This window comes from Lutibacter flavus, from assembly GCF_900188355.1.
Taxonomy (GTDB): domain Bacteria; phylum Bacteroidota; class Bacteroidia; order Flavobacteriales; family Flavobacteriaceae; genus Lutibacter; species Lutibacter flavus.
Map to the genome: position 1 here is coordinate 461,370 of NZ_FZNX01000002.1, position 199,062 is coordinate 660,431.

Below are 199,062 nucleotides of genomic sequence, written 5' to 3' on the forward strand. Positions count from 1 at the left end.
AGAATTATTAAAAAATCAGAACTAAAGATAACAAGTAATTAGATGTTATCTAATAAAAAAGCCGGTTGTTTTAACAACCAGCTTTTTTAGTTTAAAGAATTAGTTTTTGAAATGAATTTCATTTAGATACTTTTTGCTCAAAAGTGCAAGTTATTCCAAAATTAATCCCAAAAGAAGAGTATGGAACTCGTTGAGCTAATTTTTTAGAAGGATCTGTATTGTTATGTGGTAATTCATCAACATAGTCTGATTTTATTACATAGCCTGTTGGTAAGTTTTCTAAAGAATATAATGAAGATACGGCAACAGTGCCATCAGGCAGCATAATATTAGTATTGAATTCACTAATTTCTGAATCTTTTCTTTTAACACTAATACCTAAATATTCAGCTTCAATAAACAAACCGAAATTTTTATTAAAATCAAGTTTATATCCAAATGCACCTACAAATCCTAACGGTAAAACACCATGATAGTCTTCTGTATATTCTGTTACGGAGTAAGATCCTGAAGGAAGCCCTTGTGCAGAGGCTTCAGAATCTGAGAATGAGGTTTTGTTGTATACAACTGCTTCAGTTTTTCCTCCAGCTTTTATTAAAGCTCCAAAACGACCATAAATTTTATTTGAAAATTTATAAACTAATGAAGGAGATAAACCAAAAGCTCTTGCTCTGGCAATTGCATTAATTTCTTGATTTGATAAGCTTACTTTTGTAATTGTTTGATCTGCTCCATGTAAGTATGCAATACCAAAATCCACCCCAAATGTTTCATTAAAAAAGTAACCTGCTCTAAGTTGAAAGTTAGTTCCTTCTCCATAACTCCCATAGGAGTTCTCAGATTGTGATGGAGTTACAATCTCTCCAAATTTCACTTCAGCACTTCCAATTGTTTGGCCAATACTAGATGAAAAGTATATTTGACTAAAAGATAAATTTATAGAGCATATTGCAACTATTAATAATAAATGTTTTCTCATAATTTTCTTATATTTTAAAGCGGACTAAATTACCTTTATTTATAAGATGTATTATGATTTAACTCATTTCTTTTTCACTAAAATAAATTTATAAGAACTTTGTAAAAAAATTGTAAAAAACGATATTATTTTATAAAAATATCAACTCTTTTTTGAGTATTTCCAACATAAACTTCACCATCGTTAATAATAACAGGGCGCTTTAAAAAAGTATATTCATCTAAAATAAGTTGTCGATAATCTTTTTCAGTTAAAGTTTGATTTTTTAAATCCATTTGTTTGTATTTTTTTGCTCTTCTGCTAAATAATACTTCATAAGATTTTGTAAGCGCCACTATTTCTTCAAGTTGATTTGCAGTAATTGGTTCTGTTTTAATTTCCTGCAAAATAAATCCGGTAGTATCTATTTCTTTTAGAATTCTTCTACATGTATCACAGGTTTTTAAGTAGTATATTTTTTTCATCTTTAAATTATAGGTTATTAAAGTAAATTTACGATGTTTTTATTTTAAATTTGAGCGAATCTAATAAATACTATGAAATGCAAAAACAATTTGAAGATTTACTTAAGACAAGGCAATTTTTATTAAAAGTGACAGAAAAAGCAACTATTGATCAATTAAATAAAATTCCAAAAGGGTTTAAAAATAACATAGCTTGGAATATTGCCCATCTCGTAGTAACTCAGCAACTATTGTGTTATAAATTATCAGGTATAGAATGTTTGATTTCTGAAGAAATGATTACCAATTTTCAAAAAGGAACCAATCCAAATTATTCGGTTTCAGAAAGCGAAATGGGAACAATTAAAACTCAATTAATTGAAATACCAGTTAAATTAGAGGAAGATTATTCAAAAGGGATATTTAAAAGTTACAATAAGTATACTACAAGCATTGGCGTGTCTTTAAACTCTATTGATGAAGCAATTGCTTTTAATGCCTACCATGAGGGTATTCATCTTGGAGTTATTTTACAATTATTAAAATTTATTTAAATGAGTTTGTACGCTATAGCATCAATCCTAATAGTGATTTCAGCACTTTTTGGATATCTAAATGTTCGTTTTTTAAAATTGCCAACAACAATTGGTTTAATGGTAATTACCATTGTTTTTACATTGTTAGTTTTAGCAACAAGTATGTTTAATGATACACTTTTAGAACAGGAGCGATTATTTATTTCTCAAATCGATTTTGAAACAGTTCTATTAGATGTAATGTTGAGTTTTTTGCTTTTTGCAGGAGCATTACACACTAATTTTCAACAATTAAAAGTTCAGAGGAAACCAATTATGGCATTTGCTACTTTTAGTACTTTAACGTCTACTTTTTTGGTTGGAATATTTTCATATTTTCTTTTAAAATTAGTAAACTTAGATGTTGATTTTATTTATTGTTTACTGTTTGGGGCATTAATATCACCTACCGATCCTATTGCGGTTTTAGGGATTTTAAAACAGGTTGGAGCTCCAAAAAAACTGGAGACTAAAATAGTTGGTGAATCTTTGTTTAATGATGGTGTAGGAGTTGTGGTGTTTTTAACTATTTATCAAATTGCAAAAGGTGGAGGGAATATTACTTTTAGCCATGTTGCTGAAATGTTTTTGGTTGAAGTTGTGGGAGGAATTGCGCTGGGATTATTATTAGGATGGATTACATACAGACTTTTAAAATCAATTGATGATTATGATGTTGAAGTAATTATAACAATAGCGGCAGTAATGGGAGGAACAGTTCTAGCGCAATACCTGCACTTATCTGCTCCATTAGCGATGGTTACTGCGGGATTAATAGTTGGTACAGACACTGTAAGAGAAACATCTATGAGTAAAATAACAGAACAATATGTAGATAAGTTTTGGGAGTTGATAGACATTCTTTTAAATACTGTTTTATTTGTAATGATAGGTATGGAAATATTAATTCTTACATTTAATAATCAATATATTTTAGCAGGATTATTGTTGGTTCCTACATTATTATTGGCACGATTTTTATCTTTAATGTTGCCAATAAAGTTATATGCTAAAAAATTAGATTTTGTACCAAAAACCAATTTAATTATGACTTGGGGTGGATTGCGTGGTGGAATTTCTATTGCATTAGCATTAAGTTTAACACAAGAAATGCATCGAGATTTATTTTTAGTAATTACCTATATTATAGTGGTATTTTCTATAATAGTACAGGGTTTAACTGTGGGTAAATTAATTAAAAAATTTACTAATAAATAGATTTAGTTTAAGTAATAAATATAGCCTACGTGAATCCATAACAGCCAATCGTTGTATTTGTTTTCAGGAGCCTGTCTTGCATTTAGTCCATCAACATAGTTTGAGAAAAAATATTGCCATCGAGATTCAATTAAAAGGTCTGAATAGTAACCTAATTTTCGACGAGTTCCAATACCTAATGTGGCTGACATAGTTATTCCTGGTGTTATACGTGCGGCATCTGGAAAATTATTAGGGTCCCATTTTGGGTATAAAACACCCGGATCTCTCCAGTCACCTAAGTCTGAATAAATTGAAGGATTATAAAAATCTACAAAAGCTCCAGCACTAACATAAGGAGACCATTTTAAATCTGGAATTCTTCTTGACCCAAAATCGACAATATCTACCCAGTGAAATTCTAATTGTGCGCCAAGATTTACTAAGTAAGTTTTTCCGTGGTGAGCTCTTAGTAAAACTCCTCCATCAGTAGATAAATCATCAGCCCATTGTCCAAAATGATCTAATTTTGAAGACATATATGATAATTCTGCACGAACTCTAAAGTGTTCTGCCCAATAATTTGTACGTTGATTCCAACGATATCTATAATCAGTAAAATTTAAATAGTAAATAACACCCATTCCCATACCTACATTCCCACCAACATTACTCTGAAAGTTATTTCTTTCGCCGTAATCTGTTGTAAATGATGCTGAGCCAGAGATGAATCCAATTTCATGACTGCTTTGGTCTTGTGCTTGTAAATTTACCATAAAGAGGCAAATATAAATTGGGGCTATTATTTTGAAAATTTTATGCACAAATAGGGTTTGTTTTATCAAATGTACTAAATTCTATATAATTAAGGTTATCTAAATGAAAAATTCAATTATTCAACAATAAAAGGTTCTGTTATATCCCAATTTGCTCTAAGTTCAATTAATTTGTCAAAAAACTTAACTATTTCCGGTTGACGTTTCTCTAAAAAACTGCCTGTATCCCAAATACCATTATTGTTTTCATCTATTGTAATTCTAACAAAATAACTACCTGGGTCTAAAGATTCAAAATTAACAATGCCAGGTTTATTTATTTTACCAATTCTAATAACTGCATCTTTACTGTCTAATAATTCAACTATAAATGATGATTTTTTAGCACTAACTACTTCTATATTTAAAATTCCATAATCTTCAGGTGTTTTAGTAGAAACTTGGAAAGACAAAGTGTCGTTTGGCATTTCGTAAATATCAGTAATTGCATTTGGAAGAATATCAATAGTATATTTTGATGCTGGTTTTTTATCAAAATTTAAATACAATTTAGATTTAGATTTTGCCAGAATTGTTTTAAAGGCAACATTTAAAGTATCTTGATCAATTATAGAAATTAGTGTTGTGTCTATATTAATAATTGGTGTATTACTTAATATGGTAAGAGTATCAATTAAATTTAGTGTGTTTCCTCCTTTACCTTTCGTAATTTTTAAGGTATCCAATTTAGAGCTTCTAAGTCTAGTAGTAAGCTCTTCAAAATAATCTCCTTTGGAAACTGAAAAATTTAATGAATCTGCCTCAAAAGGAGTATACCAATAATTAATAGTATCCTTATCAACTTCATAGATAATTTCAGATTTAAAATTAGCAGGTGTTTCTGATGAAATTTTAATATCTAGATCTTTTGGGTTTCCTTTATAGCCAAAAATTAAGTGTCCTTTGGTGACTTCTTTTGGTTTAATTATCTTAAATTCAGGAATTTCCTTAAAAATGGAGAAGTTGAATATTTTTTCTGTAGGCAGAGTTATCGTGTCTTTAACAAAGCCTATTTTGTCAATATCCGGATCATATACTTTATTATTATTAGCATCTTTTAGTGCAATAAGTAAATATTTTCCTTCACGAATATTTGTAATTTCAAATAAGGTACTATCAAGTGTATTTGCAATATATCGAGGTTTTTGTTTAAAAACTATGGAGTCTGTAAATGTACTATCATATTCATACAACATTACATCTAGGTTCGTTGCAGATTCTTTTACTGATGGATCCGTAACTTCTCCACTAATTAATAGAGAATCTATATATGTTCCTGTTGAAAAAATATATTTAAAGTTCCCTAGCTTATTTTCTTCGTTATTGTCAACAATACTATTTCCAAAATTATACACGTAAGTGGTATTTGCATCTAAAGTGTCTAATATTTTTATTGAAATAAATTTACTTGCGGTTCCAACTGGTGTTATTATAGGTTCGTTTTTTTGTGGAGGTGAAATAACAAGCTGAGTTTTAACATCTTTAAGTTTTATATACTCGTCAAAGTAAATTTTTATCTTTTTATCTTTAAAGTTAACGCTTTCATTTATTGGCAATGATTTCACTAAAATTGGAGGAATAGAGTCTTTTTCCCCTCCAGTTGGAGTGCCTCTTCTAGCACAACTTGCAAGGATACTTACTATAAAAAATAGGTGTAATAACTTAGATAAAGATAGCCTCATATAAATTTATTTTGAATACAAAATAACAATTATTTTATTTAAAAAACGCAGTAAATAATTTTGTATTATAATTTTGCACATTTTATTTTGTATATGCCATTGCAGCAATACTAATTGTGCTGTTTTTTGCATTTTTTATTGAAAGAACACATGCTTCTAATGTCGCTCCTGTTGTAATAATATCATCAATAATTAGTACATGTTTATTTTCAATTAATTCTATATTTTCAATTTTAAATAGATGTTCTGCATTTTTCCATCTATCTAACCGTAATTTTTTAGTTTGAGTTGTGGTTGAAGTAGTTTTAGTTAAAACATTTTCATAAAAAGGAATGTTTAGCTTTTGGGATAAACTTTGTCCAAAAGTAATAACCTGGTTGTAACCTCTTTGTTTTTGTTTTTTCTTGTGAAGAGGCACAGGAATTATACAATCAATAGTTTTAAACCTTTCGGATTCTAAAATTTCTTCACTTAACCATTCACCTATAAAAGTACCAACTTGTTGTTGTTTGTTATATTTTAATTCATGTATAAGTTGTTGAACCTTTCCTTTTTTTAAAAAATAAAAGAGACTTGTAGCTTCCTGAATAGGAACCCTGCCATAAAATATTTTTTCAACTAAGTTATCTTTTTCATCAGTAAAATTAGTAACGGGTAAATCATGTCTACAAGTAATACAAATTGTTTTTTCATTTGTTGTTAATTGATTCTTACAGCATACACATATTTCTGGATAAAAAATATTAAATATTTCTTTAATAATATTCATAGTAGTTTTTTTAAATTTAGAAAAAAGATTTAAATATGCTCTTTTTTTTTATATAAAATTATGTTTTTTAATAAAAAAGAATTAACTTTAGTATTCCTCAAGAAAATATTCCTCAAAATTTTCATCGCTCTTTTATAATTTAATTAAACGTTTAGCGTTCAATTAAAAAATAACCCCTTAAAAACCTTATCAATGGAAGAAAATAAAAAATCAAACAGTAAGCTTATTGTAATTGTGTTAGCACTTTTACTAGTTGGTGCTTTGGCATATACTTTTTATAATAACAGTCAGCATAAAGAGTTAACAGATGCCATACAAGAAGAGAAAGAAGAAATTGAACAAAATTTGGATGGAATGATTGTTAAATATGAAGATGCCATCGGTCAAAATACTTCAATGTCTAATGAATTAGCCTTTGAACGGGATAGAATAATTGCACTTAGAGATTCAATTAAAGAATTAAAAGGAACAAATTATAATTTAATAAGAAGATTCAGAAGGGAAATAGCAAAATTAGAAGAAAAGAACAAAGAATTATTTTCATTGAATGAAATGTTAACTAACAAAAATATCTTACTCACTAGTAATTTGGATAGTGCTAGAGTAAATATTTCACGACAAATTGCAGTAAATGATACTTTAGCAATGCAAAATACTAATTTGGCAGAAAAAGTTGCTATTGGGTCTGTTTTAAAAGTGAATTCTGCTAAAGTTTTAGCAATGAGAGAAAGATCAAGTGGGAAATTGGTTGAAACTGCCAGAGCTAGAAATACAGATGCTTTTAGAATTAATTTCACAATAGCCAAAAACGAAATTTCAGAACAAGGTGAGCGTCAAGTATTTATTCAAATTGTTGATGTTACTACTGGAAATACTGTTGCTAGTGTTGGAGAATTGACATTGTTAGATGGTAAAACAGTAAGTTATAGCGACACAACAACAATCAATTATTTAAATGAAGCAGTAGATATTGTTTCTTTGGTTGAAGTTGATAGAGATTTAATAGAAAGAGGAGTTTATGCAGTTAATATCTATGCAGAAAATAGATTAGTTGGTGTAAGTGATATTACACTAAAGTAAAATAAGTAACTCCAAATTAGTATTATTTAATGTTAATTGGGTGGAAATAGTTTCGGCTATTTCCACTTTTTTGTTTTTTAGTACTAAAAGCTTTACTATTTTTGCACAATGGCAAATCAAGATGATCAATTTAAAAAAGTAGTTTCACACGCAAAAGAATACGGATACGTATTTCAATCTAGTGAAATTTATGATGGTTTAAGCGCAGTATACGACTACGCTCAAAACGGTGTTGAGTTAAAGAAAAATATTAGAGATTACTGGTGGAAAGCAATGGTGCAAATGCATGAAAATATTGTAGGTTTAGATGCTGCAATTTTTATGCACCCTACAACTTGGAAAGCTTCAGGGCATATAGACGCATTTAACGATCCATTAATAGATAATAAAGATTCTAAAAAAAGATATAGAGCAGATGTTTTAATTGAAGACTATGTTGGTAAATTAGATGCTAAAATTGAAAAGGAAGTTGCAAAAGCAGCTAAACGTTTTGGTGATTCTTTTGATAAAGAACAATTTTTAGCAACCAACCCTCGTGTTGTAGGTTATAAAGAAAAAGGCGATGCAATTTTACATCGTATGGGTAAATCTTTAGAAAATGAAGATTTAGCAGATGTAAAATTATTGATTGAAGAATTAGAAATAGGTTGCCCTTTGTCAGGTTCAAAAAACTGGACGGATGTAAAGCAATTTAATTTAATGTTCGGTACTAAAATAGGTGCATCAGCTGATACAGCAATGGATTTATATTTACGTCCAGAAACTGCTCAAGGTATTTTTGTAAACTTTTTAAATGTTCAAAAAACTGGGAGAATGAAAATTCCTTTTGGAATTGCTCAAACAGGTAAAGCATTTAGAAATGAAATAGTTGCACGTCAATTTATTTTTAGAATGCGTGAATTTGAACAAATGGAAATGCAATTTTTTGTACGTCCTGGCACGCAAAAAGAATGGTACGAGCAATGGAAAGAAACGCGTTTAAAATGGCACTTATCATTAGGAATGGGTGAAGATAATTACCGTTTTCATGACCATGAAAAGTTAGCGCATTATGCAGATGCTGCAGCAGATATTGAATTTAGATTTCCATTTGGGTTTAAAGAATTAGAAGGGATACATTCTCGTACAGATTTTGACTTGTCAAGTCACGAAAAACATTCTGGTAAAAAAATGCAATATTTTGATCCGGAATTAAATGAACGTTATGTGCCTTATGTAGTTGAAACTTCTATTGGTTTAGATAGAATGTTTTTGGCGGTTTTTTCACACTCTTTAGTGGAAGAAGAATTGGAAAATGGAACTGTAAGAACAGTATTGAAATTGCCAGCAGTTTTGGCTCCAACTAAAGCTGCTATTTTACCATTGGTAAAAAAAGATGGTTTACCTGAAATTGCTCGTAAAATTGTTGAAGATTTAAAATGGGATTTTAATGTAGCGTATGATGAAAAAGATGCCGTTGGAAGGCGTTATAGAAGACAAGATGCTGCAGGAACTCCATTTTGTATTACAGTTGATCACAATACATTAAATGATGACACTGTTACTATTAGACATAGAGATACTATGGAGCAACAACGTGTTAAAATTGCTGATTTAAAAGCAATCATAAAAGAAGAAGTTGATGTAAAAAACTGGTTAATGAAAATGTAGAATTTCAGTTTTATATTATTTAAAAGGCGTTTCATTTATTTGAGCGCCTTTTTTTGTTAAAAAAATGATAAAATTGAATATCATAATGGCTATTTAAATAGTTTTAAGGAGATTTATAGTTAAATCAATTTTTAACCAAATATTAATTATGAAAAAAATAATAGTATTGTTATTTGTAATGGGTACGTGTGTAGTTTTTGCACAAAACTATGAAGCTACAAAAGTACCTACTCCAAATTACAGATTGGCCTCAAAATTTTCACCAACAAATCTGGCAAAATTAGTTCATTCAACAAATGTTCGTCCTAATTGGCTAAAAAAAGGAAACCGTTTTTGGTATCAATATAAGACTACCAATGGTTCTAATTATTATTTAGTTGATGCAGATAGAAGAACCAAAACCAAATTATTTGACAATGATAAAATGGCTGAATGGTTAACTGAAATAACTAAAGATCCTTATGATGGTCAACACTTGCCAAAATTTGATTTCAAGTTTGTAAAGGATGAAACTGCTATACAATTTCGTGTAACTTCAACAGAAGAAGTAGAGGCAAAAGATGAAAAAAAGGATGAGGATACTGAGGATGAAGAAAAGGAAGATGTAAAAAAAGATTCTACCGACACGAAAAAAGCAAAAAAGAAAAAGCCTAAAATGGAGAAAAAGGTATATCACCTTGAATATCGTTTAGGTGGGCGCGGTTTAACTGTTATAGGTAATTCAAAAAAAGAAGATAAATTAAAGCGATGGGCAAATATTGCACCCGATAGTTCAATCGTTCTTTTCTCTAAAAATTACAATCTATATTGGATGGATAAAGAGAACTTCTTAAAAGCTATTAAGGATGATAAAGACACAACAATTGTTGAAAATCAGTGGACCAAAGATGGTGTAGAACACTATGGTTATGGTGGTAGTGGAAGAGGTGAAAACAATGAAACAAAAGAAGAGAAAAAAGACGATAGAAAAGGAGTTAGGGGTATTTGGACGAGAGATTCGAAAAAATTCATTTATGAAAGATCCGACTCAAGACATATTAAAGATTTGTGGGTGATTAACTCTGTATCTAAGAAAAGACCCACTCTTGAAACCTATAAATACCATATGCCAGGGGAACAAGAATATTATAAGTTTGAATTACAAGTTTTTGATATTCCTTCAAAAAATGTTATGAACGTAAAGTTAGATACTTCGAAGCAACAGAGTATAAATGTTTACAGACATCGATATAAAAAATCAGAAGCTAGTGATGAGTTTAAACCGTCGTTATTACTTTCAAAAAAAGGTAAAATTTATTTTAGTACCATAAGCAGAGATCGAAAAAAATTAGACATCTGTGTTGCCGATATTTTAACCGGTGATGTTGAGGTTTTAATTGAAGAGCGTTTCAACACTTATATTGAAGAACAACAATTAGTATTGTTTAATAACGAAACTGAAATGTTATATTGGGCCGAGCGTGATGGTTGGGCACATTATTATTTATATGATTCCAAAGGGAATTTAAAAAACCAAATTACAAATGGTGCTTATCATGTAGATGGTTTTAATGGAATTGATGAAAAAGAACGTGTTTTATATTTTACAGCCAATGGTGTAAATAAAAGTATTGATCCATATTATGCTCATTTATATAGAATTAATTTAGATGGTTCTGGGCTTAGAAATATAAATTCAGGAGACTTTACAACAAATGTAAGTACATCAGATTCTAACAAGTATTTTGTAAGTAATTTTTCTAGAGTTGATAGCACCCCAAAATCTGAATTAAGAAGTAATACTGGTGCGCTTATTATGAGTTTAGAAGAGGCTGACTTAACTCAGCTATTTGCAACAGGTTATAAATTTCCAGAAACCTTTAAAATGAAAGCGAATGATGGTATTACAGATATTTATGGTGTTATGTACAAACCATTCGATTTTGATGCCACAAAAAGTTATCCTTTATTAGAGTATGTATATCCTGGTCCTCAAACAGAAGCTGTAAATAAAGCATTTTCAGTACGAATGGATCGTTTAGATCGAATGGCTCAAGTTGGATTTATTGTGGTTACTATGGGGAATAGAGGAGGTCATCCAGATCGTTCAAAATGGTATCATAATTATGGATATGGAAATTTGAGAGACTATGGTTTGGCAGATAAAAAATATGTTGCTGAACAATTAGCAGACAGCTTCGATTTTATTGATATTAACAAAGTTGGAATTTATGGTCATTCTGGAGGTGGATTTATGTCTACTGCGGCAATGTTAGTATATCCAGATTTCTTTAAGGCAGCTGTATCTTCAGCTGGAAATCATGATAATTCTATGTACAATAGTTGGTGGAGTGAAACACACCATGGTGTAAAAGAAGAGATTGAAGCTGATGGTAGTATCGAACACAAGTATGACATTGATAAAAATCAATCATTAGCAGCAAATTTAAAAGGGAATTTAATGTTGATTCATGGAGATATTGACAATAATGTTCATCCTGGAGGGACTATTAGGATGGCTGATGCTTTAATAAAAGCAAATAAACGTTTTAAATTTATGGTAATGCCAGGTCAACGTCATGGTTTTGGAAAAATGACGGAATATTCATTTTGGTTAAGAGCCGATCATTTTAGTAAATACTTTTTAGGTGAAGAAGCTACTAGTGTTGATATTTTAGAAATGAATAGAGACAAGCCAAAGAAATAAAAGCTTAATTAAAAAGAGGCTGTTTAGAAAGTATTGAAAACCGTCATTCTGAATTTATTTCAGTTTAACGAAAATTTCACTTTTAAACAGCTTCTTTTTATTCTATTAATTGAGTATTTTATTGAAATCTATATCCAATTGAAACACCACCTCGGCCAACAACTTCAATATCACTGTTGCCCAACATATCTCTTCCAATTCCTAGGTAAATCTTAGCTATAAAACCTCTTTTTGTAACAAATTTAGCTCCAGCAGAAATACCTACAGCAAAGTAGGTATATTTGTTCCTTTCGTAATTGCTATAATAAGTGTCAGTTGCTGATTCGTAATAATCATTATAAATTTCTTCATCCCCTGTGTGCAGCATTGTAAAAGCTTCAACAAAAAATCCTTGTGCATATTTACTTGAAAAAAAATATCTGTAATAAGGTGTTATAGAAAAAGTTCTGTATTCATCTATTCCTTCTATTTCTGAGTCTAAGCTAACCAATGTACCAAAACCAATTGAAGATTCTTCATTTAATTATTCTCTCATAACCTAAGTCTAACCATTTGAAACCAATTAAGTTCGACATATTAATTTTCAACTCATTTTTAGGTTAAAAAGTTTCTTGGGCATTTAAATTGAACCCAATAAAAATTATTAAGGTGAAAAGTAGTTTTTTTATAGGTCTAGATTATTGGGTTTATGATTAAACAATTAATTATTTAAAACACTTTATGATGAAAATAATTTCACAATATCATTTCCATTTGCTAATAAAAGTAAGGCGATTAAAATTAAGAACCCAGTAATTTGAGCATATTCTAAAAATTTATCATTTGGTTTTCTACCAGTTATCATTTCATATAAAGTGAATACAACATGACCACCATCTAAAGCAGGAATAGGTAATAAGTTCATAAACCCTAGCATAATAGATAAAAACGCTGTGATGCTCCAAAAAGATGACCAACTCCAAGTTGCAGGAAAAATATTACCAATGGCAATAAAACCACCAATACTTGTAGCGCCTTTTTTAGTAAATACGTATTTAAACTGTGAGATATAATCTTTTAAAGTCCAGATTGCTAAAGAATTTCCTTTAGAAATACTTTCTAAAAATGAATAATCTTTATGTTCAATTGTCATTCCACTTTGTCTATAGTTAGAAACGCCAATTGTTTTATCTTCTCTTGGAGTAATTGTTATGCTTTTTGTGATACCATCTCGTTGAATATCTAAAGTAATATCGTTTTCAGATTTGGCGGCAATTGCTGAAAATTCTTGCCAATAGTTAATAGGAGTATTATTTACAGCAATTATTTTATCATTTTTTAAAAGTCCAGCTTTTTCGGCAGGAGACGCAACAACAACTGTATCTATTACTGGAAGAGTTCTTACAGAAAATGGTTCCATAACACCTTTTTCCCACATAACATCTCCAACATTTTCAGGTAAATTTAATACTTCTGTATTTCCATCTTCATGAATAACTTCTAAAGAAGTAAGTCCTCTTAAAAATAAATGTTTATTTACATCTGTAACATCTAAAGGTGTTTCGCCATTAAATTTTATGATTTTATCACCGTCCCTAAATCCGAATTCTTTAAAAGATTCGTGAACAGCAAATCCTTCTTTTACTCCTTCAGGTTTTACAAAATCAATTCCCCAAACAAAGGTGATCATAATATAAATTAGAATACCTAAAATAAAATTAACAACTACACCACCCAACATAATAATTAAACGTTGCCAAGCTGGTTTAGATCTAAATTCCCACGGTTGAGCAGGTTGTTTTAGTTGTTCGGTATCCATACTCTCATCAATCATTCCAGATATTTTCACATATCCACCAAGTGGAATCCAACCAATTCCATATTCTGTATCTCCAATTTTCTTTTTAAGTAACGAGAATTTGTAATCAAAAAATAAGTAGAATTTTTCAACACGTGTTTTAAATATTTTTGCAGGAATAAAATGTCCTAACTCGTGCAATACAATTAAAAACGATAAACTTAAAATAAATTGGGAAGCCTTTATTAATATTTCCATATATGTTTTTTCAAAATAAAATCGCACAAATGTACGGTTTTATATACAGTTTATAAAAAGGATTAATTAAGAACTGGGCGTTTTAACAAAGTTTTAAAACACTTAGTGAGTAATGATTGCTTATTGTATTAAATTTGTGTTTTTAAAATATAAAAAATGGATTTAAAATTCTTCAAAAAATCAATTCCAACCTTGGCAGTAATGGGTGTGTTTTCAGTTATTATGATTTATGCCATATATTCTTTACTTACTCCAGAGAAAAAATTACCAGTTTATAATCCTGCAGATGTAAATCCAAAGTTAGTAGATGAAAGTTTGGTGCATATTAGAAGAAATCATAAAGTAGCAGATTTTGAATTGATAAATCAAAACGGTGAAACAATTACTCAAAGGGATTATGAAGGTAAAATTTATGTTGCTGACTTTTTCTTTACAAAATGTATGACTATTTGCCCTGTTATGACTAATAATATTGGGAAATTACAAGAGGTTTTTATTAATGATGATGATGTTAAATTTTTATCACATTCGGTAACACCAGATATTGATAGTGTTTCGGTATTAAGAGCATATGCTGATGAAAAAGGAGTGATTGATAGCAAATGGAATATAACCACAGGCCCTAAAAAACATATTTATGAATTGGCACGTAAGAGTTATTTTGCAGTTTTGGATGAAGGAGATGGGGGCTTACAAGATTTTATTCATACAGAAAATTTTATTCTAGTAGATAAAAAAAGCCAAATCCGTGGCTTTTATGATGGTACAGACACTGAAGACATACAAAGATTAATTGCAGATATTAATATTTTGCAAAATGAATCTAGGGATTAATGATATTTATCATTGTTTAGAATGATTCTAATTTAGTATATTTGCTCATATTATTTATAATAATTCTTAATAATGGGCGATACAATTGGAAGTTTAAAGATTGGAGAAGTAGGAGTGATTGAAGATTTTTCATTAGACATTATTCCTCTATGCCTATTAGAAATGGGTTGTTTGCCAGGAAAAGAGGTGCGTTTATTACAAGTTGCACCGTTAAAAGATCCTTTATATATTAAAGTTAATGGTAGCCATTTAGCCATAAGAAAAGAAATGGCCTCTCAAATTAATATTACTAAGCTATAAAAATGAAAAACAATTCGGTTGTTAACATTGCTTTAGTTGGGAACCCTAATACTGGTAAAACATCACTATTCAATCAACTTACAGGTTTAAAACAAAAAGTAGGAAATTATCCAGGAATTACAGTAGATAAAAAACACGGAAAATGTAAAATCTCTGATAAATTAACGGCCGAAATAGTTGATTTACCTGGAACATATAGTATAAATCCTCAAACTTTGGATGAAACTATTGTTCTTGATACGCTTTTAAATGAAGAAAACGATTCATATCCTGATTTAATTGTTGTTGTAGCAGAAGTTGAAAACTTAAAACGAAACTTATTATTATTCTCACAAATTAAAGATTTACAAATTCCAACTATTTTAGCTATTAATATGGCTGATCAAATGGAAAGAAAAGGAATTTCTATAGATCTTCAAAAACTTAAAGAGGAATTAAAAACTGAAATAGTTTTAATAAGTGCTAGAAAAAATATTGGGATTGGTCAGTTAAAAAACGAAATTGAGAATTTTAAAAATTGGAATACAGAGCCTATTGCTAATATATCTACTAAAATTGATGCTGAATTTTTTAAAGATTTAGAAACTAATTTCCCTAAAAATACATTATATAAATCTTGGTTATTAATAACCCAACAAGATTACTGTCATTTTTTAACGAATGAACAACATGCAAAAATAAATAGCTTTAAAGAAAATACTGAAAAAATTAAAAAATATCAGCATAAAGAAACCATTTATCGCTATCAAATAATTAATGATATTTTAAGGAAGACCTATAAAGTTGATAAATCTCAAGCTACTGATTTACGTTCGAAACTTGACAGGGTTTTAACTCATAAAATATTTGGGTATGTAATATTTGTGGGCATTTTATTGCTCATTTTTCAATCTATTTTTGAATGGGCTAGTTTCCCAATGGATTTAATTGATGGGCTATTTGCAAATTTGAGCGAAATAGCCAAAAATAATTTACCAGAAGGTGCATTTACCAATTTAATAGCTGAAGGAGTAATACCGGGTATTGGTGGAGTTGTTATTTTTATTCCTCAAATAGCCATTTTATTTTTGTTTATTTCGGTATTAGAAGAAACGGGCTATATGAGTAGAGTTGTTTTTTTGATGGATAAAATAATGCGTAAATTTGGAATGAGCGGAAAGAGTATTATTCCATTAATTTCGGGTACGGCTTGTGCTATTCCTGCAATTATGGCTTCCAGAAATATAAGTAGTTGGAAAGAGAGATTAATCACTATTTTAGTTGTTCCATTTACAACCTGTTCAGCACGGTTACCAGTTTATGCAATATTAATTGCATTAATAATACCTAGTAAACGCATTTTTGGAATTTTTAATTTACAAGGTTTAACATTAATGGGGTTGTATTTTCTTGGTTTTCTAGCTGCGATTTTATCCGCTATTTTATTGCATAAAGTTTTAAAAATTGAAAATAAAAGTTTGTTTATAATTGAAATGCCAAATTATAAATTACCATCTTTTAAGAATGTTTTTTATGAAGTTGTTGAAAAAACAAAAGCATTTATTTTTGGAGCTGGTAAAATAATTTTAGCCATTTCAATTGTATTATGGTTTTTAGCTTCAAATGGAACATCATCTTTTAAAAATGCTGAAGAATTTATAACTTCCAAAGAAGAAAATAAAAATTTACCTGAAGAAGCACTTCAAAAGAAAATAGCATCCTATAAGTTGGAGAATTCTTATATTGGTAAAATGGGAAAAACTATTGAACCTGTTATTAAGCCTTTAGGTTACGATTGGAAAATAGGAATTGCTTTAATAAGTTCATTTGCCGCCAGAGAGGTTTTTGTTGGTGCTTTAGCAACAATTTACAGTGTAGAAAGTGAAGGAGAAGATGTTGGAACCATAAAAGAGCGTATGGCATCTGAGGTTAATTCTGTAACTGGTAAAAAAAGGTTCAATTTACCAACAGGTATGTCCTTACTTATGTTTTATGCTTTTGCTATGCAATGTATTGGTACCTTAGCAATAGTTAAACGTGAAACAAAAAGTTGGAAATGGCCAATTTTACAATTAGTAGGTATGGGAATACTAGCCTATGTTTCTGCCTTTTTAACCTTTATAATTTTTAGTTAATGCAACAATTTTTAGTATACCTAACAGTTATTTTAGCCATAGGCTTTTTAGTTAAAAAGTACTTCTTTAAAACTAAAAAGAAAGGTAACTGTAGTTCAGATTGTGGTTGTTAATGTTTTCAAATTTTTGAAATGTTTACTATTATCCTAAACCAACATCTAAAGTCATCATAATAATAAAACCTCCAATAAATCCTAAGGTTGCAATATCTGTATATTTGTCTCGTTGAGTTTCAGGAATAACTTCTTCAACTACAACAAATATCATTGCTCCAGCTGCAAAAGATAAAGCATAAGGCAATATAGGTTGAAATGTCATTACGGCCCAAGCTCCAATTACAGCGGCAATTGGTTCAACTAAAGCTGAAGATTGTCCATACATAAAGCTTTTCCATTTGCTAGCACCTTGTCTTCTAATTGGCATTGAGACAGCGAATCCTTCTGGGAAGTTTTGTAAACCAATTCCAATAGCTAAAGCAACTGCTCCTCCAATTGTTGCTCCATCAAATCCAGCAGCTACACCACCAAATAGAACACCAACGGCTAAACCTTCTGGGATATTATGTAGGGTAATTGCTAAAACTAATAAAGTTGTTTTGTGCCAAGGTGTTTTAACACCTTCTTTTTCAGATTCTTTAAAGTTGACATGTAAATGAGGTAAGATTTTATCCAGACCAAAGAGAAACAAAGCTCCTAAACCAAAACCAACAACCGCAGGTATTACCTTAATAAAGCCTTCACCAGGGCTCATTTCAATTCCTGGCGCTAGCAAGCTCCAAAAGCTGGCAGCCACCATTACACCTCCAGTAAAACCTAGCATTCCATCAAAAAAAGCTCGATTCAATCCTTTAAATAAAAACACTAATGCAGCTCCTAAAGCGGTTAAAGCCCAAGTAAATAAAGTTGCGTAAAACGCAGCTAATATTGGATCAATACTTTCTAAATATGTTATAATTTGTTCCATTTTTATATTTTTTTAACAAATAAATTTTTTGAAATCTGATGTGATATTGAATAGTTATTTTTATTATTTTCAATAACCATTGAATTGTCAAATTCCTCTTTTGATATCACTTTTAAAGTACTCCCTAATTTAATGTTTTTTTTATCTAAAAACTTTAAAAATATTGAAGATGAATCCTTAACACCTATTACAGTGCATTCATCAAGGATATCAACAGAAGAAAGCATTAAGTTTTTATGATGTTCAATGTTGCCATCTTTATCAGGAATTGGATCTCCGTGCGGATCAAATGCTGGGTAATCTAAAAACTCTTCTAGTTTATCAATTAATGAATCAGACTTAATATGTTCTAATTGCTCGGCTAAATCATGTACTTCATCCCAGGAGAAGTCAAGTTTGTTAACTAAAAAAGCTTCCCATAATCTATGTTTTCTAACAATTTTAACTGCTATTTTTTTTCCTTTTGAAGTAAGGCTAGTACCTTGATATTTTTTATAATTAACTAAGTTTTTTTCAGCTAATTTTTTAATCATATCTGTAACAGAAGAAGCTTTTGTTTTTAGTTTTTCGGCAATATTATTTGTGCTAACACTTTTTCCATTGTGTAGCTCAATACTATAAATTGCTTTTAAATAATTTTCTTCTGATTGAGAGTGCATTATTCGCTTTATTTTAGACAAATATAATCAAATATTTAGACTTGTCTAAAAAATATTTATAGATTTGCATAAAAATTTAAAATGATACAAAACAAAACAATAATTTTTATTCTGATTTTTTTTACTTCAATAGTTACGTTTTCTCAAGAAATAATTACAGATAGACCGGACCAAACCGAATCAACAGTCACTGTTGGGAAACAAAATTTTCAAATAGAAAGTGGAATTATATTTCAAAATACAAACGATAATTCAGTTAACAGTTTTTTTGGACCTTCAACCCTTTTGAGGTATGGAATTTCAGACGGAGTTGAACTTCGTTTCGTTTCTCAATATGAATCAACAGAAATTGGGTTAAATGGAGCTAATATTGATTATTCCGGGTTTAATGATTTAGAATTAGGGGTTAAAATTCAGGTTTTAAAAAAAGAGAACTCAAATACCGAAATTGCATTTTTATCACATATAATTATACCAACAGGTAAAGAAAATTTAACAACAAACAATTTAGGGGTTGTAAATAAATTAGCTGTATCTCATGTATTAATTAAAAATGTTAGTGTTGGTTACAATATTGGTTATGATAATATTGAAAGGAAAAGTTCAATAACATACTCTGTGGCTTTGGGAATAAGACTTTCAAATACTGTTGGTTTTTATATTGAACCTTATGGAGCTTGGGGAGAATCAAATACTTTTGAAAGCAATCTAGATACAGGTTTCACATATTTAGTGAATAATAATTTTCAATTAGATGTTTCTTATGGGGTTGGTTTAAATAACGATATGAAGTATTTATCGGCAGGATTTAGCTGGATAATTCCAAAATTTTTAGCCCAAAATAAACTCTAAAACTGTATTTTTGATATTAAATAAATATCTAATGAATATTGTAATTTATGGAACGGGTGGTGTTGGTGGTTATTTTGGAACTCGTTTAGTTCAGGCAGGAAACAACGTTACTTTTATTGCCCGTGGAAGGCATTTGGAAGCAATTCAAAAAAATGGTGTACAACTTAAAAGCATTAAAGGAGATTATTTGGTAAAACCAGCAAATGCAACTGCTAGTATTTCTGAAGTTAAAGACATTGATTTAATATTAATTTGTGTAAAAACTTGGCAATTGGCTGAAGTTGCTAAACAAATAAAGCCTGTTTTGAATGACAATACAATGGTAATTTCATTATTGAACGGAGCTGATAATGCAGCTATTTTATGTAATATTATTGATGCAAAACATGTGTTAGGAGGTTTATGCAAAGTAATTAGCAAAGTTGAAGATTTCGGTATTATTAACCATATTTCTTATGAGCCAACAATTATTTTTGGAGAGTTAAATAATGAGAAAACAAAGAGAGCTCATTTATTAGAAAGAACATTTTTAAATGCTGGTATAAAAACTGAACTAGCTGAAGATATTCAAGTTGCTATTTGGACTAAGTTTTTATTTATTTCAACTATTAGTGCAATTGGCGCTTTAACTAGAGCTACTTTAGGAGAAATGATTATAATTCCTGAAATAAAAAAAATGATGCGCAAAACTGCTGAAGAAATTGCAATAATTGCCAAAGCTAAAGGAGTTAATTTACCTGAGGATACTATTGATAATCAGTTTAAAATAATTGAGAGTCAACCTTATGATGCAACTTCTTCTTTACAAAGAGATGTTTTGGATGGTAAACCTTCAGAGTTAGAAGCTCAAAATGGAGCTATTGTAAAAATGGGTATCGAATTGGAAATTCCAACTCCAGTAAATGACTTTATTTATTATTCTTTATTACCACAAGAAAAAAGAGCGCGAAAATAATTTAGGTTAATTTTATTTTTGGCTTTTTGCTAATCATGAAAACACCCAAAATTACCATAAAGCAACTTAGTATTTTTATCAAATTAATATCTTGTGAATATTCTTCGTGTCCAAAGGCAAAAGCATAAATACTAACTATAATAAAACTCAAAACCGGCTGCAAATAAATATAGCTTCCATTAACAGATGGCGGCACATGACTTAATGCATAAATGTTAAATAAGTAAGTTAAAAAAGTAGTTCCAATAATTACAAAAGTTAATGCTAAATAAGTATTGGTTGTGAAAGTACTAAAATCTATTGTTGCTAAATCACTAATTCCAAAAGGAATTATAAAGATAAGCCCAAACAAAAACACCCAACTTATAACCGTAATAGCTTTGTATTTTTTCATTAAAGGTTTTACTAAAACCAAATACAAACCATAAGAGCAAGCATTTAAAAACACAAATAAATTACCTAAAAAAGAACTGGTTCCTTCTGAAGTTTTTCCATATAAGATTAGAAAAACAGCTCCAATACCTCCTAAAATTATACCTAAATATTTGTTAGTTGTTATTCTTTCTTTTAAAAGAAAAGCGCTTAAAATTAAAACAATTACCGGGGTTGTTGTCATAATTATTGAAGCATCAATAGGTGATGTTAAACTAAGTCCGTGGAAAAAGAGCAGCATATTTGTAGAAATTCCAAATAATCCGCAAAAAGCAAGAAGCTTAAAATCTTTCTTTTCTATCTTTTCTTTTACAAATTGTTTTACTATCCAAAATAATAATCCAGCAGCAATTACTCTTAATAAAACCAATGCTGAAGGTTTAAAATAATTTGGCATTAATCCTTTAGCTATTAAAAAATTAGCACCGTATATAATGTTTGCTCCAAGTAATGCTAAATGAGCTTTTATGTTCTTGTTTTTCAAACTGAAATGTAAAATAATTTTAAGCGAAATTAAACAATATTATGAAAGGAGATTAATTTGGGTTTAAACTTTCGCAATTTATCCTTTAACAAAAAATGCATTTGTAGTTGCTGTTTTAGCAATGGGATTAATGTTTACAAATGAAATTACAGCTCAAAAATTTACAAAATTAGATGCAAGTCCAATGGACGCGGCTTCTTACCCTTCAAGTTATAAAGAGGCTAACAAAATGGTTAAAATAATTTATAGCAGACCTCAATTAAAAGGTAGAACTGTTGCAGAATTAGCGCCAAATGATAAAGTTTGGAGAACAGGAGCAAATGAAGCAGCTGAAATTACATTTTATAAAGATGTTACTTTTGGAGGTGAAGCTGTAAAGGCCGGAACGTATACTTTATTTACAATTCCAGGTGATGGTGAATGGACTGTAATATTAAGTACAGCAAAAAATGTTTGGGGATCTTATTTCTATAAAAAAAGTGAAGATGTTGTAAGAGTTAAAGGAACAGTTTCTAAAAGCGAGGATTCTATTGAAGCTTTTTCAATTGCTTTTGATGGAACTGATAGTGATGTAAATATGTATCTTGGATTTGGAAATACAGTGGTTACTGTTCCGATAAAAGGATAGCCCATCGAATAATAAAATAGTTAAAAGAGGCTGTTTAAAAAGTATTGAAAACCGTCATTCTGAATTTATTTCAGAATTTCATCATACTGATAATTAATCAATATTAGAACCTGAATCAAGTTTAGGTTGACGAAAATTTTACTTTTTAGACAGCCTCTTTTTTTATACAAATGTTACAAGAGTTTTATTATTATTTTAAGGTGTTTTATTATATAAGTTAAACGCTTTATTGTTTTCTATTTAAAATGTAACTTTGCGCTTTCAAAATTTGAATAGAAAGAATGGAATACAATTTTAGAGAGATAGAAGCCAAATGGCAAAAGTATTGGGCAGAAAACCAAACATTTAAAGCTGAAAATAAATCTAGCAAACCAAAGTTTTTTGTACTTGATATGTTTCCTTATCCATCAGGTGCAGGTTTGCATGTTGGGCATCCGCTTGGTTACATAGCATCAGATATTTATGCTCGTTATAAACGTCATAAAGGTTTTAATGTAATGCATCCTCAAGGTTATGATTCTTTTGGGTTGCCTGCCGAACAATATGCTATTCAAACAGGACAACATCCGGCAGTTACCACTGAAGCCAATATTAAAACATATAGAAAACAATTAGATCAAATTGGTTTTTCATTCGATTGGTCTCGTGAAGTAAGAACTTCTGATCCAAATTATTACAAATGGACCCAATGGATTTTTATTCAATTATTCAATTCTTGGTACAATAAAATAAGTGATAAAGCGGAAGATATTGAAACTTTAATTGCTATTTTTTCTTCGGAAGGAAATGCTGCGGTAAAAGCTGCTTGTGATGAAGATATTGAAATATTCACTGCTAAAGATTGGAAAGGTTTTTCAGAAGAACAACAACAAAATATATTATTAAAATACCGATTAACATTTTTATCTGAAACAGAAGTGAACTGGTGCCCTGCTTTGGGAACTGTGTTAGCAAATGATGAAATTGTAAATGGTGTTTCAGAGCGTGGTGGACATACTGTAGTTCGTAAAAAAATGATGCAATGGAGTATGAGAATTACTGCCTATGCTCAACGATTATTAGATGGTTTAGCTAAAATTGACTGGCCACAACCTTTAAAAGATTCCCAAACATATTGGATTGGTCGTTCGGAAGGAGCAATGGTAACATTTAAGGTGTTATCAACTTCAACAAATTCTGATATAAGAGATATGAAATTGTCTTTTAAAGAGTTTGAAAAATTAAAAGAAAACAGATCGAACCCTTCTAAAGTAGAGGGATTATTATGGGATAGATTAAAAAAGAAAAAAGGATCTTCAAAATTTAGAGCTAAATATATGGTTGGTTCTTTTCTTGTAGATTTTGTTTGTTTTACAAAAAATACAATTGTCGAATTTTCAGGAAAAGAAGACGAAAAAGAAAGAAGCAAATTTTTTGAAAGCGAAGGTTTTAGCGTTGTTAGAATTTCTCCAGAAGATATTTTAGAAAATATAGATGCGGTTGTTTCAAAAATTGATTCGGCATTGCAATTTCCTGTAATTTCTAAGGTAAATGAGAATAAAAGCGGAAATGAAATTCCAGTTGAAAAAGATTCAGGAATGGAAATTTCTGTTTTTACAACGCGTCCTGATACTATTTTTGGTGTTAGTTTTATGACCTTGGCTCCAGAGCACGAATTGGTTTCAAAGATTACAACTGCCGAGCAAAAAAAGGATGTTGAGGCTTATGTAAAAGCTACTGCAAAACGTAGTGAGTTAGAGCGTATGGCTGATGTAAAAACCATTTCAGGTGTATTTACTGGAGCGTATGCAAAGCATCCATTTTCAGGTGAAAAAGTACAGATTTGGATTGGAGATTATGTGTTGGCGGGATACGGAACTGGGGCTGTAATGGCGGTTCCTTGTGGCGATGAACGTGATTATGCATTTGCAAAACATTTCGGATTAGATATTCCTAATATTTTTGAAGGAGTAGATATTTCTGAAGAAGCTTGTTCAGATAAAGAAGGAGTGAAAATTGCTAATTCAGATTTTTTAAATGGGTTGACCTATAAAAGGGCAATGAAAACCATTATTTACGAAATTGAAAAACGTGGTATTGGTTTTGGAAAAATAAATTATCGTTTACGTGACGCTGTTTTTAGCCGTCAACGTTATTGGGGAGAACCTTTTCCAGTCTATTATAAAAATGGTTTGCCGCAAATGATTGACAAACAATATTTACCAATTGTATTGCCGGAAGTTGAAAAATATTTACCAACTGAAGATGGAAAACCACCTTTAGGAAACGCAGCAGTTTGGTCTTGGGATACTTCAAAAAATAAAGTAGTTTCAAATGATTTAATTGATAATGTAACTATTTTTCCTTTAGAATTAAATACAATGCCAGGTTGGGCAGGAAGTTCTTCATATTTCAATAGATATATGGATCCTGAAAATACTGAAGAATTTGTAAGCAAAGAAGCGGTTGAATATTGGCAAGATGTTGATTTATATATTGGAGGTAGCGAACACGCAACGGGACATTTATTATACTCTCGTTTTTGGCAAAAATTCTTGTTTGATAAAGGAATTGTACCAGTTGATGAATATGCTAAAAAGTTGATCAACCAAGGTATGATTACTGGAACTTCAGCTTTTGTTTATAGAGTTGAAGGAGAAAATAAATTTGTTTCAAAAGGATTAATTGAAGGATTAAAAGTACAACCAATTCATTCGGATGTATCATTTGTAAATGGTTCTGATGAGCTAGATGTCGAAGCCTTTAAAAATTGGCGTGAAGAATATAAAGATGCAGAATTTGTTTTAGAAGATGGTAAATACATATGCGGGCGTGAAGTTGAAAAAATGTCAAAATCTAAATACAATGTTGTAAACCCAGATACTATTTGTGAAAAATACGGAGCGGATAGTTTACGATTATTCGAAATGTTTTTAGGTCCGTTAGAGCAATCAAAACCTTGGAAAACTTCAGGAATTTCAGGAGTTTATAGTTTCTTGAAAAAATTATGGAAATTATATGTTGTAAATGGTGAGTTTTCAGTTTCTGATGAAGAACCAACAGCAGATGAGTTAAAAACTTTACATAAAACAATTAAAAAAGTAGAATACGATATTGCTAATTTTTCTTTTAATACATCGGTTTCTAATTTTATGATTGCTGTAAATGAGTTAACCGCTTTAGAATGTAATAAACGTGCAATTTTAGAACCATTGGCTATTATAATTGAGCCTTATGCGCCACACATTGCTGAAGAATTATGGAATAAATTAGGACATAAAACTTCAGTTTCAACAGAGGAATTTCCGATATTTGAGCCTAAATATTTGGTTGAAAGTAGTAAAGAATATCCAGTTTCTTTCAACGGAAAAATGCGTTTTAAAATAGAACTATCTTTAGATTTGGGAGTAAAGGAAATTGAAGAGATTGTTATGGCACATGAAAAAACACAAGCGCAATTACAAGGACGTACTCCTAAAAAAGTGATTATAGTTCCTGGTAAAATAATTAACATTGTTGGGTAAAATAATTTATTGAAGGCTAGACATACTTAACTTTAAAATATCATATTTGTCATTTTGAGCGGAGCGAAAAATCTCTTCAAATTAATGAGGATTATTCAAAAGATTCTTCATTTCATTCAGAATGACATTTTTTAATTAAATTAATAAAAATGATAGATTCTTACGAAATTGTAGGCCTAATAGCCGCCATTTTAACAACGTCTGCATTTGTGCCTCAAGTAGTTAAAGTTTGGAGATCGAAATCTACCGAAAGTTTATCATTAACAATGTATCTTGCTTTTTTTATTGGAATTGTATTATGGCTAGTTTATGGAATTCATTTAAATAGTTTGGCAATGATACTTTCGAACATCGTTACTGGTGTTTTGGCTTTAATTCTTATTATTCTTAAACTTCGATACAAATAAATTTCTTGGTACATTTGTTGTGAGGTAGGCTATAAATTAATCTGTATATTTACGTTTAGTATAACCATGAAAATTAAGCAACTTTCACTTCGAAATCGAATATTTTTAGCAATGATATTGTTAATATTGTTGGCATCTGTATTAATTGCAGCTGTTACAATATATCAATATAAGGAACAGACAGATGAATACAACCAAGGTAGATTAGAGCGTAAAGAAGAATCTGTAAAAGCAGCAATTAATTATTGGTTAAATAGTGGAACCGGAAATACATTCCCTATAATTGAAGAAAATTTACCTTACATTTTTAGAGAAAAGATTTATGAAATTTCTGATATTGAAAAATTAGAAATTAATATTTATGACTTGTCTGGTAATATTGCCAAAACTTCGCATTCCGGATTTGTTCAAAGCGATGCTTTAATTAAATTAAGTGATACAATTTTAAATAGTGTTGCCAATAATTTCGACCATCGATTTGTTAATACAAGAATAATTAATGATGTTAATTTACAATCTTCATATTCATATATTACAGATAACAAATTTAAGCCAATTGGAATATTGAATTTACAATATGTACAGGATAATACAGCTCAAGATAAAGATTTGGAAGAGTTTTTAGTTAGGATGGCTTATGTTTATATGTTAATGTTTTTGTTGGCAATTGGCTTGGCTTATTTTATTTCTAGTTATATCACAAGAAATTTAAAAGCGATTACAGAAAAAATGAGTCGCACTAGATTAAATACTTCAAATGAAAAAATTATTTTAGGAAACGCAAGTTCAGAAATTTTTACACTTGTAAAAGCTTACAATAATATGGTTGATGAACTTGAAAAAAGTGCGGTAAAATTAGCAAAAGGAGAACGTGAGCAGGCTTGGCGGGAAATGGCAAAGCAAGTGGCACATGAAATTAAGAATCCACTTACTCCAATGCGACTTACAATTCAAAGTTTTCAACGAAAATTTGATGTAAATGATCCGGATATTTATGATAAATTAAATGAATTTAGTAAAACCTTAATTCAGCAAATAGATACCATGAGTTCGATTGCTTCTGCATTTTCCAACTTCGCAAAAATGCCAAGTCAAAATCGTGAAGAATTAGAAGTAGTAGAGGTAATAAAACATGCGTTAGATATTTTTACGGAAGATTATATTTTTTATTTTCCGAAAAGTGAAAAAATAATAGCCGAATTGGATAAAACACAACTTATAAGAGTGCTAACTAATTTGGTGAAAAATGCGACACAAGCATTGGTTGATGTCGAAAATAAAAAAATTGAGGTGTCTGTATGTGAGGATAATGGCAATGTTGAAATTATTGTTGCAGATAATGGAAAAGGAATTTCTGAAGAGGATAAAGACAAAATATTTGAGCCTAAATTCACAACTAAATCTAGTGGGATGGGACTAGGTTTGCCAATGGTGAAGAATATTGTTGAAGCTTATAACGGAACAATAACTTTTACAACACAACATAATAAAGGAACAGTTTTTAAAGTAGTATTACCTAAAAAATAAAAATATGGATTTCGAAAATATACTAATTAAGGAAAAGGGAAATTTAGCAATATTAACAATTAATAGACCTTCAAAATTAAATGCGCTAAATAAGAATACAATTGAAGAATTACATCGAGCATTTAAAATGTTGAATGAAAATAAAACTATTAAAGTAATTATAATTACTGGTAGTGGAGAAAAAGCTTTTGTTGCTGGTGCCGATATTTCTGAATTTGCAAATTTTAATGTTGAAGAAGGTACAGAATTGGCTAGAAAAGGGCAAGAAATATTATTTGATTTTGTTCAAAATTTAGGCACACCCGTTATTGCTGCTGTAAATGGTTTTGCTTTAGGAGGAGGATTGGAATTGGCAATGGCAGCGCATTTTAGAGTTGCAAGTTCTAATGCCAAAATGGGATTGCCAGAAGTTAGTTTAGGCGTTATTCCTGGTTATGGCGGTACTCAACGCTTGCCGCAATTGGTAGGTAAAGGAAAAGCAATGGAAATGATAATGACTGCAGGAATGATTTCTGCTGAAGAAGCCAAAGACTGGGGATTGGTAAACTATGTTGTTGAACAAGAAGAGTTATTACCGTTATGCGAAAAATTAGCTATAAAAATTATGCGAAATTCATCTGTAGCAATTGGTGCAGCAATAAAAGCAGTAAATGCAAATTATACGAATTGTGTAAACGGTTTTAGTGTCGAAATTGAACAATTTGGAGTTAGCTTCGGAACCATTGATTTTGAAGAAGGTACAACTGCTTTTTTGGAAAAGCGTAAACCAAATTTTGAATAATATTTTGGGATAAAAAAGGTTATAATGTTACTCCAATTTTAAATTAAGAGTTTCCATCCCATTCATTATAAAATTGCTGAAGAAAGGTTTCCATATAATTATGTCTATCTGCAGCGATTCGCTGCCCTGTTTTAGTATTCATTTTATCTTTTAGTAAAAGTAGCTTTTCATAAAAATGGTTTATAGTTGGAGCTTTAGATTTTTTGTACTCCTCTTTACTCATTGTTAAATTTGGAGTGATTTTTGGATTGTATAAAGGTCTGTTTTTAAAACCACCATAATTAAAACAACGTGCAATTCCTACTGCTCCAATTGCATCTAGTCTATCTGCATCTTGTAAAACTTCTAGTTCTGGGGAGTTAAATTTTTGTTTAAAATTCCCTCCTTTATAAGAAATATTTGAAATGATATTTTCAATATGAATGATAACTTCATCAGGTACATTTTCATTTTCTAAAAATTCACGAGCAACTTTTGGCCCAATTGTTTCATCCCCTTTGTGAAATTTGGAATCTGCAATGTCATGTAATAAAGCACCTAATTCAACTATAAAAATATCAACGTTTTCATTTTTGGCAATTTGTTTTGCATTGTTCCAAACACGTAAAATATGAAACCAATCGTGGCCACCTTCAGCATCTTTTAAAGTTGATTTTACAAATTCTACTGTGTTGGATATTATTTCTTTTTTATTCATTTTTTAAAAATAAAAAATCCGCTTTAATTAAAGCGGATTTTAATTTAATTTTTTGTTTTAGGAAATACTAAAGTTCTATTATTTTTATATTTCTAAATGAAACAGTATTACCGTGATCTTGAAGACCAATTTTACCTGTTTTATAAGTGCCAAAACCCGGCCAATCTTTAAATTTTGATTTAGATATCATTGCATCCCATTCTTTACCGCTAACTTGAAAAGAAACAATTTCCTTATCATTCAACCAAATTTTACCAGCATTGGTTTTATGATTAATTTCAATAATGCAAGTATTCCATTCACCTACTTTTTTAACTGCTTTTTCTGACGGTGCAATCATATCATACAACGCTCCAGATCTATGTGTTTCTTTTTCTTTGTCTGGATGATTTAGATCATCAAGAATCTGAATTTCAGGTCCGGTTTGATAAGGCACACTAAATTGTTCATCTTCAAAAACTCCATAGAAAATACCACTATTTCCGCCTTCAGAAATTTTCCAATCTATAGAAAGTTTAAAATTTGTATAATCATTATCCGTAACTAAATTATTAATTCCTCCATCTTTGTTTGGGTCTGGAGTAAAAACCATAGCTCCATCAATTATTTGCCATTCATCAGAAATAGTTTTGGTTTTATAATTGTGCCAACCATTAAAAGTTTTACCATCAAATAACGAAACCCATTCTTCGGTTTCTGTTTGTTGGTTTTCTGAATTTTTTGAAGAATCGTCATCTTTTTTAAATAAGTATTTAGTTCCAAAAAAACCAATTGCAAAAACAATTATAAACAGTATTATTTTTTTAAGATTCATAATATCCTAATGTTTTTATTTTTAAAATTATTTGTTTATAGTTTTCTAATCCAAATATTTCTGTAACTAACTTCACTATCATGGTCTTGCAAAGCAATTGGAGCATCACCGTGCGCATTATTTTTTGGCCAACCAATATATTCTGTTGTACCTTTTATTGTAACGTGATCTTGTACTAAAATACCATTATGTATAACAGTTATAGTAGCCGATTTTGTTTTAGTTCCATCCGCATTAAATTCAGGTGTGTGGTAAATAATATCATAAGTATTCCATTCACCAGTCGGGGCAGACGCTTTAGCTAATGGGATAGATTGTTTGTATAAAGAACCTACTTGTCCGTTTACATAAGTATCATTATTGTTATTATCTAAAACTTGAATTTCGTATCTGTTTTGAAGAAAAACACCACTATTTGCTCTATTTTGACCATCTCCTCGAATTTCTGAAGGTGATTTCCATTCAATATGTAGTTGAACACTTCCAAATGCTGTTTTAGTTTGAATATCTCCAGAGCCTCTATTTACAGTCATACTTCCATCCTCATTTATATTCCATTTTGCTGCTGTTGAATCTTTTGCACTTATCCATTCGTCAAGATTATTTCCGTCAAAAAGCACAATTGCATCAGAAGGTGCTGCATTATTTTTTGAAGGAATTACAATTGGAGGTTTTGGCTCCCAAATTTCAGTTTGTTCGGGTTTTGTAGGTTCTTGTTCATTAATTTCATCAATTAATATGGTATCAGTAGTTTCTTTTTTGATATCATTATTACAAGAAATAATGAAGAGCATTAGAGCTAATAAAAAGATTATTTTTTTCATAATTATGTGGATTTAAATTCCCAATATTTTTTTAAGTTTTTCTTTATCAACTTCAGCGCCTGCAAAGTCGTCAAAAGCTTTAGTAGTAGCTTCAATAATATGTTTTTGTATAAATGGAGCACCTTCCAAAGCTCCTTGTTCAGGACTTTTTATACAACATTCCCATTCCATAACAGCCCAAACATCACAACCGTATTGAGTTAATTTTGAGAAAATTGTTTTAAAATCTATTTGTCCATCTCCTGGAGAGCGATATCTTCCAGCTCGATCTTTCCAGTCTTGATAACCACCAAATGTTCCACTTTTACCAGTTGAATTAAATTCAGCATCTTTTACATGAAACATTTTAATAAACTCGTGGTAATAATCTATGTACTGAATATAATCTAGTTGTTGTAAAACAAAATGACTAGGATCGTATAAAATATTTACTCTTTTATGATTGCCTGTTGCTTTTAAAAAGCGTTCAAAAGTTATACCATCGTGTAAATCCTCTCCAGGATGAATTTCATAACATACATCAACTCCATTTTCGTCAAATGTATTTAATATAGGAAGCCATCTTTTAGCTAATTCTTTAAACCCTAATTCAACCAAACCATCTGGTCGTTGTGGCCAAGGATGTGCAGTATGCCAAAGAAGCGCTCCAGAGAAAGTACCATGTACATTTAAACCAATATTTTTACTTGCTTTGGCGGCATTTTTAACCTGAGAAATAGCCCATTCTGTTCTTTTTTTAGGGTTGTTTTTATAATTGTCTGGAGCGAAATTATCGAACATAATATCATAAGCTGGATGCACAGCAACTAATTGCCCTTGTAAATGCGTGGATAGTTCAGTAATTTCAAGACCAAAAGATTCGACCGTTCCTTTTAATTCATCACAATACGTTTTACTTTCAGCGGCGGTTTCCAAGTTTATTAAACTTGTTTCCCAAGTAGGAATTTGTATTCCTTTATAGCCCAGATCAGCTGACCATTTGCATAAATTTTCTAAGTTATTAAATGGAGCTTCTGTACCCATAAATTGAGCTAAAAAAATTCCAGGTCCTTTTATCGTTTTCATGTGTCTATATTATTTTTTTTAATGGTCACATGCTGTTCGCAAATAATCATTTCCTTGTGTGATAAGTTTTTTAGCATGCTCGTTTCATATTTTAATTTTTAAAGTTGAACCCAGCTATTCCCATTTTTATGAGAATTTACACATTGTTCAATAAATTTCATACCTCGTACACCGTCATTCATTACTGGAAATTCACTAGAATCATATGGTTCATTTCTAATCGCTTTTGCAACTCCAAGATAAATATTTGCCATAGAATCAAAAATTCCTTCAGGATGACCTGGTGGCAGTTTTGTTCCGTTTAAAGATAATTCAGAATTATATGAATGTCCTGGTTTGTAAACCTGCATAGGTTTATCTTCAGAAAGCAGATATAAAAAATTAGGATTTTCTTGTTCCCATTTTAAACCTCCTTTTGTACCATAAATTTTAACTTGAAGTCCGTTTTCTTCACCAGTAGCAATTTGACTGGCTCGTATTACCCCTTTCACATTTTCTGAATATCTTATTAATACAGTTCCGTCAATATCTAGTGTATTGTCTTCATATAAATAATTTAGATCTGCTAACAGAGATTTGACTTCAAGTCCTGTTAGGTATTCAGCCATATTAAAAGCATGTGTTCCTATATCTCCAATGCAACAACTTATTCCACCTTTTTTTGGATCTAATCTCCAAATTGTATTTCGAAGGTTTTTGTCGTGGATAATTGTATTTATCCAACCTTGATAATATTGAATATCAACTTTTTGAATGGTTCCAATTTCACCGTTTTTAATCATTTCACGCATTTGACGAACCATTGGATATCCAGTATAGGTATAGGTAACAGCAAATATTGTGTTGGATTTTTTAAGTGATTTTTCTAATATTTCAGCTTCTTCATAAGTTGTAGTTAATGGTTTTTCACAAATTACATGAAAACCATTTTCTATCAATTTTTTAGCCATTGGAAAATGTAAAAAATTTGGAGTAAGAACTGATACTACTTCAATTCTTTTATCTTTTGGTAGAGCAGTTTCTTTGGCTATAAAAGTGTCAAAATCAGGATAAATTCTTGAAGTATCTAAATCAATTTTTTTTGCAAAATTGATATTGTCTTCCCAAACAGGATTAAAAACAGCACCAACAATTTCGTAATTGTCATTCATAAAAGAGGCAATTCTATGTAAAACTCCTATAAGAGAATCTCCACCGCCACCAATAATCCCTAATTTTATTTTTGAATTCATTTTATTGATCTTTATAAGTTACTTCTTCATTTTTGAAAAATATTGCAAATAGAATCATTACAGCTAAAGCAAAAATTGCTGGGAACATCCAAATATTTTCCCAGTTGTGTGAATTTTCTGCAATTAAATAGGTGTCAGAAATTTTACCAGCAACCCAGAAACCTATTAACATTCCAACACCATAAGTTGCGAGTGTTATTAATCCTTGAGCGGCGCTTTTAAATTTTTCACCTGCTTTAGAATCTGTATAAATTTGACCAGAAACAAAGAAGAAATCATAACAAATTCCGTGCAATGCAATACCAATTAAAAGCATAAACGATAACTCACCTGAATTCCCATAAGCAAATAATACGTACCTAATTGCCCAGGCAATCATTCCAAATAACAATGTTTTTTTAAACCCGTATTTTTTAAAGAAAACAGGTAATAAAAGCATAAAAAGAACTTCTGAAATTTGACCAATTGTCATTTTTCCAGTTGGATTATTTACGCCAATTTCAGATAAAAACGGATTTGCGTTTTGATAATAGAATGCTAAAGGGATACATATTAGTACAGATGATAGAAAAAACACTAAAAAGTTTTTGTTTTTTAATAATTTTAAAGCATCCAAACCTAAAATATCTGAAATAGTAATTTTCTCATCTTTAGAAGCTTTAGGTGGTGTTTTTGGTAAGGCAAAGCTAAAAACCCCAAGAATTGCAGATGCAATTGCCGTCATTAAAAAAGTGTTTTGTAATAAACCACTTTTTAAACCTTCCGCTGAATCCCAATGAAATAAATAACTTATAGCTAAACCAGCTACAATCCAACCAATTGTTCCCCAAACTCTTATGTAAGAAAATTCTTTTGCAGGATCCTTCATTTGATTAAATGACACTGAATTCACCAGAGCAAGTGTTGGCATATAGGCAATCATATATCCTAAAACGTAAGGGTAAAACACGTTAAAATCGGTGGTTTTCGACATTTGAAACATTAAAATTGCACCAATAATATGCAACACACCCAATATTTTTTCGGCATTAAAAAATCGATCAGCAATCAAACCAATTATAAATGGTGCAATTATAGCGCCCCAGGATTGTGTGGAATATGCCATTCCCGTTTCTGCTCCAGTTGCATTTAAATTGTTACCTAAAAAAGTTCCTAGTGTTACAAACCATCCACCCCAGATAAAAAACTCAAGGAACATCATTATGGATAATTTAATTTGTGTTGATTTATTCATGGTTGAAAAAAGTATTAGTTAGTTTAGATTTTTTGTTGCGTTTAATAATAAATTCTTAGTAGCAATAATACCATCAATTTCACCTAAACGACTGCCTTCATATTCTACTCCTATAAAACCATTATAACCTGCATCTTTTACTATTTTTAACATTTTACTGTAGTCTATAGTTGTTTCAATTCCATTTTCATCAAAATCATATGATTTGGCGCTTACTGCTTTTGCTACAGGCATCATTTCTTTAACACCTTGGTATTTATCATATTCTTCAATACATGTTGCTCCCCAAAGTTCATCACCTTCACGCTTTAAACAAAAATTACCAAAATCTGGAAGTACTCCACAGTTAGAAGCATTTACAGCATGAATAACCTCAACAAGCAAGGCTGCATTTGAAGATAAATAACCATGGTTTTCTACAATAACATTTATGTTTTTTTCTTTAGCATAAGTAGCTAATTTTGAAAGGCCATCAGCAGCAGTTTTTTTCCAAACTTCAGGATCATTTGTTCCGAATAGGTTTACTCTTATTGAATGACAACCTAAAAACTGAGCCGCATCAACCCATTTTTTATGATTTTCTACAGCCTCATTTCTTTTTTCTTCTTCCATAGCTGCTAAATCGCCCTCATTATCAACCATAATTAATAAATTTTGAACACCAAATGTTTCACTTTTTTCTTTTAAAGTGTTTAAAAGATCTGCCATAGCTGTTTTTGAATCAGGATTCTTTTTTAATTCTTCGGTGTATAATTGACTCACATATTCAATTCCTTCAAAACCTAGTTCGCTTGCTTTTTGAGCAAAATCTAATGGGCTCATTCTTCCTTCTAAAATTTCTTTATGGAGTGACCATTCAGCCAATGAGAGCTTAAAAAAAATTGAAGTATCTGCTTTTTTAATTTCTGAAACGTCTTCTACCGGTTTATTTTTTTTTGAGCTATTACATGAATATAATCCAAGTATTGCAAAAATTACTATTATTAAGGTCGTTTTAAAGGGGAATTGTTTGCGTATCATATTTTATAAATTGAAGTGAATCTGTTATGTGAAAGTAAAAAATCAAATCTTGAGTTTTGTTTATTTTTATTCAGTGAAAAAATTTGAACAAAGTATGTTATTTAATTTTGATAAATTTATTGCAAGTTAAATGATTTTTTGCCTGAATTCCAAAGGGGTGCACTTTTCATGTCGTTTAAAAATAGTTGAAAAGTATTGACTTGTAGCGAATCCGCAACTATAGGCAACTTCAGCAATGCTTAAATTTTTATTTTCCATTAATATATTTTTAGCCATTTCAACTCGTTTCATACTAAGATATCTCATTGGAGTTAGGTTAGTTAGTTGTTTGCAATGATGTGTAAACCTTGTGATTCCTACGCCTGCAGATTTAGCCATTAGTTCAATAGTCCAAGCTTCTGGAAGGTTGTTTTTTAATTCATTTAGAAATAATTTAACACTTCTGGAGCTATCTGTAAGTGATTCATTTAAAACGACTTCATTAGTATTTAATAAGTCTAGTAATAGTATTAGAAGATAATTAACTAGCAATCTGATTCTTGAAGAATTACTCCCTTCATTATCAGTATCAACGGCTTCTCCAATTCTTTTAAAGCAATCTCTAATTTTTTTATCAGCCTTCCAAAGCCATTTTTCATTTTGTCTTAAAATAGTAGTAAGTCTTAAAAGGTCATTTGGCGCAAGCATGATCCAATCTGGCCAATCCCAATTTTGATGCGGTCTTCTTACATCTAAATCTATAATTACCCAATAAAATTTCCCCATTCCAATGGATGGATTCCCAACTTTATGTGCTTCCCATGGGCGAGTGATTGTTAGGTGGTTAGGTGATAATTCTAATTCTTTATTTTCTTGTGAATATGGCATTGTGCCTGATTCTAAAAAGTGAATTTCAATTCCTTCATTTCTGTGCCAATCTAATCCCCAATCTTGTGGTTCATTTGCATCCCAATAGCCTACGCTATTTAGACCAAGCGTATCTTCATTTAATCGGTCACCAGGATATGTATATCGGGCAAGTGCTTTAAACTTTAATTTTTTTCTTTTAACTGCATCAACCAATGGTAAGCACGTGTCTGCATGGTACACAACTCCATCGGCTTCATAAGGTTGAATTTTCTGTATATTTATTTTCACTGAAAAAATTTGAACATTATTAATATGCAAAATACATAATTTGGACATTAATAATATATTCTTTCTTAAATTTATTTGATTATTTGGATTCGGATTTAAAAATTTAATTTAAAAAAATTGATGAAATTTCTTTTCGAAAACGTTTTCGCTTTTACCGAAAACGTTTTCGATAGAAAAGAGACCAACTAAAGAAAGTTTTGTATGTACTTTAGAATATGGGAATTAGATATTTTTTATAGCAGTATTTGCTATCGTTTTTAACACTTTAATTTTTGAATATTTAAAATGAATGAAAATTTAACAACAAATAGCATTGAAAGTTTTGATGCGATTGTAATTGGAACTGGAATTAGCGGCGGTTGGGCAGCAAAGGAACTCTGTGAAAACGGATTGAAGACATTGGTACTTGAACGAGGAAGAATGGTTAAACATATTGAGGATTATCCAACAATGAATATGGATCCTTGGGATTTTGAACATAGAGGCAAAAAAAACCCAAAAGAACTTGAGCGTCAGCAAGTACAAAATAGATCGGGTTATACCACAAGACCTGATACCAAGCATTGGTTTGTTGATGACATTAAGCATCCTTATAGTGAAGAAAAAAGATTCGACTGGATGAGAGGATATCATGTAGGAGGTAGATCTATAATGTGGGGTAGACATTCTTATAGATGGAGTGATTTAGATTTTGAAGCCAATAAAAAGGATGGTCATGGTGTAGATTGGCCTATTCGCTATAATGATATTTCAAAATGGTACGATAAAGTAGAAGAATTTATTGGTGTATCAGGCGAGAATTTAGGACTTCCGCAATTACCTGATGGTAAATTATCAGAGCCAATGGAGTTAAATTGTGTTGAGCAAGATTTAAGAAAAAGTATGGCAGAAAATTTTGATGGTCGTGTTTTAACTATGGGTAGAATTGCACATAAAACTGGAAATGCAATTCACGAAGGAAGGTCTAATTGTCAATATAGAAATAGATGTATGAGAGGTTGTCCGTTTGGAGGTTACTTTAGTAGTAATTCTTCAACTTTACCAGCTGCAGACAGAACTGGAAATATGACGCTTCGTCCAAATTCCATTGCTTATGAAATTGTTTATGATGATGAAACTGGTAAAGCTTCTGGAGTAAAAATAATAGATACACTTACAAAAGAGAAAATATTTTATAAAGCTTCGATTATTTTCTGTTGTGCTTCAGCAATGGCTTCATCGGGTATTTTATTGCAATCTAAGTCAAAAAGATTTCCAAATGGACTTGGAAATGATAGCGGTGAATTAGGACATAACATTATGGATCATCATTTTAAAGTGGGTGCATCAGCAACGGTTGAGGGTTTTGATGATAAATATTACAAGGGAAGAAGACCAGGAGGAATTTATATTCCACGTTTTAGAAACCTTGATGAAAAAAGTGAGCAAAAAGAATTTTTAAGAGGTTATGGTTATCAAGGTTCTGCAAGCCGGTCTAATTGGCAAAGAGCAGTTTCTGAAATGAGTTATGGAGAAGATTTAAAAGAGGAACTAACAAAGCCAGGACCTTGGACAATTGGACTAACTGCTTTTGGAGAATGTTTACCATACCATGAAAACAAAGTGACTTTAAATTATGATAAATTAGATGAATGGGGATTACCAACTTTACATTTTGATGTTGAGTATAAGGAAAATGAAATGAAAATGAGAAAGGATATGCAAGAGCAGGCTGTTGCCATGTTAAATGCCGCAGGATTTAAAGACGTTCAGGGGTATGATGCTCCTTGCCATCCAGGAATTGGTATTCATGAAATGGGAGGCGCAAGAATGGGACATGATCCAAAAACATCTATATTAAATAAGTACAATCAAATTCATACGGTACCTAATGTATATGTAACAGATGGAGCTTGTATGACTTCAGCCGCTTGCCAAAATCCGTCATTAACATATATGGCATTAACAGCAAGAGCGGCAAATTATGCAGCTAAAGAATTTAATAAAAACAAGAAATAGACTTATGAAACGTAGAACAGCACTTAAAAATTTGACATTAAGTATTGGATATGCAGTTGCAGCGCCAACTTTGTTTAATATGCTTTCATCTTGTACTGCTGAAGTAGAGACATGGAAACCCATATTTTTATCTTCAAATGAAAAACATTTGGTTACGCATTTGGTTGATATTATTTTACCATCATCAAATATTCCCGGGGCATTAGATGTAAATGTGCCTCAATTTATTGATAAAATGTATAAAGACATTGAGTTAGAGCCAAAGCAGAAAATATTTCAACAGGGGGCAGCAATTTTTAGTAAAAAGTTTGAGGATAAATTTGGAAAAAGGATTTCAGAGGTATCAAAAGAAGATATTCATACATTATTTGATTCTTATTTTAGATTAACCGAAGAAGAACAGAAACAAGTTATGAATGAACAACGGCAATCTGAAAATGAAATAAATGAAGGCAAAAAGGAATCTTTTTTAATGTATAAATTTTTGTTTTCAGTAAGATATTATACCTTGTTTGGATATTATTCATCTGAAAAAGTAGGAACGGAAGTATTAAATTATGATCCTGTTCCAGGAGTGTACCAAGGATGTATACCGTTAGAAGATGTTGGAAATGCTTGGTCGCTATAAGTATTTGATTACTAAAAAAATATGAAATTAAACTCAATTACAGTCTTAGAGAGCAGAGCTTTATTACAAAGAGATAAAATTATGTCTTATAACTAACATTCCTTCAAATATTTTACAATAAAGTATGGAAAGAAGATCATTCATTAAAAAAACTACTGCTTTAGCATCAGTTGCAGGTTTGGGATCTGTTGGACTAAATGCAATGAGTCTTATTTCTGAAAAAAAAATAGATTCAAAACCAGCATTTAATTTAAATTATGCTCCGCATATTGGAATGTTTAAAAATCATTCTGGAGAAAATCCTATAGATGAAATTAATTTTATGGCTAATCAGGGATTTACAGCGTTTGAAGATAATGAAATGCGAAACAGACCTGTTGAGTTACAGAAAAAAATGGGTGAGTGTTTGTTAAAGAACAATATAAAAATGGGTGTTTTTGTTGCTCATAAAATTTATTGGAACAAACCGAGTTTTGCTAGTGGAGATTCATCACATCGCAAAGAATTTTTAACGGATATTATAAACTCAGTTGAAGTAGCAAAAAGAGTAAATGCTACTTGGATGACAGTTGTTCCAGGGCATTTAGATTTAAGGTTAGATCTAAATTACCAAACAGCAAATGTTGTTGAATCTTTAAAGTATGCTTCTGAAATATTAGAAAAAAATAATTTAGTAATGGTTCTGGAACCATTGAATTTTTACAATCATCCAGGTCTTTTTTTAACTGAAAGTCCGCAGGCATTTCAAATTTGTAAGTCTGTAAATAGCCCTTCTTGTAAAATCTTATTTGATATTTATCATCAACAAATTCAAGAAGGAAATTTATTACCTAATATTGAAAAAACTTGGGATGAAATTGCTTATTTTCAAATTGGAGACAATCCAGGGAGAAATGAGCCAACAACGGGAGAAATCAATTATAAAAATATTTTTAAGTTTATTCATTCAAAAGGGTATAAAGGTATTTTAGGAATGGAACATGGCAATTCACTACAAGGAAAAGAAGGCGAATTAGCTGTAATTGATGCTTATATAAAGACAGATGATTTTTTAAATTAAAAAATTATGAAATCTAATACAAATAAGGGTAGAAGAAAATTTATTAAAAAAACAGCAATTGTGGCTGCCGGAATCTCAATAGTACCTAGAGCTGTTTTAGGACGTGGATTTATAGCACCAAGTGATAAATTAAATGTTGCTGTAATTGGTGGTGGAGGTAAAGGTTATAGTGACGCTGTTAATGTTTGGAATAAAGGAGCTTCAAATATTGCGGCAATTTGTGATGTTGATTGGAAAAGAGCTGCAAATGCATTTGAAAAATTTCCGAAGGCAAAACGATATAAAGATTTTAGAAGGTTATTTGATGAAATGACTGATATTGATGCGGTAACAGTGTCAACACCAGATCATACACATGCAGTAATTACACATACAGCCATGCAAATGAATAAGCATGTGTATGTTCAAAAACCTTTAACGCATAGTATTCACGAAGCAAGATTTCTAACAGAGGCTGCAAATAGATATAATATAGTAAGCCAAATGGGAAACCAGGGAGCTTCAGGTCAAGGCGTAAAAACCATGGAAAATTGGTTTAATGCCGGAACTATTGGAAAAGTTAGTGAAGTTCATGTGTGGACAAACAGACCCGTTTGGCCACAAGGAATTCCAACCCCAACGGATAAACCAACAATGTTAAACGGTTTGGATTGGGATAATTGGGTTGGACCGGCAAAATGGGTAGATTATCATCCGTTGTATCATCCATTTAAATGGCGAGGTTGGTGGAATTTTGGAACAGGAGCATTAGGAGATATGGGATGTCATTTAATAGACCCTCCATTTAGAGTTTTAGGATTAGGATATCCTACAGAAGTTGAAAGCAGTATTGGTGCAATTTATTCAAAGGATTGGGTACCAGATTATTTTCCAGAATCTTGTCCGCCTTCTTCGCGAACACAGCTCAAATTTCCGGCAAGTGAAAAAAATGCTTGTGAAGTCAAAATGAATTGGACAGATGGAGGCTTGAGACCATTTCATCCGGAGTTAATTCCTGCGGATCACTCAATTGGTGATGATGATAGTTCAAATGGAGTTATTATGATAGGTAAAGAAGGAATTATTACCTGCGGAACTTACGGTAGAAATCCGAAATTATATTTAAATTCAGGTGAAATTATTGAAGGTGATTCAGAAAATGAGCTTGTGAATTTGCCAGAAAATGGACATCCAACTTTTTGGGTTGAAGCATGTAAAGATGGATTTGGAAGCTCTAAACATAGAGAATTAACATCTTCTTTTGATTTTGCAGGGCCATTAACGGAGTCTATTTTAATGGGGAATTTGGCAATTAGAAGTTATAATTTACGTGAGAAAAGAGGAAACGGTTATAGTTATCCAGGGCGTAAAAAATTATTATGGGACGGTGTTAATATGAGAATAACTAATTTTGAGGATGCCAATCAATTTGTAAGAAGAGAATATAGAAAAGGTTGGACTTTATAAACTAAAAAATTGCGATACATTTTCCATTAATACACTCAACATTCGAAGGAGGTGAAACAGCCATACAATCAGAAATAATATTCCATTTTATGTTGTATTCATTTTCAAGTTTATTATAAAAATTCACTTTTTCTTTTAATAGAGCAACATTAATATTGCTGCTATAGACTAAATAACTCCAAGCACCGCCACAAGGTTTACTGCCAAATGCAATAAATTCGCAAGTAGTCGTTTCTGAACAATCTTCTGAATTTATAATTTGCTCAATTTCATTTTTTAAATTTAATAATTCAAGCTTTTCTTCTTCTTGACTAGGTTCAGAGTTTTTTGAACAACTAAAAACGATTGCCATAAAGACAATCGTTTTTATAATATGTTTAAATACTTTCATAACCTTAATTTAAATAGTTTTGATATTTAACTATAAAATTAACAAAATATTTTAGCAATATTCGTCGTAAGCTGCAGCTAAATTAGATGCAATAACTTCAGCAGGTCTTCCTTCAATGTGATGACGTTCAAGCATATGAACTAATACTCCATCTTTAAATAAAGCAATTGCAGGGGATGAAGGAGGAAAAGGAACCATATGGTCACGGGCAGCAGTAGTAGCTTCAGTGTCAACTCCTGCAAAAACAGTTACTAAATTGGTTGGAACTTTATCAAATTGTAATGAAACTACTGCTCCTGGACGAGCAGTACCTGCGGCACAACCACAAACAGAATTAACTACAACTAATGTAGTTCCTTCTTTTTTTAGGGCTTCTTCAACATCTTGTGCTGTATGTAATGATGTAAAACCTGCACTTTCTAATTCTTGCTGCATTGGTTTTACTAATTCTGGTGGATACATATATTTTATTTTTTTAGTTATACTTTATTATAATGGTGCAAATATAACGGATTAAATATGAAAAGACTAAACAGGAAATTTAATTATTGGAAACATAAAAAAGTTTATAAATATTTTAACAACTGTAACATTGCTAATTTTAGGGCGTACTAATAATTCAATTATCTTTGCAGCACTAAAATAAATTATGGGAAATTTTGTAAAATGGCTTGGCGCTGGATTAGGATTTACTTTTGGAGGGCCAATTGGAAGTGTATTAGGATATGTAGTTGGTAGTTTTATTGATGGTTTTACCACAGAGGATGTTGAACGAGCAAGAACTTATAGAACATCAGGAAGTAATTCGCAATCTGGTGATTTTGAAATTAGCTTGCTGTTATTATCTGCTGTTATTATAAAAGCAGATGGTAAAATTGATCAACGGGAGTTGTCTTATGTACGAAATCATTTTAAAAATATGTATGGTGAAGAAAGGGCGAGCCATGCTTTTAAATTATTTAATGGTTTTATAAAAAACAACAACGTTTCTACAAGACAAATTTGCATGCAAATTCGTCAAAATATGACGCATGCTTCACGGTTACAATTGGTACATTTTCTTTTTGGAATTGCAAAAGCTGATGGTATTGTTAGCGTAACAGAAGTTCATTCTATTAAAACAATAGCAGGTTATTTATATATAAGTCAGCAAGATTTTGAATCTATAAAAGCTATGTTTTATGATAGTTCAGATAGTTCCTATCGAATTTTAGAGATTGAAAAAACGGTATCTAATGATGAGGTTAAAAAAGCCTATAGAAAAATGGTTAAAAAATACCACCCTGATAAATTGCAACATTTAGGTGAAGAGCATGTTAAAGGTGCCGAAGATAAATTTAAACAAGTGCAAAAAGCATACGAACATATTCAAAAAGAAAGAGGAATGTAATTTTTTTATTTTTTTGTGACCAATTAAAAAATGTGGTGTCTTATTAATTGGTTAGTGATTAGTTAAAGGGATTATTTAAACCTCAAAGTTTAAATGTAGACCCCAAGATTAGTGAAGCGTCTCTCTTGAGGCGCTTTTTTTTGACATATTTTTAAAATATATTTAATAATGTGACTTCATAAATAATTAAGTGTCATATTAATAGTTAGTTAATAATACTAGTATTAAATAGGTAAACCCCAAATTATATTCAACCCCACAAGATTGTAAAAAACACCTTTTTTTAGGTGTTTTTTTATTTTAAATAGGATGCAATATCTTGAGGATCTTCTAAAACAGTTTTAATTATTTGAAGTGTTCCATCTTCATTAGAAATAGTATGCCATTTAATTAATGAAATTTGCATATCAGCTATTTCAATTCCTGTAATTGATTGAGGATGTACACAACTTCCATCATTAAAATATGGTAATTCATTTGGTTCTGGAAATCTTGGTCTATGAGTATGTCCCGCAATAATCATTTGGTTGTTATTTGCTAAGATCCATTTTTTTAAACGCCTTTCAACTTTTATTAACTCTTTATAATTTTTTGCTGGACTTGTTGGATCCTTTATCCCAATAATTTGAAGAGGTTTCCATAAAAACTGGACTAAAAACCGACTCCATTTCCATAAAACATAATTAAAAAAATCTGCTTGATGACCGTGTATGAGAAATATATTTTTATCAAAACCCTCAACATCCAAAATAATTCCTTCATTATAAGTCAATCCTTTTAGTAAATCCTTTTTAGTCGAATTTATTTCATCAAAATAGGAGCCTAAAAGTTTAGCTACTTTTTTATCTTTTCTTAAAACCATATCATGGTTTCCCCATAACATGTGCAGTCTGTTTTTTAAATGAAATTCGCGCAACAATAAAAAATTATTTTTATGAGCTTTAAAAATTTCATTAAAATCGCTATTCTCCCATAATTCTATACCATCGCCTAGCTCAATATAGGTAAAATCATCGTTAAAATAATCTCGTAATGCGTGGTAATAAATAGTTCCGTTATGTGTAAAATCATCGGTATAACTGTTATCCCCTCTGTGGCAATCACTAAAAATAATAAATTTAGAATCACAATTTAAAGGAATTATTTTTGCTTTTTTGAAGGAGTTAGATATAATTTGTTGAACCATATTTCAATAAAAATAATTATAAATGTAAACTTAAAATAATTCTTCTGAATTCATTGGTTTTAAACTGTCATTTTTTTGCCTTTTATAACAATGATATTTTCAAGAAAATACGTAATTTCGCAAACTAATTGATTTAAGGGTAAAAATGAGCAAAAAATTTAGAGAATATAAAGGATTGAATCTCACTAAAGTAGCAGAAGAGACTTTGACTTTTTGGGAGACTTCATCTATTTTCGAAAAAAGTATAACAACAAGAGATGAAAATAAACCATTTATATTTTTTGAAGGTCCGCCTTCTGCAAATGGTTTGCCAGGTATTCATCATGTGATGGGACGTACAATTAAAGACATTTTTTGTAGATATAAAACGTTGCAAGGGTTCCAAGTTAAGCGTAAGGCAGGTTGGGATACACACGGATTACCAATTGAATTAGGTGTTGAAAAAGAACTGGGAATTACCAAGGAAGATATTGGAAAAAAAATTACTATTGAAGAATATAATGACGCTTGTAGAAAAGCGGTAATGCGTTATACAGATGTTTGGAATGACTTAACAAAACGTGTTGGTTACTGGGTTGATATGGAAGATCCTTATGTAACTTACAAGTCAAAATATATGGAGACAGTATGGTGGTTGTTAGCTCAAATGTATAAAAAAGGGCTAATTTATAAAGGGTATACAATTCAGCCTTACTCACCAAAAGCTGGAACAGGTCTTAGTTCTCACGAATTAAATCAACCTGGAACATACCAAGATGTTACAGATACAACGGCTGTTGCACAATTTAAAGCTATAAAAAATACATTACCAGATTTTTTACAAAATATAGATGGAGATATTCACTTTTTAGCTTGGACAACAACTCCTTGGACTTTACCTTCAAATACGGCTTTAACTGTAGGGAAAAAGATAGCGTACGTTTTAGTTAAATCTTTTAATCAATACACTTTTGAACCAATAAATGTAATTTTAGCTAAGAATTTAGTAGAAAAACAGTTCTCTAAAAAATTCTTTGCTGTTGAAGAAGAATCATTACTTTCTGAATATAAAGAAAGCAATAAAAAAATTCCATTTATTGTAATTCAAGAATTTAAAGGAGTAGATATATTAGAGGCGAAATACGAACAATTATTGCCATATGCACTTCCGTATCAAAATCCTGAAAATGCATTTAGAGTAATTGCAGGAGATTTTGTAACAACGGAAGATGGTACAGGAATTGTACATACTGCTCCAACTTTTGGTGCAGATGATGCAATGGTTGCTAAACAAGCAAAACCTGAAGTTCCGCCAATGTTAGTTTTAGACGACAATGGAAATCCAGTTCCTTTGGTTGATTTACAAGGAAGATTCACCAAACATATGGGTGAATATGCTGGTAAATATGTGAAGAATGAATATTACAATGAAGGAGAAGAGCCGGAGCGCTCAATGGATGTTGATATTGCAATTAAATTAAAAGAAGAAAACAAAGCTTTTCACGTAGAAAAATACCGACACAGTTATCCGCATTGTTGGAGAACAGATAAACCAATTTTATACTATCCGTTAGATTCTTGGTTTATTAAAGTGACTGATAAGCGTGATAGAATGTTCGATTTAAATAATACAATTAACTGGAAACCAAAATCAACCGGAGAAGGGCGTTTTGGAAATTGGTTAAAAAATGCAAACGATTGGAATTTATCGCGTTCTCGTTATTGGGGAATTCCTTTACCAATATGGAGAACAGAAGACGGTGCTGAAGAAATTATTTTAGGTTCTGTTGAAGAATTAAAAGCTGAGATGAAAAAATCAGTTGAAGCAGGATTCTTGGAAGCTGATATTTTTGCTGATTTTGAAGTTGGAAATATGAGTGAAGAAAACTATGATAAAATAGATCTTCATAAAAATATTGTAGATGCCATAACGTTAGTTTCACCAAAAGGTCAGCCGATGAAACGCGAAAGCGATTTAATTGATGTTTGGTTTGATTCTGGTTCTATGCCATATGCACAATGGCATTATCCGTTTGAAAATAAAGAACTAATAGACGATAATAAATTTTTTCCAGCCGATTTTATAGCTGAAGGAGTTGACCAAACTCGTGGATGGTTTTATACGTTACACGCAATTGCAACAATGGTTTTTGATTCTGTTGCCTATAAAAATGTGGTTTCTAATGGATTGGTGTTAGACAAGGAAGGTAAAAAAATGTCGAAACGTTTAGGGAACGCTGTTGATCCGTTTGAAACAATGGATAAATACGGAGCAGATGCCACGCGTTGGTATATGATTTCAAATGCAAATCCGTGGGACAATTTAAAATTTGATATTGAAGGTATTGATGAGGTTCGTCGTAAATTCTTCGGAACATTATATAATACATATTCTTTCTTCGCATTATATGCCAATTTAGATAATTTCACATATGCTGAAGATGACATTGCAATTGAAGACAGACCAGAAATTGATCGCTGGGTGTTATCTGAATTAAATACATTGGTTAAAAATGTGGAAAAATTCTATGAAGAATATGAGCCTACAAAGGCGGCGCGTGCAATTCAGGACTATGTAGGTGAAAATTTAAGTAACTGGTTTGTGCGTTTAAGTAGAAGACGTTTTTGGAAAGGTGATTATCAGCATGATAAAATTTCAGCGTATCAAACTTTGTATACTTGTATGTTAACGGTTGCTAAATTAGGCTCTCCAATTGCGCCATTTTTTATGGACAATCTTTACAAAGATTTAACTTCAGTTTCCGGAAAAGAAAATTTTGAATCAATACATTTGGCCGAATTTCCAAAGTACGATGAAAGTATGGTTGATAGTAAGCTGGAGCATAAAATGCAACAAGCCCAAAAAATATCTTCAATGGTTTTATCATTACGTAAAAAAGAAATGATAAAAGTGCGCCAACCATTGCAGAGAATTATGATTCCAGTTCTTAATCAGGAAGATAGAGATGAGATTTTAGCTGTTGAAAACTTAATAAAATCGGAGGTAAATGTTAAAGAAATTGAGTTAATTGATGATGCTTCCGGGATATTGGTTAAAACAATAAAGCCTAATTTTAAAGTGCTTGGGCCTAAGTTTGGTAAGGATATGAGGTTTGTTTCTCAAGCAATTCAAAATCTAACTCAAGAAGATATAGCAAATGTTGAAAAACAAGGTGAAATTTCTTTAAAAGTGAATGAAAAAACTGTAAATTTAACACTCAATGAAGTTGAAATCACTTCCCAAGATATTGAAGGTTGGTTAGTTGCTAATCAGGGTAGTTTAACAGTAGCATTAGATGTAACAATTACCGACGAATTAAGGAAAGAAGGGAATGCAAGAGAACTTATAAACAGGGTTCAAAATTTAAGAAAAGAGTCTGGTTTTGATGTTACTGACAAAATTAAGTTAATTATTCAAAAAAATGATATATTAGAGCGCTCAATTAAGGCAAATGAACAATATATAAAAACAGAAACGTTAACAAAAGAGTTGGTGTTTGAAGAAGTTTTAGAAAAAGGCACGGAAATTGCTTTTGACGATGTAAACACCAAAATTCTAATAGTAAAAATGTAAGGTTATGAACGATAATGAAAACAATAGATATTCTGACAAAGATTTAGCTGAATTTAAAGAACTTATTCTTAAAAAAATAGCATATGCAGAAGAAGATTTGGCATTAATAAAAAGCGCGTTTAAAAACGATAGTAATAATGGTACGGATGATACATCTCCAACTTTTAAAGCTTTTGAAGAAGGTTCTGAAACAATGTCTAAAGAAGCTAATGTAGCTTTGGCAATTCGTCAGGAGAAGTTTATTAGAGATTTAAAAAATGCTTTAGTTCGTATAGAAAATAAAACCTATGGTATTTGTCGTGTAACAGGAAAATTAATTGTTAAAGAACGATTAAAATTAGTTCCTCACGCAACATTAAGTATTGAGGCTAAGAATATGCAGCAGTAATAATTATACCTTTAAGTAAATTGAAGTTTAGTTATTTGGCTTCATTTTGTAATACACCTTAGAAAAAAATTAAATTTGAAGAAAGCTATATTTATTATTATTACTGTATTATTAATAGATCAAATTAGTAAAATATATATAAAAACTAATTTTTTATATGGTGAAGAAGTAGTTGTTTTTGACTGGTTTAGAATCCATTTTATTGAAAATAATGGAATGGCCTGGGGCGCTGAGTTAGGAGGGAAAACAGGTAAATTATTCCTAACGATTTTTAGGTTGTTTGCAATAGTTGGTATAGGTTATTGGCTTTATTCTTCAGTTAAGAAAAATGCCCATACTATTTTAATTGTTGCCATTTCACTTATTTTTGCAGGTGCAATGGGTAATATTATAGACTCTGTTTTTTATGGAGTTATTTTTGATACGCCAAGAAATGCAACTGCAACCTTATTTGCAAGTGAGCCTTATGGAGAATTACTATATGGTAAGGTAGTTGACATGCTTTATTTCCCAATTTGGAGTGGAGATTTACCAAGTTGGTTGCCAATTTGGGGAGGTAAACCTTTTACTTTTTTTAATGCAATTTTTAATGTTGCCGACACTGCAATTTCTACTGCAGTTGGTTTGTTGATTGTCTTTAATAAAAAGGCATTTCCAAAACACGATTAATTTATAATTAAGAAATTAAAATTGATAGTTTTAAATAATTATATTAATCGTACATTTGCGATGAACTTATGAAAAGAACAAAAGAAAATATAGTATATCAAGTGGAAACAGAGGAAATCGCAAAATTTGCGAAAGCTTTGGGGCATCCAACTCGTATTAAAATATTAAATCATTTAGACGATGCTAGTTGTTGTTATACAGGTGATTTACTAGAGGTTTTACCTTTGGCTCAATCTACAATTTCACAGCATTTAAAAGAGTTGAAAGACGCTGGATTGATCCAAGGAACTGTAGATCCTCCAAAAATTAAATACTGTATAAATCAAGAAAATTGGATAAAAGCAAAGGCGTTATTCAATGAGTTTTTCAGTAAAAATATGAATGAAATTTCGTGTAAATAAGAATATTAAATTATAGAATATGAAAATAATTAAAGTATTAGGTACAGGTTGTCCAAGCTGTGTAAGTGCAGAAAAAGTGGTAGCCGATGTTGTAAACGAATTAAATATTGACGCTCAAATAATTAAAGTAACAGAAATTATGGATATCATGATGTACGATGTTATGAATACACCTGCGATTGTTATTGATGAAAAAGTTGTGATAAAAGGGAGAGTGCCAAATAAAGATGAAATGAAAGCATTTTTAGTAGATAATTTTGCTAATAATGCTTGTTGTTCAGATGAAGATATAGAATCCGGTTGCTGTTCTACAGAGGAAAAAGAATCTGGTTGTTGTTAAGAAAAGTTAATTTATGGTATTTCAAAAAATAGAAGATAAAATTGATTCATTGATAAAAATTGATTCAATCTCAAACGGAAGAAAGGGAGAATTAAAACCGTTAATAGATTTTATTCAATCTAAGGTTTCAAGTAATAAGAATGTAAATCTTAATTTTATTTGTACGCATAATTCCAGAAGAAGTCATTTGTCGCAAGTTTGGGCTCAAACAGCTGCGCATTATTTTAAGGTAAAAAATGTGCATTGTTATTCTGGAGGAACAGAAGCTACGGCTTTGTTTCCAATGGCTGCTCAAACATTATCTTCAGCTGGTTTTCAAATTGTGAAATTGTCAAAAGAAATCAATCCAGTTTATAGTATTAAATATGCCGAAAATGAACCTTCTATTATTGGGTTTTCTAAAACTTACGATGATCAATTCAATCCAAAAAGTGAGTTTGCAGCTATTATGACTTGCAATAATGCTGATGTTGGATGCCCTTTTATACCTGGAGCGGATAAGCGAATTCCTGTAAAATACGATGATCCCAAAGCCTTTGATAATACGCCTCAACAGGAAGAAAAATACGAAGAAAGAAGTAATCAAATAGCTTCAGAAATGTTATATGTTTTTTCTCAAATTAGATAAATTAAATGAAAACAAGACTTAAATTTTTAGACCGGTTTTTAACATTATGGATATTTTTAGCAATGGCCATTGGTGTTGGACTTGGTTATTTATTCCCTCAGATAGGAACTATAACTGATTCACTTTCGGTAGGGACTACAAATATTCCGTTGGCAATCGGCTTAATTTTAATGATGTATCCACCATTGGCTAAAGTTGATTATAGTTTGATTCCAACAGTTTTTAAAGACACTAAACTAATGTCAATGTCTTTATTTTTAAACTGGATTGTTGGACCAATTTTAATGTTTGCACTTGCAATTATCTTTTTAAGAGACGAACCAGGATATATGTCGGGTTTAATTTTAATTGGATTAGCGAGATGCATTGCAATGGTTATTGTTTGGAACGATTTAGCCGGTGCAAGTAGAGAATATGGAGCAACTCTAATTGCATTAAATAGTGTTTTTCAAATTTTGACCTATAGTTTTTATGCTTGGTTATTTATAACCGTTTTACCTGCCTATTTTGGATTAGAAGGTTTTGACGTGGATATTTCAATTTATGAAGTAGCAAAAAGCGTTGCAATTTATTTAGGAATTCCATTTTTAGCAGGGTTTTTAAGTAGAAAATATTTGGTAAAATATAAAGGAGAAGATTGGTATAACCGTAAATTTATTCCAAAAATTTCACCAATTACATTAATTGCCTTATTGGGAACCATTGTTTTAATGTTTAGTTTAAAAGGCGACTTAATTGTTGAAATTCCTTTTGATGTATTAAAGATTGCAGTGCCTTTAGTAATTTATTTTGTACTTATGTTTTTTGTCAGTTTCTTTACTGGAAAGGCTATGGGTATTGATTATAAACGTAATGCAGCTGTTGCTTTTACAGCTACTGGAAATAATTTTGAATTAGCAATTGCTGTAGCTATTGCAGTTTTTGGAATCAATTCTCAACAAGCTTTTACAGGAGTTATTGGACCTTTAGTTGAAGTTCCTGTTTTAATTCTTTTGGTAAAAGTTTCGTTATGGCTTAAGAAAAAATATTATAATTAAAATATGTTTGATTGGATTGAACATTTAGCTGATTGGTTAGTTTTTGATGTTTTTAATTTAGAAAAAGGAAAGCATTTAACAGAAGCATTGCATTTTTTTATTTTTGATTCTGTAAAAATATTATTACTGGTTTTTATAGTTATTTTTTTTATGGGAATTGTAAATAGCTATTTCCCAGTTGAAAAAGTTAGAAACTATCTATCACGTAAAAAGCTTTATGGTTTTGAATATTTAATGGCTTCATTATTTGGAACAGTTACACCATTTTGCTCATGTTCATCCGTACCTTTATTTATAGGCTTTGTAAAAGGAGGTATTCCTTTGGGAGTTACATTTTCTTTTTTAGTTACTTCACCTTTAGTAAATGAAGTTGCAATTGGTTTGTTTATTGGCTTGTTCGGTTTAAAAACAACTATAATTTATGTAATTAGTGGAGTCTTGTTGGGAACAATTTCTGGGGTAATCCTTCAAAAATTAAAACTCGAAAAATACTTATCTCCTTGGGTGCAACAAGTATTGGAAAATAGTCAAAAAGAAACGGAAAAATTTGAAATTGAACATACTACTTTTAAAAATCGTTTACCCTCAATTTGGAATGAAACCAAAACTATTTTAAAAGGGATTTTACCTTATGTAATTATAGGAATAGCTATTGGAGGATTAATGCACGGTTATATTCCTGAAGGTTTTTTTGAACAATATTTAAGTAAGGACAATTGGTTTGCAGTACCAATAGCAACTTTATTAGCAGTACCAATGTATTCTGGAGCTTCTGGAGTGCTACCCGTTGTACAAGTATTGGTTGCAAAAGGAATACCACTTGGAACTGCAATTGCCTTTATGATGGGTGTTGTTGGTCTTTCTTTACCTGAAGCAATGTTATTAAAAAAAGTAATGACACTAAAACTAATAGGAATATTTTTTTCTGTTGTAACTTTATGCATTATAATTTCAGGTTATGTTTTTAATATAATTTTTTAAATCTATAAAATTCACAAAATGAAAAATTTACAGTTAGTAGTAATATGTTGTTTGCTTTTTGTTTCAGCCTATGGACAATCGGTTAACAAAATTGAAGTAATTGATTTTCACTCAACACACCGATGTATTACTTGCAAAGCAATTGAATCAAATACTAAATTAGTGTTAGAAACAAATTTTGCAAAAGAATTAAAAGATGGTGTCATTAGCTTTCAAATAGTAAATGTTGATGATGAAAATAATTATAAGCTTGCCGAAAAATTTCAAGCAACTGGTACTGGATTATTTTTAAATGTAATTTCTAATGGAGAGGAAAAACAAATAGATTTAACGCAGTTTGGTTTTATGTACGGAAAAAATACAGCGGAATTTACAAAAAGATTGAAGAGTAGAATTGAAAAACAACTGAGTAAAATTTAATGGAGTTTTTACAGGAACTACTTGAATCTTATAATATTCCAATACTATCGGCTTTCCTATTGGGATTAATGACTTCAATTAGTCCCTGCCCTTTAGCTACAAACATTACTGCAACTGCCTTTATTTCAAAAAATATATCTAATAAAAAAAAGGTTTTTTTAAGTGGAATTATTTATTCTTTAGGAAGAGCATTCAGTTATACAACAATTGGATTGATTTTATTTTTTGGAGCAAGTAAGTTTCATGTGGCCCGTTTTTTTCAGCAAAATGGCGAAAAATATTTAGGTCCACTGTTAATTATTATTGGTTTAATAATGCTAAATGTTATTCGATTAAATTTTTTAGGTAAAATTAATTTCACCCAAAAACTAGCTGAAAAATTGGCAACAAAAGGAATGTGGGGCTCTTTTTTGATAGGGGTTTTATTTGCCTTGGCTTTTTGCCCATATAGCGGAGCTTTGTATTTTGGAATGTTAATTCCTATGACTATTTCTAGTATTGATGGCTTGTATTTACCAATTATTTTTGCTTTTGGAACTGGACTTCCAGTTATTTTATTTACTTATTTATTAGCATTTGCTGCAGGAAACATTAGCGCTTTTTACAATAAAATTTCAAAAGTTGAAAAATGGATGCGTACAATTGCAGGAGTTGTTTTTTTACTAACTGGAATTTATTATGTGTTAATATTTACTAATTTAATTTTTTAAGTTCATCAACAAACTTTAATAAATCATCAATTTCAACATGATCCATTATAATAACTTTATACCAGCTATTTTTCCCACTATGGGTATCAGGTACTAAACCATACTTTTGTGCTAAATGTTTAGGAACATATTGAGACTTAAGGGTTACAATATTAAGAAATGGATTTCTAAAATATTCAATATTTAATTCGTCCAATTGTGTGCAAAACCATTCGGTACGTAATAAGAGTTTACTTATTTTTTCAAACCAACCATAATAACCATAACTAAATAAAATCATCCAAACTGCAATTGCATTGGCGCCAGAACGGCTACCTACAATGGTTAAATCCATTCCGTCTACATATTGAGCCTCTTTGGTAAGTACATTTTCAATCAAGCCCTTTCTGCACAAAAATATACCAGTTCCATAAGGAGCTTGTAACATTTTATGAGCGTCAATTGTTATTGAAGATATGTTCGGGTTTTGGAAATTAACCGTTGAATTTCTATTGGAGATTGGATAAATAAATCCACCAAAAGCGCAATCAATATGAATTTTAAATTCAACATTATATTTGGTTAAAATTTCAGCATATAGATCTGGATCATCAACTGATCCAAACATAGTTGTAGCCATGTTTGAAATCACCATAAAATATTTTTTACCTTCAGAGATTAACTTTTTTACAATTAATTCTAATTCTTCGGCAATAATTTCTCGGGAATTAAAATCTATAGGAATACTAACCGTGTCAACACTTAATAGATTTGAACCTTTATGTACAGAATAATGTGTGTCTTCCGAAGATAAAATTACCATCTCATCTAAAGTAGCGTTAAAATCTTTTTTGAACTTATTTCTATAAATCCAAAGCGCTTGAATATTAGCTTCTGTTCCACCAGTAGCAATATAACCGTCATAAGATTCTTCTTCAGCTCTAAAAATATCTATAGCTAAAACTTTAATCACTTCTACTTCAAGTTCTTGGGATCCTTTAAATGCTTCTTCACTTTTCCCTAAAGTATGGCAGCCAATATTATTTGGATTTGCTATAAAGGATTTTAATAAAGGAGAATCGTTTAGAAAAGCACCACTTGTGTTAAAAACATTTTCATCTAGTTTAGAAACAGGGTATCCTAAATAATTACTATTTTGAAAATCTACCGTTGATTCTAAAGCTAAATCAATTCGTTTAATCAGTTTTTCTTTTGAATATTTTTTCCAATATTTCATTTCAGTGTAAATTATGAATTATTTAAAAAATGATTAAATATTTCAGCTAATTTTAATATTTCGCAAAAATATAGAAATAATTTGTATATAAATTAAATTACTATAGATTTTTGCAAGAAAACTGAAATCTATATAAAAAGTAGTACTTTTATTTTTCAAATCATTTAATCTTTTTGGAACTAGAAATTCAAATAAAATCGCTACCAAATCAGCCTGGAGTTTATCAATATTATGATAAAAATGGGACTATTTTATACATAGGAAAAGCTAAAAATTTAAAAAAAAGAGTTGCTTCCTATTTTAATAAAAATCATGATTACGGTAAAACTAAAGTATTGGTTAAAAAAATTGCCGATATAGAGCACATTGTGGTTAATACAGAAACGGATGCGTTGTTATTAGAGAATAATTTAATAAAAAAATACCAACCAAGATACAATGTAATGCTGAAGGATGATAAAACATATCCTTGGATTTGTATAAAAAAAGAACGTTTTCCACGAATATTTTTAACTAGAAATATTATTAAAGATGGTTCTGAATATTATGGCCCTTATACTTCAGTAAGAACAGCAAAAGCATTATTAGACCTTATCAAGGAGCTGTATCAACTGCGCTCGTGTAATTATGATTTAAGCGAAAGAAATGTTGAAACAAAAAAATATAAGGTGTGCTTAGATTTTCATATTGGAAATTGTAAAGGCGCTTGTGAAGGTTTGCAAGCCGAGGAGGATTACGATAGGGATATTTCAGCTATTAGAAATATTGTAAAAGGTAATTTTAAAGAAGCTATTGTATCCTTTGAAGATTTAATGATGTATTATGCAGGAGAAATGGAGTTTGAAGAGGCTCAAAAAATCAAAGAAAAAATTGATTTATTGGCCAATTATCAGGCGAAATCTACTGTGGTAAACCCATCAATTACAAATGTTGATGTTTTTTCAATTGTTTCTGATGAGAGTTATAGTTATGTGAATTTTTTCAAAATTTCTAACGGGGCAATTATTCAGTCTCATACTTCTGAAATTAAAAAGAAATTAAATGAAACTGATAAAGAATTATTGGAGCTTGCAATTGTAGAACTTCACCAACGATTTAATTCGCAATCAAAGGAAATTTATGTGCCTTTTGACGTTGATGTAGGTGAGAATTTAAAAGTAACTGTTCCTAAATTAGGTGATAAATTACGAATCGTAGAGCTGAGTATTAGAAATGCTAAATACTTTAGACAAGATAAATTAAAGCAAATTAAAATTATTGACCCTGATAGACATGTAAATCGAATTATGGAACAAATGAAAAAGGATTTGCGTTTATCAAAAGAACCAAGACATATTGAATGTTTTGATAATTCTAATATTCAAGGAACCAATCCAGTTGCAGCTTGTGTAGTTTTTAAAGATGGAAAACCCAGTAAAAAAGATTATCGTAATTTTAATATAAAAACGGTTGAGGGGCCAGATGATTTTGCGTCTATGGAAGAGGTTGTTTTTAGGCGATATAAAAGATTAAAAGACGAGGGACAGGCATTGCCACAATTAATTGTAATTGATGGAGGAAAAGGGCAATTATCATCAGCATTAAAAAGTTTAGATGTTTTAGGGTTAAGAAATAAAATTGCAATTATCGGAATAGCAAAACGTTTAGAAGAAATATATTATCCAGAAGATCCTGTTCCAATGTATTTAGATAAAAAATCTGAAACTTTAAAAATAATTCAACAACTAAGAAATGAGGCACATAGATTTGGAATAACACACCATAGAAATAAGAGAAGTAAAAGTGCTATTACAAATGAATTAGAGCATATTTCTGGAATTGGAAAGCAAACTATTGTATCTTTATTAAGTCATTTTAAATCGGTAAAAAGAGTGGGTTTAGCTTCTCTTGAAGAGATAGAAAGTGTAGTAGGAAAAGACAAAGGGAAGAAAGTATTTAATCATTACCAAAAAAAATCAAAAAAGTGAGAAAAATTATAATTTTGATGTTTTTATTTTCTGTAGCAATTTCTTTTTCACAAGAAGTTTCTGAAAAGAAAGATGTTAAAGTGGGTCTGGTTTTAAGTGGTGGTGGAGCAAAAGGATTGGCACATGTAGCTGTATTAAAAGTCTTAGAAGAAGCAGGCATTAGAGTAGATTATATTGGAGGCACAAGTATGGGAGCTATCGTAGGTGCATTATATGCGTCTGGTTATAGTGCTTCTCAATTGGATTCAATAGTAAGAAAAATAGATTTTAATAGAATATTAACCGACCAAACACCAAGAAAATCGAAACCCTTCTATGAAAAAGAAAGTGGTGAAAAATATGCGCTAACATTACCAATTATTTATAAAAAAGTTGGAATTCCAAAAGCAATTTCTGAAGGTCAAAATGTATTAAACTTACTTACAAAACTAACTGAACATGTTGGTGATATTACTAACTTTAATGAGTTGCCAATTCCGTTTGTTTGTATTGCAACAAACTTAGAAACAGGAAAACAAGTAATATTAGATAAAGGGTTTTTACCTGAGGCGGTTAAGGCAAGTGGATCTTTTCCAACGTTATTAGCTCCTGTTGAAATTGATGGAAAATTATTAACTGATGGTGGAATTGTAAATAATTTCCCAGTAGATGAAGTTAAAGCAATGGGTGCGGATATAATTATCGGTGTAGATATTCAAAGTGGTTTAGATAAAAAGGAAAATTTAGACTCGGCAGTTAAAATATTAAATCAAATTGTTGGGTTTCAAATGTATAAAACTCTAGAGTCTAAATATCAGAATGTAGATGTACTCATTAAACCAGATTTAACAGATTATAATGTAGTTTCCTTCGATAAAGTATCTGAAATAATGATTGAAGGTGACAGATCTTCTCGTGAAAAATTTGATCAACTTAAAGCTATTGCAAAAAATCAAATATCACATAGATCTTCAATAATAAAAACAAATCAAATTCAAAAATATCATATTAAAAACATAAGTATAGAAGGAAATCAGAACTATACTAGAGCATATATTTTAGGAAAACTTAATTTAAAAAAACAAGATACAACTAGTTATAATAGATTAATTGAAAGTATAAATAACTTATTTGCAACTGGTAATTTTGAAAATATTCAATACAAAATGTTGGATAGTAATGTTTTAAGTTTGAAAGTAAAGGAGCATAGAATAGCCAATTATCTTCAGTTAGGAGCTCATTTTGATGATTTATATAAAACGGGAATACTAATTAATTCTACATCAAAACACCTTTTAAATAAAAATGATGTGTTATCAGCAGATTTAATTTTAGGGGACAATATTAGATATAATTTTAATTATTTTATTGATAATGGTTTTTATACAAGTTTTGGAATAAAATCGAGGTATAATAGTTTTAATTCTAATGTTAATTTTGATGATGCCAACGTAAATAAAATAAATTTAGTTTATGAAGATTTTACAAATCAAATCTATTTTCAAACGGTATTCAGTAGAAAATTTGCAATTGGAATTGGTGGAGAACATAAACATTTAAAAGCTTTTACCGAAACAATTTCATCTCTTGATAATACTAATATAACTGCTAGTCGCAATAAAAGATTGAATTTTGACAATTCGGATTACCTAAATTTGATAGCTTATTTAAAACTTGACACTTATAACAAAAAGTATTTTCAAAAAAATGGCGCTTTTTTAGATGTTGATTTCAGGTGGTTTTTGAGCTCATCAGATTATAATAATAATTTTAATTCTTTTTCTCAATTAAAAGGTAAAGCTGGATTTGCGCACACTTTTTTTAATGCATTAACTGCACACTTTAATACAGAAGCTGGAATTACTATAGGTGAAAATGAAAATAGAGCGTTGGATTATAATGTTGGAGGTTATGGAGAAAATTTTATTAATACATTTATACCTTTTTATGGCTATGATTTTGCAGAATTAAATGCGAATTCTTTTTTAAAATCAGGATTAACTTTAAGATTTGAGTTTTTGCCAAAAAATTATTTTTCGGCAACAGCTAATTTTGCAAGAGTTGGAAAGGATTTGTTTAATAAAGGAAAGATTTTTGAAAATACCAAAACAGGTTATATGTTAGGCTATGGGTTGGATACTTTCTTAGGCCCAGTTGAAATCAACTACACTTGGTCACCTGATCATAATTTGAAATATTGGTATTTTAATGTTGGGTATTGGTTTTAAAAAAAGCCCTGCTTTTAAACAGGACTTTATAGATATTGTATGAGCCTTAATTTAATTAATTGGTTCACCAGTATTATTGGTGAATTCAAAATTTAAATATTGGTATGCATCTCTTGGTAAAATTTTAATCCACTTTTTGTATTTTGTAAACCATCTATGTTGTATCGATGGAATTCCTTTTTTTAAGTATGCAGCAATAAAAGGATGTACATTAAGTAGTATCTTTTTATGCTCTTTTAAAGTAATAAGTTTGTCAAGTTCAGCTTCAATTTTATCAATTATTACAATTGGAGCTTCTACTTCTCCTAAACCACTTGGATTAGGTTCTTGTGTTTTTATTACTAATTCAGGTCTAACTCTTTGTCTTGTAATTTGAACTAAGCCAAATTTACTTGGAGGCAATATTTTGTGTTTTGTTCTATCGAATGCCATCTCCTTTCTTAAATGATCATAGAGTTTTTGTCTATGTTCTGGAGTGTGCATATCAATAAAATCTACAACAATAATTCCACCCATATCGCGCAATTGCAACTGTCTAGCAATCTCTGATGCCGCTATTAAATTAACTTCCAGCGCGGTATCTGCTTGAGACATTGCTTTATTTGATCTGTTACCACTATTTACGTCAATAACATGAAGCGCTTCTGTGTGTTCAATTACTAAATAAGCTCCTTTACTCATAGATACTGTACGTCCAAAAGAAGTTTTAATTTGGCGTTCAATACCAAACTTCTCAAAAATGGGAAGTTTAGATCTATATAAGGATACAATAGATTCTTTTTCTGGCGCAATTTCTTGAAGATATTCTTTTGTTTCTAAATACATTGTTTCATCATTTGTTACAATGCTTGTAAAAGAATCGTTAAAAATATCTCTTAAAATTGAGGAAGCTCTGTTTAATTCGCTTAGTACTTTTATTGGTGTTTGTTGTGCCTTAGATTGTCTAATCTTTTTACACATTACCACCCATCTTTCTAAAGAGTTTTGTAGGTCTTTATCTAATTCTGCTACTTTTTTGTTTTCGGCAACAGTTCTAATAATAACTCCAAATCCTTTAGGTTTAATGCTTTTTATAAGCCTTTTTAATCGTTCTTTTTCCAAAGGATCCATAATTTTTTGTGATACGGATACGCGATCAGAGAAAGGAACTAAAACTAAATATCTACCAGCAATTGAAATCTCAGAACTCATTCGAGGTCCTTTGGTAGAAATAGGTTCTTTTACAATTTGTACTAATGAACTTTGACCTGATTTTAATACATCAACTATACTTCCATTTTTATCAATGTCTTTTTCTAGTTGAAAGTTTTTTAAAGTGTAATCTTTAATTTTACCTGTTTTGATACCATTTATAAATTTATTTAATGATTTTAACTGTGCTCCTAAGTCATGATAATGTAAAAAACCGTCTTTTTCATAACCTACGTTAACAAACGAGGCGTTTAATCCGGAAAGTACTTTACCAATTTTAGCTAAAAATACATCACCAACGGAAAATTTATTTTCGTTAGATTCATTATTTAATGCAGTTAATCTACCATCTTTTAATAAGGCAAAATCAATATCAGAGGAATTTGATCGTATAATTAATTCTGTTTTCACTCTGAATTGTTTTTGTGTTCAAATAAAAAATTTGAACGATTTATAATAAGTTGTACAGGAATGTTTACCCAACAATATTTGCATTTTGCAAATATCTATTTCAATGAACTTTTTAAAGTTAAAGAAAAAAGTAAGCTTAGCTTACTTTTTCTTTTTGTGTCTGTTAGCTCTAGCTCTCTTTTTACGTTTGTGAGTAGAGATTTTAGCTCTTTTTCTTTTTTTACCACTTGGCATAATAAAATGTTGTTTTGTGTTAATAATTTCTTTTAAACTAAGCTACTTTCACTTTGCTTTTTACACCCTCTACAAATACTTTTGCAGGTTTAAATGCAGGAATGTTGTGAGCTGGTATTTTAATTGTAGTATTTTTAGAAATGTTTCTTCCAGTTTTTTCGGCTCTAGTTTTAATAATAAAACTTCCAAATCCTCTTAAGTAAACATTGTCTCCTTTTTCTAAAGAATTCTTTACCTCGTCCATAAACGCTTCTACAGTTGCTAAAACATCTGCTTTTTCTATTCCAGATTTATCTGAAATATTTGATACGATTTCTGCTTTCGTCATTTTTAATATAGTTATATATGTTATTATAAAATTAAGACGGCAAATATAAGATATAATAATCAAAATCAAAAAGTTAATTCATTAAAATTTAATCAATTAAAAGATGTATTATTGCGTTTTACGAAAAAACGGATGAATTTTTCTAAACAACTCATATACTGGTATTTAATTAATAAAAGAGATTTGCCTTGGCGCACCACAGATAATCCATATTATATTTGGTTGTCAGAAATTATTTTACAGCAAACCAGAGTAGACCAAGGAATGGCATATTATTTCAAGTTTGTTGAGAATTTTCCAACTATAAAAGATTTGGCTGATGCTCAGGAAGAACATGTTTTAAAACTGTGGCAAGGGCTTGGTTATTATTCAAGAGCTAGATATTTACATTTTTCTGCAAAATACATTGTTAATGAGCATAATTGTATTTTTCCTTCTTCATATAATACTATACTAAAATTAAAAGGTGTAGGGGATTATACCGCTTCAGCAATTGCTTCAATTTGTTTTAATGAACCAACAGCTGTTGTTGATGGAAATGTATACAGAGTGTTGTCTCGTTATTTTGGAATTTTTACTCCTATTAATAGTACTAATGGAATTAAGGAATTTAAAAAATTAGCCCAGCAATTAATTGATGTAAAAAAACCAGGAATACATAACCAGGCGGTTATGGAATTTGGCGCTAGAATGTGCAAGCCTCAAAATCCTGACTGTAACAATTGTCCGTTAAACGATAGTTGTTTTGCATTATCCAAAAATAGTATAAAAGAGTTGCCTGTTAAAGTGAAAAAATTAAAAATTAAAAATAGGTATTTCAATTATTTAGTAATTCATTCAAAAAGCAATACAACAAAAATGGTTAAAAGAGAAAAAGGTATTTGGCTTAATCTCTATGAATTTCCATTAATTGAAACTTCGGAACCTATTGATAAAAATCAGTTAATAAAGCACGAAATTTTTAATGATTTATTTGATTCAAAAGAATTAAATGTAAAACTTTTCACTAGAGAAGAAAAGCCTCATAAACTTTCACATCAACATATTTTCACTAAGTTTTGGATTGTAAAAACTCGTGATTCCAAAAATTTTAATAATTCTTGGGATGATATTGAAAAATTACCTGTTCCAGCTTTAATAGATAATTTTTTAACCCAGTATAAAAGCAACTAAATTTTTTAGTACTTTTGATTATTAAATAATACCTTAAAAAAATGGCTGGAACAGTAAATAAAGTAATTCTTATTGGGCATTTAGGAGACGAAGTTAAAATGCATTATTTTGATGGAGGAAATTCTATTGGTCGTTTTCCTATAGCCACAAACGAAACTTACACAAATAAGCAAACGGGTGAAAAAGTAACCACAACAGAATGGCATAACATTGTGGTTAGAAATAAATTAGCAGAAATTTGTGAAAAATATTTGAATAAAGGGGATAAAGTGTATTGTGAGGGAAGAATAAAAACTCGCCAATGGGAAGGAGAGGATGGTTCTAAAAGATATACAACAGAAATTCATGTTACAGATATGACTTTTTTAACAACTAAAAGTGAATTAAATTCACAAGCTCCAAATGCTGTGCCTGAAAAAGCTGAAACACCAAAAAAAGAAATTTCCCATAAAGAAAAAGAAGTAGATGATGATTTACCTTTTTAAGTTTAATTAAATTGAAAATAATTGGATCCTGAACCCGAATTTTTATTAATTAATTTAGCGGAAAGTTTTAATCCGTGGCTCATTCTTAGCGTTTTAATGTTAGTTATGTTGCTAATTCTTTCAGCATTAATTTCTGGTGCTGAAGTGGCGTTCTTTTCCTTATCACAAAAAGCGATAACAAAAGCTTCAGAATCTAATTCCAATAATCAAAAAGCAGTGGTAGAATTATTAGAAAAACCACAGAAACTTTTAGCGACTATTTTAATTTCAAATAATTTCATAAATATTTTAATAGTATTAATCTTTGCTTTCATAGGCGAAATTGTATTTAGTAATATTTCATCGGAAATTTTAAAGTTTTTGATTGAAGTTGTTTTGGTAACCTTTTTGATTTTACTTTTTGGAGAGGTTTTACCTAAAGTATATGCAACAAGAAATTCGTTAAAGTTTGCTGTATTTATGGTGCTGCCAATTAAAATTTTAAACTCTCTTCTAACAGTAGTAAGCTTGCCATTAATGAGTTTAACTTCTGTTATTGAAAATAGATTGAGAAAAAAACAATCTAATTTATCTGTTGAAAAATTATCTCAAGCCCTAGAATTAACCTCAGATGAGGCGACAACAAAAGACGAGCAAAAAATATTGCAAGGAATTGTAAATTTTGGGAATACCGAAACCGGTCAAATAATGACACCTCGTATAGATGTTTTTGCAATTTCTAATAGTGAATCATATGAAGAAGTTATTGATAAAATTGTAAAAAAAGGGTATTCTAGAAATCCAGTTTATAGCGAAAGTACAGATGATATAATTGGAGTATTATACGCTAAAGATTTATTGCCGCACTTAAATAAGAAAAATTTTAAATGGCAGGATATAATTAGAGAACCTTATTTTGTTCCGGAAAATAAAAAATTGGATGATTTATTGAAAGAATTTCAGGAAAAGAAAAATCATTTGGCAATTGTGGTTGATGAATATGGAGGAACAAGCGGTGTTATTTCCCTTGAAGATGTTATTGAAGAAATAGTAGGAGATATTAATGATGAATTTGATGATGATGATATTTCATATTCAAAATTAGATGCCAATAATTATTTATTTGATGGTAAAACCAACTTAAAGGACTTTTACAAAATTTTAGAAATTCAAGATACAGAGTTGTTTGATAAAAAAAAGGGAGAATCTGAAACTATTGCGGGATTTCTTTTAGAGATTCATGGTAAGTTTCCAAAGAAAAACGAAGTAATAATTTTTAAGCCTTATACGTTTAAAATAGAATCGATGGATGTTCGAAGAATAAAACAAATTAAAGTTACAATTAATTGAAAAACAGATTATAGTTAATGAAAAATTTTATTTTACTAATACTCTTTATTTCAATATTAAATTCTTGTGGAAGTGATTCTTTACCAAAACCAAAACCATATTTAAAACTTCAGTATCCAGAAGCTTCATATATAAAAGTTAGTCCTGATTGCCCTTATAATTTCGAAGTTTCAGAATTAGCAACTATTAATTTTAAAGATAAATGCTGGTCAACAATTGCATATCCAGAGTTAAAAGCGACTATACATATTACGTATAGGCCCGTTAATAATAATTTGGATGAGATTTTAAAAGAAACGGAAAAATTAACCTATGAACATACAATAAAAGCGGATGCCATTAATATGATTCCTTATGAAAATTTTGAAAAAAAGGTTTTTGGGAAGTTATTTAATGTTGAGGGTAATGTTGCTACAAATATTCAGTTTCAGGTTACTGATAGTGTAAAACACGTGTTGGCTGGAGCATTATATTTTTATACAAAACCAAATTATGATTCAATAATACCAGCCATAAAATATATTGAAAAAGATATTATTCATTTGGTTGAAACATTAGAATGGGAATAAATGAGAAGTAAAAGTTTTAAATACACAAAGGTAATTAGATATTGGCTATTGCTAGGTTTAGTAATGTTAATAGGTCAAGTGATTTTAGGAGGGATAACACGACTAACTGGTTCTGGGCTGTCGATTACGCGTTGGGATGTAATTACTGGTGTTATACCCCCATTAAATGCAGAAGAATGGATTGAAGCTTTTGAATTATACAAAGCTACACCTCAGTATCATAAAATCAACTCTACTTTTAATATTGCAGATTTTAAATTTATTTATTTTTGGGAATATTTTCATAGGCTTTGGGTTCGTTCACTAGGCTTTATTTTTTTAATCCCCTTTGTATTTTTTCTTGCTAAAAAGAAAATTAATTTTTATTTAGTTAAGCGATTAGGGTTGGTGGTTTTACTAACAATATTAACAGCTTCAGCTGGTTGGATAATGGTACAAAGCGGATTGGTAGATAGACCTTGGGTAAATGCATACAAACTTACAATTCATTTTATTTTAGCAATTTTAGTAATTGCAGCAATGGTTAAAACTGTTGCGGATGTTTATAATTATGGAGGTGAGAAGATTTTAATTTCGACAAAATTAGTACCAATAATTATTCTTATAACTTTTGTTCAAATGATATTTGCCGGATTAATGTCTGGTATGCGAGCGGGTTTATATTATCCAAGTTGGCCAGATATGAACGGGGAATTTATTCCAGATGTTTTGTGTATTTCTGAAAATTGGACTTGGGGCAATATGATTAATTACGATAGTTATTTATTTGCTCCTGCTTTTATTCAATTTTCACATAGAATGTTAGCCTACCTTTTGTTTGTATTAACCATTTATATGTTTTTTAATTTAAAGAGTATAGTTCAAAATAGAGGTGGTATCTGGCTAAAGTCATCTCTTTGGTTGTTAATTGTTCAGGTAGTTCTTGGGGTTTTAACAGTATTAAATGTACAAGGTAAAATTCCTTTGTTTCTTGGAGTAAGTCATCAACTAGTGGGAGTATTATATTTTATAAGTTTATTATTTTTGTATTATTCATTAAGAAAACAAAAAGCATAAAAAAAACTCCAATTATTAATTGGAGTTTTTAAAATGTGTTTAAAATTAAATCTTACTGTTTTGTAACATCTTTTACAGCGTCAACACCAGCTTTAACTTCTTTTTTTACAGCTTCAGCTCCATCTTTTACAGCTTCAGCACCTTCTTCTAATTTTTTCTTAGCAGCTTCAGCAGCATCTTTTGCGTCAGCAGATAATGAATCTACAGCTTTTTCTACACCTTCAACAACACCTTCAGCAGCTTCAGTTGCATCACCAGCAGCTTCTTCTACAGCATCTTTTGCAGCTTCTACTTCAGTAGATATAGCATCCTTAACTTCTTCTTTTTTAGTTTCTTTACAAGAAACAGCAATTACACTAATTAATGCAATAGCAATTAATAATTTGATTGATTTCATAATTTAGATTGATTTTTTATTATAACTACAAAGGAACCACTTTTTTACCTTTTTTAACAAAAATTTATTCATTTATTTCAATAATTGGGTCAATTTTTGCTGTTTTTTCAATAATTTCATCTAATTCTTTGGTTTTTGTAACAGAATACAAATCTCCACCAGCTATTTTACTAATATTTTTAACGATATCTTTTTTGCTTAATTTGTCAGAATCAAATGTAAATATGCCTTTTTTAGATTCAAAATCAACATTTGTGTATGTTACGCCTTCAACTTTTGATAATTTGGATTGAATTAATCGAGCACATCCAATTTCGCAAGTCATTCCTTCAATATCCACTTCAATACTTTTAAAGCTTGTAGCAACTTCTTGTGTTTTTGTTGCAGGGCTTTCAATTAAGTCCTTTTTTTTAGACTCGTTGCAAGCTGAGGAGATAAAAACAATAAATAATAATGTTACTATTTTTTTCATAATTGGTTCCTAATTAATAATTTATGCGAATTTATAAACTATAAACTATAAAACCGAATATTTAACCGAATTTTGCATTTTATTAAGAAAATGGAAAAAGGAAAATTACGTTGGATATATTTAGTAATTCTTTCATTAATTTGGGGGAGCTCATTTATTTTAATGAAAAGAGCTTTATTAGGTTTATCACCAATACAAGTTGGAGCTTTAAGAACATTATTTACAGCTATATTTTTAATTATAATTGGAGGTAAAAAAATATTTAAAATTAAAAGGAAACATTGGTATTATTTAACCTTAAATGGATTTGTAGGCACTTTTTTTCCTGCTTTTTTGTTTGCCTTTGCCATTGATAAAATTGACAGTTCTATTGCTTCAATTTTAAATTCTTTAACACCACTAAATACGTTAATTTTTGGTGCTTTAGTTTTTGGGTTTAGTTTTAGAAAACGACAATTAATAGGTGTTTTAATTGGCCTAATTGGTACATTAATGCTTATTTTAAAAGGAGCTGAGGTAAATCCGAATCAAGATTATTTTTATGCAAGTTTTATTTTAATAGCTTCAATAGGCTACGCTTTAAATGTTAATATATTAAAAAAATATTTGTACGATTTAGACGCTTTAAGTATTACAGTAGCTAATTTTGTATTGCTTATAATACCTACGTTAATTGTATTGTGGTTCACAAACTTTTTTGAAACTTTTGAACTTAATCAATCCACTAAGTCAGGAATGTTTTATTTAGCAATATTAGCTGTTTTTGGAACTGGTTTGGCTAAAATTATGTTTAATAGGTTAATTCAAATATCTACTCCTATATTTTCTTCATCAGTAACTTATTTAATTCCTATTGTTGCAATAACCTGGGGTATTCTTGATGGTGAAAGAATAACCTTATTTCAGGTTGTTTCTGGTGCTATTATTATGTTTGGGGTTTATTTAGTTAATAAAACTAAATAAAAACGACTCAATTTCTTGAGCCGTTTTATTACCTTATTAAGGTGATAGTTATTGAAAGTCAACTTCTGTAACTCCTTCATTTATTTTTACTTCCTTAACTTCAAAAGTAAATTGTTGAGGACCAACTGACATTCCCATAGTGTGTGGAATTTTTATTCCATTTACTTCTTTATAATTACTAAAAGTTAATGCTTGCTCCATAGTTTGTCCCATTGCTTTTAACACAGTTACTTGTTTTGTTTTTAAACCAGTTGTTGTGTCATAATATACTGTAATATCCTCGCCAACTTTTACTACATAAGAGTCACGGCCATCCATTGGTTCTATTTTTTCAAGAGTAACTTTATCATCAGTTTTATAACCCATTTCTACAAAAGGTACTGTTGATGATTTAGATTTCTCCAATTCGGCTCCTTCTAATTCTTTTTTCATTCCTTGTTGTTCAGAATAACCTTTTTCACCATCAAATTTCATTTTAGATAAAACCATTCCCATACCTGAAACTTGAACGGATTGTTTGTTAGGTATCATAGATTTAGATTCCATTGTTAACGCCATCCCTTGCATTGTTGCTTCCGCTTTTGTGAATGTGGTTTTAATAGCATTAACCCTATCTAAACCACCAATTGCCTTAAGGTAATTATTAAATACAATTTCCTTTGTAATATCTGCAGGAATTGGTTTTGTCATTTCTGGTTTTGATGTTTTTGTAGCTTCTTTATCAAAATAAGAAATACCATATGGTAATTTTTCTAGATTTGGCAATACATCCAAAGCTTTTCCAACAATTACAACTCTTGCATTATCTGCACTAAAATATTTTTGAGCAACACGTTGAATATCATCAACAGTTACGGCATTTAGTTTTTGTAAGTAAGTTTCATAAAAGTCCTCAGGTAAGTTTTTAGTTACAATATTTAAAGCGTAACTAGCTGCTGTTGATGGCCTTTCTAGAGCCATTACAAAGTTACCAACATAGGCGGCTTTAGCATTTTTCAACTCCTCTTCAGTTACTTTTGTTTCTCTGAAATTTTTGATTTCTTTGATAAATTCAACAACTGAACTATCTGTAACCATATTTCTTACACTAGCTGATGATTTAAATTTAGAAGAAGTTCTTTCGTTTGTGCCTAAACTTGAGTAGGCGCCGTAAGTATATCCCTTATCTTCACGTAAGTTTAAGAAAAGTCTACCTTCTCCACCACCACCAAATATTTTATTTGCTAATCTAGTTGCAAAATAATCTGGGTGTCCCATTTTTAAATCAACAGTATTTACAACAGCAACACTAGATTGAACAGCATTTGGCATGTTAACAAAATTGATTTCAGTTTTTGCAACATTATTTACAGTTGGAATCGTATATGCTGGTAAATCTCCTTTTTTCCATTTACCGAATTGTTTCTTTACAAGCTTTTTAACATCCTTAAAATTAACATCTCCAATAATTACTAAATAAGCATTATTAGGTTTAAAGTATGTACTATAGAAATCCTTGACGTCAGCTATTGTAACATTTTTAACTGTAGTTTCAGTTTCAAATTCTCCATAAGGATGGTTTTTACCATAAACTAATGCACCTTCAACTTTACCCGCAATTTCTCCAACACTGTTTTCCCCGGATTTGATTCCTTCAAGAAGTTGTGCTTGTTGTTTTTCGAATTCTTCTTGTGTTAATAATGGATTTTGAATTGCATCAGCCATTAAAGTTAAAATTCGAGGGAAATATTTAGATAAGGTATTAAAACTTGCGTTTTGGCTACCAATGTTAAGCGAAGCACCTAAAAAATCAATTTCTTCAACAAAAACATCTTTAGGCATTGATGTTGTTCCATTTCCCATCATTCCAGCAGTGATACTAGAAACTCCAGCTTTTTCGCCTTCAAAAATAGGTCCATTATCTAAAATTAAACTAGCTGTTACTTTTGGTAATTTATGATTTTCTACAACCATAACTTTTAATCCGTTTTTAAGATCAAATGTTTGAGGTTTCCCTAAATTAATTTTAGGTGCTGGTCCGGCAACTGGTTGTTTTGTTCTATCTATTTGTGCTGTTACTCCTAAAGAAAGAAGAAACAATGCAATTAATGTTGTTATTTTAGTTCTCATATGTTTTTTCATCTTTAAAATTATTCACTTTTAGTTTTTAAGTAGTCCATTTCAACGCGTTTATTTTTGTTTAAATATTCAGTTGCAACACGTTTGATGTCTTCTCTTGTAATTGAACGATAAATATTAATTTCGTCGTTAATTAATTTGGTATTTCCTTTAAGTGTATAATTTGCAGCTAGTGTATTTGCTATATTTTGAACTCCGGAATTTGAATTCACAAAATTATTTTCAAATTTGTTTTGCAATTTTTGATATTCTTTTTCAGAAATTAATTCTGTTTGAAGTTTTGTGATTTCATCATCCATTTCTTTTGCTAAATCATCTAAAGAAGTTTCACCCATAGGTAAAGCACCCATAATATATGTGCCATAATCTTCTTGCGAGTCATTAAAAGCTAAAACTTGAAGCGCCTTTTTTTCTTCAACTAACTTTTTATACATTCTAGAACTTTTTCCACTTGTTAAAATAGAAGAAACCATATCCAAAGTATAAGCATCTTTGTCTTTATTAGAAGGAGTTCTAAAAATAAATAATTTAATAGGTATTTGAATGTTAGAGTCAAACTCCGTTACTTTTACAGAAGCTGTAATTGGGTCTTCTTTTATATTAACTCTTGTAACTTCTTCTCCTTTTGGAATATCACCAAAATAATCTTGAATCATTTTTTTGGTTTCTGAAGTTTTAAAATCCCCTGCTACAACAAGTACTGCATTATTAGGAGCATAGAATTTTTTATGAAATGCTAAAAACTCATCTAACTGAGCGGCATCTAAATCTTCCATACTTCCAATTACGGAATTTTTGTATGGATGTTTTTTAAAGATGTGTTGGTTAATACCTGTTCTATAAATAATTTTACCATAAGGAGCATTATCTATTCTTGCTCTTTTTTCCTCCTTTACAACTTCATTTTGAGTATCAACACCATCTTGATTTATTACAGGGTGAAGCATACGTTCTGACTCTAACCATAATCCAAGTGCTAAATTGTTAGATGGAAAAGTTTCATAATAGAAAGTTCTGTCTTGTGTAGTGTTGGCGTTATTACTTCCTCCATTGGCAGATACAATTTTAAAAAATTCACCTTTAGGAATATTTTCAGTTCCTTCAAATAATAGATGCTCAAAAAAGTGAGCAAATCCGGTTCTTCCTTTTACCTCATCCTTTGCCCCAACATGATACATTACTGCAGTGGTAACAACTGGTGCCGCGTTATCTTGGTGTAAGATAACATGCAGGCCATTGCTTAAATCGTACTCTTCAAATTCTACTTTTTGCGCAAAAATACTTACACTTAAAAATAGTGCTAAAAAGCCTGAATAATAAATTTTTCTCATAGTTATTAATGTGTTTTAATTGAAATGAATAATACATACTTGTCGCATGTTATTGTGTAATGTTACAATTTTAAAATGAAAATTAAAAAATGAATATTAATTAATTGTTTTCTCATAGCAAGATTGATAGCCAAATTTAACAAACGATTATGTTATTAAAAAGAATCTAAAAGGAAATTAACGAAACATTAATATAAATTTTATAAGTAGCTAAAAATGAGTATTTTCTTTATGAAAATTTTGTTTTGTTGAATGAGAAAAAATCTATATATTTGCACCCGCCTTAATAGAAAAGGTAATTATTTATTAATAAAGCGAATAAAAACTATACGTATGTATGCAATTGTAGAGATAGCAGGGCAGCAGTTTAAAGTTGCAAAAGACCAAAAAGTTTTTGTACATCGTTTACAAGAAGAAGAAGGATCAAAAGTTTCTTTTGATAAAGTTCTTCTTTTAGATAACGAAGGTGCAGTAACAGTTGGCGCCCCAGCTATAGAAGGAGCCGAAGTAACGGCCAAAATCTTAAGTCACTTACAAGGTGATAAAGTAATCGTTTTCAAAAAGAAACGTAGAAAAGGATACAGAAAAAAGAATGGTCATCGTCAGGCTTTAACTGAAATTCAAGTTGAAAGTATTGCCGCAAGTGGTGCTAAGAAAAAAGCTCCAGCTAAAAAAGCAGCTCCTAAAAAGGAGGAAGCTCCAAAAGTAGCAGTAAAAGCTCCAGCTAAAAAATCAGCAGCAAAAGCCGATGATTTAAAGAAAATTGAAGGTGTTGGACCTAAAGCTGCAGAAGCAATGGTAAATGCAGGTTTAGAAACTTTTGCTAAAGTAGCAAAAGCTGATCCAGCAAAATTAAGTGAAATTTTAACTGAAGCAAGTTCAAGATTAGCACATTTAGTTACAGACACTTGGCCAAAACAAGCTGGTTTAGCTGCAGATGGTAAGTGGGATGAATTAAAAGAATTACAAGATAGATTAGACGGAGGCGTTGAAAAATAAATCTGTAAAGTTTAACAAAATAAAACCATAACATCATGGCACATAAAAAAGGAGTAGGTAGTTCGAAGAATGGTAGAGAATCAGAATCGAAACGTCTTGGAGTAAAAATATTTGGTGGACAAGCTGCAATTGCAGGAAATATTATTATCCGTCAAAGAGGTACTTCACACCATCCTGGTGAAAACGTATATATGGGAAAAGATCATACTTTACACGCAAAAGTGGACGGTTTGGTGAAATTCCAAAAGAAAAGAGATAATAGATCTTACGTTTCTATTGAGCCTTTCGACGCTTAAGAAACGAATCTTTTAAAATTTAAACTCCCAAACTGAAAAGTTTGGGAGTTTTTTTATTAGCTTATTTTGTACATTTGTGCTCTTATGTATTTTTTATATAGCATACTCGTTTTTAAGGTTAGTTTAGGGTTAAAAATAATTACACTTTTCAATAAAAAAATTAGACTTTTTGTTGAAGGAAGAAAACAATCTTTTTCGAAACTACAAGAAGTGATTTCTGAAAAAGATTCGGTTATTTGGATGCATTGTGCCTCACTTGGGGAGTTTGAGCAAGGAAGACCAATATTAGAAAAATTAAGAGAGAAGTATCCGGCAAAAAAAATAGTGTTAACTTTTTTCTCTCCTTCTGGCTATGAAATTAGAAAGAATTATGAAATTGCGGATGTTGTTTGTTACCTACCTATAGATTCTATTAAAAATGCTAAAAAATTTCTTAATTTAGTCAATCCAGAAACTGCTATTTTCGTTAAATATGAATTTTGGCCTAATCTATTGAATGAACTCAATAACAGAAAGATTGATACAATTTTAGTTTCTGGAATTTTTAGAAAAAATCAACTGTTTTTTAAATGGTATGGGGGCTGGATGCAAAATTCTTTAAAAGCATTTTCTCATTTTTTTATTCAAGATGAAATTTCTAAAAGTTTATTAAAGAGTATTGATTTTACGAATGTTACGGTTTGTGGAGATACACGATTTGACCGTGTTTATGAGATTACAAAGCAAAATAATCAATTAGATTTTATTTCAGAATTTAAAAATGATTCACTTACATTAGTTGCTGGTAGTACTTGGAAAGAAGATGAGGATTTATTGGTAAATTATATTAATAACCACGCTACAAGCGATCAAAAATTTATAATTGCTCCACATAATATCATTGCTAAGGATATTGAAGTATTAAAAAATTCAATATCAAAAAGTGTTGTTTTATATTCAGAAATAGGAGCTAAAAATTTAAAAGATTTTCAAGTGTTTATTATAGATACAATTGGAATTCTTACAAAAATATATAGTTATGCCGATATTGCTTATGTTGGTGGAGGTTATACAAAATCGGGAGTTCACAATGTCCTAGAACCAGCAACATTTGGTGTGCCAATTATAATTGGTCCTAATTTTCATAAATTTAATGAAGTTATTGACTTAGTTAAAAAGGAGGCCTGTTTTGTTGTTGATGATTCTCAAAAATTATCCGTACTTTTATCAGAGCTTTTTAATGAAAATCAAAAAAGACAAAAAGCAGGTTCAAGTGCGTTGAATTATGTAAAAAATAAAACAGGAGCTACTACTAAAATTATAAATTACTTAAAATGATTAGAGAAAAATTAGATAACTTTTATTCATACGTTTTTGAAAAAGAATTATTAGATGAAATTGAGCAAGTTGGTGTTTATAAAAAACTTCGAGAAAATGAATTATTAGTTGATTTAGGTGATCAAATGAAAGGGGTTCCGTTGTTATTAGATGGAGCAATAAAAATTGTTAGAGAAGATAAAAAAGGGGAAGAAATATTATTGTATTTTTTAGAAAAAGGAGATACTTGTGCAAGTTCATTTGCAAGTGCTATTTCTAATGGAAAATGTGGAATTAGAGCTATAGCAGAAAAAGAATCAGAAATAATTTTTCTTCCAAAAGAAAAGCTAGATGAATGGTTAGTAAAATATAAATCATGGAGAAATTTTGTAATTGATAGTTACAATATTCGTTTAAACGAAATGATGGAAACTATTGACACTTTGGCTTTTATGAGGATGGATGAGCGTTTGTATAAATACTTGACGGATAAAGCTCAAATAATGCGAGAGACGTCATTAAATACTACTCATCAAGACATTGCATATGATATGCATACATCACGAGTTGTTATTTCTAGATTATTAAAACAACTTGAGAATGAAGGGAAAATTAAGTTACACAGAAATAAAATTGAGATTTTAGAATTTTAGTTCCTGTAACATTTGTTACAGAGTAGCATAATTTATACGATACTTTTATAGTTCTAACTAATAAAATAAATTATGGAATTTATTTCTCAACCTTGGGCTTGGTATGTTGCCGGGCCTGTTATTGCGTTTGTCATGTTTTTATTATACTACTTTGGCGAACGATTTGGACTTTCTTCAAATTTAGAAACGTTTTGCTCTATTGCAGGAGCTGGAAAATTTGTTGACTATTTTAAAATAGATTGGAAACAGAATTCTTGGAATCTGGTTTTTGTTGCTGGTGGAATTACAGGGGGTTTTATTGCTTCACAATGGTTATCACCTACAGATATGGTTGCTCTAAACCCACAAACTATTCAAGATTTGGCTGATATTGGAATTCAAAATGCAGGAGCTTCTTATCTCCCTGATGAAATTTTTAGTATAGAAACCATGTTAAGTGTAAAAGGCTTTTTCATTCTATTAATTGCTGGTGTTATGGTTGGTTTTGGAGCCCGTTGGGCGGGCGGCTGTACATCTGGCCATGCAATTGTTGGTTTAAGCAATTTGGAGCTTCCATCATTAATTTCTGTTATTGGGTTTTTTATTGGAGGTTTAATTATGACCTGGTTTATTTTACCACTAATTTTTTAATTGAAGAGATATGAAATATATAAAATTTTTTTTAGTAGGAATTCTCTTCGGAATAGTGATGAGTAAAGCTGAGATTATTTCGTGGTTTAGAATCTATGAAATGTTCAAATTTCAATCTTTTCACATGTATGGAATTATTGGTTCAGCGGTTATGATTGGAATGGTAAGTATGTTGTTGTTCAGAAAAAAAGTTGTTAAAACATTTGAAGGTCAAGAAATTCACATACCACCTAAAAAAAGCGGTTTGTATCGTAATTTGTTGGGAGGAATTTTATTTGGTTTAGGTTGGGCCTTAGCAGGTGCTTGTCCAGGACCAATGTTTGTATTGTTAGGTAAAGGAGTTGTCTCTATTTTGGTTGTAATATTTGGAGCATCATTGGGGGCCTTTTTATATGGAACTTTTAAAGATAAATTGCCACATTAACAACAACTTTCTCTTAAATGAAAATAGATGAAATAGTTGATGAATATTTTTTAAATATTTTTGAGAAAAATTTACGAAATGAAATTTGTAAATATGCTGTATTAAAACATGCAGAACCGGATAAAATAATTTTAGAAATAAGAAGGGAAATAAAGTTTATCCCATTAATAATTTCTGGAGTTGCAAAAGTAATGCGACGAGATGGAAAAGGAAATGGTATTCTTCTACATTATTTAGCTGCAAAACAAACAAGTGCAATAGCAATAACTTACGCTATAGAGAATAAAAATAGTGAAATAAGAATTAAAGCTGAAAGCAATATTTCTTACATTGCAATACCCTCAAAAGTAGTAAATTCGTGGTTTGAAAAATACAAATCTTGGCGAGACTTTTATTTAAAAGAAAATCAAAAACAAACATCTCTTTTAATTGAAAAGATTAATAATATTGCTTTTGAAAATCTGGAATTTCGAGTGTTAAAATATTTAGAATATACGAGTTTAACACATAAAGATAAAACTATTAATCGGAAACATTTCGATATAGCTAGAGATTTAAAAGTTTCAAGAGAAGCAATTTCAAGAGTATTAAAAAAGTTGGAGAAAGAAGAAATGTTATCTTTAGGAAGAAATAAAATCACCCTCAATTAATGGAGTTAAGAGATAAGTTTGGAAGAAAAATTTCGTATTTACGATTAGCTATAACAGATCGATGTAATTTACGTTGTCAATACTGTATGCCTGCCCAAGGTATTAATATTGTGGATAGAACAGATTTACTTTCATACAAGGAGATGTATCGTATTGCACGGGTACTTTCTGAGCTTGGCGTTAATAAAGTGAGACTAACAGGAGGAGAGCCATTTGTTAGAAAAGATTTTATTAATTTTTTAGAATCGCTTTCATTTAATGATAAACTAGATGAAATTAATATTACTACCAACGGAGCTTTAATTTCAAATCACATAGATAAATTAGAAGAATTAAAAATAAATTCAATTAATCTTAGTATAGATAGTCTTCAAAGAGAAAAATTTGCTCAAATTACAAGAAGAGATGTTTTTGAAAATGTGTATGATACCTTTGAAAAATTAGAAAAAAGCAACTTAAATTTAAAGCTAAATATAGTTGTTCAATCTGGGTTTAATACCGATGAGATTATTGATTTTGTAGAGCTTTCAAAAAACAAGAATATTGCTGTTCGTTTTATTGAAGAAATGCCTTTTAATGGGAAAGGGCAAAGAGATATGAAAGAAGAGTGGAATTATAAAAAAATAATAAAACATATTAGAGATTATTATCCGGAAATAGAAACACTTATTTCTGAAAAATCATCAACTTCAAAAAACTTTAAAATACCAAATTATAAAGGTAATTTTGGTATTATACCTGCTTTTACAAGAACTATTTGTAACGATTGTAATAGAATTAGAATTACTGCAACCGGTATGTTTAAAAACTGTTTATTTGATGGTGGTGTTTTTAATGTAAGAGATTTTATTAGAAATGGTGCGAGTGATGAAGAATTGAAACAATTATTTATTTCAACGGTACATCATAAACCTGAAAATGGGTTTGTAGCTGAAGCTTCTCGCGGAAATGATGTCTCTGAAAGTATGTCTACAATTGGAGGGTAATCTTAAATAACTTAAATATTATTTCTGTGAAGACAGAAAACTTAAATATGAATTTAACTACGGTACAAGAAGCGCTGGAAATTATTTTAAATAGTTCTGAAAACTTCGGAACTGAAGAAGTGGATTTTATAAATTCTGTTGGAAGAGTTTTAAAAGAAGATATAGTTGCAGACCTAGATTTTCCACCATTTAACCGTGTTAGTATGGATGGAATTGCAATTGCTGCTGAAGCTTTTAATAAAGGTATAAGGGAATTTAAAATAGAAGATATTCAAGCAGCTGGAAGTCCACAATTAACACTTCAAAATACTAATAATTGTATTGAGGCAATGACCGGTGCAATGCTTCCTAAAAATGCGAATGTGGTGATTCAATATGAATTATTAGATATTCAAGATGGAGTAGCTAGGGTAAATTTAGAAACTGTTAGAGACTTTCAAAATATTCACTTAAAAGGATTGGATAGAATTAAGGGTGATATTTTAATTGAAAAAAATAAGATGATTTCTTCTGCTGAAATTGGTGTGTTTGCAACCATAGGAAAATCAAAAATTAAAGTTGCAAAACAACCAAAAGTAATGATTGTTTCTACAGGAAATGAATTGGTTAAAGTTACGGAAACACCGGCCGAACACCAAATTAGACGAAGCAATGTTTATACCTTAGTTTCATTATTAGAAAGGTTGCATGTTAAAGCAAAAACAGCTCATATTTTAGACGATAAAGAAGTTCTAAAATCTAAAATTGAAGGCTTTTTAAATGAATATGATGTGTTAATTTTTAGTGGAGCAGTTTCTAAAGGGAAATTCGATTTTATTCCTGAAGTACTTGATGAACTGGGTGTTGAGAAACTTTTTCATAAAGTAAAACAGCGTCCTGGAAAACCATTTTGGTTTGGAAAAAAAGCAAACAAAACAGTTTTTGCTTTTCCTGGAAATCCAGTTTCAACTTTTGTAAGTTGTTTAAAATATTTTTATCCTTGGTATAGTAAAACAATGAGTACTTCTGAAGAATTAAATCAAGCTATTTTATCAGAAGACTTCTTTTTTAAACCAGATTTGACCTATTTTTTACAAGTAAAACTTACTCAAAAAGAGGGCAAAATATATGCGACTCCAATAGCAGGAAAAGGTTCAGGTGATTTAGCTAATTTGGTAGATTCTGATGCTTTTTTGGAATTACCAGATGATAGAAGTAATTTTACCAAAGGAGAAGTATTTCCTTTAATCACTTTTAGATAAAACTACGTCATTCTCAACTTGATTCAGAATCGTTACTTATGGAAAACAAATTCACGCATATAGGAGAAAAAAACCAACCTAAAATGGTAAATGTTGGTGATAAAAAAATCACCAAGCGCCAGGCAACTGCAAAAGCATTGATGTTTTTGGGTTCTGAAATAATTTCTCATTTTAATAATGAAGAATTGGTAACTAAAAAAGGACCAGTTTTTCAAACGGCTATTATTGCCGGCATTCAGGCGGTTAAAAAAACTTCAGAATTAATCCCAATGTGTCATCCACTTTTAATAAATGGAGTTGATATTGATATTGACATTTTAGATAAGGAGCATATTGAAATTTTATGTACAGTTTCAATAGAAGGAAAAACAGGGGTAGAAATGGAAGCTTTAACTGGAGCAAATATTGCTGCATTAACGGTGTATGATATGTGCAAAAGCATTTCACAAAAAATGGTGATTAAAGAAGTGAAGTTATTAGAAAAATCTGGGGGTAAAAGCGATATTAAAAATGGGTAAACATCAAAAACACGCAAAGCTACACTTAAGAGATAATGATAATTTTGCACCTAATGAAGTTTCATTTGTTGGAACAAAATGCGATGTTATTTCTAATTTAGTAAGTAAAATTTCACAAGAACTAGCGCAATATAAATTGGCTTATTTTGATGCTTCTCATAATGATTCAATAGCATCTGAAACTTTAGAAAAGTTTGTATTTCATCATAAAGGAACTGTAAAAATTGAAATGAATTCAAGCGTAAATAAATTCAATCAGCGTGTTCAATTTTCGCAATATGATCTTTTATTTATTAATGGAAACCATTATCAAGGTGCTAAACAGATTTTAATTTTAGATAATCAAAAAGAAGCTTCAGTTTTAAAACGACTAGATCAGTTAAATAATATACAATTTGTTATAAAATTAACAGAAGATTCCAAATATTTCGACTTTTTAGAGCAACACAATCCTCAAATAAAAAACTTAATCTGTTATCATATTGACGAGGTTGCTGAAATTTCAAAACATATAGAAAATTTAATCAAAGAAAAAATTGCTCCAGTACAGGGGTTGGTATTAGCTGGTGGGAAAAGCACACGAATGGGTACCGACAAAGGAACCTTAAACTTCTATGGAAAAAACCAGAGAGATGTTGTAATTGAATTACTTGAAAAGCATAATTTAAAGACGTTTTTATCAGTAAGAGAGGAACAGGAGATTGGAATAGAAAATAAAATAACCGACAAATTTTTTGGATTAGGTCCGTTTGGTGCAATTTGTTCGGCGTTTCAGGAAAATCCAGATGTAGCCTGGTTGGTAATTGCTACAGATCTACCATTTGTAAATGATGATGTAATTCAATTGCTGTTAAAACATAGAAATCCTTCAAAAGCAGCAACCACAATTAAAGGAAAAAACAAACAATTTCCAGAGCCTTTAATTGCCATTTGGGAGCCAAAAAGTTATACTTTATTATTAAATTATTTAGCTCAAGGATATTCTTGTCCGCGCAAAGTTTTAATTAATTCTGATGTTGAAATTGTTGAAATAGACGATGACTTCATTAGAAATATTAATACTCCCGAAGAATTTAAGGATGCTCACAAAGAAATAAATGGATAACATAATTCATATACTTAATGGAGATAGTACTTTACCAATTTTAGAACAATCCGGAATAAAAGGGGATGTTGTTGTATGGAGAGAAATGTTATGTGAAGGACGGCTCAGTATTGATTTTGCGAGTGATGAATTCTGGAATAATAGATATACTTATTTTGAAACTGAAATTGGAGTTAAAAGACTAGATTATTTTGATAAAACAATAAAAGAAATTCTAAAATTAAAAGATTTATCTGATTATAATGAAGTGGTTTTATGGTTCGAATTCGATTTGTTTTGCCAGATTAATTTATTAGCAGCTTGTACTTATTTATTAGATAATTATGTGAAAAAAGCAAACTATTATTTGGTTTGTACAGGCAAGGAAAAAGGAAAAGAAGGCTTACAATCTTTATCAAATTATTCGCCTAAAGATTTTAAAAAATTGTATGCGAATAAATCACCTTTAAGTAAAGCTAATTTGATGTTTGCTAAGGGTTGTTGGAATGTTTATGTAGAAAATGATTTTGAAAAGTTAAAAGCATACAATTTTAATCAAAGTGCAAAGTTTGAGTATTTGGAATTAGCAATAAATCAACATTTAAAGCTGTTTCCAGGAACAAACGGATTAAATCATATAGAAAATAAAATACTGGAAATAATTAATTCATCAGCTTTAGCTGAAAATGAAATAATTAGGGCATTACTTATTTGGCAAAGCACAGAAACCGTTTATGGTTTTGGAGATCTACAGTATTTTCAATATTTAAAAAAGTTGAATAAATATTATAAAATAGAAGATTCGAAATATTATTTAAATAACTTTGGGAAAACTATTTTAATTTTTGATGAAAACAAGTAGCCAAGAATATTTTAAAAGACAAACTACTTTATCTGAAATAGGTTTGGAGGGACAAGAAAAGCTTCAAAAAGCCAAAGTTTTAGTAATTGGGTGTGGAGGTTTAGGAAGCCCCGTGGCTGTTTATTTAGCTACAAGTGGAATTGGAAATTTACATTTAGTTGATTTTGATACAGTTTCAATTTCTAATTTACATCGTCAGGTTTTTTATAAAGTTGAGGATGTTGATAAACCAAAAGCTGCCGTTCTAGCTCAAGTTATTAAAGAAAGAGCACCATTTACAAAAGTTTCATTTTCAACTAATGCTGTTGATAAAAGTTCAATATTAGAATTAATTTCAGATTTTGATGTTGTGGTTGATGGCACTGATAATTTACAAATTAAATACTTAATTAATGATGCTTGTGTGCTGTCTAAAAAACCGCTGGTTTATGGATCTTTATACAAGTTTGATGGGTATGTTGCTACTTTTAATGTGTTAAATGGAGAAGGTGATTATACAAGTAATTTGCGTGATGCATTTCCTAAAATTGCTACAAACATTCCAAATTGTGAGGAAGCGGGAACATTAAATCCTATTGTGGGAATAATTGCTTTATTACAAGTTAATGAGGTGATTAAATTAATTACAAAAATTGGGAAACCTTTATTAAATCAGCTTTTAATATATAATTCACTTGATAATTCACAATTAAAAGTAAAGATAAAACGAAATAAGTCGTTGATATTTAAAGATATTTTTAATGATTCTACTTATTTGAGTGAACAATGCGAAACACAGGATAGTTCACTTTTAATCACTTGTGATGAATTAAAAAGTAGGTTAATTGATGAAAATATTAAAATTGTGAGTGTTGTAAACGATATTAATGCTACACTTCCCTTTGAAGTAGATCAAAAAATACCTTACACAACATTTAATGTAGATGATTTTATTCCGGATTTTAAAAAATACTATGTTATTGTTTGTAACAAAGGAATTACAAGTTACGATGTTACTTTAAAATTAAAAGAAAAATACCCTTTGCTATCCATTTTTAGCTTATCAGAAGGAATAGACAATTATTAAATGCAACAACCATTAGAATTTTATACGAATCAAAAATTAATTTTTGAATTAGAATTATCTAAATTAAAAAAGAAATTATCAGTTTCAAGTGTCTTGAGATTGCTTACTTTTTCAGCTATAATTTTAGGGGTTTATTTATTTTTTGGAAACCTTCCAGCCATTTTTTCAATAATAGGAGTTGGGGTTATTTTATTTCTATATTTATTATTTAGACATAGTAATTTACAGTACAAATACAATCTAAACAAAGCATTAATTGAAATAAACAACATAGAAATTAAAGTTTTAAATAGAGATTATCTTCATTTAGATGATGGAAGTGAATTTATAAATCCAAAACATCCTTTTAGTTATGATATTGATTTGTTTGGAAAAGGCTCTTTTTTTCAATACTGTAATAGAACTGTAACTTTTGAAGGTAAAAATGAGTTGTTTTCTGAATTAACTTCAAACACTATTTTATCTATTGAAAACAAACAAAAAGGAATTAAAGAATTAAGCGAGAAACCTAAATGGAGACAACATTTTTCAGCAATTGCAAGTTTGGTGAAAGTGGAGCATTCAGCAAAAGAAATTGTTAATTGGATTCATAATTATAAGTCTAATTTCCCTAAATACTTTTCTTATTTACCAAAGGTGTTTTCTTTAATATCATTAACATTGATGGTACTTTTAGGACTGCAAATTATTCCTGAAATTGTGTTGTTGCTATGGTTTTTTATTGGTTTAGGGATTTCGGGTTCTTACCTTAAAAAAGTAAATGAATTGTATGAAAATTCGGGTAACGCTAAAGACACGTTTAAACAAAACCACAAATTATTAAATGAAATAGAAACAACTTCTTTTTCATCAGGTGTTTTGAAGAATAAACAGTTAGAAATTAAAAATGAAAATGAAAAAGCATCCATAATTTTTAAGAAGTTCTCTAAATTATTAGATGCTTTGGATCAACGAAATAATTTAATAATTGGCGTTATAGGAAATGGTTTTTTTCTTCGGGATTTACAGTTAGTTTATAATATAGAGAATTGGATAGGTAGTTATAAAAATAACGTTGAGAATTGGTTTAAAGTTATTGCGTTTTTTGATGCTCAAAATTCGTTGGCCAACTATGCGTTTAATCATCCTAATTATAATTTTCCTAAAATTAATAAGGATAAAAATGTAATTTCTGCTAACAAATTAGGACATCCTTTATTGAAAGAGAAACAACGAATTGATAACGATTTTACAATTGAAAATCAGCAATTTTTCATTATTACCGGAGCCAATATGGCTGGAAAAAGTACTTTTTTAAGAACTGTTTCCCTATCAATTGTGATGGCAAATATGGGATTGCCGGTTTGTGCCAAAAGCTTTGAATATGCTCCAATTAAATTGATTACAAGTATGAGAACATCGGACTCTTTGGCGGATGATGAATCGTATTTCTTTTCGGAATTAAAAAGGTTGAAGTTTATTGTTGATGAAATAGAAAGTGATGATTATTTTATCATTTTAGATGAAATATTAAAAGGTACAAATAGTACAGATAAGGCAATTGGATCTAAGAAATTTGTTCAAAAATTAGTAGCTTCTAATTCTACTGGAATTATAGCTACACACGATTTAAGTTTGTGCGAAATTGAAAAAGAATTAACAGAAGTTAAAAATTTCTATTTTGATGCAGAAATTATAAATGATGAATTACATTTCGACTATCAGTTAAAAAATGGAATTTGTAAAAATATGAACGCATCTTTTTTATTAAAAAAAATGAAGATAGTTTAAGGATGCGAATTCACTCCTAAACTATCTTCATTTTAAAATATCTACTCTTTTATAATTTTAACGGAAACAGGATTCTCTAAATGCACTTTTATTAGATATACTGCATTAGGTTTATTTCGAATATCTAATTGTACTTTTCCATTAATTACTTGATAAACTTCAGAAGAAATAAGTTGTGAGTTTAAAGTAAACAAATCAATTTTTACTTCTTTTAATGATAATGGTAAGGCTACTTCAAAAATCCCTTTTGTAGGATTTGGGAAAACTACAATTTCTTCAAATAAGTTTATAGTTTTTGAGAAAATACCTTCACAACTAATTGCTGTTTTTATTTCAATTAAATCTCCATGTTTATTATTTAAATCAAATGTTGAAGACATTGTTTTAAATACTAATTGTCCGTTTACGATTACATCAAAAGGAGCAGTTCCTTTTTCAATTACAATAGCTGTTTTATTTGCGGTTGTACTCGCTTTTCCAGAAACTGTTTCACCTTCTGCTATTTCAATGGTATAACATTGTTTAGAAGTTACGTTAGGAACAGTTATGCAAATATCATAAGTCCCGGGTTCTAAATTTTCAATTGTTAAATCATTGGTTAAATTGTATTCACTGTCATTTATAGTTACTAAATAATCATATGTAATTGTTGAAGCTATTTTAATTTGACCATTGTTTTTATTTGGACAAGTTTCATTAATAGTTTCAATTTTAAAATTGTTTGAAGGCAATACTATACACCCGTTAAAATTAACAATTTCTCCTTCTGGAGTTTCTGGGCATAGATCTTTATCATTCATTACACCATCATTATCATCATCTAATTGACTTTGAGAACAACCATTTTCGTTTACGGTTTCTCCTTCTGGAGTTTCTGGGCATAAATCATTTTCATTTAAAATTCCATCTCCATCGATATCAATACTTGAACAATCTTCAGAAAAGATAGTAAGAGTGTCTTTATACCATTCTTTGTAATTACCTTCTTTATTGTTAGCCGCTGTTTCATTAGCGACTTGAATACACCCTAAACTAGAATTCCCTCTAGAATCCATATTTATTAATTCAAAATTATAGCTTAAATCTAAATTGGTTAAGTAATTATTAAAACCATAAAACTGTTCTAGTTTACTATTCGCAGTTAAATTAAGAGTCTCAAGTAGATTGTCATTTAAAATAATTCTTACCAATTTTAAGTTTTTACTCAAATCTAAATTAGTTAATTGATTACCATATAGATATAGGTATTCGAGTTTTGAATTTTCAGTAATATCTATACTTGTTAGTTGATTGCCATAACAAAATAAAGATATTAAATTCAAATGTGCACTTATATCTATACTTGATAAACTATTAATGCCACAATCTAAAAATTGCAACTCTATGTTATTATCTACATCTAATTCTGTTAGTTGATTCCAGGTACAATCCAGATGTAACAATTTAGAATTTTTGCTTAGGTCTAAGTTTGTCAAACTATTTTCTCGACAAACTAATATTTCCAAATTTATATTATTATCTAAATCTAATTTTGTTAGTTGATTCCTAGAGCAATGTAATTGTGACAATTTAGTGTTTTTGTTTACATCTAAGTTTGTTAGTTGATTATCATTACAATTAAGCAAACCTAAATTCTCATTTTGACTTATATCTAAGCTTGATATCAGATTTCCATAACAGTTAAGGTTTTCTAACTCTGAATGCTGACTGACATTTAAATTTTGTAACTCATTTTTAGAGCAATTGAGTTCTGTTAAATTTTTAAAGGCCTCTATTCCTGTTAAATCTTTAATTTCTTTTTCTGATACATTTAAATTACTTACTTTTAAAGCATCTTCATTGTTTATTTGTTTATTTATAATTCCATCACTATCAATCCCTAAATCTATTAATGCCTGTTCAAAATTAGCATCTGGTATGTAAACAATTTGATTAACTGAACAACCATTTTCATCAACGGATTCACCTATTGGTGTTTCTGGGCAAAAATCATTCTCATTTAAAACACCATCACCATCAAAATCTGTATTTGAACAATTTTCAGAATAAAAAGTAAAAGAATCTTTATACCATTCATTATAATTATCTACTCCATTATTAGCATTTACCTCATTGTCTACTTGAATACAAAATAAATTAGGATTATTCACAGAATTAAAATAATTTAACTCAAGATTATTACTTAAATCTAAAGAAGTTAGCTGATTATTTTTACAGCTAAAACTAGCTAAGTGCTTATTATATTGTAGGTCTATATTAATAAGTTGATTATTATCGCAATAAAAATACAATAATTGCACATTATTACTCACATCCAAGCTATTTAGCGGATTATTATAGCATAGAAAATTGGTTAAATTAATATTGTTGCTAACATCTAAACTACTTATTTGATTATTAAAACATTGAAAATTAGTTAAATTAATATTATTACTAACATCTAAATTTACCAATTGATTCGTATGACAAAACAAATCCTCTAATTCAATGTTTTCTCTAACATTTAATTCAGAGAATTGATTATTATAACACCAAAATGAACGTAGTTTAGTATTTTTACTTACATCTAATTTGGCTATTTGATTGTCATTACACCATAAAGTATGTAATTTAGTATTTTTACTTACATCTAAATTTGTTAACTCATTAGTATGGCAAACAAAACTTTTTAATTTAGTGTTTTTACTTACATCAATATTTGCCAAATTATTATTAGAACAATGAAAATATTCTAGATTTATATTGTTACTAATATCTATACTGGTTAGTTGATTATTACCACCATAATAATAAGTCAGCTGAATATTATTGCTTAAATCTATACTAGTTAATTCATTGTCTGAGCATGAAAGTGTTCTTAGATAATTACTTTTACTAACATTTAAGCTACTTAATTGATTAAGAGTACAATTAACTCCAATTAGTTGTTTGTTTTTACTTAAATCTAAATTTGTTAATTCGTTAGAGCCACAATATAAATATTGTAAATTTTCAAAGGCTTCTATTCCTGTTAAATCTTTAATTTCTTTTTCTGAAACGTTTAAACTATTTACATTTAAAGCATCAATCTTAGAAATTTGTTTATTAATAATTCCATCACTATCAATTCCTAAATCTATTAATGCCTGTTCAAAATTAGCATCTGGAATTACTACAATTTGATTGACTGAACAACCATTTTCATCTACAGTTTCACCTGAAGGTGTGTCTGGGCAAATATCAATGTTATTTAATACACCATCATCATCAAAATCTGTATTTGAACAATTTTCAGAATAGATAGTGAAAGTATCTTTTTGCCATTCTTTATAATTACCTTCTTTATTATTAGCAGCTGTTTCGTTTCCTACTTCAATACAAAATAAATTAGGGTTGTTAGAAGAATTAAATTCAACTAATTCAAGATTGTTTTTCAAATTTAAATTTGATAATTCATTATCAGATATGTTTACTTCTTCAAGATTTGAATTAAAGCTAAAATCAATATTTTTAAACTGGTTAGATTTACCTAGAAAAACTCTTAAGGCTACATTTTGACTTAAATCTAAACTCTCTAATTTGTTTTCACTACAATAAATAACGGCTAAGTCTTTTTGGTTAGATAAATTTAATTCTGTAATATTATTTCCAATACAATTAAACCCAGTTATTTTTTTATTTTGAGAAATATCAATTGAAGTAAACTGATTATATTCTATTTGGAGTCCTGTTAACTCTGTGTTTTTACTAACATCCAAATTATTTAATTGATTTGCAGAACAGTCTAAATTTATTAATTTTATATTATTACTTACGTTTAGACTTGTTAGATTATTTATTTGAACATGTAAATATTCTAAATTTTTAAAGGCTTCTATTCCTGATAAATCAGCTATATTTTTTTCAATTAAAATCAATTCACCAACATTTACGGCATCATATAGAAACATCTCTCCATTTATTTTGCCATCGCTATCAATCCCTAAATCAATTAGTGCTTGTTCAAAATTAGGATCTGGTATATAAACAATTTGATTAACGGAACAACCATTTGCATCAACCGAATCACCTAAAGGAGTATTAGGGCAAATATCATTTTCGTTCAAGACTCCATCATCATCAAAATCTGGATTGGAACAGTTTTCTGAATAAAATGCTGATGAATCTTTATACCATTCTTTATAATTACCTACTCCTTCATTCGCTGCCGCCTCATTTAAAACTTGAATACAACTTAAATCTAAATTGTTTGTAGAATTAAATTTTCCCAAATCAATACAGCTACTTATATCTAGATTTGTAAGTTGATTGTTGTAACAATGAAAACGAGTTAACTTACTATTTTTTATTAAAACAAGACTTGTTAGTTGGTTATTTGAACAATCAAAATTTTCTAACTTACCATTTTCACTAACATCTAAACTCGTTAATTTATTATTATTACAAATGAGCTGAATCAATTGATTATTATTTTTTACATCTAGTAGTTGAAGAAAATTCTTCCAACAATAAAATAAACTTAATTTAGTGTTTTTACTAACATCAATACTAGTAAGGTTATTGTTGTAACAATAAAAATCGATTAATTTTGTGTTTTTAGTTACATCTAATTCTGTAAGGAGATTATCATAACAGTATATAGAAGTTAAATTTGTATTATTAGTAACATCCAAATTTTCTAATAAGTTTTTTGAGCAATTAAGTAAAACTAACTGTCCATTAATACTTAAGTTAAGGTTAACTAACAAATTGTTTTCACAATGAAGGAAATTTAATTTATAGTTTTGATTTGTATTTAATAATGAAAGTTGATTATTGGAACAACTTAATTGAATTAAGTTACTTAACATAGTTACGTCTAATTCTGTAAGCAAATTGACTGAACAACCCAGATCAACAATTTCCTTATTTTGACTTAAATCTAAACTTGATAATTGATTATTATAACAATTTAATTCTAATAGCTTTAAATTCTTGCTTACATCTAAACTTTTCAAGTTATTAGAAAAACAGGTTAATTCTAATAAGTTTTCAAATCCTTCAATGCCTACTAAGCTTTCAATTTCTTTTTCTGAAACGTTTAAATTATTAACATTTAAAGCATCAACCTTAGATATTTGTTTGTTAATAATTCCGTCACTATCAATTCCTAAATCTATTAATGCCTGTTCAAAATTAGCATCTGGTATGTTAATTTTTGAATTTGACAAAGTACAACCAACATCATTAACCGCTTCTCCTAATGGAGTTCCTGAGCATTGATCTATGTCATTTGTTACACCATCACTATCATCATCTAGTTGACTTTGTGAACAGCCATTTTCATCTACGGTTTTTCCACTTAGTGTATCTGGACATAAATCTATTCCGTTTAAAACTCCGTCATTATCATCATCCAACTGACTTTCTGAGCAACCATTAGCATCTACAGATTCTCCAATTGGTGTATTTGAACATTGATCTGCATCATTCAAAACACCATCTCCATCATCATCTAACTGACTTTCTGAGCATCCTGATGCATCTACAGTTTCTCCTGTTGGTGTATTTGAACATTGATCTGCATCATTTGTTACTCCATCATTATCATCGTCTAACTGGTTATCTGCACACCCATTCTCATTTACAGTTTTTCCACTTAGTGTATCTGGACATAAATCTATTCCATTCAAAACGCCATCACTATCATCATCTAATTGACTTTGTGAACAGCCATTTTCATCTACCGTTTCTCCTGTTGGTGTATTTAAGCATTGATCTGCATCATTCATAACACCATCGTTATCATCATCTAACTGACTCTCTGAGCATCCTAATGCATTTACAGCTTCCCCAGTTGGTGTATTTGGGCAAATATCAATATCATTCATAATACCATCTAAATCATCGTCTAAAAGTTGACTTTGTGAACAACCATTAGCATCTACAGATTCTCCAATTGGTGTATTTGGACATTGATCATTATCGTTTATAACGCCATCTCCATCATTATCTCCATTTGAACAATATACTGAATAAATAGAAAACGTATCTTTATTCCAATTACTGTAATTACCTTCACCATTATTAGCCTCTATTTCATTCGCTACTTGAATACAAACTAAATCGGGATTATCAGTAGTATTTAAATGTTTTAAACTTAAGTTATTGCTTAAATCTAAACTTGTTAAATTATTGTCATGACAATATAAACTTGTTAATTGAATATTCTTTCTAACATTTAATTCTTTTATTAAATTAAAATAACAAGAGATAAAAATTAACTTAGGGTTATTAGTAATATCTATAACTTGTAATTGATTACTATTGCACACGAAGCTAGTTAATTCTTCGTTTTCACTTACATCTATACTTGTTATCTTATTAAAGCCACATTGAAATGAAGATAGTTTTAAATTTCTACTAACATCTAAACTTTTAAACTCGTTGCTCGTACATAACAAAACCCTTAAGTTTAGATTCTTACTAGTATCTAGGTTGGTTAACTCATTTGAACCACAGTCAAAATAATCTAATTCAAAATTATGAGTAATATCAATACTTTTTAATTGATTATTACTACAATTAAGACTTTTCAATTCACTATTTTTACTTAAGTCTATACTTGTTAGTTCATTGCTATTACAATAAATTGATAATAAATTTTTAAAACCTTCTATTCCTGTTAAATCTTTAATTCCATAACGGGAAACATCTAATCTATCAACTAATAATGCATCATCCTTTAGAATTTGCTTATTAATAATTCCATCACTATCAAAACCTAAGTCAATTAAAGCTTGTTCAAAATATGTATCGGGAATTATAATTATTTCATTTAAAGAACAGCCATGTTCATTTACCTCATCTCCAAAAGGTGTATTTATACAAATATCAATATCATTCATCACTCCATCTTTATCGTCATCTAATAGTTGGCTTTCTGAACACCCAACAGTATTTACTTCTTCTGCAGAAGGAGTATTCGGACAAATATCAATATCATTCATCACACCATCTTCATCGTCATCTAATTGACTTTCGGAACAACCATTTGAATCTACTATCTCTCCTAAAGGAGTATTAGGACATTTATCAATTAAATTTAAAACTCCGTCTCCATCCAAATCATCTTCACTATTATCTGAAGTCATATTACTTGGTGTTGTAACATATAATTCAGAACCGCTTTTACTATTGCTAGCTCTAAAATAGATTTTATCACCACTTACTCCAAGTGATTCTATTCCATTATAATTATCAAAGTATTGATTATTTTCAGTTTGAATATTAACTTTATATAGTTCATTTTGCTTCCCACTTGTCATCCAAAAGTTTAAATTAGGAGTTGTTTTAAAAATTAAATTATCTTTAAATGGAAGCATTTGGTAAATTTTATCACCTATTTCACTCTCATCTGTAATTTTAATAGTTCCATCAACAGTTCCATCCGTTCTCCATAGTTCATCACTTGGAGCGGTGTAATTTGTTGATGTTGTTTGAAGACCAAAGTAAACATATTCTCCAGAAGCTACTATATCTTCAATATCAAGTGATGGAATAGAATGAGTGGATGCATCAAATAATAAAATAGTTCCTTCAACAGTACCATTGGTTTTGTATAGACCTCTTCGATATTTTTCGGGATCTTGTGCAACAAAATATAATTCATCATTTAAATTTAAAAAACCAGTAATGCCAGAAAAACTATCGTTAAACGTTTTAATAAAGTAGGTTCCCTCAACTGTCCCATCGGATGCCCATAAATCATTAGAACCATAAGATGAATTTGATGTGTTTGCAAAAAAGATTAACTTCTCATTAGCTACATTTAACCTCTCAGGATATTTAATATCTATTATTTTTAAAGTACCCGAATAAGTGCCGTCGGTTGTCCATAAAGCTCCTCCATTAGCTTCGTAAGCAGTAAAATAAATTTTTTCATTAAGAATCACAAGATTACTTCCTCCACCACTATTTGCCCCTTGCCTTATATCTTTAATCATATAGGTTCCTGATTCTGTTCCACTACTTCTCCATAACTCAAAACCATTTATACCGTTGTCAGCTTTAAAATAGAGAATGTCGTTAATTACTGTGAACGACTGTTTTTCATTATAATTCCTCATACTACTTCCTGCACCCGGTTTAATATCTTTAACCATGTATGTACCATCTTCCGTTCCATCGCTTCTCCATAATTCATATCCATGATTACTACTTGAGGCACTAAAATATAGAATACCATTGATGTCTCTCATATCAGTTTTATCATCAATATATATATTAGATTTTATCTTTTTAGTACCATTAATTGTACCATCACTTTTATATAATGATTCATTGGCTCTAAAAAAAAGTTCTCCATTAACATCTTTAAATCTTGCAGGATAGCTTCCTTTTGAATGAACTAAATCTAAAAAAAGCGTTGTTCCAGAAATCGTTCCGTCAGTAATCCATAATTCATTTCCATACGTATCATCTTCACCTGTAATAATTGTATTGTTATTAATACTGACAAAACTTTCTTCTAATCCAGAACTGTTACTATCTTTAATATTTGATAATTCAAATGTTCCTGTAGAGGACCCATCACTAATCCATAAAGTTTTATTAGAAGAATTTGTACTAGTTGAAAAAAATAAAAGCTTATTATTTACTTCATCTACATGAAATTTATCTATCCATACTCCAGCATTTCCTATATTAATATCTTTTAATAATTCTGTTCCATTTGAAGTTCCATCAGTTTTCCATATTTCATCTCCGTCAATACCATTATTAGCAACGAAGTATATAAAATTATTAAATTTCACAAACTTACTATTATAAGAAATACTATTGAAATTTGTGTTGTTTATGTCCTTAATCATAGTTGTTCCAGACTCAGTTCCATCACTTTTCCATATTTCTGTTCCATTTATTCCGTCATTTGCTTCAAAAATTATTATGTTGTTAAGAACACTCCCTTTTAATGCATTTGCACTGGAGTTGTTGCCAACCATTATATCTTTCATTATGCTTGTGCCTATTTCAGTTCCATCACTTTTCCATAATTCTGTGCCATTTATTCCATTATTAGCGAAAAAATAAAAGTGATTATTCATTATTAAGAACTGATTTCCACTATTCAATCCTGAATAGTTAGGGTTAATGTCTTTAATCAATTTTGTTCCAGATTCAGTTCCATCACTTTTCCATAATTCTGCCCCAATTATTCCATCATCAGCAATAAAATATAGCTCATTATTAAAAACAAATAGATCTCTTGGAGAACTACTTGCTTCATTTGGATTGATATCTTTGACTAGCCTCGTACCGGACTCGGTTCCATCACTTACCCATAATTCAATTCCATTTATACCATCAGTAGCAGTAAAATATAATTTATCATTAAAGCTGACAAAATTATTAGGGCCGTTGTATGCATTTGTGCTATTTGGATTTATGTCTTTAACCATGTTTGTACCAGCCTCAGTCCCATTACTTGTCCATAATTCTACACCGTTTAAACCGTTATTTGCTGTAAAAAATAGATTACCACCTATTATTACAAGATTTTTAGGGTTAGAAGAATTCTTTCCTGAATAAATGTCTTTTATTAATGAAGTGCCTTCTGGAGTACCATCTGAATACCACAACTCCCTACCAATAGGTCCTGAGTAGTCATCATCTGTGGCTGTGAAATAAAATCCTGATTGATTGAGTGTAAAATCCTGTGGATTACTATCTGCATGGAAATTTAATTCTATTAAAGTAGCTTTTAAAACTGCATTTTGAGCAATCGTAAATTTAAAACTTAATAAAAAAAATAAAAAGATTAAAACTCCATGGGTATGAATTTTTTTCATAGTATAGCAATTTTCAACCTCAAATATAATTATATTATTGTTGGTGTTGGATGACTTATATCAATTTACTTGAAAAGCAGTTTATTAAAATGTAAAAACAAGAGCTAAAACTGCTTGTTCAGAGATAGAGGATTGTTAAAAAAATGAAGATAGTTTAAGGATGTGAATTCACCCAAACTTCACCATCTTCAAAATGTTCTTTTTTCCAGATTGGTACAGTTTCTTTTAGGGTGTCAATAGCAAATTCACAAGCTTCAAAAGCGGCTTTTCTATGTGCAGAAGAAACAGCAATTATTACTGGAATTTCACCAATTTTAAGTTCACCAAGTGCATGGTGAATTGCAATTTTGTGAATGTCGAATTTTACCATAGCTAAGTCAGCAATTTTTTGCATTTCTTTAATTGCCATTGGTTCGTAACCGCTAAAATCTAATAAGGTCACTTCTTTATTTTTTGTTGCATTTCTAACGGTGCCAACAAATAAAGAAATCCCTCCACAAGATGCATCTTGCACAAAACTGTAACAATCTTGTAAATTTAATTTTTCTGATGTTATTTTAATAGAGGTATTTATTGTCATTTTTAACAAGATTTTCAGCAAATTTAAGAAATATAAACAGTATTTTCGCCAAACTACTATTAACTATAGAACAAATGAAAAATACCTTTAGAATTGTAAGTGTACTTGAAGGAGTTTCTTACTTATTATTGCTATTTATTGCAACACCAATTAAGTACTTATTAGGAATTGATACCTATGTGAAAATGTTGGGAATGCCACACGGAATTTTATTTATAGGATATGTTATTTTGGCATTTATGTTGAAGTCTGAATTGGAATGGAAATCTAAAACAACTTTAATTGTGCTCTTAGCTTCAGTTATTCCGTTTGGAACATTTTATATTGATAAAAAATATTTAAGAGATTAACCGCCACTAACTGGTGGAATTATAGCCACAACATCCCCATTAGTTATAATTAAATCATCATCAGCATATTCTTCGTTTACAGCTATTGCAAATTCATTAATATTTTTTAATTCTGAAAAATTAGAGATGAGCGAATTTTTCAATTCAGCAATAGTTGTGTTTTCTTCAATTGTATAAGGCAGCGAGTTTTCACCAACCAAATCTGTAGCAATTCCAAAAAATAAGAGTTGAATTTCCATTATAATTATTCAATTTTCAACAAAAGTACATGATTTCTATTTAGAATCATTTTAAATAAATTTTAACAGCCGTGTTATGTGAGCTAAGTTACAAAACTAATATTTCTATTCCCTAACTTTGATAGAAGTTCAAAATATTTTATAAAAAATGAAGTATGGTTTTATAATTGACAATCGTAAATGTATAGGTTGTCACGCTTGTACAACGGCCTGTAAATCGGAACATGATGTTCCAGTTGGAGTAAACAGGACCTATGTTAAACAAGTTGAAAAGGGAGAATTCCCTGATACTCGAAGAATTTTTTCTGTAATGCGTTGCAATCATTGTACGGATGCACCTTGTGTGGAAATTTGTCCGGTTGAAGCACTTTATACTCGTGAAGACGGGATCGTTGATTTTGATAACAATCGTTGTATTGGTTGTAAGTCTTGTATGCAAGCCTGTCCTTATGATGCTTTGTATATTGATCCTGATAATAATACAGCTGCAAAATGTAATTACTGTGCACACAGAGTAGATGTTGGTCGCGAGCCAGCATGTGTAACTGTTTGTCCGGAACATGCAATTATTGCTGGTGATATGGAAAATCCATTAACAGAGATTTCACAATTGTTAGCGCGTCAGGCTGTTAAAGTTCGTAAGCCTGAAAAAGGAACCAATCCTAATTTGTTTTATATAGATGGAGATGATGCTTCTTTAGTGCCTGAAGCAACAGATAAATCTGGTCCTGGTTTATGGAATTCACAAGCACGTGGTGTAGGTCATTTTGCGAAAGCTGCTGAAAAAATGATGCATACGAATGATGATGTAGATTTACTTCAAATGACAATAGATAATGATATTGAGGCTGCGTATCAAAGAAAAGATACTGAAAACCCAAATTATATAGATGTGTTATCTGGAAAAGCTCGTAGAGTTTATGATACACCAGATAAAGGAATATTATGGGGATGGGAAGTTTCCGCATATGTGTTTACAAAAGCAATTTCTGCCGGTGCATTTTTAATTCCATTTTTAGCAATTATGTTGGGTTACGAAGTTTCACCAACAGCTAAATTATGGTCAGCTGGTATTTCGCTAGTATTTTTAGCTTTAACTGGATTATTTTTGGTGATGGATTTAGATAGACCTGATAGATTCTTAAATGTTTTATTACGTCCGCAATGGAAGTCTTGGTTAGTAAAAGGTGGCTATACTATAACTGTTTTTGGATTGTTAGTAACAATTTGGGGAGCAATGACATTTTTTGAAATACAAGCTGGGGAAACCATTTTACTTTGGATAACTGCTGCATTTGCAATATTATTAGCAATTTATACGGCATTCTTATTTGCACAGGCAAAAGGTCGCGATTTTTGGCAAAGCCCAACGTTACCATTACATATGTTAGTGCATAGTGTTATGGCAGGAGTTTCAATTTTTGTGTTAGCTGCGTTAATATTTGGACAAGAAGATTGGATGAGTATTTTAAAAAACACACTAATTATTGCATTGGTTGTAAACTTATTTACATTAATAACTGAGTTGACAATTACACATCCAACTACTTCAGCAAAAACTGTGGTAAAAATGATAACTAAAGGAAGATATAAAAATCTATTTTGGTTTGTAACTGTATTAATAGGAAACATTATTCCATTAGCACTGTTATATTTTGGAAATGGAGAAATGTTAGCAGTTGTTTCAGGAATTTGTGTATTAGTTGGAATAGTAATTACGGAGAAAATTTGGGTGGAAGCACCACAAAGAATTCCATTAGCTTAATTTAAATTATAGAAAGTCATGGGATATAAAAAACCATCATTTATAGAAGGAATAGCAGAAAAATTAGGAATTATTCCAAATTTACATAAAGAAGGTTATCAAGAATTTGATAATGATATGCGCCATTTTACGGATGAAGAAGTGGCTCAAATGTATGAGAATTTTCCTCCACCAGAAAAATGGGATAATTGGGTTGAATACGACCCAAAAGTTTGGCCTAAAAAAGAGAAAAAAACCTATCAGATTGTTCCAACAACTTGCTTTAATTGTGAAAGTGCTTGTGGATTAACAGCATTTATAGATAAAGAAACTCAAGAAGTTAAAAAGTTTGAAGGGAATCCATACCACCCGGGAAGTAGAGGTAGAAACTGTGCAAAAGGTCCTGCAACAATCAATCAAATTACAGATCCAGATCGTATTTTATTTCCTTTAAAAAGAAAAGGAAAAAGAGGTGACGGTGAGTGGGAACGAATTTCTTGGGACGATGCATTAGATACCATTGCTACAAGAATTAGAAAAGCAATTTTAGAAGATAGACATAATGAGATAGCTTACCACGTTGGAAGACCAGGGAATGAAAAATTCATGAACTGGATTTTGCAAGGTTGGGGAATAGATGGGCATAATTCGCATACTAATATTTGTTCTTCAGGAGCACGTTTTGGATATAATTTATGGTATGGTTACGATAGACCATCACCAGACCACGCTGAAGCAAAATTTATTTTGTTGGTTTCGGCACATTTAGAATCGGGCCATTATTTCAACCCTCATGCACAACGTATTATTGAAGGTAAAATGAAAGGAGCAAAATTGGCTACAATGGATCCTAGATTATCTAATACGGCAAGTATGTCTGATTATTGGTTGCCTTCTTATCCGGGAACAGAAGCTGCCGTTTTATTGGCAATGGCCTTAATTATTTTACAGGAAGGTTTATATAATCGTAAGTATTTAGAAAATTGGACAAATTGGCAAGAATATTTAAGAGCAAGACATTCAGATAAAGAAATCACATTTGAGAATTATATTGCTGCAATGATTGAGGAATATAAAGAATTTACCCCAGAATTTGCAGAAAAAGAATCAGGTGTAAAAGCTGAAATGATTGTTGAAATAGCACACAAAATTGGTGAAGCAGGAGAGCGTTTCGCTTCTCATAACTGGCGTGCTGCAGGAGCTTCAAACCTTGGTGGTTGGGCAGTAGCTCGTTGTTTACATTTTTTAACTGCTTTAACTGGAGCAGTTGGAGCAAAAGGAGGAACATCTCCAAATAGTTGGAATAAATTCAAGCCTACACAACCAAATCCACCAAAACCACAAAAGAAATGGAATGAATTACATTTTCCAAAAGAATATCCTTTAGCATTTTTTGAAATGAGTCAGTTATTGCCACATTTCTTAAAAGCAGGAAGAGGAAAAATGGATGTTTATTTTTCACGAGTATTCAATCCAGTTTGGACCTATCCTGATGGATTTACTTGGATGGAAATGTATTCTGACGAAACAAAATTTGGATTACATGCGGCTTTAACACCAACTTGGAACGAAACAGCTTTTTATGCAGATTTTGTGCTACCGATGGGATTAGCATCTGAACGACACGATTTAAATAGTTATGCTACACATGGTGGAACTTGGATTGCTTTTCGTCAGCCAGTTTTAAGAGAAGCAGCTCGTAGAAATGGGAAACCAGTAAAATTAACGTATGAAGCGAACCCAGGGGAAGTTTGGGAAGAAGATGAATTCTTTATAGAACTATCATGGAGAATTGATCCAGATGGAAGTATGGGAATTCGTAAACATTTTGAATCTCCATACAGACCAGGAGAAAAAATTACAATAGACGAATATTACCAATATATTTTTGAAAGAGTAAAAGGATTACCTGAAACTGCTAAAAAAGAAGGATTGACCGAATTGCAGTATATGCAAAAATATGGTGCCTTCGAAATTGAAAAAGGAGATTCATATAAAATGAATGAAAAACTTCTTTCAGAAGAACAGTTGAAAGGCTCCAAAGTGGATCCTGTAAATGAAGTGATTTCTAAAGATGGAAAAGCAATAGGTGTTATGGTAAATGGAAAAGCCTGTGTTGGTTTTCCAACACCATCACGAAAAAATGAGTTTTATTCACAAACCATGGTCGATTGGAAATGGCCTGAATATGCAACACCAGCTTATATAAAAAGTCATATTCATAATGATAATTTAGATAAATCAAAAGGCGAATATGTATTGGTTCCTACTTTTAGATTACCAACATTAATTCATACACGTTCTGGAAATTCAAAATGGTTGATTGAAATTTCAAATAGGAATCCAATTTGGATGCATCCTGATGATGCTAAAAAATGGGGATTTCAAACAGGAGATTTGGTAAAATTAAATACAGATATTGGTTATTTTATAGATAAAGTTTGGGTTACGCAAAGTATGAAACCTGGAGTTGTAGCTTGTTCACATCATATTGGGCGTTGGCGCCGACCACAAGATAAAATAGGAAACCGTTGGGCAACAAATACAGTAAATATTGAAGGTGATGGAAAAGGTGGCTGGAAAATGAATACCATTTCAGGAATTAAACCTTTTGAATCTGATGATAAAGATTCTAAAAGAATATTCTGGAAAGATGGAGGTGTTCATCAAAATATAACACATGCAGTTCATCCAGATCCAATTAGCGGTATGCACTGTTGGCATCAACGAGTACGGATTGAAAAGCCAGGTAAAGATGAAAAATATGGCGATATTTTTGTAGACACAAACAAATCTCATGAAATATTTAAAGAATGGATGGCAATGACACGTCCTGCACCTGGTCCAAATGGAGAACGTCGACCACTTTGGTTTAACAGAGCGTTTAGGCCAGATGATTCAACATATTATATTGATGACAAAGATGCTTAAAAAAGTCCCGCAATTGCGGGACTTTTCGTTTTTTTTAACTTAACTAAATGTAGTTTTTCGTTTTATAATCTTTGTTTTTAAGACAATAGTTTTTGGTTCAAAGTCTATACCTTTATTAGAAGAGTTGATTTCTTCGAATAATAATTTTACGGCTTTCTTTCCCATTTTATATCCAGGTTGCTCAACAGTAGTAAGAGGTGGTGAAATTACAGCAGACATGAACCAATTACTAAAACCAATTACAGATATTTCATCTGGAATTTTAATACCTGCTTTATTAAGATATGCAATTGCTCCTACCGCTACAAGATCAGTTATTGCAAAAATAGCATCAACGTCTTTGTTTTGCTCATGAATCTCTTTGGCAAATTTATATCCCTCTTCAAAAGTTACATTTTTACATGTATAAATTAAAGACCTATCAAATTCTATGTTATTATCCTCTAATGCTTTCCGATAACCTAAATATCTGTCAATAGAATTTTGAGGATTTAATGGACCTCTAAAATGAGCAATTCTTCTACAACCTGAATTGATTAATAATGTAGTTGCATTATAGGAAGCTTCTCTATCATTAATTACAACTTTTGAACAATTTGATATTTTTGAAATTTTATCAAATAAAACCAATGGTATTTTAGCATCAATTACTTTTTTCAAATGTTTGGAGGTGTCATTATCTGCAGCTAAAGACATTAAAATTCCATCAACCCGCTTATTCATTAATAATTTAATAAGTTTTTTTTCCTGTTTTACAGATTCTTCCGATTGTAAAATTATTACTAAATAGCCATTTTTTTCAGCTTCTTCAATAATTCCATCAATAACCTTCGAAAAAAAATGATGCGTAATTGTAGGAATAATAGCACCAATAGTCTTAGTCTGTCTGGTTCTTAAATTTACAGCAACTGAATTAGGTGAATAATTCATTTTTTCAGCTTGTTCAAATACGGCAGCCCTAGTTGTTTTACTTACATCACTATAACCTTTTAATGCTTTAGAAACAGTTGTAACTGAGATGTTTAATTTAATCGCAATGTCTTTTAGCGTTGTAGGTTTCATTTTTATTCTAGAAATAAGATTTTAAATGTATGGTTTTTATTGTATTCTAATTTATTATAAACTGGTTAAATGTAAAACTTTAGTTAGGTTAATGTACAATATAAACTTGTTAAATATATACAATTTTAAGTTGAAATTACAAAAATCGAAAACGTTTTCGGCATAATCGAAATCGATTTCGATAAAATATAATAACAAATATAGGTGAGAATACTTTTTTTTTAGGAAATCTTAAATAAATGTTAAAGTGTTTTTTAAATAATCTTGTAACAAGTATAAAAATCACACTTATTTGGGAAGCCTAATTATAAAGAAAGGTAAAATCTCTTTCTTAAATTTAAAATAATTAAGTAAAAAGGAATTTTAAATCATATAATAATAATGTTACGTTTTTCAAACTTTTAACGAGACTGGATTATTTTATGATATGTGAATAACAATCTAACTAAGAACAATTAAATAATATTAAAATCAAATTCAACACATGACCTAAAAATACCTATAACTAAACAAATTTCACATTTCTCAATTTGATAAAAAAATTAAACTTTTTAATGTGATTAAACCTAATTATTACTAACAAATTTTTTTAATATGAAAAAACTAATTATTAGAGGATTTTCGTCAGACAATCCAATCAATTGGCATTTAAAAATAAAGCTATCGATATTTTTATTTGCGATTACATTTGTAAATATTCATGCAAATTCACTTAATTTAAACGAAGATACCAAAGAAAATATTGAAACAGTTCAGCAAACTATTAGTGGTGCTGTTACAGATGTAGATGGTGTTCCGTTACCAGGTGTGAATATAATAATACAAGGAACAAATAAAGGAACTCAAACCGATTTTGACGGTAATTACTCAATTGAAAATGTAGCTTCAGATGCTATTTTATCATTTAGTTATGTAGGTTTTGCAACTCAAAATATTTCGGTTAATGGAAGATCTAATATTAATGTAGTGTTATTACAAGATGCCGCTCAACTTGATGAAGTTGTTGTAGTTGGGTATGGTAGTACTACTAAAAAAGAAATCACATCTTCTGTAACTCAAGTTGGAGAAGAAGAATTTAATAAAGGAACAATCAATAATCCTTCTGAATTGCTTCAGGGTAAAGTAGCTGGTTTAAGTATCTATAATAAAGGAGGAAATCCTAATGATGATGCAGTTATCCGATTAAGAGGTATTTCTACTGTTGGATCAAACTCATCACCGTTAATTGTAATTGATGGTGTAATTGGAGCTTCTTTAAACAATATTGACCCTAGTGATATTGCTAGTATGACTGTTTTAAAAGATGGTTCTGCTGCTGCAATTTATGGTTCTCGTGGTTCTAGTGGTGTTATTATAGTAACAACTAAAGCTGGTAAATCTGGTAGTACTCAGGTATCTTACAATGGTTCTGTTGCAATTGCTACTATTAGTAATAGTATAGATACATTAACCGGAGATGAATTTGCTGCTGCTGGAGGTACCGATCTAGGAAGCAGAACTGACTGGACTGATTTAGTAACAAGAGATGCTGTTTCAAATATTCATAATGTTGCTATTGCTGGAGGTTATGATCAAACTAAATTTAGAGTTTCTACAAACTTTAGAGATGCTCAGGGTATTTTAGATAAAAGTGGTTTCAACCAATTTAATACAAGAATTAATGCTGGAACTACTATTTTAGATGATAAATTAAAAGTAGATTTTAACGCTTCTTATACAAAAAGAGATTCTGATTTTGCTTTTAATGAAGCATTAAGATATGCGGTTCTTTATAATCCAACTGCTCCAGTTTATGGTGTAGATTCTCCTTATCCATTTAATGCAGATCCTTATGGAGGATATTTTGAAACATTAGGGTTGTTTGATAGTTTTAATCCGGTTTCAATAAATAATCAAAACACCAATCAAGGTAGTAGAAACGAATTTACATACAGCGCTAAGTTTAAGTATAATCTTTCTGATAATTTATCTTTAAATACGTTGTATTCTGAACAAAGTAAGAAATACACAAATAGTGAGTATTATAGAACAACTTCATTATTTAGAGGGAGTGCTTCAAGTCCAACACGTAAAGGTTTAGCAAGATTAACTTCTGGTGAAGACAGGTTTAAATTACTTGAAATCTATGGAGATTACAATATAACTGCTTCTGACAAGCTAGATATGAAATTTACCGGTGGTTATTCTTGGCAAGAAGAAAGTTACAATAACTATTTCTTATCGGCAGGAGATTTTCCAAATGACGATTTAGAATATTTAGATGCTTTAGAATGGTCTCAAGATCAAATTAACGCTGGTCAAATTGAGATAAACAGTGATAGATCTCCAGAACAAAGAATTATTGCATATTTTGGTAGAGTGAGTGCTACATTTGATGATGCCATTTACTTTAATGCATCTGTACGTAGAGAAGGGTCAACTAAATTAGGAGAAAATAACAAATGGGGAACTTTTCCAGCTTTTGGTTTAGGTGTTGATTTAAATAAATACTTACAACTAGATAATACAGACTTATTTAAAGTTCGTTTAGGATATGGTGTAACAGGATCATTGCCATCCCAATATGGTTTGGCCTTTGCAAGATATAGTCCTGCATCAGATTTATTAAGCACGAACCAAGATACGGATGCAAACCCAGATTTAAAATGGGAAGAGAAAGCAGAAACTAACTTTGGTATTGAATATTCAGCGGGTCGTTTTAACGCAACATTAGATTTATATACGCGTACAGTATCTGACTTCATTTTAGAAAGAACAGTTGATGTTGCTGTATATCCTACAGGATCTCGTGTTGAAAATGGAGGTGATTTATCTACAAAAGGTTTTGAACTTGCTTTAAATTATGATATTGTTAAAAAAGAAAACTTAACGTATAATTCTGGATTAGTTTTATCGAGTTATAAAACAACTTTAGACTCATTTGATACAACTACATTAAGAGGTATTTTAGGAGCTCCTGGTCAAAATGATACTCCAGTAATATTAGTAGCGCCAGGTGAAGAAATTGGTCAAATTTATGGAGCTGTTTGGACTGGTGAAATAGTTGACGGTAGCCAAGTATTTGCTGATGTAAATGGTGATGGTAATACGGATGCTGCTCAAACATCTCAAATAATTGGAAATCTTATTGATGCTGATGAAGATGGTGTAATTGATGGTGATTTAGCTAAATTAGGAAAAGGTATTCCAGACTTTGAGTTAGGATGGTCGCATACACTTACATTTAAAAACTGGGATGTGAATGCATTCTTTAGAGGAGCATTTGGACATAGCTTAGTAAATAACTTTAGAGTATTTTATGAGCCTAGAGTTGGAAGTCAAGGGTCTTATAATTTTGTTAATACAAGTTTAGCAGAACCAACGATAACAAATGCTAAATTTAGTTCATTGTATGTTGAAAAAGCTGATTTTGTTAAATTGGATAATTTTTCAGTAGGATATACTTTTGATATTGCTGAAGATAATAAATATTTTAAAGATGTTAGATTGTCATTAAGTGGTCAAAACTTATTTACTATTACAAATTATACAGGTGCGGACCCAGAACCAGCTTTACAAGATAGAGGTGCTGTAGATAATGGAAATTTCTTAGACGCAGGCTCTGATCCATTAACACCAGGTATTGACAGAAGATATAATTATTTTGCGTCAAGAACAATTACGTTTGGTGTAAATATTAACTTTTAATTAAAAAAACAATGAAAAATATTTATAAATTATTTTTAATGTGTTGTGCGCTTCTTACAGTGAGTGCCTGTACAGATTTAGATGAAGTTTTAGTTGGTGAAGTTGGCAACTCATTTAATGGTGAGGAACCTAGCTTTGGAAGTTTTGACGGTGGAGGTTCTGGACCTAGTGATGCAGTTAGTTCAGCTTATAATCAATTAAGAGAATCGGGTTCTGCAAATCACGGTGGGTACTGGTCTATACAATCTGTATCTTCAGATGAAATGGCAATTACTCAAAAAGGTGGTGACTGGTATGATGGAGGAATCTGGATTGATATGCACAGACATACTTATGGACCTGCGAATGGACCAATTAACGGAACTTGGGGAGCGCAATATGCTGCTATTGGAGCTTGTAATACGGCTTTAGCTGCAGGTAGTTTGGATGCAAATCAAACAGCTCAGGTAAAGGCATTACGTGCTTTCTTTTACTACCGTTTACTAGATTTATATGGTAGAGTAAAAATTGTAACTACACCAGGTGCAGATGCACCTCAATCTTCAAGAACTGAAGTTTTTAACTTTGTTGAAAGTGAATTATTAGCATCTTTAGGTATAGCAAGTGTATCAGCTTCAATGGATTTGTCTGCAAGCCCATTAGGAACTGGTCAAACGCCTTATAGAATTAATCAATTTGCAGCTTTAGGTTTATTAGCTAAATTATATTTAAACGCTGAAGTATATACTGGAACTTCTAGATATGCTGAAGCTTCTGCTGCTGCTGGTTATGCAATTGATAATGGTGGTTATGTTTTAAGTGATTCAGGGTTTTCTGTTCCTAACCCAGGTAAAAGACCTAGTGTAGATTCAGATCCAGATGAATTGTCAGGATATGCTGCTGTATTTGCACCTAATAACCAAAATAATCCAGAGATTATATGGTCAATTGCTTATGATAATATTTCAGGTGGAAACATGAATTTCGCTCAAATGAGTTTGCATTATTCTAGTCAGTTTACTTGGAACCTTGCAAATCAACCTTGGAATGGATATTCTGCTTTAGAAGATTTTTATAATTCTTATGAGAATTCTGACGAAAGAAAAACAGCAAACTTCATTGTTGGTCCACAATCTGATTATGAAGGTTCAGTTATATTAGATTACGCTGCAACTGGTGGAGATTTAGCTTTGGATTATACAGTTGATATTAATGAACTTGAGCCAAATGCATCTAGAAAAGGTGGTGCTAGATTGGGTAAATTTAGTTTCAGACAAGGTCAGCAAGATAATATGGATAATGATTATCCGATTATAAGATTAGGAGATTTATACCTAATACGTGCTGAAGCTGATGCTAGATCTGCAGGTAACTGGAGTATGGCTTTAACTGATGTAAATACTATTAGAGCTAGAGCTGGTGTGTCAGCATTATCTTCTATAGACGAAGATAGCTTTTTAGCTGAAAGAGGTAGAGAAATGTTTATGGAAGTTACACGTCGTCAAGACTTAATTCGTTTTGGTAAATTTAATGATGCTTGGTGGGAAAAATCAGCTTCTCAACCATTTAGAAACGTATTCCCTATACCACAAGAGCAAATTGATGCTAGTAGTGGATCTTTAACACAAAATACAGGTTATTAAGCTTAAATTCTTAAGTATTATTAAAAAAAAGGGATACTTTTACAAAAGTGTCCCTTTTTAAATTTATTAATTTTGATGAAAAATTTGTTGTTTTTTGTAATCTTGAATTACGTTTTAATATCCTGTAATTCTGATTCTGCGGAACAAGGTTTGTTTACTTTAAAAGATGATTCTATTGGTATTACATTTAAAAACACGTTAAAATATTCGGAAGAATTGAACCCATACACTTACCGAAATTTTTATAACGGAGGAGGTGTGGCTTTGGGAGATATTAATAATGATGGATTATTAGATGTTTTTTTTACTGGAAACTTAGTAGATAACCAGTTGTATTTGAATAAAGGTAATTGGAAATTTGAAAATATAACAGATAATGCAGGAATAGCCTGTGAAAATGTTTGGTCATCAGGAGTCACATTTGTAGATATTAATTATGATGGTTTTTTAGATATTTACGTTTGTAAGGCTGGTCCTCCAAGTGATGATAGTAACAGGCATAATGAATTATTTATAAATAATGGAGATTTAACCTTTTCAGAACAATCAAAAAAATACGGATTAGATATTACTGGATTGGCTGTTCAAGCCAATTTTTTCGATTATGATAAAGATGGGGATTTAGATTGTTATTTATTAAGCAATTCTATAAGAGCGGTAGGAAATTATGACTTAATTAAAGATCAAAGAAATTTACCAACAGATACTGGAAATAAATTTCTAAGAAATGATAACGATTATTTTGTTGACGTAACTCAAGAAGCAAATGTATTTTCTAGTTCAATTGGATTTGGCTTGGGAATTACGGTGAGCGATTATAATAATGATACTTGGCCCGATGTTTTTATTTCAAATGATTTTTTTGAGAGAGATTATCTCTATACCAATCAAAAAAACGGCACCTTTAAAGAAAACTTAGAATATCAGTTTGAATCCATTTCTATGGGTTCCATGGGAGCAGATGCAGCCGATTTAAATAACGATTCCAAAACAGATATTATGGTAACGGAAATGTTACCAAAAACATTAGAAAGACAACGTACAAAAACTCTTTTTGAATCTTGGAATAAATACGATATGGAAGTAAAAAATGGCTATCATTATCAATTTTCCAGAAATGCCTTGCATAGAAATATGGGGGATAGCACTTTTTTTGAAGTAAGCCGTTTTTCAAATGTTGCAGCAACAGAATGGAGTTGGGCTTCCTTATTATTTGATGCTGATAATGATGGTTTAAAAGATATTTTTATAAGTAATGGTATTTATAAAGATTTGCTGGATAGAGATTATTTGGTTTATATGGCGAATGAAGAGCAGATAAAGGATATGATAAAAAATGACAAACAAGTCATGAATAAATTAATCGACCTTATGCCCTCTCAACCTGTGCCAAATGTAGCCTATAAAAATCTAGGTGATTTCCAGTTTTCAGACCAGTCAAAAGAATGGGGTTTGGCAGAACCAAGTTTTAGTAATGGGAGTGCTTATGGAGATTTAGATAATGATGGAGATTTGGATTTGGTGGTTAATAATGTAAACATGCCAGCGTTTGTTTATGAAAATAAAACGGATACAACTCAGCATAAAAGTATTACCATTAAATTAAGAGGAATAGATAAAAACACACAAGCTATTGGAGCAAAAGCAGAAATATTTTACAACCAAAATCAATATAGCATGTTAGAAAATTTCCCTTCAAGAGGGTTCGAAAGTTCAATTTCGAGCGATTTACTTTTTGGGGTTAATAATTCTAATTTAATTGATAGTTTAATAATTACCTGGTCAAATGGATTTATAAATAAGTTTGAAAATTTGGCAACAAATAAAACGTATACATTCAGTCAACCAAATGATATTCCTATTGAAAATATAAAAAACAGTTATTTAACCAATTATAATCCGCTAAATAAATCTACCAAACTCTTTAATTTTAAACATAAAGAAAATAATTCAGTTGATTTTAATAGAGAACAACTATTGCCAGAAATGTTTAATAATGAAGGCCCAAATATTGCTAGTGCTGATATAAATAATGATGGAAACCCAGATTTTTATATTGGTGGCGCCAAAGGGCACGGAGGAAAATTATTTATTTCCCAAAAAGATAATTCCTACAAAGAAATTGCACAACCGTTTAATTTAAATTCAAAGTCGGAAGATACTGATGCCGTTTTTTTTGATAGTGATAATGATGGGGATCTAGATTTATACGTTGCCAGTGGCGGAAAATCATTTTCTAAATTTGATTTTTCATTAAATGATAGATTGTATATAAATGATGGGAAGGGAAATTTCAGTTTAAATATTGAGTCGTTAAAATTTAATTCATTAATAAGCACTTCAACAGTTGCAGCATATGATTTTGATCAAGACGGAGATACAGATATTTTTATAGGTGAGCGCTTTAAGGTTGAAACCTATGGAATTCCAACAAGCGGATATATATTGGAGAATAAAGGTGAAAATAAATTCAAAATATTGAATCCAGAGTCTTTACAAAATATTGGACTAATTACAGATGCTACTTGGGAAGATTTAAATAATGACGGGATAAAAGATCTTATAATTGTAGGTGAATGGATGCCTATTTCAATTTTTATAAATAACAATGGTATTTTAGAAAATAAAACTGAAGAATTTGGATTAAGTGAAACTTCTGGGTATTGGAAAACTATAAAGATGGCAGATTTAGATGCTGATGGAGATTTAGATTTTATAGCTGGTAATAAAGGAACAAACTCCTTTTTTAAGGAAGGAACAAGAATTTATATTTCAGATTTTGATAACAATGGAACAATAGAGCAAATCATTTGCCATAAAAAGGATAATAATTACTATCCAATTGTTGATAGAGATGAGCTGGTATCCCAAATAGCAAGTTTAAAGCAAAAGCTTTTATTCTATAAAGATTACGCTAATGCAAATATGCAATCAATTTTCACCAAAAACCAATTGGAAAAAGCAGTTATTTTAGATGTTAAAGTTGTAAATACTACCTTATTTATTAATAAAAACAATACATTTATTGCTCAAAAATTACCTAATGAAATTCAATATTCAAATGTTGAAGCTATTGAAGTATTTGATATAAATAACGATGGGAATTTAGATCTTTTGTTTGGAGGAAATCAATATTTAGTTAAGCCACAATTTGGACGACAAGATGCATCACAAGGTTGGTTGGTGTATGGAGATGAAAATCTGAAATTTAAGAATGTAATTCCGCTAAAAATAAAAGGTCAAATAAGAGATTTTAATATTGATAAAATCAATAAAAAAAATTATTTATTAACTACTATTAATAATGATAGTTTAAAAATTCATGAAATTACTAATGTAAAAATTGAAACAAAAAACAATTAGTGATTTCATATATTATATAAAAAAACAAAAATATTTAAATATGAAATTAAAAGGCTTAAATAAGATATTTCTTTTAATATTAATTCTTTTTACATATTCCTGTCAGTCGGAATATACAAAACTAGTTAAAACGGAGCTTGCAAGTGGTAAGCTAAATGATTCTGTTTTTTATGGTTTAAAATTTGGACAAACAAAAGATGATTTTTATAAGATTTGTTGGGATCTTAACAAAGAAGGAATCGCCACTCATGGTCCGACAAACAGCTATGTTCAAGCAATTTTAAGCACTCAAGATTCCACAAAATTAACAGACAATATAAGAATGTTATTTTATGCAAAATTTAACCCTGATGATATTATTACATCAATGGATGTTAAGTTCTCATATGTGGCTTGGGCTCCTTGGAATGATGATTTGATGGCAGATAAATTGCTACCAAAAGTTCAAGATACTTTGATGAAGTGGTATCCAGGAAATCCTTTTATTAATGTTAAAAATAATATTTTTGTAAAGGTAGATGGTAACAGACAAATTCAGTTGGTTCAGGAATCTGATAGAGATGTGTCAGTTATAATTGAAAATTTGTCTTATAAGTTTAATAACTTGAATAAGTAATAAAAAAAATGAAGAAACATATTTATATTATTTGCTTTCTTACTTTATTATTTTCTTGTAGTAAGAAGGAAGTATTAAAACAAGAAACAAAACAAGAAACAAAACAGCAGTTTGAGTTATTGTCACCTGAAATTACAGGAATTAATTTCAGTAATGATTTAGTTTCTTCTAATGAATTTAACGTATACAAATACAGAAATTTTTATAATGGAGGTGGTGTTGCAATAGGAGATATCAACAATGATGGATTACAAGATATTTACCTTACTTCAAACTTAAATGAGAACAAACTTTATTTAAATAAAGGAGATTTCAAATTTGAAGACATCACCAAAAAAGCAAATGTTGGAGGTGCAAAAGCTTGGTCAACAGGAGTTTCAATGGTTGATATTAACGCAGATGGTTTTCTGGATATTTATGTTTGTAATTCTGGAGATGTGACGGGTGATAATAAGCAGAATGAATTTTTTATAAATAATGGTGATTTAACTTTTTCAGAAAAGGCAGCTGAATTTGGATTAGACGATAAAGGCTATTCAACACATGCATCATTTTTTGATTATGATAAGGATGGAGATTTAGACGTTTATTTATTAAATAATTCTTACCAATCTATTGGTAGTTTCAACTTAACAAAAAATGAACGACCAATTAGAGATGTTTTAGGAGGTGACAAATTTTTTGAAAACCAAGATGGAAAATTTATAGATGTAAGTGAAAAAGCAGGTATTTATGGTAGCGTAATTGGATTTGGTTTAGGTGTTACCGTTGGAGATATGAATGATGACAATTGGGAAGATATTTATGTTTCTAATGATTTTTTTGAAAGAGATTATTTATACATTAATCAAAAAGATGGAACCTTTAAAGAATGTTTAACAAGTTCTTTAAATTCTATAAGTGGAGCATCTATGGGTGCAGATGCTGCAGATATTAATAATGATGGTTACAATGATATATTTGTAACCGAAATGCTTCCTAGTGAATATGACAGGCTAAAAACAGTTACAACGTTTGAAGATTGGAACAAGTACCAATACAATCTGAAAAATGATTATTACCATCAGTTTACTAGAAATATGTTACAACTAAACAATAGTGATTTAACCTTTAGTGAAGTTGGCAGATTTAGTGGTGTTGAGGCGTCAGACTGGAGTTGGGGAGCATTGTTTTTTGATATGAATAATGATGGATTAAAAGATTTATTTATAGCGAATGGTATTTATAAAGATTTAACCAATCAAGATTATTTAAAATATATTTCAAATGAGGAGGTTATTGTGTCAATTATGGAAAATAATCAATTAGATTATAAAAAACTGATCGATATAATTCCATCGAATAAAGTAAAAAACCACGCCTATATTAACACGGGAGAATTAAAATTTGAACGTACGGAAAATGGATTAAATACAGAAGGTTTTTCGAACGGTGCCGCTTATGGTGATTTAGATAATGATGGAGATTTAGACTTGATTGTAAACAATGTAAACATGCCATTGTTTATTTATAAAAACAACTTAAATACTGCTAATAATTATTTAAAGGTAATTTTAGAAGGAGATGGATTGAATAAAAATGCCATTGGTGCAAAATTAAAGCTTACTAGTAAAACAAATTCATTTTATCTTGAGCAACAACCTGTAAGAGGTTTTCAATCTTCAATGGATAACAGACCAAATTTTGGATTTAAAGAGAAAGACAGTTTATCATTAATGATTACTTGGCCTTCTGGTAAAATCACTCAAGTAAATAATGTTGAAGTAAATAAAACCATTACATTAAATGAAAAAGATGCTGTTTTAATTGCTGAAAATTCTTCTGAATAAAAAGGTGAGAGTACTCTTTTTACTAAAAATGAAAACACTATTGATTTTATTCATAAAGAAAATAATTTTATAGATTTTAATATAGATAGGTTATTGCCTTTTATGAGAAGTACGGAAGGACCTAAAATGTCTGTAGCTGATGTTAATAATGATGGTGAAGATGATATTTTTATAGCTGGGTCTAAAAATAATTCATCAAAATTATTCTTGCAAAAAAAATCTCATTTTAAAGAGCGTAAAATAACCGATTTTGAAAATAACAAGGCAGCAGAAGATGCTGAAAGCGTATTTTTTGATGCAGATGGCGATGGCGATTTAGACCTTTATGTATGCAGTGGAGGAGTAGAGTATTCAAAATTTAGTCCGAATTATTTGGATAAACTTTACCTGAATGATGGGAAAGGTAATTTTACAGTTTCAAATCAAATATTACCTACATTAAATGGCTATCATAGCAGTAGTACAATTGCAGTAGCGGATATTGATAATGACAATGATTTAGATTTATTTATTGGTGAAAGAACTATTCCGAATGCTTACGGGGCTCCAGGTTCAGGTTTTTTACTTGTAAATGATGGAAAGGGTAATTTTACAGAAGAATCGAGTTCTCTTGCTCCAAAATTTAAAGATTTAGGAATGATAACTGATGCAGTTTTTATAGATATTAATAACGATTCTTATAAAGATTTGGTTGTTGTTGGTGAGTTTATGGGAATTCAGGTTTTTGAAAACAATAAAGGAACCTTCAAGGAATCAAATAATAATTCTGTATCAAATTTAAAAGGCTGGTGGAATACCATTGAACAAAGTGATTTAGATAATGATGGAGATTTGGATCTAATTGTAGGAAATCATGGGTTAAATAGTAGATTTAAGGCTTCCGTAAGTGAACCAATAAAACTATTTGTTAATGATTATGATGGAAACAGTTTTTTAGACCCAATTTTATCGTTTACGGCTAAAAACGGCAAACAATATCCATATGCTTTAAGACACAATTTGGTAGATCAATTAAAATATTTAAGTAAAAAATATCCAGATTATGAATCTTTTAAAAATGCTTCAATTGAAGATATTTTTACCAAAGAGCAATTAGATAAAAGTATAATCTTAGAAGCAAATACCTTAAGTTCGGTTATTTTAATAAATACAGGAGATTTTAATTTTGAAGTAAAAGAATTGCCTTTTGAAACTCAATTTTCTCCCGTATATGCTATAACAATTAATGATTTTGATAATGATGGAGACCAAGACATCATTTTAGGAGGAAATTTAGATGGTGTAATGCCGGAATTTGGAAGATATGATGCATCTTTTGGTAATTATTTAGAGAATATGGGAAATGCCAAATTTAAATACCATAAAACGGGGAATGGTTTAAAAATTAATGGACAAATAAGAGATATAAAAATAGTAAATAATAGAATTTTTATAACTAAAAATAACGACTCATTAGAGGTTTATAATTATTAATATGATAAAAAGAATAGTCTTTATTTTTCTACTAATTGTTGGTTGCTCTAAAAAGCAAGACAAAACGAATGAAGAAGTAAGTAGCGGAGAAAATGCAGCTTTTTCAAATGTTGATTCTGGTGTTTCAGGCATTGATTTTTCAAATGATTTAGTGTCAAGCGGCACATTAAATATAATTGAATATTTATATTATTATAATGGTGGGGGAGTTGCTATAGGAGATGTGAATAATGATGGATTGGATGATATTTACCTTTCCGCAAATCAAAAACCAGATAAGTTATATTTAAACTTAGGAAATTTAAAATTCAAAGATATCTCTTTAGCCAGCGGAATAAGTCAGGAGGCAACATGGTCTACTGGAGTTACTATGGTAGATGTAAATAATGATGGATTTTTAGATATTTATGTTTGCAAAGTTGGCGATTATAAGGGGCTAAAAGCGAGTAATGAATTGTATATAAACAACGGAGATAATACATTTAAAGAACAAGCTAAGGATTTTGGAATAAATTTTTCTGGGTTTTCAACACAAGCGTCATTTTTTGATTATGATAAAGATGGTGATATGGATATGTATTTACTAAATCATTCTGTTCATTCAACATATTCATACGGGAATTCAAATTTAAGAACCAAGTCAGATCCTCTTTCCGGAGATGTTTTTTATGAAAATAAAACAAAGAACGGTACAACTAAATTTATTGATATTACTAAAGATGCTGGAATTTATAACAGCCCACTAGGTTATGGGCTTGCAATAGCTACTTCAGATATTAATAATGATGGTTTTATTGATATTTATGTTGGAAACGATTTTCATGAAAATGATTATCTGTATATAAATAATGGAGATAAAACATTTACTGAAGAAAGTGCAAAATATTTTAATCATACTTCAAGATTTACAATGGGAGTTGATATTGCAGACATTACCAATAATGGAAATTTGGATGTGATTACCTTAGATATGATGCCTTATAAAGCGGAAATATTTTTAAAATCTGGAGGTGAGGATACTGATAAAATAAATCAAATAAAAAAATCTTTTGGTTTTCAGCAGCAATATGCAAGAAATCATTTGCAATTAAACAATGGAAAATATTTTGTTGATGCTGCATTAATTACTGAAACACATGCAACTGATTGGAGTTGGTCACCATTAATTATGGATTATAATAATGATGGTTTAAATGATATTTATATAACTAACGGAATATACAAAAGGCCTAACGATTTAGATTATATAAATTACCTTAGTAATTTGGATTTTGCCAAATACACTGAAAATTTACAAGATACCTTAGAGCAAAAGTTAATTAACACAATGCCAATGATTAACTTACCAAATGTGTTATTTCAAAACAATGGAGATTTGACATTTCAAAAAACGCTTGTAGACCAAAATAACACGAGTACCTATTCAAATGGGGCAGCGTATTCAGATTTAGATTTAGATGGTGATATAGATATTGTTGTTAATAATATAAATGATAAAGCTACCCTTTTAGAAAACAAAACAGCTCAAGAAAATGGCCCTAATTTTTTAACGGTTAATCTTTTAGAATCTAATAAAAGTATAAATACAAATGGTGCAAAAGTATATTTATATGCAAATGGAAAACAATTTTACAAAGAGCAAACAACTGTAAAAGGATTTTTATCAAGTTCTACAAGACAAGTGCATTTTGGTTTGGATAAATTGACATCTGTTGATTCTATTAAAGTTGTTTGGAATGATGGAACGGAATCCGCTGTTAAAGAAATAAATGTCAATTCACTTGTTACTATCTCTAAAGAAAATACTTCAAAATATAATTATAATTCGGCACCAAAAATCGAGTTTAATCAATTTGATTATGTTCATAAAGAAAATAATTACTTAGATTATGAAAGAGAGGCTTTAATTCCAGAAAACCTTTCAATTGAAGGTCCATCTGTTATTCAGGCAGATTTTAATGCAGATGGATTGAATGATTTATTTATTGGTGGAGCTAGAAATCAAGCTCCGGTATTGTACTTGCAAAATAAAGAGGGTGAATATAAGATTAAAAATACACCTGTTTTTTTGAAAGATAATATTTATGAAGATGTTGATGCTGTGGCTTTTGACATTGATGGTGATAATGATCTAGATATTTATGCATTAAGTGGTGGAAACGACCATAAAGAAGGTGATCCAATGCTTGAAGATAGAGTTTATATTAATGATGGAAAAGGAAACTTTACCAAACTTAATTCTAACCTCTTAGCAACTAATGGAGGTTCAGTTTCTAGTTTTGATTATGATAATGATGGATTGGAAGATTTATTTATAGGAAACAGATCAATTCCCGGCGCATATGGCCTATCTCCATTTAGTTTTATTCTAAAAAATAAGGGTCAAAACAGTTTTGAAATTACAGAGAAAAAACGATTTGGGATGGTAACCGATAGTCAATGGATTGATATTGATAGTGATGGACAAGTAGAATTAATTATGGCAGGAGATTGGATGCCAATTACAGTTTTATCTTATAATAAGGAGGGCAAATTTGATAATAAAACAAAACAATTTGGTTTAGATAAAACCAATGGTATGTGGAATGTTATTAATGTTTCAGATATAAATAATGATGGACGATTGGATATAATTGCTGGAAATACAGGGTTAAATTTTAAGTGGAAAGCTTCAATTGAAAAACCTGTGAAATTATATTTAGATGATTTTGATGCTAATGAGCAATTAGATCAGCTTATTTTTTATGACTATTTTGGAAAATATGTGCCATTTGCCTCAAAAGATAAGCTTATGCAACAACTACCATCGTTAAAAAAGAAATTTTTAAACTACAGCACATTCTCAAATGTAGAAACCGTATTTGATCTTACACAAAAAAAAGAATCAGATATTTTAGAAACCAAATATATTTATGAATTGAGATCTATGGTATATTTAAACAACAGTGCTAATTTTATACAGTCACCTTTACCAAAAGAAGCACAGTTAAGTACTGTTGAAGATATTTTAGTAAATAATGAGGAAATACTTTTTACTGGTAACTATTATGGATTTACAACTGAATTGGGAGAATCTTCCTCTAATTCTGGAGGTATAATAGCATCTCATGAAAATGACAGTTTTAAGTATGAGAGTTCCTTAAATCTTCCAAAAAAATTTAGTGGCAGAAAAATTGTAAAATTAAAAGAAGATTCTTTTTTAATAATATCAAATGACGGGAAGTCATATATTGTAAATTCAAAAAAACAGAAAGTTAACAAGAATGAAACATTTAAAAACTAAAATTTATTTATTTATAATTATTGGTGTTTTGGCTAGTTGTAATAAGCCAGCTGAGCACATAGAAGTATCTCCTGAACTTTTCCATATGTCAGTTGATAAGGTTATTAATATTATGATACATGATATTTTTTCGCCTCCGGTAGCAAGTAGAGTATTTGCATATCCAAATATTGCAGCGTATGAAATTATAGTACAAAATAGTTCAGAATTTCAATCTTTAAATGGAAAACTAAACGAATTTACACCTATTCCAAAACCGGAAGATTTAAAGGGAATTAATTTAGAACTATCGGCACTTATAGCCCATATGGAAATAAGTAAAAAATTAATTTTTTCTGAAGATAGAATTACGGTATTACAAGATAGTTTATATAATGAATGGAAAATTACCAATAAAGTTGAGTTTGAACAATCTAAGGACTATGCCTTTGAGGTTATAAAGCATATTAAGGAATGGATGGATAAAGACAACTACAATCAAACTAGAACAATGCCTAAGTTTACCGTTGATACAGATGATCCATCACGCTGGCAACCAACACCACCAACTTATATGGATGGTATTGAACCACATTGGAATAAAATTAGGCCCTTTTTATTAGATTCTGCTCAACAATTTAAACCAGAATCACATCCGGAATTTTCCTTAGTGAAGGGGTCCAAATTCTATGAAGAATTAATGGAAGTTTATAATGTTAGTAAAGAAATTACCAAAACGGGTGATGAATCTGAAGAGATTGCCATTGCAAGGTTTTGGGATTGTAATCCATTTGTATCCGTAACAAGAGGGCATTTTATGTTTGCTACAAAAAAAATATCTCCGGGTGCGCACTGGATTGGAATTACTAAAATAGCATCATTAAAAACAAATGCAAACGTTGAACAAACAGTAAATGCATACACAAAAACTTCAATTGCTATTGCAGATGCTTTTATAAGTTGTTGGGATGAGAAATTTAGAAGTAACCTTATTCGGCCTGAAACTGTTATAAATCAAAATATTGATCCAGATTGGTTGCCTATTTTACAAACACCTCCTTTTCCGGAATATACAAGCGGACATTCAGTTGTTTCAGGGGCTGCATCTGTTATTTTAACTGAAATTTTTGGAGATAATTTCTATTTTGAAGACGATACTGAAATACCTTTTGGTTTACCAGTTAGAAATTTTAAATCATTTTACAATGCATCAAGTGAAGCTGCAGTAAGCAGATTGTATGGAGGTATACATTACAGAGCAGCAATAGATAATGGTTTAGATCAAGGTAAAAAAGTTGGATATTTTGTAGCGAAAAAATTAAACCTTTCTAAATAAGGAAATAAAAACAGCTAATAAATTATTAAAAAACCCCATTTTTAAAAATGGGGTTTTTTAATTTAAAATAACTTTTAAAGAATATATGTAGTAAGTTTTTTAAAGAAATCGATAACGATTTCGGGTAATTATACTGCACATTTGTGAATTTCAGTGTCATAAAAAAATCAAAAACTTATAACTTAGAGTGTTCAATAATTTAAACTGTATTTGCTTATTATGAAAAATCTATATTTAAAGATCAAACTGTTTTATTACAGCCATATCAATCAATAATTTTTTCTTTAAAATAGTTATTTGTTTATTAATTTAAAACCTTGGTTGTGAATATTTACAATTTTAATTGTAGGATCATTTTTTAATAGTTTTCTTAGTCGTGTTACAAATACATTTAAACTTTTTCTATTGAAATAATCATTTTTACCCCAAATGGTAGTTAAAATATCTTTGTGTTTACAAATGTGATTTTTATTTTTTAGTAAATACACCAAAAGTTCACTTTCTCGTGAGGTTAGTTGCCAATTTTCATTTTCAAAACATAACTCAAAGTCAAGAGGATTATAGGTATATAAGCCAATTTTATAAAGTTCTTTTTGGGAGGTGTTTTTTTTAGCTAAAATATAAAGCAAATTATTTAACCTAACTACAAGTTCTTCTTCATCAATTGGTTTTCTAATATAATCTACAGCCCCTAAAGAAAAACCTTTTAAAACATCAATTTTTAAAGATCTGGCTGTTAAAAATAAAAACGGAATTGAACTATTTTTTTGATTGATATTTTCGGCCAAATTAAAGCCATCCATATCGGGCATCATAACATCTAGTATGCACAAATCGAATTGGTGTTCTTCAAGTATTTTTAATGCATTATTTCCATTTTTCACCCAAACAATTGAAAATTTTTTCATTTTTAAATATTCACTAAGTAAATATCCTAATGAAGCATCATCTTCAACTAAAAGCAGTTTATATTCCATAACTTATTTAGGTTTTAACCAATGGTAATTTAATTGTAATTGTGGTTCCTTTTTGCAATTCACTTTCTAAATCAATTGTTCCTTTATGCAACGTTACAATTTTTTTTACATAATTTAAACCCAATCCATATCCCTTTACTGTATATAAATCGCCAGAAGAAACTCTAAAATGTTTTTTAAAAATATTCTGTTGATCCTTTTTATGAATACCTATACCATTATCTTTAATAGAGATATGTAGTTTGTTGTTTTTTTGCTCACTTTGGAGTACTATTTTTGATGAAGCAGATTTGTATTTTTTTGCATTATCTAATAAATTATTAATTGCATTTATTAAATGCATTAGTTCACAATTTAAAGTATAAGGTTTATCTGTAATTTGGTAGGTAAATGTTACATCTTCCATTTTTGAAATAGCACTAAATTCTTCGCATAATTTTTTTAAATGAGGAGTGAAAGCTGTTTTAGTAAATTGTAAGGCATTACTTTTTTTATCTAAACTTGATAATTGAAGTACTTTATCTATATGTTCTTTTAAGCGATTGTTTTGGTTTCTAATAATTTCTATATAGATTTTATTTTTTTCATTTTCTTGTTGTTGTAACATTTTTGTTGCCAAACCAATTGAAAAAACGGGAGTTTTAAGTTCATGCGTAAGATTATTTATAAAATCATTAGTCATTGTAATAATGCCTTGATGCCAATAAAGCGATTTTAAAACCCAAGCAACCATAAAAATAATGGATACTAAAAATATAAAACTGGGTATATTTAAGCTGTTTAGCTGAAATAAAAAATACTCATTAATTTTGTTGAATTGTAATTCTAAACCTACATTTTTATCTGCTAAATTTGGGAGGTATCCAAATAAATCGATTGTGTATTTTTTTAATTTGGCATCATTTTCTTTATAGCTTTTAGATTGTAATTTTAATTCAGACTCCCTAACATAAAGCTTATATGAGAAATCGGTTTTAATTCCATTTTCTAAAAGCCGATCTTCTAAAAAACTATGTAAAAAATAAATAGATGCATTTTTTAAACTATCTAATTCTGTATCAAAATAAGTATCATCATTGGTAATTGCTTTTCCCAATAAAAAAGTGAGCTTATTATTATCAGCTAAATCAGATTTAATGGTTTTAATGGTTTTTCCAATATTTTGATTAAACCGAACTTGAGCCAGATTCAAACCAATTTTCAGGTAGTTGTATTGAATAACAATTAACCCAATTATTGAAACCATAAAAATGATGATATAAATACTCTTTTTTTTCAAATTTTAGATTATAATTTAGACAAGGAAAAAATTAATTACTTTTTGAAATTTGCAGGCCTTATTTAAAGTTAAAGATATGTAAATATAATTTTATGAAGTTTAAAAAAGAGAAGCTTTTATGTTGTGGACAAGAGAAATATTCAAAAATTAGCTTTTCAAAATCTTTTTTAATCTTTTATTAATATCATTAACTTTTTATTAATCTTTTTTATTTTTTATTGAATTTTTGATACTTTTAAAACGGTAGTTTTGACAAAAGATAAAAACTTATGAATTCAAAAAACACAACTTTTAAATCACTTTATATAACTATTGGTTTTGTTTTTTTTGTTTTTGGAATATTGAAATTTTTTCCAAGTTTAAGTCCGGCTGAACAATTGGCTGAGCAAACAATTAATAAAATTACATTTGGGTTAGTAAGTGGAAAATTCGCGCTATTTTCATTAGCAATTATGGAATCACTATTAGGTATTGCTTTCATATTTCAACTTAAGAAAATGGTAATCATTCACTTTGCACTTTTTCATATGTTTTGTACATTTTTACCATTTATTTTTTTTCCAGAACTGACTTTTAATTCTTCCTCAACATCATTTTCAATTGTGGGTCAGTATATCGTCAAAAATATTATTATAATAAGTGTCCTTCTAAATTTAAGATTAGCTTATAAAGCTAATTTCAAAACAGATTTAGTGATTTCGGGATCTGATTAGCAATATATCGCTTTAATATATTTAGAATTAACTTTTATAAGTTGCTTTTAATTTTATAGTCGTTTTATAAAAAGAATTTAAGTTGGATTAACTTATAATTACGCAGTTTTTTTTCTACTAATTTTACGTGTATTTAAAATAGCAAATGAAGTGACAGTTGTACTTTTATTAGAATTTGTTTTTATTAAAATAGCATTGTATAAAAATATGTAGACAAAATCGAAATCGTTTTCGGTTTTGTTTAAACAAGTAAAAGTTCAATATCTATAATTATCTTTTATATTCCCGTAAATTAGTAAATAAAGAATCATCTATTAATTTTATAGCATGGTTAAAACTTTAAAATATTCAAAAAAATGAAAAACTGTTTACATCTAATTCTTTTGCTACTTTCTACTTCAATAATTGGTCAAAATGATGCTTGGAATATATCAACAACAAATAGTGAAAACTATACAGGAATAGTTGTTGCTAATGGCCGAATTGGATTGTTACCTTCAGAAAAACCTTTTGAAGTTGAACACATTATTTTAAACAATGTTTTTGATAAAGCATCTCCATTAGGTGTTAGTAAAATTTTATTAGGAATGAATTTTGGAAATCTTGAAGTTGAAATTGATGGTGAGAAAATTACAGAAGAATTAATGAGTAATTGGAAACAAACCTTAAATATGAAAGAAGCTTCATTTACAACTTCGTTCACCTTTAAGGATAAAGCTGAGGTTTCTTATACAATTTATGCACTTCGAAATGTGCCATATGCTGGATATATTGATGTCAAAATTCAGGCTAAAAAAACTATAAAAACCAAAGTAACAGGTAAAATTATTACACCAGCGGAGTATCAAAATCCAATGAGTACGTTTAGAGTTTTAAAGGATTTGGAAACCACAATGCCAATTCTTCAAACTGTTGCAAAAAGCCGATTGGGTAGGCATACAGTAGGTACTTCAGCAACATTTATTTGGCATGATATAAATTCTTCAAGAATAGATCAACGTCCGGAATTAATTCATAATAAAGTTTCTGGATATGATAACAGATTGTCTTTTGAAAAAGAAATTAAAAAAGAATCTTCACTTGATTTTGCTTGGACTGCGGCTCAATGTTCAACTCAAGATTTTTTTGATCCACAATCTGAATCAGAACGATTTGTAATTTTTAATTTGTTAACTCCAAAAGAAGACTTGTTAAAACAGCACAAATCACTTTGGGAATCGCTTTGGGAAGGAGATATTATTATTGAAGGAGATTTACAATCCCAACAAGATATTCGTTTAGGATTGTATCATTTATATTCTTTTGGGAGAGGCGATTCAGATTTAAGTATTTCACCAATGGGATTATCTTCTCAAGGATATAACGGTCATATTTTTTGGGATACAGAATTGTGGATGTATCCTCCACTGTTGGTTTTAAACCAAGATATTGCCAGATCTTTAGTAAACTATCGATCAGATCGATTGGAGATTGCAAAAAAGAAAGCACTAAATTTTGGATTTAAAGGTGCAATGTTTCCTTGGGAAAGCGATGATACAGGAGAAGAAGCTACACCAGCTTGGGCCTTAACAGGGACATTTGAACATCATATTACAGCAGACGTCGCAATTGCTTTTTGGAATTATTACAGAGTTACTAAAAATAAACAATGGTTAGCAGAAAGAGGATATCCTATTTTAAAGGAAGTTGCAGATTACTGGGTGAGTCGTGTTACAAAAAATAATGATGGAAGTTATTCTATAAAAAATGTTGTTGGGGCTAATGAATTTGCTCAAAATATTGATGATAATGCGTTTACAAACGGATCGGCAATAACTGCATTGCAATTTGCCCAATTGGCAGCAAAAGAATTAGGGATTGCGATAAATCCAAATTGGAAAAAAGTTGGAGATAATATTATAATTCACAAATTTCCTGATGGAACTACAAAAGAGAATAGCACTTATAATGGTGAAATTATTAAACAAGCCGATGTTAACTTATTAGCTTACCCATTAAATATTGTAAGTGATAAAGAAACCTTGTTAAAAGATTTAAATTATTACGAAGCTAAATTAGCTGAAGAAGGTCCGGCAATGGGAAAATCTGTTTTTTCAGTAATTTACGCCAGATTAGGAGATGCTGAAAATGCTTTTCGATTATTTAAACAAAGTTATGAGCCTAATAAACGACCACCTTTTGGAGCACTTTCGGAGGCTGCAACAAGTAATAATCCTTATTTTGTGACGGGTGCAGGAGGTATGCTACAAACTGTTTTATTTGGTTTTGGAGGATTGCATATTACTGAAGATGGAATTATTCAAAAAAATCCAATCTTGCCTAAACAATGGAAATCCTTAACTATTACAGGAGTGGGAAATAATAAGAAAACTTATATAGTTAAATAAGATACTGATTTAAAAGTGAGTTTCAATAATACTGAGTCTGTAGAATTTTTTAAATATTTCGACAGGCTCAATATGATAGGATATACTTTTTTCAAATTAAGAAGAATTTCTTATTACTAAAGAAGTAGGTAAAACACAAGTTTGAAATGAATAAGGGATCCCTTTATTTATACATTTTATTTCTTCAATTAAAATTTTTGTAGACTTTTTACCCATTTTAAAACCAGGTTGAGTAACTGATGATAAACTTGGAGTTATAACTGACGACATAAACCAATTACTAAAGCCAAATAAGGCAATATCCTCGGGGATTTTTATGTCATTTTCTTTTAAATATTTAAGAATTCCAACAGCTACAACATCAGTAATTGTAAAAACGGCATCAATATCGTTGTGTTCCTCCAGCATTTTTTTAGCATTATTATAACCATCATTAAAATCATCATTATTATCACATATATATACTAATTTTGGATCAAATGGAATACCATGGTCTACTAGAGCTTTTCTATAGCCTAAAAACCGGTCTATTGAAATTTGTGGATTTAAGGATCCTCTAAAATGAGCAATTCGTTTATATCCTTTTTCAATTAAATAGCTAACAGCATTATATGCAGCTAATTTATCGTCAATTACAACTTTAGAGCATTCAACAAGTTTGGCAATTTTATCAAACATTACAATTGGAATCTTTTTTTGTAAAATGGCATTAATATGATCAAAATTAGGAGTGTCATTAGAAAGAGAAATTAAGATACCATCAACTCTTTTTTGTTGCAAAAGAATAAGCTGTTTTTTTTCCAATTGATAGTTTTCATTCGATTGTAATGTAATCACCAAATACCCGTGTTTTTTTGCTTCTTTAATAATACCATCCATAACTTCAGAAAAAAAGTGATGTACAATTGCCGGAATAATTACCCCAAGTGTTTTGGTTTGTTGTGTTCTTAAATTTACAGCAACTGTATTTGGAATGTAATTCATTTTTTTAGCCATTTTTAAAACAGCTTTTTTTGTAGAAGAACTTACATCACTGTAGCCTTTTAAAGCTTTTGAAACTGTTGCAACAGAAATATTTAATTCATGAGCAATATCTTTTAAAGTAGTAGGTTTCATTTAAGATGATTTTTTTTTAAAGTTATTTAATTTATTTGAATTCTTCCGTTTCATTAAACTAAATTCACATTATTATTTTTTGTTTAAAGGGATTCCGAAATCGTTTTCGCTTCTTTCGAAATCGATTTAGATTGCAAAATTAAGCTCAATAGGATTATTACATTTACATTAGGATAATCAAAAAAATAAGTTGATGGTAAAACCTTTTTGGGTGGTTAGTTTTTAGGAAGAGAAGTGAAGTGCTCTATAGCTATAATTTTAACCTTTCCTACACTTACATTTATAGTTTCTCATACTAATGTAAGAATTAATAAAAAACACCCCATGTAAGTGTAAAGTTTTACCTAATAACTTGTTTTAAAACTTGATTATAAAACTAACAATTAAATGAAAAATATAGGAATAAAAACATCACTGTATTTAAATTATTTTGTTTTCGCTATTTTATTAAATAGTGTTGGGATTGTAATTTTAAAATCATTAGAAAATTTTGGAGTTGATGAAGTGCAAGCTAGTTCATTGGAATGGTTCAAAGATATTCCAATAGCTATTGTATCTTTTTTAATAGCTTCCTTTTTACCTCGAATTGGTTATAAGAAAACAATGTTAATTGGACTATTTATTTCAACAATAGCCTGTTTAATGATGTATTTCGGAAATTCGTTTTGGTCAGCAAAAATACTATTTGCATCCGTTGGAGTTTCATTTGCTTTAATTAAAGTTTCTGTATATTCTGTTATTGGATTAGTAACTAATAATACCCAGGAACATAACAGTTTCATGAGTTCTATTGAAGGTGTTTTTATGATTGGAATTGCATTGGCTTATTTTTTATTTCCTGCTTTTAATTCCAGTACAGATCCTAATGCCTGGATTAATGTTTATTTGTTACTTGCAGTGATTACAATTGTTTCATTTGTTATATTATTTTTCACAAAGTTTGATGAGGGGAATGAAATCCCAGGGGTAGATTTAAAGGATGATGTTAGACAAATGATGTTGCTATGTACAAAATTTCTTATAATTATATTTATATGTTGTGCCTTTTTGTTTGTGATGGTTGAGCAAGGAATTATGACTTGGTTACCAACATTTTACAAAAGAGTTTTGGAGCTTCCTCCAAATGTGAGTATTATGATGTCGAGCATTTTTGCATTGTCTTTAGCCGCTGGTAGAATTGGAGCAGGAATTATTTCAAAACATATTAAATGGGTATATATTTTAACCTTTTGTATAATTGTTGCAATGATAATGGTAATTTTTATACTCCCTAAAACTATAGAAGTTGAAGTAGGTGCAATTGAATCTATTTTTGACATTCCATTAATTGGTTTTGCATTTCCAATAGTTGGACTTTTTATTGCTCCAATTTATCCTTTATTAAATTCTTCAGTTTTAAGCGCTTTACCTAAAAAATTACACAGTCCAATGACTGGTTTAATTGTTGTTTTTTCTGCTTTAGGAGGAACAACAGGATCAACTATTATTGGGTGGTTATTTAAAAATATGGGTGCAGAAAAAGCGTTCTTTTATACACTTATTCCAATGGTATTACTTTTAGTTTCCATAGTGATACTTTATAAATTAACAAAACAAAAAAAATATGACGTTGCAAATTAACCCATCAGCAGCGCTGAAAAATTTGTTGGAGCAAGAGGATCTTGACGGAGATAAGAGAATTACTATTGATGATATCGGACCAAAAAAATTTGATATTGAACAAGTTAATGGAAATCTATATACTATTGAAGGAACCTATTTTTTATCCAATTTGTTGCAAGAATTAGCATTAGCAATTAAAAAAGGTAATAAAACAAATGTAACTATTTCATTAGATAATATTTTTGAAGAACCTTCTCATAGAATTTCTCGTTTAATAAAAGAAATTTATTGGGATAGTTTAACTAGAAATATGGATAAAAAAGGCCTTTTGAAAGTTCTTTTAGATGAAAAAGTATCACAGGAATATTTTTATATATATGTTCCTTTCAACGATAAAATAGCATTTGAATATTATACACAAATATCAAAAGAAATTACTAAAATAAAGGTTGTTAAACTCCCCGAAATTATTTCACCAGAGTTTGCATTAACAATAAATAATAAACCTGGTTTGCTAAGTTTAGCGTTGGTTGAAAAAAATAAAACTATAAAAGGAGAACCTTTTGTTGTTCCTGGCGGACGATTTAATGAAATGTATGGCTGGGATAGTTATTTTGAATCAGTTGGTTTGCTCAATGACAAAAAATTTAATTTGGCAAAAGGAATGATTGAGAATTTCGAATATCAAATCAATCATTATGGTAAAATATTAAATGCAAACAGAAGCTATTATTTAACACGCACACAACCGCCTTTTTATTCTTCAATGATTAAGGAATATATTGAGAAAACAAAAGTAACTAAATCTTGGATTCGTCAAAAGTTAAATACAGCTATTCAAGAGTATGAAACTGTTTGGATGGTTGAAGGAAAAAGACTTAGCAATAATGGGTTGAATAGATATTTTGCTGAAGGAATTGGTTTTGTTTTTGAAACTGAAGAGGGACATTTTAAGGAAATAATAGAATATTATGCTAAAAAATTTCAAATACCATATAAAGAATTTGAAAACGACTATAAAAATAGAGAAATTGACTGTCCTGAATTAGATGAATATTTTTTGCACGATAGAAGCTTAAGAGAAAGTGGGCATGATACTTCAAATCGTTTGGTAAATAAGTGCGCTCATTTAAACACTGTAGATTTAAACTCATTACTCTACAAATACGAAACTGATTTTGCTAAAATGATTGAAACTTATTTTAAAGGTGAGTTTACAAGTTCAAAAAATAAAATATATACAGAAAAATATTGGCTGAAAAAGGCTAAAAACAGAAAGAAACTTATAAATGAAAATTTATGGGATCACAATAAAGGAATGTATTTTGATTACGATTTTAATTTAGATCAAATTACAGATTTTGAATCAGCTACAGCATTTTATCCCCTTTGGGCAAATGCAGCATCACAAGAACAAGCAAATCTATTGGTTAAAAATTTATTACCATTATTAAAATGCAAAGGAGGAGTTGTTAGTTGTACAGAAAATTCACGTGGAATTATCGATGCTGATAACCCTGGAAGACAATGGGATTATCCGTACGGTTGGGCACCGCATCAAATGATGATTTGGAGAGGCCTACTTCAATATAATTTTAAAAGGGAAACTAAAGAGTTGGTTTACAGGTGGTTGTGGTTAATAACAAAAAATGCGGTAAACTATAATGGAACAATTGCTGAAAAATACGATGTAGTAAATTGTACACATAAAGTGGCAACTGAATACGGGAATGTAGGTACTAATTTTGCCTATATACCAGATGGTGGTTTTGGCTGGATGAATGCTTCTTACCAATATGGAATGTCAATTCTCACAAAAAAATTAATTAAAAAATTAGATGATTTAGTTGATCCAGACGAATTATTCTAAAAAATAATAGAATTAATTATAAAGGTCTTTTAAATCGAAACCGATTTCGGTTGATATTTCGTCCATTTAAACTATAAAATAGACATTCAAAATGTGATAACCTTTATTTTTGGACAGGTTAGGTTTAATAATCTAACCTTATTAATATCAAGTAATATTGATTTAAATAAAATTATGAGATATGGATTTCACCTTTAATTATTATCAAAAAAAAGCTATATGAAAAATCAAGTGCAATTAATAACATATGTTGATAGATTAGGATGTAAAAGCATAGCAGACTTAAATTCTTTATTCAAAAATGAATTAAAAGGTCTTTTTGGAGGGTTACATATTTTACCTTTTTATTACCCTATTGATGGAGAAGATGCAGGTTTTGATCCAATTAATCATAATTTAATAGATCCTCGTTTAGGTGATTGGAACGATTTAAATGAATTAAGTAAAGAGGTTGATATTATGGCTGATTTAATTGTAAATCATGTTTCGGCAAAATCAATTCAATTTCAAGATTATCTTCAAAAGGGAAAAGAATCCAAATATGCTAAGTTATTTTTAACCTACGATACCGTTTTTCCAAATGGAGCCACCGAGGCAGATTTGTTGAGTATTTACAGACCTCGCCCAAGTCTTCCGTTTACAATGGTTAAATTAAATGACGGAACAAGCAAATTAATTTGGACAACATTTACAAGTAATCAAATAGATATTGATGTAAATAGTGAAATAGGAATTAAATATTTAGAAGATATTTTAGAAACTTTTCAAAAAGGAGGTGTAAAAATGATTCGTTTAGACGCTGCGGGATATGCCATTAAAGAAAAAGGGACTTCATGTTTTATGATTGATGAAACCTATGAATTTATAAACAAATTAAGAGCAAAAGCAAAAGCAAAAGGAATAGAGGTTTTGGTTGAAATTCACGCTTACTACAAAACTCAAATTGAAATTGCGAAAAGAGTAGACTATGTTTATGATTTTGCGTTACCTGTTTTGGTTTTAGATACTCTTTTTAATAAAAATGCATCAAGTTTAAAAAAATGGTTGGAAGTGAGTCCAAGAAATGCCATTACTGTATTAGATACGCATGATGGTATTGGTATTGTAGATGTTGGAGCGGAAGGAGGCAATGCAGGTTTAATTGAAGGTGCTATTTTATCTAAAATTGTAGATCAAATGCACATTAACAGTAAAGGAAATAGTTTGAAAGCAACAGGTGGTGCTGCATCTAATTTAGATTTGTATCAAGTAAATTGCACTTATTTTGATGCTTTGGGAAGAGATGAAAACGCTTATTTGATGGCAAGAGCAATTCAATTTTTTGTACCAGGAGTGCCACAAATTTATTATGTAGGTTTATTTGCTGGTGAAAATGATATGGAATTGTTAGAAAAAACAAATGTTGGTAGAGATATAAACCGTCATTATTTCACTAAAGATGAAATAGCAGCAAATTTAGAAAGACCTTTGTTGATTGAATTAAAGGAATTAATGTTATTAAGAAATAATCATAATGCTTTTAATGGCGATTTTAGCGTTGTTGAATCAGCAGAAAATATCTTAAACGTAATTTGGGTAAATAAAAGTTATTGGGCGGAATTATATATTGATTTAGAAACAATGAAAATGAATGTTAATTCTTCTGAATAGAAGAATTATAAAATTAATAGGAATCAAAAGAACAATCTATTTCTTATAAAAGATTTTAAAAAAATTAAGAATTATGAATCAACAAACTGAACAAAGAGAATCTAATCTTAAAAATGTTAAATGGCTTACTTATTTAATGTTTATGATGTTTGCCATGACTACCGATGCTGTTGGGGTTATTATTCCAGAAGTAATGAAAGAATTTAATTTATCAATGACAGCGGCTGGCCTTTTACATTATGGTCCCATGACAGCTATTGCTTTGGCAGGAATATTTTTGGGGTTTTTGGCAGATAAAATTGGACGAAAAAAAACCATTGTTTTAGGATTAATATTATTTGTAATTAGTTCTTATTTATTTTTGTTAGGGAATTCATTTGGATTTTTTATAGTTCTATTAATGATTTCTGGTGTTGCAATTGGTATTTTTAAAACAGGTGCTTTAGCACTTATTGGCGATATGTCAAAATCAACTAATGAACATACTTCAACTATGAATATTGTAGAAGGTTTTTTTGGTGTTGGAGCAATTATAGGTCCTTTTTTGGTAAGTTATTTTTTAACCCGAAATGTTGATTGGAAATGGTTGTATGTTGTTGCTGCTACTTTGTGTGTAGTACTTATATTAATTGCGTTGTTTTCAAAATACCCTGAAACAAAAAAAAGTACTGAAGAGCCAATAAATATCAAGCGCACTCTTAATATGGTGAAAGATCGATATGCATTAGGTTTTTCAATAGGAGCCTTTTTGTATGTTGCAGTTGAAGCGGCGATTTATGTTTGGATGCCAACATTAATTGCAGATTATGACGGAAGTTTCTTGTTTCTAGCTACATATGCATTGCCCATCTTTTTTATTTTACGGGCAGGAGGAAGATTTTTAGGAGCTTGGATGCTAGAACATTTTGATTGGACTATTGTAATGTCCATTTCTAGTTTCGCAATATTATTGTGTTACTGTTTCAGTTTTATTAATGAAACAGCAACTGTTATTTTATTGCCACTTTCAGGCTTATTTATGTCGGTAATCTATCCAACAATAAATTCAAAAGGAATTAGTTGTTTTCCAAAAACCAGTCATGGTTCTGTAGCAGGAATCATTTTGTTTTTTACTGCTGCGGGAGCTGCAATTGGCCCATTATCTATGGGTGTTGTAAGTGATATGTTTGGATCAAATGCTAAATATGGTTTTATGTTAGCAACGTTATTAGCGGCATTATTATTTATTGGATTCCTTTTAAATATGATATTTAAACCAACCTATGTGCGTATATCAAAGTTAAATGAAAGTGAGTATGAAAATTTAAATAGCATATAATGTCAGATAAAAAATTTAATGTAATTGGTATTGGAGAATTACTTTGGGATGTTTTTCCTGAAGGCAAAGAATTAGGAGGAGCTCCGGCAAACTTTGCATATCACACAAATTTTTTTGGTGGAAATGCAACAATTATTAGTGCTTTAGGAAATGATGAACAAGGAAAAGAAATTAGAAAATTATTAACCGAAAAGAAATTAAATAATTTAATAAGTAATGTGGATTATCCAACAGGGTGGGTTTCTGTAGAACTTAATAATGGTATTCCTAATTATATAATCCATGAAAATGTAGCTTGGGATTATATTGAACTTAATAAGGAAGCTGTTACTGCTTTAAAAAGAGCAGATGCTATTTGTTTTGGTTCATTATCTCAACGCTCTCAGGTTTCATTTAATACAATTCATAAAGCATTACATATTGTTCCTGAAACGGCTTTGAAAGTATTGGATGTAAATTTAAGACAGTCTTTTTATTCTAAAAGTATAATTGAAGAATCTTTACGTTGTGCAAATATTTTAAAGTTGAATGATGAAGAATTGGTAGTTTTAAGTGAAATGTTTTATTTAGCTAATTCTCAAAAAGAGGCTTGTATCCAACTTTTAAACCAGTTCAATCTTAAATTATTGGCACTAACAAATGGATCGAAAGGTAGTATTTTATTTATGGGCGACGAAATTTCATTATATCCAGTCCCAAAAATTAAAGTTGTAGATACTATTGGCGCCGGTGATTCATTTACAGCTTCAATGATTATGGGAATGTTAAATAAAAAACCATTAAAACAAATCCATAAAGAAGCAACAGAACATGCAGCTAAAGTTTGTATGAATAAAGGAGGGACTCCAAATTTAATTGAATCGAAAACCTACTTTTAATTAAATTACAAATTTAAATCCAAAAAAAATAAACTGCTTTTGAAAATTTTAAAATGTTCATTTAGAATTTATTGAACAATTGATAGAATTAAATAAATTCATCCTTGTTATTTGGGGAAATTGCTATCATTCTAAATAATCCATAATAATATGGATTTTAAATATTAACAAAACATGTTTGAAAAAAAATTCACGAAACTTTTTTTTTACTTTTTTAATAAAACTAATATTGAACCAATTAATTCTTAAAGGTTTATAATAAAACTGTTTTATTATTAAATTAAATAATTTTAGTTATTTATTTTGATTTTTTATTAAAATGTAACTTTTATTACGTTTTCGTAACTAGATGTGTAAAAAAAGGGTGTGTTTATAATTAATGTGTAAATTTGTTTACTATTTCACTTTAATTATATTTTATGAGTAATTCTAAAAAAAAGAATGAAGCTTTAGACTATCATCAATATCCTTCTCCAGGAAAAATACAAGTAGTTCCAACTAAAAAATATTCAACTCAACGAGATTTGTCTTTGGCATATTCTCCTGGTGTAGCGGAGCCTTGTTTAGCAATTGAGCAAAATCCAGACGATGCTTACAAATACACATCAAAAGGAAATTTAGTAGCTGTAATTTCTAATGGGACAGCGGTTCTAGGATTAGGGGATATAGGTGCTTTAGCAGGAAAACCTGTAATGGAAGGAAAAGGATTGCTATTTAAAATATTTGCAGATATCGATGTTTTTGATATTGAAGTTGATACTAAAGATGTGGATAAATTTATTGAAACCGTAAAAAATATTGCTCCTACTTTTGGAGGAATAAACCTTGAAGATATTAAAGCTCCTGAAGCTTTTGAAATTGAAAGAAGATTGAAAGAGGAGTTGGATATTCCTGTTATGCATGACGATCAGCATGGAACAGCAATAATATCGGCCGCAGCTTTAAAAAATGCTGTAGAGATAGCAAAAAAAGATATATCTAAAATAAAAATTGTTGTAAACGGAGCAGGTGCTGCAGCAATTTCTTGTACGCGTTTGTATTTAGCATTAGGTGCAAAAAAGGAGAACGTTGTAATGTGTGATAGTAAGGGAGTAATTAGAAAAGATATTAAAAATTTGTCATCACAAAAAGCTGAATTTGCTACTAACAGAGATATTTATTCATTGGATGAGGCAATAGTTGGTGCAGATGTTTTTATTGGGTTGTCTATTGCAGATGTTTTTACACCTGCAATGTTGTTAACAATGGCTAACGATCCAATTGTATTTGCTATGGCCAATCCAAACCCGGAAATTGGATATGATTTGGCAGTACAAACAAGAAAAGATGTGATTATGGCAACCGGTCGATCAGACCATCCTAATCAGGTGAATAATGTACTTGGATTTCCATTTATTTTTAGAGGAGCATTAGATGTTAGGTCTACTAAAATTAACGAAGAAATGAAAATGGCTGCTGTTCATGCGTTAGCTAATTTGGCCAAGGAATCTGTTCCGGAACATGTAAATATTACGTACGGTGAAAAAAACATTCAATTTGGAAGAGAATATATTATACCCAAGCCTTTTGATCACAGATTAATTACTGAGGTTCCACCAGCGGTTGCAAAAGCTGCTATGGACTCTGGTGTGGCAAGAGAGCCCATATTAGATTGGGAATTATACAAAGAAAACTTAGCCCAAAGGCTAGGAACAGGAAGTAAATTAATGAGAATGCTTTCAGCACGCGCTAAATCAAATCCTAAAAGAGTTGTATTTGCAGAGGCAGATCATTTAAATGTATTAAAAGCTGCTCAAATCGCACATGAAGATGGGATTGCAATTCCAATTTTACTGGGAAGTGAAAAAATAATCAAAGAATTAATGTTGGAAATTAATTTTGAAGGCGATGTAGAAATTATTGACCCAAAATCTGATGATGAAAAAGAACGAAAAGATAGATTTGCGAAAATTTATTGGGAGAGCAGAAAACGTAAAGGGATTACCTATATTGATGCTAGAAAATTAATGAGGGAGCGCAATTTTTTTGCTGCTATGATGGTAAATGAAGGTGAAGCGGATGCCTTAGTTTCAGGATATTCTAGAAGTTATCCAAGCGTAGCAAAGCCAATGATTGAATTAATAGGTAAAGCTGAGGGAACAAATCGAGTAGCTGCTACAAATATTTTAATGACAGCAAAGGGTCCAATGTTTTTTTCAGATACAGCCTTTAACATCAATCCAAATGAAGATGAACTGGTTCAGATTTCGATAGAAACTGCTAGAGTCATGAAGATTTTTGGTATAGAGCCTGTATTAGCAATGGTATCCTATTCTAATTTTGGATCAGCTGAGTCAAAATCTGCTTCAAAATGTGCAGATGCTGTTGCCTATTTACATCAGCATCATCCTGATATAATAATTGACGGAGAAATTCAAGCTGATTTTGCAATGAGTAGAACTTTGAGAGACGACAAATTTCAATTTTCTAAATTATATAAGAAAAAGGTTAATGGCTTAATTTTTCCAAACTTAAATTCTGCAAATATTAGTTATAAGTTAATTAGTAAATTAAATGATATAGAATCTATTGGTCCAATTGTTATGGGTATGAAAAAACCAGTCCAAATTTTAGCTTTGGGATCAAGTGTAGATGAGATTGTTAATATGGTTTGTGTAGCGGTTGTTGATGCTCAAGAAAATAGTAAAAAACAATAATAATTTTATTACATTTGATTCTGAATAGAACCAATGTAATATGATAACTCATTTAAGAGGAAAATTAGTAGAAAAGAATCCAACTTTTGTAGTTATTGAGGCGAATGGAGTAGGGTATTTGTTAAATATTTCATTAAATACTTTTTCTTTGTTACCAAATGATGAAGCTATATTTTTATATACGCATTTATCAATAAAAGAGGATTCACATACTTTATTTGGTTTTATTTCAAAAATAGAACGCGAAATTTTTAGATTACTAATTTCTGTTTCGGGTGTTGGACCTAGTATTGCAAGAACCATGCTATCTTCAATGACTACAGAAGAAATACAACACGCAATTGCATCTGGAAATGTGGGAATTATTCAATCTGTAAAAGGAATTGGAGCTAAAACTGCGCAAAGAGTTCTTATAGATTTAAAAGATAAAATTCTAAAAAGTTATGTAATTGATGAAGATTCCGTTGTTCAAAGCAATACGGCAAAAGAAGAAGCGTTATCAGCATTAGAAGTTTTAGGTTTTTTAAGAAAACAATCTGAAAAAGTTATAGACAAAATTTTATTAGAAGATAAAACATTTGGCGTAGAGGTTTTAATAAAAAAAGCGCTTAAAAATTTATAAGATTTGAAGGACACAAAATTTATATTTAAAACATATATTTTATTTTTTTTATTGTTGTTTTTTCAAATGACAATGAATGCCCAAGTTCCACCTACAACTGTTGCAACAGATGTTGACACGCTTAAAGTTGAGAAAGTTAGTGATTCAATTAAACTAAAATACCCTTTTACAAATAGTCAAGAAGGGAGTTTGTTTTTAACAGACCCTGCAAAATCAGAAATTATTTATGATACGGAGTTAGGCAAATATATTATTATTGAGAAAATTGGTGACTACTATATGAAACGGCCAATTTATATGTCTCAAGAGGAATATAAGAACTACAAGCTTAAAAAAGATATGCTTGAGTATTATAAAGGAAAAATTAGCGCAACCAATAGTAAAAAGAAAGGTAGTGCGGATGCTCAAAAAAACTTATTGCCAACATATTATGTAGAGTCAGATTTTTTTCAATCAATTTTTGGGGGTAATACAATAGAAGTTAATCCGCAGGGATCTGTGCTGGTTAAAATGGGAATGTTGTATCAAAAAGTAGATAATCCTCAATTATCTGAGCGAAATAGAAGTAGTTTTACTTTTGATTTTGACCAAGAAATTAGTGCTAGTATCCAAGCAAAGGTTGGAACAAGATTGAAAGTTGGTGCACAATATGATACACAATCAACATTCAATTTTCAGAATCAAATAAAACTGGAATACACACCAACGGAAGATGATATTCTTCAAAAAATTGAAGTGGGAAATGTGAGTATGCCACTTAAGAATTCGTTAATTGTTGGAGCTCAAAGTTTATTTGGTGTTAAAACACAATTACAATTTGGACGAACAAAAGTAACAGGTGTTTTTGCCGAGCAAAAATCTCAAACAAGATCAGTTGCTGCTCAAGGTGGCTCTACAATTCAAGAATTTGAATTACAAACTACTGATTACGATCAAAACAGACACTTTTTCATTTCTCAATATTTTAGAGATAATTATAATAAAGCTTTAAAAGATTTTCCATTAGTTAATAGTCCGGTTAATATTACAAGAATTGAAGTTTGGGTTACAAATAGAAATGCTACAACCTTGGATATAAGAAATATTGTAGCATTATCAGATATTGGTGAAGGAGATGCCACTAATATTGGACCAGCAAACGTTACGCCTGTTCCAGGTTCTTTGTTGCCATCAAATGATGCAAATAATATTTCTTCAATTTTAGATAATGTAAATCCGGTTAGAAATATTTCAACAGTTGGAAATGGATTGGCTCCTTTCTCTATGCAGCAAGGAAGGGATTATTCTGTATTAGAAAATGCAATTAAACTGAGACCTGATGAATATAAATTACATCCTCAATTAGGTTTTATTTCTTTAAATAGAAGACTTTCAGATTCTGATGTATTAGCAGTAGCTTTTGAATATACGGTGAGTGGAGATTCTAAAGTTTATAAAGTTGGGGAATTTACAAGTGACGGTATTATTGCACCAGATAATATTATTGTTAAGTTATTAAGAAGTGAAATTATAAGCACGCAAATTCCTATGTGGGATTTAATGATGAAGAATGTTTATTCTTTACAAACTTATAGAATGCAGCAAGATGGATTTAGATTAGAATTGTTATATGCTGATGATGCAACCGGAGTTCCAATTAATGTGTTGCAAAATGCACAAACGACTGGTATTGCGGACAGAACATTGCTAAATTTAATGGATATTGATCGGTTAGACCAAAATCAGTTTTCTGTTCCTGAGGGAGATGGGTATTTTGATTATGTGGAAGGATCAACTGTAAATTCAGAGAAAGGATATATTATTTTTCCAACAATAGAACCTTTTGGTAAAGATTTGGAGGTGAAATTAACCAATACTGCTGATGAAAATTATGTTTTTAAAGAACTTTACACTATAACGCAGTCTGAAGCTCGAAATAATTTTCAAGAAAAAGATAAATATTTAATTAAAGGATATCACAAATCTGAAAGTGCGAATGGAATTCCGTTGGGCGCTTTTAATGTTCCACAGGGTTCTGTGAGAGTAACAACCGGTGGGAGAGAATTAGTTGAAGGTGTTGATTACGTTGTAGATTATCAGATGGGTAGAGTTCAAATTGTAAATCCAAGTTTAGAAGCTTCAAATGCACCAATACAAGTTTCGGTTGAAAACAATGCAGCATTTAATTTACAAACAAAACGTTTTTTCGGAGTTGATATAGAACATAAATTTTCAGATAAATTTATAGCAGGTGCCACTTTTTTAAATTTAAATGAAAGGCCAGTAACTCAAAAGGCATTATTTGGTCAAGAACCAATTAACAATACAATTTTTGGGTTAAATGCAAATTATGGTACTGAAGTTCCTTTCTTAACTAAATTGGTTAATAAGTTACCAAATATAGATACAGATGTTGAATCCAATTTTTCAATCCGTGGTGATTTTGCATATCTAAGACCTGGGTCTCCAAAAAGAATAGAATTAGATGGTGAAGCTACTTCTTACGTAGATGATTTTGAAGGGTCTCAAATTCCGTTAGAAATTAAATCTATTCAACAATGGCATTTAGCAAGTACACCACAATATCAAACTCAATTTGATTTAGGTGGAAATGCATCGGATTTAACATATGGCTATAAAAGAGCAAAATTATCTTGGTATATTATTGATCCACTTTTTTATGGTGGTTCATCATTAAAACCGGGTAATATTGATAATAATGAGCTTTCACGTGCTGAAGTTAGAAGAGTGCGTTATGAAGAATTATTCCCAGAACAGGATTTAGATTTAACGCAATCTACAATTGTAAGAACATTAGATTTGGCATATTTTCCTAATGAAAGAGGAAGTTATAATTTCGACACAAATAATGTTGGTGCAGATGGAAAATTTACGAATCCGGAAGAACGTTGGGGTGGAATTACCAGAGCGCTTACTACTACAAATTTTGAACAATCTAATGTAGAATACATTCAATTTTGGTTGATGGATCCTTACGATCATTATTCAATTACAAATGCAGAAGGTCTACCAACAGGAATTAATCCAGATGATTTGTCCAATCAAGTTGGGGAATTGTATTTTAACCTTGGAAATGTTTCTGAAGATGTTTTAAAAGATGGACGTAAAATGTACGAAAATGGATTGCCAGAAGATCCTTTAAGCATTAATAATACTGATGAAACTATATGGGGGAAAATACCAACAAATCAGTCATTATTATATGCTTTTAGCGATAAGGATAATGAACGTTTAAATCAAGATATTGGATTTGATGGTTTAAATGATGAAGAGGAAAGGCAACTTTTTGGTACTGGATTCGGTCAAGATCCATCAAATGATAATTACAGTTATTTTAGAAGTTCAGAATATGATAATTCAGATGCTTCAATTATAACTAGGTATAAAAAATTCAATAATACTCAAGGAAATTCACCAACAAATAATTTATCAACAGAGAGTTATCCAACTTCCGCCACAACATTTCCTGATACAGAAGATATTGATAAAGATCAAACAATGAACTCGGTTGAGAGTTATTATCAATACAAAGTATCTTTAAATAAAGGTGATTTAATTGTTGGACAAAATAATATTGTTGATGAGAAAGTAGTTAATGTTAATTTAGAAGACGGTAGCCAAAAACAATTTAGATGGTTGCAATTTAGAATTCAGGTTAGCACACCAGATGAAGTTGTAAACGATATAACAGGCTTCAATTCCATTCGATTTATGAGAATGTTCTTAACCAAATTTAAAATGCCGATTGTTTTACGATTTGGGGAACTTCAATTAGTTAGAGGAGACTGGAGACGCTATACAAAAACATTAGATGAAAATATTGTACCATCGCAACCATTAACAAATAACGAGCTTCAAAACTTTGAAGTTGGTGTTGTTAATATTCAGGAAAATGAAGATAGAAATCCAATTCCTTATGTGTTACCTCCAGGAATAAAAAGAGAAATATTAAGAGGAAGTACAACTTTACAAAAGCAAAACGAACAATCTTTATCTTTAAAAGTAACAGATTTAGAGCCGGAAGATACAAGAGCAATTTTTAAGAATGTTCGTGTAGATTTAAGAATGTATAAACATTTAAAATTGTTTTTACATGCAGAAGGTGTTCAAACAAGACCGCAAGTTCAAAATGATGAATTAAAAGGAATTATTAGAATTGGTAGCGATTTAAATGACAACTATTATCAAATAGAAAAACTGTTAACAGTTTCTCAATATGGTGTCTCATCAGCAATTGATGTTTGGCCAGAAGAGAATAATATCGATGCTTTTTTAGAATATCTTGGAAAACTTAAATTGTTACGATTTGAAGAAGGTATTGCTCCAAATATTATTTATCCAGCCAACGGGATGCCATCGCCAATAGAAGGTTTAGAAGGATATGAAATAAGAGTTAAAGGAAATCCAAATTTATCGAATATTAAAACGATAATGCTTGGTGTAAAAAACGTTTCAAGTTCCACTCAAAGTGCAGAAGTTTGGTTTAATGAAATGAGAGTTGCTGAGTTTGATAATGAAGGCGGATGGGCCAGTGTAGTAAGCGCTGATGTTAATTTTGCAGATTTTGCAGATGTTGCCGTTACAGGGAGAATGGAAACACAAGGTTTTGGAGGTATTGAACAGCGAGTTAATGAGCGTAGTCAGGAAGATTCTAGGCTGTATGACTTGGTAACTAATGTGAATATTGGTAAATTATTACCTGAAAGTTGGGGAGTTTCATTGCCTTTAAATTATAGCGTTTCTGAAGAGGTTCAGGATCCAAAATATGATTCTCAATATCAGGATGTATTATTTGAAGATACAAATGTAGAAAATAGCCCAAATAGAAGCAGTAGCCAGGATTATACAAAACGAAGAAGTATCAGTTTAATAAATGTTAGAAAGCAATTTAATCCTAATTCTGAAGCAAAGCAACGTTTTTACAATGTTGAAAACCTATCTGTTTCTTACGCATATAACGAGACATTTCATAGAGATTATAATGTGGAAAAATTCGTTGACCAAAATGTAAGAGCTTCTGCTAATTATAATTATAGTTTTCAGCCAATGAGCATTGAGCCTTTCAAAAATTTGGGATTATTAAATAGCAAGTATTTCAAATTTATAAAAGATTTTAATTTCAATCTAATACCTTCTACAATTTCTGTAAATTCAAATGTATTTAGAACCTATAATGAGCAAATGTCTAGAAGTTTAATTGAAGGTTTACCTCAATTACCTACTTTAAAACAACGCCGTTTTATGTTTGATTGGGATTATACAATTGGATATAATTTAACAAGTTCATTACAGTTTAATTTTAGAGCTTCAAACAATTATTTGTACGATGATTTTAATGCAGCTGATGATATTCAAATATTTGATAATTTCTTTTCAATTGGAAGACCAGATCATTACCATCAAACATTAAATGGAACTTATAAAATTCCAATTAACAAGATACCTTTTTTAGAATTTATAGATGCGGATTATACTTATACAGCAGATTTTGATTGGCAGGCTTCATCTCAATCCTATGTTGATAAAGTTGGAAATGTTATTCAAAATGCCAACACGCATAATATTGGATTGGATTTGAATTTTGAGAAATTTTATAAGAATATTGGTTTAGAAAAATTATTTAATAAAAAGAAATCTAATTCAACCACAAGAAGTGAATCTGCAATAAAAGCACCAAATTCAACAACAAGTAGAAAGAGTAAATCTGTTGGTGGACAATTATCTAAAGGGTTTTATGGATTGTTAACTTCTGTAAAAAAAGCCAGATTTAATTATTCAGAAAATAATGGAACCTATTTACCAGGTTATATTCCACAAATAGGGTTTTTAGGACAAGATAATTTTAATGGAGGCGTTGCACCTTCTTTAGGTTTTGTATTTGGTAGTCAAATTGATATTCGTGAACAAGCGCTTGAAAATGGATGGTTAATTTCGCGTGGAATTGATGATCCTTATTATAACAGAACCTACAGTCGTACGCATATGAATAAGTTTGATGCTACAATAAATGTGGAACCTTTTCGAGATTTTGATATTGAATTAAGAGGTAATAAAACATATACAAAAAACACTTCACAACAATTAGACGTAGTTGATAATTTAATTAATGCGAATTCACCAGTTTCTCAAGTTGGTAATTTTATGATTAGTTATAATATGTTAAAAACTGCTTTTAATGATAGTGATGCGAATTTTGAAGAATTTAAAGCAAACCGAGCAATAGTAGCTCAAAGACTAGCTTCAGATTCAGGACAACCAATTGATGGATTTGGAGATACTAGTCAGCAAGTGTCACTACCGGCATTTTTAGCTGCATATACCGGACAAGACGCTTCTAAAATTGAATTGAGTGCCTTTAGAGATGTTCCAATTCCAAGTTGGCAAATAAATTATAAGGGATTAATGAAATTGAAATGGTTTAAAGATAAATTTAGAAGCTTTTCTCTTTCACATAGTTATGATTCCCGTTATTCAATTTTAAGTTTTAATAATAATTTAGAATATAATAATGAAGATCCGTACGCAGATACAGATATTGTTGGTAATTATTTTAACAAAACTTTATTTACAAATGTAGATTTAATTGAGGAATTTAGCCCGCTGTTAAAAGTAGATTTGAAAATGAAAAATTCCATTTCATTTACAGGTAGAGTGGATAAAGACAGAAGGCTAACACTAAATTTTAATAATAATACCATTACCCAAATGAAAGGGATGGAATATGTTATCGGGATGGGGTATCGATTTAAAGATTTAGCAATGAAATTTAGATTTGGCGGTAAACTAACCAAGTTAAAAGGTGATTTAGATATAAGAGCAGATTTATCTTTAAGAGACAATAAAACTGTTATTAGAGCTATTGATGAAGATAATAATCAGGTAACAGGTGGTCAGAGATTACTGTCATTTAAATTTTATGCAGATTATGCGCTTAGTAAAAGCTTAACTGCAACATTTTACTTTGATCAAAGTTCATCTAAATATGCCATTTCAACAACTTTCCCAAGACAATCAGTTAGTTCTGGGCTAAGTATTAGATATGTATTAGGAAATTAATAAACAAACTTTTAAAATATAATTATAATGAATGTTCCAGCAGAATTAAAATACACAAAAGATCACGAGTGGGTTAAAATAGAAGGTAATACCGCAATTGTAGGTATTACACATTTTGCACAAGGAGAATTAGGAGATATTGTATATGTAGATGTAGACACATTAGATGATACAGTAGCAAAAGATGAAGTATTTGGATCGGTTGAAGCTGTGAAAACAGTTTCAGATTTAATAATGCCATTATCAGGTGAAGTAATTGAGTTTAATGAAGCTTTAGAAGATGAGCCAGAAAAAGTAAATTCAGATCCTTATGGAGACGGGTGGATGATTAAATTATCAATTTCTGATACTTCGGAAATTGAAGGATTATTATCTTCAGAACAATATACCGAACTGATTGGAGCGTAAATATTATTTTTTCATTTCAATTTTTTTAACGTTAATAATTGGATGGGGTAGTTTGGCGCCAATAGGAGATTCTATGCCATCAACTATTAGTATTTCCGATAAAGCAATTCATATTTTAGCTTATTTTTTATTAACATTAAGTTGGTTGTTTTCTTATAAAAAAGAAAGTAAAAAATTAAAAGTTAGCATAATAATACTGGTTATTGTTTTCATTTATGGCATAATTATTGAAGTTTTACAAGGAACTGTAACAAAAAACAGACAACCTGAAGCTTATGATTTATTAGCCAATTTAACAGGAATAATATTAGCTATCACAGTTTTTAAGCAGGGTTTACAAAAAAACTTCTGAATTAGAAAAATTTAATTGCAAAAGTTGTTTTAAAATTATTAAATTAGCGAACTATAAAATATTTTACAGATGCAGATTAAAAAAAGTCCAAAAGCAAATCTAGAAAACTACAGCAAATTATTTATGCAGTTAGGTCTAGTTTTAGCATTATTAGTGGTTTATTTAGCCATTGAAAAGAAAACATACGATAGAGTGATAGGAAATCTTGGTCCTGTTGTTTTAAACATGGAAGATGAAGAACAAACTATTGAAATAGAACAAATTAAACCGCCAGAGCCAAAAACTCCACCACCACCAACTCCAGATAAAATTGAAATTGTTGAAGATGAAGAGGAAGTGGAAGAAACTGTAATTGAATCAACTGAAACAGATGAAGATGAAGCTGTTGAAGTAGAAGAGATTATAGAAGTAGAAGAGGAAGAGGAAGTTATGGAAGATGTTCCCTTTGCTATTATTGAAGATGTTCCGGTTTATCCAGGATGTAAAGGAAGTAAAGCAGAACTTAGAGCCTGTTTACAAGAAAAAATCACAAAACACGTTAACAGAAAATTTAATGCAGATTTAGCATCAGATTTAGGCTTAGCACCTGGTGTTAAACGTATTTTTGTAATGTTTAAGATAGACAAAAGAGGAAATATTGTTGATGTAATGGCACGTGCTCCTCATAAAAGATTACAAGAAGAAGCAATTAGAGTTGTAAATTTATTACCTAAAATGACACCTGGTAGACAAAGAGGGACACCGGTTGGTGTAAAGTATAGTTTGCCAATTGCGTTTAAAGTAGAATAACGTTTTATACAAAATATTGAAAAACTGCCTTAATTTTTAAGGCAGTTTTTTTTATGCCTATAAATAACGATAAACCAACATTTAGAATGTTTTTCTATATTTGTTAAAAAGGTGTTTGTATGAAAAATCAGTTTAAGTTAATTGGGGCGTTATTATTTTGTCACTTTATAAGTGCACAATCTATACAAAAAGATACAATTTCCAGAACAGCATCTATTGTGTTTACTGTCAATGGGAATAAGGTTTCATTTAATCCGGATACTCCTCAATTAAACCAAATTGCTGGGGCACCAAAAGCTTTTTATACCTATTATTGGGAGTTTGGAGATGGAGATTATAGTTTTCAGGAAGAACCTGAACATTTATTTAAAAATAAAGGGACTTATAAAACTCGACTTTCAGTAACTAATAATTATGATGATGGAAAACCTCCAACTACCCGACCAAAAGATGTTGCAATTAATGAAGATGGTATAGATACTTCAGAAAATGAGAATCATCAATTATTAACAGCTTATAATGGATTTCGTATCCAAACCAATAGAGATCCAATTCCAGAAGAAGAAATGCAACTGGTTTTAAGTTATGCTAATGAGAAGGAATATCCTACAAGCGGTAAAATTTATTTATTTTTTAATGAGAAAAAATACAAAGCTAAAAACTTTGAATTAACAGAAGTTAGATTATATAACAATGAACAAGAAATTACTGAGGAAATAATTGCTGATAACAATAGATATATTTCTAAAAATGAATTGATACAAACTACCGGTATTTCCACCCTTATGAATGAGAAATTAATAGTAACAGATACTTTAAGGCAGAACCTTCCATTAACTTTAGAAGAAGCTAAAGAGTATTATCAGGATGTAAAAGTTTTTGATTTTGATGAAATGCAAACTAATGAAGAACGTAATATGTTTTTTACGTTGAAAACAACGCCTGAAATGTTGAAAGATACAAGTGCTGTTATTTCTATTAGAAGTATTTATGTGCCAGAAAGAGGCAATGATTCACATAAAGTATTAACCAAAGAAATGGAGATTGTAACTTCACATGATCCTAATAAAATGGCAGTGTATGATACCCGTTTAAATTATAGATTGGTTCGTTTTAAAAATTTAAAATATAAAGTAAGGTTTCAAAATGATGGAGAAGGACCAGCGCGTTTAATTAAGCTAAATGTGGATATTCCTAAAATGTTGGATAAATCGTCTTTAAAAGTATTGGATATGTATCCTAAGTGCCCTATTTGTCCGGATGAAGAGGTAAATTATAGTTGTTTGGATACAATAATGAGTAAGAATCAAATTTCTTTTCAGTTTAAAAATATTTATTTGCCAGGCACTGCTCAAAAAGGAGTTCATGATAAAGATTCAACAAAAGGCTTTGTGAAGTATTCATTAAAATTTGGAAAGGATTTTCACAAAGTAAAATCGAAAAGTAAAACAGCTATTATTTTTGATAAAAATGAACCAATTATTACCAATACTTCAACATCGAGGTTTAAACCAGGAATTTCAATAGGAGTTAAAGCGGGTTATAATAGTTTTCCAGACTTGAAAGATTCTAAAAGTTATTTTGTTGGAGCAACTATTTCACCATATAAACCCTATAAAAAATATTTACAAGCCGAAATTATGATGGGAACTCATGAGTTTGTTGATTTTATAAGTGCAGGAGAAGGCGAACCAATTGGATTTGTTGAGTTAAGCGATGGAACTATTGTAGATAGTGCTATAAGATTCGATGAAACCCAAACAACTTATACTAAACTAAATATAGATGTTGTACCTATTTCGTTTCGTTATAATTTAAATGGAGTAATTGGTTTGGGAGTTGGTCCACAGCTATCATTTGACATTTCTAATAAGACAGATAATACAACTAGCTCCAGTTATTTCACTTATTTTAATGAACGTGTTGGTAAGGTGATTGAAGGCTTGTCTGAGACTAGCACAACTTCAGAAAATTCGACATTAAGTGATATTAAATATGGGTTTTTTGGAGATATAACAATTGGTACATCTCGTATTGGACCTAGTTTAGGAGCTCGATATATTTATAATTTTAATGAACCAAATGCTCAACTTCATTTTTATGCAATTTGGAAAATATAATACGGGTTTATGTTTAAAAAATGGACTGTTGTTTTAATAATATGTTGTAATTTTTATGTTTCAGCTCAACAATCTAATGCTGTTTTTAAATCCAATATTGAAACCCATAAACAACAAAATAATTATGCCGAATTTATTTATGTTCATTTAGATGAGTTTGGTAAAAATCCTTCTGTTGAAAATTTAAACATTTTCACAAATTTAGAATTAAAGCTATGGAGAAAACCGGAAAATGATAACGAAAATATAGCGCTACTTTATTTTTATATTAATTATGCATACCAATTAAAGCAATTTGGGTTTTTAAATAATTCGATTAATTATTACGAAAAAGGGTATTCAATTTATGAATCAAAGAAAATAAAATATGATATTATTGAATTTTGTTTAAAGCCTTTATCCAATAATTATACAAGGTTAGGAGATAGCAATAGAGCCGAAGATATTTTAAAAATCACAATTGAAAAAGCTCAAGAAGAAAATCGATTAGATCAAATTATATCTGGTTATACTAATTTGGCTGTAGTTTTTAGAACAAAAGGAGAGGTCTCGATAGCAAACAGGTATTTAAATTCTGCACTAGAATTAGATAAAGAGAACAAATTTAAATCTAAAATTTATTCAGATTTAGCTATCAATTTTTTATTGATGGAAGATTTTAAAAAATCAGAAGAAAATGCTCTTTTATCTAACAAATTAAACAAACAAAAAGAGCTATCTATTTCGGTTAGGAATTCCAAAACTTTAGGAAATTGTTTTATTCATAAAAATGAATTAGAGAGGGCTCTTTTGGAATTTGAAAAAAGTTTGAATGCGGCTAAAGTGGTTTTTGGAAAAAATGATAGAGAAGTAGCTAAAATATACAACCAAATTGCTGAGGTTTATAGACTCCAAAATGAAAATGAAATGGCATTAGCTTTTAGTCAAAATTCGTTGGTTACATTATTGCCAAATTACAATCCAAAAGATATTTATGAAAACCCTTTAAGTACATTTTTATACGCAGAGAATACTTTAAAAGAAGTTTTTGATAGCAGAGCACAAATTTTAACTCAAATTAATAAATTTAAGGAAGCGATTGAAAATTATGAATTATCTTTTTTAGTAGAGACCGAATTAAGAAATGCGTATTTAAGTCAAAATTCAAAACTATTACAGCAGCAAGAAAATAGAAATAGAAGTGAAAGTTGTATAGAGTTATGCCAAATTTTATTTGAGCAAACTGGTGCTTTAAGTTGGGTTGAAAAAGCGTTTCAATTTGCTGAACAAACCAAATCATTGGTATTATTGGAAAATAAGGAACTTACCTTAGCAAAATCGGCTATTAAAAATGATTCTTTATTTATTAAAGAAAAAGAGCTCGTATTTAATAAGGCACAACTTAATAAAAGCATCACATTAGAACAGTTAAAAAATGAAAATGCGGATATTGTTTTATTATCGCAATTAACAAAAAAACGTGAAGCTGTTTTTAATAAACTTCAATTATTAAAACAAGAAATTAATAATAAATACCCAAATTTAAAACTTGAAAACAAGTTTATAACTGTTAAAAATATTAAAGAAAAATTATTAAAAAAAGAGGAGGTATTAATTGAATATTTCGACGGCGTAAATAATATTTATATGTTTTCAATTTCAAAAGAAAAATCTATTCATATAGAAACAATTAATAAAACAATTGAACTTCAAGAACAAATTAGTAATTTTTTAAACCTTTTTGCTAAGGAAAGAGGGGCGGAAATTCAAAATAATGTAACTAATTACGTTTCACTCGGATATGAGTTATATAAAAAAATTGGCCCAGAGGAGCTTTCAAAAACTACAATTATTATTCCAGACGGAATATTTTCATTTTTACCATTTGATGCCCTAATTGCCGAAAAAACGGAAAGTACAAACTTTCAAAAATTACCATATTTAATAAATAAAACTAATATAAGCTACGGTTATTCAGCTTCGATATTATTAAGTAATTCTAATGCTATAGCTCAGAAGGAAAATAAATTCATTGGGTTTTTCCCGGTTTTTAAAAATAATAACAGAAATTTATCAGAGTTGAATTATACAGAAAAAGAAGCTAGAAGTATAGAGGATGAAATTGAAGGTGAATTTTTGCTTTTTGAAAAAGCAAAAAAAAACGCATTTGAAAAAATAAAAGATGAATACAACATAATTCATTTATCAACACATGCAACTGCAGGGGATAATTATATACCAGCTGCGATAGAATTTTATGATGAAACACTTTACTTGCCTGAAGTATACGGCTACAATTTAAACTCAGATTTGTTGATTTTAAGTGCTTGTGAAACAGGGATAGGAGCATTAAAAAGAGGAGAAGGAGTAATGAGTTTGGCTAGAGGATTTTCCTATGCAGGTGTTAAAAATTTGATAGTATCACTTTGGAAAGTAAATGATAAATCTACCGAAAATTTAATAGCTGGTTTTTATAAAAAGTTTAAAAAATCAGGCAATAAATCTAGTGCATTAAGACATTCAAAATTAGCTTACTTACAAAATGAAAGTATTTCTTCGGTTAAAAAATCTCCTTATTATTGGGCGAGTTTTATTTATATTGGAGATACGGATTTAAAAGAAAAAAGCAATTATTATTTAAGTTGGTTTATGTTATTTGGATTTATAATAATAATAGCGGGCTATTTTATTTACAAAAAGAGTTAGATTTGAATAAATATTTATTGAATGAATTTAAATAATATTCTTATAAGAAAGGGTTACTCTAAAATTAAACTCAAAAAAATAAACACAAACCATTTTGAGATTAAGGCGAAATTAAATGGTGTAAATGGGCGATTTATTTTAGATACTGGAGCCTCAAACTCATGTATTGATATTAATTTGGCAGAGGAGTTTAAGTTAAATGTAAAAGATTCTGAAACAAAAGCAGCTGGTGCCGGGGCAATTGGAATGGAAACAAAAATTTCTTCAAAAAATAAAATTGAACTAAAAAAGTGGAGTTATAAAAATTTAAACATGGTGTTGTTGGATTTGTCTCATGTAAATACCGCACTTACTGAACACGATGCAAAAGCTGTTCATGGAATTATTGGAGCAGATATTTTAGAAAAGGGAAAAGCAATTATTGATTATAAAAATAAATGTATTTACTTAAAAAAGCTTGTTTTTAGATATTAATTTTTTTAATGTTTAACACATAAGTTAAAATACCACCAACATAAAACATATTGTGATTTAGTCCATTTGCTACAGACACATCTAAAATTAATTTTTCATTAAAATTGTATCCTACACCTGTATTTATATTATGTGACATTAATTTTTTATTTGTAAAGTCTCCAAAATTTTCTATAAAAAAATGCAATTTAGAATTGGCCTCAAAACCAATATTTGCAATATAGAAACCAGATTTTGAATTATCAGTTTCAAGAACATAGCCGATGTTATAGTTAAATGAAAATTTTTGAGATATTGAATTAGATAAGTTTAAAGAACATATTTTCCCTATTTTATTTAGTTCAAATTTTGAATCGGTTGGCAAAATTGCCCTAACCATTAATGAAGCTTCCGGGATAAATTTTTGTTGTTTCCAAAGGTTAACAGAAAAACCAACCTGAATATCGTCAAATTTGTTTAAAGAATGAATTAAGTGATCATTTTCCCAAAGGTACTCCTTAATAATAGGTGTGTTTAATTGTAACTCATATCCTTCAAGAAATCCGTATCTAAAAAGAGCACTAGGAATGCTCCATGATTTCATTTTTTTGGAATCTTCTTTTTGTATTGTATACAAAGATTCAAGTTCTATTTGTAAGATGCTTTTGTCTATAGCCGAAGATGGTTCAACTGTTTGTGAAAAAGACTGAAAATTTATTAATATGATAGCAAATAGGGTGTAAAATAGCTTAGTCATTTCATTAAACGCAATTAAAGTTACAAAGTTATTTTTAATTAGTCTAAATAAGAATGACTATTATCATAAAATCAAAAAAAATCCTGAACCAATTGGTTCAGGATTTATATATTTTAAAAAGTTTATTTATTTTAAAGTTCTAATGCCTTTTTAGGGTTATTGTTCATCAAAATTTCTATTGGACTTTCCAATGCTTCTTTAATAGCAACTAAGAATCCGACAGATTCTTTTCCGTCAATAATTCTATGATCATAAGATAATGCAACGTACATTATTGGTCTAATAACAACTTCTCCGTTAAGTGCTATTGGACGTTCAACAATATTATGCATTCCTAAAATACCACTTTGAGGAGGGTTTATAATTGGTGTTGATAACATTGAACCAAAAACACCACCATTTGTAATTGTAAAAGTACCACCAGTCATTTCATCAACAGTAATTTGACCATCACGAGCTCTAATTGCTAAACGTTTTACTTCGCTTTCTACACCTCTAAAAGTTAAGTTTTCTGCATTTCTAATAACAGGTACCATCAATCCTTTTGGACCGGAAACTGCTATGGAAATATCTTGAAAATCGTGAGAAATTTTATAATCTCCATCCATCATAGAATTTACATCAGGATACATTTTTAAGGCTCTTACAACTGCCAAAGTGAAAAAGCTCATAAATCCTAAGCCAACACCATGCTTTGCTTTAAAATCCTCTTTAAACTCTTTACGTAAATCAAAAATTGGCTTCATATCTACTTCATTAAAAGTAGTAAGCATTGCAGTTTCATTTTTTACAGAAACTAAACGTTGCGCTACCTTTCTACGAAGCATTGAAAGTTTTGTTTTTTCTGTACCACGAGACCCGCCAGCAGGAGTTCCCATACTTGGCACCGCTTTTACGGCATCGTCTTTTGTGATTCTGCCATCTTTTCCAGTACCTTTTATTTCTGAAGAACTCATTCCTTTTTCTGCTAGAACTTTTTTAGCAGCGGGTGAAGCTGATCCACTTGCATAAGTAGTTTTGACTTCTGTTGGTTTTACTTCAGCTTTTGGCACTTCAGTTATTACCTCCTTTTTTACAGGAGATCCTTCAGGTTTTTTGCCATCCATATCAATTAAGCATACTATGGCACCAACTGCAACAGCATCACCTTCTTCAGCTTTTAAAGTAATAATACCGCTTTCTTCAGCTGGTAATTCTAAAGTAGCTTTGTCTGAATCTACCTCAGCAATTGGCTGATCTTTTTCTACATAATCACCATCTTCAACAAGCCATGCCGCAATTTCTACTTCTGTAATAGATTCCCCCGGAGAGGGTACTTTCATTTCTAAAATCATCTTATTAATATTTTTTGTCTTTATAGACGAATTTTTATTAGTTAGTTAAATACTTTATCAATAATACGTTGATGTCTTCTTTTAAATCTTGCAGATGAACCAGCCGCGGGAACAGCATAAAATGGTTGTGATGCAACTTCTAAATTTACCAATCTAAAGCGTTGAAGCATAAAACTCCATGCTCCCATATTTTCAGGTTCTTCCTGTGCCCAAACATAATTTTTAATATTTGGGTACTTATCTATAACCTGTTGTAATTTTTCCAAATGTAATGGAAATAATTGTTCAATTCTCACTAAAGCAACGTCATCCCTTTCTAGTTTAGTGCGCTCTGCCAATAAATCGTAATAAAACTTACCGGTACAAAATACTAATTTTGTTACTTTTTCTGGATTAATAGTGTCGTCAATTACCTCTTGGAAGGTTCCATTTGCAAATTCATCTAATTTTGAAACTGCTAATGGATGGCGTAATAAACTTTTTGGTGTAAATACAATTAATGGTTTTCTATAATCACGTTTCATTTGACGACGCAATAAATGATAGAAATTTGAAGGCGTTGTACAATCTGCTACAATCATATTATCAAGAGCACATAACTGTAAAAAACGTTCCATTCGCGCAGATGAATGTTCAGAACCTTGTCCTTCATATCCGTGGGGTAATAAAACCACAATTCCATTTTGTAATTTCCATTTTGATTCTGCCGCTGATAAATATTGATCAAAAATTATTTGAGCACCATTACTAAAATCACCAAATTGGGCTTCCCAAATAGTTAAGGTATTTGGATTTGCCATTGCATATCCATAATCAAAACCTAAAACACCGTATTCAGATAGCAAGGAATTGTATATGTACATTTGACCTTGTTTATTACTAATAGTGTTCAGCAGATTTATACGATCTTCAGAAATTTCGTCACGTAAAATTGCATGACGATGACTAAACGTTCCACGTTCAACATCTTGCCCGGAAATACGCACATCAAAACCTTCTTGTAATAAACTTCCATAGGCTAAAGTTTCACCCATACCCCAATCTATTGCATTGGTTTCAAAAACCATTTTATTTCTATCTTTTAAAATCTTTTCAGCTTTTCGCAAAAACTTTACTCCTTTTGGAACAGTAGAAACAACTTTAGCAATATTTTCAAGTTTAGATTTTGGGTAACCTGTATCTTCTGAAATTAACATAGCTTCTAATCTACGTCTTGTAAAATCTTTCCAGGTATCTTGCATAAATTCACGAACTTTAGAAGTTTCAACAGCTTTTGATTGTTGATATTCTTCTTCTAATAAGTTTTTAAATTCAGCAATTGAATTATTTAAATATTCCGAATCAATTATACCTTCAGCAATCAATTTTTGAGCGTATAGATCTCTTGGATTAGGATGTTTTGCAATTGCTTTGTATAGTTTTGGTTGCGTAAAACGGGGTTCATCGCCTTCGTTATGGCCGTATTTTCTATAGCCTAATAAGTCAATAAAAATATCACGCTTAAATTTCATTCTAAAATCCAATGCCATTTCAATTGCATGAACAACCGCCTCAACATCATCTGCATTTACGTGTAAAACGGGTGATAACGTTATTTTAGCAACATCGGTACAATAAGTACTTGAGCGTGCATCTAAATAATTGGTTGTAAAACCAATTTGATTGTTAACTACAATGTGAATAGTTCCTCCTGTTGAATAACCATTCAGTTTACTCATTTGAGTTACTTCGTAAACCAAACCTTGCCCAGCTATTGCAGCATCTCCATGAACTATAATTGGAAGTAATTTAGCATTATCTCCATTATATATTTTATCAATTTTGGCTCTGGAAATACCTTGTGCAACAGGTGCAACAGTTTCTAAGTGTGAAGGGTTAGGAACCAAATTCATTTTCAATTCCTTATTGTTTTTTAAGGTTTTACTTATTGTTAAACCTAAATGATATTTAACATCACCATCAATACCTTCATCTTCAAAATCTTTACCTTCAAATTCACTAAAAACATCACGAATTGGTTTTCTAAAAATATTTGTTAATGTATTCAAACGACCTCTATGTGCCATTCCTAATACAAATTCCTCTACATCGTAAATTTCTGCAGCGTTTCTAATAACCGAACTAATTGCTGGAATTAATGTTTCTCCACCTTCTAATGAAAATCGTTTTTGCCCAACATATTTTGTTTGTAAAAAACTCTCAAAAGTAACAGCTTGATTTAATTTTTGTAAAATATATTTTTTAGAGTCAGGTGGATAATTTGGGTGGTTTGAATTTCTATTCAATTGTTTTTGAAACCACTTTATTTCTTCTGGATTTCGAATATACATATACTCAACACCTATAGAATCACAATAAATGGTTTCTAAATGTTTTATAATTACTCGTAAAGTATCTTTACCAGTACCAATTATTCCACCAGCATCAAAAACTGTATCTAAATCGTTTGGAGAAAGACCAAAATTTTCGATTTCTAAGGTTGGTGTATACTGTCTTCTGGCCCGAACTGGATTTGTTTTTGTAAATAAATGCCCACGAGTTCTGTAACCATTAATTAAATCAATTACTTTAAATTCTTTTAAAACATTATCAGGTACTTCAACCTCAGCATCTGTTAATGAGTATTTTTCATTTGCGAAGTCATAGCCCTGAAAAAAACTTCTCCAACTTGCTTCAACACTATCAGGATTTATTAAATACTGATCGTATAAATCGGAAACAAAGTCTGTATGTACTGCATTTAAAAAAGAAAATTTATCCATATTTATGTTAGTAGTCATTGTTTTTATTAAACAGGGTAAAAATACAATTTTTACTAAAACCAATGTTTTTATTAGCTTAATTTTACAATTATTATATTATTGATAAAATTTAAGTGTATCAGCTATAAATGTAACCTTTTACTTACTTTTTTTATGGTAAATAATGATAAACTGTCAAAAAAAGACAGATTTTTTTAATTTGATAAAAATGTAATTTACAACAAGTTATAATTGAAGAGAAAAAAAGATGAGAAAAAAGGTGATTTTTTTTAAATTTTTCTTGTTATAAAAAGAAAAGCTTGTATATTTGCACTCGCAAAAGCGAAATTATTCCTTCTTAGCTCAGTTGGTTAGAGCATCTGACTGTTAATCAGAGGGTCCTTGGTTCGAGCCCAAGAGAGGGAGCTAGAGTGAACAAGAGGTCAGAAATGACCTCTTTTTTATTTTTTACCTTTTCCAAAACCTTACTGTCATTGATTAAAATCTCTATAGGAGGAGTGAATGAAGGAGCTGCAGCTATTCCATTTTCAAGATATAGTTATTTTGAAGATTTAAACTTATTATGCGAAACGACAAGTGGATAAGCAATACAATGTATTATAGAATTTAAAAATTAAAAAGTCTATTAATTCTACTTTTATAAGTTTGCCCAATAGGGATTTTAAAAGTTTCAATATGAATACGATTACCTTCTATAAACTTTATTTTATCAATCACTACAATAAAAGATTTATGGACACGCAAAAAATTATTTGAAGGCAATAATTCATCAAAATCAGATATTTTTTCGTGACTCACAATCATTTCATCTTTAAGAATTATTTTTGTGTAGTTTCCGTACGCTTCAATATATAGTACATCGTTTAAATCTATTTGATGGTGTTTTTTATCGCCTTTTACAAAGAATCTAGTAGAACCATCTGTTGTATTTGTAACTTCTTTAATGATGGCTTTGGTAGTTTGCGCTTCTGAAACCTTATTTACCGCTTTTACCAAACGATCAAAACTAAAAGGTTTTAAAATATAATCAACAACGTTTAGCTCAAAGCCTTCTATAGCATGTTCTTTATATGCAGTAGTAATAATAGTTTTTGGAGGTTTTGTTAATGTTTTTAAAAAATCCAACCCTTTAAGTTTAGGCATATTAATATCTAAAAACATAAAATCTAACGTATTTTCATTTAAAAACTGCATGGCTTCCATAGCATTGTAACAATTTTTTTCTAATTGTAAATGAGGCAACATACTACAAAATTCTTCAATAATTTCGTGTGCCAGTGGCTCATCATCAATGATTATATATTTAAGCATGTTTATAAATTTTTAAAGTTACTTTGTAGGTATTGTTAGTTTTGTCTACAGTTAGTTCGTGTTTTTTAGGATAAATTAAAGCCAATCTAAGTTTTAGATTTGTAAGTCCAATACCTTTTGCTTCACTTATTTCTTTCGGATCAAAATTATTCTCTATTTTAAAATAGATGAAATCTGTGTCTTCATACAAATTAATGTGAATAAATGCATTCTCTGTAAGGGTTTCAATTCCATGTTTAAAAGCATTTTCTAATAAAATGATGTACAATAATGGAGCTATCGATAAACTGGTGTCTATATCGTGATTAAAACTAATGTTTACAGTTTTTTTATGTCGAATTTTATGCAGCTCTATATAGTTGTTTAAATATTCTATTTCATCGCCAAGCTTTACCCTTTCTTTTTCACCTTCATAAATAGTATAGCGCATCATATCAGATAATTTCAAGATGACATCAGGAGCTTGCTTAGAGTTTTTAATAGTTAAGGCATATAGGTTGTTTAGCGTATTAAAGAAAAAATGAGGATTTATCTGTGCTCTTAATAATGACAATTCTGCTTTAGATTTTTCTGCTTTCAGGCTTCGTATCCATTTCCATTGTTCAAAAATCCAAACTAAGAACAAGAAGGGAATTGGTAAAATAAATACAAAAAAAGAGGTCTCTAATTTAATTTTCAAATAGCCTTCTAAACCACCCGAAAATAATCTTAAGTAAATAAAATATAAAAGCAGTGGACCATAAATAATTAAAATTAATTTCCAATATTTTTTAATGAAAGAAGGAACTAATACATAGACAAAACCAATCCAAAACCCGGCTATGAGAAGCAAGGTTATTGGGTTGTCAGGTAAATTCATTATTGAATCAATGCCTAAAGTAATAAAAAGAAGGACAAGTAAACTAAGTACTTTAATTATTGTTTTTTTAACGTTTTTTGAATAATTAAAAAAATAAATTGGTAAAGCAATAACTAAACCCCAAAATATTAAATAAGGAATAAACTCTAATATCCTACCCTCTGGAATAATAATAATACCTATTCTTTCTAATAAGTAGGATATTGGAATCACAATAAGTCCAATAAAAAACGCTTTGTATTTTTTTAAAAAGTTAATCATACTTCAAATTTACTGATGATAAGTTGTACTCACAAAGTTATTGATATACACTATTCAAATTAGTACAAACACAACTATTTTCTGGATGAACGTGATTGAAAGTAATTTTAGACTAATGTAACTCAATTATTATCCTCTTTGTCATATTTAATTTAGTAGCCTAAACTAAGTGTATATGTTTGTATCAAATTAAAACTAATAATCATGAGCACCTTAAACAACACAAATATCAGAATTCAAATAAAAGCATCTAACAATAATGTTTGGAACAATAAAAGACGTTTCAGATAAACTATAAAACTAACAACAATATAAAATTAACTATTATGAAAACTTTAAAAATCTTCGGTTTAGCTTTTTTATGCTTAACAAATACACTTGCCCAATCAAATGATGAAGCTCTTAATACTAAAATCAAATCTCTTGAAAAAGACTTTGAAACAGTTTTAACCACTTCTAAAGCAGCTGGCTTTTCTATTGCCATTGTAAAAGGAAGTGAAATTATTTATACCAAAGGTTTTGGTTATAGCGATATTGAAAATAAAACTCCTGTAACCAGCAACACTATTTTTGCTATTGGCTCATCAACTAAAGCTTTTACGGCGTCTTTAATGGGGCTATTACGAGACCAAGGAAAAGTCAATTTTGAAACCTCCCCAAGAACATATATTCCTGAATTGAAATTCTTTAATTCTGAAATGAACACTCAAATAACGATTAAAGATTTAATGACACACAGAACAGGATTACCACGTCATGGTGAAGCTTGGAAACTCTTTAAAACTCAATCAAAGGATGAATTTTTAGCTAGAATAGCCTTTCAAGAACCCGTAGCTCCAGTAAGAGCAGAATGGAGATACAACAACTTCATGTATTTTGTTCAAGGCGTAATTGCAGAGCGACTTACAGACAAAAGTTGGGAGCAGAATATTGAACAAAACTTTTTTGAGCCATTACAAATGGTAAGTTCAACTACAAATATTCAAGGTTTAATAAATAGCAATAAATCGGCTCTTGGTTATTATTTTAAAAACGGTAAAACAACAGAAATCGATTACAAAGACATTGGGGCCATGAGTCCAGCTGGAGGTATTAATAGCACAGTGAATGACATGTCAAAATGGATGATTGCATGGTTAAATAAAGGACAATACAATGGCAAACAAATACTACCATCGAAATATGTTAGAGAGGCAATGAGTTCACAAATGGTCATTTCTGGCAGATTACCTAAGGAAGCATCGCCAAGCAGCTTTATGTCCAATTATGGTTATGGTTGGTTTATTTCATCTTACAAAAGTCATTATCGTATAGACCATGGTGGCAATATTGATGGATTTTCGGCTAACGTAGCTTTCTATCCAGCAGATGATTTAGGGATTGTGGTATTAAGTAATCAAAACAGATCGGGTGTACCACAAATAATTACAAATATTGTTGCTGATAAACTTTTTGATACCCCTGAAACCAATTGGATTGGAAAATTGGAAAAACTAATTGAACGACAAACAAAAACTACAGAAACTGAACCTATCATTTCTATAAAACCTGCACACAACTTAAAGGATTATACTGGAACATACAAACATAAAGGTTATGGAACTTTTGATGTAATTACAAAGAATGACTCTTTGTTTGCTAAATTCCCTGAATATACGCAATGGTTAAATCCTATTCATCCTAATGTGTTTGAAACTTACTATGTCCTTGATAAACTTAATCTTGAGAGTCAAGGAAGAAGCATCAAGTTTGTTACAGATTTTAAGGACAATATTTCTGGTTCAGCAATTAAATTGGAACGCACATTAAATCCTATTATTTTTAATAGACTATCTTTAAAAACAGAACCAACCGATAAAGCTAAGCTATAACCTACAAAGATTTATAGTTCTCTAATAAGAATTTAAAAAAATAGAATAATTAATAACTCAAAAAAAAATGAAAAAAGTATATTTAGTAATTGTATTAACGTTTTTCATTGGTCAAATTTTTGGACAAAGAATGAGAATGAAATCGGAACCCATAGAACCAAAATCTATTGAGCTGAACGAAATTCATAAAATGGTAAAAGACCTAGCCGACTCTATTGCTGTGAACTATATTATTGGTGAGAAAGCACCTATGCTAAAGAAAAATTTGTTAAAAGAATTAAGAAAAGGAAATTTGGACCATTTTAAAGAGAAAAATGCCCTTGCCAATCACCTTTCTAACATTTTAGTAACTTGGAGTAATGACAAACACTTTAGAATTATGGTATCAGAACCAGCAGGAGAACGTCTTGTAATGCCTTCATCTTACGAGCACATTGCTAAAGATAATTATTCTTTTAAAAAAATGGAACACCTAAATGGTAATATTGCTTACATAAAGTTTAACCGTTTTATTCCTCCTGCATATTCAGGAAGTTTAATTACCTCTGCAATGCTTTTCGCTGCAAATTCAGATGCTGTAATCATTGACTTACGCGATAATATTGGTGGCTCTCCAGATACGGTTGCAATGTTGGCTGGCTTCTTTCTAAAAGAGCCTACCTTACTAACTGTTAATTATATTCGTGCTACAGATACGAAAGAAGAAACTTGGTCGACTATAGCAGATGTGAGAGTTAATTCATCTAACCCTGATAATTTTATTGTTCCTACAGCCACTTTAGAAAGACTTAAAAACGTCCCTCTTTATATTTTAACGGGTCGTTACACATTTTCTGCAGCAGAAATGTTTAGTTCTTCTTTACAAGGGTATAAACGTGCTAAAATAGTTGGGGTAAACACTCTTGGCGGTGGACACGGAATCAGTCCTATTGAAATGGCACAAGGGTTTACAGCTTTTATTCCTTTTACGTGCTATTATCATCCTGTCACCAAAAAATCTTGGGAGGCAGTAGGAGTTAAGCCAGACATTCCTTGTACTGCTGCTGATGCTAAACGAGTTGCTCAAATTAGTATTTTAAAAGAGTTACAGAAAAAACCAAAACACGATTCTAAAATCCCTGTTTATTTAAAAGAATTGGAAACCGAATCACCTAAATAAACATCTTAAATTCAGAATTATAAAAGCTACTTTAAAATCAATTTAAATAAAGCATCATGAATAAAATAATTAGTATAGTTTTATTAACTCTTTGTTTAGGAAATGTAAACGCTCAAAAATATGATACTTAAATTATAGAAGAATTACTTTTAATAACAGAACCAACCGATAAAGCTAAGCTATAACCTTTAAAGGATATAGTAATAAAACATTCACATAAGTTACGGCTGATTTCGTTGTTTAAAACCCCCAACTTTTTAAGCAATAAGTTCATAGCTAAATAAATGAGTACAATATAAAAATACCAAAGTAATGAAAAAGAGTGTTGTGTCGTCTAATCTATATAACCTATAAATACAACTAATGAAAAAAGGAAAAATATTATTATTGATTATTCTCTTACTAACAATTGGGGTTATCTGGATTATTGAACCCTTATCATTAAACCCATTTAGTCAGATCGAAATTCCTGAGACCCAAAGCGAGATTGATTTTAACTGTAAAGATTCTTCATTTGCTGTAAACAATGAATTGGAAAGTAAGGCGAATAAAATAATCGATGAACATATGGCTTCAAACAATTTTTTGGGAGTTACTACTGGCCTTTATATAGAAAATTGTGGAACTTATGTTAGTGGAGCAGGTTTTACTAATAAAGCTGATCAAAAAAGAATAAATAGCAATACGCTGGGAAGGATAGCCTCCATTACCAAACCAATGACTGCAATTGCAATTATGCAACTGCATGAAAAAGGAATACTTGACTTAGATACTCCTATTCAAACGTATTTAAAGGAATTTCCAAAAAAAGCTAAAGGCGATATCACCATAAGGCATTTGCTAAAGCACACTTCAGGGATTTCTCATTACTCATCAAAATGGGATGCGCTTTCTTTTACCCATTATCCAACTTTAGTAAATGCAATGGATGCTTTTAAAGATAAAGAGCTTCTCTTTGAACCAGGTACTCAATACATGTATTCTTCTTATGGATATGCGGTCTTAGGCGCAATAATTGAAAAAGTATCCCAAATGAGTTATGGGAAATATATGAAAAAATACATATGGGATATAGCAGGAATGTCAAATACAAGTCTAGAAGAAGACAAACAAAAATATAGTAACAATTCACGAGGCTATCTTAAAATAAAATCTACTTATATAAAAAGCCCAAAAACTGATTTAAGCATCATATATTCAGCAGGAGGTGTACAATCTACTGCCAAGGATTTACTCAAATTTGGAGAGGCTGTTCTGCATAATAAACTAATTAAAAGTACTACTTTGGAAATGATGATAAATGCAACAGACGAACTTGCACCGGCAATAGGTGATGATCCTTATGGTTTTGGTTGGGCTGTATATGATGACCCAAAATATGGAAAGATTATCCAACACGGCGGAACACAACCAGGAACTAGTGCCTTCTTTTCTATTTATTTAGACCAAAAAATTGTATCTGTTGTTTTGTCGAATTGTTTTGGAACTCGCCAAAATGTTTTTAATCTTTCAAGAGATATAGCATATTTGGCTTTGGAGAAATAAAGTGCCAACAATTTATAAACAATATTAAAGCGTTTATAGACAAGACCATATACCTAATTAAAACTTATTTAAGCGTAACCCTTCACCTTTTTACGCCTCTATACTAATGAAAGCTAATAAAATTAAACATTAAAACAGAATAAAATGCAACCAAAAAAACTATACCTATTAATTATAATAACAATGCTTTGCGCTCAAAACATGTTTTCTCAGGAAACGCGCGATACTATTAGTGAAGAAAAAATTGCCAAAATCGAAGCCAAAATTCAGGCTTGGCAAAAGCAAACCAACGCTCCTGCTGTTTCTGTGGCGTTCCAACACGGCGATTTTTATTATGAAAATGCGTGGGGTTTAGCGGATATTGAAAATCAAGTCATAGCAAAACCCACATCTTCGTATCAAATTGCTTCAACTACAAAACCCATGACTGCCATGGCAATTTTGAAACTTTGGGAAATGGGAAAAATCGATTTGGATGCCGAAGTACAAACGTATTATCCGTATTTTCCGAAGAAAAAATATCCTGTAACGATTCGCCAAATATTATCTCACACAGCAGGGATTTCCCATTATCGAAGCGATAGTAAAGAGGAAAAACACATCAAAGATCCTTACGATACAAAAATGGCGATTGATATTTTTAAAGATTGGGAATTAATTTTTGAGCCAAGCACTGATTGGAGGTATTCGAGTTATGGTTACAATCTTTTGGGTGCGGTGATTGAAGAAGTAAGTGGAAAATCGTACGAAGAATTTTTAAAAGAGCACATTTGGATGCCTGCAAACATGGAAAATACCATGATGGATGACCCGATTACGATTGTTCCGAATCGAGTTAGAGGCTATTTTAAAAATGGAATCAAAATAGAAAATGGTGAGTATCTGGATATTAGTAGTCGATTTGGAGCTGGTGGGGTGCGTTCGACCGTTCAGGATATTGTTAATATGGGAATTGCCTTGAATAATGGGAAAATCCTAAAACCTGAAACCGTTGAATTGATGCTTGAGCCTTTGGGCGAGCAAGGTTGGAATGAATATGCATTAGGAATTTCGGTGCGTCCATTTTTGGGGCAACACATCATCATGCATAGTGGCGGAATGCCACAAACCAGTTTTTTGTTTATCGCTGCGCCTGCGGATAATTTATCTTTGTCAATCGGGTCTAACTTGGGACGGCAAGATGTAGAAAGTTTAGGGATTAGTTTGGTTCAAATCCTATCAGGAATTGACACTAAAACCGTCACTGCAAAAAATACCGAAGATAGGTTGATGTTGGATGCCATAAACGAAGTTTTTAATTTTGGACAAGGTTATTGCCAAAAAATAGGCAAAGCTAAAATTGAAAATGATAGAAATTTAGCCTCTAACTTTAAGTATTTTAATCGGTATATCAACCGCAAATACATCAAAAATAATCCTCAAGATGCTCAAGAAAAAATCAAAGCAGGGCATCAAATTCAACCTGAAAAACATTTAACTTGGGATAGAGTAGGCGGATACATGGCAAGCCAACTAAATCAAAATTACTCCCAAGAAGGCGCATTAGCTTTTTTCAAGGCGTATATTGATTTGTACATAAAAGATAAGTCCATTTCGTACCGTTTTACAAAAGGTTTTGAAAATGCTGTGCAGAAATATTATCAGGATTGGCAAGTTACCAAAGCACTAAATCCAAGTTTAACACGCTTTGACAAAAATACAGATTGGAATCAAGTGCCCAAGCAATTGGATAATGAATTAAATAAGTACAGCGTATATCCTGATTTTTATGGTGATTTGATTGACTATACGTATTCGAATTTACTTTTTAAGAAAAAATATGACGAAATATCTCATATTACCGACCTTATGGACACGTATTTTTATGGGCGATTTTTTACGGAGTTTTTACAGGGATTCGTAGCATTGAGTCAAAAAGATTTGAATAAGGCGAAAACTTATTTTGCAAAAGCCAATGAAATTGAAAATCTTTTAGAAAATCCGAATTGGATTGGCTCATTCATTTTACAATTAGCACAAGCCGACCCTGTAATGGCATTTAGTTTAGGCGAAATTATGGCTACGTATAATCCAAAATCGTATGTTTTTCAGATTGGCATCGCAAATTTAGCTGGTAAAATGGGCATGAAAGAAAAGTCTATATATTATGCTCAAAAAGCTTTAGAAATCAAACCTGATGACGAAAGGGCTTTGAAATTTATAGGAAATTAATAATCAATCTATCAGGGGTAGTGTGCACTCAATTCTTTAATTACTTTAATCAATAAAAATCAGACATGATTAAATTAAACATTACAAGTATTTTCCTATTTATTTTTCTCAATATCTCTTTTGCTTTTTCCCAGCAGAAAAATATTAATGTGGAAAATCCAGTTGAATACTTTAATAAAAGAACTGAAGCTATAAGTTTAGCCAAAAGTGAAAGATGGAAAGAGTCCATTATTATTTTAGAAAGCCTCACTGAACAGAATCAAGATGATGGGGATTTATTCTATCTATTAGGGCTTTCTTATTATCAAACGGAGCAATATAAAAACGCCATTACGGCACTAAAGAAAACCCTTGACCTTGGTGGAACTATTTTAACAGGAATTCCGACGGGTTCAGCACCTTCAAATGATATTATGATAAAAATTGCTGAAGCGTATGCTGAAGATGGAGATAAAGATAATGCTTTGTTATGGCTGCGAAAAGGTTTTGAAGCACGTTATGACGAAAAACCGTTTATAAAAGGTAGTTCTGCTTTTAAAAGCTTCAATGAAGATGCGAATTTTCTAGCGCTATTTGGGAATGATACTCAAAAAGATATAACAAGAGAAGAAGCTTGGTCTAGAGATATTACATATTTAGAGAAACGAATTAATGAGTTACGGTATAGCTCTGACGCTATTTCTAAAACAGATTTATCAAAAGAAATTATAGGTATAAAAACAAAAATAGCGTCATTATCTGATGAACAAATAATTTTCAAAATAATTAAACTATTCGGAGCTTTAGGAAGTGGACACAATTTTATTTTACCTACATCTCCAAACAAAGGTGCCTTAAAAAAACTACCCGTTCAGTTTTATCAGTTTAACGATGGGCTATTTATTGTTGATGCTGAGGAAGGCTTCGAACAATGGATTGGCTATAAAGTAGATTTGATTGAAAGTACGCCTGTTAAAGAAGCACTTCAAAAAACAAATGCCGTAAATGCAAGGGATAATGATATGCAAATACTTTGGTTAGGGCCTTATTATTTGGGATTACCCGATGTATTAGAAGGCTTAGGAATTATTAAGAATGCAAATCAAGTAACAATAACGTTAAGCGATAAAGAGGGAAAGTCTGAAAAAGTAACAATGAACCCTGTTGCTTGGCAGTTTACTGGTATGCCAATACTACCAAAGCTAAAAACAGGGAATCAACCTTTATTTTTATCAAAAAAAGAAGATAATTATTGGTTAAAAACATTACCTGAGCATAATGCAATGTATATACAATTTAACGTAGTTCAACAAAAAGAAGAACTGACTTTGCTGGATTTTAATTTAAAGCTAAGAGAAAATATAAAGAAAAGTAATACTCAAAATTTAATTTTAGACTTGCGTTTTAATAGCGGTGGAGATGGTTCAATATTTCCTCCTATGCTAAAGACATTAATCGAATTTGAAGTTATAAACCCTAAAGGAAAAATTTTCGTTTTGATCAGTAGAGAAACATTTTCTGCTGCTCAAAATTTATTGACTGAAATAACAAAATTCACAAATCCAATTTTAGTGGGTGAGCCTAGTGGATCAAAACCAAGTTTTATAGGAGAAGCAGGATGGTTCCAGTTACCATATTCAGGTTTAATGGGAATTGTAGCTTCACAATATCATCAAACTTATAAAGCAGAAGACCATCGTAACTGGATCGCTCCTCATATTCCAGTTAGTTTATCATCGACAGATTATTTTACTGGAAATGATGAAGCTATGAATTGTATAATGGAAATAATAAAAACTTCTGAAATAAAGAATAAAGACTAGGCATAATATTGTCTATGATTATGAAAATTGTGTAACCGATTTTCATTTCAATTCGTCTAATTAAAAAATTAGAAAAACCATAATGAAAAAAATAAATCTTATCTTCTCGACAATTGCATTAATAATTCTTGGAACATTAACTTCAAATGCTCAAGAAGATTTAAATTCGAAAAACACTTTTACTAAAATTGATACTTATTTAAGCAATGGAACGGCCAATGGTTTTTCAGGAGCAATTCTAGTTATTAAAGAAGGTGAATTAATAATAAACAAGGGGTATGGGTTAGCAAATAAGGACACTAAAACTCTTAATAACCCAAACACTATTTTTGACATTGGTTCTAACACAAAACAATTCACAGCAACGGCAATATTAAAACTTGTCGAATTAGGGAAACTAAAATTAACAGATTCGTTAAGCCTCTTTTTTAAAAACCTACCAACACAAAAACAAAGTATTACTATACATCAATTGTTAACGCATTCTGCTGGGTTTATAGATGCTCTCGATCGTGATTTTTCAGAAATCACGCAAAAGGACTTTTTTGAAAAACTTTTCGCGAGTAAATTATTGTCGGAGCCTAGTGAAAAATATTCGTATTCCAATACTGGATATAGCATATTAGGAAGAATCATAGAATTGGCTACTGGTCAATCTTATGAAGCTTTCTTAAATGAGCATCTTTTTACACCAGCAGAAATGTTTCAAACAGGATATCTTTTACCAAAATGGGATACAAAACAAATGTCTCATGGATACAACAGAAATATAATACACATTGAGCCAACAATTACACGTTATCAAGAAGATGGAGGTGTCAATTGGCACTTAAAAGGTAACGGCGGAATTAACTCTACGCAAAATGATTTGCTACTTTGGTATAAAGCATTAAAAACCAATAAAATATTGTCACCAGAATCATTCAAAAAATTAACTACACCTCACGTCCTTTCTCCAAAAGGAACTTATCATTATGGGTATGGTTGGATCATTAAAAATTCAGAAAACAATGGCAAGAGGATATCTCATAATGGTTCTAACGGATCTTTTGCACATTCTATTATTTGGTACCCAGAAGAAGATTTATATATCTTATATGCAACGAATGCAAACAGCATAAAAGTAGAAGGTATTGCTTATGTTGTAGCAAAAATAATTTTAGATGATAGCCATGTCTCAAAACCGATTACGGACAATGTTTACTCATTTATAATGAATTACATCAAACAACATCCAACAGATAAATCAAATGAGCTCCTTATCTTACTTCAAGAAAAGTACGCTGATGAATTTACAAATTCATCACCTATAAATATATTGGGGAATATAATATTAAAGTCAAAAGAAAATTTGGGTTGGGCATTAGAACTATTTAAGATAAATGTTCAACTACACCCTGACGACGGTAATCTTTGGGACTCTTTAGGTGATGGATATAGAGAAAATAACCGAAAAGAGGACGCAATAAAAAGTTACCAAAAAGCCATTGAACTAGGATACAAAGGTTCACAGAAGAAGCTAACAGTTTTAATTAATAACTAGAAAAATAGCTAATAATTTAATAAAAAATAATAAAATTTCTCTTTGAAATATTAAGCTCATAACAAAGGATTAATGAGCTTAATATTATTTACTAAAACAAGTAAAAGGAATGGGTGCTAATTTTTTTATAACTTCTGATAAAGGAAGAAAAATTTGATTATGTACGTATTCTATTCGAATCACTTCTAAAAAATACACGTTCCAGAGAAGGGAATAAAGAAGTTCTTGTTTATACAGATTAGGATAAACCGACTAGTTTTATTCTAATATAGCAATGGGTCTATCGAGATCACTATGAACGATACAATAAATGGCGATCTGAACATGTAGACCACTACGCTATATGTACTTAACGATGTGGTTAATCTTGATCAATTCCACAGCTTCTATTATTAAATAAAAGATTTAATTTTGTGACATTTTTTTTTCACCCCAACTTCTCAATTGTTTAATGAATGGGATCAATTCTTCTCCAGTTGAAGTAAGTGAATATTCAACCCTTGGGGGAACTTCTAAATATACTTTTCTTGAAACTAATTCATCAGCTTCTAATTCTCTTAATGTTTGTGTGAGCATTTTAGGGGAAATTCCAACAATTGCTCTTTTTAATTCTCCATACCGCATAAACCCATCTCTAATCACCCAAAGTATTCGTCCTTTATATTTCCCACCTATTCTTTTGAAAGCATAATCTACAGCACAATGTGCTGTTATATTTTTTTTTGTCATGTTTTAAAATTTTTAATCATTTGGTAATCAATAATAGTATACTTATAGTACGTAGGGCACTTTATTGCAAGTACTTGATACAAAGATAATAAAACCTTTTCTTTGTACAAATTATTCAAATTAATAATACTTAATAGACAGATGTTTAAAATCGTATTTCGCTAAAAATGAAAACAATAATCAAAAACCCATTCGTAATAACAGTCATTACTCTCATACTATTTATGGGAATCCTAAAACTTCCAATAAATACAACAATACTAGAAACTTTTGATTTAAGTATCCAACAGTCAGACAATATTAGTAGACTCCTAAAAAATTTAGTTATTATTATTCTAGCTATATACGCTATAAATAAACTGAAACTTGTAGATCTCTCTGGGTTGAGCAAACATATAAAGTTGCAAAACAAATTCTTGATTTTAATTCCTTTATACTTAGTTATAATAGGTGTATTATCACTTTTAGGCACTGATTTATCAGGTATTTCGGCGATTGATATAATGTTGTTGTCATTAGCTATGATTTCGGTTGGATTTGTAGAAGAGTTTATTTTTAGAGGTATTCTTCAATCGGTATTTTTAAAGGAATATAGTCATAGAAAAAATGGCATTTTAATAAGTATCTTTCTTCCTGCAGTACTTTTTGGAGGAATACATTTATTAAATTTAAATATGTCAAATATTGCTGCTTCAATTTCACAAGCCGTATACGCTTTTTTTATAGGTGCGACGTTTGGGGCTATTTTATTAAAAACCAATAAGTTATTCCCTTTAGCTATCATACATGGACTTATTGATATAGTCTTTAGTATCCCGACTCTACTAGACGATAATGTTAAGGTAGGAGAACTTGAACAACAAAACATTGGGCAAGCAATTGGTTCTATGTTGATAGTTTTACCATTATTTATTATTGGTTTATTTATCATCCGTAAAATTAACCTTGCAAGTGTTCAAGAAAAAATAGTTTTATCTAGCAAAATTAAACTTTCATAATATTATGAATTTAAAAGAAAAATTATTAGAAATTACAGAATATTATTCACCTAAAATTATAGGAGAAGTAAATGACGTTTTTATCAAATTAGTGAAAATAGAAGGTAATAAAGTACCTTGGCATATTCATAGAAATGAAGATGAACTATTCCATATTCTAAGTGGAAGTCTTCTTTTAGAAGTTGAAAATCAGGAGTCTTTTACAATTAATGAAGGCGACCTATTTATTGTTAAGCAGGGTCTAAAGCATCGTGTTAGTTCTAAAGAGGAATGTCACATAATGCTCGTTGAAAATAAAACGACTTTACATACTGGAGAGAGAGTCAATGAAATAACAAAGTCTATTAAAAGCCAAAAATAAGTTAGTTCAATAGAGTAAGGTACAAGGATACACAACAAAGTGCTTAGTACAATGCTTAGAGTTTTCTTTTTTAGAAAATTTTCGAAAATATTTAATGATCCAACAGTATTTATTTAAAACGTTGCCAAACAATTAAACTTTTAATACCATAAAATGAGAACAGCATTAGTCAAATCAAAAGCAATATTATTAATTGAAATTATCATAGTTCTTGGAATTATGTCTGGAACCAAAGCAATATGTGATCAAATTCAAATCATTCCCTCTGGTGTCACTGGTTCTATAGGAATTTGGACGGGAATCTTAGTTGCAACATTTTTTTATAAAAAAAGAAAGATTACTTGGTATGACGTAGGTCTGCGCTTGCCCAAAGGAAGAAAAAAATGGCTTAACCAAATTGGTATAGGACTCTTAGCCATTGGTTCCATTCTTCTTATCACTTTTATTACACTATATGTTTTGGAACCTCTTTTCGGGTTGGAGAAAGCGGCAGACGCAACGGATAAGTTTAATTTCTTCTTGGGAAAACCTGTTGTTCTCATACTCTATATTGTAATTGGAATTTGGTTTGGAGCCGGATTGGGAGAAGAACTAATGATGCGTGGGTTTTTATTGAATCACCTAAAAAAATTATTAGGGGACAGTAAAATAAGTTGGGCTTTGGCCTTAATTATCCAAGCAGTAATATTCGGATATATGCACAGTTATCATGGATCACGTGGGATGGTTATTACAGGACTTATTGCCTTATCATTTGGAATTTTTTACTTGGTCTCCAAACGAAAATTATTCCCTGTAATTTTTGCTCACGCAGCTTTTGATACATTAACTATGGTAGGATTTTATTTGTCAGAAAGTGGGGCATAGGCTATTAAATAATGATAATCCTAAATGGATAAAGCTATTACCAAATTCCAAACTATTACATACCGAATAATTTCTAAGCGCCTGTCTTTTGTCATAATAATTAAGTCTAAAGAGTATAAAAAATAGAAAATTAAAATTGTAATTAGTCAAAAAATAAGATTGTGTTTTTTAGAAAGAGAATCATCCTTTAAAATCATTTTTGTTATGTGATTCAAGCAACAATATTTATATTCCCTCCTCAAATGCGTACAAACACAACAATTTTCCAGATGAACGCGATTGATGCTATTTTTTTATATGAATGGCGTCATAAGAATACCGTATATCATATTAATTATAACGCGTAATTCTTTCCCTTTATGTTTGTCTCATATTAAGATTAAAACTTATAATTATGAGAACATTAAACAACACCCACAGAAGAATTAAATTAAATGCATCTAACAGTAACGCATGGAATGCTAAAAGACGTTTCAGATAATTAACCCCATCAATTTAAGAGCCAACCGTTATGAATACATTACAAATTAATAATCTAACCAAAACTTATCCAAATGGCGTAAAAGCAATTGCTGGTATATCATTAAAAATCACAAATGGTATGTTTGGTTTGTTAGGTGCTAATGGCGCAGGAAAATCATCACTAATGCGCACCATCGCTTCTTTACAAGAACCAACTTCCGGAAATATATCATTCAATGGTGTAGATATTATTGCATCACCACAATATGTTCGCGAAAACCTAGGCTATTTACCTCAAGAGTTCGGCGTGTATCCTAAAATTTCTGCTGAAAAATTACTGAATCACTTGGCTATTTTAAAAGGTATTATCAATAAAAAAGAGCGCAAGGAACAAGTGACAGCTTTGTTACAACAAGTAAACTTATACCAACATAGAAAAAAATCTGTGTATACTTTTTCTGGAGGAATGCGTCAACGTTTTGGTATTGCGCAAGCATTATTAGCAAATCCACAATTAATAATTGTAGATGAACCAACTGCCGGTTTAGACCCGGAAGAAAGCAACCGATTCTTAAACTTATTAAGTGAGATTGGAGAAAATGTAATTGTAATTCTTTCAACTCATATTGTAGAAGATGTTAGGAATTTATGTCCCAAAATGGCCATACTTGCTAATGGTGAAATCATTTCAGAAGGCAATCCAAAAGAACTAGTTGCTTCGATCGAAGGCAAAATATGGACAAAAATCATCCCGAAAACAGATATTGATAGTTTTAAAAAAGCTTTTGATATCATTTCGACAAAGCTCGTTTCTGGAGAAACTCAAATTCGCGTATTATCAGAACAAAAACCTGAGGAAGGTTTTGAAATTATAACACCAAATTTAGAAGATTTTTATTTCGCAACAGTGTTTAATCAAGCAATTAAAACCGTCTAAGTTATGTTTAAAAAGCTAATTCAATTCGAAGTTTATTATCAATTAAAACAACGTGCATTTCCCATATTTGCAATCTTGTTTTTGGTGTTGGGCGTATTTGTTGGAAGACAAGGTTTTGCTCCTACAGGCGTTAATTTTAACGCTGCATATCAAGTGTATTTTCAAACAAGTATTCTAACGTTAGGAAGTGTATTTATAACAATGTTTTTTGCAATAAGCGCTATGCTTAGAGACGAACAACACAATATGGAGCCTTTAATTTATAGTTCTTCAATAAAAAAGAGCCACTACTTTTGGAGTCGTTTTCTGGGAACATTCATTTTTAGTGTTCTTGCATTTTCGCCTTTTCTTATTGGATATTTTTTGGGAATTAACACGTCTAATTTAGATCCAGAAAGAGTTGCGGATTTTCAGTTAATGACTTACGTACAACCATGGTTGTATATCGTAATTCCGAACATTTTTATCTGCTCAACAATAATATTCTCTGTTAGTACATTAACTAAAAATAGTACAGCCACGTATGTAAGTGCAGTATTTATTTACATGTTGTATTTTGTGAGTTCCATCTTTTTAAATTCGCCATTAATGGCACAAGCAGTTCCGGCTTCTCCAGAAAGCATGGCTCTTGCAGCCCTTGCAGATCCATTCGGAATCGCCACCTTTTTTGAACAAACACAATATTGGACGCCTTTTCAAAAGAATACAGAACTACTTTCTTTTACTGGATTATTTCTAAAGAATCGTCTCATTTGGATCCTGGTTTCCATTGGATTTCTTTTAACTACCTATAAACTATTTTCATTCCGAAAAATCACTAAAAAAGTAAAAAAAGAAGTAAAAACTAAAATAGATAAACAACAAGTATTAGCGTATAAGCCAATAGAAGCATTCCACAATTTTAAAGTACAAACACAGGCTTTTATAGCATTGTTAAAAGTGGAGTTGAAAAGCGTTTTCAGAAGCTTACCCTTTATAGCCGTTCTGTTAATGTGGTTATTTATTGTGTTTTCAGAATTATATTCTACCGTTATAAGTGGTGGTGAATATGGTGTTAGTGTATATCCTTTTACAAATCAACTGATCAATTTAATAGTGAATCCATTAACCATTTTTAGTTTGATTTTAATTGTGTTCTATAGTTCAGAAATAGTTTGGAAAGAGCGCAGTCTAAATTTTAACCTTATTATTGATGCGACTCCAGTTAAAAATTGGGTTTTCTTTTTATCAAAATTCAGTGCTTTGTTATTATTACCTATTATTTTAATTACTTCTGGAATTTTAATATGTATGGCATTTCAGATTGGTTTGGGGTATACAAACTTTGAATTTAGTTTATATGCGGCTTTATTTTACCATAACGGATTACAGTTAGCTGTGTTTTGTATGATTGCCCTATTTGTAAATAGTCTGGTAAAGAACAAATATATGGGAATGGGGATTTTTGGACTGATTGTAATTTTATGTTTAAAAGCGGATATGTTAGGCTTTCAACATCCATTGACCAGTCTTGGCTTTATGCCTGAGGTTTCATACTCTAACATGAACGGATTTAGTGGCGCAACTAACTTATTTAATCACCTGGCCATATATTGGTTAGCTTTAGGATTAATGCTAGTGTTAATTTCTTTTAAAATATGGAATAGAGGAGTTGTTACAACTATTTCGTCTCAATTGAAACAATTAAAACATGGCTGGACAAAGATTCAGAAATTGGCTATTGCATTTTTTATGCTATTATTTATTGGCGCTGGTAGTTTGGTTTTTTATAATGTAAGTATTGTATCAGATTATGAAACTTCAGAAGATCGATTAGATTTTAGAGAAAACTACGAACGTAAATTCAAAAAATTTGAAAGTTTAGAAAGGCCTTATGTTACTTCAAGGGAAACTGAAGTTGCATTATATCCTAAACAAGGAATGTATACCATAAAAGGGGATTATGTACTAAAAAACAAAAGCGATCAACCCTTATCTCAAGTATTTATTACAGAAGGAATTCCTTTAGAGAATATCTCAATTGAGAATGCTAATTTAATTGAACATGATGCGCTTTACGGTACCTATTTATTTCAATTTAATAAAGCGCTTAAACCAAACGAATCTGTTGCTTATAAATTTGAACTGAAAAAAGAATCAAAAGGATATGACTCTGATAAAACGATTGTTAATAACGGAACTTATATCACACATGGAAATTTTGAGCAAGCATTTGGTTATGTTTCTGGCTTTGAAATAACAAATAGAGTAGAACGTCAAAAGAGAAATTTACCTAAAAAGATTAAAGAAAAAAAGCCAGCATCACACATTGCTTTAGAAGATGTGAAAATTGAAAAAACAAGTTTTGAAACCATTGTTTCTACAGAAAATGACCAAACAGCATTAAGTTCAGGAAATTTAATAAGAGAATGGACAGAGAATAACAGAAAATTTTATCATTATAAATCCAGTGGTAAAATACTGCCAGGGATCGGTTATTTTTCAGCAAATTATCAATCGAAAAAAATCAATCACAAAGGGATTTCTATAGAACAGTATTACGATGAGAATCACAATTTTAATATAGATGAAGTTGAAAATAGTGTAAAACAAACTTTAGATTATTGTCAAGAAAACTTTGGAGATTATCCTTTTGATTATATCAGAATTGCAGAAGTGCCTTCACATTGGTCAATGGGTGGGTTTGCGCATCCTGGTATGATTAGTATGACAGAAGATAGATTGTATTTATCTGATGTGAGCAATTCAACTACTTTTAATTTAGTCGCAAAAAGAACCATTCATGAAGTCGCTCATCAATGGTGGGGCCATACGTTGTTAGCCAAACCAGTAGTCGGTGGATCTTTATTTGTTGAAGGTTTTGCAAAATACACCGAAGCAGTCGTTATGGAAAAAATGTATGGAAAAAGAGCTTTATATGCGCTAAGTGAAGATGCAAGACGTAAGTATTTTTCAGGAAGATCTTTTGCCGGAGATATCGAACCACCAGTTTATATGGTGTTAGGTCAAGGCTATATTTCTTATGGTAAAGCATATACCGTATTAATGGCGTTAAGAGATTTAATAGGGGAGATGCAAGTAAATCAAGTGTTAAAAACGATTACAGACAAACATCGTAACATTAACAAGTTAGAAGCTAATTCTATTGAGTTTTTAGATGAACTTTATAAAGTAACGTCTAAAGAAAATCATATATTAATTGATGATTGGTTTAAAAAAGTAATCACTTATGATTTAGGAATTGAAGAAAGTTCTTATAAAGCGTTAGAAAAAGGAATGTTTGAAGTTAAAGTTAAAATAAAAGCGAAACGTTTTGAAACTATGGATAGTGGAGAGTTAAAACAAATTACAATTGCTGAACCAATTAAAATTGGAGTCTTTACAACACATCCATCAGCTGTTATAGATAATAGTTCAATTTTATATTATGAATCAAATCCTATCAATAAAGAAATGACAGAAATTAAGTTTATTGTAAATGAAAAGCCAAGTTATATCGCTGTAGATCCATTTGGTACAAGATCTGATGAGAATTTGGTTGATAATATTGCTGAGTTATAGCAATATAAATCTCATAAAAGTTTGGTTTTTATTTTAACTGTAAATCATTAGCAAAAAGTGAATTAGCTTACATCTTTTAATGTAGGTTTAAAACATATTTATTCACTTCATTAAACCGTAAATTTACGAGAAGCTGGTTGCAAATTCGAGTAATAGGGGGAGCAAATAGACGTCTAAGGTATTAGTTTTAGGAGTTTTTTGTTGTTAAAAAGTTTGAGCATTGTGTTAGTTGAAATTGAGCTGTTTTATTAAGAAGAGGATTCAAATTTAAAGTTTTTTGAGAATTCATTTATTAAATTTTTTTATAATTGTGGATGAAGGCTATAATTACTTGTTAATTGTTGAAAATCAAGTTCAATTCTGAAATACAAGTGAAAACTGAGTGTGAACACCAACTTCAGAACTCACTAATAAATTCCCACCATGTTTTTTCATAATATTTTTTGATAAACTTAATCCAATGCCTGAACCATTTTTTTTAGTCGTGTAAAAAGGTATAAATATTTGATTCATAATTTTTTCTTCTATACCAAATCCGTTATCATTAATAAGTATAACTGTTTTATCCAATTCAATGTTACAGCTCATTTCAATAGTTGAATTTTCTTTTCCTTCTAACGCATGGATACTGTTGTTAATCAAATTGATTAATACTTGTTCTATTAGTTTGCTATCTGCATTTATGGTGGAATTTGGAGGGATTGGCAAAAGCTTTAAATTAACATGAGCTTTTTCTGTTAGGGGTGTCATAAGTGTTTTAATACCAGATAAAAATTGCTTTACATTAATTTTGTTTAGTTGAGGTATTGGAACATTAGAGATGGTTCTATAATCTTTTACAAAATCTAATAAGCCATCAGATCGCTTCTTTATGGTAGTTGCTGCAATATGAATATCACTGATATCTTCAGCATCTAATTGATTAAGACTTAATGTTTCTCCATTTTCATTTTCTGTTAGGGTCTTTATAGTTGAAGCTAAGGAGCTTACAGGGGTAAAAGAGTTAAGCATTTCATGGGCTAATATTTTAATAACATTATGCCATGCTTCAGTTTCTTTTTGTTCAATTTCAGACCTTATATCTTGAAAGGTAATAATAAGGTAAGGAGTGGTTAATAATTGTAATTCAATAACCTCCAATGACAGTTGTTTGCGTTCAGTTTCATCTCCAAAATCCACTAAAATTTTTCCGCCATTTTTTAGGTTTTTTATCTCAACAACTAGCCATGGTACATTATGAGCTAAACGATGCCAGTATTTGTGTTGTGGTTGTTGAAGAATTTTACAAGCAGCTCTATTTAAAAATGGAATTTCTTCATTGGAATGTTCGTTAAATAAATCTTCTTTTTTGATAGAGATGATTCCTAAATTAACATGTTCTAATATATATTTAAAATAGGTATATTGTGCTTCTTTTTCTATTTTATTCTTTTCAAATTTTTTTATAATTAAATTAAAATCTTCATAAACTTTGATAAAGGAATGACCTTTTTTAGATGGTGAGAAGTATACAGCGTAATCTTCATTTTTCAGGGCTTCCAAAAATTTAACCAAAGAATAATTTGTGTTATTTACATATTTAATTAAGAATAGCACTTGAATTAGAATCAATAGGCCAATCCCAGCAGTACTAAACCACATATTTTTAAGTAGTAAAAAGGAAAATAATCCACAAAAAAATAAAATAATAAAAATTCGTAATGCAACTTGTATGGTAAATCTCTTTATCAATTTAAATAAATTATAAGTTAAACTTTTCTAACCGTCTGTACAATGCGGCACGGGTTAATCCCAATTCTTTGGCAGCTTTTGAAATGTTTCCCTCATGTTTTTCTATAGCTTTTTGGATCAATATTTTTTCTATGTTTTGAAGGTTTAAATCGTCAAATTCAGAACTAGTGCTTTTTGTTACAGGTATTGTTGTTAAGTTAAAATCAGATGTTTTTATTTCTTGCCCGTCTGACATAATAACACCTCTTTCAAGGGTATGCTGTATTTCTCTAACATTGCCAGGCCAATGATGTGTCCGAAGCATTTTCATAGCTTCACTGTCTATTTTTAGATGAGATTTATGGTATTTACTCTTAAAGAAATTTAAGTAATAAATAACAAATTCATCAATATCTTCAGGTCTTTTTCTTAATGGTGGAATTTCTATTTCAACAGTATTAATCCTAAATAAAAGATCTTGTCTAAATTTTCCTTCTGCCACCCATTGGTTTAAAGGAGCGTTTGTTGCAAATAAGAGCCGAGTGTTAAAAGGTCGTTCTATACCTTCTCCAAGACGCGATACTTTTCGGTCTTGAAGTACCGTTAATAATTTGGATTGCAGGTTGAATGGTAAATTTCCTATTTCATCCAAAAATAAAGTTCCGTTTTCAGCCATTTCAAATCTTCCCGGTTTATCTTCATGAGCGTCAGTAAAAGAGCCTTTTTTATGTCCAAAAAGTTCGCTTTCAAACAAATTTTCCGAGAGAGAACCTAGATCTACATGAATAAATGGTCCATTTTTTTGCTCTGATTGTTTATGAATTTCTCTTGCCAAATGTTGTTTGCCTGTTCCGTTTTCTCCCAATATAAGAATACTGGCATCTGTAGGGCTAACCTTAGCAATTGTATTCATTACCTGTTGCATAGGCTTGGATTTTCCAATAATTACTCCAAATTTTTGATTAATATTTTTTTCTAGGGCTTCATTAGTAGATTCAAGAATTGAAATTTTATGGTTAGATTTACTAAGTTCAAGCCCAGCATGAATGGTTGCCAAAAATTTTTCATTTGACCAAGGTTTTAAAATAAAATCGAAAGCCCCTTTTTTAATGGCATCAACAGCTAATTCTACCTCGCCATAAGCAGTCATTAAAATCACAATCATTTTTGGATTGATACTTAAAACGTGATTTAACCAATACATTCCCTCTTTCCCGTCGTTAAAACCTATACGGTAATTCATATCTAATATTACAACATCAATAGGCTCTATTGATATAAGTTGATTAATTTCTTTTGGATTGTTACGGGTAATAATAGTTGTATACTGTTTTTTCAATAATAGTTTAGCAGATAACAATACATCTTCATCATCATCAATAATCAATATAGTAGCCTGTGTTTTAGCCATTGCGAAATAAGAATTTTTACTAAAGTACAAAATGTTCAATAATGAACAACGGAATGTTCGATAATGAACACTTTCTTTTTAATGCAATAAACGTAATAAACTGTAAATAAGGAAATTACAATTATTATTTTTTATGGCACAAGCATTGAACAAGGTAAAGTCATATAAGTAAACTATTAAAATTTAATCATTATGAAAACAATAATAAATATGCCAACGGAAGAAAAAAAATATTCAATTTCTGTGATTTTTAAAAACAGCAAGAGAATTCAATGGTCGGCTCATAGACGTTATAGCCTGTAAATTATTAACCAATTAAATTTATTATTATGAAAACAAATATAAATACACAAACGGAAGAAAAAAAACATTCAATTTTTATAAGTTTTAAAGATAGCAAGAGAATTCAATGGTCAAGTTATAGACGATTTAGTTTCTAAGAGATACCTAAAAATGAATTATTATGATTTCAATACTTATTGCAGTAATCATCTTTATTTCAACCAGAATTCCAATTTTTTTGTAATAACAAGGTTGACTATAAAACGAATAACAAAAATTTAAATTTTTAAAATGAAACAAATAGGAATGGATAAGAAAATTGAGAAAAAAAAATGGAGTCAAAAAAAACTGTATTATATAGCTGGTGCTGCATTTTTTATTTTAGTATCATTTTTTGTACTTAAAACTTTAAATAGAAAAATATATAAAGTTGATGGAGCAAAGATTTCTGTGAAAGAAGTTATAGAAGGTGATTTCCAAGATATGATATTAATTGATGGTGATATAGAACCTATTAACTTAGTATTGGTAAATACACTTGAAGGAGGTACTGTTGATGAAATATTTATTGAAGACGGTATTATGATTGAAAAAGGAACACCTTTATTACGCTTAAGCAATCCTGCAGTTACATTGGGTTATATGAATCAAGAAACTGCTATCATTGAGCAAATTAACAACCTGAGAAATTTGCGATTGTCTCTTGAGAAAGAACAAAGAAATCTGGCTGAAACATTAATTGATAGTGAAAATAAACTTGCAGAAGTGGAACGATCTTTTAAGGTTGATTCTGTTCTTTTTTCTAAAGATGTTATTGCAAGAAATGATTTTGTTGATATGAAAGAATCTTATAAATATCAACAAAAAAAACGAGATTTCATGAATAAAAATGTTAGAAAAAGTGAGGTGGACAACAAAATTCAAATACAACAAATAAACCAATCAATTGGGATGATGCAACGCAATTTGAATCTTATTCACGATAATATTGAAAAAATGTTAGTTCGAGCCCCTGTATCTGGAATGTTATCTTCATTTGATCCTGTAATTGGAGAATCATATATGAGAAATCAAACCGTTGCAAAAATTGATGTTCAAGCAGGGTTTAAAATTAAAGGACAAGTTGATGAGTATTATTTAAGTTCTGTAAAACCTGGACAATTAGCACGCTTTTCCTTTGATGGAAATCTAATTGAATTGAAAGTGAAAAAAGTATTGCCAGAAGTAGTAAACAGAAGATTTGAAGTTGAATTGATATTTGTTGATAAAGCACCAAAGGATATTACAATTGGTCAGTCTGTTCAGGTTCGTTTAGAACTTTCGAAAGCGCAAAAATCTTTGATGATTCCAAGAGGAAGTTACTTTCAATCGTCAGGGGGACAATATGTATATGTTTTAAGAGATAACGGGGAAGCGAGTAAAAGGTATATAAAATTGGGAAGTCAAAACCCAAGTTATTACCAAGTTCTAGAAGGACTTAGTGAAGGAGATAAATTCATTTCTTCATCATATGATGACTTCAAAAATTATGAAACAATTAAAATAAAATCTAAAAACTAAAGAGATGATAAAATTAGAAAAACTAACAAAAGTATACAGAACAGATGAAGTTGAATCTACAGCATTAAATGAAGTGTCATTTGAAATAAAACAAGGGGAATTTGTCTCTATCATGGGACCTTCAGGTTGTGGAAAATCTACGTTGTTAAATGTGTTAGGAATGTTAGATAAACCTGAGAGTGGTAGTTATAAGTTTTTGAGTGAAGAAATAAGTCATCTAAATGAAAAAGGAAGATCTTTAGTTCGTAAAAAAAATATAGGTTTTATATTTCAAAACTTCAATTTGATTGATGAATTGACGGTGTTTGAAAATATTGAATTGCCATTGATTTATAATAAAGTAAGTGCCTCTGAACGCAAACAACGGGTGAATGAACTCATTGAAAAAATTGGAATTGCACATAGAGCTTCACATTTTCCACAACAACTTTCTGGAGGCCAACAACAAAGAGTAGCTGTTGCTAGAGCCTTAATTACAAAACCACCATTAATTTTAGCCGATGAGCCAACAGGAAATTTAGATAGTTCTCATGGAAATGAGGTGATGGAACTACTATGTGAACTGCATGAAGCAGGTACTACAATTGTTATGGTAACGCATTCATCACATGATGCTAGCTACTCTGGAAGAATCATTAATTTATTGGATGGGCAAGTAGTTTCTGAAAAGAAAAACAAAGTAAGCTCAGTGGCTATTTAATTTAAAATCAAGAAAAATGTTTAAGAATTATTTAAAAGTAGCATTTAGAAGCCTTAATAAGAATAGAGTTTATGCTTTTATTAATATTTTAGGGCTTGCATTAGGATTAACTATAACCATACTTGTTTTTATGTTTGTAAAAGATGAAACAAGTTATGAGAAACATTGGAGTGGCTATGACCGTGTATATAGAACTGGTATTAAAGGAGATTTAATGGGGCAAAAAATGGATGCTCCTGTGTCTCCTAGTCCAATGGCGAACGCATTTAGAACAGAATTTTCAGATGTGGAAACTGCAACGCGTATTCAAGCGGGAGGTCAAGAAATATTAATGCGTCACGAGCAAACAAAAGTATATATTAAACATGGCGTTTCTGCAGATAGTACTTTCTTTAAAGTATTTGATTATGAATTTGTGCATGGAGACCCAAATACAGCATTAATAGAAAACAATGCCCTTGTTATAACAGAAGAATCTGCCCGTAAATTGTTTGGAGATAAAAACCCAATGGGGGAAATTGTAAACTATGATAACAGACGAGATTTAATTGTAAAGGGAGTTGTAAAAGAACCCAAAGGGCATGCTCATTTTCAATTTGACATGTTTACTGCTAATAATAATATCCAAAATATTTGGATGAGCAATAATTTTAACACCTACGTAAAACTAAAAGAAGGAGTAAATGTTGATGATTTTGAGACTGAAATGAGAGCTAATTTCATGAAGAAAATTGAGCCAGATGTAGAACGATTTTTAAAAATTACAGTTGAGGATTTTTTGAGTCAAGGAAATTCTTATGAATATCAAATACAACCTTTGCAAAAAATCCATTTACATTCTCATAAACAATGGGAAATACGTCAAAATGGGAACATTATGTATGTTTATGTTTTTATTGGTATTGCATTATTAGTGATATTAATAGCTGGTATAAATTTTATGAATCTTTCAACTGCAAGGTCGGGTAAAAGAGCAAAAGAAGTAGGTGTTCGTAAAGTAACCGGAGCCTCACGTAAAATGCTAATTGTACAGTTTTTAACGGAGTCTGTTATTCAAAGTTTTATTGCGTTGTTTTTAGCTTTTGTTTTAGTAGAATTGTTTTTACCAGGATTTAATAATGTTATGGAATCAAATCTTAATTTGGTAAACGATCATTTTGGACAAACAGTATTGTTTTCATTATTGGTGACCTTATTTTATGGATTGTTTGCCGGAAGTTACCCTGCATTCTTTCTTTCAGGATTCCAGCCAATATCAGTATTAAAAGGAGATTTTACCAAAACAAAAGGAGGAGCTCTATTGAGGAAAGTCTTGGTAGTTATACAGTTTACAGCTTCAACCATATTAATAATAGGAATGATTATTATTTTTAATCAGATTTCTTTTTTACATAATAAAGATGTTGGCTTTAAAGGTGATCAGGTTTTGATAGTGCCAATTCAAACGGATCAAATGACTGAGAATTTTAGAAATTATAAAGATATTTTTCTAAAAAATAGCAACGTATTGAGTATTTCAAGAGCATCTTATTTTCCAGGCGATAATCCAAATCAGAATATGTTTACCTTAGAAGGAAGTGAAGAACAATATCCATTTTGGAATATGGAAGTTGATTATGATTTGTTTAAAACACTTGATATTAAATTATTAGAAGGAAGATTATTTGATAGAGAAAAGGAATCAGACTCTATTCCATATTTTATTCTGAATGAGACTGCTGTTAAAAATTTAAACATAGAAAATGCAATTGGCAGGCGTATGGGAACCTTCATCAATCAACAAGGAGATAAGAGATACGGTAAAATTATTGGAATAGTTAAAGATTTTCACATTGAAGGATTTAATCAGCCTATTAGACCAATGGTAATGTCTGTGAGTAACCAGGTATGGTTTGCTTCAATTAAAATTTCTCCGAATGAAATGAATTCAACAATAGAATTTATTGAAAAGGAATGGAATAAGTTAGAGCCATCACACCCTTTTAGATACTCATTTTTAGATCAAAAATTTGGGACTTTATTGAGACAGCAAGAAAATTTCGGAACAATGTTTCTGTTCTTAACAATCCTAGCTATTATAATTTCAGCAATGGGGTTATATGGCCTGGCATCTTATACTGCAGAGCAAAGAACAAAAGAAATTGGGGTTAGAAAGGTATTAGGAGCGTCGGTTGGGCAAATTATGAATATGCTAACCAAAGATTTTATGAAGTTAGTACTAATTTCAAATATTTTTGCCTGGCCAATAACATATCTGTTAGCTAAAAATTGGTTGTCTAATTTTTCATATCAAATTGATATGCCAATACTACCTTATATTTTCGCTACATTTTTAGCACTTATAATTGCATTAATAACAGTTAGCTCGCAGGCTTATATGGCTGCAAACTCTGATCCAGTTAATGCATTAAAATATGAGTAATTGAATAAAAATAAATGAATTAAAAGAGATTGGATAGGTTTTCAATCTCTTTCACTATAATATAAAAAACATTTAAGAATTATTTAAAAGTAGCTTTTAGAAACTTAAATAAAAATATATTTATTCACCTCCTTAAACCGTAAACTTACGAAAAGTTGGTTGTTTTTAGATTGATAAGAGTTAATTCCCTAATTTTCTTATAATTATGTATTGAATTCCAGCTACAGCTTCTGTCAAGAAAGGGTCCAAGATGAGTTTTAACATTAATTTGTTAAGGCTTTTTTGTTTTTAAAATATTACTAAGGGTTTCAAGACATTTAGTTTTGGAACCTTTTTTATGCGCTAGGTTTTTGCTAAAATTACTTTTTATTAGATTCTATGATCCCTTTTCTTAGCTATGTCATCTATCAAAGCAAAAAATCCTTCCCTATAATTACTGCTTATTGGGATCTCTTTATTGTCAATTATTACACATTGTTTTTTGACTGTTTCTATATGTTTTAATGCTACAATATAGGACCGATGTATTCTTGTAAAACACTCTTTTGGAAGAAATTCTAAGACTTCAGATATTTTATAGCGAGCCAAAATAGGTCGTTTGTCTGTATAGAAAGTCACATAATTACCATCACTTTCTATGTATTTTATATTTTGAACAAACAATTGATGAAATTCTGATCCGCTTTTAATAAAAATTGTTTGATCAGAGATATCAGAAGAAATTTCAGAACTTGAAGTTTCACCCCTAATATTTCCTTCTAAAAGCTGTTTTGCTTTCATAACTGCTTGAAGAAGTCTATCAAATTCAATAGGTTTCAAAAGATAGTCAACTGCTTTAAGCTCATAACTTTCTAAGGCATATTCAAAATAAGCGGTAGTAAATATAATAAGCGGTGGATTTTGCAAAAACTTAGGAAAGCTAATTCCAGATAATTTTGGCATATTTATGTCTAAGAAAATAAGATCAATTTTATGCTGAGGCAGATATTCAAGCGCCTCCAAAGGATCTCTAAAAGTTTTCTTTAATACCACAAATGGTATGCTACTTAAATGAAATTTAAGTACATCAATAGCAGCTGGTTCATCATCAATTATAACACAGTTCATAAGTATTCCTAATCAAGTTGCAGAATAAGTAAAGATACATAATATCCATTTTCTTGTTTTGTATCCAAAGTATACATATTTGGATATAAAATGGCAAGCCTCTTTTTTAAATTATCAAGCCCGAAACCAGAGGGCTCTTCTGTTAAGCCATAAACTCCTTGACGTATGGTATTGGTTACTTTAAAATATAACTTTTTTTGTTCCTCCTTTAAAGAAATATCGATTATTGATTTTATTTTAGGATCAATTCCGTGTTTAATCGCGTTTTCAACAAAAGGAATAAGTAACATTGGACTTATTTTAACTGCCTTTAGATCTCCTTTAGTGACAAAATTTATAGATACATCGTCTTCTTCGGCAATCCGTAATTTATAAACCTTAATAAAATTTTTAAGATGATGAATTTCTTTTTCGAGTGCTACTTTATCTTCATTCGTTTCATAAACCATATAACGCATCAATTCTGCCAGTTTAGCAATTCCATCGGCTAAATCGGGAGCATTATACTTTAATGATTTGGCATAAAAACTATTTAAAACATTAAACAAAAAATGAGGATTAATTTTAGACTTTAAAAAAGCCATCTCTGTGGAAAGTTTTTCTTCAAGCAATACCCTTTTTAATTTTTCATTTTGTATCCAATATTTTATGAGCGAATAAGACAAAGCAACTAGTAGTATAAAAAAACTAATCACTGAATTGTAAAGTAAATACATTACAAAAGATTCACTCGCGGAGGAGAAAAAATTTACTAAATAGCCGTAATCTATAATACTTTCAAATAAATTAATAAGTATGAAGCCACCTAACAAAGAAATAATTAATGCCTTAATTTTTTTCAATCGCAAAAATTTTGGAACTAAAAAAAATGCGGTTACATAAAAAACGGTTTGATTCATAAGCATTCCAAACCCTATTGCAAGCCAATATGGACCACTTTCTTTTCTAAAGTCACCTATGGTAGCTGTATAGTTTAAAATTAAAAAGTAACCTATTCCCCATATTAAAATATGAATTATTGGCTCTATATATTTTTTCATATTCAATAGTTTCTTTGTCAAAAATAGGAATTAAAATAAGTTAAAATTTTATAAGGGACAAAAGATATCATTATTGTGGCCAAATCCCATAGTAGTGTGAAGTTTGTCTTTTTTCACATCATTTGGAGTAACTGTCCCAGCAAAGCAGTTAACAATCACATTCCTTTTTTTGTGTACTTCAAACATGCTACTATTGCTATAAATTAATTATTAAATCATAAAAAAATGAAAAAAGCAGTTGTAGTATTCATCTCATTAATCTTAGGAATTAATTCCTTTGGACAATCAAGTTCCAACAAAGAATTAGAAAATAATTTTGATGGCTTATTTGAAAGTTATTCATATTATAATCGGTTTATTGGAAATGTTTTAATTAGCAAAAATAACCACATCATTTATCAAAAAAGCTTTGGTTATGCTGATACGGATGGACATAAAAAAAATACTAAAAAATCGATATTTAGTATTGCTTCTCTTTCAAAATCATTTACAGCTGTTGGAATTATGAAATTAGTTGAAGATGGAAAATTGACATTAGAAACACCTATTTCTACGTATTTTCCAGATTTTATGCCTGATTATTCAAACGACATAACAATACAACATTTGTTAAATAACAGTTCTGGCATGGAGGCCAATATTGGCAGAACAGACGACAATGGAAATGGATTGATGCCAGAAAAAACGGCTATAACTTTTAATGAAGTTTTAGAAAAATTTAAAGAGTCAAAATTAAAATTTGAGCCAGGAACAGGTTATGACTATAATAATTTCGGATACTTGTTGTTAGCTAATATCATAGAAAAAGTAATTGGGCAGTCCTATGCTAACTTTATGGAACAAACAGTCTTTAAACCTGCAGGAATGAAAAATACAAGCATTGCATTTTTCAATTCTTTAAATCAAAAAGCGCAACCATATTTTGGTTTAGGTATGGATAAATTTAAAAAATTAAATGCGTCTTTTCATCCTTCTTGGCTTCAAGGTGCGGCTGATATGAATTCAACTACGGTTGACTTATTTAAATTTATGCAAGCTTTAGATAACGGAACATTATTAAAATCAGAATCCATGAATAAACTATACACCGCTACACAGGCAATGGGCGTTAATGAAATGGCTTCTGGCTTAGGTTGGGTTATTGATAAAAAAGGAGATGAAAAATGGATATACAATAACGGGTTACTTCCTGGTTATGCGTCAGTGATGGGTACTTTTTCAGAAAAAAATATTAAAATAATCATTCTATCCAACGCTACATCTGTAAATCCTGTAATTGATGAGTTTCAAGGTGAAGTTACTTTTGTCCCTGAAATTACCGATAAAATTATTTCACTGTTTCAAGGTAAAAGCATAGAAAATTTACCAATACCAACAAAGATTAAAAACAATAGTATTGTTAATGTTACTAAGGAATATCAATTGGATAATGAATACTCACTTTTGATAAAAAAAGAGGGAAACACCTACTCGTTAGAAACAATTGGTAAAAAACCTTGGTCGGTTTTTACATATACCTTTTCAAGAAATGCGGAAGAAAATGATGACTTCAGTGAAACTGCATTGTTTTTTGCGAATGCAATGAGTACCCAAAATTTTGAAGGACTTATTAATTATTCCAATGATAATGATCAAATGAAAGGACTTTTAGGTACAGAAGAAGGTTTAGGGCAATTAAAAGGAATGTGGGCAAATTTTTTACAACATGCAGGTAAATTTAAATCATATAATATTTATAAAATTGATGGGGATGATGTTAAAAATGTTCATATCAGATTTCATTTTGAAACAGTTGATATCGGAATCGTATTAAATCTTAATACCAATCATAAAATACAAGGCATGTTTATGGATGATTCCGTTAAAACAAATCATATTAATACTGTAAAATTAATACCTATAAGTGAAAATGAATTTTTTATAAATGGGCATCAAAATGGTGGGATGCAAGATTTAAAAATAATAGTATCTGAAAAAGGATTAATCTTAAAAGATGGTTCAATAAATTTTAAAGCTGAGGTTATTAATCCTTAGTTGTTTGTGAAATCCAGCTTGAATGCAGTTATTGGTCTCATAAAAATGTAATGTTTAAAAATAATAGTTAAATTTATCCTTAACAAATCTTATAAAATCACTAGAAATAATTAACAACATACAAATGAAAAATAGCATTAAAATAGCATTTATTACTGCACTTGTTATCTTCTTTCAGCAATTTGCAAACTCCCAAACAAATCAAAATAATCAATTCTTGAAAAAAGTAGGCGCTTTAGATAGCCTTTACTCTAAAACTTTAAAAGAATATAGAACTATTTATGTGCAACTCCCAGATAATTATAATCCTATTAGCGACAAAAAATATCCTGTGGTTTATATTTTAGATGGAGAGGTTTTTCTTCCAACAGTGAACGATGTACAAAATTATTATTGTGGAGGCTTTGCACCTGAAATGGTGCTTGTTGGTATTTCAAATAGTAATAATAGAATGAGAGACTTAACAACGTCCAAAATAATATTAGAATATAGTAATGAAGCAAATGGTGAAGCTTCTAATTTTAGTAGATTCATTGATACAGAGCTGATTCCTTTTATAGAAAATAAATACCCTGTAACCAATTTCAGAACTTTAATTGGTCATTCTTATGGAGGTTTATTTACTATTTACACACTAATTCATCACCCACAATTATTTTCAAATTATTTAGCCATCGATCCAAGTCTTGATTGGGACAACCAAAAATTAATGAATGAATCAAGAGAAATACTTTCAAGACAGAATTATAAAGGAAAAGCCTTATTTATGTCTTTAAGTGGGCAATTGCATATGCAAAATCAACAAGTAACTATAGAAAATGTGATGCAAGACACATCAGAATATACATTATTTGCAAGGTCTAATATTACTTTTTCAAATATAGTAAAGCAAAACAAGAAAAATGAGTTGGCTTTTGAATGGAAATTTTATCCAAGAGATTTACATGGTACTATTCCATTTCCATCTATTATGGATGGGTTAATCTTTGATTTTGAATGGTATCAATGGGAAAATACAGATAAATTTAATTCACCCGACACTCCAAAAGAAGAACTATTTAAAATAGTGAAATATCGAGAACTAAAACTTCAAAATCAATTTGGTTATTCAGTACCTCCTTATCCAGAAGAAATTTTAAATATGTCTGGTTATATGAATTTAGATATGCAACAACCAGAGAAAGCGAAAATGTTTTTTGAATTATTAATTAAGTATTACCCTAAAAGTGCAAACGCATACGATTCAATGGCAGATTATTATGAAAGAACTAATGATTATAAAAATGCTTTAAAATTTGTGAATAAAGCTTATGAGATAAATCCTAATGATTATTATAAGCAAAGAATTGAAGAACTTAAAGGGAAAACTAATAAAGGTTAGCAACTTGTATGGTTCACTAAAATGGACTATTTTGAATTAATGAATTCCAGTTGCAACTTCGAGTAATAGGGGGAGCAAAACAAAGCCATTCAGTAAATTGAGTGGCTTTTTTGTTTTCAAAAAAGATCTAAGGTTTTATGACATTAAGTTATGGAGCTTTTTTTATGCTCTAAGTTGTGATTGAAATTCCTGTTTATAAAAATGTAGATAACCTTTTTGAAACACCAAAAGATATAATTGATACTTTTGAGGGGGTTAAAGTTAAAGTAGGTAGTGCATTTGCAATTCAATTCTAAGCATTAGACAATTCAAATGATGGATCTGATAGAGTAATAAAAGAAATTCACAATAATTTTAACTAGGTTGAAGTTAATTTAGACATTGATGTTGTCTTACAGATGGTGTAAATGTTCATTTTCGCAAATACCTATCATCTCAGTATAATACCGAAACCTAAGTAAAAGGAGATTATTATTTTATCATTTCAAAGCGCCATCAATTATTTTTCCCACCTCCAGATATAAATTGTAACTTATTTTTAATGACCTAGTGGTATTTAAACTTACCCAGATCAAATATTTCTCCAACTAAAATGTTTGTTTTATTTTTTATCAGATTTCCCTAATGCGTTTATTGTAAGAGATTAGAAACAATAATTAAAAAATATGCTCATGATTTTAATTGCAACAGATTTTTATGTTTCTTTTTATAATTACAGTTTATTTTTAAAATCAAGTAGTTAATAGGGCATATATTGCGTTTTATTTTTTATTACTAATTAATTCATATATTTTTACAAGGTATTAGAAAAGTTATCTGACCAAAAGAATATGCAAAAAATTAAAAAAACTATTGAATTTTTCGCTCAAAAAAAAGGACTTTCAAATGATGTTTCTTATTTGAATTTTTTAGTTGATTTTTTAGGAAAGATTACTGAAATTGATAACGTAATTATAGGTGTATTTAAGAATAATAATCCAACAATTGTTAAAACCTTGGCTATTTATGCGAAAGGCGATATTATACCCAATTTTGAATATGAATTAAAAAGCACTCCTTGTGAAAATGTAATGGGGAAATCCTTATGTGTTTATAAAAAAGATATTCAGAATTTATTTCCAAAAGATAAATTATTGGTTGATTTGAATGTAGAAAGCTATATAGGAATTCCACTATGGGATTCTTCTGGAAATGCTTTAGGAATTATTTCTTTATTGGATTCCAAACCAATGGAAGATTCAGAACCTTTTGAGTTGATTTTGCAAATTGCAGCAAGCAATACCTCTCGAGAAATTGAAAAGTTAATTCTGAAAAAAGAAGCTAAAAATTTATACAAAGAATTTTTTAATAGTAGTCCGGATATCTTATATAGAACAGATTTAAACGGTGTTGTTACATTTATTTCGCCTTCTGCCGAGCGAATTACTGGTTATACCATTGAGGAAACCATAGGAATTAATATTGCAGATAAAATATATAAATATCCAGAAGAAAAAAAACGATTTTTGAAGAAACTTTCTTCAAAAGGATTTGTTTCCAATTTTATTAATCAATTGGTTAAAAAAGATGGTACTACATTTTGGGGAAGCGTAAATTCCCATTATTTAAAGAATAAAACAGGAGATATTATTGGAATTGAAGGAATTGTAAGGGACATATCAGATTTAAAAGAGAAAGAATTACTATTTAATACTTTAAGCGAAGCAACTTTTGAAGGTATTTGTATCCATGAAAACGGTTTTATTATTGACTTAAATGAGCGCTTTGCAGAATTATTTGGATATTCTAAAAAAGAACTTAAAGGGAAAAATGTATTATCTCTAGCTGCTCCAGATGGAAAAGCATTAGTTTCCAAACTAATTAATTCTAAAAATCAGGGTATCTATGAAGCGATAGGATTGCGTAAAGATGGATCTACTTTCTGTGCTGAAGTGCGTGGAAAAGAGTTAGTTTTAAATGATAAAAATTTACGAGTTGCTGTGTTACGTGATGTTACAGGGCAAAAAAGGATGGCCAAGCAATTAAAAAATAATGAAGAAAAACTTGAATTGTTCTTTTCTCAGTCTTTTTTAGGGTTTTACATAATGGAACTGGATACACCAATTTATTGGAATGATACTGTAAATAAAGAAACTACTTTAGATTATATTTTTAACCATCAAAAAATCACCAAATTAAATGACGCTTATTTAAAACACTATGGTGCAAACCGAAATGAATTTATAGGGAAAACCTTAGCTTCTTTTTATAAAGAAAATCTTGTCAGTGGAAAATCTCAATGGAAACAGTTTTTAGATAAAGGGCATGCTAAAGTTGATACTATTGAGTATAGATTAGATGGAACCCAAATTCATATTGAAGGAGATTATACTTTAATGCATGATGCTCAAGGCCGAATTACAGGACATTTTGGGGTGCAACGTGATATAACTAATCAACTAAAGAATCTTGAACTACTGAAAGAAAGTGAAAAAAGTTTTCGAAAATTAATAGCCTCTGCACCTGATGCTTTTTTTAGAGGGGATAGTAATGGAAATTTAATTTCAGTAAATGAAAAGAGCAGTAAACTAACCGGATATACTACAAAGGAATTACTGAAAATGAATATGAAGGATTTATTTTCAAGTAATCAGTTAAATAAAAAACCTCTTAAATATAATGAATTAAACGAAGGAGATACAATTATTTCGGATCGTGAATTATTATGTAAAAATGGGAATAGAATTACGGTTGAAATGAATTCCTCAAAGATGGATGATGGAAATTATATTTCATTTTTCAGGGATCTTACGGAAAGAAACAAAAAAGACCACGAACTATTAAAACTATCTAGTGCTGTTAATCAAAACTCTGCAATAATTCAAATAACTGATAACAAAGGTAATATTGAGTATGTAAATTCAAAATTTATAGAAACTACTGGATTCATTTTAAATGATGTAATTGGAACTAAGCCTTATGTAATATCTGATGGAAACACAAAAATAGAAAATGCACTTATTTGGAAAGTTTTAAATGATGGAGAAACTTGGAAAGGTGAAGTAAAAAGCATTAAAAAAAACGGAGAATATTTTTATACATCTACTTCAATTTCGCCACTATTTGACAATAATAAAAAGATTTCCAACTTTTTAATTAGTCAGGAGGATATAACCGAAAGTCGAAAAGCAAGAGAAGAATTAAAAAAAAGTGAGCAAGTTTATCAAGTACTAATTGATAAAATACCTGATGGGGTATATAAAAGTACCGATGAAGGTAAATTTATTTCTGTAAATCCGGCAATGGTTAAAATGCTTGGCTATTCTAGTATGGAAGAGCTTCTTGCGATAGATATTAAAAAGGATTTATATTTTGATTTAGATGACAGGGAAAATTTTGATTTAGACGAGGCCAATAAAGAATTGGGGATATTTAGAATAAAGAAAAAGGATGGTAGTGAGTTGTGGGTTGAAGATCATGGTTGGTATACTCATAGTGTTTCTGGAAAAAAATTATATCACGAAGGAATTATGCGTGATATTACGGATCGTATTAAACTCGAAAAAGAAACGCTGCTAAAAAAAGAGCGTGTTATTCGCCTAAAAAATACGATATCTCGTATTACTTTAGAGGATGTTATTTCACTGGATAATCAAAGTTTATCCTTTAAGAAATTAACAAAAGAAGCAGCTATTGCTACAGAAATTTCTCAGGTTGGTATCTGGTTGTTTTCAGAAGATAAGAAGGTTTTAAATTGTGTAAGTCAATATGACCGTACAAAAAACAAGCATAACATTGGAATGGAGATTTTGAGAAAAGACTTTCCTAATTATTTTAAGACATTATTAGAGAAAAGTAATGTTAATGCTTTTGATGCGCAAAACGACGCTCAAACTATAGAGTTTAAAGACAACTATTTAATTCCCAACAATATTATGTCATTATATGACAAAGGGATTTTAATTGAAGGGGAGCTTAAAGGGGTTGTTTGTTTTGAAAATGTTGGGAAAAAAGTATCTTGGGAGGCAGATCAGGATTCTTTTGCCAATACCATAGCAGCTATTGTTTCTCAAACCATTGTTAATGAAAAACGAAGACAAACCGAAAAGAAATTAATAATAGCTATAGATAAAGCCGAAGAAAGTGACCGGTTAAAATCGGCCTTTTTAGCAAACATGAGTCATGAAATAAGAACTCCAATGAATGGAATTTTAGGTTTTACAAATTTGCTTAAACAGCCAGAATTAACGGGTGAAAAACAAAAAAAATATATTGAAGTTATAGAGAAAAGTGGCGAGAGGATGTTAAATATTATAAATGATATTATCTCCATTTCTAAGGTGGAATCTGGGCAAATGGAAGTATCACTTTCAAAAACAAATATTAACAAAGTAACAGAATATATACATACTTTCTTTTATCCTGAGGCAACAAAAAAAGGTATAGAACTAATATTGCATAACTCACTAAAAGATAAAGAAGCCTTTATTAACACAGACAAAGAAAAAATTTATGCAATTTTAACAAATTTGGTTAAAAATGCACTAAAATTTACATCTAAAGGTAAAATCGAAATAGGGTATGAGAGAAAGAATAATTCTTTTCAGTTTTACGTTAAGGATACAGGAGTTGGTATTCCAAAAGAACAACAAAAAATTATTTTTGAAAGATTTAGACAAGGCAGTGAAGCTCTAACTAGAGATTACGAGGGTGCTGGATTAGGTTTGGCAATTTCAAAAGGTTTTGTTGAATTATTGGGTGGCAAATTATGGGTAGAAAGTGAATTAAACAAAGGGACTGTTTTTTATTTTGAAATTCTTGACTCTGAAAATTGTGAAGTTAGCAACGAGATTTCTAAACAGGAAACTATTGAAATTTTAGAAGGTAGTAAGAGTAAAATAAAAATTTTAGTTGTTGAAGATGATGAAATGTCTTCAATGCTTTTAGAAATTATTCTAAAGGATATTGCTGAAGAAATTTTAGTTGTGAGAAATGGTTTAGATGCTGTTGAAATTTGTAAGACCAACCCAGATATTGATTTAATTTTGATAGATATTCAGTTACCAATAATGGATGGTTTAACTGCTACAAAAAAAATTAGAAAATTCAATAAACGAGTTAATATAATTGCGCAAACCGCATTTGGTATGAGTGATGATAAGGATAAAGCTTTAGAAGTAGGATGTGACTATTTTATGCCAAAACCAATTAATAAGAATAAACTACTTAAGTTGGTTTCTCAGATTTTTTAAATAAATAAAGAACTTAAGAACATAGTTAAATTTAACAATTTAATTAAAATAAATCCGTTTCAATTCCGTTTATTTGCCAGATTAATAGAATTGTTATTTTAGAAAAATTCTAAAATAGATTCAATTTTTAAATATGGCCTGTCTTTATTTTTTAGATTTTAAGATTGGCTATTGTATTGTACCTGCAATATCTGCAGGTCTTTTTTATGTTAAATTGTTTTTTAATTACATGATTATAAGGTGTTTATTATTTTTTTTGATGTTTTCTTCCGTTGTTGTTGGCCAGGAAATTGGGAGTGTAAAACAAGGAAATCACTATATAAAATTACTTAAAGCTAATAACTTATATTCGTTTGTTTATTCTGATATTAAATCTAAAAATCAAAACTCCGAAAAAGCTTTTCACTTTCACAATAAAGAAACAGTGTATTCAATTTTAATGAATGGTTTTGATGCCAAGAAAAACCGTCAGATTATAGTTAAAACAAGTAACGATACCATTGTAAAATTTAATTTTAAAAAAATTAAAGGCGAACTGATGTTATTTGTTTACCAAAATAGCCTGAATTCAAATACTTTTGGTACGAGCACTTTTTTTAGTAAAAAGCAAATTACCAAGCTTTTTGGTAATATTTAGAATTTATTCTTTTTAAAATGTTAAAAATGAGTTCTTGGAAATTAAATAGACTTTTCTCTTAGAATGTATTAAATATTTTTATTACTTTTATTAAATGTAACAAATACATTTAATAAATGAAGTACTTTACTATTTTAATTTCAATATTAGTTTTTATTTCTTTTTCATCTTGTGGAGATTCAAACCCTGAAAAAGTGGATGATAATCTAATAATCGAAGACCCAATTGAAGAAGAACCTGCTGAAACATCTGGTTTTTATTATGGTGCAGATTTATCTTATGTAAATGAAATGGAAGAGTGTGGAGCAATTTATAAAGATTTAAATGGCGCTACAAAAGATCCATTTAAAATATTTAATGAAGCAGGGGCTAATATTATTCGTGTTAGATTATGGCATAATCCAACTTGGACAAATTACTCTAATTATGAAGATGTAAAGCTAACAATCTCTCGTGCCAAAGCTGAAGGAATGAAAGTTTTATTAGATTTTCATTACTCTGATACGTGGGCAGATCCATCAACCCAAGAAATACCAGAAGCCTGGTTAAGTGAAATTAATAATACTACAGCCCTTGGAGATTTGTTATACAATTATACTTATATGGTTCTGAATGATTTAGCAAATGCGAATTTGTTACCAGATATTGTTCAGGTAGGTAATGAAATTAACCCAATGATTTTACAACAAGGAGAGTTACAATGGCCAATTGATTGGGTTAGAAATTCATCTTTAATAAATAAAGGTATCAAAGCAGTTAGAGATATTTCATCTGCAAAAAACAAAGAAATAGGAGTGATGTTGCACATTGCACAACCAGAAAATGGATTGTGGTGGTTTGAAGAAGCAACTCAAAATGGCGTTATAGATTTTGATTGGATTGGTTTATCATATTATCCAATTTGGTCCGATTATAACTTGAGTAATGTTTCAACAGCATTTACTACCTTAATAAATACCTATAATAAACGTTTAATGATTGTAGAAACGGCATATCCGTTTACTTTGGAAAATGCAGATAGTGCTAATAATATTTTAGATAACAACGCATTGGTGTCTGGATATCCAGCAACACAACAAGGCCAATTAGATTATTTGAATAAATTACAAGAAGTAATTGAAACGGCTGGAGGCGAAGGTTTGATTTACTGGGAGCCGGCCTGGGTTTCAACTAGTTGTAGTACTCTATGGGGTCAAGGTTCGCATTGGGATAATGCAACTTTGTTTGATCATAATAATAAGGCTACTTTAGGAATGCAATTTTATAATGCCTCTAAAAATTAACAATTATTCTAAACTTTTTTAATGAATCATATTATGAAACAATTTTTTAAAACTTTATTTATTTTTTTAATAGGTACACAATTCTCTTTTTCTCAAGTAAGAGTTGTTAAAGAGTTAGATACTGATTGGAAATTTCAAAAGAATAAAAACGAACAAGCTTTCCAAATAAATTTTGATGATTCAAAATGGGAAAACGTGAGTGTTCCACATGATTGGGCAATTTACGGCCCATTTGATAAAGAAGTGGATAAGCAAACTGTTGCTATTGTTCAAAATGGCGAAGAAGTGGCTTCAGAAAAAACAGGAAGAACAGGATCTTTACCGCATATTGGTACTGCTTGGTATCGAAATAAATTTACACTACCCCAATTTGAAAAAGGCAAAAAAGTAATCTTGCTTTTTGAAGGAGCTATGAGCGAGCCACAAATTTATTTAAACGGTAAAAAAGTAGGTGAATGGGCATATGGTTACAGCTATTTTTATTTTGATGTTTCAGATTTAATTAAAGAAGGTGAAAATACGTTAGCTGTTAAAGTTTCAAATCCTGCATTTGCTTCACGCTGGTATCCGGGTGCTGGTTTGTATAGAAAAGTAAGTTTAATTGTAAAAAATAAGGAAAGTATAAATCAATGGGGAACTTTTATAACAACTCCATTTATTAGCAGGGAAGTTGCTAAAGTAAATGTTAAAACCAAATCGTCTGGAGAAAATGTTCAATTAATTACTACTATTTACAATGCTGAAGGAAAAGAGGTTGCAACAGAAAAAGCGACTGAAGTATTTGGTAATGAATTTGAACAAAACTTGAAGGTTTCAAACCCAATAGTATGGAGTCCGGAAAATCCATATTTGTATACTGCTAAATCACAATTATTTGTTGGAGAGGCTTTAAAAGATGAAGTTTCTACTCGATTTGGAATAAGAGATATTAAATATGAACCTAATAAAGGATTCAGTTTAAATGGTGAAGTAAGAAAGTTTAAAGGAGTTTGTTTGCATCACGATTTAGGTCCGTTAGGAACGGCGGTAAACAAATCTGCATTGCGCCGTCAATTAACCATTTTAAAAGATATGGGTTGTAATGCTATTAGAAGTTCACACAATATGCCATCTTTTGAACAGTTGGAATTGTGCGACGAAATGGGCTTTATGTTTTTAGCCGAAAGCTTTGATGAATGGGCAAAACCAAAAGTTGAGAATGGGTACAACCGATTTTTTGAAGAATATGCGGAAAAAGATGTTGTTAATTTGGTTCATGCTACAAGAAATCACCCTTCAATTGTGATGTGGAGCTCAGGAAATGAAGTACCTGATCAATGGGGAGAAGAAGGTGTAAAACGTGCAAAATGGTTGCAAGATATTTTTCATAGAGAAGACCCAACTCGTCCGGTTACAGTTGGAATGGATCAAGTTAAGGCTGTAATGGAATCTGGTTTTGGAGCATTATTAGATGTGCCGGGTTTAAATTATCGAGTTCATTTATATGAAGAAGCAAATAAAAAATTTCCACAAGGTTTTATTTTAGGGTCAGAAACTGCCTCAACAGTAAGTTCCAGAGGTATTTATAAGTTTCCGGTACAACAAGCGAGTATGAAACAATATGATGATTTTCAATCGTCTTCATATGATTTAGAATATTGCAGCTGGTCTAATTTACCAGATGATGATTTTGTATTACAAGATGACAAACCTTGGGTTATTGGAGAGTTTGTATGGACAGGTTTTGATTATTTAGGTGAACCAACCCCTTATGATGAAAGTTGGCCTTCACGTAGTTCTTATTTTGGAATTTCCGATTTAGCTGGTTTACCAAAAGACCGCTTTTATTTATATAGAAGCAGATGGAATACTAAAGATGAAACCTTACATATTTTACCACATTGGAATTGGAAAGGTAGAGAAGGAGAAACAACTCCAGTTTTTGTGTATACTAATTATGATAGTGCAGAACTTTTTGTAAATGGTAAAAGTATGGGAATTCAAAAAAAGAATTCTTCAACACCGCAAAATAGGTATCGTTTAATGTGGATGGATGTTACTTATGAACCTGGAACATTAAAAGTTATTGCTTTTGATAAAGAAGGAAAACAAGTTGCTGAAAAAGAAATACGTACAGCTGGAAAACCTTATAAGATTGTACTATCTCCAGATAAAAAAATTATAAAAGCAGATGGTAAAGATTTATCATATGTTGAGGTTTCAGTAGTTGATAAAAACGGTATTCTGTGTCCAACTGCAACAAACCAACTAAAATTTAGAGTAAAAGGGAATGGAACGTATAGAGCAGCTTGTAATGGTGATGCCACTTCTCTAGAACTTTTTCATTTACCAACCATGAAACTATTTAGTGGTAAATTAGTGGTGTTGATACAGTCAACAAATACTGCAGGAAATATTGAATTATCTGTTACAGGTAAAGGATTAAAAAGAGGTGATTTAAATTTAAGTTCGAGTAATTAAAACCTATTTTTTTCAATAAACAGTTTTAAAATATCTTAACAAGTTATACTCAAATAAGTCTTATATTTGAGTATAACTTGTTTTTTTAATCACAGAAATTATTATAAATGAAAGTTTTATTTATTGGAGGAACTGGAAATATAAGTACAGCTTCAAGCAAATTAGCAATTAAAAAAGGGATTGATTTATATCATTTCAATAGAGGGCAAAGTACAGTAGAAATATCTGGAGTTAAAACAATAATTGGTGATATTAAAAAACCGAATGAATTAGAAGAGTTGAAAAAACATACTTGGGATGTTGTTGTTAATTGGATTGCATTTATACCAGAGGATATAGAAAATGACATCAAATTATTTAAAGGAAAAACGAAACAATATATTTTTATAAGTTCAGCGTCTTGTTATCAAACGCCTTTAAGCTATCCTATAATTACAGAATCTACTCCTCTAAAGAATAATCTTTGGGAATATTCTAACGATAAAATTAAATGTGAAGATTTATTAGTTAAAACTTATAGAGAAGAAGATTTCCCAATTATTATTGTTAGACCATCTTATACGTATGATACCGTTATTCCTATTGCAATTGGTGGGTTTGATGAATATACAACAGTGGATAGAATTTTAAAGGGAAAAGAAATAATAATTCATGGAGATGGAACTTCATTATGGACAGTTACTCACGCTGATGATTTTGCAATTGGATTGGTTGGTTTATTGGGTTTAACACAAGCAATTGGACATGCATTTCATATTACTTCTGATGAGGTTTTAACTTGGAATATGATTTATAAAATTTTAGCCGAAAGTGTAAACTGTGAAGCTAAAGTTGTTCATATTTCATCAGATTTTATTTGTAAAATGGAGCCTTCTTTTACAGGTGGTTTATTAGGAGATAAAAGTGAAAGCGTAATTTTTGACAATTCAAAAATAAAAACTTTTGTACCCGGTTTTAAAGCTACAATATCATTTGCTGAAGGTATTAAAAGAACCCTTAAATGGCTTGATGAAAATCCGGATAAAAAAATAGTAAACTCAGATACCAATGCAAAAATTGATGCTATTTTGAGGGTTTATAAAGCATTATAAATTTAATTTTAGTCTTTATTTATTTCTAAATTAACAGATTCATTTTTAACCGCATTATGCTGTTTTGGTATGATATTTATCATGATTTTTTAATTTGTATTTAAAAAATGATTATATTTGACTATATAAATCCCAAATTACCAGTGATTTAACACCCCAAGTTGAATGTTAAAATTGAAAATTTTGTTGGTAAATTAGAATTTAAAAATCCCTATATATAGTACTTATAAATTATTTAGAAGTTAAATAGTTTTTAGAATAATAATTGTATTTGAATTGCAAGTTTTATAGTTATGTTGGTGCATTTCCCCACCCAGCGGTTATTAACTATTAAGACATAGTAGTTTTAAGTGTTTAACACCATAAAATTACATATTATGAAAAAAAATTACTTTATTGGTTTATTATTTTCTTCGATTTTATTGGTGTTTCTCCAATATTCTGACATATTTATGTCTTTTTTTAAGACTCAAATAGATACTGAATTATTACCAAAAAATAATTTCCCATATGCTTATTTAGCAAAAAAAGAACCTACTTCAATAGTGGAGTACAATTATTTTTATAATGAAGAATCTGAATATTTTGTTGAGGATACGGAAACTGTAAAGGAAGCCAAATCAAATGCTGTTGAGGTTATAGAAAAGGTTAGTTTTGATGCTGGCTGTCCAAATAGTCCAATTACTCAAAATAATGACTTAGGAAATTGTTATGCAGTCGTAACTTTTACAGCACCTACGGCTAGTTCTGGAAATAAAGTTACTCAAACAGCTGGATTAGCTTCTGGCTCAGCATTTCCTGTTGGCACAACAACTAATACCTTTGAAGAGACAACTGATCCAGGAGATGTATTTGTAGGTTCTTGTAGTTTTGATGTTATAATAACAGACAATGAAGCGCCAACGGCGTCTAATCCTGCAGCTGTTGTTGTAGAATGTACGGTTGATATTCCTGCTGTTGATATTACTGATGTTATTGATGAAGCTGA

General features: G+C 30.1%; 148 protein-coding genes and 1 tRNA gene (1 of these 149 cut by a window edge). 104 read left to right on the plus strand and 45 right to left on the minus strand.

Annotation, left to right across the window (positions count from 1 at the left end):
• On the plus strand, nucleotides 1-42 hold the end of the coding sequence (locus CHB63_RS08215) for a DUF4252 domain-containing protein (RefSeq protein ID WP_089377972.1). The gene continues 432 nt to the left of window position 1, outside the view; the window shows 42 of its 474 coding nt (coding positions 433-474); the start codon falls outside the window, past its left edge; its stop codon occupies nucleotides 40-42.
• 76 nt (nucleotides 43-118) lie between these two features.
• Here the strand turns inward: CHB63_RS08215 and CHB63_RS08220 are convergent, their stop codons facing one another.
• Both CHB63_RS08220 and CHB63_RS08225 read right to left on the minus strand, forming a co-directional pair.
• Nucleotides 119-979, minus strand: a complete 861-nt coding sequence (locus CHB63_RS08220; RefSeq protein WP_089377973.1) for an outer membrane beta-barrel protein — start codon at nucleotides 977-979, stop codon at nucleotides 119-121.
• A gap of 125 nt (nucleotides 980-1,104) precedes the next feature.
• The gene (locus CHB63_RS08225; RefSeq protein ID WP_089377974.1) at nucleotides 1,105-1,443 is read right to left on the minus strand and encodes an arsenate reductase family protein; all 339 of its coding nucleotides are present in this window, start codon (nucleotides 1,441-1,443) and stop codon (nucleotides 1,105-1,107) included.
• Between the two features lie 77 nt (nucleotides 1,444-1,520).
• Between CHB63_RS08225 and CHB63_RS08230 the strand changes: the two genes are divergently transcribed.
• A complete protein-coding gene (locus CHB63_RS08230; RefSeq protein ID WP_089377975.1) occupies nucleotides 1,521-1,976 on the plus strand; it encodes a DinB family protein in 456 nt (151 codons plus the stop codon).
• On the plus strand, nucleotides 1,977-3,215 hold the full coding sequence (locus CHB63_RS08235; protein WP_089377976.1) for a cation:proton antiporter: 1,239 nt from the start codon (nucleotides 1,977-1,979) through the stop codon (nucleotides 3,213-3,215).
• Nucleotides 3,216-3,217: 2 nt separating this feature from the next.
• Here CHB63_RS08235 and CHB63_RS08240 read toward each other — a convergent pair whose 3' ends face one another.
• The 3 genes from CHB63_RS08240 to CHB63_RS08250 form a co-directional block, all read right to left on the minus strand.
• The gene (locus tag CHB63_RS08240; protein ID WP_449560134.1) at nucleotides 3,218-4,018 is read right to left on the minus strand and encodes a THC0290_0291 family protein; all 801 of its coding nucleotides are present in this window, start codon (nucleotides 4,016-4,018) and stop codon (nucleotides 3,218-3,220) included.
• Nucleotides 4,019-4,086: 68 nt separating this feature from the next.
• The gene (locus tag CHB63_RS08245; protein WP_089377978.1) at nucleotides 4,087-5,691 is read right to left on the minus strand and encodes an Ig-like domain-containing protein; all 1,605 of its coding nucleotides are present in this window, start codon (nucleotides 5,689-5,691) and stop codon (nucleotides 4,087-4,089) included.
• Nucleotides 5,692-5,773: 82 nt separating this feature from the next.
• The gene (locus CHB63_RS08250) at nucleotides 5,774-6,460 is read right to left on the minus strand and encodes a ComF family protein (RefSeq protein WP_089377979.1); all 687 of its coding nucleotides are present in this window, start codon (nucleotides 6,458-6,460) and stop codon (nucleotides 5,774-5,776) included.
• Between the two features lie 192 nt (nucleotides 6,461-6,652).
• Between CHB63_RS08250 and CHB63_RS08255 the strand changes: the two genes are divergently transcribed.
• The 3 genes from CHB63_RS08255 to CHB63_RS08265 all read left to right on the plus strand — a co-directional run bounded on the left by CHB63_RS08255 (nucleotide 6,653) and on the right by CHB63_RS08265 (nucleotide 11,876).
• The gene (locus CHB63_RS08255) at nucleotides 6,653-7,540 is read left to right on the plus strand and encodes a hypothetical protein (RefSeq protein WP_089377980.1); all 888 of its coding nucleotides are present in this window, start codon (nucleotides 6,653-6,655) and stop codon (nucleotides 7,538-7,540) included.
• A 108-nt stretch (nucleotides 7,541-7,648) separates the two neighbouring features.
• Complete coding sequence (locus CHB63_RS08260; protein WP_089377981.1) at nucleotides 7,649-9,190, plus strand: glycine--tRNA ligase; 1,542 nt, start codon at nucleotides 7,649-7,651, stop codon at nucleotides 9,188-9,190.
• A gap of 148 nt (nucleotides 9,191-9,338) precedes the next feature.
• The gene (locus CHB63_RS08265) at nucleotides 9,339-11,876 is read left to right on the plus strand and encodes a S9 family peptidase (protein ID WP_089377982.1); all 2,538 of its coding nucleotides are present in this window, start codon (nucleotides 9,339-9,341) and stop codon (nucleotides 11,874-11,876) included.
• 118 nt (nucleotides 11,877-11,994) lie between these two features.
• On the opposite strand, the gene CHB63_RS08270 is transcribed toward CHB63_RS08265, so the two are convergent.
• Nucleotides 11,995-12,366, minus strand: a complete 372-nt coding sequence (locus CHB63_RS08270) for a hypothetical protein (RefSeq protein WP_245856857.1) — start codon at nucleotides 12,364-12,366, stop codon at nucleotides 11,995-11,997.
• A gap of 228 nt (nucleotides 12,367-12,594) precedes the next feature.
• Complete coding sequence (gene rseP / locus CHB63_RS08275; protein ID WP_089377983.1) at nucleotides 12,595-13,911, minus strand: RIP metalloprotease RseP; 1,317 nt, start codon at nucleotides 13,909-13,911, stop codon at nucleotides 12,595-12,597.
• A 156-nt stretch (nucleotides 13,912-14,067) separates the two neighbouring features.
• On the opposite strand from rseP, the gene CHB63_RS08280 reads away from it, so the two are divergent.
• The 4 genes from CHB63_RS08280 to CHB63_RS08295 all read left to right on the plus strand — a co-directional run bounded on the left by CHB63_RS08280 (nucleotide 14,068) and on the right by CHB63_RS08295 (nucleotide 17,272).
• Entirely contained in the window at nucleotides 14,068-14,745 is a 678-nt protein-coding gene (locus tag CHB63_RS08280; RefSeq protein WP_089377984.1) for an SCO family protein, read from the plus strand.
• A 72-nt stretch (nucleotides 14,746-14,817) separates the two neighbouring features.
• A complete protein-coding gene (locus CHB63_RS08285) occupies nucleotides 14,818-15,045 on the plus strand; it encodes a FeoA family protein (protein ID WP_089377985.1) in 228 nt (75 codons plus the stop codon).
• Between the two features lie 2 nt (nucleotides 15,046-15,047).
• The gene (gene feoB / locus CHB63_RS08290) at nucleotides 15,048-17,159 is read left to right on the plus strand and encodes a ferrous iron transport protein B (RefSeq protein WP_089377986.1); all 2,112 of its coding nucleotides are present in this window, start codon (nucleotides 15,048-15,050) and stop codon (nucleotides 17,157-17,159) included.
• The gene (locus CHB63_RS08295; RefSeq protein ID WP_089377987.1) at nucleotides 17,159-17,272 is read left to right on the plus strand and encodes a FeoB-associated Cys-rich membrane protein; all 114 of its coding nucleotides are present in this window, start codon (nucleotides 17,159-17,161) and stop codon (nucleotides 17,270-17,272) included. The genes feoB and CHB63_RS08295 overlap by 1 nt, the downstream gene beginning before the upstream one ends.
• A 28-nt stretch (nucleotides 17,273-17,300) precedes the next feature.
• Here CHB63_RS08295 and CHB63_RS08300 read toward each other — a convergent pair whose 3' ends face one another.
• Entirely contained in the window at nucleotides 17,301-18,122 is an 822-nt protein-coding gene (locus CHB63_RS08300) for a ZIP family metal transporter (RefSeq protein ID WP_089377988.1), read from the minus strand.
• A 2-nt stretch (nucleotides 18,123-18,124) separates the two neighbouring features.
• Nucleotides 18,125-18,781: a metal-dependent transcriptional regulator gene (locus CHB63_RS08305; RefSeq protein ID WP_089377989.1), complete on the minus strand. Its 657-nt coding sequence runs from the start codon at nucleotides 18,779-18,781 to the stop codon at nucleotides 18,125-18,127.
• A gap of 81 nt (nucleotides 18,782-18,862) precedes the next feature.
• Here CHB63_RS08305 and CHB63_RS08310 point away from each other — a divergent pair, with 81 nt between their 5' ends.
• A complete protein-coding gene (locus CHB63_RS08310; protein WP_089377990.1) occupies nucleotides 18,863-19,633 on the plus strand; it encodes a transporter in 771 nt (256 codons plus the stop codon).
• Nucleotides 19,634-19,664: 31 nt separating this feature from the next.
• A complete protein-coding gene (locus CHB63_RS08315; RefSeq protein ID WP_089377991.1) occupies nucleotides 19,665-20,588 on the plus strand; it encodes a ketopantoate reductase family protein in 924 nt (307 codons plus the stop codon).
• Between the two features lies 1 nt (nucleotide 20,589).
• Here the strand turns inward: CHB63_RS08315 and CHB63_RS08320 are convergent, their stop codons facing one another.
• Nucleotides 20,590-21,504 (minus strand): DMT family transporter, encoded by a 915-nt coding sequence (locus CHB63_RS08320; protein ID WP_089377992.1) that lies wholly within the window; start codon nucleotides 21,502-21,504, stop codon nucleotides 20,590-20,592.
• A gap of 130 nt (nucleotides 21,505-21,634) precedes the next feature.
• On the opposite strand from CHB63_RS08320, the gene CHB63_RS08325 reads away from it, so the two are divergent.
• The 5 genes from CHB63_RS08325 (at nucleotide 21,635) to CHB63_RS08345 (ending at nucleotide 28,350) form a co-directional block, all read left to right on the plus strand.
• Complete coding sequence (locus tag CHB63_RS08325; RefSeq protein WP_245856860.1) at nucleotides 21,635-22,132, plus strand: DUF2911 domain-containing protein; 498 nt, start codon at nucleotides 21,635-21,637, stop codon at nucleotides 22,130-22,132.
• A gap of 281 nt (nucleotides 22,133-22,413) precedes the next feature.
• Entirely contained in the window at nucleotides 22,414-25,635 is a 3,222-nt protein-coding gene (locus CHB63_RS08330; protein ID WP_089377994.1) for a class I tRNA ligase family protein, read from the plus strand.
• A gap of 149 nt (nucleotides 25,636-25,784) precedes the next feature.
• The gene (locus CHB63_RS08335) at nucleotides 25,785-26,042 is read left to right on the plus strand and encodes a SemiSWEET family sugar transporter (protein ID WP_217898404.1); all 258 of its coding nucleotides are present in this window, start codon (nucleotides 25,785-25,787) and stop codon (nucleotides 26,040-26,042) included.
• Between the two features lie 66 nt (nucleotides 26,043-26,108).
• Nucleotides 26,109-27,569, plus strand: coding sequence for a sensor histidine kinase (locus CHB63_RS08340; RefSeq protein ID WP_089377995.1), 1,461 nt, complete (start codon nucleotides 26,109-26,111; stop codon nucleotides 27,567-27,569).
• A gap of 4 nt (nucleotides 27,570-27,573) precedes the next feature.
• Nucleotides 27,574-28,350: an enoyl-CoA hydratase/isomerase family protein gene (locus CHB63_RS08345; RefSeq protein ID WP_089377996.1), complete on the plus strand. Its 777-nt coding sequence runs from the start codon at nucleotides 27,574-27,576 to the stop codon at nucleotides 28,348-28,350.
• A gap of 43 nt (nucleotides 28,351-28,393) precedes the next feature.
• Here the strand turns inward: CHB63_RS08345 and CHB63_RS08350 are convergent, their stop codons facing one another.
• The 8 genes from CHB63_RS08350 to CHB63_RS08385 all read right to left on the minus strand — a co-directional run bounded on the left by CHB63_RS08350 (nucleotide 28,394) and on the right by CHB63_RS08385 (nucleotide 36,373).
• Nucleotides 28,394-29,047, minus strand: a complete 654-nt coding sequence (locus CHB63_RS08350) for an HD domain-containing protein (protein ID WP_089377997.1) — start codon at nucleotides 29,045-29,047, stop codon at nucleotides 28,394-28,396.
• A gap of 67 nt (nucleotides 29,048-29,114) precedes the next feature.
• Entirely contained in the window at nucleotides 29,115-29,861 is a 747-nt protein-coding gene (locus CHB63_RS08355) for a 3-keto-disaccharide hydrolase (RefSeq protein ID WP_089377998.1), read from the minus strand.
• A gap of 35 nt (nucleotides 29,862-29,896) precedes the next feature.
• The gene (locus tag CHB63_RS08360; protein ID WP_089377999.1) at nucleotides 29,897-30,685 is read right to left on the minus strand and encodes a 3-keto-disaccharide hydrolase; all 789 of its coding nucleotides are present in this window, start codon (nucleotides 30,683-30,685) and stop codon (nucleotides 29,897-29,899) included.
• Nucleotides 30,686-30,697: 12 nt separating this feature from the next.
• Nucleotides 30,698-31,750, minus strand: a complete 1,053-nt coding sequence (locus tag CHB63_RS08365; RefSeq protein ID WP_089378000.1) for a sugar phosphate isomerase/epimerase family protein — start codon at nucleotides 31,748-31,750, stop codon at nucleotides 30,698-30,700.
• Nucleotides 31,751-31,848: 98 nt separating this feature from the next.
• Nucleotides 31,849-32,982: a Gfo/Idh/MocA family protein gene (locus tag CHB63_RS08370; protein WP_089378001.1), complete on the minus strand. Its 1,134-nt coding sequence runs from the start codon at nucleotides 32,980-32,982 to the stop codon at nucleotides 31,849-31,851.
• A gap of 1 nt (nucleotide 32,983) precedes the next feature.
• On the minus strand, nucleotides 32,984-34,216 hold the full coding sequence (locus CHB63_RS08375; RefSeq protein WP_089378002.1) for a nucleoside permease: 1,233 nt from the start codon (nucleotides 34,214-34,216) through the stop codon (nucleotides 32,984-32,986).
• A gap of 18 nt (nucleotides 34,217-34,234) precedes the next feature.
• On the minus strand, nucleotides 34,235-35,236 hold the full coding sequence (locus CHB63_RS08380; RefSeq protein ID WP_089378003.1) for a sugar phosphate isomerase/epimerase family protein: 1,002 nt from the start codon (nucleotides 35,234-35,236) through the stop codon (nucleotides 34,235-34,237).
• Between the two features lie 126 nt (nucleotides 35,237-35,362).
• Nucleotides 35,363-36,373 carry an AraC family transcriptional regulator gene (locus CHB63_RS08385; protein WP_089378134.1) on the minus strand — a complete coding sequence of 337 codons (1,011 nt, stop codon included), beginning with the start codon at nucleotides 36,371-36,373 and terminating at the stop codon, nucleotides 35,363-35,365.
• A gap of 285 nt (nucleotides 36,374-36,658) precedes the next feature.
• On the opposite strand from CHB63_RS08385, the gene CHB63_RS08390 reads away from it, so the two are divergent.
• The 4 genes from CHB63_RS08390 to CHB63_RS08405 all read left to right on the plus strand — a co-directional run bounded on the left by CHB63_RS08390 (nucleotide 36,659) and on the right by CHB63_RS08405 (nucleotide 41,505).
• Nucleotides 36,659-38,371: a GMC oxidoreductase gene (locus CHB63_RS08390; protein WP_089378004.1), complete on the plus strand. Its 1,713-nt coding sequence runs from the start codon at nucleotides 36,659-36,661 to the stop codon at nucleotides 38,369-38,371.
• A gap of 4 nt (nucleotides 38,372-38,375) precedes the next feature.
• Entirely contained in the window at nucleotides 38,376-38,999 is a 624-nt protein-coding gene (locus tag CHB63_RS08395) for a gluconate 2-dehydrogenase subunit 3 family protein (RefSeq protein WP_176420302.1), read from the plus strand.
• A gap of 124 nt (nucleotides 39,000-39,123) precedes the next feature.
• Nucleotides 39,124-40,059, plus strand: a complete 936-nt coding sequence (locus CHB63_RS08400) for a hydroxypyruvate isomerase family protein (protein WP_089378005.1) — start codon at nucleotides 39,124-39,126, stop codon at nucleotides 40,057-40,059.
• 6 nt (nucleotides 40,060-40,065) lie between these two features.
• Complete coding sequence (locus tag CHB63_RS08405; RefSeq protein ID WP_089378006.1) at nucleotides 40,066-41,505, plus strand: Gfo/Idh/MocA family protein; 1,440 nt, start codon at nucleotides 40,066-40,068, stop codon at nucleotides 41,503-41,505.
• A 1-nt stretch (nucleotide 41,506) separates the two neighbouring features.
• Here CHB63_RS08405 and CHB63_RS08410 read toward each other — a convergent pair whose 3' ends face one another.
• Nucleotides 41,507-41,896: a hypothetical protein gene (locus CHB63_RS08410; protein WP_141107288.1), complete on the minus strand. Its 390-nt coding sequence runs from the start codon at nucleotides 41,894-41,896 to the stop codon at nucleotides 41,507-41,509.
• A 51-nt stretch (nucleotides 41,897-41,947) separates the two neighbouring features.
• A complete protein-coding gene (locus CHB63_RS08415) occupies nucleotides 41,948-42,358 on the minus strand; it encodes a BrxA/BrxB family bacilliredoxin (protein ID WP_089378008.1) in 411 nt (136 codons plus the stop codon).
• 187 nt (nucleotides 42,359-42,545) lie between these two features.
• On the opposite strand from CHB63_RS08415, the gene CHB63_RS08420 reads away from it, so the two are divergent.
• The gene (locus CHB63_RS08420) at nucleotides 42,546-43,286 is read left to right on the plus strand and encodes a TerB family tellurite resistance protein (RefSeq protein ID WP_089378009.1); all 741 of its coding nucleotides are present in this window, start codon (nucleotides 42,546-42,548) and stop codon (nucleotides 43,284-43,286) included.
• A gap of 295 nt (nucleotides 43,287-43,581) precedes the next feature.
• Here the strand turns inward: CHB63_RS08420 and CHB63_RS08425 are convergent, their stop codons facing one another.
• Entirely contained in the window at nucleotides 43,582-44,472 is an 891-nt protein-coding gene (locus CHB63_RS08425) for a metallophosphoesterase (RefSeq protein WP_089378010.1), read from the minus strand.
• Nucleotides 44,473-44,617: 145 nt separating this feature from the next.
• Between CHB63_RS08425 and ileS the strand changes: the two genes are divergently transcribed.
• The 10 genes from ileS to CHB63_RS08475 all read left to right on the plus strand — a co-directional run bounded on the left by ileS (nucleotide 44,618) and on the right by CHB63_RS08475 (nucleotide 53,599).
• Nucleotides 44,618-48,025, plus strand: a complete 3,408-nt coding sequence (gene ileS, locus CHB63_RS08430; RefSeq protein WP_089378011.1) for an isoleucine--tRNA ligase — start codon at nucleotides 44,618-44,620, stop codon at nucleotides 48,023-48,025.
• A gap of 4 nt (nucleotides 48,026-48,029) precedes the next feature.
• Entirely contained in the window at nucleotides 48,030-48,413 is a 384-nt protein-coding gene (locus CHB63_RS08435) for a TraR/DksA family transcriptional regulator (RefSeq protein WP_089378012.1), read from the plus strand.
• A 75-nt stretch (nucleotides 48,414-48,488) separates the two neighbouring features.
• Nucleotides 48,489-49,082, plus strand: coding sequence for a lipoprotein signal peptidase (locus tag CHB63_RS08440; protein WP_245856864.1), 594 nt, complete (start codon nucleotides 48,489-48,491; stop codon nucleotides 49,080-49,082).
• A 68-nt stretch (nucleotides 49,083-49,150) separates the two neighbouring features.
• Nucleotides 49,151-49,483, plus strand: a complete 333-nt coding sequence (locus CHB63_RS08445) for an ArsR/SmtB family transcription factor (protein ID WP_089378014.1) — start codon at nucleotides 49,151-49,153, stop codon at nucleotides 49,481-49,483.
• Between the two features lie 19 nt (nucleotides 49,484-49,502).
• A complete protein-coding gene (locus tag CHB63_RS08450) occupies nucleotides 49,503-49,823 on the plus strand; it encodes a thioredoxin family protein (protein ID WP_089378015.1) in 321 nt (106 codons plus the stop codon).
• Nucleotides 49,824-49,836: 13 nt separating this feature from the next.
• Nucleotides 49,837-50,451 carry an arsenate-mycothiol transferase ArsC gene (locus tag CHB63_RS08455; RefSeq protein WP_089378016.1) on the plus strand — a complete coding sequence of 205 codons (615 nt, stop codon included), beginning with the start codon at nucleotides 49,837-49,839 and terminating at the stop codon, nucleotides 50,449-50,451.
• A gap of 5 nt (nucleotides 50,452-50,456) precedes the next feature.
• Nucleotides 50,457-51,488: an ACR3 family arsenite efflux transporter gene (gene arsB, locus CHB63_RS08460; RefSeq protein WP_089378017.1), complete on the plus strand. Its 1,032-nt coding sequence runs from the start codon at nucleotides 50,457-50,459 to the stop codon at nucleotides 51,486-51,488.
• A gap of 3 nt (nucleotides 51,489-51,491) precedes the next feature.
• The gene (locus CHB63_RS08465; RefSeq protein WP_089378018.1) at nucleotides 51,492-52,469 is read left to right on the plus strand and encodes a permease; all 978 of its coding nucleotides are present in this window, start codon (nucleotides 51,492-51,494) and stop codon (nucleotides 52,467-52,469) included.
• 18 nt (nucleotides 52,470-52,487) lie between these two features.
• Nucleotides 52,488-52,889, plus strand: coding sequence for a nitrophenyl compound nitroreductase subunit ArsF family protein (locus CHB63_RS08470; RefSeq protein ID WP_089378019.1), 402 nt, complete (start codon nucleotides 52,488-52,490; stop codon nucleotides 52,887-52,889).
• Nucleotides 52,889-53,599: an aromatic aminobenezylarsenical efflux permease ArsG family transporter gene (locus CHB63_RS08475; protein WP_089378020.1), complete on the plus strand. Its 711-nt coding sequence runs from the start codon at nucleotides 52,889-52,891 to the stop codon at nucleotides 53,597-53,599. The genes CHB63_RS08470 and CHB63_RS08475 overlap by 1 nt, the downstream gene beginning before the upstream one ends.
• Here CHB63_RS08475 and CHB63_RS08480 read toward each other — a convergent pair.
• The gene (locus CHB63_RS08480) at nucleotides 53,583-54,815 is read right to left on the minus strand and encodes a pyridoxal phosphate-dependent decarboxylase family protein (protein WP_089378021.1); all 1,233 of its coding nucleotides are present in this window, start codon (nucleotides 54,813-54,815) and stop codon (nucleotides 53,583-53,585) included. The two genes, CHB63_RS08475 and CHB63_RS08480, sit on opposite strands and share 17 nt — an antisense overlap.
• Nucleotides 54,816-54,988: 173 nt before the next feature.
• On the opposite strand from CHB63_RS08480, the gene uvrC reads away from it, so the two are divergent.
• Both uvrC and CHB63_RS08490 read left to right on the plus strand, forming a co-directional pair.
• Nucleotides 54,989-56,782 (plus strand): excinuclease ABC subunit UvrC, encoded by a 1,794-nt coding sequence (gene uvrC / locus CHB63_RS08485; protein ID WP_394335313.1) that lies wholly within the window; start codon nucleotides 54,989-54,991, stop codon nucleotides 56,780-56,782.
• On the plus strand, nucleotides 56,779-58,989 hold the full coding sequence (locus CHB63_RS08490; RefSeq protein ID WP_089378023.1) for a patatin-like phospholipase family protein: 2,211 nt from the start codon (nucleotides 56,779-56,781) through the stop codon (nucleotides 58,987-58,989). Before uvrC ends, CHB63_RS08490 begins: the two co-directional genes overlap by 4 nt.
• A 51-nt stretch (nucleotides 58,990-59,040) precedes the next feature.
• On the opposite strand, the gene CHB63_RS08495 is transcribed toward CHB63_RS08490, so the two are convergent.
• Both CHB63_RS08495 and CHB63_RS08500 read right to left on the minus strand, forming a co-directional pair.
• On the minus strand, nucleotides 59,041-60,591 hold the full coding sequence (locus tag CHB63_RS08495) for an Rne/Rng family ribonuclease (protein WP_089378024.1): 1,551 nt from the start codon (nucleotides 60,589-60,591) through the stop codon (nucleotides 59,041-59,043).
• Between the two features lie 271 nt (nucleotides 60,592-60,862).
• On the minus strand, nucleotides 60,863-61,153 hold the full coding sequence (locus tag CHB63_RS08500; protein WP_089378025.1) for an HU family DNA-binding protein: 291 nt from the start codon (nucleotides 61,151-61,153) through the stop codon (nucleotides 60,863-60,865).
• A gap of 132 nt (nucleotides 61,154-61,285) precedes the next feature.
• On the opposite strand from CHB63_RS08500, the gene mutY reads away from it, so the two are divergent.
• The 5 genes from mutY to CHB63_RS08525 are packed head-to-tail and all read left to right on the plus strand — an operon-like array spanning nucleotide 61,286 to nucleotide 65,765.
• Nucleotides 61,286-62,326 carry an A/G-specific adenine glycosylase gene (gene mutY / locus CHB63_RS08505; protein ID WP_089378026.1) on the plus strand — a complete coding sequence of 347 codons (1,041 nt, stop codon included), beginning with the start codon at nucleotides 61,286-61,288 and terminating at the stop codon, nucleotides 62,324-62,326.
• Between the two features lie 41 nt (nucleotides 62,327-62,367).
• Nucleotides 62,368-62,811, plus strand: a complete 444-nt coding sequence (locus tag CHB63_RS08510) for a single-stranded DNA-binding protein (protein ID WP_089378027.1) — start codon at nucleotides 62,368-62,370, stop codon at nucleotides 62,809-62,811.
• 21 nt (nucleotides 62,812-62,832) lie between these two features.
• Nucleotides 62,833-64,140, plus strand: coding sequence for a gliding motility-associated protein GldE (gene gldE, locus CHB63_RS08515; protein WP_245856866.1), 1,308 nt, complete (start codon nucleotides 62,833-62,835; stop codon nucleotides 64,138-64,140).
• Nucleotides 64,141-64,157: 17 nt separating this feature from the next.
• Nucleotides 64,158-64,709, plus strand: coding sequence for a gliding motility lipoprotein GldD (gldD, locus tag CHB63_RS08520; protein ID WP_089378028.1), 552 nt, complete (start codon nucleotides 64,158-64,160; stop codon nucleotides 64,707-64,709).
• Complete coding sequence (locus CHB63_RS08525) at nucleotides 64,710-65,765, plus strand: COX15/CtaA family protein (RefSeq protein WP_089378029.1); 1,056 nt, start codon at nucleotides 64,710-64,712, stop codon at nucleotides 65,763-65,765.
• Nucleotides 65,766-65,817: 52 nt separating this feature from the next.
• Here CHB63_RS08525 and CHB63_RS08530 read toward each other — a convergent pair whose 3' ends face one another.
• Together CHB63_RS08530 and CHB63_RS08535 are read right to left on the minus strand one after the other, a co-directional pair.
• Entirely contained in the window at nucleotides 65,818-66,162 is a 345-nt protein-coding gene (locus CHB63_RS08530; RefSeq protein ID WP_089378030.1) for a hypothetical protein, read from the minus strand.
• Between the two features lie 64 nt (nucleotides 66,163-66,226).
• On the minus strand, nucleotides 66,227-66,634 hold the full coding sequence (locus CHB63_RS08535) for a cation transporter (RefSeq protein ID WP_089378031.1): 408 nt from the start codon (nucleotides 66,632-66,634) through the stop codon (nucleotides 66,227-66,229).
• Nucleotides 66,635-66,724: 90 nt separating this feature from the next.
• Between CHB63_RS08535 and CHB63_RS08540 the strand changes: the two genes are divergently transcribed.
• Nucleotides 66,725-67,597 (plus strand): DMT family transporter, encoded by an 873-nt coding sequence (locus tag CHB63_RS08540; protein WP_089378032.1) that lies wholly within the window; start codon nucleotides 66,725-66,727, stop codon nucleotides 67,595-67,597.
• 48 nt (nucleotides 67,598-67,645) lie between these two features.
• On the opposite strand, the gene CHB63_RS08545 is transcribed toward CHB63_RS08540, so the two are convergent.
• Nucleotides 67,646-69,706, minus strand: coding sequence for an insulinase family protein (locus tag CHB63_RS08545; RefSeq protein ID WP_089378137.1), 2,061 nt, complete (start codon nucleotides 69,704-69,706; stop codon nucleotides 67,646-67,648).
• 20 nt (nucleotides 69,707-69,726) lie between these two features.
• Nucleotides 69,727-71,046, minus strand: coding sequence for a M16 family metallopeptidase (locus CHB63_RS08550; protein WP_089378033.1), 1,320 nt, complete (start codon nucleotides 71,044-71,046; stop codon nucleotides 69,727-69,729).
• Nucleotides 71,047-71,379: 333 nt separating this feature from the next.
• Here CHB63_RS08550 and rplU point away from each other — a divergent pair, with 333 nt between their 5' ends.
• The 14 genes from rplU to CHB63_RS08620 all read left to right on the plus strand — a co-directional run bounded on the left by rplU (nucleotide 71,380) and on the right by CHB63_RS08620 (nucleotide 83,521).
• A complete protein-coding gene (rplU, locus tag CHB63_RS08555; RefSeq protein ID WP_089378034.1) occupies nucleotides 71,380-72,045 on the plus strand; it encodes a 50S ribosomal protein L21 in 666 nt (221 codons plus the stop codon).
• A gap of 35 nt (nucleotides 72,046-72,080) precedes the next feature.
• On the plus strand, nucleotides 72,081-72,341 hold the full coding sequence (gene rpmA / locus CHB63_RS08560; RefSeq protein WP_089378035.1) for a 50S ribosomal protein L27: 261 nt from the start codon (nucleotides 72,081-72,083) through the stop codon (nucleotides 72,339-72,341).
• 84 nt (nucleotides 72,342-72,425) lie between these two features.
• Entirely contained in the window at nucleotides 72,426-73,658 is a 1,233-nt protein-coding gene (locus CHB63_RS08565) for a 3-deoxy-D-manno-octulosonic acid transferase (RefSeq protein WP_089378036.1), read from the plus strand.
• On the plus strand, nucleotides 73,655-74,290 hold the full coding sequence (locus CHB63_RS08570) for a Crp/Fnr family transcriptional regulator (RefSeq protein WP_089378037.1): 636 nt from the start codon (nucleotides 73,655-73,657) through the stop codon (nucleotides 74,288-74,290). Before CHB63_RS08565 ends, CHB63_RS08570 begins: the two co-directional genes overlap by 4 nt.
• Nucleotides 74,291-74,362: 72 nt before the next feature.
• Nucleotides 74,363-74,920, plus strand: a complete 558-nt coding sequence (locus tag CHB63_RS08575) for a YeeE/YedE family protein (RefSeq protein WP_089378038.1) — start codon at nucleotides 74,363-74,365, stop codon at nucleotides 74,918-74,920.
• 10 nt (nucleotides 74,921-74,930) lie between these two features.
• Entirely contained in the window at nucleotides 74,931-75,344 is a 414-nt protein-coding gene (locus tag CHB63_RS08580; RefSeq protein ID WP_089378039.1) for a DUF6691 family protein, read from the plus strand.
• A 17-nt stretch (nucleotides 75,345-75,361) separates the two neighbouring features.
• Entirely contained in the window at nucleotides 75,362-75,994 is a 633-nt protein-coding gene (locus CHB63_RS08585; protein WP_089378040.1) for a Crp/Fnr family transcriptional regulator, read from the plus strand.
• Nucleotides 75,994-76,980 (plus strand): GTP 3',8-cyclase MoaA, encoded by a 987-nt coding sequence (gene moaA / locus CHB63_RS08590; protein WP_089378041.1) that lies wholly within the window; start codon nucleotides 75,994-75,996, stop codon nucleotides 76,978-76,980. Before CHB63_RS08585 ends, moaA begins: the two co-directional genes overlap by 1 nt.
• Nucleotides 76,981-77,006: 26 nt before the next feature.
• Nucleotides 77,007-78,221 carry a molybdopterin molybdotransferase MoeA gene (locus CHB63_RS08595; protein ID WP_245856869.1) on the plus strand — a complete coding sequence of 405 codons (1,215 nt, stop codon included), beginning with the start codon at nucleotides 77,007-77,009 and terminating at the stop codon, nucleotides 78,219-78,221.
• A gap of 38 nt (nucleotides 78,222-78,259) precedes the next feature.
• Nucleotides 78,260-78,739, plus strand: a complete 480-nt coding sequence (gene moaC, locus CHB63_RS08600; protein WP_089378043.1) for a cyclic pyranopterin monophosphate synthase MoaC — start codon at nucleotides 78,260-78,262, stop codon at nucleotides 78,737-78,739.
• Complete coding sequence (locus CHB63_RS08605; protein WP_089378044.1) at nucleotides 78,732-79,844, plus strand: NTP transferase domain-containing protein; 1,113 nt, start codon at nucleotides 78,732-78,734, stop codon at nucleotides 79,842-79,844. The genes moaC and CHB63_RS08605 overlap by 8 nt, the downstream gene beginning before the upstream one ends.
• Nucleotides 79,837-80,685, plus strand: coding sequence for a DUF1835 domain-containing protein (locus CHB63_RS08610; protein ID WP_089378045.1), 849 nt, complete (start codon nucleotides 79,837-79,839; stop codon nucleotides 80,683-80,685). The genes CHB63_RS08605 and CHB63_RS08610 overlap by 8 nt, the downstream gene beginning before the upstream one ends.
• Nucleotides 80,672-81,751 carry a HesA/MoeB/ThiF family protein gene (locus tag CHB63_RS08615; protein WP_089378046.1) on the plus strand — a complete coding sequence of 360 codons (1,080 nt, stop codon included), beginning with the start codon at nucleotides 80,672-80,674 and terminating at the stop codon, nucleotides 81,749-81,751. The genes CHB63_RS08610 and CHB63_RS08615 overlap by 14 nt, the downstream gene beginning before the upstream one ends.
• Nucleotides 81,752-83,521 (plus strand): MutS-related protein, encoded by a 1,770-nt coding sequence (locus tag CHB63_RS08620; protein WP_089378047.1) that lies wholly within the window; start codon nucleotides 81,752-81,754, stop codon nucleotides 83,519-83,521.
• A 41-nt stretch (nucleotides 83,522-83,562) separates the two neighbouring features.
• Here the strand turns inward: CHB63_RS08620 and CHB63_RS08625 are convergent, their stop codons facing one another.
• Complete coding sequence (locus tag CHB63_RS08625; RefSeq protein WP_089378048.1) at nucleotides 83,563-93,330, minus strand: ELWxxDGT repeat protein; 9,768 nt, start codon at nucleotides 93,328-93,330, stop codon at nucleotides 83,563-83,565.
• A gap of 154 nt (nucleotides 93,331-93,484) precedes the next feature.
• Nucleotides 93,485-93,910 carry a molybdenum cofactor biosynthesis protein MoaE gene (locus tag CHB63_RS08630; RefSeq protein ID WP_089378049.1) on the minus strand — a complete coding sequence of 142 codons (426 nt, stop codon included), beginning with the start codon at nucleotides 93,908-93,910 and terminating at the stop codon, nucleotides 93,485-93,487.
• 74 nt (nucleotides 93,911-93,984) lie between these two features.
• Here CHB63_RS08630 and CHB63_RS08635 point away from each other — a divergent pair, with 74 nt between their 5' ends.
• Nucleotides 93,985-94,260: a DUF3817 domain-containing protein gene (locus tag CHB63_RS08635; protein ID WP_089378138.1), complete on the plus strand. Its 276-nt coding sequence runs from the start codon at nucleotides 93,985-93,987 to the stop codon at nucleotides 94,258-94,260.
• Here the strand turns inward: CHB63_RS08635 and CHB63_RS08640 are convergent.
• Nucleotides 94,257-94,499: a MoaD/ThiS family protein gene (locus CHB63_RS08640; RefSeq protein ID WP_089378050.1), complete on the minus strand. Its 243-nt coding sequence runs from the start codon at nucleotides 94,497-94,499 to the stop codon at nucleotides 94,257-94,259. The two genes, CHB63_RS08635 and CHB63_RS08640, sit on opposite strands and share 4 nt — an antisense overlap.
• A 148-nt stretch (nucleotides 94,500-94,647) precedes the next feature.
• Here CHB63_RS08640 and nrfD point away from each other — a divergent pair, with 148 nt between their 5' ends.
• Together nrfD and CHB63_RS08650 are read left to right on the plus strand one after the other, a co-directional pair.
• On the plus strand, nucleotides 94,648-96,264 hold the full coding sequence (nrfD, locus tag CHB63_RS08645; RefSeq protein ID WP_089378051.1) for an NrfD/PsrC family molybdoenzyme membrane anchor subunit: 1,617 nt from the start codon (nucleotides 94,648-94,650) through the stop codon (nucleotides 96,262-96,264).
• Nucleotides 96,265-96,282: 18 nt separating this feature from the next.
• A complete protein-coding gene (locus tag CHB63_RS08650) occupies nucleotides 96,283-99,174 on the plus strand; it encodes a molybdopterin-dependent oxidoreductase (RefSeq protein ID WP_089378052.1) in 2,892 nt (963 codons plus the stop codon).
• A 39-nt stretch (nucleotides 99,175-99,213) separates the two neighbouring features.
• Here CHB63_RS08650 and CHB63_RS08655 read toward each other — a convergent pair whose 3' ends face one another.
• The gene (locus CHB63_RS08655; RefSeq protein ID WP_089378053.1) at nucleotides 99,214-100,236 is read right to left on the minus strand and encodes a LacI family DNA-binding transcriptional regulator; all 1,023 of its coding nucleotides are present in this window, start codon (nucleotides 100,234-100,236) and stop codon (nucleotides 99,214-99,216) included.
• Nucleotides 100,237-100,830: 594 nt separating this feature from the next.
• On the opposite strand from CHB63_RS08655, the gene CHB63_RS08660 reads away from it, so the two are divergent.
• The 8 genes from CHB63_RS08660 to CHB63_RS08690 all read left to right on the plus strand — a co-directional run bounded on the left by CHB63_RS08660 (nucleotide 100,831) and on the right by CHB63_RS08690 (nucleotide 117,424).
• The gene (locus CHB63_RS08660; protein WP_089378054.1) at nucleotides 100,831-103,923 is read left to right on the plus strand and encodes a TonB-dependent receptor domain-containing protein; all 3,093 of its coding nucleotides are present in this window, start codon (nucleotides 100,831-100,833) and stop codon (nucleotides 103,921-103,923) included.
• An 11-nt stretch (nucleotides 103,924-103,934) separates the two neighbouring features.
• Nucleotides 103,935-105,545, plus strand: a complete 1,611-nt coding sequence (locus CHB63_RS08665; protein WP_089378055.1) for a RagB/SusD family nutrient uptake outer membrane protein — start codon at nucleotides 103,935-103,937, stop codon at nucleotides 105,543-105,545.
• 75 nt (nucleotides 105,546-105,620) lie between these two features.
• Nucleotides 105,621-108,908 (plus strand): VCBS repeat-containing protein, encoded by a 3,288-nt coding sequence (locus CHB63_RS08670; RefSeq protein WP_089378056.1) that lies wholly within the window; start codon nucleotides 105,621-105,623, stop codon nucleotides 108,906-108,908.
• A 40-nt stretch (nucleotides 108,909-108,948) separates the two neighbouring features.
• Entirely contained in the window at nucleotides 108,949-109,524 is a 576-nt protein-coding gene (locus tag CHB63_RS08675; RefSeq protein ID WP_089378139.1) for a hypothetical protein, read from the plus strand.
• Nucleotides 109,525-109,532: 8 nt separating this feature from the next.
• On the plus strand, nucleotides 109,533-111,353 hold the full coding sequence (locus CHB63_RS17305; RefSeq protein ID WP_245856871.1) for a CRTAC1 family protein: 1,821 nt from the start codon (nucleotides 109,533-109,535) through the stop codon (nucleotides 111,351-111,353).
• 102 nt (nucleotides 111,354-111,455) lie between these two features.
• Nucleotides 111,456-112,826, plus strand: coding sequence for an FG-GAP-like repeat-containing protein (locus CHB63_RS17310; protein WP_245856872.1), 1,371 nt, complete (start codon nucleotides 111,456-111,458; stop codon nucleotides 112,824-112,826).
• A gap of 1 nt (nucleotide 112,827) precedes the next feature.
• Nucleotides 112,828-116,109, plus strand: coding sequence for a VCBS repeat-containing protein (locus CHB63_RS08685; RefSeq protein WP_089378057.1), 3,282 nt, complete (start codon nucleotides 112,828-112,830; stop codon nucleotides 116,107-116,109).
• Nucleotides 116,090-117,424, plus strand: a complete 1,335-nt coding sequence (locus CHB63_RS08690) for a vanadium-dependent haloperoxidase (RefSeq protein ID WP_089378058.1) — start codon at nucleotides 116,090-116,092, stop codon at nucleotides 117,422-117,424. The genes CHB63_RS08685 and CHB63_RS08690 overlap by 20 nt, the downstream gene beginning before the upstream one ends.
• A 293-nt stretch (nucleotides 117,425-117,717) precedes the next feature.
• On the opposite strand, the gene CHB63_RS08695 is transcribed toward CHB63_RS08690, so the two are convergent.
• Together CHB63_RS08695 and CHB63_RS08700 are read right to left on the minus strand one after the other, a co-directional pair.
• Nucleotides 117,718-118,401, minus strand: coding sequence for a response regulator transcription factor (locus tag CHB63_RS08695; RefSeq protein WP_089378059.1), 684 nt, complete (start codon nucleotides 118,399-118,401; stop codon nucleotides 117,718-117,720).
• Nucleotides 118,402-118,408: 7 nt separating this feature from the next.
• Entirely contained in the window at nucleotides 118,409-119,680 is a 1,272-nt protein-coding gene (locus tag CHB63_RS08700; protein WP_089378060.1) for a sensor histidine kinase, read from the minus strand.
• A 269-nt stretch (nucleotides 119,681-119,949) separates the two neighbouring features.
• On the opposite strand from CHB63_RS08700, the gene CHB63_RS08705 reads away from it, so the two are divergent.
• Together CHB63_RS08705 and CHB63_RS08710 are read left to right on the plus strand one after the other, a co-directional pair.
• The gene (locus CHB63_RS08705; RefSeq protein ID WP_089378061.1) at nucleotides 119,950-120,393 is read left to right on the plus strand and encodes a hypothetical protein; all 444 of its coding nucleotides are present in this window, start codon (nucleotides 119,950-119,952) and stop codon (nucleotides 120,391-120,393) included.
• A gap of 356 nt (nucleotides 120,394-120,749) precedes the next feature.
• Complete coding sequence (locus CHB63_RS08710) at nucleotides 120,750-122,780, plus strand: glycosyl hydrolase family 95 catalytic domain-containing protein (protein WP_089378062.1); 2,031 nt, start codon at nucleotides 120,750-120,752, stop codon at nucleotides 122,778-122,780.
• 96 nt (nucleotides 122,781-122,876) lie between these two features.
• Here the strand turns inward: CHB63_RS08710 and CHB63_RS08715 are convergent, their stop codons facing one another.
• On the minus strand, nucleotides 122,877-123,896 hold the full coding sequence (locus tag CHB63_RS08715) for a LacI family DNA-binding transcriptional regulator (RefSeq protein ID WP_089378063.1): 1,020 nt from the start codon (nucleotides 123,894-123,896) through the stop codon (nucleotides 122,877-122,879).
• Between the two features lie 387 nt (nucleotides 123,897-124,283).
• Here CHB63_RS08715 and CHB63_RS08720 point away from each other — a divergent pair, with 387 nt between their 5' ends.
• The 14 genes from CHB63_RS08720 to CHB63_RS08785 all read left to right on the plus strand — a co-directional run bounded on the left by CHB63_RS08720 (nucleotide 124,284) and on the right by CHB63_RS08785 (nucleotide 148,416).
• A complete protein-coding gene (locus CHB63_RS08720) occupies nucleotides 124,284-125,516 on the plus strand; it encodes an MFS transporter (protein WP_089378064.1) in 1,233 nt (410 codons plus the stop codon).
• Nucleotides 125,500-127,368: a trehalase family glycosidase gene (locus tag CHB63_RS08725; RefSeq protein ID WP_089378065.1), complete on the plus strand. Its 1,869-nt coding sequence runs from the start codon at nucleotides 125,500-125,502 to the stop codon at nucleotides 127,366-127,368. Before CHB63_RS08720 ends, CHB63_RS08725 begins: the two co-directional genes overlap by 17 nt.
• A gap of 219 nt (nucleotides 127,369-127,587) precedes the next feature.
• Nucleotides 127,588-129,018: a sucrose phosphorylase gene (gene gtfA, locus CHB63_RS08730; protein ID WP_089378066.1), complete on the plus strand. Its 1,431-nt coding sequence runs from the start codon at nucleotides 127,588-127,590 to the stop codon at nucleotides 129,016-129,018.
• Nucleotides 129,019-129,091: 73 nt separating this feature from the next.
• The gene (locus tag CHB63_RS08735) at nucleotides 129,092-130,336 is read left to right on the plus strand and encodes an MFS transporter (RefSeq protein ID WP_089378067.1); all 1,245 of its coding nucleotides are present in this window, start codon (nucleotides 129,092-129,094) and stop codon (nucleotides 130,334-130,336) included.
• A complete protein-coding gene (locus CHB63_RS08740; RefSeq protein ID WP_089378068.1) occupies nucleotides 130,336-131,214 on the plus strand; it encodes a carbohydrate kinase family protein in 879 nt (292 codons plus the stop codon). Before CHB63_RS08735 ends, CHB63_RS08740 begins: the two co-directional genes overlap by 1 nt.
• 419 nt (nucleotides 131,215-131,633) lie before the next feature.
• Nucleotides 131,634-133,910 (plus strand): NADP-dependent malic enzyme, encoded by a 2,277-nt coding sequence (locus CHB63_RS08745; RefSeq protein ID WP_089378069.1) that lies wholly within the window; start codon nucleotides 131,634-131,636, stop codon nucleotides 133,908-133,910.
• Between the two features lie 40 nt (nucleotides 133,911-133,950).
• Nucleotides 133,951-134,532, plus strand: a complete 582-nt coding sequence (ruvA, locus tag CHB63_RS08750) for a Holliday junction branch migration protein RuvA (RefSeq protein ID WP_089378070.1) — start codon at nucleotides 133,951-133,953, stop codon at nucleotides 134,530-134,532.
• A gap of 3 nt (nucleotides 134,533-134,535) precedes the next feature.
• Entirely contained in the window at nucleotides 134,536-141,588 is a 7,053-nt protein-coding gene (gene sov, locus CHB63_RS08755) for a T9SS outer membrane translocon Sov/SprA (RefSeq protein ID WP_245856874.1), read from the plus strand.
• A 27-nt stretch (nucleotides 141,589-141,615) separates the two neighbouring features.
• Nucleotides 141,616-141,996, plus strand: coding sequence for a glycine cleavage system protein GcvH (gene gcvH, locus CHB63_RS08760; RefSeq protein ID WP_089378072.1), 381 nt, complete (start codon nucleotides 141,616-141,618; stop codon nucleotides 141,994-141,996).
• Nucleotides 141,986-142,348, plus strand: a complete 363-nt coding sequence (locus tag CHB63_RS08765; protein WP_245856876.1) for a VanZ family protein — start codon at nucleotides 141,986-141,988, stop codon at nucleotides 142,346-142,348. Before gcvH ends, CHB63_RS08765 begins: the two co-directional genes overlap by 11 nt.
• A 69-nt stretch (nucleotides 142,349-142,417) precedes the next feature.
• Nucleotides 142,418-143,137: an energy transducer TonB gene (locus CHB63_RS08770; protein ID WP_089378073.1), complete on the plus strand. Its 720-nt coding sequence runs from the start codon at nucleotides 142,418-142,420 to the stop codon at nucleotides 143,135-143,137.
• A gap of 119 nt (nucleotides 143,138-143,256) precedes the next feature.
• The gene (locus tag CHB63_RS08775) at nucleotides 143,257-145,257 is read left to right on the plus strand and encodes a DUF7849 domain-containing protein (RefSeq protein WP_089378074.1); all 2,001 of its coding nucleotides are present in this window, start codon (nucleotides 143,257-143,259) and stop codon (nucleotides 145,255-145,257) included.
• A 9-nt stretch (nucleotides 145,258-145,266) separates the two neighbouring features.
• Nucleotides 145,267-147,942 (plus strand): CHAT domain-containing protein, encoded by a 2,676-nt coding sequence (locus CHB63_RS08780; protein WP_089378075.1) that lies wholly within the window; start codon nucleotides 145,267-145,269, stop codon nucleotides 147,940-147,942.
• Nucleotides 147,943-147,963: 21 nt separating this feature from the next.
• Nucleotides 147,964-148,416 carry a retropepsin-like aspartic protease gene (locus CHB63_RS08785; protein ID WP_089378076.1) on the plus strand — a complete coding sequence of 151 codons (453 nt, stop codon included), beginning with the start codon at nucleotides 147,964-147,966 and terminating at the stop codon, nucleotides 148,414-148,416.
• On the opposite strand, the gene CHB63_RS08790 is transcribed toward CHB63_RS08785, so the two are convergent.
• The 3 genes from CHB63_RS08790 to CHB63_RS08800 all read right to left on the minus strand — a co-directional run bounded on the left by CHB63_RS08790 (nucleotide 148,406) and on the right by CHB63_RS08800 (nucleotide 153,248).
• Nucleotides 148,406-149,152, minus strand: coding sequence for a transporter (locus CHB63_RS08790; protein ID WP_089378077.1), 747 nt, complete (start codon nucleotides 149,150-149,152; stop codon nucleotides 148,406-148,408). The two genes, CHB63_RS08785 and CHB63_RS08790, sit on opposite strands and share 11 nt — an antisense overlap.
• Nucleotides 149,153-149,283: 131 nt before the next feature.
• Nucleotides 149,284-150,486 (minus strand): 2-oxoglutarate dehydrogenase complex dihydrolipoyllysine-residue succinyltransferase, encoded by a 1,203-nt coding sequence (gene odhB / locus CHB63_RS08795; RefSeq protein ID WP_089378078.1) that lies wholly within the window; start codon nucleotides 150,484-150,486, stop codon nucleotides 149,284-149,286.
• 41 nt (nucleotides 150,487-150,527) lie between these two features.
• Complete coding sequence (locus CHB63_RS08800; protein WP_089378079.1) at nucleotides 150,528-153,248, minus strand: 2-oxoglutarate dehydrogenase E1 component; 2,721 nt, start codon at nucleotides 153,246-153,248, stop codon at nucleotides 150,528-150,530.
• 331 nt (nucleotides 153,249-153,579) lie between these two features.
• Between CHB63_RS08800 and CHB63_RS08805 the strand changes: the two genes are divergently transcribed.
• Nucleotides 153,580-153,653 (plus strand) — tRNA-Asn (locus CHB63_RS08805).
• A gap of 201 nt (nucleotides 153,654-153,854) precedes the next feature.
• Here the strand turns inward: CHB63_RS08805 and CHB63_RS08810 are convergent.
• Together CHB63_RS08810 and CHB63_RS08815 are read right to left on the minus strand one after the other, a co-directional pair.
• A complete protein-coding gene (locus CHB63_RS08810; RefSeq protein ID WP_089378080.1) occupies nucleotides 153,855-154,559 on the minus strand; it encodes a LytR/AlgR family response regulator transcription factor in 705 nt (234 codons plus the stop codon).
• Nucleotides 154,552-155,679: a sensor histidine kinase gene (locus tag CHB63_RS08815; protein WP_089378081.1), complete on the minus strand. Its 1,128-nt coding sequence runs from the start codon at nucleotides 155,677-155,679 to the stop codon at nucleotides 154,552-154,554. Before CHB63_RS08815 ends, CHB63_RS08810 begins: the two co-directional genes overlap by 8 nt.
• Nucleotides 155,680-156,005: 326 nt before the next feature.
• Between CHB63_RS08815 and CHB63_RS08820 the strand changes: the two genes are divergently transcribed.
• From CHB63_RS08820 to CHB63_RS08845, 6 genes are all read left to right on the plus strand, one after another.
• Nucleotides 156,006-157,550: a serine hydrolase gene (locus CHB63_RS08820; protein ID WP_089378082.1), complete on the plus strand. Its 1,545-nt coding sequence runs from the start codon at nucleotides 156,006-156,008 to the stop codon at nucleotides 157,548-157,550.
• 67 nt (nucleotides 157,551-157,617) lie between these two features.
• A complete protein-coding gene (locus CHB63_RS08825; protein ID WP_089378083.1) occupies nucleotides 157,618-158,709 on the plus strand; it encodes a S41 family peptidase in 1,092 nt (363 codons plus the stop codon).
• 387 nt (nucleotides 158,710-159,096) lie between these two features.
• Nucleotides 159,097-160,254, plus strand: a complete 1,158-nt coding sequence (locus CHB63_RS08830) for a serine hydrolase domain-containing protein (protein ID WP_176420304.1) — start codon at nucleotides 159,097-159,099, stop codon at nucleotides 160,252-160,254.
• A 144-nt stretch (nucleotides 160,255-160,398) separates the two neighbouring features.
• Nucleotides 160,399-162,465, plus strand: coding sequence for a serine hydrolase domain-containing protein (locus CHB63_RS08835; protein ID WP_089378085.1), 2,067 nt, complete (start codon nucleotides 160,399-160,401; stop codon nucleotides 162,463-162,465).
• A 149-nt stretch (nucleotides 162,466-162,614) separates the two neighbouring features.
• Nucleotides 162,615-164,267, plus strand: coding sequence for a S41 family peptidase (locus tag CHB63_RS08840; protein WP_089378086.1), 1,653 nt, complete (start codon nucleotides 162,615-162,617; stop codon nucleotides 164,265-164,267).
• An 82-nt stretch (nucleotides 164,268-164,349) separates the two neighbouring features.
• Nucleotides 164,350-165,810, plus strand: coding sequence for a serine hydrolase domain-containing protein (locus CHB63_RS08845; RefSeq protein WP_089378087.1), 1,461 nt, complete (start codon nucleotides 164,350-164,352; stop codon nucleotides 165,808-165,810).
• A 405-nt stretch (nucleotides 165,811-166,215) separates the two neighbouring features.
• Here CHB63_RS08845 and CHB63_RS08850 read toward each other — a convergent pair whose 3' ends face one another.
• The gene (locus CHB63_RS08850; RefSeq protein WP_089378088.1) at nucleotides 166,216-166,539 is read right to left on the minus strand and encodes a winged helix-turn-helix transcriptional regulator; all 324 of its coding nucleotides are present in this window, start codon (nucleotides 166,537-166,539) and stop codon (nucleotides 166,216-166,218) included.
• A gap of 167 nt (nucleotides 166,540-166,706) precedes the next feature.
• On the opposite strand from CHB63_RS08850, the gene CHB63_RS08855 reads away from it, so the two are divergent.
• From CHB63_RS08855 to CHB63_RS08875, 5 genes are all read left to right on the plus strand, one after another.
• A complete protein-coding gene (locus CHB63_RS08855; RefSeq protein WP_089378089.1) occupies nucleotides 166,707-167,537 on the plus strand; it encodes a CPBP family intramembrane glutamic endopeptidase in 831 nt (276 codons plus the stop codon).
• Between the two features lie 4 nt (nucleotides 167,538-167,541).
• Nucleotides 167,542-167,898, plus strand: a complete 357-nt coding sequence (locus tag CHB63_RS08860) for a cupin domain-containing protein (protein ID WP_089378090.1) — start codon at nucleotides 167,542-167,544, stop codon at nucleotides 167,896-167,898.
• A gap of 153 nt (nucleotides 167,899-168,051) precedes the next feature.
• A complete protein-coding gene (locus CHB63_RS08865) occupies nucleotides 168,052-168,765 on the plus strand; it encodes a CPBP family intramembrane glutamic endopeptidase (protein WP_089378091.1) in 714 nt (237 codons plus the stop codon).
• 511 nt (nucleotides 168,766-169,276) lie between these two features.
• Nucleotides 169,277-170,164: an ABC transporter ATP-binding protein gene (locus CHB63_RS08870; RefSeq protein ID WP_089378092.1), complete on the plus strand. Its 888-nt coding sequence runs from the start codon at nucleotides 169,277-169,279 to the stop codon at nucleotides 170,162-170,164.
• Nucleotides 170,165-170,167: 3 nt separating this feature from the next.
• Nucleotides 170,168-173,725 carry an ABC transporter permease/M1 family aminopeptidase gene (locus CHB63_RS08875; protein ID WP_089378093.1) on the plus strand — a complete coding sequence of 1,186 codons (3,558 nt, stop codon included), beginning with the start codon at nucleotides 170,168-170,170 and terminating at the stop codon, nucleotides 173,723-173,725.
• A 354-nt stretch (nucleotides 173,726-174,079) separates the two neighbouring features.
• Here the strand turns inward: CHB63_RS08875 and CHB63_RS08880 are convergent, their stop codons facing one another.
• Together CHB63_RS08880 and CHB63_RS08885 are read right to left on the minus strand one after the other, a co-directional pair.
• On the minus strand, nucleotides 174,080-175,366 hold the full coding sequence (locus CHB63_RS08880) for a sensor histidine kinase (RefSeq protein ID WP_089378094.1): 1,287 nt from the start codon (nucleotides 175,364-175,366) through the stop codon (nucleotides 174,080-174,082).
• A gap of 100 nt (nucleotides 175,367-175,466) precedes the next feature.
• Nucleotides 175,467-176,846 carry a sigma-54-dependent transcriptional regulator gene (locus CHB63_RS08885; protein ID WP_089378095.1) on the minus strand — a complete coding sequence of 460 codons (1,380 nt, stop codon included), beginning with the start codon at nucleotides 176,844-176,846 and terminating at the stop codon, nucleotides 175,467-175,469.
• Between the two features lie 573 nt (nucleotides 176,847-177,419).
• On the opposite strand from CHB63_RS08885, the gene CHB63_RS08890 reads away from it, so the two are divergent.
• Genes CHB63_RS08890 through CHB63_RS08900 form a run of 3 tightly spaced genes read left to right on the plus strand, consistent with a single transcriptional unit; the run spans nucleotide 177,420 to nucleotide 181,810 of the window.
• A complete protein-coding gene (locus tag CHB63_RS08890) occupies nucleotides 177,420-178,688 on the plus strand; it encodes an efflux RND transporter periplasmic adaptor subunit (protein ID WP_089378096.1) in 1,269 nt (422 codons plus the stop codon).
• A 4-nt stretch (nucleotides 178,689-178,692) separates the two neighbouring features.
• Nucleotides 178,693-179,388, plus strand: coding sequence for an ABC transporter ATP-binding protein (locus CHB63_RS08895; RefSeq protein ID WP_089378097.1), 696 nt, complete (start codon nucleotides 178,693-178,695; stop codon nucleotides 179,386-179,388).
• Nucleotides 179,389-179,404: 16 nt separating this feature from the next.
• The gene (locus tag CHB63_RS08900; protein WP_089378098.1) at nucleotides 179,405-181,810 is read left to right on the plus strand and encodes an ABC transporter permease; all 2,406 of its coding nucleotides are present in this window, start codon (nucleotides 179,405-179,407) and stop codon (nucleotides 181,808-181,810) included.
• A gap of 369 nt (nucleotides 181,811-182,179) precedes the next feature.
• Here CHB63_RS08900 and CHB63_RS08905 read toward each other — a convergent pair whose 3' ends face one another.
• A complete protein-coding gene (locus tag CHB63_RS08905) occupies nucleotides 182,180-182,917 on the minus strand; it encodes a LytR/AlgR family response regulator transcription factor (RefSeq protein ID WP_089378099.1) in 738 nt (245 codons plus the stop codon).
• A gap of 8 nt (nucleotides 182,918-182,925) precedes the next feature.
• Nucleotides 182,926-183,957: a sensor histidine kinase gene (locus CHB63_RS08910; protein ID WP_089378100.1), complete on the minus strand. Its 1,032-nt coding sequence runs from the start codon at nucleotides 183,955-183,957 to the stop codon at nucleotides 182,926-182,928.
• A 225-nt stretch (nucleotides 183,958-184,182) separates the two neighbouring features.
• Here CHB63_RS08910 and CHB63_RS08915 point away from each other — a divergent pair, with 225 nt between their 5' ends.
• The 8 genes from CHB63_RS08915 to CHB63_RS08950 all read left to right on the plus strand — a co-directional run.
• Nucleotides 184,183-185,991 carry a serine hydrolase domain-containing protein gene (locus CHB63_RS08915; protein WP_089378101.1) on the plus strand — a complete coding sequence of 603 codons (1,809 nt, stop codon included), beginning with the start codon at nucleotides 184,183-184,185 and terminating at the stop codon, nucleotides 185,989-185,991.
• Between the two features lie 124 nt (nucleotides 185,992-186,115).
• Entirely contained in the window at nucleotides 186,116-187,372 is a 1,257-nt protein-coding gene (locus CHB63_RS08920) for an alpha/beta hydrolase-fold protein (RefSeq protein ID WP_089378102.1), read from the plus strand.
• 830 nt (nucleotides 187,373-188,202) lie between these two features.
• Nucleotides 188,203-192,603 carry a PAS domain S-box protein gene (locus tag CHB63_RS08925; protein WP_089378103.1) on the plus strand — a complete coding sequence of 1,467 codons (4,401 nt, stop codon included), beginning with the start codon at nucleotides 188,203-188,205 and terminating at the stop codon, nucleotides 192,601-192,603.
• Between the two features lie 259 nt (nucleotides 192,604-192,862).
• The gene (locus CHB63_RS08930; RefSeq protein ID WP_141107289.1) at nucleotides 192,863-193,240 is read left to right on the plus strand and encodes a hypothetical protein; all 378 of its coding nucleotides are present in this window, start codon (nucleotides 192,863-192,865) and stop codon (nucleotides 193,238-193,240) included.
• A gap of 116 nt (nucleotides 193,241-193,356) precedes the next feature.
• Nucleotides 193,357-194,523: a glycoside hydrolase family 53 protein gene (locus CHB63_RS08935; protein WP_089378105.1), complete on the plus strand. Its 1,167-nt coding sequence runs from the start codon at nucleotides 193,357-193,359 to the stop codon at nucleotides 194,521-194,523.
• 33 nt (nucleotides 194,524-194,556) lie between these two features.
• Nucleotides 194,557-196,983, plus strand: coding sequence for a DUF4982 domain-containing protein (locus tag CHB63_RS08940; RefSeq protein WP_089378106.1), 2,427 nt, complete (start codon nucleotides 194,557-194,559; stop codon nucleotides 196,981-196,983).
• 107 nt (nucleotides 196,984-197,090) lie between these two features.
• On the plus strand, nucleotides 197,091-198,074 hold the full coding sequence (locus tag CHB63_RS08945; protein ID WP_089378107.1) for an NAD-dependent epimerase/dehydratase family protein: 984 nt from the start codon (nucleotides 197,091-197,093) through the stop codon (nucleotides 198,072-198,074).
• Between the two features lie 377 nt (nucleotides 198,075-198,451).
• Nucleotides 198,452-199,062 (plus strand): HYR domain-containing protein (locus CHB63_RS08950; RefSeq protein ID WP_141107290.1); only part of this gene is annotated, 611 nt, incomplete at its 3' end.

Coding starts and splice junctions, on each gene's coding strand:
- CHB63_RS08230 (WP_089377975.1), top strand. CDS start 1,521: ATGCAAAAACAATTTGAAGATTTACTTAAGACAAGGCAATTTTTATTA.
- CHB63_RS08540 (WP_089378032.1), top strand. CDS start 66,725: ATGGAAAAAGGAAAATTACGTTGGATATATTTAGTAATTCTTTCATTA.
- CHB63_RS08365 (WP_089378000.1), bottom strand. CDS start 31,750: ATGAAAACGATAAAAGGACCTGGAATTTTTTTAGCTCAATTTATGGGT.
- CHB63_RS08915 (WP_089378101.1), top strand. CDS start 184,183: ATGAAAAAAGCAGTTGTAGTATTCATCTCATTAATCTTAGGAATTAAT.
- CHB63_RS08685 (WP_089378057.1), top strand. CDS start 112,828: ATGATAAAAAGAATAGTCTTTATTTTTCTACTAATTGTTGGTTGCTCT.
- CHB63_RS08865 (WP_089378091.1), top strand. CDS start 168,052: ATGAGAACAGCATTAGTCAAATCAAAAGCAATATTATTAATTGAAATT.
- CHB63_RS08690 (WP_089378058.1), top strand. CDS start 116,090: ATGAAACATTTAAAAACTAAAATTTATTTATTTATAATTATTGGTGTT.
- CHB63_RS08875 (WP_089378093.1), top strand. CDS start 170,168: ATGTTTAAAAAGCTAATTCAATTCGAAGTTTATTATCAATTAAAACAA.
- odhB (WP_089378078.1), bottom strand. CDS start 150,486: ATGATTTTAGAAATGAAAGTACCCTCTCCGGGGGAATCTATTACAGAA.
- CHB63_RS08300 (WP_089377988.1), bottom strand. CDS start 18,122: ATGGAACAAATTATAACATATTTAGAAAGTATTGATCCAATATTAGCT.
- CHB63_RS08745 (WP_089378069.1), top strand. CDS start 131,634: ATGAGTAATTCTAAAAAAAAGAATGAAGCTTTAGACTATCATCAATAT.
- CHB63_RS08345 (WP_089377996.1), top strand. CDS start 27,574: ATGGATTTCGAAAATATACTAATTAAGGAAAAGGGAAATTTAGCAATA.
- CHB63_RS08310 (WP_089377990.1), top strand. CDS start 18,863: ATGATACAAAACAAAACAATAATTTTTATTCTGATTTTTTTTACTTCA.
- CHB63_RS08625 (WP_089378048.1), bottom strand. CDS start 93,330: ATGAAAAAAATTCATACCCATGGAGTTTTAATCTTTTTATTTTTTTTA.
- CHB63_RS08510 (WP_089378027.1), top strand. CDS start 62,368: ATGGCTGGAACAGTAAATAAAGTAATTCTTATTGGGCATTTAGGAGAC.
- CHB63_RS08710 (WP_089378062.1), top strand. CDS start 120,750: ATGAAAAACTGTTTACATCTAATTCTTTTGCTACTTTCTACTTCAATA.
- CHB63_RS08360 (WP_089377999.1), bottom strand. CDS start 30,685: ATGAAAAAAATAATCTTTTTATTAGCTCTAATGCTCTTCATTATTTCT.
- CHB63_RS08945 (WP_089378107.1), top strand. CDS start 197,091: ATGAAAGTTTTATTTATTGGAGGAACTGGAAATATAAGTACAGCTTCA.
- CHB63_RS08480 (WP_089378021.1), bottom strand. CDS start 54,815: ATGAAATATTGGAAAAAATATTCAAAAGAAAAACTGATTAAACGAATT.
- CHB63_RS08420 (WP_089378009.1), top strand. CDS start 42,546: ATGGGAAATTTTGTAAAATGGCTTGGCGCTGGATTAGGATTTACTTTT.
- CHB63_RS08940 (WP_089378106.1), top strand. CDS start 194,557: ATGAAACAATTTTTTAAAACTTTATTTATTTTTTTAATAGGTACACAA.
- CHB63_RS08630 (WP_089378049.1), bottom strand. CDS start 93,910: ATGACAATAAATACCTCTATTAAAATAACATCAGAAAAATTAAATTTA.
- CHB63_RS08905 (WP_089378099.1), bottom strand. CDS start 182,917: ATGAACTGTGTTATAATTGATGATGAACCAGCTGCTATTGATGTACTT.
- CHB63_RS08335 (WP_217898404.1), top strand. CDS start 25,785: ATGATAGATTCTTACGAAATTGTAGGCCTAATAGCCGCCATTTTAACA.
- gcvH (WP_089378072.1), top strand. CDS start 141,616: ATGAATGTTCCAGCAGAATTAAAATACACAAAAGATCACGAGTGGGTT.
- CHB63_RS08785 (WP_089378076.1), top strand. CDS start 147,964: ATGAATTTAAATAATATTCTTATAAGAAAGGGTTACTCTAAAATTAAA.
- CHB63_RS08325 (WP_245856860.1), top strand. CDS start 21,635: ATGTTTACAAATGAAATTACAGCTCAAAAATTTACAAAATTAGATGCA.
- CHB63_RS08350 (WP_089377997.1), bottom strand. CDS start 29,047: ATGAATAAAAAAGAAATAATATCCAACACAGTAGAATTTGTAAAATCA.
- CHB63_RS08340 (WP_089377995.1), top strand. CDS start 26,109: ATGAAAATTAAGCAACTTTCACTTCGAAATCGAATATTTTTAGCAATG.
- feoB (WP_089377986.1), top strand. CDS start 15,048: ATGAAAAACAATTCGGTTGTTAACATTGCTTTAGTTGGGAACCCTAAT.
- CHB63_RS08565 (WP_089378036.1), top strand. CDS start 72,426: ATGTATTTTTTATATAGCATACTCGTTTTTAAGGTTAGTTTAGGGTTA.
- CHB63_RS08815 (WP_089378081.1), bottom strand. CDS start 155,679: ATGATTAACTTTTTAAAAAAATACAAAGCGTTTTTTATTGGACTTATT.
- CHB63_RS08390 (WP_089378004.1), top strand. CDS start 36,659: ATGAATGAAAATTTAACAACAAATAGCATTGAAAGTTTTGATGCGATT.
- CHB63_RS08295 (WP_089377987.1), top strand. CDS start 17,159: ATGCAACAATTTTTAGTATACCTAACAGTTATTTTAGCCATAGGCTTT.
- CHB63_RS08355 (WP_089377998.1), bottom strand. CDS start 29,861: ATGAATCTTAAAAAAATAATACTGTTTATAATTGTTTTTGCAATTGGT.
- CHB63_RS08375 (WP_089378002.1), bottom strand. CDS start 34,216: ATGAATAAATCAACACAAATTAAATTATCCATAATGATGTTCCTTGAG.
- CHB63_RS08220 (WP_089377973.1), bottom strand. CDS start 979: ATGAGAAAACATTTATTATTAATAGTTGCAATATGCTCTATAAATTTA.
- CHB63_RS08825 (WP_089378083.1), top strand. CDS start 157,618: ATGAAAAAAGTATATTTAGTAATTGTATTAACGTTTTTCATTGGTCAA.
- CHB63_RS08525 (WP_089378029.1), top strand. CDS start 64,710: ATGAGAAGTAAAAGTTTTAAATACACAAAGGTAATTAGATATTGGCTA.
- CHB63_RS08425 (WP_089378010.1), bottom strand. CDS start 44,472: ATGGTTCAACAAATTATATCTAACTCCTTCAAAAAAGCAAAAATAATT.
- CHB63_RS08770 (WP_089378073.1), top strand. CDS start 142,418: ATGCAGATTAAAAAAAGTCCAAAAGCAAATCTAGAAAACTACAGCAAA.
- mutY (WP_089378026.1), top strand. CDS start 61,286: ATGAATTTTTCTAAACAACTCATATACTGGTATTTAATTAATAAAAGA.
- CHB63_RS08250 (WP_089377979.1), bottom strand. CDS start 6,460: ATGAATATTATTAAAGAAATATTTAATATTTTTTATCCAGAAATATGT.
- CHB63_RS08720 (WP_089378064.1), top strand. CDS start 124,284: ATGAAAAATATAGGAATAAAAACATCACTGTATTTAAATTATTTTGTT.
- CHB63_RS08285 (WP_089377985.1), top strand. CDS start 14,818: ATGGGCGATACAATTGGAAGTTTAAAGATTGGAGAAGTAGGAGTGATT.
- CHB63_RS08550 (WP_089378033.1), bottom strand. CDS start 71,046: ATGAGAAAAATTTATTATTCAGGCTTTTTAGCACTATTTTTAAGTGTA.
- CHB63_RS08880 (WP_089378094.1), bottom strand. CDS start 175,366: ATGTGGTTTAGTACTGCTGGGATTGGCCTATTGATTCTAATTCAAGTG.
- CHB63_RS08530 (WP_089378030.1), bottom strand. CDS start 66,162: ATGAAATCAATCAAATTATTAATTGCTATTGCATTAATTAGTGTAATT.
- CHB63_RS08450 (WP_089378015.1), top strand. CDS start 49,503: ATGAAAATAATTAAAGTATTAGGTACAGGTTGTCCAAGCTGTGTAAGT.
- CHB63_RS08920 (WP_089378102.1), top strand. CDS start 186,116: ATGAAAAATAGCATTAAAATAGCATTTATTACTGCACTTGTTATCTTC.
- CHB63_RS08935 (WP_089378105.1), top strand. CDS start 193,357: ATGAAGTACTTTACTATTTTAATTTCAATATTAGTTTTTATTTCTTTT.
- CHB63_RS08895 (WP_089378097.1), top strand. CDS start 178,693: ATGATAAAATTAGAAAAACTAACAAAAGTATACAGAACAGATGAAGTT.
- CHB63_RS08855 (WP_089378089.1), top strand. CDS start 166,707: ATGAAAACAATAATCAAAAACCCATTCGTAATAACAGTCATTACTCTC.
- CHB63_RS08405 (WP_089378006.1), top strand. CDS start 40,066: ATGAAATCTAATACAAATAAGGGTAGAAGAAAATTTATTAAAAAAACA.
- CHB63_RS08675 (WP_089378139.1), top strand. CDS start 108,949: ATGAAATTAAAAGGCTTAAATAAGATATTTCTTTTAATATTAATTCTT.
- CHB63_RS08845 (WP_089378087.1), top strand. CDS start 164,350: ATGAAAAAAATAAATCTTATCTTCTCGACAATTGCATTAATAATTCTT.
- CHB63_RS08715 (WP_089378063.1), bottom strand. CDS start 123,896: ATGAAACCTACTACTTTAAAAGATATTGCTCATGAATTAAATATTTCT.
- CHB63_RS08245 (WP_089377978.1), bottom strand. CDS start 5,691: ATGAGGCTATCTTTATCTAAGTTATTACACCTATTTTTTATAGTAAGT.
- CHB63_RS08850 (WP_089378088.1), bottom strand. CDS start 166,539: ATGACAAAAAAAAATATAACAGCACATTGTGCTGTAGATTATGCTTTC.
- CHB63_RS08475 (WP_089378020.1), top strand. CDS start 52,889: ATGGAGTTTTTACAGGAACTACTTGAATCTTATAATATTCCAATACTA.
- gtfA (WP_089378066.1), top strand. CDS start 127,588: ATGAAAAATCAAGTGCAATTAATAACATATGTTGATAGATTAGGATGT.
- CHB63_RS08725 (WP_089378065.1), top strand. CDS start 125,500: ATGACGTTGCAAATTAACCCATCAGCAGCGCTGAAAAATTTGTTGGAG.
- CHB63_RS08810 (WP_089378080.1), bottom strand. CDS start 154,559: ATGCTTAAATATATAATCATTGATGATGAGCCACTGGCACACGAAATT.
- CHB63_RS08470 (WP_089378019.1), top strand. CDS start 52,488: ATGAAAAATTTACAGTTAGTAGTAATATGTTGTTTGCTTTTTGTTTCA.
- CHB63_RS08910 (WP_089378100.1), bottom strand. CDS start 183,957: ATGAAAAAATATATAGAGCCAATAATTCATATTTTAATATGGGGAATA.
- CHB63_RS08435 (WP_089378012.1), top strand. CDS start 48,030: ATGAACGATAATGAAAACAATAGATATTCTGACAAAGATTTAGCTGAA.
- moaC (WP_089378043.1), top strand. CDS start 78,260: ATGGAAAACAAATTCACGCATATAGGAGAAAAAAACCAACCTAAAATG.
- CHB63_RS08740 (WP_089378068.1), top strand. CDS start 130,336: ATGTCAGATAAAAAATTTAATGTAATTGGTATTGGAGAATTACTTTGG.
- CHB63_RS08890 (WP_089378096.1), top strand. CDS start 177,420: ATGAAACAAATAGGAATGGATAAGAAAATTGAGAAAAAAAAATGGAGT.
- CHB63_RS08900 (WP_089378098.1), top strand. CDS start 179,405: ATGTTTAAGAATTATTTAAAAGTAGCATTTAGAAGCCTTAATAAGAAT.
- CHB63_RS08660 (WP_089378054.1), top strand. CDS start 100,831: ATGAAAAAACTAATTATTAGAGGATTTTCGTCAGACAATCCAATCAAT.
- CHB63_RS08570 (WP_089378037.1), top strand. CDS start 73,655: ATGATTAGAGAAAAATTAGATAACTTTTATTCATACGTTTTTGAAAAA.
- CHB63_RS08330 (WP_089377994.1), top strand. CDS start 22,414: ATGGAATACAATTTTAGAGAGATAGAAGCCAAATGGCAAAAGTATTGG.
- CHB63_RS17305 (WP_245856871.1), top strand. CDS start 109,533: ATGAAGAAACATATTTATATTATTTGCTTTCTTACTTTATTATTTTCT.
- CHB63_RS08665 (WP_089378055.1), top strand. CDS start 103,935: ATGAAAAATATTTATAAATTATTTTTAATGTGTTGTGCGCTTCTTACA.
- CHB63_RS08820 (WP_089378082.1), top strand. CDS start 156,006: ATGAAAACTTTAAAAATCTTCGGTTTAGCTTTTTTATGCTTAACAAAT.
- CHB63_RS08800 (WP_089378079.1), bottom strand. CDS start 153,248: ATGGATAAATTTTCTTTTTTAAATGCAGTACATACAGACTTTGTTTCC.
- CHB63_RS08695 (WP_089378059.1), bottom strand. CDS start 118,401: ATGGAATATAAACTGCTTTTAGTTGAAGATGATGCTTCATTAGGATAT.
- rpmA (WP_089378035.1), top strand. CDS start 72,081: ATGGCACATAAAAAAGGAGTAGGTAGTTCGAAGAATGGTAGAGAATCA.
- CHB63_RS08615 (WP_089378046.1), top strand. CDS start 80,672: ATGAAAACAAGTAGCCAAGAATATTTTAAAAGACAAACTACTTTATCT.
- CHB63_RS08410 (WP_141107288.1), bottom strand. CDS start 41,896: ATGAAAGTATTTAAACATATTATAAAAACGATTGTCTTTATGGCAATC.
- arsB (WP_089378017.1), top strand. CDS start 50,457: ATGAAAACAAGACTTAAATTTTTAGACCGGTTTTTAACATTATGGATA.
- CHB63_RS08640 (WP_089378050.1), bottom strand. CDS start 94,499: ATGGAAATTCAACTCTTATTTTTTGGAATTGCTACAGATTTGGTTGGT.
- CHB63_RS08280 (WP_089377984.1), top strand. CDS start 14,068: ATGGATTTAAAATTCTTCAAAAAATCAATTCCAACCTTGGCAGTAATG.
- CHB63_RS08925 (WP_089378103.1), top strand. CDS start 188,203: ATGCAAAAAATTAAAAAAACTATTGAATTTTTCGCTCAAAAAAAAGGA.
- CHB63_RS08315 (WP_089377991.1), top strand. CDS start 19,665: ATGAATATTGTAATTTATGGAACGGGTGGTGTTGGTGGTTATTTTGGA.
- CHB63_RS08465 (WP_089378018.1), top strand. CDS start 51,492: ATGTTTGATTGGATTGAACATTTAGCTGATTGGTTAGTTTTTGATGTT.
- CHB63_RS08370 (WP_089378001.1), bottom strand. CDS start 32,982: ATGAATTCAAAAATAAAATTAGGGATTATTGGTGGCGGTGGAGATTCT.
- CHB63_RS08260 (WP_089377981.1), top strand. CDS start 7,649: ATGGCAAATCAAGATGATCAATTTAAAAAAGTAGTTTCACACGCAAAA.
- CHB63_RS08650 (WP_089378052.1), top strand. CDS start 96,283: ATGGGATATAAAAAACCATCATTTATAGAAGGAATAGCAGAAAAATTA.
- CHB63_RS08610 (WP_089378045.1), top strand. CDS start 79,837: ATGGATAACATAATTCATATACTTAATGGAGATAGTACTTTACCAATT.
- CHB63_RS08635 (WP_089378138.1), top strand. CDS start 93,985: ATGAAAAATACCTTTAGAATTGTAAGTGTACTTGAAGGAGTTTCTTAC.
- CHB63_RS08500 (WP_089378025.1), bottom strand. CDS start 61,153: ATGACGAAAGCAGAAATCGTATCAAATATTTCAGATAAATCTGGAATA.
- CHB63_RS08605 (WP_089378044.1), top strand. CDS start 78,732: ATGGGTAAACATCAAAAACACGCAAAGCTACACTTAAGAGATAATGAT.
- CHB63_RS08305 (WP_089377989.1), bottom strand. CDS start 18,781: ATGCACTCTCAATCAGAAGAAAATTATTTAAAAGCAATTTATAGTATT.
- nrfD (WP_089378051.1), top strand. CDS start 94,648: ATGAAGTATGGTTTTATAATTGACAATCGTAAATGTATAGGTTGTCAC.
- CHB63_RS17310 (WP_245856872.1), top strand. CDS start 111,456: ATGAGAAGTACGGAAGGACCTAAAATGTCTGTAGCTGATGTTAATAAT.
- CHB63_RS08775 (WP_089378074.1), top strand. CDS start 143,257: ATGAAAAATCAGTTTAAGTTAATTGGGGCGTTATTATTTTGTCACTTT.
- CHB63_RS08670 (WP_089378056.1), top strand. CDS start 105,621: ATGAAAAATTTGTTGTTTTTTGTAATCTTGAATTACGTTTTAATATCC.
- CHB63_RS08395 (WP_176420302.1), top strand. CDS start 38,376: ATGAAACGTAGAACAGCACTTAAAAATTTGACATTAAGTATTGGATAT.
- CHB63_RS08255 (WP_089377980.1), top strand. CDS start 6,653: ATGGAAGAAAATAAAAAATCAAACAGTAAGCTTATTGTAATTGTGTTA.
- CHB63_RS08265 (WP_089377982.1), top strand. CDS start 9,339: ATGAAAAAAATAATAGTATTGTTATTTGTAATGGGTACGTGTGTAGTT.
- CHB63_RS08225 (WP_089377974.1), bottom strand. CDS start 1,443: ATGAAAAAAATATACTACTTAAAAACCTGTGATACATGTAGAAGAATT.
- CHB63_RS08860 (WP_089378090.1), top strand. CDS start 167,542: ATGAATTTAAAAGAAAAATTATTAGAAATTACAGAATATTATTCACCT.
- CHB63_RS08885 (WP_089378095.1), bottom strand. CDS start 176,846: ATGGCTAAAACACAGGCTACTATATTGATTATTGATGATGATGAAGAT.
- CHB63_RS08870 (WP_089378092.1), top strand. CDS start 169,277: ATGAATACATTACAAATTAATAATCTAACCAAAACTTATCCAAATGGC.
- CHB63_RS08620 (WP_089378047.1), top strand. CDS start 81,752: ATGCAACAACCATTAGAATTTTATACGAATCAAAAATTAATTTTTGAA.
- CHB63_RS08545 (WP_089378137.1), bottom strand. CDS start 69,706: ATGAGAACTAAAATAACAACATTAATTGCATTGTTTCTTCTTTCTTTA.
- CHB63_RS08585 (WP_089378040.1), top strand. CDS start 75,362: ATGAAAATAGATGAAATAGTTGATGAATATTTTTTAAATATTTTTGAG.
- CHB63_RS08835 (WP_089378085.1), top strand. CDS start 160,399: ATGCAACCAAAAAAACTATACCTATTAATTATAATAACAATGCTTTGC.
- CHB63_RS08930 (WP_141107289.1), top strand. CDS start 192,863: ATGTTTTCTTCCGTTGTTGTTGGCCAGGAAATTGGGAGTGTAAAACAA.
- CHB63_RS08400 (WP_089378005.1), top strand. CDS start 39,124: ATGGAAAGAAGATCATTCATTAAAAAAACTACTGCTTTAGCATCAGTT.
- CHB63_RS08705 (WP_089378061.1), top strand. CDS start 119,950: ATGAATTCAAAAAACACAACTTTTAAATCACTTTATATAACTATTGGT.
- CHB63_RS08780 (WP_089378075.1), top strand. CDS start 145,267: ATGTTTAAAAAATGGACTGTTGTTTTAATAATATGTTGTAATTTTTAT.
- CHB63_RS08735 (WP_089378067.1), top strand. CDS start 129,092: ATGAATCAACAAACTGAACAAAGAGAATCTAATCTTAAAAATGTTAAA.
- CHB63_RS08380 (WP_089378003.1), bottom strand. CDS start 35,236: ATGATACGCAAACAATTCCCCTTTAAAACGACCTTAATAATAGTAATT.
- CHB63_RS08445 (WP_089378014.1), top strand. CDS start 49,151: ATGAAAAGAACAAAAGAAAATATAGTATATCAAGTGGAAACAGAGGAA.
- CHB63_RS08790 (WP_089378077.1), bottom strand. CDS start 149,152: ATGACTAAGCTATTTTACACCCTATTTGCTATCATATTAATAAATTTT.
- CHB63_RS08455 (WP_089378016.1), top strand. CDS start 49,837: ATGGTATTTCAAAAAATAGAAGATAAAATTGATTCATTGATAAAAATT.
- ileS (WP_089378011.1), top strand. CDS start 44,618: ATGAGCAAAAAATTTAGAGAATATAAAGGATTGAATCTCACTAAAGTA.
- rseP (WP_089377983.1), bottom strand. CDS start 13,911: ATGGAAATATTAATAAAGGCTTCCCAATTTATTTTAAGTTTATCGTTT.
- CHB63_RS08415 (WP_089378008.1), bottom strand. CDS start 42,358: ATGTATCCACCAGAATTAGTAAAACCAATGCAGCAAGAATTAGAAAGT.
- rplU (WP_089378034.1), top strand. CDS start 71,380: ATGTATGCAATTGTAGAGATAGCAGGGCAGCAGTTTAAAGTTGCAAAA.
- gldD (WP_089378028.1), top strand. CDS start 64,158: ATGAAAAATTTTATTTTACTAATACTCTTTATTTCAATATTAAATTCT.
- CHB63_RS08575 (WP_089378038.1), top strand. CDS start 74,363: ATGGAATTTATTTCTCAACCTTGGGCTTGGTATGTTGCCGGGCCTGTT.
- CHB63_RS08580 (WP_089378039.1), top strand. CDS start 74,931: ATGAAATATATAAAATTTTTTTTAGTAGGAATTCTCTTCGGAATAGTG.
- ruvA (WP_089378070.1), top strand. CDS start 133,951: ATGATAACTCATTTAAGAGGAAAATTAGTAGAAAAGAATCCAACTTTT.
- CHB63_RS08535 (WP_089378031.1), bottom strand. CDS start 66,634: ATGAAAAAAATAGTAACATTATTATTTATTGTTTTTATCTCCTCAGCT.
- CHB63_RS08235 (WP_089377976.1), top strand. CDS start 1,977: ATGAGTTTGTACGCTATAGCATCAATCCTAATAGTGATTTCAGCACTT.
- moaA (WP_089378041.1), top strand. CDS start 75,994: ATGGAGTTAAGAGATAAGTTTGGAAGAAAAATTTCGTATTTACGATTA.
- CHB63_RS08655 (WP_089378053.1), bottom strand. CDS start 100,236: ATGAAACCTACAACGCTAAAAGACATTGCGATTAAATTAAACATCTCA.